This window comes from Hyphobacterium sp. SN044 (assembly GCF_021864465.1).
GTDB lineage: Bacteria > Pseudomonadota > Alphaproteobacteria > Caulobacterales > Maricaulaceae > Hyphobacterium.
This window is the reverse complement of the sequence record NZ_JAKKUV010000002.1, coordinates 169,489-395,064: the sequence shown is the minus strand read 5'-3', so window position 1 is coordinate 395,064 and position 225,576 is coordinate 169,489. Positions and strand designations below refer to the sequence as shown.

General features: G+C 64.5%; 226 protein-coding genes and 5 tRNA genes (2 of these 231 cut by a window edge). 129 read left to right on the top strand and 102 right to left on the bottom strand.

The window, feature by feature from the left end; all coding sequences use genetic code 11:
* The 8 genes in view from nuoL to L5876_RS04810 are tightly spaced (at most 56 nt apart) and all read left to right on the top strand, a layout consistent with a single transcriptional unit that may run on beyond the window.
* A protein-coding gene (nuoL, locus tag L5876_RS04845) for an NADH-quinone oxidoreductase subunit L (protein WP_236954970.1) crosses the window boundary here: on the top strand, positions 1-1,548 show its 3' portion. 600 nt of this gene lie to the left of the window's left edge; only the last 1,548 of its 2,148 coding nucleotides appear in the window; its start codon lies beyond the left edge, outside the window; it ends in the stop codon at positions 1,546-1,548.
* A complete protein-coding gene (locus tag L5876_RS04840) occupies positions 1,549-3,069 on the top strand; it encodes an NADH-quinone oxidoreductase subunit M (RefSeq protein WP_236954969.1) in 1,521 nt (506 codons plus the stop codon).
* A gap of 13 nt (positions 3,070-3,082) precedes the next feature.
* Positions 3,083-4,531 carry an NADH-quinone oxidoreductase subunit NuoN gene (nuoN, locus tag L5876_RS04835; protein ID WP_236954968.1) on the top strand — a complete coding sequence of 483 codons (1,449 nt, stop codon included), beginning with the start codon at positions 3,083-3,085 and terminating at the stop codon, positions 4,529-4,531.
* Positions 4,532-4,535: 4 nt separating this feature from the next.
* Entirely contained in the window at positions 4,536-5,276 is a 741-nt protein-coding gene (locus tag L5876_RS04830) for a biotin--[acetyl-CoA-carboxylase] ligase (RefSeq protein WP_236954967.1), read from the top strand.
* Between the two features lie 10 nt (positions 5,277-5,286).
* Positions 5,287-6,066: a type III pantothenate kinase gene (locus L5876_RS04825; RefSeq protein WP_236954966.1), complete on the top strand. Its 780-nt coding sequence runs from the start codon at positions 5,287-5,289 to the stop codon at positions 6,064-6,066.
* Between the two features lie 56 nt (positions 6,067-6,122).
* A complete protein-coding gene (locus L5876_RS04820) occupies positions 6,123-7,739 on the top strand; it encodes a ribonuclease J (protein WP_272906867.1) in 1,617 nt (538 codons plus the stop codon).
* 2 nt (positions 7,740-7,741) lie between these two features.
* The gene (gene mce, locus L5876_RS04815) at positions 7,742-8,161 is read left to right on the top strand and encodes a methylmalonyl-CoA epimerase (RefSeq protein ID WP_236954964.1); all 420 of its coding nucleotides are present in this window, start codon (positions 7,742-7,744) and stop codon (positions 8,159-8,161) included.
* Positions 8,162-8,165: 4 nt separating this feature from the next.
* Positions 8,166-8,528, top strand: a complete 363-nt coding sequence (locus L5876_RS04810; RefSeq protein ID WP_236954963.1) for a DUF1467 family protein — start codon at positions 8,166-8,168, stop codon at positions 8,526-8,528.
* Here the strand turns inward: L5876_RS04810 and L5876_RS04805 are convergent.
* On the bottom strand, positions 8,522-9,442 hold the full coding sequence (locus L5876_RS04805; protein ID WP_236954962.1) for a DMT family transporter: 921 nt from the start codon (positions 9,440-9,442) through the stop codon (positions 8,522-8,524). The genes L5876_RS04810 and L5876_RS04805 overlap by 7 nt on opposite strands.
* A 123-nt stretch (positions 9,443-9,565) precedes the next feature.
* Between L5876_RS04805 and proS the strand changes: the two genes are divergently transcribed.
* From proS to lpxB, 19 genes are all read left to right on the top strand, one after another.
* Positions 9,566-10,900, top strand: coding sequence for a proline--tRNA ligase (gene proS, locus L5876_RS04800; protein ID WP_236954961.1), 1,335 nt, complete (start codon positions 9,566-9,568; stop codon positions 10,898-10,900).
* Positions 10,893-12,227 carry a lipoprotein-releasing ABC transporter permease subunit gene (locus L5876_RS04795; protein ID WP_236954960.1) on the top strand — a complete coding sequence of 445 codons (1,335 nt, stop codon included), beginning with the start codon at positions 10,893-10,895 and terminating at the stop codon, positions 12,225-12,227. The genes proS and L5876_RS04795 overlap by 8 nt, the downstream gene beginning before the upstream one ends.
* Positions 12,220-12,921: an ABC transporter ATP-binding protein gene (locus L5876_RS04790; protein WP_236954959.1), complete on the top strand. Its 702-nt coding sequence runs from the start codon at positions 12,220-12,222 to the stop codon at positions 12,919-12,921. The genes L5876_RS04795 and L5876_RS04790 overlap by 8 nt, the downstream gene beginning before the upstream one ends.
* Before the next feature lie 304 nt (positions 12,922-13,225).
* Positions 13,226-16,672: a DNA polymerase III subunit alpha gene (gene dnaE / locus L5876_RS04785; RefSeq protein WP_236954958.1), complete on the top strand. Its 3,447-nt coding sequence runs from the start codon at positions 13,226-13,228 to the stop codon at positions 16,670-16,672.
* A gap of 213 nt (positions 16,673-16,885) precedes the next feature.
* A complete protein-coding gene (rpsB, locus tag L5876_RS04780) occupies positions 16,886-17,716 on the top strand; it encodes a 30S ribosomal protein S2 (protein WP_236954957.1) in 831 nt (276 codons plus the stop codon).
* A gap of 112 nt (positions 17,717-17,828) precedes the next feature.
* Positions 17,829-18,773 (top strand): translation elongation factor Ts, encoded by a 945-nt coding sequence (gene tsf / locus L5876_RS04775; RefSeq protein ID WP_236954956.1) that lies wholly within the window; start codon positions 17,829-17,831, stop codon positions 18,771-18,773.
* Positions 18,774-18,835: 62 nt separating this feature from the next.
* Positions 18,836-19,606: a UMP kinase gene (gene pyrH, locus L5876_RS04770; RefSeq protein WP_336886685.1), complete on the top strand. Its 771-nt coding sequence runs from the start codon at positions 18,836-18,838 to the stop codon at positions 19,604-19,606.
* Positions 19,607-19,628: 22 nt separating this feature from the next.
* Entirely contained in the window at positions 19,629-20,192 is a 564-nt protein-coding gene (frr, locus tag L5876_RS04765; protein ID WP_236954955.1) for a ribosome recycling factor, read from the top strand.
* 20 nt (positions 20,193-20,212) lie between these two features.
* Complete coding sequence (locus L5876_RS04760) at positions 20,213-20,947, top strand: isoprenyl transferase (RefSeq protein WP_370469061.1); 735 nt, start codon at positions 20,213-20,215, stop codon at positions 20,945-20,947.
* Entirely contained in the window at positions 20,937-21,764 is an 828-nt protein-coding gene (locus L5876_RS04755) for a phosphatidate cytidylyltransferase (protein WP_236954953.1), read from the top strand. The genes L5876_RS04760 and L5876_RS04755 overlap by 11 nt, the downstream gene beginning before the upstream one ends.
* A complete protein-coding gene (dxr, locus tag L5876_RS04750; RefSeq protein WP_236954952.1) occupies positions 21,761-22,951 on the top strand; it encodes a 1-deoxy-D-xylulose-5-phosphate reductoisomerase in 1,191 nt (396 codons plus the stop codon). The genes L5876_RS04755 and dxr overlap by 4 nt, the downstream gene beginning before the upstream one ends.
* Before the next feature lie 8 nt (positions 22,952-22,959).
* Positions 22,960-24,135, top strand: coding sequence for an RIP metalloprotease (locus L5876_RS04745; protein ID WP_236954951.1), 1,176 nt, complete (start codon positions 22,960-22,962; stop codon positions 24,133-24,135).
* Between the two features lie 57 nt (positions 24,136-24,192).
* Positions 24,193-26,541 (top strand): outer membrane protein assembly factor BamA, encoded by a 2,349-nt coding sequence (bamA, locus tag L5876_RS04740; protein ID WP_236954950.1) that lies wholly within the window; start codon positions 24,193-24,195, stop codon positions 26,539-26,541.
* Between the two features lie 4 nt (positions 26,542-26,545).
* Positions 26,546-27,139: an OmpH family outer membrane protein gene (locus L5876_RS04735; RefSeq protein ID WP_236954949.1), complete on the top strand. Its 594-nt coding sequence runs from the start codon at positions 26,546-26,548 to the stop codon at positions 27,137-27,139.
* Between the two features lie 8 nt (positions 27,140-27,147).
* Positions 27,148-28,200 carry a UDP-3-O-(3-hydroxymyristoyl)glucosamine N-acyltransferase gene (gene lpxD, locus L5876_RS04730; RefSeq protein ID WP_236954948.1) on the top strand — a complete coding sequence of 351 codons (1,053 nt, stop codon included), beginning with the start codon at positions 27,148-27,150 and terminating at the stop codon, positions 28,198-28,200.
* Complete coding sequence (gene fabZ / locus L5876_RS04725) at positions 28,197-28,658, top strand: 3-hydroxyacyl-ACP dehydratase FabZ (RefSeq protein ID WP_236954947.1); 462 nt, start codon at positions 28,197-28,199, stop codon at positions 28,656-28,658. The genes lpxD and fabZ overlap by 4 nt, the downstream gene beginning before the upstream one ends.
* A complete protein-coding gene (lpxA, locus tag L5876_RS04720; protein WP_236954946.1) occupies positions 28,655-29,446 on the top strand; it encodes an acyl-ACP--UDP-N-acetylglucosamine O-acyltransferase in 792 nt (263 codons plus the stop codon). Before fabZ ends, lpxA begins: the two co-directional genes overlap by 4 nt.
* Positions 29,439-30,302: an LpxI family protein gene (locus L5876_RS04715; RefSeq protein WP_236954945.1), complete on the top strand. Its 864-nt coding sequence runs from the start codon at positions 29,439-29,441 to the stop codon at positions 30,300-30,302. Before lpxA ends, L5876_RS04715 begins: the two co-directional genes overlap by 8 nt.
* On the top strand, positions 30,299-31,462 hold the full coding sequence (gene lpxB / locus L5876_RS04710; RefSeq protein WP_236954944.1) for a lipid-A-disaccharide synthase: 1,164 nt from the start codon (positions 30,299-30,301) through the stop codon (positions 31,460-31,462). Before L5876_RS04715 ends, lpxB begins: the two co-directional genes overlap by 4 nt.
* 18 nt (positions 31,463-31,480) lie before the next feature.
* Here lpxB and gltA read toward each other — a convergent pair whose 3' ends face one another.
* On the bottom strand, positions 31,481-32,785 hold the full coding sequence (gene gltA / locus L5876_RS04705) for a citrate synthase (RefSeq protein WP_236954943.1): 1,305 nt from the start codon (positions 32,783-32,785) through the stop codon (positions 31,481-31,483).
* Positions 32,786-32,810: 25 nt separating this feature from the next.
* The gene (gltX, locus tag L5876_RS04700) at positions 32,811-34,229 is read right to left on the bottom strand and encodes a glutamate--tRNA ligase (RefSeq protein ID WP_236954942.1); all 1,419 of its coding nucleotides are present in this window, start codon (positions 34,227-34,229) and stop codon (positions 32,811-32,813) included.
* Positions 34,230-34,315: 86 nt separating this feature from the next.
* On the opposite strand from gltX, the gene L5876_RS04695 reads away from it, so the two are divergent.
* Complete coding sequence (locus L5876_RS04695) at positions 34,316-36,424, top strand: ComEC/Rec2 family competence protein (protein WP_236954941.1); 2,109 nt, start codon at positions 34,316-34,318, stop codon at positions 36,422-36,424.
* Here the strand turns inward: L5876_RS04695 and lexA are convergent.
* From lexA to L5876_RS04675, 4 genes are all read right to left on the bottom strand, one after another.
* Entirely contained in the window at positions 36,415-37,098 is a 684-nt protein-coding gene (lexA, locus tag L5876_RS04690; RefSeq protein WP_236954940.1) for a transcriptional repressor LexA, read from the bottom strand. The genes L5876_RS04695 and lexA overlap by 10 nt on opposite strands.
* Positions 37,099-37,169: 71 nt before the next feature.
* Positions 37,170-37,970 carry an indole-3-glycerol phosphate synthase TrpC gene (trpC, locus tag L5876_RS04685; RefSeq protein WP_236954939.1) on the bottom strand — a complete coding sequence of 267 codons (801 nt, stop codon included), beginning with the start codon at positions 37,968-37,970 and terminating at the stop codon, positions 37,170-37,172.
* Positions 37,967-38,986 (bottom strand): anthranilate phosphoribosyltransferase, encoded by a 1,020-nt coding sequence (gene trpD / locus L5876_RS04680; protein ID WP_236954938.1) that lies wholly within the window; start codon positions 38,984-38,986, stop codon positions 37,967-37,969. Before trpD ends, trpC begins: the two co-directional genes overlap by 4 nt.
* Entirely contained in the window at positions 38,983-39,573 is a 591-nt protein-coding gene (locus L5876_RS04675) for an aminodeoxychorismate/anthranilate synthase component II (RefSeq protein WP_236954937.1), read from the bottom strand. Before L5876_RS04675 ends, trpD begins: the two co-directional genes overlap by 4 nt.
* Positions 39,574-39,718: 145 nt before the next feature.
* On the opposite strand from L5876_RS04675, the gene L5876_RS04670 reads away from it, so the two are divergent.
* Entirely contained in the window at positions 39,719-40,702 is a 984-nt protein-coding gene (locus L5876_RS04670; RefSeq protein ID WP_236954936.1) for a divergent polysaccharide deacetylase family protein, read from the top strand.
* Here the strand turns inward: L5876_RS04670 and trpE are convergent.
* Positions 40,664-42,145, bottom strand: a complete 1,482-nt coding sequence (gene trpE / locus L5876_RS04665; RefSeq protein WP_370469060.1) for an anthranilate synthase component I — start codon at positions 42,143-42,145, stop codon at positions 40,664-40,666. The genes L5876_RS04670 and trpE overlap by 39 nt on opposite strands.
* Positions 42,145-44,124: a peptidylprolyl isomerase gene (locus L5876_RS04660; RefSeq protein WP_236954934.1), complete on the bottom strand. Its 1,980-nt coding sequence runs from the start codon at positions 44,122-44,124 to the stop codon at positions 42,145-42,147. Before L5876_RS04660 ends, trpE begins: the two co-directional genes overlap by 1 nt.
* 129 nt (positions 44,125-44,253) lie before the next feature.
* On the opposite strand from L5876_RS04660, the gene tpiA reads away from it, so the two are divergent.
* The 16 genes from tpiA (at position 44,254) to L5876_RS04580 (ending at position 58,272) form a co-directional block, all read left to right on the top strand.
* The gene (gene tpiA / locus L5876_RS04655) at positions 44,254-44,982 is read left to right on the top strand and encodes a triose-phosphate isomerase (protein ID WP_236954933.1); all 729 of its coding nucleotides are present in this window, start codon (positions 44,254-44,256) and stop codon (positions 44,980-44,982) included.
* Positions 44,983-45,081: 99 nt separating this feature from the next.
* Entirely contained in the window at positions 45,082-46,071 is a 990-nt protein-coding gene (locus L5876_RS04650) for a two-component system response regulator (protein WP_236954932.1), read from the top strand.
* Between the two features lie 51 nt (positions 46,072-46,122).
* Positions 46,123-46,449, top strand: coding sequence for a preprotein translocase subunit SecG (secG, locus tag L5876_RS04645; RefSeq protein WP_236954931.1), 327 nt, complete (start codon positions 46,123-46,125; stop codon positions 46,447-46,449).
* Positions 46,450-46,519: 70 nt separating this feature from the next.
* The gene (locus tag L5876_RS04640) at positions 46,520-48,148 is read left to right on the top strand and encodes a CTP synthase (RefSeq protein WP_236954930.1); all 1,629 of its coding nucleotides are present in this window, start codon (positions 46,520-46,522) and stop codon (positions 48,146-48,148) included.
* A 251-nt stretch (positions 48,149-48,399) separates the two neighbouring features.
* The gene (gene rpmF / locus L5876_RS04635; RefSeq protein WP_039710859.1) at positions 48,400-48,582 is read left to right on the top strand and encodes a 50S ribosomal protein L32; all 183 of its coding nucleotides are present in this window, start codon (positions 48,400-48,402) and stop codon (positions 48,580-48,582) included.
* 163 nt (positions 48,583-48,745) lie between these two features.
* Positions 48,746-50,020 (top strand): phosphopyruvate hydratase, encoded by a 1,275-nt coding sequence (eno, locus tag L5876_RS04630; protein ID WP_236954929.1) that lies wholly within the window; start codon positions 48,746-48,748, stop codon positions 50,018-50,020.
* A gap of 72 nt (positions 50,021-50,092) precedes the next feature.
* On the top strand, positions 50,093-51,337 hold the full coding sequence (locus L5876_RS04625; protein WP_236954928.1) for a LysM peptidoglycan-binding domain-containing protein: 1,245 nt from the start codon (positions 50,093-50,095) through the stop codon (positions 51,335-51,337).
* A 226-nt stretch (positions 51,338-51,563) separates the two neighbouring features.
* Positions 51,564-51,869 carry a septum formation initiator family protein gene (locus L5876_RS04620; protein ID WP_236954927.1) on the top strand — a complete coding sequence of 102 codons (306 nt, stop codon included), beginning with the start codon at positions 51,564-51,566 and terminating at the stop codon, positions 51,867-51,869.
* 96 nt (positions 51,870-51,965) lie between these two features.
* The gene (gene pdhA / locus L5876_RS04615; RefSeq protein ID WP_236954926.1) at positions 51,966-53,012 is read left to right on the top strand and encodes a pyruvate dehydrogenase (acetyl-transferring) E1 component subunit alpha; all 1,047 of its coding nucleotides are present in this window, start codon (positions 51,966-51,968) and stop codon (positions 53,010-53,012) included.
* Between the two features lie 3 nt (positions 53,013-53,015).
* Positions 53,016-53,414 (top strand): hypothetical protein, encoded by a 399-nt coding sequence (locus L5876_RS04610; protein ID WP_236954925.1) that lies wholly within the window; start codon positions 53,016-53,018, stop codon positions 53,412-53,414.
* Positions 53,414-54,838 (top strand): pyruvate dehydrogenase complex E1 component subunit beta, encoded by a 1,425-nt coding sequence (locus L5876_RS04605; RefSeq protein WP_236954924.1) that lies wholly within the window; start codon positions 53,414-53,416, stop codon positions 54,836-54,838. The genes L5876_RS04610 and L5876_RS04605 overlap by 1 nt, the downstream gene beginning before the upstream one ends.
* Positions 54,828-55,499 (top strand): hypothetical protein, encoded by a 672-nt coding sequence (locus L5876_RS04600; RefSeq protein WP_236954923.1) that lies wholly within the window; start codon positions 54,828-54,830, stop codon positions 55,497-55,499. The genes L5876_RS04605 and L5876_RS04600 overlap by 11 nt, the downstream gene beginning before the upstream one ends.
* Complete coding sequence (locus L5876_RS04595) at positions 55,496-55,897, top strand: GFA family protein (protein ID WP_236954922.1); 402 nt, start codon at positions 55,496-55,498, stop codon at positions 55,895-55,897. The genes L5876_RS04600 and L5876_RS04595 overlap by 4 nt, the downstream gene beginning before the upstream one ends.
* Positions 55,894-56,343 carry a hypothetical protein gene (locus L5876_RS04590; RefSeq protein WP_236954921.1) on the top strand — a complete coding sequence of 150 codons (450 nt, stop codon included), beginning with the start codon at positions 55,894-55,896 and terminating at the stop codon, positions 56,341-56,343. The genes L5876_RS04595 and L5876_RS04590 overlap by 4 nt, the downstream gene beginning before the upstream one ends.
* A complete protein-coding gene (locus L5876_RS04585; RefSeq protein ID WP_236954920.1) occupies positions 56,333-57,670 on the top strand; it encodes a pyruvate dehydrogenase complex dihydrolipoamide acetyltransferase in 1,338 nt (445 codons plus the stop codon). The genes L5876_RS04590 and L5876_RS04585 overlap by 11 nt, the downstream gene beginning before the upstream one ends.
* A gap of 230 nt (positions 57,671-57,900) precedes the next feature.
* Positions 57,901-58,272: a cupin domain-containing protein gene (locus L5876_RS04580; protein ID WP_236954919.1), complete on the top strand. Its 372-nt coding sequence runs from the start codon at positions 57,901-57,903 to the stop codon at positions 58,270-58,272.
* 101 nt (positions 58,273-58,373) lie between these two features.
* Here the strand turns inward: L5876_RS04580 and L5876_RS04575 are convergent, their stop codons facing one another.
* On the bottom strand, positions 58,374-59,270 hold the full coding sequence (locus L5876_RS04575) for a haloalkane dehalogenase (protein WP_236954918.1): 897 nt from the start codon (positions 59,268-59,270) through the stop codon (positions 58,374-58,376).
* Positions 59,271-59,426: 156 nt separating this feature from the next.
* On the opposite strand from L5876_RS04575, the gene lpdA reads away from it, so the two are divergent.
* The 3 genes from lpdA to L5876_RS04560 all read left to right on the top strand — a co-directional run bounded on the left by lpdA (position 59,427) and on the right by L5876_RS04560 (position 62,025).
* Positions 59,427-60,839: a dihydrolipoyl dehydrogenase gene (gene lpdA / locus L5876_RS04570; protein ID WP_236954917.1), complete on the top strand. Its 1,413-nt coding sequence runs from the start codon at positions 59,427-59,429 to the stop codon at positions 60,837-60,839.
* A gap of 25 nt (positions 60,840-60,864) precedes the next feature.
* A complete protein-coding gene (locus L5876_RS04565) occupies positions 60,865-61,197 on the top strand; it encodes a hypothetical protein (protein WP_236954916.1) in 333 nt (110 codons plus the stop codon).
* Between the two features lie 99 nt (positions 61,198-61,296).
* Entirely contained in the window at positions 61,297-62,025 is a 729-nt protein-coding gene (locus tag L5876_RS04560) for a hypothetical protein (RefSeq protein ID WP_236954915.1), read from the top strand.
* A gap of 59 nt (positions 62,026-62,084) precedes the next feature.
* Here L5876_RS04560 and L5876_RS04555 read toward each other — a convergent pair whose 3' ends face one another.
* Positions 62,085-63,737 (bottom strand): AMP-binding protein, encoded by a 1,653-nt coding sequence (locus tag L5876_RS04555; protein WP_236954914.1) that lies wholly within the window; start codon positions 63,735-63,737, stop codon positions 62,085-62,087.
* Between the two features lie 216 nt (positions 63,738-63,953).
* Between L5876_RS04555 and L5876_RS04550 the strand changes: the two genes are divergently transcribed.
* The 6 genes from L5876_RS04550 (at position 63,954) to L5876_RS04525 (ending at position 70,579) form a co-directional block, all read left to right on the top strand.
* On the top strand, positions 63,954-64,820 hold the full coding sequence (locus L5876_RS04550; protein WP_236954913.1) for a hemagglutinin repeat-containing protein: 867 nt from the start codon (positions 63,954-63,956) through the stop codon (positions 64,818-64,820).
* A 53-nt stretch (positions 64,821-64,873) separates the two neighbouring features.
* Positions 64,874-66,091, top strand: a complete 1,218-nt coding sequence (locus L5876_RS04545) for a hypothetical protein (RefSeq protein WP_236954912.1) — start codon at positions 64,874-64,876, stop codon at positions 66,089-66,091.
* 89 nt (positions 66,092-66,180) lie between these two features.
* Positions 66,181-68,556, top strand: a complete 2,376-nt coding sequence (locus L5876_RS04540; RefSeq protein ID WP_272906863.1) for a M1 family metallopeptidase — start codon at positions 66,181-66,183, stop codon at positions 68,554-68,556.
* Entirely contained in the window at positions 68,553-69,068 is a 516-nt protein-coding gene (locus tag L5876_RS04535) for a DUF6702 family protein (protein WP_236954910.1), read from the top strand. The genes L5876_RS04540 and L5876_RS04535 overlap by 4 nt, the downstream gene beginning before the upstream one ends.
* 45 nt (positions 69,069-69,113) lie before the next feature.
* Positions 69,114-70,085, top strand: coding sequence for a lipoyl synthase (gene lipA / locus L5876_RS04530; protein ID WP_236954909.1), 972 nt, complete (start codon positions 69,114-69,116; stop codon positions 70,083-70,085).
* Positions 70,082-70,579 carry a type II toxin-antitoxin system RatA family toxin gene (locus tag L5876_RS04525; protein WP_236954908.1) on the top strand — a complete coding sequence of 166 codons (498 nt, stop codon included), beginning with the start codon at positions 70,082-70,084 and terminating at the stop codon, positions 70,577-70,579. The genes lipA and L5876_RS04525 overlap by 4 nt, the downstream gene beginning before the upstream one ends.
* Here L5876_RS04525 and L5876_RS04520 read toward each other — a convergent pair.
* Positions 70,556-72,196 carry a bifunctional 2-C-methyl-D-erythritol 4-phosphate cytidylyltransferase/2-C-methyl-D-erythritol 2,4-cyclodiphosphate synthase gene (locus L5876_RS04520; protein ID WP_236954907.1) on the bottom strand — a complete coding sequence of 547 codons (1,641 nt, stop codon included), beginning with the start codon at positions 72,194-72,196 and terminating at the stop codon, positions 70,556-70,558. The two genes, L5876_RS04525 and L5876_RS04520, sit on opposite strands and share 24 nt — an antisense overlap.
* Before the next feature lie 68 nt (positions 72,197-72,264).
* On the opposite strand from L5876_RS04520, the gene dusB reads away from it, so the two are divergent.
* The 8 genes from dusB (at position 72,265) to hflX (ending at position 82,323) form a co-directional block, all read left to right on the top strand.
* Positions 72,265-73,257 carry a tRNA dihydrouridine synthase DusB gene (gene dusB, locus L5876_RS04515; protein WP_236954906.1) on the top strand — a complete coding sequence of 331 codons (993 nt, stop codon included), beginning with the start codon at positions 72,265-72,267 and terminating at the stop codon, positions 73,255-73,257.
* A gap of 125 nt (positions 73,258-73,382) precedes the next feature.
* Complete coding sequence (locus L5876_RS04510) at positions 73,383-75,566, top strand: PAS domain-containing sensor histidine kinase (protein WP_236954905.1); 2,184 nt, start codon at positions 73,383-73,385, stop codon at positions 75,564-75,566.
* A gap of 6 nt (positions 75,567-75,572) precedes the next feature.
* Entirely contained in the window at positions 75,573-76,976 is a 1,404-nt protein-coding gene (locus L5876_RS04505) for a sigma-54 dependent transcriptional regulator (RefSeq protein ID WP_236954904.1), read from the top strand.
* Between the two features lie 19 nt (positions 76,977-76,995).
* Entirely contained in the window at positions 76,996-78,369 is a 1,374-nt protein-coding gene (trkA, locus tag L5876_RS04500) for a Trk system potassium transporter TrkA (protein ID WP_236954903.1), read from the top strand.
* Positions 78,370-78,378: 9 nt separating this feature from the next.
* On the top strand, positions 78,379-79,788 hold the full coding sequence (locus L5876_RS04495; protein ID WP_236954902.1) for a potassium transporter TrkG: 1,410 nt from the start codon (positions 78,379-78,381) through the stop codon (positions 79,786-79,788).
* A gap of 6 nt (positions 79,789-79,794) precedes the next feature.
* Positions 79,795-80,718 carry a D-amino-acid transaminase gene (locus tag L5876_RS04490; RefSeq protein WP_236954901.1) on the top strand — a complete coding sequence of 308 codons (924 nt, stop codon included), beginning with the start codon at positions 79,795-79,797 and terminating at the stop codon, positions 80,716-80,718.
* A 43-nt stretch (positions 80,719-80,761) separates the two neighbouring features.
* Positions 80,762-81,025 carry an RNA chaperone Hfq gene (hfq, locus tag L5876_RS04485; protein WP_039710837.1) on the top strand — a complete coding sequence of 88 codons (264 nt, stop codon included), beginning with the start codon at positions 80,762-80,764 and terminating at the stop codon, positions 81,023-81,025.
* A complete protein-coding gene (gene hflX, locus L5876_RS04480; protein WP_236954900.1) occupies positions 81,022-82,323 on the top strand; it encodes a GTPase HflX in 1,302 nt (433 codons plus the stop codon). The genes hfq and hflX overlap by 4 nt, the downstream gene beginning before the upstream one ends.
* On the opposite strand, the gene mazG is transcribed toward hflX, so the two are convergent.
* The 7 genes from mazG to L5876_RS14755 form a co-directional block, all read right to left on the bottom strand.
* Positions 82,320-83,117 (bottom strand): nucleoside triphosphate pyrophosphohydrolase, encoded by a 798-nt coding sequence (gene mazG, locus L5876_RS04475; protein WP_236954899.1) that lies wholly within the window; start codon positions 83,115-83,117, stop codon positions 82,320-82,322. The genes hflX and mazG overlap by 4 nt on opposite strands.
* A gap of 27 nt (positions 83,118-83,144) precedes the next feature.
* Positions 83,145-83,999, bottom strand: a complete 855-nt coding sequence (locus L5876_RS04470) for an MBL fold metallo-hydrolase (protein WP_236954898.1) — start codon at positions 83,997-83,999, stop codon at positions 83,145-83,147.
* Complete coding sequence (locus L5876_RS04465; protein ID WP_236954897.1) at positions 83,996-84,778, bottom strand: TatD family hydrolase; 783 nt, start codon at positions 84,776-84,778, stop codon at positions 83,996-83,998. The genes L5876_RS04470 and L5876_RS04465 overlap by 4 nt, the downstream gene beginning before the upstream one ends.
* A complete protein-coding gene (locus L5876_RS04460; RefSeq protein WP_236954896.1) occupies positions 84,765-85,802 on the bottom strand; it encodes a DNA polymerase III subunit delta' in 1,038 nt (345 codons plus the stop codon). Before L5876_RS04460 ends, L5876_RS04465 begins: the two co-directional genes overlap by 14 nt.
* Entirely contained in the window at positions 85,799-86,428 is a 630-nt protein-coding gene (gene tmk, locus L5876_RS04455; protein ID WP_236954895.1) for a dTMP kinase, read from the bottom strand. The genes L5876_RS04460 and tmk overlap by 4 nt, the downstream gene beginning before the upstream one ends.
* A 4-nt stretch (positions 86,429-86,432) precedes the next feature.
* Positions 86,433-87,566: a D-alanyl-D-alanine carboxypeptidase family protein gene (locus tag L5876_RS04450; protein ID WP_236954894.1), complete on the bottom strand. Its 1,134-nt coding sequence runs from the start codon at positions 87,564-87,566 to the stop codon at positions 86,433-86,435.
* Between the two features lie 79 nt (positions 87,567-87,645).
* On the bottom strand, positions 87,646-88,455 hold the full coding sequence (locus L5876_RS14755; RefSeq protein ID WP_272906838.1) for a septal ring lytic transglycosylase RlpA family protein: 810 nt from the start codon (positions 88,453-88,455) through the stop codon (positions 87,646-87,648).
* Positions 88,456-88,662: 207 nt separating this feature from the next.
* Here L5876_RS14755 and L5876_RS04435 point away from each other — a divergent pair.
* Positions 88,663-88,750, top strand: a tRNA-Ser gene (locus tag L5876_RS04435).
* 17 nt (positions 88,751-88,767) lie between these two features.
* Here L5876_RS04435 and L5876_RS04430 read toward each other — a convergent pair.
* On the bottom strand, positions 88,768-89,310 hold the full coding sequence (locus L5876_RS04430; protein ID WP_236954893.1) for a hypothetical protein: 543 nt from the start codon (positions 89,308-89,310) through the stop codon (positions 88,768-88,770).
* Positions 89,311-89,575: 265 nt separating this feature from the next.
* On the opposite strand from L5876_RS04430, the gene L5876_RS04425 reads away from it, so the two are divergent.
* Both L5876_RS04425 and rfbG read left to right on the top strand, forming a co-directional pair.
* Positions 89,576-91,426 carry a DUF6044 family protein gene (locus tag L5876_RS04425; protein ID WP_236954892.1) on the top strand — a complete coding sequence of 617 codons (1,851 nt, stop codon included), beginning with the start codon at positions 89,576-89,578 and terminating at the stop codon, positions 91,424-91,426.
* 61 nt (positions 91,427-91,487) lie between these two features.
* Entirely contained in the window at positions 91,488-92,567 is a 1,080-nt protein-coding gene (gene rfbG / locus L5876_RS04420) for a CDP-glucose 4,6-dehydratase (protein WP_236954891.1), read from the top strand.
* Here rfbG and L5876_RS04415 read toward each other — a convergent pair.
* Both L5876_RS04415 and L5876_RS04410 read right to left on the bottom strand, forming a co-directional pair.
* Positions 92,564-93,556: a Gfo/Idh/MocA family oxidoreductase gene (locus L5876_RS04415; RefSeq protein ID WP_236954890.1), complete on the bottom strand. Its 993-nt coding sequence runs from the start codon at positions 93,554-93,556 to the stop codon at positions 92,564-92,566. The genes rfbG and L5876_RS04415 overlap by 4 nt on opposite strands.
* Entirely contained in the window at positions 93,531-93,968 is a 438-nt protein-coding gene (locus tag L5876_RS04410) for a GtrA family protein (protein WP_236954889.1), read from the bottom strand. The genes L5876_RS04415 and L5876_RS04410 overlap by 26 nt, the downstream gene beginning before the upstream one ends.
* 100 nt (positions 93,969-94,068) lie before the next feature.
* Here L5876_RS04410 and L5876_RS04405 point away from each other — a divergent pair, with 100 nt between their 5' ends.
* The 5 genes from L5876_RS04405 (at position 94,069) to L5876_RS04385 (ending at position 99,411) form a co-directional block, all read left to right on the top strand.
* Positions 94,069-94,803 carry a class I SAM-dependent methyltransferase gene (locus tag L5876_RS04405; protein ID WP_236954888.1) on the top strand — a complete coding sequence of 245 codons (735 nt, stop codon included), beginning with the start codon at positions 94,069-94,071 and terminating at the stop codon, positions 94,801-94,803.
* Positions 94,804-94,948: 145 nt separating this feature from the next.
* Positions 94,949-95,725 (top strand): glucose-1-phosphate cytidylyltransferase, encoded by a 777-nt coding sequence (gene rfbF / locus L5876_RS04400; protein WP_236955036.1) that lies wholly within the window; start codon positions 94,949-94,951, stop codon positions 95,723-95,725.
* A 14-nt stretch (positions 95,726-95,739) separates the two neighbouring features.
* Complete coding sequence (locus L5876_RS04395; RefSeq protein ID WP_236954887.1) at positions 95,740-96,969, top strand: class I SAM-dependent methyltransferase; 1,230 nt, start codon at positions 95,740-95,742, stop codon at positions 96,967-96,969.
* A gap of 36 nt (positions 96,970-97,005) precedes the next feature.
* Positions 97,006-98,001 carry a glycosyltransferase family 2 protein gene (locus L5876_RS04390; protein ID WP_236954886.1) on the top strand — a complete coding sequence of 332 codons (996 nt, stop codon included), beginning with the start codon at positions 97,006-97,008 and terminating at the stop codon, positions 97,999-98,001.
* A 156-nt stretch (positions 98,002-98,157) separates the two neighbouring features.
* A complete protein-coding gene (locus L5876_RS04385; RefSeq protein WP_236954885.1) occupies positions 98,158-99,411 on the top strand; it encodes an NAD(P)/FAD-dependent oxidoreductase in 1,254 nt (417 codons plus the stop codon).
* A 9-nt stretch (positions 99,412-99,420) separates the two neighbouring features.
* On the opposite strand, the gene L5876_RS04380 is transcribed toward L5876_RS04385, so the two are convergent.
* The gene (locus tag L5876_RS04380; protein ID WP_236954884.1) at positions 99,421-100,629 is read right to left on the bottom strand and encodes an NAD(P)/FAD-dependent oxidoreductase; all 1,209 of its coding nucleotides are present in this window, start codon (positions 100,627-100,629) and stop codon (positions 99,421-99,423) included.
* A 77-nt stretch (positions 100,630-100,706) separates the two neighbouring features.
* Between L5876_RS04380 and ppk2 the strand changes: the two genes are divergently transcribed.
* Positions 100,707-101,462 carry a polyphosphate kinase 2 gene (gene ppk2 / locus L5876_RS04375; protein ID WP_236954883.1) on the top strand — a complete coding sequence of 252 codons (756 nt, stop codon included), beginning with the start codon at positions 100,707-100,709 and terminating at the stop codon, positions 101,460-101,462.
* A gap of 12 nt (positions 101,463-101,474) precedes the next feature.
* On the opposite strand, the gene L5876_RS04370 is transcribed toward ppk2, so the two are convergent.
* Complete coding sequence (locus tag L5876_RS04370; RefSeq protein ID WP_236954882.1) at positions 101,475-102,122, bottom strand: 2-hydroxychromene-2-carboxylate isomerase; 648 nt, start codon at positions 102,120-102,122, stop codon at positions 101,475-101,477.
* Between the two features lie 75 nt (positions 102,123-102,197).
* Between L5876_RS04370 and L5876_RS04365 the strand changes: the two genes are divergently transcribed.
* Positions 102,198-102,458 carry a Rho termination factor N-terminal domain-containing protein gene (locus L5876_RS04365; protein WP_236954881.1) on the top strand — a complete coding sequence of 87 codons (261 nt, stop codon included), beginning with the start codon at positions 102,198-102,200 and terminating at the stop codon, positions 102,456-102,458.
* On the opposite strand, the gene L5876_RS04360 is transcribed toward L5876_RS04365, so the two are convergent.
* Positions 102,436-103,266, bottom strand: coding sequence for a metallophosphoesterase (locus tag L5876_RS04360; RefSeq protein WP_236954880.1), 831 nt, complete (start codon positions 103,264-103,266; stop codon positions 102,436-102,438). The two genes, L5876_RS04365 and L5876_RS04360, sit on opposite strands and share 23 nt — an antisense overlap.
* On the bottom strand, positions 103,263-104,318 hold the full coding sequence (locus L5876_RS04355; protein WP_336886684.1) for a diacylglycerol kinase family protein: 1,056 nt from the start codon (positions 104,316-104,318) through the stop codon (positions 103,263-103,265). Before L5876_RS04355 ends, L5876_RS04360 begins: the two co-directional genes overlap by 4 nt.
* 54 nt (positions 104,319-104,372) lie before the next feature.
* Between L5876_RS04355 and L5876_RS04350 the strand changes: the two genes are divergently transcribed.
* The 7 genes from L5876_RS04350 (at position 104,373) to L5876_RS04320 (ending at position 107,991) form a co-directional block, all read left to right on the top strand.
* Positions 104,373-104,549 carry a DUF1328 family protein gene (locus L5876_RS04350; RefSeq protein WP_039710817.1) on the top strand — a complete coding sequence of 59 codons (177 nt, stop codon included), beginning with the start codon at positions 104,373-104,375 and terminating at the stop codon, positions 104,547-104,549.
* A 44-nt stretch (positions 104,550-104,593) separates the two neighbouring features.
* On the top strand, positions 104,594-104,788 hold the full coding sequence (locus L5876_RS04345; RefSeq protein WP_236954878.1) for a hypothetical protein: 195 nt from the start codon (positions 104,594-104,596) through the stop codon (positions 104,786-104,788).
* Positions 104,789-104,853: 65 nt separating this feature from the next.
* Positions 104,854-105,105, top strand: a complete 252-nt coding sequence (locus L5876_RS04340) for a YqjD family protein (RefSeq protein WP_236954877.1) — start codon at positions 104,854-104,856, stop codon at positions 105,103-105,105.
* A gap of 6 nt (positions 105,106-105,111) precedes the next feature.
* On the top strand, positions 105,112-105,474 hold the full coding sequence (locus L5876_RS04335; RefSeq protein WP_236954876.1) for a hypothetical protein: 363 nt from the start codon (positions 105,112-105,114) through the stop codon (positions 105,472-105,474).
* A gap of 121 nt (positions 105,475-105,595) precedes the next feature.
* Positions 105,596-105,940 (top strand): hypothetical protein, encoded by a 345-nt coding sequence (locus tag L5876_RS04330; protein WP_236954875.1) that lies wholly within the window; start codon positions 105,596-105,598, stop codon positions 105,938-105,940.
* Positions 105,941-105,956: 16 nt separating this feature from the next.
* Entirely contained in the window at positions 105,957-107,288 is a 1,332-nt protein-coding gene (locus L5876_RS04325) for an ATP-grasp domain-containing protein (protein WP_236954874.1), read from the top strand.
* Positions 107,289-107,304: 16 nt separating this feature from the next.
* Positions 107,305-107,991: a gamma-glutamyl-gamma-aminobutyrate hydrolase family protein gene (locus tag L5876_RS04320; protein WP_236954873.1), complete on the top strand. Its 687-nt coding sequence runs from the start codon at positions 107,305-107,307 to the stop codon at positions 107,989-107,991.
* An 80-nt stretch (positions 107,992-108,071) separates the two neighbouring features.
* Here L5876_RS04320 and L5876_RS04315 read toward each other — a convergent pair whose 3' ends face one another.
* The 5 genes from L5876_RS04315 to L5876_RS04295 all read right to left on the bottom strand — a co-directional run bounded on the left by L5876_RS04315 (position 108,072) and on the right by L5876_RS04295 (position 111,972).
* Entirely contained in the window at positions 108,072-109,175 is a 1,104-nt protein-coding gene (locus L5876_RS04315) for an OmpA family protein (protein WP_236954872.1), read from the bottom strand.
* Between the two features lie 80 nt (positions 109,176-109,255).
* On the bottom strand, positions 109,256-109,615 hold the full coding sequence (locus L5876_RS04310; RefSeq protein WP_236954871.1) for a YMGG-like glycine zipper-containing protein: 360 nt from the start codon (positions 109,613-109,615) through the stop codon (positions 109,256-109,258).
* Positions 109,616-109,779: 164 nt separating this feature from the next.
* Positions 109,780-110,388, bottom strand: coding sequence for a PRC-barrel domain-containing protein (locus L5876_RS04305; RefSeq protein WP_236954870.1), 609 nt, complete (start codon positions 110,386-110,388; stop codon positions 109,780-109,782).
* A 193-nt stretch (positions 110,389-110,581) separates the two neighbouring features.
* The gene (locus L5876_RS04300) at positions 110,582-111,769 is read right to left on the bottom strand and encodes a glutathione S-transferase family protein (protein ID WP_236954869.1); all 1,188 of its coding nucleotides are present in this window, start codon (positions 111,767-111,769) and stop codon (positions 110,582-110,584) included.
* Between the two features lie 41 nt (positions 111,770-111,810).
* Positions 111,811-111,972 carry a hypothetical protein gene (locus tag L5876_RS04295; protein WP_236954868.1) on the bottom strand — a complete coding sequence of 54 codons (162 nt, stop codon included), beginning with the start codon at positions 111,970-111,972 and terminating at the stop codon, positions 111,811-111,813.
* A 126-nt stretch (positions 111,973-112,098) separates the two neighbouring features.
* Between L5876_RS04295 and L5876_RS04290 the strand changes: the two genes are divergently transcribed.
* From L5876_RS04290 to L5876_RS04280, 3 genes are all read left to right on the top strand, one after another.
* The gene (locus L5876_RS04290; protein WP_236954867.1) at positions 112,099-112,854 is read left to right on the top strand and encodes a Crp/Fnr family transcriptional regulator; all 756 of its coding nucleotides are present in this window, start codon (positions 112,099-112,101) and stop codon (positions 112,852-112,854) included.
* Positions 112,855-112,983: 129 nt separating this feature from the next.
* Positions 112,984-113,376 carry a hypothetical protein gene (locus tag L5876_RS04285; RefSeq protein ID WP_236954866.1) on the top strand — a complete coding sequence of 131 codons (393 nt, stop codon included), beginning with the start codon at positions 112,984-112,986 and terminating at the stop codon, positions 113,374-113,376.
* A 21-nt stretch (positions 113,377-113,397) separates the two neighbouring features.
* The gene (locus L5876_RS04280; RefSeq protein WP_236954865.1) at positions 113,398-113,559 is read left to right on the top strand and encodes a hypothetical protein; all 162 of its coding nucleotides are present in this window, start codon (positions 113,398-113,400) and stop codon (positions 113,557-113,559) included.
* A gap of 232 nt (positions 113,560-113,791) precedes the next feature.
* Here the strand turns inward: L5876_RS04280 and L5876_RS04275 are convergent, their stop codons facing one another.
* Positions 113,792-113,965, bottom strand: a complete 174-nt coding sequence (locus L5876_RS04275) for a DUF1328 domain-containing protein (protein WP_039710920.1) — start codon at positions 113,963-113,965, stop codon at positions 113,792-113,794.
* 175 nt (positions 113,966-114,140) lie between these two features.
* Here L5876_RS04275 and L5876_RS04270 point away from each other — a divergent pair, with 175 nt between their 5' ends.
* Positions 114,141-114,770, top strand: coding sequence for a hypothetical protein (locus L5876_RS04270; RefSeq protein WP_236954864.1), 630 nt, complete (start codon positions 114,141-114,143; stop codon positions 114,768-114,770).
* Between the two features lie 43 nt (positions 114,771-114,813).
* Positions 114,814-114,990: a DUF1328 domain-containing protein gene (locus tag L5876_RS04265; RefSeq protein ID WP_236954863.1), complete on the top strand. Its 177-nt coding sequence runs from the start codon at positions 114,814-114,816 to the stop codon at positions 114,988-114,990.
* Positions 114,991-115,066: 76 nt separating this feature from the next.
* Here the strand turns inward: L5876_RS04265 and L5876_RS04260 are convergent, their stop codons facing one another.
* From L5876_RS04260 to L5876_RS04245, 4 genes are read right to left on the bottom strand one after another with little or no spacing between them, the layout of a single operon-like run.
* Positions 115,067-115,195, bottom strand: coding sequence for an entericidin A/B family lipoprotein (locus tag L5876_RS04260; RefSeq protein WP_236954862.1), 129 nt, complete (start codon positions 115,193-115,195; stop codon positions 115,067-115,069).
* Between the two features lie 59 nt (positions 115,196-115,254).
* The gene (locus L5876_RS04255; protein WP_236954861.1) at positions 115,255-117,000 is read right to left on the bottom strand and encodes a histidine kinase dimerization/phosphoacceptor domain -containing protein; all 1,746 of its coding nucleotides are present in this window, start codon (positions 116,998-117,000) and stop codon (positions 115,255-115,257) included.
* The gene (locus L5876_RS04250; RefSeq protein ID WP_236954860.1) at positions 116,993-117,589 is read right to left on the bottom strand and encodes a sigma-70 family RNA polymerase sigma factor; all 597 of its coding nucleotides are present in this window, start codon (positions 117,587-117,589) and stop codon (positions 116,993-116,995) included. The genes L5876_RS04255 and L5876_RS04250 overlap by 8 nt, the downstream gene beginning before the upstream one ends.
* Complete coding sequence (locus L5876_RS04245; protein WP_272906834.1) at positions 117,576-117,782, bottom strand: NepR family anti-sigma factor; 207 nt, start codon at positions 117,780-117,782, stop codon at positions 117,576-117,578. The genes L5876_RS04250 and L5876_RS04245 overlap by 14 nt, the downstream gene beginning before the upstream one ends.
* A gap of 186 nt (positions 117,783-117,968) precedes the next feature.
* On the opposite strand from L5876_RS04245, the gene L5876_RS04240 reads away from it, so the two are divergent.
* Entirely contained in the window at positions 117,969-118,742 is a 774-nt protein-coding gene (locus L5876_RS04240; RefSeq protein WP_236954859.1) for a response regulator, read from the top strand.
* Positions 118,743-118,913: 171 nt separating this feature from the next.
* A complete protein-coding gene (locus L5876_RS04235; RefSeq protein ID WP_236954858.1) occupies positions 118,914-119,522 on the top strand; it encodes a hypothetical protein in 609 nt (202 codons plus the stop codon).
* A gap of 16 nt (positions 119,523-119,538) precedes the next feature.
* On the opposite strand, the gene L5876_RS04230 is transcribed toward L5876_RS04235, so the two are convergent.
* Entirely contained in the window at positions 119,539-119,784 is a 246-nt protein-coding gene (locus L5876_RS04230) for a hypothetical protein (protein WP_236954857.1), read from the bottom strand.
* Positions 119,785-119,934: 150 nt separating this feature from the next.
* Here L5876_RS04230 and L5876_RS04225 point away from each other — a divergent pair, with 150 nt between their 5' ends.
* The 9 genes from L5876_RS04225 to L5876_RS04185 all read left to right on the top strand — a co-directional run bounded on the left by L5876_RS04225 (position 119,935) and on the right by L5876_RS04185 (position 130,136).
* A complete protein-coding gene (locus L5876_RS04225) occupies positions 119,935-121,797 on the top strand; it encodes a M2 family metallopeptidase (RefSeq protein WP_236954856.1) in 1,863 nt (620 codons plus the stop codon).
* A gap of 130 nt (positions 121,798-121,927) precedes the next feature.
* Positions 121,928-122,773 carry a tryptophan 2,3-dioxygenase gene (locus L5876_RS04220; protein ID WP_236954855.1) on the top strand — a complete coding sequence of 282 codons (846 nt, stop codon included), beginning with the start codon at positions 121,928-121,930 and terminating at the stop codon, positions 122,771-122,773.
* Positions 122,770-123,408, top strand: coding sequence for an arylformamidase (gene kynB / locus L5876_RS04215; protein WP_236954854.1), 639 nt, complete (start codon positions 122,770-122,772; stop codon positions 123,406-123,408). The genes L5876_RS04220 and kynB overlap by 4 nt, the downstream gene beginning before the upstream one ends.
* On the top strand, positions 123,405-124,646 hold the full coding sequence (gene kynU, locus L5876_RS04210) for a kynureninase (protein WP_236954853.1): 1,242 nt from the start codon (positions 123,405-123,407) through the stop codon (positions 124,644-124,646). The genes kynB and kynU overlap by 4 nt, the downstream gene beginning before the upstream one ends.
* A 65-nt stretch (positions 124,647-124,711) precedes the next feature.
* On the top strand, positions 124,712-126,997 hold the full coding sequence (locus tag L5876_RS04205; protein ID WP_236954852.1) for a bifunctional salicylyl-CoA 5-hydroxylase/oxidoreductase: 2,286 nt from the start codon (positions 124,712-124,714) through the stop codon (positions 126,995-126,997).
* On the top strand, positions 126,994-127,752 hold the full coding sequence (locus L5876_RS04200; protein WP_236954851.1) for an SDR family NAD(P)-dependent oxidoreductase: 759 nt from the start codon (positions 126,994-126,996) through the stop codon (positions 127,750-127,752). The genes L5876_RS04205 and L5876_RS04200 overlap by 4 nt, the downstream gene beginning before the upstream one ends.
* A 10-nt stretch (positions 127,753-127,762) precedes the next feature.
* Entirely contained in the window at positions 127,763-128,572 is an 810-nt protein-coding gene (locus L5876_RS04195; protein WP_369281010.1) for an enoyl-CoA hydratase family protein, read from the top strand.
* 2 nt (positions 128,573-128,574) lie between these two features.
* Positions 128,575-129,744 (top strand): acyl-CoA dehydrogenase family protein, encoded by a 1,170-nt coding sequence (locus L5876_RS04190; protein WP_236954849.1) that lies wholly within the window; start codon positions 128,575-128,577, stop codon positions 129,742-129,744.
* Positions 129,744-130,136, top strand: a complete 393-nt coding sequence (locus tag L5876_RS04185) for a RidA family protein (protein WP_236954848.1) — start codon at positions 129,744-129,746, stop codon at positions 130,134-130,136. Before L5876_RS04190 ends, L5876_RS04185 begins: the two co-directional genes overlap by 1 nt.
* On the opposite strand, the gene pcaF is transcribed toward L5876_RS04185, so the two are convergent.
* Complete coding sequence (gene pcaF / locus L5876_RS04180; protein WP_236954847.1) at positions 130,133-131,317, bottom strand: 3-oxoadipyl-CoA thiolase; 1,185 nt, start codon at positions 131,315-131,317, stop codon at positions 130,133-130,135. The genes L5876_RS04185 and pcaF overlap by 4 nt on opposite strands.
* A 91-nt stretch (positions 131,318-131,408) precedes the next feature.
* On the opposite strand from pcaF, the gene L5876_RS04175 reads away from it, so the two are divergent.
* From L5876_RS04175 to L5876_RS04165, 3 genes are read left to right on the top strand one after another with little or no spacing between them, the layout of a single operon-like run.
* The gene (locus L5876_RS04175; protein ID WP_369281009.1) at positions 131,409-133,019 is read left to right on the top strand and encodes an AMP-binding protein; all 1,611 of its coding nucleotides are present in this window, start codon (positions 131,409-131,411) and stop codon (positions 133,017-133,019) included.
* A gap of 57 nt (positions 133,020-133,076) precedes the next feature.
* Complete coding sequence (locus L5876_RS04170) at positions 133,077-133,343, top strand: Lrp/AsnC ligand binding domain-containing protein (protein ID WP_236954845.1); 267 nt, start codon at positions 133,077-133,079, stop codon at positions 133,341-133,343.
* Position 133,344: 1 nt separating this feature from the next.
* Complete coding sequence (locus L5876_RS04165; RefSeq protein ID WP_236954844.1) at positions 133,345-134,730, top strand: L-serine ammonia-lyase; 1,386 nt, start codon at positions 133,345-133,347, stop codon at positions 134,728-134,730.
* On the opposite strand, the gene L5876_RS04160 is transcribed toward L5876_RS04165, so the two are convergent.
* The 5 genes from L5876_RS04160 to L5876_RS04140 all read right to left on the bottom strand — a co-directional run bounded on the left by L5876_RS04160 (position 134,731) and on the right by L5876_RS04140 (position 141,396).
* A complete protein-coding gene (locus L5876_RS04160; RefSeq protein WP_236954843.1) occupies positions 134,731-135,816 on the bottom strand; it encodes an efflux RND transporter periplasmic adaptor subunit in 1,086 nt (361 codons plus the stop codon).
* Between the two features lie 10 nt (positions 135,817-135,826).
* Complete coding sequence (locus tag L5876_RS04155) at positions 135,827-138,922, bottom strand: efflux RND transporter permease subunit (RefSeq protein WP_236954842.1); 3,096 nt, start codon at positions 138,920-138,922, stop codon at positions 135,827-135,829.
* A 175-nt stretch (positions 138,923-139,097) separates the two neighbouring features.
* Positions 139,098-139,745: a CoA transferase subunit B gene (locus L5876_RS04150; RefSeq protein WP_236954841.1), complete on the bottom strand. Its 648-nt coding sequence runs from the start codon at positions 139,743-139,745 to the stop codon at positions 139,098-139,100.
* On the bottom strand, positions 139,745-140,449 hold the full coding sequence (locus L5876_RS04145; RefSeq protein ID WP_236954840.1) for a CoA transferase subunit A: 705 nt from the start codon (positions 140,447-140,449) through the stop codon (positions 139,745-139,747). Before L5876_RS04145 ends, L5876_RS04150 begins: the two co-directional genes overlap by 1 nt.
* A gap of 83 nt (positions 140,450-140,532) precedes the next feature.
* Positions 140,533-141,396, bottom strand: a complete 864-nt coding sequence (locus L5876_RS04140) for a YihY/virulence factor BrkB family protein (protein WP_236954839.1) — start codon at positions 141,394-141,396, stop codon at positions 140,533-140,535.
* A gap of 315 nt (positions 141,397-141,711) precedes the next feature.
* On the opposite strand from L5876_RS04140, the gene L5876_RS04135 reads away from it, so the two are divergent.
* Positions 141,712-143,004, top strand: coding sequence for a hypothetical protein (locus L5876_RS04135; RefSeq protein ID WP_236954838.1), 1,293 nt, complete (start codon positions 141,712-141,714; stop codon positions 143,002-143,004).
* On the opposite strand, the gene mfd is transcribed toward L5876_RS04135, so the two are convergent.
* A complete protein-coding gene (gene mfd / locus L5876_RS04130) occupies positions 143,001-146,486 on the bottom strand; it encodes a transcription-repair coupling factor (RefSeq protein ID WP_236954837.1) in 3,486 nt (1,161 codons plus the stop codon). The two genes, L5876_RS04135 and mfd, sit on opposite strands and share 4 nt — an antisense overlap.
* The gene (locus tag L5876_RS04125) at positions 146,486-146,764 is read right to left on the bottom strand and encodes a succinate dehydrogenase assembly factor 2 (RefSeq protein ID WP_236954836.1); all 279 of its coding nucleotides are present in this window, start codon (positions 146,762-146,764) and stop codon (positions 146,486-146,488) included. The genes mfd and L5876_RS04125 overlap by 1 nt, the downstream gene beginning before the upstream one ends.
* Positions 146,765-146,827: 63 nt before the next feature.
* Between L5876_RS04125 and recG the strand changes: the two genes are divergently transcribed.
* Positions 146,828-148,915 (top strand): ATP-dependent DNA helicase RecG, encoded by a 2,088-nt coding sequence (recG, locus tag L5876_RS04120; RefSeq protein ID WP_236954835.1) that lies wholly within the window; start codon positions 146,828-146,830, stop codon positions 148,913-148,915.
* On the opposite strand, the gene L5876_RS04115 is transcribed toward recG, so the two are convergent.
* Positions 148,899-149,621, bottom strand: coding sequence for a DUF502 domain-containing protein (locus tag L5876_RS04115; protein WP_236954834.1), 723 nt, complete (start codon positions 149,619-149,621; stop codon positions 148,899-148,901). The two genes, recG and L5876_RS04115, sit on opposite strands and share 17 nt — an antisense overlap.
* A 131-nt stretch (positions 149,622-149,752) precedes the next feature.
* Here L5876_RS04115 and L5876_RS04110 point away from each other — a divergent pair, with 131 nt between their 5' ends.
* Entirely contained in the window at positions 149,753-150,967 is a 1,215-nt protein-coding gene (locus L5876_RS04110; protein WP_236954833.1) for a DUF3089 domain-containing protein, read from the top strand.
* On the opposite strand, the gene rfaE2 is transcribed toward L5876_RS04110, so the two are convergent.
* A complete protein-coding gene (gene rfaE2, locus L5876_RS04105) occupies positions 150,964-152,439 on the bottom strand; it encodes a D-glycero-beta-D-manno-heptose 1-phosphate adenylyltransferase (protein ID WP_236954832.1) in 1,476 nt (491 codons plus the stop codon). The two genes, L5876_RS04110 and rfaE2, sit on opposite strands and share 4 nt — an antisense overlap.
* Positions 152,440-152,465: 26 nt before the next feature.
* On the bottom strand, positions 152,466-153,317 hold the full coding sequence (gene kdsA / locus L5876_RS04100; protein WP_236954831.1) for a 3-deoxy-8-phosphooctulonate synthase: 852 nt from the start codon (positions 153,315-153,317) through the stop codon (positions 152,466-152,468).
* A 90-nt stretch (positions 153,318-153,407) separates the two neighbouring features.
* Between kdsA and L5876_RS04095 the strand changes: the two genes are divergently transcribed.
* Genes L5876_RS04095 through L5876_RS04080 form a run of 4 tightly spaced genes read left to right on the top strand, consistent with a single transcriptional unit; the run spans position 153,408 to position 158,274 of the window.
* Positions 153,408-154,856, top strand: coding sequence for a deoxyribodipyrimidine photo-lyase (locus L5876_RS04095; RefSeq protein WP_236954830.1), 1,449 nt, complete (start codon positions 153,408-153,410; stop codon positions 154,854-154,856).
* The gene (locus L5876_RS04090; protein WP_236954829.1) at positions 154,853-156,226 is read left to right on the top strand and encodes an FAD-dependent oxidoreductase; all 1,374 of its coding nucleotides are present in this window, start codon (positions 154,853-154,855) and stop codon (positions 156,224-156,226) included. Before L5876_RS04095 ends, L5876_RS04090 begins: the two co-directional genes overlap by 4 nt.
* Positions 156,223-157,014: a DUF1365 domain-containing protein gene (locus L5876_RS04085; protein WP_236954828.1), complete on the top strand. Its 792-nt coding sequence runs from the start codon at positions 156,223-156,225 to the stop codon at positions 157,012-157,014. Before L5876_RS04090 ends, L5876_RS04085 begins: the two co-directional genes overlap by 4 nt.
* A 9-nt stretch (positions 157,015-157,023) precedes the next feature.
* Positions 157,024-158,274 carry a cyclopropane-fatty-acyl-phospholipid synthase family protein gene (locus L5876_RS04080; RefSeq protein ID WP_236954827.1) on the top strand — a complete coding sequence of 417 codons (1,251 nt, stop codon included), beginning with the start codon at positions 157,024-157,026 and terminating at the stop codon, positions 158,272-158,274.
* On the opposite strand, the gene L5876_RS04075 is transcribed toward L5876_RS04080, so the two are convergent.
* Genes L5876_RS04075 through L5876_RS04060 form a run of 4 tightly spaced genes read right to left on the bottom strand, consistent with a single transcriptional unit; the run spans position 158,269 to position 161,792 of the window.
* Positions 158,269-159,789, bottom strand: coding sequence for a cryptochrome/photolyase family protein (locus L5876_RS04075; protein WP_236954826.1), 1,521 nt, complete (start codon positions 159,787-159,789; stop codon positions 158,269-158,271). The genes L5876_RS04080 and L5876_RS04075 overlap by 6 nt on opposite strands.
* Before the next feature lie 3 nt (positions 159,790-159,792).
* Positions 159,793-160,455 (bottom strand): DUF6134 family protein, encoded by a 663-nt coding sequence (locus L5876_RS04070; RefSeq protein WP_236954825.1) that lies wholly within the window; start codon positions 160,453-160,455, stop codon positions 159,793-159,795.
* A gap of 4 nt (positions 160,456-160,459) precedes the next feature.
* Positions 160,460-161,176 carry an SDR family NAD(P)-dependent oxidoreductase gene (locus L5876_RS04065; protein ID WP_236954824.1) on the bottom strand — a complete coding sequence of 239 codons (717 nt, stop codon included), beginning with the start codon at positions 161,174-161,176 and terminating at the stop codon, positions 160,460-160,462.
* A 4-nt stretch (positions 161,177-161,180) separates the two neighbouring features.
* A complete protein-coding gene (locus tag L5876_RS04060) occupies positions 161,181-161,792 on the bottom strand; it encodes a cupin domain-containing protein (RefSeq protein ID WP_236954823.1) in 612 nt (203 codons plus the stop codon).
* Positions 161,793-161,920: 128 nt separating this feature from the next.
* Between L5876_RS04060 and L5876_RS04055 the strand changes: the two genes are divergently transcribed.
* Together L5876_RS04055 and L5876_RS04050 are read left to right on the top strand one after the other, a co-directional pair.
* On the top strand, positions 161,921-162,928 hold the full coding sequence (locus tag L5876_RS04055; RefSeq protein WP_236954822.1) for a cysteine synthase A: 1,008 nt from the start codon (positions 161,921-161,923) through the stop codon (positions 162,926-162,928).
* Positions 162,921-163,760: a sulfurtransferase gene (locus L5876_RS04050; RefSeq protein WP_236954821.1), complete on the top strand. Its 840-nt coding sequence runs from the start codon at positions 162,921-162,923 to the stop codon at positions 163,758-163,760. The genes L5876_RS04055 and L5876_RS04050 overlap by 8 nt, the downstream gene beginning before the upstream one ends.
* Here L5876_RS04050 and L5876_RS04045 read toward each other — a convergent pair.
* Complete coding sequence (locus L5876_RS04045; protein WP_272906849.1) at positions 163,739-164,746, bottom strand: amino acid ABC transporter substrate-binding protein; 1,008 nt, start codon at positions 164,744-164,746, stop codon at positions 163,739-163,741. The genes L5876_RS04050 and L5876_RS04045 overlap by 22 nt on opposite strands.
* A 108-nt stretch (positions 164,747-164,854) precedes the next feature.
* Here L5876_RS04045 and metC point away from each other — a divergent pair, with 108 nt between their 5' ends.
* On the top strand, positions 164,855-165,997 hold the full coding sequence (gene metC / locus L5876_RS04040; protein WP_236954819.1) for a cystathionine beta-lyase: 1,143 nt from the start codon (positions 164,855-164,857) through the stop codon (positions 165,995-165,997).
* Positions 165,998-166,102: 105 nt separating this feature from the next.
* Here metC and L5876_RS04035 read toward each other — a convergent pair.
* The 9 genes from L5876_RS04035 to L5876_RS03995 all read right to left on the bottom strand — a co-directional run bounded on the left by L5876_RS04035 (position 166,103) and on the right by L5876_RS03995 (position 171,350).
* Positions 166,103-166,179, bottom strand: a tRNA-Arg gene (locus L5876_RS04035).
* Positions 166,180-166,238: 59 nt separating this feature from the next.
* Entirely contained in the window at positions 166,239-166,544 is a 306-nt protein-coding gene (locus tag L5876_RS04030; RefSeq protein WP_236954818.1) for an ETC complex I subunit, read from the bottom strand.
* 21 nt (positions 166,545-166,565) lie between these two features.
* Positions 166,566-166,642: transfer RNA gene (locus tag L5876_RS04025), tRNA-Pro, on the bottom strand.
* Positions 166,643-166,686: 44 nt separating this feature from the next.
* Entirely contained in the window at positions 166,687-167,325 is a 639-nt protein-coding gene (locus tag L5876_RS04020; RefSeq protein ID WP_236954817.1) for a DUF192 domain-containing protein, read from the bottom strand.
* 63 nt (positions 167,326-167,388) lie between these two features.
* Positions 167,389-167,913: a cold shock domain-containing protein gene (locus tag L5876_RS04015; RefSeq protein WP_236954816.1), complete on the bottom strand. Its 525-nt coding sequence runs from the start codon at positions 167,911-167,913 to the stop codon at positions 167,389-167,391.
* A gap of 192 nt (positions 167,914-168,105) precedes the next feature.
* Positions 168,106-168,180: transfer RNA gene (locus L5876_RS04010), tRNA-Glu, on the bottom strand.
* Positions 168,181-168,247: 67 nt separating this feature from the next.
* Positions 168,248-170,041: a single-stranded-DNA-specific exonuclease RecJ gene (recJ, locus tag L5876_RS04005; RefSeq protein WP_236954815.1), complete on the bottom strand. Its 1,794-nt coding sequence runs from the start codon at positions 170,039-170,041 to the stop codon at positions 168,248-168,250.
* Positions 170,041-170,997, bottom strand: a complete 957-nt coding sequence (gene glpX / locus L5876_RS04000) for a class II fructose-bisphosphatase (RefSeq protein WP_236954814.1) — start codon at positions 170,995-170,997, stop codon at positions 170,041-170,043. Before glpX ends, recJ begins: the two co-directional genes overlap by 1 nt.
* Before the next feature lie 29 nt (positions 170,998-171,026).
* The gene (locus L5876_RS03995; RefSeq protein ID WP_236954813.1) at positions 171,027-171,350 is read right to left on the bottom strand and encodes a hypothetical protein; all 324 of its coding nucleotides are present in this window, start codon (positions 171,348-171,350) and stop codon (positions 171,027-171,029) included.
* 102 nt (positions 171,351-171,452) lie between these two features.
* Between L5876_RS03995 and phaC the strand changes: the two genes are divergently transcribed.
* Both phaC and L5876_RS03985 read left to right on the top strand, forming a co-directional pair.
* Positions 171,453-173,414, top strand: a complete 1,962-nt coding sequence (gene phaC, locus L5876_RS03990; protein WP_236954812.1) for a class I poly(R)-hydroxyalkanoic acid synthase — start codon at positions 171,453-171,455, stop codon at positions 173,412-173,414.
* 93 nt (positions 173,415-173,507) lie between these two features.
* Positions 173,508-175,028 (top strand): sensor histidine kinase, encoded by a 1,521-nt coding sequence (locus L5876_RS03985; RefSeq protein WP_236954811.1) that lies wholly within the window; start codon positions 173,508-173,510, stop codon positions 175,026-175,028.
* A gap of 74 nt (positions 175,029-175,102) precedes the next feature.
* Here the strand turns inward: L5876_RS03985 and rpsI are convergent, their stop codons facing one another.
* Together rpsI and rplM are read right to left on the bottom strand one after the other, a co-directional pair.
* On the bottom strand, positions 175,103-175,603 hold the full coding sequence (gene rpsI, locus L5876_RS03980; protein ID WP_272906832.1) for a 30S ribosomal protein S9: 501 nt from the start codon (positions 175,601-175,603) through the stop codon (positions 175,103-175,105).
* A gap of 2 nt (positions 175,604-175,605) precedes the next feature.
* Positions 175,606-176,070 (bottom strand): 50S ribosomal protein L13, encoded by a 465-nt coding sequence (rplM, locus tag L5876_RS03975; RefSeq protein ID WP_236954810.1) that lies wholly within the window; start codon positions 176,068-176,070, stop codon positions 175,606-175,608.
* 217 nt (positions 176,071-176,287) lie between these two features.
* Here rplM and L5876_RS03970 point away from each other — a divergent pair, with 217 nt between their 5' ends.
* Both L5876_RS03970 and L5876_RS03965 read left to right on the top strand, forming a co-directional pair.
* The gene (locus tag L5876_RS03970; RefSeq protein WP_236954809.1) at positions 176,288-177,703 is read left to right on the top strand and encodes an alkaline phosphatase PhoX; all 1,416 of its coding nucleotides are present in this window, start codon (positions 176,288-176,290) and stop codon (positions 177,701-177,703) included.
* On the top strand, positions 177,589-178,680 hold the full coding sequence (locus L5876_RS03965) for a hypothetical protein (protein WP_236955039.1): 1,092 nt from the start codon (positions 177,589-177,591) through the stop codon (positions 178,678-178,680). The genes L5876_RS03970 and L5876_RS03965 overlap by 115 nt, the downstream gene beginning before the upstream one ends.
* Here L5876_RS03965 and L5876_RS03960 read toward each other — a convergent pair.
* Positions 178,677-179,699 (bottom strand): COX15/CtaA family protein, encoded by a 1,023-nt coding sequence (locus tag L5876_RS03960; RefSeq protein ID WP_236954808.1) that lies wholly within the window; start codon positions 179,697-179,699, stop codon positions 178,677-178,679. The genes L5876_RS03965 and L5876_RS03960 overlap by 4 nt on opposite strands.
* 150 nt (positions 179,700-179,849) lie before the next feature.
* Here L5876_RS03960 and L5876_RS03955 point away from each other — a divergent pair, with 150 nt between their 5' ends.
* From L5876_RS03955 to L5876_RS03940, 4 genes are all read left to right on the top strand, one after another.
* Positions 179,850-181,034 (top strand): acyl-CoA dehydrogenase family protein, encoded by a 1,185-nt coding sequence (locus L5876_RS03955; protein WP_236954807.1) that lies wholly within the window; start codon positions 179,850-179,852, stop codon positions 181,032-181,034.
* Between the two features lie 29 nt (positions 181,035-181,063).
* Entirely contained in the window at positions 181,064-182,188 is a 1,125-nt protein-coding gene (locus tag L5876_RS03950) for an acyl-CoA dehydrogenase family protein (RefSeq protein ID WP_236954806.1), read from the top strand.
* A gap of 50 nt (positions 182,189-182,238) precedes the next feature.
* Complete coding sequence (locus L5876_RS03945) at positions 182,239-182,940, top strand: Rho family protein (RefSeq protein ID WP_236954805.1); 702 nt, start codon at positions 182,239-182,241, stop codon at positions 182,938-182,940.
* Between the two features lie 72 nt (positions 182,941-183,012).
* On the top strand, positions 183,013-183,549 hold the full coding sequence (locus tag L5876_RS03940; protein WP_236954804.1) for a paraquat-inducible protein A: 537 nt from the start codon (positions 183,013-183,015) through the stop codon (positions 183,547-183,549).
* A gap of 1 nt (position 183,550) precedes the next feature.
* Here L5876_RS03940 and L5876_RS03935 read toward each other — a convergent pair.
* From L5876_RS03935 to L5876_RS03910, 6 genes are all read right to left on the bottom strand, one after another.
* A tRNA-Pro gene (locus tag L5876_RS03935) sits at positions 183,551-183,627 on the bottom strand.
* An 80-nt stretch (positions 183,628-183,707) separates the two neighbouring features.
* The gene (locus L5876_RS03930) at positions 183,708-184,145 is read right to left on the bottom strand and encodes a MerR family transcriptional regulator (RefSeq protein WP_039709904.1); all 438 of its coding nucleotides are present in this window, start codon (positions 184,143-184,145) and stop codon (positions 183,708-183,710) included.
* 4 nt (positions 184,146-184,149) lie between these two features.
* The gene (locus tag L5876_RS03925; RefSeq protein ID WP_039709905.1) at positions 184,150-184,458 is read right to left on the bottom strand and encodes an integration host factor subunit alpha; all 309 of its coding nucleotides are present in this window, start codon (positions 184,456-184,458) and stop codon (positions 184,150-184,152) included.
* 72 nt (positions 184,459-184,530) lie between these two features.
* A complete protein-coding gene (locus L5876_RS03920) occupies positions 184,531-185,499 on the bottom strand; it encodes a beta-ketoacyl-ACP synthase III (protein ID WP_236954803.1) in 969 nt (322 codons plus the stop codon).
* Positions 185,496-186,563, bottom strand: a complete 1,068-nt coding sequence (plsX, locus tag L5876_RS03915) for a phosphate acyltransferase PlsX (RefSeq protein ID WP_236954802.1) — start codon at positions 186,561-186,563, stop codon at positions 185,496-185,498. The genes L5876_RS03920 and plsX overlap by 4 nt, the downstream gene beginning before the upstream one ends.
* Positions 186,564-186,642: 79 nt before the next feature.
* A complete protein-coding gene (locus tag L5876_RS03910; protein WP_236954801.1) occupies positions 186,643-187,191 on the bottom strand; it encodes a ubiquinol-cytochrome C chaperone family protein in 549 nt (182 codons plus the stop codon).
* 100 nt (positions 187,192-187,291) lie between these two features.
* On the opposite strand from L5876_RS03910, the gene L5876_RS03905 reads away from it, so the two are divergent.
* A complete protein-coding gene (locus L5876_RS03905) occupies positions 187,292-187,783 on the top strand; it encodes an outer membrane protein assembly factor BamE (RefSeq protein WP_236954800.1) in 492 nt (163 codons plus the stop codon).
* Positions 187,784-187,914: 131 nt separating this feature from the next.
* On the opposite strand, the gene L5876_RS03900 is transcribed toward L5876_RS03905, so the two are convergent.
* From L5876_RS03900 to glyA, 10 genes are all read right to left on the bottom strand, one after another.
* Positions 187,915-190,077: a sodium-translocating pyrophosphatase gene (locus tag L5876_RS03900; protein ID WP_236954799.1), complete on the bottom strand. Its 2,163-nt coding sequence runs from the start codon at positions 190,075-190,077 to the stop codon at positions 187,915-187,917.
* Positions 190,078-190,256: 179 nt separating this feature from the next.
* Complete coding sequence (locus L5876_RS03895; RefSeq protein WP_236954797.1) at positions 190,257-190,859, bottom strand: hypothetical protein; 603 nt, start codon at positions 190,857-190,859, stop codon at positions 190,257-190,259.
* A gap of 38 nt (positions 190,860-190,897) precedes the next feature.
* Entirely contained in the window at positions 190,898-191,875 is a 978-nt protein-coding gene (gene thiL, locus L5876_RS03890) for a thiamine-phosphate kinase (RefSeq protein WP_236954795.1), read from the bottom strand.
* Position 191,876: 1 nt separating this feature from the next.
* Positions 191,877-192,365: a transcription antitermination factor NusB gene (gene nusB / locus L5876_RS03885; protein ID WP_236954793.1), complete on the bottom strand. Its 489-nt coding sequence runs from the start codon at positions 192,363-192,365 to the stop codon at positions 191,877-191,879.
* Positions 192,358-192,783 (bottom strand): 6,7-dimethyl-8-ribityllumazine synthase, encoded by a 426-nt coding sequence (ribH, locus tag L5876_RS03880; RefSeq protein WP_236954791.1) that lies wholly within the window; start codon positions 192,781-192,783, stop codon positions 192,358-192,360. The genes nusB and ribH overlap by 8 nt, the downstream gene beginning before the upstream one ends.
* Positions 192,780-193,910 carry a 3,4-dihydroxy-2-butanone-4-phosphate synthase gene (ribB, locus tag L5876_RS14810; protein ID WP_236954789.1) on the bottom strand — a complete coding sequence of 377 codons (1,131 nt, stop codon included), beginning with the start codon at positions 193,908-193,910 and terminating at the stop codon, positions 192,780-192,782. The genes ribH and ribB overlap by 4 nt, the downstream gene beginning before the upstream one ends.
* Complete coding sequence (locus tag L5876_RS03870) at positions 193,907-194,518, bottom strand: riboflavin synthase (protein ID WP_236954787.1); 612 nt, start codon at positions 194,516-194,518, stop codon at positions 193,907-193,909. Before L5876_RS03870 ends, ribB begins: the two co-directional genes overlap by 4 nt.
* On the bottom strand, positions 194,519-195,187 hold the full coding sequence (locus tag L5876_RS03865; RefSeq protein WP_236954785.1) for a RibD family protein: 669 nt from the start codon (positions 195,185-195,187) through the stop codon (positions 194,519-194,521).
* On the bottom strand, positions 195,184-195,672 hold the full coding sequence (gene nrdR / locus L5876_RS03860) for a transcriptional regulator NrdR (RefSeq protein WP_236954783.1): 489 nt from the start codon (positions 195,670-195,672) through the stop codon (positions 195,184-195,186). Before nrdR ends, L5876_RS03865 begins: the two co-directional genes overlap by 4 nt.
* A gap of 11 nt (positions 195,673-195,683) precedes the next feature.
* Complete coding sequence (gene glyA / locus L5876_RS03855; protein WP_236954781.1) at positions 195,684-196,982, bottom strand: serine hydroxymethyltransferase; 1,299 nt, start codon at positions 196,980-196,982, stop codon at positions 195,684-195,686.
* 220 nt (positions 196,983-197,202) lie between these two features.
* Between glyA and L5876_RS03850 the strand changes: the two genes are divergently transcribed.
* On the top strand, positions 197,203-197,634 hold the full coding sequence (locus L5876_RS03850) for a MucR family transcriptional regulator (protein WP_236954779.1): 432 nt from the start codon (positions 197,203-197,205) through the stop codon (positions 197,632-197,634).
* 10 nt (positions 197,635-197,644) lie between these two features.
* Here the strand turns inward: L5876_RS03850 and L5876_RS03845 are convergent, their stop codons facing one another.
* The 9 genes from L5876_RS03845 to L5876_RS03805 form a co-directional block, all read right to left on the bottom strand.
* A complete protein-coding gene (locus L5876_RS03845; protein ID WP_236954777.1) occupies positions 197,645-197,914 on the bottom strand; it encodes a hypothetical protein in 270 nt (89 codons plus the stop codon).
* Positions 197,911-199,125: a 5-aminolevulinate synthase gene (gene hemA, locus L5876_RS03840; protein ID WP_236955034.1), complete on the bottom strand. Its 1,215-nt coding sequence runs from the start codon at positions 199,123-199,125 to the stop codon at positions 197,911-197,913. Before hemA ends, L5876_RS03845 begins: the two co-directional genes overlap by 4 nt.
* 107 nt (positions 199,126-199,232) lie before the next feature.
* On the bottom strand, positions 199,233-199,724 hold the full coding sequence (locus L5876_RS03835) for a MarR family winged helix-turn-helix transcriptional regulator (protein ID WP_236954775.1): 492 nt from the start codon (positions 199,722-199,724) through the stop codon (positions 199,233-199,235).
* An 85-nt stretch (positions 199,725-199,809) separates the two neighbouring features.
* Complete coding sequence (gene mmsB, locus L5876_RS03830; RefSeq protein ID WP_236954773.1) at positions 199,810-200,700, bottom strand: 3-hydroxyisobutyrate dehydrogenase; 891 nt, start codon at positions 200,698-200,700, stop codon at positions 199,810-199,812.
* Complete coding sequence (locus L5876_RS03825; protein WP_236954771.1) at positions 200,697-201,386, bottom strand: DUF805 domain-containing protein; 690 nt, start codon at positions 201,384-201,386, stop codon at positions 200,697-200,699. Before L5876_RS03825 ends, mmsB begins: the two co-directional genes overlap by 4 nt.
* Positions 201,387-201,462: 76 nt before the next feature.
* Positions 201,463-202,524 carry an enoyl-CoA hydratase/isomerase family protein gene (locus L5876_RS03820; protein WP_236954769.1) on the bottom strand — a complete coding sequence of 354 codons (1,062 nt, stop codon included), beginning with the start codon at positions 202,522-202,524 and terminating at the stop codon, positions 201,463-201,465.
* A gap of 1 nt (position 202,525) precedes the next feature.
* A complete protein-coding gene (locus L5876_RS03815) occupies positions 202,526-202,942 on the bottom strand; it encodes a PIN domain-containing protein (RefSeq protein ID WP_236954767.1) in 417 nt (138 codons plus the stop codon).
* Positions 202,939-203,196, bottom strand: a complete 258-nt coding sequence (locus L5876_RS03810) for a type II toxin-antitoxin system Phd/YefM family antitoxin (protein ID WP_236954766.1) — start codon at positions 203,194-203,196, stop codon at positions 202,939-202,941. Before L5876_RS03810 ends, L5876_RS03815 begins: the two co-directional genes overlap by 4 nt.
* Positions 203,197-203,253: 57 nt before the next feature.
* Positions 203,254-204,390 (bottom strand): isobutyryl-CoA dehydrogenase, encoded by a 1,137-nt coding sequence (locus L5876_RS03805; RefSeq protein WP_236954764.1) that lies wholly within the window; start codon positions 204,388-204,390, stop codon positions 203,254-203,256.
* A gap of 85 nt (positions 204,391-204,475) precedes the next feature.
* Between L5876_RS03805 and hemB the strand changes: the two genes are divergently transcribed.
* The 3 genes from hemB (at position 204,476) to L5876_RS03790 (ending at position 207,099) form a co-directional block, all read left to right on the top strand.
* Complete coding sequence (gene hemB / locus L5876_RS03800) at positions 204,476-205,462, top strand: porphobilinogen synthase (RefSeq protein ID WP_236954762.1); 987 nt, start codon at positions 204,476-204,478, stop codon at positions 205,460-205,462.
* Between the two features lie 64 nt (positions 205,463-205,526).
* A complete protein-coding gene (locus tag L5876_RS03795; protein WP_236954760.1) occupies positions 205,527-205,916 on the top strand; it encodes a hypothetical protein in 390 nt (129 codons plus the stop codon).
* Positions 205,917-205,959: 43 nt separating this feature from the next.
* Entirely contained in the window at positions 205,960-207,099 is a 1,140-nt protein-coding gene (locus tag L5876_RS03790; RefSeq protein WP_236955033.1) for a PLP-dependent aspartate aminotransferase family protein, read from the top strand.
* Between the two features lie 164 nt (positions 207,100-207,263).
* Here L5876_RS03790 and L5876_RS03785 read toward each other — a convergent pair whose 3' ends face one another.
* Positions 207,264-207,890 (bottom strand): trimeric intracellular cation channel family protein, encoded by a 627-nt coding sequence (locus L5876_RS03785; protein ID WP_236954759.1) that lies wholly within the window; start codon positions 207,888-207,890, stop codon positions 207,264-207,266.
* A gap of 147 nt (positions 207,891-208,037) precedes the next feature.
* On the opposite strand from L5876_RS03785, the gene L5876_RS03780 reads away from it, so the two are divergent.
* Positions 208,038-208,367, top strand: coding sequence for a hypothetical protein (locus L5876_RS03780; protein WP_236954757.1), 330 nt, complete (start codon positions 208,038-208,040; stop codon positions 208,365-208,367).
* Between the two features lie 59 nt (positions 208,368-208,426).
* Here the strand turns inward: L5876_RS03780 and L5876_RS03775 are convergent, their stop codons facing one another.
* From L5876_RS03775 to L5876_RS03765, 3 genes are read right to left on the bottom strand one after another with little or no spacing between them, the layout of a single operon-like run.
* Entirely contained in the window at positions 208,427-209,431 is a 1,005-nt protein-coding gene (locus L5876_RS03775) for a TIGR00341 family protein (protein ID WP_039709930.1), read from the bottom strand.
* 21 nt (positions 209,432-209,452) lie between these two features.
* A complete protein-coding gene (locus tag L5876_RS03770; RefSeq protein WP_236954751.1) occupies positions 209,453-210,322 on the bottom strand; it encodes an NAD(P)-dependent oxidoreductase in 870 nt (289 codons plus the stop codon).
* A gap of 11 nt (positions 210,323-210,333) precedes the next feature.
* Complete coding sequence (locus L5876_RS03765) at positions 210,334-210,798, bottom strand: flavin reductase family protein (RefSeq protein WP_236954750.1); 465 nt, start codon at positions 210,796-210,798, stop codon at positions 210,334-210,336.
* An 87-nt stretch (positions 210,799-210,885) separates the two neighbouring features.
* Here L5876_RS03765 and L5876_RS03760 point away from each other — a divergent pair, with 87 nt between their 5' ends.
* From L5876_RS03760 to L5876_RS03730, 7 genes are all read left to right on the top strand, one after another.
* Entirely contained in the window at positions 210,886-211,785 is a 900-nt protein-coding gene (locus L5876_RS03760) for a flagellar motor protein MotB (protein ID WP_236954748.1), read from the top strand.
* A gap of 93 nt (positions 211,786-211,878) precedes the next feature.
* On the top strand, positions 211,879-213,735 hold the full coding sequence (locus L5876_RS03755; protein WP_236954747.1) for an SLC13 family permease: 1,857 nt from the start codon (positions 211,879-211,881) through the stop codon (positions 213,733-213,735).
* Between the two features lie 33 nt (positions 213,736-213,768).
* Positions 213,769-214,539 (top strand): arginyltransferase, encoded by a 771-nt coding sequence (locus tag L5876_RS03750; protein ID WP_236954746.1) that lies wholly within the window; start codon positions 213,769-213,771, stop codon positions 214,537-214,539.
* On the top strand, positions 214,539-215,660 hold the full coding sequence (locus L5876_RS03745; RefSeq protein ID WP_236954745.1) for a TRAP transporter substrate-binding protein: 1,122 nt from the start codon (positions 214,539-214,541) through the stop codon (positions 215,658-215,660). Before L5876_RS03750 ends, L5876_RS03745 begins: the two co-directional genes overlap by 1 nt.
* 3 nt (positions 215,661-215,663) lie before the next feature.
* Positions 215,664-216,443, top strand: coding sequence for a TRAP transporter small permease subunit (locus tag L5876_RS03740; protein ID WP_236954744.1), 780 nt, complete (start codon positions 215,664-215,666; stop codon positions 216,441-216,443).
* A 3-nt stretch (positions 216,444-216,446) separates the two neighbouring features.
* Entirely contained in the window at positions 216,447-218,039 is a 1,593-nt protein-coding gene (locus tag L5876_RS03735; protein WP_236954743.1) for a TRAP transporter large permease subunit, read from the top strand.
* Positions 218,032-218,568: a GNAT family N-acetyltransferase gene (locus L5876_RS03730; protein WP_236954742.1), complete on the top strand. Its 537-nt coding sequence runs from the start codon at positions 218,032-218,034 to the stop codon at positions 218,566-218,568. Before L5876_RS03735 ends, L5876_RS03730 begins: the two co-directional genes overlap by 8 nt.
* On the opposite strand, the gene L5876_RS03725 is transcribed toward L5876_RS03730, so the two are convergent.
* The 8 genes from L5876_RS03725 to acpS form a co-directional block, all read right to left on the bottom strand.
* Positions 218,543-218,944, bottom strand: coding sequence for a hypothetical protein (locus tag L5876_RS03725; RefSeq protein WP_236954741.1), 402 nt, complete (start codon positions 218,942-218,944; stop codon positions 218,543-218,545). The two genes, L5876_RS03730 and L5876_RS03725, sit on opposite strands and share 26 nt — an antisense overlap.
* 7 nt (positions 218,945-218,951) lie before the next feature.
* Complete coding sequence (locus L5876_RS03720) at positions 218,952-219,977, bottom strand: M48 family metallopeptidase (protein ID WP_236954740.1); 1,026 nt, start codon at positions 219,975-219,977, stop codon at positions 218,952-218,954.
* Positions 219,978-219,987: 10 nt separating this feature from the next.
* Positions 219,988-220,536 (bottom strand): LemA family protein, encoded by a 549-nt coding sequence (locus L5876_RS03715; protein ID WP_236954739.1) that lies wholly within the window; start codon positions 220,534-220,536, stop codon positions 219,988-219,990.
* Between the two features lie 39 nt (positions 220,537-220,575).
* Positions 220,576-222,849 (bottom strand): DNA topoisomerase IV subunit A, encoded by a 2,274-nt coding sequence (gene parC, locus L5876_RS03710; protein WP_236954738.1) that lies wholly within the window; start codon positions 222,847-222,849, stop codon positions 220,576-220,578.
* A 65-nt stretch (positions 222,850-222,914) separates the two neighbouring features.
* On the bottom strand, positions 222,915-223,646 hold the full coding sequence (recO, locus tag L5876_RS03705; protein WP_236954737.1) for a DNA repair protein RecO: 732 nt from the start codon (positions 223,644-223,646) through the stop codon (positions 222,915-222,917).
* Positions 223,647-223,663: 17 nt separating this feature from the next.
* Positions 223,664-224,608 (bottom strand): GTPase Era, encoded by a 945-nt coding sequence (gene era, locus L5876_RS03700; protein WP_236954736.1) that lies wholly within the window; start codon positions 224,606-224,608, stop codon positions 223,664-223,666.
* The gene (gene rnc, locus L5876_RS03695) at positions 224,598-225,287 is read right to left on the bottom strand and encodes a ribonuclease III (RefSeq protein WP_236954735.1); all 690 of its coding nucleotides are present in this window, start codon (positions 225,285-225,287) and stop codon (positions 224,598-224,600) included. The genes era and rnc overlap by 11 nt, the downstream gene beginning before the upstream one ends.
* Positions 225,284-225,576: the 3' portion of a holo-ACP synthase gene (acpS, locus tag L5876_RS03690; protein ID WP_236954734.1), read on the bottom strand. 118 nt of this gene lie beyond the right edge of the window; the window shows 293 of its 411 coding nt (coding positions 119-411); its start codon lies beyond the right edge, outside the window; it ends in the stop codon at positions 225,284-225,286. Before acpS ends, rnc begins: the two co-directional genes overlap by 4 nt.

Below are 225,576 nucleotides of genomic sequence, written 5' to 3'. Positions count from 1 at the left end.
GCGCCGTCCATGGTCGACACGGTCTGGACCTTCGGCCCGGCCAGCTTCCAGGCGCTCGAGCTCGTTGCCTTCCTCTTGTTCATCGGCGCGATGGGCAAGTCGGCCCAGTTCTTCCTCCACGTCTGGCTGCCGGACGCGATGGAAGGCCCGACGCCGGTGTCCGCGCTGATCCACGCCGCGACCATGGTGACGGCTGGCGTCTTCCTCGTCTGCCGCTGCTGGCCGCTGTTCGACCTCGCGCCGAACACCTCGACCGTGGTGACGGTGATCGGCGCGATCACCGCGCTGTTCGCCGCGACGATCGGCGTCGTGCAGAACGACATCAAGCGCGTCATCGCCTATTCGACCTGTTCGCAGCTCGGCTACATGTTCTTCGCTGCCGGCCTCGGCCTCTATGACGCGGCGATGTTCCACCTGTTCACGCACGCCTTCTTCAAGGCGCTGCTCTTCCTCGGCGCGGGTTCGGTGATCCATGGCCTGCACGACGAGCAGGACATGCGGAACATGGGCGGCACGCGCCACGCGCTGCCCTGGACATGGATGCTGATGATCATCGGCACGCTGGCGCTGACCGGGGTGGGCATCCCGCTTCTGGGCTGGGGCTTTGCCGGCTTCTTCTCGAAGGACATGATCATCGAGGGGGCCTTCATGGCCGGACAGGAAGGCGCGCCCTTCGGCATGATCGCCTTCTGGATCGGCTGTTTCGCCGCGCTCCTGACGTCCTTCTATTCCTGGCGCCTGATCTTCTTCACCTTCCACGGCAAGTACCGCGGCAAGAAGGAAGTGCTCGACCACGCCCACGACAGCCCGCCCGTCATGCTGATCCCGCTGATCCTTCTCGCGGTCGGCGCCGTGTTCGCCGGCGCGGCGTTCAAGGACAGCTTCGTCGGCAAGGACTCCTTTGCCTTCTGGGGCGACTCCCTGACGCCGGGGCCGTACGCGATCGCCAACTATGGCGACCAGCAACATGCCTCGCCCTATGACGAGGTGACGGCAGACGGGGCCGATCACGGCGCAGAGGCCGCGGGCGATCATGCCACTCCGGCTGACGATCACGCGGCTCCGGCTGCAGACGATCATGGCGCGGCCACCGAAGAGTATGGCACCGAAGCCGGCGAGCACGGTGAGGGCGACCATGGCGGTGGCCACCACCCGCCGATGTGGGTCCTGTTCGCGCCCTTCGTGGCGACCGTGACCGGCTTCATCGTGGCCTGGCTGTTCTACATTCGTCACGAAGGCCTGCCGGCCCGTATCGCCGCGCGCGGCGGTCCGCTCCACGCCTTCCTGTACAACAAGTGGTATTTCGACGAGGCCTATCGCTTCATCTTCGTGCGCGGCTCGGAGAAGCTGGGCGATCTGTTCTGGAAGGTCGGGGACCGGCGCATCATCGACGGTTTCGGTCCGAACGGCTTTGCCGGCGCGGCGATGAATGCGGCCCGCCGCCTGTCCAAGATCCAGTCGGGATACCTCTATCACTACGCCTTCATCATGCTGATCGGCGTTGTTCTTCTGACCCTGTGGGTCGTTGCCGGTGCCGGGGGGCAATAGATGACCGCGATCTTCCAATCCCTCCCGATCCTGACGGCGATCACCTTCATCCCGGCGGCCGTCGCGGCCTTCCTGGCGGCGATGAAGTTCATGATGCGCGCCGAGGATTCGACCTGGCTCGACCGCAATGCGCGCGGCGTCTCGCTGATGACGACGCTGGCCGTGCTTTTCCTGACCATCGTTCTGGTGATGGGCTTCGACCCGTCGAACCCGGACTTCCAGTTCTACCAGGAAGTCCCGTGGTTCGCGGAGTTCGGCCTCGGCTACCGGATGGGCGTGGATGGAATCTCCATCCTCTTCATCCTGCTGACCAACTTCCTGATGCCGATCTGCATCCTGGCCAGCTGGAACATCAAGAAGCGCGTCACCGACTACATGATCGCCTTCCTGATCCTGCAGACGATGATGGTTGGCGTGTTCTGCGCGCTGGATCTGGTGCTGTTCTACATTTTCTTCGAAGGCGGCCTGATCCCGATGTTCATCATCATCGGTGTCTGGGGCGGAGCGAACCGCTTCTACGCTTCGATGAAATTCTACCTCTACACGCTGCTCGGCTCGGTGCTGATGCTGGTCGCGATGGTCGCCATGTTCCTGCAGGCGGGCACGACGGACATCACCGTGCTCCTGGAGACCGATTTCGCGGCCAACCTGCAGACCTGGCTGTGGCTTGCCTTCTTCGCCTCCTTCGCGGTGAAGATGCCGATGTGGCCGGTCCACACCTGGTTGCCGGACGCGCACGTGGAAGCCCCGACGGCGGGTTCGGTCATCCTGGCCGGCGTCCTCCTGAAGCTCGGCGGATACGGCTTCCTGCGCTTCTCGATTCCGATGTTCCCGGACGCGAGCGTAATGTTCCAGCCGCTGGTCTTCACCCTGTCGGTGATCGCCATCGTCTACACCTCGCTCGTGGCCTTCCGGCAGACCGACATCAAGAAGCTGATCGCCTATTCCTCCGTTGCCCACATGGGCTTCGTGACGCTCGGTATCTTCGCGATGACGGAGCTGGGCGTGCAGGGTGCCATCTTCCAGATGCTGTCCCACGGCCTGATCTCGGGCGCGCTCTTCCTCTGCGTCGGCGTGATCTATGACCGCATGCACACCCGCGAGATCGCCTTCTATGGCGGCCTTGTGCACCGCATGCCGGTCTATGCCGCCATCCTCGCCCTGTTCTCGATGGCCAATGTCGGCCTGCCGGGGACGTCGGGCTTCATCGGCGAGATCATGACCATGGCCGGCACCTTCCAGGTGAACACCTGGGCGGCAATGGGCGCCGCGCTCGGCGTGATCTTCTCGGCGGTCTACATGCTGACCCTCTACCGCAATGTCGTGTTCGGGGAGCTGACCAATCCGAAGCTGGAAGCCATCACCGACATCAATGCGCGCGAGTGGATCATCTTCATCCCGCTGATTGCCGGTACGATCTTCCTCGGCTTCTTCTCAACGCCGGTAACGGACGTGACCGCCGCGTCCGTGAACCAGCTGATTTCCGATTTCACCGCGGCCACCGCCGCTGTGGCCAACTGACGGGGACCGGACGGTGACCTACGACATTCTCGCCACCGACCTCTTGCTGCTCACGCCGGAGCTCATGCTCGCCATCGGCGCGATGGCACTGCTGATGCTCGGCGTCTTCATCAAGAAGGACGAGACGGCCGCGAAATGGGTCTCTCTCCTGACGATCGGTCTTCTGGTCGCAGCCGGTGCCGCGGCGCTCTTCCTCGTGCCGGGCGCGGGCGGGCTGGCGTTCAGCGGTGCCTTCGTCTTCGACCCCTTCGCCCTGTTCTCCAAGGTCGCGATCTGCGGCGCGGCGGCGCTCGCGCTTTTCCTCGCCGGCCCGTATCTGAAGGCCGAACGCCTGGCGCGGTTCGAATTCTCGGTCCTCGTTGCGCTCGCCGTCCTCGGCATGGCGATGATGGTGTCGGCGAACGACCTCATCTCGCTCTACATGGGCGTCGAGCTTCAGTCGCTGGCGCTCTACGTGCTCGCCGCGTTCAACCGCGACAGCCTGCGCGCTTCGGAAGCCGGCCTGAAGTATTTCGTGCTCGGTGCGCTGTCGTCCGGCCTGCTGCTCTACGGCGCCTCGCTGGTTTACGGCTTCTCCGGTGCAACCGGTTTCGACGCCATCGCGGCGGCCGTGGGCGACAATCCGTCCGTCGGCCTTGTCTTCGGCCTCGTCTTCCTGATCTGCGGCCTGGCCTTCAAGGTCTCCGCCGCGCCCTTCCACATGTGGACGCCCGACGTCTACGAAGGCGCACCGACCCCGGTGACGGCCTTCTTCGCGACGGCGCCGAAAATGGCCGCGATGATCCTCCTCGCACGCCTGCTTTACGAGCCGTTCGGCAATGCCGTGGACAGCTGGCAGCAGGTGATCTGGGTGATCGCGGCACTGTCGATGGCGGTCGGGGCCTTCGGCGCGCTGACGCAGAACAACATCAAGCGCCTGATGGCCTATTCCTCGATCGGCAATATGGGCTACGCGCTCGTTGCCGTTGCGGCGGCCAGTGAGACGGGCCTGTGGGCGCTGCTCGCCTTCATGATCCTCTACATGGTCGGTGTGATCGGCGCGTTCGGCGTCATCCTCGCCATGCGTACGCCGGAAGGCATGGTGGAAGAGGTCGACGACCTCTCCGGCCTGTCGCAGACGCGCCCGGGCCTGGCCTGGTCGATGACCGGCATCATGTTCTCGATCGGCGGTCTGCCCTTCCTTGTCGGCTTCTTCGGCAAGCTCTTCATCTTCTACGCCGCGGTGCAGGCCGGTCTGATCTGGCTCGTTGTCATTGCTGCGCTCGCGAGCGTCGTGGCCGCGGCCTACTATCTGCGCATCGTCCGGGTGATCTGGTTCAACGAACCGGCGCACAAATTCGTCGCTGCGCCGACCCCCGTCGGCCTGGTGGCGAACCTCTCCGGTCTCGCGACCGTGCTGCTCGTGCCGCTCGCGGCGATCGTCTTCATGTGGGCGCGCGGAGCGTCGATCGGTCTGATCTGACGTCATGCCGGGCGGTGTCCGCACGGAATGGCTGGCCGAAACCGACTCCACGAATGAGGAGGCCCGCCGCCTCGCCCTGGCCGGTGAGCGCGGTCCGGTTTGGATTGCAGCCCGGCGCCAGAGCGCGGGCCGGGGCCGGCGTGGCCGCCAATGGGCGGACCTGACCGGCAATCTCTACACGACCGGGCTTTACGTGCTCGACGCGAAGCCGGGCGAGGCGGCGCAGCTCTCCTTCGCGGCGGCACTCGCGGCGGCGGAAGCCTGCGAGGCGGTCATCGACCGCGAGCGCGTCCGCCTGAAATGGCCGAATGACGTCCTGATCGGCGGTAAGAAGGTCTGCGGCGTGCTCTTGGAATCCGGCAGCGCACCGGGCGGCGGACTCTGGCTGGCCGTCGGGATAGGCCTGAACCTCGCCAGCCACCCGCGCGATGTCGAACGTCCGGCGACGGACATCGCGGAGGAGGGCGGTGCGCTGACGCAGGACGCTGCGCTCGAGCGTATCGCCACCAGTTTTTCGGCCTGGCTTGAACGCTGGCGCACGCACGGCTTCGGCCCGCTGCGCGATGCCTGGCTCGCCCGCGCCTGGGGCATTGGTGAACGCTGCACCGCGCGCCTGCAGGACGAGACGGTCGAGGGCATCTTCGCCGACCTGATGCCGGACGGTTCGCTGCGGCTTGATATGGCGAACGGCCAGCGCCGCCTTATCTCAGCGGGCGACGTATTCTTTCCCGGCATTCCGGGGTAAAGGCTGGCCCATGCTTCTCGCGATCGATTGCGGCAACACGAACACGCTGTTCGCCGTCCATGACGGGACGGACTGGCGCGCCCAGTGGCGCACCGCCACCCATGCCACCCGAACCGCCGACGAACACGCCGTCTGGCTGACCCAGCTCCTGTCGCTGCAGGGCCTCAAATTCGAGGATCTGACCGCCTGCATCGTTTCCACCGTGGTGCCGCAATCCCTGTTCAACCTGCGCAATCTGGCGCGTCGTTATCTGAAGGTCGAACCGCTCGTCATCGGCGATGCGGGCATGGATCTCGGCATCGGCGTCGATATCGAACGCCCGCAGGAAGCCGGGGCCGACCGTCTCGTCAACGCGCTCGGCGGACGGGTCGCCTATGACGGTGCGCTCCTGATTATCGACAGCGGCACGGCGACGACGTTCGACGTCATCTCCGCCGACGGCGTGTTCAAGGGCGGTATCATCGCCCCGGGCATCAACCTGTCCATGCAGGCGCTGCACACCGCCGCGGCGCAGTTGCCGCGCATCGCCATCCAGCGCCCGGAGCGTGTGATCGGCCGCAACACGGTCGGCGCGATGCAGGCGGGCGTATACTGGGGCTATATCGAACTGATCGACGGGCTGATCCGCCGCGTGCGCCAGGAGTATGGCGAACCGCTGACCGCGATCGCCACCGGCGGTGTCGCCTCGCTGTTCGAACGGGCATCGTCCGAAATCCAGCATTTCGATGCCGACCTGACCATTCGCGGCCTGCTGGAGGTCTGGAAGCGGAACGAGGGCAAGCAGGCGTGAACCCGGCAGACAACGGCCTCTACTTCCTTCCGCTCGGCGGTTCCGGCGAGATCGGGATGAATCTGAACCTCTACGGCTATGGGCCGGAAGAGGGGCGCAAATGGATCATGGTCGATCTCGGCGTGACGTTCGGCGATCTGACGACGCCCGGCGTCGACATCATCATGCCGGACCCGGCCTATATCGAGGAACGCGCGCAGGACCTGCTCGGCATCGTTCTGACCCATGCCCATGAAGACCATATGGGCGCACTCGCCCATCTCTGGGAGCGCTTCCGCTGCCCGGTCTATGCCACGCCCTTCACCGCCTGGCTGGTTCGCGACCGGTTGAAGGAGAAGGGCCTGCTCGACGAGGTCGAGCTGCATGAAATCCCGCTCGGCGGTCGTCTGACACTCGGCCCGTTCGACATCGAACTCGTGACGCTGACCCACTCCATTCCGGAGCCGAACGCGCTCGCCATCCGAACGCCGGAGGGCCTGATCCTTCACACCGGTGACTGGAAGATCGACCCCGATCCGCTGATCGGCGAGACGATCGATGTCGAGGCGATGAACCGGCTTGGCGACGAGGGCGTGCTCGCCATCGTCTGCGATTCCACCAACGTGTTTTCCGAGGGCACGTCCGGCTCCGAAGGCGAGGTCCGCAAGCATCTGATCGAACTGGTCGGCGAACACAGGACCGGTAAGGTCGCCATCGCCGCCTTCGCTTCGAACGTCGCGCGCATCGAGACCGCGATCCGCGCCGCCGAGGCCAATGACCGGCGCGTCTGCCTGGTCGGCCGGTCGATGCACCGCATGACCAATGCGGCCAAGGCGGTCGGCCTGTTGCAGGACGTCAAACCTTTCATCGACGAGGAGGAGGCGGCCTACTTCCCGGCGGAGAAAATCCTCTATCTCTGCACCGGCAGCCAGGGCGAGCCGCGCGCCGCCCTGTCGCGCATTGCCGAGGGCACGCACCGCAATGTCACGCTCGGGCAGGGCGATACGGTGATCTTTTCCTCGCGCGTCATCCCCGGCAACGAGCTCGGCATCTTCGAGCTTCAGAACAAGCTGGCGGACATGGGCGTCCACGTCATCACCGACAGTGACCGCGACATCCACGTCTCCGGCCATCCGTGCCGGGAAGAGCTGCGCGCCATGTACAACTGGGCGCGGCCGCGCATCGCCATCCCGGTCCATGGCGAACGCCGTCACCTGATCGAGCATGCGCGTTTCGCGAAATCGATGCAGGTGCCGCATGGCATCGCGCCGCGCAATGGCGATCTGATCCGCATTACCCGGGAGGGTGTCGAGGTCGTCGACGAAGTTCCCGCCGGCCGACTGCATGTCGATGGCAGCTTCATCACGCCGGCCGATGGCGAGGCGATGCGAGAACGCCGCAAGATGTCCTTCGCCGGCTATATCGGTGTGGCGCTGGCTGTCGAGGGCTCCGGCAAGTTGATCTCGGGTCCGGACGTGCGCACAGCCGGCCTGCCGGAAGACCGCGAATACGCGATGGAGGACTTCCTCGACGGGTTGGCTGACGCCGCCGAACAGGCCTTTGACCGCCTCGGCAAGCGCGATCGCCGCGACCCGGACATGATCGAGGAAGCGGTGCGCCGCGCCGTCCGCCGCGAAGCCGCGAAAATCTGGGGCAAGAAGCCCATCGTCGACGTCACCGTGCTGGAGGTCTGAACATGAAGATCGGCCGTCTCAATCACATCGGCATCGCCACGCCCGACATCGAGGCGACACGGGACACCTATGCCGCGCTCTACGGTGCGGATGCCGCGACGCCGGTGAAGGATTTTCCGAAGCTGGGCGTGAAGGTCTGCTTCGTGTCGATCGAGAATACCGAGCTGGAACTCTTGCAGCCGCTCGGACCGGACAGCCCGGTCAACAAGTTTCTGGAAAAGAACCCCAGGGGCGGCCAGCACCACATGTGTTTCGAGGTCGACGACATCATTGCCGCCCGCGACGCGATGCGCGAACGCGGCGCGACCGTCCTCGGCACCGGAGAGCCCTATATCGGTGCGCACGGCGTGCCGGTCATCTTCGTTCACCCCAAGGACACGCACGGCGTTCTCGTCGAGCTGATGGCCAAGCCGGAGCACTGAAGCGATGGGACGCATTATCGGCTATCTCGTCGTCGCCCTGACCTTCGCGCTCTGGGTGGCGCAACTCTTCCTGCCGGATCGCGGTATCGGTTTCGTCACCGGCCTCGTCGTCTTCCTGATCACCTGGTGGATCGTGCTGTTCATGACGCTGCCGCTCGGCGTGCGCAGCCAGGCCGAACACGGCGAGATGGTCGAAGGGACAGATCCCGGCGCTCCCGTCCTGCCGGACCTGAAGCGCAAGGCCTGGCTGACCACGGTGATCGCCAGCTATGTCTGGCTCGCCCTGTTCGTGCTCATCGAGTTCCAGCCCATCCCGCTCGACGCCATTCCCTTCCTGCCGGACCCGGAAGGTTTCGACCGCTACTGATCGTCCGCCTCCTGGCTCATCCGCGCATGCTCCCATGACATGACGAGCACGCCGGCAAAGACGATGGCGAATCCGGCGAGGTGGACGAAGCGGAAGGGTTCGCCGAGCAGCACATAGCTGAGAATGAGGGCCGAAGCGGGCATCACGCCCATGAAGGCGGCGGCGACCGCGCCTTCGGCCTTCTTCACGCCCGCATACCAGAGCCAGCTGCCGAGTGCGAGCGTGCCCGCGCCGTACCAGACGAGCGCCATCCAGGCGCCCGGCTCGACCTGTGAAACGTCAAAGCTGAGCCATTGCCAGATCGCGAAGGGCAGGAAGACGGGCAGGGCGATCACCGCCGCGAGGAAGGCCACCAGCACCGGATCGACCCGCTCCGACGCGGTCTTGCCGACCAGCGTGTAGACGCTCTCGCAGCAGACCGCCGCGAAGACCAGGATCGTTCCGAGCAGGAGGTTTCCGCCGGCTTCGCCGCTTGATCCACCGCCCAGATGCAGGACCAGCACGCCGCCGACCGCCAGCGCGATCGCCGTCAGCTTCCGCCAGGTCGGATGGTCGCCGAGAAACAGCATGGAGGCTGCGGCCGTCACTGCCGGGGCGGTGCTCATCACGATGGCTCCGGCCACGCCGGACACCATACTCATCCCGTAGAGCATCAGGGCGGAAAACCCGAACATGCCGAAAAGCGCGATGACGGCGATACGCCCCCAGTCGCCGCGCGACATCGCCCGGATCGCGCCCAGCTTGCTCCAGGCCAGCGGGGCCAGCGCCAGCGCGCCGATCCCGACGCGCAGGAATGACCCCACGAAGACCGGCATGGCCTGCGTCACGATTTTCGACACCGGCGTCGCCGAGCCGAACGTCGCCATGCCGCCGATCAGCTGGGCGAGGGTGAGAGGGGTGTTCTTCGTCGTCATCGGGGGCGCAACCGCTGCGGTTCTGCCAAGGTTCCAGCCTAGCACATGACGCTTGCCTTGCTCCGCCCCGCGCTGCCGTCTAATGCTGGTGCAACGCAACAATTCACGACGGTTTCCCCTCCCATGCGCCTGTCCCGCTATTTCCTGCCTGTCCTGAAGGAAACCCCTGCCGATGCGCAGATCGCCTCGCACCGGCTGATGCTGCGCGCCGGGATGATGCGCCAGGAATCGGCGGGCATTTACGCCTGGCTGCCGCTCGGCCACCGCGTGCTGCAGAAGATTTCCCAGATCGTGCGCGAGGAACAGGACCGGGCCGGGGCCGTCGAACTGCTGATGCCGACCATCCAGTCCGCCGATCTGTGGCGCGAGAGCAATCGCTACGACGCCTACGGCAAGGAGATGCTGCGCATCACCGACCGGCATGACCGGGAGATGCTCTACGGGCCGACGAACGAGGAGATGATCACCGAGATCTTCCGGGCCTATTGCCGCTCCTACAAGGACGTGCCGAAACTGCTCTACCACATCCAGTGGAAGTTCCGGGACGAGATCCGCCCTCGCTTCGGCGTGATGCGGGGCCGTGAATTCCTGATGAAGGACACCTATTCCTTCGATCTGGATGAGGCAGGCGCCAGAGCGGCTTACAACAAGATGTTCATCGCCTATCTGAACACCTTTGCTCGCCTGGGCCTGAAAGCCGTTCCGATGCGCGCCGACACCGGCCCAATCGGCGGCGATCTGAGCCACGAATTCATCATCCTGGCCGAAACCGGCGAAAGCGAAGTCTTCTGCCACTCCGATCTGGTCGAGATGCCGGCACCCGGCGATGTCGATTTCGACGGCGATCTGCAGCACCTCGTCGACCAGCGCACCGCGCTCTACGCCGCGACCGAGGAAATGCACGAGGCCGCGCGCTTCGAGGCCGAAGTGCCGGAAGCCAAGCGCCTGTCCGCCCGCGGCATCGAGGTCGGCCACATCTTCTATTTCGGCACCAAATATTCCGATGCCATGAAGGCGGAAGTGACCCACCCGGATGGATCGTCGAAGCCCGTCCACATGGGCAGTTACGGCATCGGCGTGTCGCGCCTGGTCGGCGGCATCATCGAGGCGAGCCACGACGAGAACGGCATCATCTGGCCGGAATCGGTCGCGCCCTTCGGCGTCGGAATCGTCAATCTGAAGGCCGGCGACGCCGACACGGACGCCGCCTGTGACAAGGCCTATGCCGCATTGACCGCGGCCGGCAGGGAGCCGCTGCTCGATGACACGAATGAACGCCCGGGCGGCAAGTTCGCGACGATGGATCTGATCGGCCTGCCGTATCAGCTGGTCATCGGGCCGCGCGGCCTGAAAGAGGGCAAGGCCGAGGTCAAGGTTCGCAAGACCGGTGAACGCCACGAACTGGCGCTGGACGACGCAATCGCACGCCTCGCCGAAGGAGCCTTCTCGCATGGCTGAGGCGAAGCTCGACAAGGGGGCGCACCCGTTCAGCCCCTACGAGTTCACGCTCGCCCTGCGCTATCTCGGCGCCCGCCGCAAGGATGGCGGCATCGCCCTCATTGCGATCATTTCCTTCCTCGGTATCACGCTCGGCGTGGCGGCCCTGATCACCATCATGTCGATCATGAACGGCTTCCGCTACGAGCTGATGAGCCAGCTGCTCGGCGTGCAGTCGCACATCTATGTCGATGTCCGGCCCCAGCTCTACGGCAATCAGGAAGCGCTGAGCCAGGACGAGCTCGACATACTGACCGAGCAGATCCGCGAGATCCCGGGCGTGGTCAGCGCCGGTCAGCGCATTGTCGGTGAAGCCTTGCTGAATGTGGACGGCAATGCCGCGCCCGCCCGGGTGATCGGTCTGACCCGGGAAGAATTGCTCTCGATCCAACGCGTCTCCGGCATGCCTGAGCCAGGTGACGATACCGGTCTTCAGCTTGGCAGCATGGACGGCTTCGGCGAGGGACGGAATGGCGGCGACATCATCCTGATGGGTCAGCAGATGGCCCGCGCGCTGCGCGTGATCCCCGGCGATACCGTGCCCTTCATCTCGTCCGCCGGGCGCGTCACGCCGACCGGAATGGTCAATATCCGCAAGGCTTACGAGGTCGGTGGCGTCTTCTCGGTCGGCATCTACGAGTTCGACCAGATTCACGTCTTCATGCCCCTTGAGCAGGCACAACTCTTCTTCGCGCTCGACGGGCCGGAAACCATCGAGGTTCGCGTCGAGAACCCCGACGATCTCGATGCCGTGCGCGCCGCGATCACCGAAACAGTCGCCGGTCGCGGCATCATCTCGGACTGGCGCGAACGGAGCCGCAGCTTCTACGAGGCGCTGCAGGTCGAACGCGTCGCGATGCGCCTGATCATGGCTGTCGTCATCCTCATCGCGGCGCTGAACATCGTCACCGGCCTGATCATGCTGGTGAAGAACAAGGGCCGCGACATCGCCATTCTGCGCACGATGGGCTCGACGCAGGCCAGTGTCATGCGGGTCTTCATGCTGATCGGGCTGATGATCGGCGGGGTCGGGGCCGTGGGCGGCATCCTGCTCGGCATCATCCTCGTGTTGAACATCGACGCGGTTCAGGCCTTCGTCTCGCTCGTGACCGGCACGAATGTCTGGAACCCGGAAGTCTATTTCCTCGTGAACATGCCGGCCCGGCTCGACATGTCGGAAGTGCTGTTCGCGGCCGTTTTCGGCCTGGGCGCGGCCTTCCTCGCGGCGATCCCGCCGGCCTGGCGCGCGGCCAGCCTCGATCCGGTGGAGGCGCTGCGCTATGAGTGAGGCCGTTCTCTCGCTTCAGGGTATCGAGCGCACCTATGAAGGCGCCAAGCCGCTGACCGTCCTGAAGGATGCGACCGTCCATCTCGTGCCGGGCGAGGTCGTGGGCCTCGTCGGTCCGTCGGGCTCGGGCAAATCATCGCTGCTGCATGTCGCCGGCCTGCTCGAAGAGCCCCAGGCGGGAACCGTGACGGTCGCCGGGCATGACGGGCTGACCAAGAAGGATTCCGAGCGCACGGCACTGCGCCGGTCCATGATCGGCTTCGTCTACCAGTTCCACCACCTGCTGCCGGAATTCGACGCGCGGGAGAATATCGTCCTGCCGCAGCTGATCGCCGGAAAGTCGCGCAAGTCGGCGATCGCCGAGGCCGATCGTCTCCTGGGCCTCATGGGTCTCAGCGAGCGCGCCGACCACCGCCCGGCGGCCCTGTCCGGCGGCGAACAACAGCGTGTCGCCATCGCCCGCGCCTTCGCCAACAAGCCCCGCATCATCCTGGCCGACGAACCGACCGGCAATCTCGATCCGAAGACTTCGGACGCGGTGTTCGAGGCCTTCTTCCGCGCGGCGCGGGAAGAGGGGGTGGCGGCGCTCGTGGCTACGCATAATCTTGCGCTGGCCGACCGGATGGACCGCGCCATCACGCTGCGCGAAGGCCGTGTCATTCCCTGGACCGGGATCGAACACCCCGCCGCCTGATATCCACGGTTTTCTTTGCTGACGGGCATCGGCCCGGCTGATTCGATTTCTGTTTGACATGCAGAACAAAACGTGAAAAGAACAAAACACGAACTGCGAAACACATTGTCAGAACGGGGGAGTTCACCATGCGCCGCACGATCGCCGACATTTCCGCCGCCATCGCCCTTGTGGGTTTTTCCTACGTCGTTCTGGTGTGGGGATCGGTTCTGTCCGCGCCCGCCATCGTCTAGTCTGACGGCTGACTCGGAGGTGCGCCGAACGCCGCGCCTCCGCCCGCGCGGAGAGAGGCCCCCACCACGCCATGTTCACCACCGGTCAGCCCCGCTTCATCCATCTGCGAACGCGCTCGCCGTATTCGCTGCTGGAGGGGGCGATCAAGATCAAGGACATGGCCTCGCTCTGCGCCGAATACGCCATGCCGGCCGTGGCGCTGACCGACACCAACAATCTCTTCGGCGCACTGGAATTCTCCGAGACCCTGGCCGGGTCGGGCATCCAGCCCATCGTTGGCTGCACGCTTTCGGTCTCGGTCTTCGAAGGCCGGCCGGGCGACCGGATCGAGCCGGACGGGACGATTGTCCTGCTCGCCCAGAGCGAGGCCGGCTACCGGAATCTGATGGCGCTATCGAGCGCCGCCTTCCTTGATGTCGGCCCGACCGACATGCCCCACATCACCGTCGAACGGCTGAAGCTTCATGGTGAAGGCCTGATCGCGCTGACAGGCGGTCCGGACGGCGTGCTGAACCGGCTCATCGTCAATGGCCGCACCGGCGATGCCGGCCATTGGCTGTCGACACTTCAGGAGATTTTCGGCGACCGGCTCTATGTCGAATTGCAGCGCCATGGCCGCCGCGAGGAACTCGAGGCCGAACACTGGCTGGTCGAACAGGCCTACGCCCGCGACCTGCCGCTCGTCGCGACCAACGAAGCCTATTTCCCGGATCCGTCCATGCATGCCGCGCATGACGCGCTCCTGTGCATCTCCGAGGGCAGCTATCTGTCCGTCGAGGACCGCCGCCGGGTGACGCCCGATCACCATTTCGCCACCGCCGACGAAATGGCCTCGCGCTTCGAGGATTTGCCCGAGGCGCTTGAAAACACGATCGAGATTGCCCGGCGCTGCGCCTTCCGGCCTGTGACCTCGCCGCCGCTCCTGCCGCGTTTCGAGACCGCCGACGGCCGCGACGAGGCCGACGAGCTGGCCGCACGCGCTCATGACGGGCTGACCCATCGGCTGAAGACGATCGAACCCGCTGCGCCGGAAGCCGAATATCGCGAGCGTCTCGACTACGAGATCGGCGTCATCCGCCAGATGGGCTTCCCGGGCTACTTCCTGATCGTGTCGGACTTCATCCAGTGGGCGAAGGCGCGCGACATTCCCGTAGGGCCGGGCCGGGGGTCCGGCGCCGGCTCCGTGGTCGCCTGGGCGCTGACCATCACCGACCTCGACCCGCTGCGCTTCGGCCTGCTGTTCGAGCGCTTCCTCAATCCCGAACGCGTCTCGATGCCGGACTTCGACATCGATTTCTGTCAGGAGCGCCGCGGCGAGGTGATCCGCTATGTGCAGGAGCGCTACGGCTCCGACCATGTCGCCCAGATCATCACCTTCGGTACGCTCCAGGCGCGCGCCGTCGTGCGCGATGTCGGCCGGGTACTGCAGCTGCCGCTCGGCCTTGTCGACCGCATCGCCAAACTCGTGCCCGCAAACCCGGCCAATCCGGTGACGCTGTCGCAGGCGATCGAGGGCGAACCCAAGCTTCAGCAGATGCGCGACGATGATCCGGCGGTTGCGAAACTGCTGGAAACCGCGCTCAAGCTTGAGGGGCTCTACCGCAACGCCTCGACCCACGCCGCCGGCGTGGTGATCGGGGACCGCAGCCTCGTCGAACTGACGCCGCTCTACCGCGATCCGCGCTCCGACATTCCGGCCACCCAGTTCAACATGAAATGGGTCGAGCCGGCGGGCCTCGTGAAGTTCGACTTTCTCGGCCTCAAGACTCTGACCGTGATTGCCCGCGCACTGAAATATATCGCGCTTCAGGGCGAGGAAGTGCCGGATCTCGACGCGGACGGCTTTGCCGATCCGAAAGTCTACGAGATGCTCGGCACCGGTGCGTCGATCGGCGTGTTCCAGCTGGAATCCACCGGCATGCGTGACACGCTGAAGAAGATGAAGCCCGACCAGATCGAGGATCTGATAGCGCTCATCTCGCTCTACCGGCCGGGCCCGATGAAGAATATCGACGTCTATGTCGACCGGAAATTCGGCCGGGCCCAGGTCGACTACCTCCATCCCAAGTTGAAGGACGTCCTCTCCGAGACCTATGGCGTGATCATCTACCAGGAACAGGTGATGCAGATCGCGCAGATCCTGTCCGGCTATTCGCTCGGCGAAGCCGACCTGTTGCGCCGGGCCATGGGCAAGAAGAAGAAGGAGGAGATGGACCGCCAGCGGGTGCGCTTCATCGAGGGTGCCGTCGAACGCGAGGTCAGCGAGGGCAAGGCCGCCCACATCTTCGAACTCGTCAACGAGTTCGCCGGTTACGGTTTCAACAAGTCCCACGCCGCGGCCTATGCCGCCATCGCGTACCGGACCGCCTGGCTGAAAACCCATCGCCCGGTCGAATTCCTCGCCGCGCTGATGAGCCTCGACCGCAACAATTTCGACAAGCTCGCGCTCTTCTTCCAGGAGGCGCGCAAGATCGGCGTCACCGTCCTGCCGCCCGACGTGAATGCGAGCCAGGCCGACTTCTCGGTCGAGGACAATTCGGTACGCTATGCGCTCGGCGCGATCCGCAATGTCTCGATGGCGGCGATGGAGCACCTGGTGGAGGTGCGCACCTCCGGCGGACCGTTCAAGGACCTCTACGATTTCGCCGAGCGGGTCGATCCCAAACTCGTCAACAAGCGCACGATGGAAAACCTCGCCCGCGCTGGCGCGTTCGACAGCCTCGAACCGGACCGGGCGAAAGCCTTCGCTGCCGCGCCCGTCCTGATGTCGCTCTCGAATGCGATGCTCGAACAGCGCGAAAGCGCACAATCGAGCCTGTTTGGCGGCGCAGCGCCCAGCGATGGCGGTCTGGCGCACCCGCCATTCCCGGAGTGCGAGCCCTGGATTGCGACCGAGCGGCTCGATAACGAGCTGGCAGCGGTCGGCTTCTTCCTGTCGGGCCACCCGCTCGACGACCAGACCGACGCGCTCGCCGCGCGCGGCGTCGTGCTCTACGCTGATGCGCAGGCCCGTGTGTCCGAAGGCGCGTCCGCGCTGCGCATGGCCGGGGTCGTCCGCCGGCGTCAGGAGCGGGTGTCGAGCAAGTCCGGCGAGCGCTTCGCCTTCGTGACCCTGTCCGATCCCACCGGCGAGTTCGAAATCCTCGTCCCGCCCGAAACGCTGCGCAATTCGCGCGATGCGCTCGAAGCGGGGGCGTCCATCATCGTGACGACGCGGGTCGATGGCCGCGACGAGGAGCTCCGCTTCTTTGCCGACAGCGTCGAGACGCTCGACGCGGCGCCCATGGCGGCGGGGATGCGCATCCGGCTGCTGCCCGAAGCGGTCGAAGGGGTCCGCATCCGCCTGGAACGCGCGGCGGCCCGCGCCAACGGGGAGGGCGGGGAGGTCCATCTCATCCTTCCGGTTGCCCATGGCCGCGAAGCGGAACTGAAACTCCCCAAGCGCATGCCCTGCGATGCGGTCGTTCAGGCGGCACTCAAGGCCGTGCGCGGCGTGGAAAGCGTCGAACTCGTCTGATCGGCGCGTCACGGACGCGTGCCAAACCCGGTGACTGCGCCGGGGAGCCGCGTCAGGCTTGCCTTTTCACCATTCGCGCGTATAAGCGCGCCTCATCACGCACGTGGAACACGGTCGTTTCGGGGAGACATCCCGTTCGCCCATTCCGGTGTTCCGGTCCATTCGGTCCGGAACCCTGTTCCGCGGAGGCCAACCGGAGAAGGAAAGACGACGATGGCACTCCCTGATTTCAGCATGCGCCAACTGCTTGAAGCTGGCGCTCACTTCGGTCACCAGACGCACCGCTGGAACCCGAAAATGCGCGACTACATCTTTGGTCAGCGCTCCGGCATTCACATCATCGACCTGTCGCAGACCGTTCCGCTTCTGCACCAGGCGCTGGTCCAGATCCGCGAAGTCGCGGCCAAGGGCGGCCGTGTCCTGTTCGTCGGCACGAAGCGTCAGGCTTCGGAGCCGGTCGCGCTCGCGGCAAAGCGCTGTGCCCAGTATTACGTGAACCACCGCTGGCTCGGCGGCACGCTCACCAACTGGCGCACCATTTCCCATTCGATCTCGCGCCTGCGCGAACTGGAATCGCTCCTCGACGGCGACAACCCGGAAGCTTCGGGTTTCACCAAGAAGGAATTGCTGAACCTGACCCGCGAACGCGAGAAGCTCGAACTGTCGCTCGGCGGCATCAAGGACATGGGCGGCATTCCCGACCTGATGTTCGTGATCGACACGAACAAGGAAGGCATCGCCATTCAGGAAGCGCGCAAGCTGAACATCCCGGTCGTCGCGATCGTGGATACCAATTGCGATCCGGACATCGTCACCTTCCCGATCCCGGGCAATGATGACGCCGCCCGCGCGCTGTCGCTCTACTGCGACCTCGTGGCCGATGCCGTTCTCGACGGCATCTCGCAGGGCGCGGTCGACATGGGCGTGGACCTCGGTGAATCCGAGAACCCGGTCGAGCCGGCGCTTGCCTCCGAGGATGCCGGCGAAGCCGAGGCTCCGGCCGACGCCGAAGGCGAAGCAAAGTCCGAGAACGCCGACGCGTAAGTGTCACACGGGCGGACGATAACGCCCGTCACGTCAAACCGATTCAACGGGGCCACGACTGCCAGGGCGCAGGCGTGGCCTCCGCACAGACAGAGAAAACAGGAGAACACCGATGGCTGAGATCACGGCGGCCCTCGTCAAGGAACTGCGCGAGCGTACCGGCGCGGGCATGATGGATTGCAAGAAGGCGCTGACCGAAACCGGCGGCGACCTCGACGCGGCGATCGACTGGCTGCGCACCAAGGGCCTCTCGAAGGCCGCGAAGAAGTCCGACCGCGTGGCCTCGGAAGGCCTCGTCGGCGTGGCGGTATCGTCCGACGGCAAGACCGGCGCGGCGATTGAGCTGAACTCGGAAACCGACTTCGTGGCCCGTAACGACACCTTCAAGGCGGCCGTGGCGGATCTCGCCGAGCTGGCCCTGACCGAAGGCGGTGATGTCGAGGCGCTGAAGGCGGCCAAGACGAAGGACGGCACGGTCGTTTCCGACCACCTGACCAATCTGATTGCGACGATTGGCGAGAACATGACGCTGCGCCGCGCGGCGGTCCTGTCGGTTTCCGAAGGCGTTGTGGCCAGCTACATCCACAATGCGGCGGGCGACAATGTCGGCCGTCTCGGCGTGCTCGTTGCGCTGGAGTCCTCGGGCGACCAGGCCAAGCTGTCCGAGCTCGGCCGCAAGATCGCGATGCATGTCGCTGCGGCTTCGCCCGCGCCGGCCCTGTCGGTCTCGACCGAGGAACTGGATCCGGAAGCGATCGCCAAGGAACGCGAAGTCTTCGCCGCCCAGGCCCGCGAATCCGGCAAGCCGGAAAACATCATCGAGAAGATGGTCGAAGGCCGTCTGCGCAAGTTCTACGAGGAAGTCGTGCTGCTGAAGCAGTCCTTCGTCATGAACCCGGACCAGACGATCGAACAGCTTCTGAAGGACTCCGAAGGTGATGTCGGCGGCCCGGTGAAGATCACCGCCTTCGTCCGCCTCGCCCTCGGCGAGGGTGTCGAGAAGGCTCCGGAGGCGGACTTCGCTTCCGAAGTCGCCTCGATGGCCGGCAAGAAGTAAAACCACAGCGATACCGCGCCGGGGCGTTTCCGCCCCGGCGCGCTTCGTCTAGTGTCAGCGCCGTGACCGATTCCAGCTCCCCATCCGACCCCGAAGTCGCCAAGCCCGTCTACAAGCGGGTGCTTTTGAAGATTTCCGGCGAGGCCCTGATGGGCAGCCAGCAATACGGAATCGAGATGGACACCGCCGAGCGCGTTGCGCGGGAAGTGTCCGAAGCCGTCAAATCCGGTGTTGAAGTCTGCCTTGTCATCGGCGGCGGGAATATCTTCCGCGGCCTGTCGGCGGCGGCCAAGGGCATGGACCGGGCCGCGGCCGACTATATGGGCATGCTCGCCACCGTGATGAACGCGCTGGCGATGCAGACCGCGCTGGAGCGTATCGGCGTTCCAACGCGCGTACAGTCCGCCATTCCGATGACCTCGATCTGCGAACCCTATATCCGCCGCCGGGCGATCCGGCACATGGAAAAGGGCCGGGTGGTGATCTTCGCGGCGGGCACGGGCAATCCCTTCTTCACGACCGATACTGCGGCCGCGCTGCGCGCCGCGGAAATGGGCTGCGATGCCCTGTTCAAGGGCACGCAGGTCGACGGCGTGTATTCCGACGATCCGCGCAAGAACCCCGACGCCGAACGCTATGACACGCTCGACTATCTCGAGGTTCTGTCACGCGACCTGAAGGTGATGGACGCCGCAGCGGTGACGCTGATGCGTGAAAACGCCATCCCGATCGTGGTTTTCAATATTCATGACAAGGGCGGTCTCGCTCGCGTTCTGGCCGGACAGGGCCGCGCGACGGTGATCGGCAAGCGGCCGAAACAGCCGGCCGGCTAGATTTCGAACGGGGAGGTTCGCGATGAGCGGCGATATGTTCGACAAGAAAGACCTGAAGCGCCGGATGGAAGGCGCCGTGGACGCACTGAAGAAGGAATTCGGCGGACTGCGCACCGGGCGCGCCAGCGCGGCGCTGCTCGACCCGATCCGTGTCGAAGCCTATGGCTCGCCGACGCCGATCAGCCAGGTCGGCACCGTCTCCGTGCCCGAGCCGCGCATGGTCACCATCCAGGTGTGGGACAAGTCGCTTGCCCCGGCCGTGGAAAAGGCGATCCGCAATTCCGCGCTCGGCATCAATCCGGTCGTTGAAGGCACGCTGATCCGCATTCCGATCCCGCCGCTCAACGAGGAGCGCCGCGCCGAACTGGCCAAGGCCGCCGGCGGCTATGCCGAGCACGCGCGCGTCGCCGTACGCAATGTGCGCCGTGATGGCATGGAACAGCTGAAGAAGGCCGAGAAGGATGGCCTGATCAGTGAGGACGAACACAAGGCAGAGGCTGCCGACGTCCAGAAGATGACGGACGACACCATTGCCTCGATCGACGCCGCGCTGAAGCACAAGCAAGAAGAGATCATGCAGGTCTAGACAGACCGCATGCGGGGAGGATTCCCGTGACCGACACCCGTCGGACAGAGGACGGCCCCCGCCATATCGCCATCATCATGGACGGGAATGGCCGGTGGGCGAAGGCGCGCGGCCGCCCGCGGGCCTTCGGCCACCAGCAGGGGGTCGAGGCCGTGCGTGCCGTGGTCCGGTCCGGGTCCGACCTCGGCGTCCGCTGTCTCACCCTGTTCGGTTTCTCCACGGAAAACTGGAGCCGCCCGGCCGAGGAGGTTGAAGCCCTGTTCGGCCTCTTGCGCCGTTTCGTCGACGCCGATCTCGAAAGCCTCGCCAGGGACGGAGTGCGGATCCGCATCTTCGGCCGCCGCGACGGGCTCAGCGATGATCTGGTCGAGATCATCGAACGCGCCGAAACGCGCACGGCCACGAATTCGGAATTCTTCCTCAACATCGCTTTCAACTATGGCGGCCGCGACGAGATCGTGCGGGCTGTCCGAAAGATCGCGGCCGACGTCGCGGACGGGAAACTGCCTCCCGACGCGATCGACGAGCGGGTGTTCGCGTCGCAACTCGACTCGGCCGATCTGCCGGACCCCGACCTGGTGATCCGCACGAGCGGCGAGCAGCGCCTGTCGAACTTCCTCCTCTGGCAGGCCGCCTATGCCGAATTCGTCTTCCTCGATGTGTTGTGGCCGGACTTCGCGCGCGAGCATCTCGAAGCCGCGATCGGCGAATTCCGCCGCCGCCGCCGCCGTTTCGGAGGCGTCGATGACCGCTGAGGCCATTCCGCCCCGCCTCCCGCGCCGCCGTGATCCGGCTCTGGTGCCGCGAATTGTCTCGGCGCTGGTCCTCGGCCCGATCTCGATCTTCCTGCTCTGGCGCGGCGAGACGGCCTTCACCGCCTATGTCGCGGCGTTTGCCGCTGCGATGGCGTGGGAATGGCTGCGCATGGCCCAGCCGGATGCACCGACGCGCAGCTATGCAATTGCGTCGGTGTCTGCGGCGGGTGCCATCCTGTTCGCCGGTCAGGGCGATTTCTTCTGGGCGGTGGCCTGGCCGATTGCCGGTGCGATCGGTCTGACATTTCCCGGCGACGCGCCCGTCGCAAAACGTTGGCGCGGACCCTTCGGTCTCCTTTATGTCGCGGCCTCCGCCGGATTGCTGGTGATCCTGCGCAATGAGGACGGCGGGCTTCTGGCCGTCGCCTTCCTCCTGTCGGTCGTCTGGGCGGCGGACATCGCCGCCTATCTTGTCGGCACCTGGCTTGGCGGTCCGAAGCTCTGGCCGAAGGCCAGTCCGAACAAAACCTGGACCGGCTTCGTCGCGGGGATCATGGCCGGCTGTGGTGCAGGCGCTGTCTTCGCCGCTTCAACCGGTACCGTCATCGCGCCGCTCGTGCTTCTGGCCGGTATTCTGGCCATTGCCTCGGTCGGCGGTGATCTCGCCATGTCGTTGTTCAAGCGCCGCTTCGGCGTGAAGGACAGCGGTCAGATCATTCCCGGACACGGCGGCGTCCTCGACCGCGTCGATGCGCTGATGCTTGCCGTGATCGTCGCGGGTATGGCGCGTCTGGCCCTGCCGGAGATCTGGCCATGAGCGCCCGGCGCATCTCCATCCTGGGCGCAACCGGTTCGGTCGGGCTGGCGACACTTGATCTCGTCGGGCGGGCCGAGGCCGGCCGGTATGACATCGTCGCGCTGACGGCGAATTCGAATGCCGACGGTCTTGCCGAACTGGCCAGGCGCTACCGGCCCGAAGTGGCCGTCATCGCCGACCCGTCGAAACTGGGCGCGCTGCAGGACGCGCTGGCCGGAACCGGGATCGAGTGCGCCTCGGGGCCCGAAGCGCTGGTCGAGGCCGCGTCACGGGACGCCGACTGGGTGATGGCGGCGATTGTCGGCGCAGCGGGCCTGGCCCCGACACTGGCAGCCTTGGCGCCCGGAAGGGTGGTTGCGCTGGCCAACAAGGAATGTCTCGTCTGCTCCGGTGACCTCTTCATGTCGCGCGCACGCCAGGTCGGCGCGACTGTCCTGCCGGTCGACAGCGAGCACAATGCGCTGTTCCAGGTGCTCGATGACACCCATCGCGGCGATGTCGATTGCGTGACCCTGACGGCATCGGGCGGACCGTTCCGGACCTGGACGCTGGACGAGATGGCGCGCGCGACCCGCGAGGATGCGCTGGCGCATCCGGTCTGGTCGATGGGCGCAAAGATCTCGATCGATTCCGCGACGCTGATGAACAAGGGCCTCGAGGTGATCGAGGCTTGCCGCCTGTTCGATCTGCGATCCGATCAGGTGAAGGTCGTCGTTCACCCGCAATCGATCATTCACGGCCTCGTCGAGTATTCCGACGGCAGCGTACTGGCCCAGCTCGGTTCGCCGGACATGCGCATTCCGATCGCATCCGCGCTGGCCTGGCCGGGACGCATGCGAACACCGGCCGAGCGACTCGATCTTGCAAAAATCGCGAAGCTGGATTTCGAGACGCCGGACGAGGCACGCTTCCCGGCACTCGCGCTGGCACGCACGGCGCTGATGCACGGGGAGGGGATGACCTCCGCCCTCAATGCCGCGAACGAGATCGCGGTCGAGACCTTTCTGAACGGTCACATCGGCTTTCTTGACATGATTGCGGTCGTTTCGGACTCTCTCGACGAAGTGGACGGGGCGGAAACGCTTCCCAAACGCTTTGCGGATATAGACGAGGCCATCGCGACCGATCTGCGCACGCGCGATGTGGCGCGCGGGGTCGTCAAACGTCTGACCGCGAAGCGCGCATAGGGGCAGGAATGGCGGAAATCTTTCAGTTCGGCGCCATTGGTGTGATCGCCTTCGTCTTCGTGATCGGGCTGGTGATCGTCATCCATGAGCTGGGCCACCTCTATGCCGGCCGCATGTGCGGCGTGCATGCCGAGGTCTTCTCCTTCGGCTTCGGGCCGACCCTGTTTGCCGTGCGCGACCGAAAGGGCACGATCTGGCGCGTCGCCGCCCTGCCGCTCGGCGGCTATGTGAAATTCCTCGGCGATGCGAATGCGGCGAGCGCGCCCGACCAGGAAGCGCTGGCGAAGCTGCGCGCCGAGATCGGGCCGGACGCGGATCGCTGCTTCCATTTCAAACCGGTCTGGCAACGCGCCTTCATCACCGCAGCCGGACCGATCGCGAATTTCATCCTGGCGATCGTGATCTTCACACTGCTCGCGATGACGATTGGAGCCAGCGGACACCCGCCAGTCGTTGCCGGCGTGCAGGAAGGGTCGCCAGCCGAGGCGGCTGGATTTGAGCCCGGTGACCGCGTGGTCAGCATCGACGGCCGGGAGATCCGCTTCTTCAACGAGATCACCGCTGAACTCTTCTACCGGCCTGGTGAGGAAGTGACGTTCTTGGTGGATCGCGGCGGTCGGGCGGTCGAAATCGATGTGGCGTCTCGCTTGCGCACGGTCACGGACCGCTATGGCGGCGAACGCCGTATCGCTCAGGTCGGCCTGGAGCGCACCAATGAACTGATCTATGTGCGTTATGGACCGATCGAGGCTCTTGGCGCTGGCCTCTCCCAGGTCTGGGAGGTCGTGGCTTCGACCGGCAATTACATCGGCCGGATTCTCACATTCCGGGCATCGCCAGAGCTGCTGAACGGTCCACTCGGCATTTTCACGGCGGCCGGGCAGGTGGCCAATTCCAGCATCGAGGCCGGCGAAACAGCCACCGACAGCCTTCGCTATGTGACCTTGAACCTCATCGGTCTCGCCGGAATCCTGTCCATCGGACTGGGATTGGTGAACCTTCTGCCGATCCCGATACTCGACGGCGGCCATCTGGTCTATTACGCATACGAAGCCGTCGCGCGGCGTCCGATGAGTGCAAAGATGCAGGAAATCGGCTTCCGTGTGGGGCTTGCACTCGTCCTCGGGATGATGCTTGTAGCGACCTGGAATGATCTGAACTACGCGCGAACGGTTTTCTTCTGATCGCGCCAATCCGACGGCGGACCCCGAATGGTACCGAGTTTCCTTCGTAATGCATGCATGGCCGTTTTGCTGGCCGCTCCGCTGGCGGCTCCGGCCCCCGCGCTGGCCTTGGCCCAGGATCAGGCCGAGCCCGCGGCCCAGCCTGCACCCCAGGTGCAGCAGCAGGTGCCGGTGCGGCAGATCCTCGTCGAGGGCAATCAGCGCGTCGAAGCCGACACGGTCATTTCCTATCTGCTGATCCAGCCGGGTCAGGTCGCCGATGCGCGATCGATCAATCTGTCGATCCAGACCCTGTTTGCCACCGGCCTGTTCTCGGACGTGCGAATCGAGGATCGCGGCGGCATCGTCGTCGTCTATGTCGCTGAAAACCCGATCATCAACCGCGTCATCCTCGAAGGAAACAACGCGCTCGATGACGAACGCATCAGCGAGGAAATCCAGGCCCAGCCGCGCGCCATTTTCACGCGCGCCCGCGTGCAGGCGGACGTTCAGCGCATCATCGAGGTCTATCGCCGGTCCGGCCGCTTCGCGGCGCAGGTCACCCCGCGCATCGCCGAACAGCCGCAGAACCGCGTCGACCTGATCTTCGAAATCTCCGAAGGCCCGGTCACGGGCATCCGCCGTATCAACTTCATCGGCAACGAGCGTTTCCCGGATCGCCGTCTGCGCGGCGAACTGGTCACCGAGGAATCGCGTTGGTGGCGTTTCTTCTCATCAAACGACAACTACGACCCGGATCGTCTCGAATACGACCGCGAATTGCTGCGCCAGTTCTATCAGAACGAAGGCTATGCCGACTTCCGCGTCGTTTCCGCCGTCGCCGAGCTGACCCCGGACCAGGAAGACTTCTACGTCACCTTCACCGTGGATGAGGGCGACGTCTACACCTTCGGCGACATTGCGGTGAACAGCCAGTTGCCGGACATTTCCGAGGAATTCCTGCAAGGCGTCCTGCCGCTGCAATCGGGCGAGCTTTACCGCGCCGATGCGATCGAGGAAGCCGTCGATGCGCTGACCTTCGCGACCGGATCGTCCGGTTACGCCTTCGTCACCATCCGTCCGCGCCTCGATCGCGACCGCGACAACCGCACCGTCAACGTCGAATTCGTCATCGACGAAGGTCCGCGCGTCTATATCGACCGCATCGACGTGGTCGGGAATACGCGGACGCTCGACTATGTGATCCGCCGCGAGATGGAGCTGGTCGAGGGCGACGCCTTCAACCGCGTCCTGATCGACCGCTCGCGCGCCCGTATCCGCCGCCTTGGCTTCTTCGAGGAAGTCGAGATTGTCGAAGCGCAGGGCGACTCGCCGGATCGTGCGAACCTGTCGGTTCAGGTGACCGAGCAGCCGACGGGCGAACTCGCCTTCGGCGCCGGTTTCTCGTCGACCGACTCCTTCCTGATCGACCTGTCGATTTCCGAACGCAATCTGCGCGGCCGGGGCCAGTTCCTGCGCTTCCGCATTTCCGCGTCCTCGCGCCGTCAGCAGGTCGATGTCCGCTTTACCGAGCCGCGCTTCATGGGCCGGAACATGGCCGCCGGTTTCGACCTTTTCCAGGTCCGGTCGGACTTTGCCCGCGAGGCGAACTTCCAGACCGAATCGACCGGTTTCAGCTTGCGCGCCGGCTTCCCCGTCACCCGTTCGACCGAGCTGGGCCTGACCTACACGCTGCGGAATGACGACGTTCAGGTCTTCGCCGGTGCCAACACCGCGCTGCGGTCGCAGGCCGGTGAGCGCATCACCTCGGTCGGCAGCTACACGCTGCGTTGGGACCGCACGAATGACCCGATCCAGCCGACGCGCGGATTCAGAGCGGAAGTCACACAATCTTTCGCCGGTTTTGGCGGCGATGTTCGCTATGTCCGCACGGAGGCTGTGGGTTCGGTCTATCGCGGCATCTGGGAGGATGTGGTTGCGTCATTCACCTTCTCGTCTGGCTTCGTTCTCGGATGGGGCGGCGACGACGTCCGCATCAACGACCGCTTCTTCAAGGGCGGCAACTCCTTCCGCGGTTTCGAAACCGCCGGCGTCGGCCCGCGTGTCGTGGTGCGTGACGCCACGACCGGCGCGTTGCGTTCAGGTGATGCGCTCGGCGGCCGCCTCTATGCGATCGGCACTCTGGAGGTTACCTTCCCGCTGGGCCTGCCCGAGGAGTACGGGGTCAGCGCCAGCGCCTTCACCGATTTCGGTACGATCGGTCTGCTCGACGAAGAAAGCAGCATCGCCGAAATTCCGGGCGCGGCATTCACAGTTGACGATCTGGCACCGCGCGTTTCCGCCGGCGTCAGCGTCTTCTGGGACTCGCCCTTCGGTCCGATCCGCTTCGACATTGCGGAGGCCCTCGTGAACGAGGACTACGACCGCACCGAATTCTTCCGCTTCAGCACACGTACAGGATTCTGATCACATGAAAGTTCAACACCTCCCCGCATTGATCGTCGCGTTTACCGCGGCCGTCATCGCGATGGCTGCGCCGGCAAACGCGCAGACCAATGTTCTCATCATGAATGAGGAACGCATCGTTGCCGAAAGCCAGGTGGGTCAGCACATCGCGACCCGCATGCAGGCGATCCGCGCCGAAATGGACGGCGAGCTTCAGGCTCTGCTGACGCCGATCCAGGAAGAAAGCGACCGTCTGAACGCCGAAACCGCGTCCCTGACGCCGGAAGCGATCCAGGCCCGTCCGGACCTGATGCAGCGCATCCAGGCCCTGAACGCCCAGGCACAACAGGCCGAAGCCCTGCGCCAGCGTCTCGCCCAGGAACTGCAGGCGACCCAGCGTCAGGCCATGCGCCCGGTTCTGGAAGCGCTTCAGGCCGTCCTGCAGGAAGTCGTCGCCGAGCGCGGCGCGCAGATCCTGATCGACCGCAGCGCCGTTGTGTACGCCGATCCGGCGATCGACGTGTCCGACTCGGTGATCGAGCGTCTGAACCAGCGCCTGCCGACGACCGCGGTGAACCGCGTGCGTCTGCCGCAGGGCGAACAACAGCCGGCTGAGTAATCAGTCGGGTGACGGACGGGGTGCTCGATCCGCGCTTCTTCGAGAAGCTGGGTCCGGTTTCTCTCCAGTCACTGGCAGAGTTGGCAGGGGCGCGTCCGGCATCGGGCGCGCCTCTTTCCATGCCGGTGGAGGGTGTGGCACCGCTGTCGGCCCCCCGTTCCGGGGCGCTGACCTATATCGAACGCCTGCCGCCGGGGCCTGTGCCGCCGCTGCCTGAAGGCGCGGTCTTCATCATTCCGCCCGACGCCGAGGATCGCGCGAACGAAGCCGGTGTCGCCGCGATCGTCTCGCAATATCCGCGCGCGGCCTTTGGCTTGGCGGCGCGCGGCCTGTTCCGCTTGCGCTCTTTTACCCGGTCCACGGAAGCCATCGCGTCCGACGCCGAGATCGGTGAGGGCGCGCAATTCGGCCCGGGCGTTTGTGTTGGCGCGAAGGCGCGGATCGGCCGCAATGCGCGGATCGGCCCCGGCACGGTGATCGGTCCGGGCGTGACGATCGGCGACAATGCTGTGATCGGCGCGAACTGTGTCATCGTTTGCGCCGATATCGGCGACGATCTCGACATGCATTCCTGCAGCGTGATCGGCGAGAGCGGTTTCGGTGTTGCGCAGACCGACGGCGCGCCCGTCGAGATGCCGCATTTCGGTTCCGTGAAGATCGGCAATGGCCTGCGTTTGGGCGCGGTCTGCGGCATTGACCGCGGCATGTTCGGCCCCACAGTGATCGGCGACCACTGCAAGCTCGATAACCAGATCCACATCGCGCACAATGTGAAGATGGGCAACGGCGTGATCATGGCGGCCTATGCCGCCGTCGCCGGCAGCACCACGGTCGGCAACAATGTCGTCTTCGGGGGCCGGGTCGCGGTGCTCGATCACGCCACGATCGGCGATGGCGCGGTTCTGGCGGCCGGGTCCGATGTGCTGGCCAATGTGCCGGCGGGGGAGACATGGGGCGGCGCGCCCGCTATCCCGCACAAGCAGCATTTGAAACAGATCGCCTGGCTTCGCATGAAGTCCGGCGCAAAACGGCGCACTCCGCGCCGCAGGGATAAATCGTGACCGAAAACGCACCCGGGCAGGAGATCGGCCCGCAGGAAATCCTCGCCCGTCTCCCGCATCGCTATCCCTTCCTGCTGATCGACCGGGCCGAGAACTACGTCGCCGGCCAGTCGGTCGTCGGCATCAAGAATGTCACGGCGAACGAACCCTTCTTCCCGGGGCATTTCCCGGGCAATCCGGTCATGCCGGGGGTGCTGATCGTCGAGGCAGTAGCCCAGACCGGCGCGCTCCTGATGTCGGCGACGCTCGATGCCGACCCGACGAAGACCGCGATCTATTTCATGGGCATTGACGGTGTGCGCTTCCGCCGACCCGTCCTGCCGGGCGATACGCTGCGCATGCCGGTCGAGGTGACCTTCAACCGGCGCGGTATTTTCAAGTTTCATGGTAAGGCATTCGTCGGCGATGACCTCGTCGCCGAGTTCGATTTCGCGGCCAAGGGAGGCCCCACCGTATGAGCGCCCGCATCCATCCCACGGCCATCGTCGAGGACGGGGCTCAACTCGGTGACGATTGCGAGATCGGGGCCTGGTGCCATATCGGCAAGGACGCGGTGATCGCCGACCGCACGCGGTTGATGAACAATGTCACCGTCCTTGGCCATACCGAGATCGGAAGCGATTGCCTCGTCTACCCCTATGCCGTGCTCGGCGGTCCGCCGCAGGACTTCAAGTACAAGGGCGAGAAGACCCATCTGCGCATCGGCAATCGCAACATCCTGCGCGAGCAGGTGACGATGCATGCCGGCACCGGCGTCGGCCGCGGCGAGACCCGGGTCGGCGATGACGGCTTCTTCATGGTCGGAGCGCACATCGCGCATGACTGTATCGTCGGCAACAAGGTGACGATGGCGAACCACGCCACGCTTGGCGGGCATTCGACCGTGGGCGAGTTTGCGGTGATCGGCGGCCTTGCTGGCGTGCACCAGCACTCCCGCGTCGGACGTCACGCCTTCATCGGCGGCATCACCGCGGTCGTGTCCGACATCATTCCCTACGCCATCGCGCATGGTGCGCACGCTCATCTCGACGGGCTCAACGTGATCGGTCTCAAGCGTCGCGGTTTCGACCGTCCGACCATCAAGGCGATGCGCGCGGCCTATAACGAGCTTTTCCATGGCGAGGGCGTCTTCGCCACGCGCCTGCAGCGAGTCGAGGACGAGTATTCCGACTTCCCGCCCGTGCGCGAGATCCTCGACTTTATCCATGCCGGAACCAGCCGTCCGCTCTGCCACCCCCATGCCTGAGACCGCACATCGCTGGACGCGCCTCGGCGTGATCGCCGGCGGCGGCCAACTGCCGCTCAGTGTCGCACAAGCCGAACGCGATGGCGGGCACGACCCCTTCGTGCTGCAGGTCGACGGCTTTGCCGATGCCAACTTCGACGGCTTCGAAACAGCCAGCTTCCCGGTCACTTCGATCGGCCGGGCACAGAAGCGGCTGAAACAGGCTGGATGCGATGCGGTCTGCTTCGCCGGCATCGTGAAGCGCCCGGACCTGTCGGCCCTGACCGGCCTCGATGCCACTTCGGCCATGTTGCTGCCGGGATTTCTGAAGGCCGCCAAACAGGGCGATGACGCCTTGTTGCGCGTTCTGCTTGGCTCGTTCGAGGACAAGGGTTTCCGGGTCGTCGGGGCCGACGAGGTGATGCAGGCGGCCACGCCCGATGCGGGCACGCTTGGCGGCATCGAACCAGGCGATGAAGATCTGGCCGATGCGCGCAAGGCGATTTCTATCGCCCACGCCATCGGCGCGCTGGATGTGGGGCAGGGCGCAGTCGTCTGCCGTGGTCTCGTGCTGGCGGTCGAGGCCCAGGAAGGCACCGATGCCATGCTGTTGCGGGTCGCGTCTCTTCCCGAGGAAATTCGCGGCAATACCGCCGCGCGCAAGGGCGTTCTGGCGAAGGCTCCGAAGCCGGTGCAGGAACGCCGGGTCGATCTCCCGGTGGTCGGCGTGAAGACCGTCGAAGGCGCTGCTGCTGCCGGTCTGGCCGGGATTGCCGTGGAAGCGGGCGGTGCCTTGCTGGTGGACCGGGAAGCCACGCTGAAGGCCGCCGATGCCGCCGGCCTGTTCGTGATCGCGCTCGACCCGGACACCAAATGACCCGGCCCGCCCGGATACTGCTGGTCGCGGCGGAATCCTCCGGTGACCGTCTCGGGGCCGACCTGATCCGGGCCCTGAAGGCGGCCTGCGGCGACCGCGAACTCGAATTCTTCGGCACGGGCGGCAGGGCCATGGCGGCGGAAGGCTTCGCTTCCACCTTTGATATCGCCGACCTGTCCGTGCTCGGCCTGTTCGAGGCGGTGTCGGCCTATCCGCATGTGGTCAAGCGCGCCGACGATGTCGCCGATCTGGCCGAACAGGTTCGCCCCGATGTGGCTGTCCTGATCGATTCCTGGGGTTTTACCCTGCGCGTCGCACAGCGTCTGAGGAAGCGCCTGCCGGACCTTCCGATCGTGAAATATGTCGGCCCGCAGGTCTGGGCGACACGGCCCGGCCGCGCGAAGACTTTGGCTGCGACGGTCGACCGGCTTTTGACCATTCACAGCTTCGACGCGCCGATGTTCGAGGCACACGGCCTGAAGACCACCTTTGTCGGCAATCCGGCACTCGAACGGGAGTGGAATGGCGACGGTGATGGTTTCCGCGAGCGGCACGGGATTGCGCCCGGTGCGACCGTGCTCAGCGTCCTGTTCGGCAGCCGCCAGGCAGAGTTGAGGGGTGTTTACGAACCCTTCGTTCAGGCCGTCGAAATCCTGCGCCGCGACAATCCCGATCTCGCCGTGATCACCCCGCTCGCCGGGCCGATCGACGCTGCAGCCCGTGCGCGCCTGTCAGCGGATCCGCGTATGGACGGTGTTGTCGTGGTCAGCGAGGACGAAAAGTCCGATGCCTTCGCCGCGACCGATCTGGCACTGGCCTGTTCGGGAACCGTCACCACGGAACTCGCAACGCTTGGCGTCCCGGCGGTCATCGGCTACCGGCTCGGCTGGATGACCTGGTTCCTGCTGCGGGCATTTCTTTTGCGCGCGAAGTATATCTCGCTGGTCAATCTGGCAGCGGATGAGGAATTGTTCGCCGAACGCGTCCAGACCCAGACCACCGGGCCGAAGCTGGCGCGTGAATGCCAGTCCTGGCTGGACGATCCGGCGCGCCGCGCCGAGGTCTCCCGGAAGCTGATCGCCACCACGGAAGTCATGCGCGGAAACGGAAAGGCCGCGCATCGCGCGGCCTCCGTCGTCTGCGAATACCTGCCGGACTGACGCCGGCGGGATCCGATCCTAGCGCTCGTTTCGCGGAATGTAGTCGCGCTCCGGCGAGCCGGTGAAGAGCTGGCGCGGGCGACCGATCTTCTGCGACGGATCTTCCAGCATTTCGGTCCACTGCGCGATCCAGCCGACCGTGCGGGCGAGCGCGAACAGCACCGTGAACATCGAGGTCGGGAAGCCCATCGCGCGCAGCGTGATGCCCGAATAGAAGTCGATGTTCGGATAGAGCTTTTTCTCGACGAAATACGGATCCTCGAGCGCGATCTTCTCCAGCTCGAGCGCGACCGCCAGCAGCGGATCGTCCTTCACGCCGAGCTCGTTGAGCACTTCGTGACAGGTCGTGCGCATCACCTTCGCGCGCGGATCGTAATTCTTGTAGACGCGGTGGCCGAAGCCCATCAGGCGGAAGGGATCATTCTTGTCCTTCGCGCGGGCGATGAATTCCGGGATCCGCGACACGTCGCCGATTTCTTCCAGCATGTTGAGCGCGGCTTCATTCGCGCCGCCATGCGCCGGACCCCACAGCGAGGCGATGCCCGCCGCGATGCAGGCGAACGGATTGGCACCCGACGAACCGGCAAGACGAACGGTCGAGGTCGAGGCGTTCTGTTCGTGATCGGCGTGCAGGATGAAAATCCGGTCCATCGCACGCGACAGGATCGGATTGACCACATAATCCTCGGCCGGCACCGCGAAGCACATGCGCAGGAAGTTCGATGCGAAATCGAGCTCGTTGCGCGGGCTGACGAAGGGCTGGCCCACGGAATACTTGTAGGCGCGCGCCGCGATCGTCGGCATTTTCGCGATCATGCGGTGGCTGGCGATCACGCGGGCCCGCGGATCATTGATGTCCGTGGAGTCGTGATAGAAGGCCGACAGTGCGCCGACCGTGCCGACCATCACCGCCATCGGGTGCGCGTCGCGGCGGAAGCCGCGGAAGAACTGGTCGAACTGATCGTGCAGCATCGTGTGATACCGGATCGTCTGGTCGAACTCCTTCAGCTCGGCCGGGTTCGGCAGCTCGCCGTGCAGCAGCAGGTAGGCGACCTCTATAAAGCTGGAATTGTCCGCCAGATCGTCGATCGGATAGCCGCGATACAGAAGGACGCCCTCGTCGCCGTCGATATAGGTGATCTGAGACTCGCAGCTGGCGGTCGAGGTGAAGCCAGGGTCATAGGTGAAGACGCCCGCATCCTTGTACAGGCTGCGGATATCGACCACGTCGGGGCCGACCGAACCCTTGTAGACCGGAAGGTCGTAGGTCTTGCCGTCAATCGACAGCGTCGCTTTTCCGGCGGCTTTGGCTTTGCTTTCCATCGTCATTCCCCAATCGTGTCCGATGTCATGCCGTATCGGACGGCAGACATTGTTCCTTGATGCGCGACAGCGTTTCCTCCTTGCCGAGGAATTCCATCACGGCGGAAAGGTCCGGCGCGGGAGCACCGCCGGTGAGGGCGGCACGCAGCGGCTGACCAATTTTGCCGAAACCGACCTGTTCGGCTTCAGCGAAGTCTTTCAATGCCGCGGCGAGCGCGGCATCATTCCAGTCAGGCAGGGCGCCAAGCTGTGTCGCGAGGCGGCCAAGGCGGATCCGCGCATCGTCGTCGAGCGCTTTCGCCGTCTTGCCTTCGATTCGAAACGGCCTTTCAGCGTAGAGGAAATAGGCCTGATCGGCGAGATCGGCGAGGCTGGAAGCCCGCGTTTTCAACGCCGGCATCGCAGCGGTAAGACGCGCGCGCAATTCGGCCTCGCCGAGCGCCGGCGGGGCTGTGTCTGAAAGCAGCCGGGTTGTCAGCAGATCGACGAGGCGCGCCTCGTCGGCGTCGCGCATGGCCAGGCCGTTGATGTGCGCCAGCTTGTCGAAGTCGAGCCGCGCCGGAGCCTTGCCGAGACCGCCAAATCCGAAAGCGGCCTTGGCCTCGGCATCGGTGAAATACTCCTGATCGCCATGCGCCCAGCCGAGGCGCAGGAGGTAGGCCCGAAGACCTTCGGGCAGATAGCCCATCTCCCGGTAGGCCTCGACACCGAGTGCGCCATGGCGTTTCGACAGCTTCTTGCCGTCCGGTCCATGGATCAGCGGGATGTGCGCGAAGACCGGAATGTCCCAGCCGAGCGCTGCATAGATCTGGCTCTGGCGCGCGGCATTGGTCAGATGATCGTCGCCGCGAATGATGTGCGTCACGCCCATGTCGTGATCGTCGACCACGACGGCGAGATTGTAGGTCGGCACGCCGTCGCTGCGCAAAAGGATCAGGTCGTCGAATTCCTTCGCGGCCCACCTCACATCGCCCTGGACTTCGTCCCGTACGATCACGTCGTCATCGCCTGCCTTGAACCGGATCGTGTAGGCGGCATTTGCCGGTGCCATCGCCGGATCCCGGTCGCGCCAGGGTGAGCGCAGCGCACGGCCTTCGGCGAAGGCCTGCTCACGGAGCGTCTCGACCTCTTCCGGCGTACAGTAGCAGCGGAAGGCGCGGCCGCGCTTCACAAGCTCGTCGACAGCCTCACGATGGCGTTCGGCGCGGGAAAATTGCGAGACCGGCTCACCGTCCCAGTCGAGACCAAGCCAGCTGAGCCCGTCGAGAATGGCGTCGATCGCGTCCTGCGTGGAGCGCGCGCGGTCGGTGTCCTCAATACGCAGCAGGAATTTGCCGCCGCGCCCGCGCGCGAACAGCCAGTTGAACAGCGCCGTCCGTGCGCCACCGATATGCAGATAGCCGGTGGGCGAGGGGGCGAAGCGTGTGATGACCTGATCGTTCAACTATTGCACCTGCGAAAAGACATGCTGCGCTGCGGTGTCCGGCAGCGTGATAGCATGCGTGCCGGGACAGGGATAGGGTATCGGACGTGACCGATACACCGCTTCGATATTCCGTTGCCACACACGGTTTGCGGCACCGCGTGATGCGGCGGATCGCACCGCTGGCCGAGCGTGTCGGCTGGGGCGGATTACCGCTTGCCGTCGCCCTGCCGGCGGCATTCGGAGTCGGCGCGGTGATCTACTACACATTGCCGGTCGAACCCCCGTCCTGGATCTGGATGCCCGCGGTCCTTCTTGCGGCCATTCTCGCTGCGGCTTCGCTCTGGCTCGGGCGGCGGCACATTGTCGGGCCGGTCGCGCTTCTGGTCGTGGCCATGGTGCTCGCCGGGTTTGCCCGCTCGGATATTCGCACCCAGGCTGTTGCGCACACGGTAATCACCGACAGCGATCGCGCACGGACGGTGACGGGGTGGATCGAGGATGTGCAGCGCTCCACCTCCCGGGAACGTCTGATCATTCGTGTTTCGGCCATCGACGGGATGGACGTTCCGCCGCCGCGCATCCGGGTCAGCGCGTCGCGCGGCGAATTCGTGCCTGGCGACGGCATCAGATTGCGCGCCGTGCTCGGCCCGCCGCCGCGCCCGGCGGTTCCTGGCAGTTATGATTCCGGCTTCGCGGCCTGGTTCTCCGGCATCGGCGGTACCGGCTTCGCCGTCAGCCGGCCGGAAGCCGTGGAGATGTCCGGCGACCGGCTCTCTCGCGGCTTCGCGGCCTGGCGCTGGTCGATCGCCGAGCGCATACGCGCGCAAATGCCGGAGCGGACGGGCGGTGTCGCCGCTGCGCTCCTGACCGGTGATCGGTCCGGTATCGACCCGGACGTGGCAGAAAGCCTGCGCGCATCGGGGCTGGGCCACATCCTCGCAATCTCCGGCCTGCACATGGCGTTAATGGCGGGCGGTGTCTTCTTTGCCGCGACCTGGGTCATCGCCCGTATCGAGCCGCTCGCCCGGGCGATCGATCCGCGCATGCCGGCGGCCATTGCAGCGCTCCTTGCCGCGGCGGGCTATCTCCTCCTGTCCGGCGCCGCCATCCCGACGCAGCGCGCCTTCGTGATGACCGGCGCGGTCCTGCTCGGCGTTCTTGCGGGACGGCGTGCCGCCTCCATGCACATGGTCGGGCTCGCCGCGCTTGCCGTTCTTGTCTTTCAGCCGGAAAGCATCGTGACCCCGGGCTTCCAGATGTCGTTCGCGGCGGCCATCGCGCTTGTTGCGGCGTTCAATCTGGCCCGGCGGCGCGCGGAGGGACCACGTGGGATTGTCTCTCGATTTGCCGGCTTCTGGGGCGCGCTTGCCGGATCCTCATTCGTGGCGGGATCGGCGACAGGCGGCTTTGCGGCCTTTCACTTTCACCGGCTCGCGGCCTATGGCTTCGGCGCGAACCTCGCCGCCATGCCGGTCTTCTCGCTCATCGTCATGCCGGCTGGCGCCTTCGCCTTGCTGTTGATGCCCATCGGTCTCGATGGCCTCGCGCTCTGGGTCATGGACAAGGGGCTCGCCTGGGTGATCGCCGTCGCCAGCTTCACCGAAAGCTTGCCCGGCGCTCTGACGCCGGCTGCGGCGGCTCCCGGGATCGCGCTCGCCATCTACGCCGCAGGGTTCGTCCTGCTGGCCGCCGGGCGCGGACTGGTCCGGCTTGCAGGCGCGGCCGGCATGGCGCTGGCGCTTGCCGTCTGGGCGATGAGCGACCAGCCCGATGCGCTGATCACCGAAGGCGGTGTGATGATTGCGCGCTTTGGCGATGGCGGGGACTGGAGCGCCAGTAATACGCGCCGCTCGCGCTTCGCCGCGCGTGTCTTCCTCGAACGGTCGGGAGAGGAGCGGGGAGAAAGCCCAGCGTCCGGCGTGATCTGTGACGAGACGGGGTGTGCGGGCCACGTGTCGGGTCAGGTCATTGCCTTCCCGGATACGCCGGAAGTCCTGCGCGACGATTGCCGTACCGCAGACCTCGTCGTCACCCGCTTTCCGGTGCGGGGCGCGGAGCGCGCAAACTGCGCGGCCATCCTGATCGACGGCCGCCAGTTGGGCGAGCACGGCGCATTGGCCTTGTGGTTTGGTCGAGAGGGCCAGCTGACCACGCAGAGCGTCGATGCGGTCCGGGGGCAGCGCCCGTGGACCGCACGCGGCGATCAGTTGTAGCGGCGGATCAGACCGACCAGCTTGCCTTGAACCTCGACCCGGTCGGGGCCGAATATCCGGGTTTCATAGGCCGGGTTCGCGGCTTCGAGCGCGATCGACCCGCCCTTCTTGCGCAGCCGCTTCAGCGTGGCTTCCTCGCGATCGACCAAGGCGACGACGATATCGCCGGTCTGCGCGGTGTTGGCCCGTTCGATGATCACGATATCGCCATCGAGAATCCCGGCATCGATCATCGAGTCGCCGCTGACCTCGAGGGCGAAATGGTCGCCCGAACCGCCCGCCAGAGTTGGCGGCAGAAGGATGCGGTCAGTCTCGTGCTGGATGGCCTCAATCGGCACACCGGCGGCGATCCGGCCAAGGACCGGAATGTCGACACCCTGCGTGTCATCGGCGCGGCTATTGAAATCGGCGCGCACGACATTGGGGCCGAGATCGCGCGCGGGCGGTGTTGCGCCCGCCGAATCCGGCAGCTTCAGCACTTCGAGCGCCCGCGCCCGGTGGGCGAGCCGGCGGATGAAGCCGCGTTCCTCCAGCGCCGTGATCAGGCGGTGCACGCCGGACTTCGACGCCAGGTTCAGCGCGTCCTTCATCTCGTCGAATGAGGGCGACACGCCCGACTCGGACAGGCGGCGGTGAATGAAAAGCAGCAGCTCGTGCTGTTTCTTCGTGAGCATGATCGGCCTCCCGGAGCGGACGGAACAAATCAGAAACTTGTGAAATGTTCTATGAGTGTTCCGGGTAAACGTCAAGTAAACGCGGAAACGTCCAGAAGCCGTTCGGTCGCCCGGCGTACATCGCCTTGCCGCATCAGACTTTCGCCAACGAGATAGCCCTTCGCGCCGGCCCGTATGAGCCGGGCAATATCGGCCGCTTCCGCAATTCCGCTTTCGGCAATCGCGAATCGATCCGGAGGGATCATCGGGGCGAGCGTCTCGAAGGTCTCAAGGGACGTTTCGAACGTCTTGAGGTTCCGGTTGTTCACGCCGATCAGCGGCGAGGGCAGGGCGAGGGCGCGCTCCAGCTCTTCGGCGTCATGCGTCTCGATCAGCGAATCCATGCCCCAATGGGTCGCGGCGGCGATCAGGTCTGCGGCTAGCGCGTCATCGACGCTCGCCATGATGACGAGAATGGCGTCCGCGCCCATCGCGCGCGCCTCGACGACCTGCCAGGGATCGAGCATGAAGTCCTTGCGCAGGACGGGCAGGGCCGTTGCGGCGCGGGCCGTCTTGAGGAAATCCTCATGGCCCTGAAAGCTCGGCGCATCGGTCAGGACCGACAGGCAAGCCGCCCCGCCGTCCTCATAGGCTTTCGCCAGAGCCGGTGGGTCGAAATCGGCCCGGATCAGGCCTTTCGACGGGCTCGCCTTCTTCACTTCCGCGATCAGCGCGGTGCCGGTCGCCTTGAACTTGCGGGCCAGCGCATCGGCAAAACCGCGCACCGGTGAGGCGTTGCGCGCTCCCGCTTCGAGATCGGCAAAGGGCAGTGCGGCCTTCCGGCTGGCAATCTCGCCGCGCTTGTAGGCTTCGATCCGGGCGAGCGCACTCACGCTTCGCCCCGCGAGATTTTCGCCATCGTGTCGAGCGCAGCCCGTGCCGCGCCGCTGTCGATCGAGCGGGCCGCCTGTGCCGCCCCGTCCTTGAGGTCCCCGGCGAGACTGGAAATCACGAGCGCCGCGGCGGCGTTCAGGATGACGATGTCGCGATAGGCGCCTGTCTCTCCGGCGAGGACGGCGCGCAGCGCGACGGCGTTCTCGTCCGGCGTGCCGCCGATGATGGCTTCGATGTCGTGTTCCGGCAGTCCGGCATCGGCCGGCGAGACGGTGAAGCGGCGGACCTCGCCATCGGTCAACTCGGCGACGTCGGACGGACCGGAGATCGACAATTCGTCGAGACCATCGCGGCCCCGCACCACCCAGGCCCGCTCCGCGCCGAGATCGCGCAGCGCGAACGCGACCGGTTCTATCCACCGTTCCGCAAACACGCCGAGCAGCTGGCGTTTGGCCCCTGCCGGATTGGCGAGCGGGCCAAGCAGGTTGAACACCGTCCGTGCGCGCAGCGCTTTGCGCGCACCGGCGACGTGGCGGACGGCGGAATGGTGGGCCGGCGCGAAGAGGAAACCGACGCGGGCCTCGGTCAGTGCGCGTTCGACCCGGTCCGGCGTCGCATCGAGCGCAACGCCAAGCGCGGCCAGCACTTCGGCGGAACCCGATTTCGAGGACGCGGCGCGATTGCCGTGCTTGGCGACCGTCGCGCCCGCGCCCGCGGCGACCAGCGCCGCAGCGGTCGAGATATTGTACGTGCCTTTGGCGTCGCCGCCGGTGCCGCACGTGTCGATCGCGCCCGCCGGTGCGGTCAGCCCGGACATGCGCGCCCGCAGCGCGCGGGCCCCGGCAGCGAGATCCTCGGGCTTTTCACCCAGGGCCGCGAGGCCAACGAGAAAACCGCCGATCTCGGCATCGCCCGCTTCGCCCTCCATCAACACGCCGAACGCGCCTTCGATGTCCTCGGCGGACGGGCGCTCGCCATGTGTGAAGGCCTGGATGCAGTTCAGAAGCGCGCTCATGCCGCCACCTTCGGACGTACGCCGCAGAGCGACAGGAAGTTCGCCAGAACCTCGTGACCATATTGCGAGGCGATGGATTCGGGATGGAATTGCACGCCGTGGATCGGGCGCTCGCGGTGGCGTAGCCCCATGATCTCGCCATCCTCGGCACGGGCATTCACGACGATTTCGTCAGACAGGCTCGCCTCGTCGACGGCCAGGCTGTGATAGCGGGTCACCTCGAAGGGTGAGGGCAGTCCGGCAAAGACGCCGCTGCCGTCATGTGTGATCGCGCTGGTCTTGCCGTGCATGATCGATTTGGCTTGCACGATCTTGCCGCCGAACGCCTCGCCGATCCCCTGATGTCCGAGGCAGACGCCGAGCAGGGGCAGATCGGCCGGGATCGTTTTGATCAGTTCTGGACAGATCCCGGCATCGGCGGGCCGGCCGGGTCCGGGCGAAATCACGATGCCGGCAGCTCCGCTGGAAATCGCCTCGGCCGCGCTCATCGCATCATTGCGCACGACACGCGTCTCCGCCCCGAGCTCCTGAAAGTAGTGCACGAGGTTGAAGGTGAAGCTGTCGTAGTTGTCGATGATCAGCAGCATTGCATCCGGCCATTCCGTCGAAGGCCGGAAATTAAGGGAAGGGGGTCTCAAGTCCAGCGCACTTGCAGCCGGGACAGGGTTAACGCCGCATTTACCGCGCGCGGGCGGCAATCGCGCAACGATCATTGCTGATTCCCGGACCTTAATGCCCCGCCGCGCCATCAACTCCGCCATGCCGATCCTCGCCGGCTCGATTGCCGCGATGGCGTTTGCAATGGGTGCGATCGCGCATGATGCGGGCTATCGCCGGGGCCTGACTCTGGCTGTCAACGTCGTTGAAGCAGAGCGGGTGGAAGCGGAAACCTTCACCGGCCTGCCGACGCGTGAATCGTTCGAGCGCGAGGCCCCCTCACGCTATACGCAGATCCCGGAGCCGCCACGGGATCGTGGACCGGCTTCGGTCAGCGGCCCCGCGATCATCCTCGTGATCGACGATATCGGCGCGGACGAAGCGCTGTCCATGCGCGCGCTCGACCTTCCCGCAGAAATCAATTTCGCCATCCTGCCGAATACGGAACTGGCACCGGAATTCGCCGTCGCGGCGCGGGGGCGGGGACATGAAACCCTAATCCATCTGCCGATGCAGCCGGCCGGTGAGGGGGATCCGGGGCCGAACGCTCTGGCCGCAGGGCAATCCGCCGACACTGTCCGTGACACGCTGCAATGGGCGATGGCTCAGGTGCCCGGCGCACGCGGCTTCAACAACCATATGGGCAGCGCCCTGACGCTCGACGAAGCGGCGATGACGACGCTTTTCTCCGAAGCCCGGGCGTTCGATCTCTATTTCCTCGATTCGGTAACAGCGCCCCGGTCGATTGCAGCCAGAATCGCCAATAATAACGGTATTGAAGCAGCTTCCCGTGATATCTTCATCGATCACATCAATAATATCGAGGCCATCGAGGCCCAGCTGCGCGTGATCGAGTATCAGGCGGATCAGGACGGTCACGTCATCGCCATCGGTCATCCGCGCGAACTGACGCTCGATGCGCTCGCAGCCTGGATCCCGGAGGCTGAGGCGCGCGGCTATCGCTTCGTCGCGCTCGGTGACTGGCTCGACAGCCGGAACGATCCGGTCCGGCTTGCCGCGTCAGGCGAAGCGCCAGGCTTCCCCGGCGGCTCGGACTAGCGCCCGCGCCTTGTTCTCGGTTTCCTGACGTTCCGACTCCGGATCGGAATCGAGCACCACGCCGGCCCCGGCCTGAATGTGCAGCTGGCCGTCTTTCAGGACACCGGTTCGAAGGGCGATGCACGTGTCCATGTCGCCATTGGCACTGAAATAGCCGACTGCACCGGCATAGACGCCGCGCCGGTGCGGCTCGAGATTGTCGAGGATTTCCATCGCCCGCACCTTGGGCGCCCCCGAAACGGTTCCGGCTGGGAAACCCGCCAGCAGGGCGGAGACTGCATCCTCGCCCTCCGCGAGATCGCCTTCGACATTCGAGACGATGTGCATGACGTGGCTGTAGCGCTCGACGACTTCGCGGTCGGTGATGCGCACGCTGCCCGCTTTTGCGACGCGGCCGACATCGTTGCGGCCAAGGTCGAGCAGCATCAGATGCTCGGCGCGCTCCTTGGGATCGGCCAGCAAATCGGCTTCGAGGGCATCGTCTTCGGCCGGGTTTGCGCCTCGTTTCCGGGTGCCCGCGATCGGGCGGACGGTGACGGTTCCGTCGCGCAGGCGGACGAGGATTTCCGGGCTCGATCCGGCAATGGCAAAGCCGTCGAACTGGAACAGGAAAAGGAAGGGCGAGGGGTTCAGCCGCCGCAGCGAGCGGTAGAAGGCGAGCGGATCATGGTTGAAGGGCAGGGTGAAACGCTGGCTCGCCACGCCTTGGAATACATCGCCGGCGCGGATGTGCTGCTTGATCCGGTCGACCATGGCGTAAAACGCCGCCGGCTCCATCGATGCCTGGGGCTCTCCGGGAGTGTCGGAAGCTGTTGACGCCGCCTGTCCGGGAACACCCGCATCGAGTGCGGCCATCACCCGGTCCAGCCGGTCCTGCGCGTCGAGCCAGGCCGCATCTGCGTCTTCGGCCTCACCGGGGCGAACCGGCGTATAGGCCGTGATCTGCTGGTAAAGCGCATCGAACACCACGACCACACGCGGACGGATCAGCACACCATCCGGCAGGCCGAGCGGGTCGGGCGCATTGCCGGGCAGGCGTTCGACGGCGCGGATCAGGTCGTAACCGAGATAGCCGAACAGGCCGGCGGCGATCGGCGGCGTGCCCTCGGGCAGGCCGATCCGCATGTCCGCGATCGCGCGGCGCAGCGAGGCAAGGGGATCCTCCTCGTCCTGAACGGGTTCGTCGTCGCCGATCTGGACGTAGGGAATCCCGCCGCGCAATTCCCACCGGAAATCGGGATCGAGGCCGATGGCGGAAAACCGGCCGCGCCATGCCCCGCCCTCGACCGATTCCAGAAGGAAGGCGTCAGGCCGCCCCTTCGCGAGCGCCATGAAGGCACCAACCGGCGTCAGAAGGTCGTCAATGCGCCTTGCCCCGGCCAGTATGGTTTCGCCGCGTTCGAACGCCCTGGCGAAATCCTCCCGGGACGGAAACCGCTCGATCACCGCGTCGCGTTCGGATCGGCGATACCGAGGACCTGATCGCGCAGCTGGGTGTTGATCGTCGCCGGGTAACGCTCCGAGAGCGCGGAGACGAAGGCCGCGTCGATGTCCTGGCTGTAGCGCGTATCGGACTGCTCGGTCAGAGCGGCCAGATCGGCCTCCACCACCGTTTCGGGTGCGATGACATCATCCACGGTCAGGATGATGTGCGAGCGGCGGTCGGCGGAACCGGCATGTTCGAACGTGCCGGGATCGATCTGGAACGCCACGCTGATCGTCTCGCGGCCGAACGGGGCGGCGCTTTCGCCGCGCGTGACCGTCGTCGTTTCGACCCGGGCACCCGGGATGTCCGCAGCGATGGCATCGAGCGATTCCCCGGCGCGGGCCCGGTCGAGCGCGGTTTCAGCAAGCGCGTTGAGGCGTTCGTCGACCGACTGGATGCGCCACAGTGCCTCGGCATCCTCGCGGACTTCATCGAGCGGCATGACTTCGGACGGCAGAACCTCGTCGACACGGATCGCGAAATAATCGCTTTCGCCATAGGGCTGAAGCTCGGTGGCATAGCCGACCAGCTGCTCGAACACCGCTTCGAGAATCTCCGGCTGCACCTCGGTATCGAGGAAGAAGGAGAAATACTGCGCGGCCTGATCGTCCTCGTTCAGCAGCGTGCCGGCCGGCATGCCTTCGGCGTTGCGTGCATTCCGGGTGATCGGCTGGAAGGCCTCGTAGAAGGTTTCCGCCAGCACCGACGCTTCTTCCAGCGTCGCGCCGCCACCGCGGGCTTCCTCGAACAGGCCCATCGCCTCGTACATGGCGTTTTCCGCTTCGGCGCGGGCGAGCAGTTCGCGGATCTCGGACTCGCGCTCCTCGAAGGTCGGGATCGTGGCTTCGCGGCCGTCGGTCACGGCAACGGCGAACCAGCCAAACGCACCTTCCACGGCGCGGGCTTCGCCCGTCTCCATCGTAAACAGGGCGTCGGCAAGGGCGTCGTCCGGGATCTGGTAGGACTGGCGCCCGGTTTCCGCGAACGGCGTGTCGCCGCCAATGGCCTCGGCCACGGCGTCGGGATCTTCGCCCGCCGCGAGCCGCTCGGCCGCGGCTTCGGCGGTTTCCTGATCCTCGACGCGGATCTGCACATAGCTGCGCAGCGCCGGCTCGCCCAGTTCGCCGCCTTCGACCTCGTAGTCGTATTGCGCGCGGATATCCTCTTCGGACACTTCGACATTGCGCGTGAAATCGGCGACACGGAAGCGCACCAGCGTGAAGCCGCGGCGCTCCGGGTTCTGGAAGAAGAAATCGTTCTGCGGTGTTTCGTCGTTCAGCGTGTCGTCGATCACCGCCTGCAATTGTTCGTCGGTCGGGTCGTCGATATCGCCGGCGGCTTCGGGCGGGATGACGAGGCCGCGAATGACGCGCTCCTCATAGCTGTACTGGTAAAGCAGCTGCGCGAAGGCGTCCGGTACGTCGATCCCGGCAAACAGCGCGTCGATCAGCTGTCGCGACAGCAGATCGCGCTGAACATTTGCCTCGAACCGCGTTTCGCTCATTCGCTGTTCGGCGAGGAATTGCCGGTAGGAATCCTGATCGAAACGCCCGGTCACCGGGTCGATGAAGGCGCCGTAGCCCGCGATCTCGTTGGCCACCTGACGGTTGGAAACCTCCAGCCCCATATTCCGCGATACAGCGCGAAGCTGCGCCTGGATGATCAGCTGGTTCAGAACGGCGTCCGACAGCCCGAGCTCGCGCGCCTGATCGGCGGTCATCGTCGGCTGCTCCTGCTGCACCTCGCGCAGGCGGTATTCCCACGACTCCGCAAAATCCATCGCCGACACGCGTTCGTCCTGAACCCGGGCAACGGAACTTCCGCTTTGAACGAACACGTCGCTGACGCCGAAGATCATGAAGCCGAGGATGATCGGGCCGAGGATCAGGGCGATCGCGATCGGGTTGCGGGCGAGGGCGCGAATGGCAGAGAGCATGGAGCAACTTTTACGGTTGGAATTGAAGCGGGCGGACCCTACCCAAGGCGTTTACACGCGGCAAGCGCGCCTGCATTGTCGCAGACCCTTCCAGCGCAGTCGCGCGCAGACCTTTCGTCAGGAACATTCATGCCGAGAATGCCGCTGATCGCCGGAAACTGGAAAATGCACGGGCTGAAGGACGCGCTCGGCTTCTTCGATGAGCTGGCCGCGTCCGGTGCGGTTTCGGAAGGGCGCGAAATCCTCGTCTGCCCGCCTGCGACGCTTCTGGCTGCGACGGTTCAGGCGGCGCACAAACACGGCTTTCGCATTGGCGGGCAGGATTGCCACACCGAATCCGCCGGTGCGCACACCGGCGATATCAGCGCTGAAATGCTGCGCGATGCGGGCGCGGATTACGTGATCGTCGGGCATTCGGAACGCCGCGCCGATCATGGCGAAGCGGACGATCTCGTTCGGGCGAAAGCGGAAGCCGCGGGTAGGGCGGGCCTCACGCCGATCATTTGCGTCGGCGAAACCGTTGCGGACAGGGAGGCAGGCCGGGAAGAAGACGTTGTCGGCCGGCAACTCGCCGGGTCGATCCCGGCCGGATTGGCGCCCACCGGTTACGTCATCGCCTACGAACCCGTCTGGGCGATCGGCACCGGCCGCACCGCGTCAACCGGCGACATCGCCGCAATGCATGCCTTCATCCGGTCGTCCGTCCCGGACGGCGAGCAGGTCCGCATTCTCTATGGCGGCTCGGTCAAACCGGAGAATGCGCAAGAGATACTTGCCCTGCATGATGTCGACGGCGCGCTGGTTGGCGGTGCCAGCCTCCAGGCAGAAAGTTTCGCCGCAATTGCAAAATCTGCCTGATCCGGACAAATCCGAACGGTCCACGTAAGCGCTTGGCAAGGATTAACGGGCAGAGTGACCCGCTGAGACAGTTCGCAAGCGTCCGGGGGCCGGTCCTGCATGGCTGAAGTCGATTACACGAAGGCAAGTGTTTGCCTGTTCGACCCGGTTCACGTGAACCTGCGGACGACGCGCTATGCCTTGCACGAAATCGGCTTCCGCGAGATCGATTCCCATTCCAATCTGAAGGATTTCGAGAAGGCGATCCGGGAGAACAGCCCGGCGCTGATCGTGGCCGAATCCGCGTCGCCCGGCGTCGATATCTTGCCGCTCATCCGCAACATCCGGCAGGGCAAGGCGATGCCGAACCCCTTCGTGACGCTGATCCTGACCAGCTGGATCCGGGATGGCGCCCATGTCCGGCGCGCCATTTCCAGCGGTGCGGATGATGTGATCGTCCGGCCTTTCTCCACGGCGTTTGCCGAGGACCGGATCCGGACCCTGATCAAGAGCCGCAAACCCTTCGTCGTGACCAGCGACTATATCGGCCCGGACCGCCGGGAGGATTCCAAACGCCCCTCCGACGCCCCCGTCGTGCGGGTTCCCAACACGCTGCAGGCCACCGTTGAAGGCGATGAGGAAGCCCTGGCGCGCGCCAAGGGCTGGATCAATGAAGCCCGCAAGACGGTTGAATCAGAACGCGTGCGCCGACTGGCCATGCGGATCGTGGTCGCGATGGAATTGCAGGCCGATCCCGCGACGGCCCGGAACGCCGCCATGGATCTGGCCGATGTGATCCGCACGGCGCGCGAACTGCGCGAGACGCTGGAAGGCGCGGCCCGCCTTGAGGCCATGCAGGTCGCCGAAGCCCTGCTGGAACAGGTCCGGGCCTTCAAGCGCAAGGACGAATGCACGGCGAGCAATTTCAAGCTCGCAAAGGAACTCGCCGTCGGGGCCTATGCGGCCTACGCCAATGGCGAGTCGATCGAGCGGTCCCAGGACGAGATCGGCAAGACCGTCGCGACCCTGCGCAAGCGCCTACTGTCACGCGATGGACTGGGTGGTGGCGTTGCACCCGGTGCTACGCTACATACCGCCGCAGCGGGCTGACGCCTGCCGCCCCGATCGGGGCTCCAAGACAGGCATTCGGCGGATACTCACATGACGACGGTTCTTCTGGTCATTTACCTGCTCATTACGGTGGCGCTGGTCGGCGTCGTACTGATGCAGCGTTCCGAAGGCGGCGCGCTTGGCATTGGCGGCGGTCCCGGTGGCATGATGAGCGGCCGCGGCGCGGCGAATATCCTGACCCGCACGACGATGATTCTCGGCGGTGCCTTCTTCATCATGCCGATCGTCCTCGCCCTGATGCTGGGATCGGAAAACCGGTCTTCCAGCGTGTTCGACCAGCTCGATGACGCGGCGATCGAAATGCCCGTTCCGCAGGAGGAGACGCCGGACGAACCGGCCGTTCCGACCGACGATTAAGAGCCCTTTTGTCAGCAACGGGTGATCCGGCGCTTCCGGCGCCGGAGAATCTGCGTTATTCAGGCTTCCCATGCCGCGATATATCTTCATCACCGGCGGCGTGGTCTCCTCGCTGGGAAAAGGCCTCGCTTCAGCCGCTCTCGGAGCCCTGCTCCAGGCCCGTGGGTACAAGGTCCGCCTGCGCAAGCTCGACCCGTATCTGAATGTCGACCCGGGCACGATGTCGCCCTACCAGCACGGCGAAGTGTATGTGACCGACGACGGGGCGGAGACCGACCTCGACCTCGGCCACTACGAACGCTTCACCGGCGTTGCGGCGAAACAGTCCGACAACATCACGACCGGACGCATCTACCAGACGATCATCGACCGGGAACGCCGCGGCGATTATCTGGGCGCGACCGTGCAGGTGATTCCGCACGTCACCGACCAGATCAAGGAATTCGTCCTGTCGGATGCCGGTGATGTCGATTTCGTCCTGTGCGAGGTCGGTGGCACGGTCGGTGATATCGAGGGCCTGCCCTTCTTCGAATCGCTGCGTCAGCTGGGTCAGGAACTCGGCCGCGACAACGCCCTTTTCCTGCACGTCACCCTGCTGCCCTACATCAAGGCCGCCGGCGAGATGAAGACCAAACCGACCCAGCACTCCGTCAAGGAATTGCTGTCGATCGGCATTCAGCCCGACATCCTGCTGTGCCGCTGCGAGATCCCCATCGCGGAGGGCGACCGGCGCAAGATTGCGCTATTCTGCAATGTGCCGGAATCCGCCGTGATCGAGGGAAGGGACGCGTCCTCGCTCTACGACGTGCCGCTGGAATACCACGCGCGCGGACTCGACACCGAAGTGCTGAAACGCTTCCGCATCGACGATGCGCCGGAGCCGGACCTGTCACGCTGGAACGCCATCTCCAAGGCGGTGAACGAGCCCGATGGCGAGGTCACGATCGGCGTGGTCGGCAAGTACACAAGCCTGCTCGATGCCTATAAATCGCTGATCGAGGCGCTCAATCACGGCGGCATCGCGAACAACGTCAAGGTCCGTCTGAAATGGCTGGAATCGAGCCAGTTCGAGGACGATGGCGAGACCAGCCCTCTGGAAGACGTGCACGGCATCCTGGTACCGGGTGGTTTCGGCGAACGCGGCGCGGAAGGCAAGATCGCCGCGGTGCGTTTCGCGCGGGAACGCAAGGTGCCGTATTTCGGCATCTGCTTCGGCATGCAGATGGCGGTGATCGAGGCGGCGCGAAATCTCGCAGGAATCACCGGTGCGGGATCGAGCGAGTTCTCCAAGCCGTCCGAGCCGATCATCGGTCTGATGACGGAATGGATGCGCGGCAACCGGGTCGAGACCCGCGACGAAAAATCCGACCTCGGCGGCACGATGCGGCTCGGCGCCTATCCGGCCATCCTCGCGGACGGCAGCCGCGTACGCGAAATCTACGGCACCCGGAATATCGAGGAACGCCACCGTCACCGCTATGAAGTGAATATCGCCTATCGCGAGCGGCTTGAAGCGGCGGGTCTGAAATTCTCCGGCCTGTCACCCGATGGCGTGCTGCCGGAAATCGTCGAGCTGGAGGACCATCCCTGGTTCATCGGCGTGCAATTCCACCCGGAATACAAGTCGCGCCCGTTCGAGCCGCATCCGCTCTTCGCCAGCTTCATCGCGGCGGCGGTCGAGCAGAGCCGTCTGGTTTAGCGCTGACCTGAAGGAGAAAAGCGGTCTCCGCCGGTGATCCGTTACGGCCTTTGGCTAGCTCTCTTCGGACGCGATGCCGTCTGGTCCCCGGCGGGACCGCGAAACCGGACCATACACCTTTTCGCTGAAATCGTCACGGCGAGAGCGGAAAGTCCGGTTGCGCGCGGGCAGGGGAGCGGTTATACGGCGCGGCTCTGCGACATGCCTTGCATGCCGCGTCCAGGATTCTGACGAGATTACGGGAGAGACCCATGGCGGTCCCGAAGCGAAAAACGACCCCGTCCAAGCGTGGCATGCGCCGCGCCCACGACAAGCTGGATGCCCCGGCCTACATCGAAGACAAGGACTCCGGCGAGCTGCGCCGTCCGCACCACATCGACCTGAAGACGGGCATGTATCGCGGCAAGCAGGTTCTGACGCCGAAGGACGACTGATCCCGGTCTTTTCCGGCTGACGTATTGAAGCGCCCTGTTCGGCTTCGAGCGGGGCGTTTTCGCATGCCCGATTTCGCCTGTGGTCCGGACCCCGGACTTGCGCCCGCGCGACTCTCGGCTATGACGGGCGCGAAAATTCCAATCCTGTCCGGGAGCGCCCTCCATGACCGCCATTGTCGACATCATTGCCCGTGAAATTCTCGACAGCCGGGGCAACCCGACGGTCGAGGTCGACGTGGTGCTGGAAGACGGCTCGTTCGGCCGCGCCGCGGTTCCGTCCGGCGCCTCCACCGGCGCGCATGAAGCGGTCGAGAAGCGCGACGGCGGTTCGCGCTATGGCGGCAAGGGCGTGCGCGAGGCGGTCGATGCGGTCGAAGGCGAGATCCTCGACGCGCTCGGCGGGCTCGATGCCGAAGACCAGCGCCATCTCGACGACACGCTGATCGCGCTCGACGGCACGGAGAACAAGTCGCGGCTCGGCGCCAATGCGCTGCTCGGTGTGTCGCTGGCGACCGCCAAGGCAGCGGCGCAGTCGCGTGGTTTGCCGCTCTACCGCTATGTCGGCGGCATCAATGCCCGTGTCCTGCCGACCCCGATGATGAACATCATCAATGGTGGGGCCCATGCCGACAATCCGATCGATTTCCAGGAATTCATGGTCATGCCGATCGGCATGGACAGCTTCTCCGAAGCGCTGCGCTGCGGGGCGGAAATCTTTCACGCGCTGAAAGCCGCGCTGAAGAAGGCGGGCCACAACACCAATGTCGGCGACGAGGGCGGTTTCGCTCCGAACCTGAAAAGCCCGGAAGAGGCGCTCGACGTCATCATGAAGTCGATCGAGGCCGCCGGTTACAAGCCGGGCGACGATGTCGCGCTGGCGCTCGACGTCGCCTCGACCGAATTCTTCAAGGGCGGCAAATATGTCTGCGAAGGCGCGGGCCAGACCTATGACGCGGATGCCTTCGCCGCCTATCTTGGCAAGCTGGTTGATACCTATCCGATCCTGTCGATCGAGGACGGCATGGCCGAAGACGACTGGGCCGGCTGGACGACCCTGACCGAAACGGTCGGCGACACCTGCCAGCTGGTCGGCGACGATCTCTTCGTGACCCACCCGAAGCGCCTCGCGCGCGGGATCGAGGAGGCGGCCGCCAACGCCATCCTGATCAAAGTCAACCAGATCGGCACGCTGACCGAGACGCTGGAAGCCGTCGATCTGGCGCTGCGCTCCGGCTATGGCGCGGTGATGAGCCACCGCTCCGGCGAGACCGAGGACGCGACCATCGCCGACCTCGCCGTCGCCACGAATTGCGGACAGATCAAGACCGGTTCGCTGGCCCGGTCCGACCGGACGGCGAAGTACAATCAGCTCCTGCGTATCGAAGCCGAACTCGGCGACCAGGCACGCTATGCCGGCCGCGACGGCCTGGCGGTCTAGGGGCAAGCCGGAACCACACCCCCGGGGGGCTTCGTTGCAGTGGCATGAGCCACTTCAAGAGGAGGCCCCCCCATGACACCGCTCAAAACCGTTCTGCTCGGCAGCGCGACGCTGGCCCTGGCCGCGATCGCCGCGCCGGCAGAGGCGCAGACCCGCTGCGGCGCGGACTACACGGTTCGCTCCGGCGACACGCTCTATGAGATCGCCCAACAATGCCGCGTGCCGGTCTCGCGCATCATGAATCTCAACCCGCGACTCGATCCGCGCGCGATGGAAATCGGTCAGCGTATCCGTCTGAGCACCGAAGCCGGCACCGGCTATGAAGACCGCCGCAATACCGGGCCCGGCGAGTACCGGGTTCAGCAGGGCGATAATTTCTCGGCGATTGCCACCCGCCTCGGCCTCTCGCTGTTTGAACTGATCGCCGCGAACGAGGATATCGACCCGTTCAACCTGCAGCCCGGCGACCGCATCGATGTGCCGGGCCGCGACGACATTCGCGGCGCGTTTTCGATCGAGCCCCACACCGGCTCGCCCGGAGACGTCATCGAGATCAGTGCCCGCAATCTGAGGCCCAATGACTGGGTCACGATCGGCGTCGGCCCGCAGGCTTCGGAATGGGAACCGGTCCGCCAGATCCAGACCGACGAAAATGGCCAGCTCGACACCTCCGTGCGCGTGCCGTCCTGGTCCGATCCGGGCGACGATCTGATCTTTCTCGTCGATACCGACCGCGGCCGGACGCTGAAATCGGACGTGTTCGATGTCGTCGATCGCTACGATCGTTGGCGGGATGACCGGGGTGATCGTGATGACGACCACACCCGGTGGGATGATCGCCAGCGCGAGGATCGCCGCGACGACTGGATGACGCTGACCGGCGAAGTCTCGATGGGCACGGAGTGCCACGTCCTGACGACGCGTGACGGCGACGTCTATTCGCTCGTCAGCGACGACATCCGCTTCACCAATGGCGAACATGTCCGCATTCGCGGCGACCGTGTCAGTGCCTCCTTCTGTCAGCAGGGCCAGACCACGATTGCGGTCAACGAGATCCGCGAAATGCCCCGGGACCATCGTGACGACCGCAATCGCGGCGGCGAAGTCGCGTTGCAGGGGGAAGTCCGCCAGGGCGTGGAATGCCACACGCTGCATACCGATAATGGCTCGGTCTATTCGATCGTCAGTGACGACATTCCCTTGACCACGGGCGAATACGTCATGGTGGAAGGTCAATATGCCGACATTTCCTACTGTCAGCAGGGCGAGGCGACGCTTGAAGTCGAGACCCTGCGGGAAGTCCCGCGCAGCGGGTAGGGTGTGGACATTCGCCGCCCGCTTTATTTTATCCTCGCCCTTCGAGGCCGCCTGTCGGCGGCACCTCAGGATGAGGATAAAATGCGTCCCTCATCCTGAGGTGGCTTCGAAGAAGCCCTCGAAGGATGCCGGCGCGGTAACCCTTGATTCACGCTGATCGTTTTTACTCACCCCATCGAAGCCGAAGACCTGAAAACAGGCGCGGCATGGATGGGGTGAGATCACGATGGACTTCCTGAAGCGACTTGTGCCGACCGTCCTCTTCGCAGGCCTGATCACCTATTTCGGCTATCACGCGATGAATGGCGAGCAGGGCATATTGAACTGGATCGTCGTGAAGAACCGCATCGCCGAGACCGAAGCCGAACTGGCTGCGACGGTCGCCGAACGCGAGGCGCTGGAAGCCACCGCGCTGCGTCTGCGGTCCGACTCTCTCGATCTCGACTATGTCGAGGAGCGTGCGCGCAGCATCCTGAATGTTGCCCATCCGCGCGACTTCATCGTCCGCCTCGACACCCCCGCCGAACGCTAGAATCCGGCATCAATCCCTTGCTGTTGCAGTGCGAGGTCTGATAAGGCCCGATCAACGTGCAAGGGAGCGCGAAGGAAATACTTCGCGTGTGAAATGATGGCGACGAAGAAGGCTTCGGCTGGCAAGACCGGCCGTACCGCGACAACCGCAACGAAACCGGCAGTCGGGCCGAAAGCCAAGGTCACCAAGGACCAGCTGCTCACCTATTTTCGCGACATGCTGCTGATCCGGCGTTTCGAGGAGAAGGCCGGCCAGCTTTACGGCATGGGTCTGATCGCGGGCTTCTGTCACCTCTATATCGGCCAGGAAGCGGTTGTTGTCGGTGTCCAGGCGGCGCTGGAAGAGGGCGACCAGGTCATCACCGGCTACCGCGACCACGGCCACATGCTGGCCTGCGGCATGGACCCGAACGGGGTGATGGCCGAGCTGACCGGCCGTGCCGGCGGCTATTCCAAGGGCAAGGGCGGCTCGATGCACATGTTCAGCCGCGAGAAGCAATTCTTCGGCGGCCACGGCATCGTCGGTGCGCAGGTGTCGATCGGCACCGGCCTCGGCTTCTCGAACCTCTACAAGAATAACGGCAAGATCTGCGCGACCTATTTCGGCGACGGCGCGGCCAACCAGGGCCAGGTCTATGAGAGCTTCAACATGGCGAAGCTCTGGAACCTGCCCGTTCTCTACATCATCGAGAACAACCAGTACGCCATGGGCACGAGCGTGAAGCGCGCGTCCTCGGAAACCCATCTGCACAAGCGCGGCGCGTCCTTCGGCATTCCGGGCCGCGAGGTCGACGGCATGGATGTGATCGCGGTGCGCGAAGCTGCTGCCGAGGCCCGCAAGCACGCCGCCGAAGGCAACGGCCCCTTCATCCTGGAGATGAAGACCTACCGCTATCGCGGCCACTCCATGTCCGACCCGGCGAAATACCGCACGCGGGAAGAGGTCGACGACATTCGCTCGCACCACGACCCGATCGAGGGCGTGAAGAAGTGGATCGCCGAGGGCAAGCATGCCTCCGAAGAAGATCTGAAAAAGATCGACAAGGAGATCAAGGAGATCGTCAACGCATCGGCCGACTTCTCCAAGGAGAGCCCGGAGCCCGATCCGTCCGAGCTTTACACCGACGTGCTGGTGGAGAGCTGAGCCGTGACGACCGCCGAATTCCTCTCGAAATGGCATGAGGCCGTCGACAAGCGCGACGCCTCGCTGATGGACTCCATCATCGCCGAGGGCTGCGAGCTCAATTCGCCCGTTGTCTGGAAGCCGACTGCCGACAAGGCCTATCTGATCCACATCCTGCAGGGCGTGATCGATACGGTTGAAGGCTTCACCTATCGCCAGGAATGGGTCGACGGCAATGACATCATCCTGGAATTCACCGGCACGGTGGACGGCAAGGGCCTTGTCGGGATCGACAAGATCACGCTCGGGCCGGACGGCCGCATGGTACGGATCGAAGTCCTGATGCGCCCCCTCAACACGCTGATCGAATTCGCGGGCCGGATGCGCGACCACGCGCTCGCCTTCAAGAAGGAAACCGCCTGATGCCTATCGAAGTCCTGATGCCCGCCCTGTCTCCGACGATGGAAGAGGGCACGCTGGCCAAATGGCTGGTCAAGGAAGGTGACACCGTCTCCTCCGGCGACGTCATCGCCGAGATCGAGACCGACAAGGCCACGATGGAGGTCGAGGCCGTCGAGGAGGGCAAGGTCGGCAAGCTGCTCGTCGAAGAAGGCACCGAAGGGGTGAAGGTCAATTCCCCCATCGCGCTTCTGCTCGAAGAAGGCGAGGACAAGGGCGATCTGGAGAATTACGAACCGGAGGGGGCATCCCCCCCTCCGTCGTCGTCTGACGACGCCGACACCTCCCCCGCAAGCGGGGGAGGAAAAGACAGCGCCGAACCGGTTTCCTCCCCCGTTCACGGGGGAGGTGGCCGCGCAGCGGCCGGAGGGGGGAATGACCCCGAAATTCCGGAAGGCACCGACATGGTCCCCACGACCGTGCGCGACGCGCTGCGCGACGCGATGGCCGAGGAGATGCGCCGCGACGAGACCGTTTTCGTGATGGGCGAGGAAGTCGCCGAATACCAGGGCGCCTACAAGGTCACCCGAAACCTGCTGCAGGAATTCGGCTCGAAGCGCGTCGTCGACACGCCGATCACCGAGCACGGCTTTGCCGGCCTCGGCGTCGGCGCGGCCTTCGGCGGTCTGAAGCCGATCGTCGAATTCATGACCTTCAACTTCGCCATGCAGGCGATCGACCACATCATCAATTCCGCGGCCAAGACGCTCTACATGTCCGGCGGCCAGATGGGCTGTCCGATGGTGTTCCGCGGCCCGAACGGCGCGGCCAGCCGCGTCGGCGCACAGCACAGCCAGGACTATTCCGCCTGGTATGCGCAGGTGCCGGGCCTGAAAGTGATCGCGCCCTGGGACGCCGCCGATGCCAAGGGCCTCCTCAAGGCCGCGATCCGAGACCCGAACCCGGTCGTCTTCCTCGAACACGAGCTGATGTATGGCGAGACCTTCGACGTGCCGGACATGGAGGACTGGGTCCTGCCGATCGGCAAGGCGAAGATCCGCCGCACCGGCAGCGACGTCACCATCACCGCGCATTCGCGCATGGTCGGCTTCGCGCTGAAAGCCGCCGAGGAATTGGCGGAGCAGGGCATCGAGGCCGAGGTGATCGACCTCAGAACGCTGCGCCCGCTCGACACCGACACCATCATCGAAAGCGTCAAGAAGACGAACCGCATCGTCTGCGCCGAAGAGGGCTGGGGCCAGCACGGAGTCGGCGCGGAAATCGCCGCGCGCGTCGTGGCCGAGGCGTTCGACTATCTCGACGCGCCGCCCGCCCGCGTCTTCCAGAAGGACGTGCCTTTGCCCTACGCCGCCAATCTTGAAGCCCTGTCCCTGCCGGGCAAGGACGACATCGTGAAGGCGGCCAAAGAGGTTTGCTATGAAGGTTGAGGAGATAAAGCGTATTCTTGACGGCCTCCCGGATGATCCGGCGCAGGCATTATTTGAGCTTGTTGACTTGACCGATCAATTGAATTTTCAGAGGACAAGTGACGTAGAAGATAAATTATATTGCGCTGCATTTCTGACTCTCTTTGACGTGGTCTATGGCGAGTCGCCACCTGATCTTCCCTTGACGGTCGATACGATTACGTGGATTCGTGAAAAAACGAAAGAGAAACAATTAGAAGCGGTTATATCTGATGTGAAGGGGGATTTCGCATCGCGGTATCGCAATGTTTTTGGGTTATTTAAGCTAACAAGTATAGAAAAGCAAAACATAAGAGATCATCTTGATATTATAAAGGGTTTGGTAGATAAATCAACAATTTCTTTGAGGAAGAAAAATGCCATTTACGATCGAATTGCAAAACTAGCGAACGAGGTAGACCGAGACGGAACGAGAATGGATTCGTTCTTATCTTTGCTGCCCGACATTGGATATGCATTTGGTAAGGCTGCTGAAAACGCGGAACCGGCGCTGAATGAGTCGAAAGAGATTCTTCGGATTGTGGCGGAGGCGAGGGCTCGCAACGATGGGCCGAGTGTGTTTTCGATCGGGAAGCAGGTGACGGACGCCATTGAGGATGGATCGGATCGCGATAACAAATGACCCTCGAAACCAAATCCCGCCACGGAGGCTGTCATTGCGGCGCGGTGCGCTTCACTGCCGACCTGCCTGATCAGGTCGCGGCGCTGTCGTGCAACTGCTCGATCTGCGCCATGACGGGTTTCATCCACGTCATCGTGCCGGAGGCGGACTTCCACTTCGAAAGCGGGCAGGACAATCTGACCGACTACCGCTTCAACACCGGCACGGCGCAGCACCTGTTCTGCAAGACGTGCGGGGTGAAGAGCTTCTACCGGCCGCGCTCGCATCCCGATGCCTGGTCGGTGAATCTGCGCTGTTTCGACGCCGATCAGGGCCTGTCGGGCCGGATCGAACCGTTCGACGGCGCGAACTGGGAAGCCAGCATCGCGTCCATCAACCCGCAGATGGGGCAGGCATGACCGAAGGCGAAGTCATCACCAATCTGGTGGAATTCATGAATGTCCTGATGGCCGGGATATCCGTCTATTTTACCATCGTGTCGGCCTATGTCGTCGGGCTCTACGCCTTCCTGATCCGCGCCCACTGGGCGCTGAAACTCGTCTCCTTCCTCTTTTTCACGCTGATCTTCTTCTTCCTGATGCAGTTCAATTACGGCGCCGGCGTCTTCCAGCGCGGCCTCGTGGAAACGCTCGCGCAATGGGAGATCGACCCGGGTCTCACGCCGGCCGGACAGACCGCGCTCGACAGCGCGCGTTCGGGGCTGAACGCCAAGGTCCGCACCGTCATGTGGCTGGGGTCCGCCGCCACCTATCTCGCTCTTGTCTATCTCACCTTCTTCCATCGCTGGGAAAACCTGCTCGGCGAGGATAAAGCCGCTTCCGAGGAACGCCGCAATGCCGATTGAAGTCCTCATGCCCGCCCTGTCTCCCACGATGGAGGAGGGCACGCTCTCGAAATGGCATGTGAAGGAGGGCGACACCGTCTCCTCCGGTGACGTGATCGCCGAGATCGAGACCGACAAGGCCACGATGGAAGTCGAGGCCGTTGACGAAGGCACGGTCGGCAAACTCCTCGTCGAGGAAGGCAGCGAGGGCGTGAAGGTCAACGCAGTCATCGCGCTTCTGCTCGAAGAGGGCGAGGGCAAGGACGCGCTTGAGGGATATGAGCCCGAGGGTGCGCCCACCCCACCCCAACCCTCCCCTCAAGGGGAGGGAGACAAGACGCCGACGCAGAACCCTCCCCCCTCGGGGGAGGGCCAGGGTGGGGGGCAGTCGAAGCCTGCACCAGCCGCGAAATCTGAAGACTCCGGCAGCCGCATCAAGGCCTCGCCGCTCGCCAAGCGCATGGCGGAACAAGCGGGCATCGACCTGTCCTCGGTCAAGGGCAGCGGCCCGAACGGCCGCATCGTGAAGCGCGACATCGAGGGCTTCGACGCCGACACCGCCAAACCCGCCGCCGCCGAAAGGCCCGCCGCGAAGGACGCGCCGCAAACCGCTCCAGTGGACGCCGACGATCCGCTGGCGAAAGCCGGGATTGCGCGCGACCGCTACGAGATCGAGAAGGCCGACAACATCACCAAGGTGTCGGCGAAGCGCCTGACGGAGTCCTTCCGCGACGTGCCGCACTTCCCGCTCTCGGTCGACATCCGTCTCGACGCGCTGCTGGCTTTCCGCAAGCAGATCAACGACAAGGCGCCGGATGGCGTGAAGGTCTCGGTCAACGACATCCTGATCAAGGCGTCCGGCGTCGCCCTGAAACAGGTGCCGGAAGCCAATTCCAGCTGGATCGAGGATGGCCGCATCGCCCGCCACAAGCATGCCGATGTCTCGGTCGCCGTGGCGATCGAGGGCGGTCTGATCACGCCGATCATCCGCTACGCCGACGCGAAGGGGCTCGTCCAGATCTCGAAGGAGATGAAGGACCTCGCCAGCCGCGCCCGCGAGCGCAAGCTGAAGCCCGAGGAATTCCAGGGCGGCACGTTCAGCCTCTCCAATCTCGGCATGATGGGGATCAAGTCCTTCGCCTCGATCCTCAACCCGCCGCAGGGCATGATCCTGTCGGTCGGCGCGGGCGAGGAACGCCCCGTCATCACCGAGGGCGCGCTGGCCAAGGCGACCGTCATGACGGTGACGCTGACTTGCGATCACCGCGTCGTCGACGGCGCGACCGGTGCGCGCTGGATCGCGGCCTTCAAGGGCTTCGTCGAAGACCCGATGACACTGTTGATGTGATCCTCGCGCCGGTGGGGGCGGACGTACTTCTTGACGCTCCCCGGTTTCGCGTAGCGAAGACCGGGGTCCAAATCCTTCGATGCTCAGTATGGACCCCGGACCGGCTCCGCCGTCCGGGGAACGTCGATATGGGGTTCAACATGGGGTCCCCGTAAAAACCGGGACCTGAGGGCTGCACCCCGTTTCGGATTCCCGCTTTCGCGGGAACCCCGGAGTGCTAGTCTTTCCGAATGAAAACCCCGCCCGTTCTCAACCTCGCGGACAAGCACGCGGCATTCACCGAGACCTGGTCGCCGAAGCGCATCGCGCGGCTGGACGACTACGAGGTGAAGCTGGCCAAGGCCGAGGGCGAATTCGTCTGGCACCATCACGAGCAGGAGGACGAGCTTTTCCTCGTCACGAAGGGGCGCCTGCGGATCGAGATCGAGAATGCCAACCCGGCGATTCTCGGCCCCGGCGACATGACGGTGATCCCGAAAGGCGTCCGCCACCGCCCCGTGGTCGAGGAGGGGCCGGTCCACATGCTGCTTCTGGAGCGGGCAGGCGTGGTGAACACCGGCGATGCGGGCGGCGATTTGACCGCGGTGGTTGAGGATATCTGATCTCCGACGTTCCCCGGTTTCGCGAAGCGAAGACCGGGGTCCGGATCATTGTCACGTGGCCCCCGGACCGGCTTCGCCGTCCGGGGAACGTCCAGAAAGCCTTATAACATCCCGAACTTCTTGCACGCCGCTTCGGCGATGGGCTCACCCCATTCCTGCACGAAATGGCCGCCATCGGCGATTTCCATCGGCTCCGGGCAGTTCCGGATCAGCTTATGCAGCGCGCGCATTGCCGGAGGGCCGAGCACCGGGTCCTGCATGCCGATCGCCATGAAGCTGTCGCCGCTCCAGTCCTGGCTCCAGAACTTTGCCGCAGCCATGCCGGTGTCGACACCCTCCATCGACGGGTTGATCGGGACCAGCGCCGGGAATCGCCGAACGCCGCCCATATAGCGCGGATCGGGGAAGGGCGCCTGATAGGCCGCGACTTCCGCTTCGGTGAGGATCGGCGTCGCGCGTTTCATCAGATCGCCGACATTGAATTCGGGATTGGTCGCGACATAGTCGCGCCAGGCCATGAAGCCGGGGCCCGGGTCCATGCCCACGCCAATGCCGGTATTCATCACGATCAGCCGCGTGAAGCGATCCGGATAATCCATCGGGAGGGTCAGGCCGAGCAGGCCGCCCCAGTCCTGGCAGACGAGGCAGATGTCATGAAGGTCCATCCGGTCGAGGAAGGCCTTCAGGAAATTGCGGTGGAAATGGAAGGTGTAGACCGCGTCGTCGACCGGCTTGTCCGACCGCCCGAAGCCGAGAAAGTCCGGCGCGATCACCCGTCCGCCGGCCTTCAGGAAGACCGGGATCATCTTGCGGTAGAGATAGGCCCAGCTCGGCTCGCCATGCAGGCAGAGGAAGACCGGCCCGTCCTTCGGTCCCTCGTCGACATAGTGGACGCGCAGTCCCTCATAACCTTTGAGGTCGTCGATATAGTGAGGTTCATAGTCCCAGTCCGGCAGCCCCTTGAAGCGGTCTTCCGGCGTGCGCAGCGCGTCGATCATCCGTCTCTCCCTCAATCGTTCCGCGCAGCATGGCGCGATTGCCGCCGCGGCCCAAGCTTGCAATCGCGAATATCGCCTCTGCGGCGTTGTAGTTGATTTTGCCGCGCCCCCCGTCCATCACCGTTTCGACGGAAATCCCTTGAGAGGATGCGCGCCATGGCGGACCAATTCGACGTGATCGTGATCGGCGGCGGACCGGGCGGCTATGTCGCCGCAATCCGCGCTGCGCAACTCGGCATGAAGACCGCCGTCGTCGAACGCGACAAGCTGGGCGGTATCTGCCTCAACTGGGGCTGCATCCCGACCAAGGCGCTGCTGCGCTCCGCCGAGGTCTATCACCTGATGCAGCATGCCGCCGATTTCGGCCTCAGCGCGGAAAAGATCGGCTTCGACACCAAGGCCATCGTCCAGCGCTCGCGCAAGGTCGCCGAACGCCTGTCGGGCGGTGTCGGCATGCTGATGAAGAAGAACAAGATCACCGTGATCGAGGGCACGGCCCGCCTCGAAAAGGGCGGTGACGCCCCGAAAGTGATCGTCAAGGGCAAGGACGGCAAGGACGCGGCCTATGGCGCGAAACACGTCATCCTCGCGACCGGCGCGCGGGCCCGCACCGTGCCGCAGGCCGGTCTCGAACCCGATGGCAAGCTCGTGTGGACCTATCGCGAGGCGATGGTGCCGGAGAGCATGCCGAAATCGGTCGTCGTCATCGGGTCGGGCGCGATCGGAATTGAATTCGCCAGCGTCTACCGCACCTTCGGCGCGGACGTGACGGTGGTCGAGATGATGGACCGCGTCCTGCCGGTCGAGGACGAGGACATCTCGAAATTCGCCGAGAAGGCCTTCAGGAAGCAGGGCATGACGATCCACACCGGCGCGCAGGTCGAGAAGCTCGACAAGGGCGCGAAATCGGTGAAGGTCCACGTCAAGACCAAGGCCGGCAAGACGGAGGTCATCGAGGCCGAACGCGTCATCCTCGCCATCGGCATCGTCGCCAATACCGAGGGCATGGGCCTCGACGCCCTCGGCGTGAAAATGGACCGCGGCCATGTCGTCAATGACGGCTATGGCAGGACGAATGTGAAGGGCCTCTACGCCATCGGCGACGTCGCCGGCGCGCCCTGGCTGGCGCACAAGGCCAGCCATGAGGGCATTATCTGCGTCGAGGCAATCGCGGGGCAGAAGCCGCACGCCTTCGACAAGTCCAACATCCCCGGCTGCACCTACTGTCACCCGCAGGTGGCCTCGGTCGGTCTGACCGAAGCCAAGGCGAAGGAAGCCGGTCACGCCGTCAAGGTCGGCCGCTTCCCGCTCGTCGGCAATGGCAAGGCGATCGCGATGGGCGACGACCAGGGCCTGATCAAGACCGTGTTCGACGCGAAGACCGGCGAACTTCTGGGCGCCCACATGGTTGGCCCGGAAGTCACCGAGATGATCCAGGGCTATGTTATCGGCCGCCAGCTGGAGACAACGGAAGCCGAGCTGATGCACACCGTCTTCCCGCATCCGACCGTGTCCGAAGCCATGCACGAAAGCGTGCTGGACGCCTACGGACGGGTCATTCACATTTGACGGGCTTAAAAAGGGGGAGGGCACAATGGCGCACGATACAGGGATCAGACCGAATCAGCTGACATTCGGGACGCTCTTCAAGATATTCTTCGGGGCTTCAATTCTGTTCTGGTTTGCATTCGGCATTCTGATTGCCGTGCTCGCCCTGTTGGGATTCGAGACTGTTTCCTGGAATGGTGGGCATGTGACGGGATTGCCCGGATTTGCACTGGGACTTGTAATTTCGCTCGTCGTCGGTGGCATTTTTAGCGCGATTGGATCCGTTGTGATGGCCCTGATCGTCAAGTTAATGGGAATAATGCTGCCCTTGGGAACAGTTCACGCCGTGCGCATGCCTCGTTCCACGGTATCCGAGTAACCGCACCCGCTGCATCCAAACCTCTTGCCAAATGCATCCCGATGGGGACGATGGATCCCCGGAAGGGGCTCCTTTTCTGTGCTCAGGAGGAGCTGGCAAATGAAATACGTTCTGATGACCGCCGCCGCGCTGACCGCGCTCGTCGGTGAAACCGCTTTCGCACAATCCCGCTCGGTGGACATGTCCGGCATCGTCGTCGACTGGTCCGGCGACGTTGAAGGCAATGGCGAGTTTTCCGCCGCCGCCATCGACGTCAACGGCACGTTCGGCGGCAATCTGATCCTGTCCGGCGCGGCGATGGATGCCCGCGCCGTTGTGGGCGGCCGCCTGACCGCCGACGGCGGTGCGATCGACTTCGAAGGTTCGGTGACCGGCGAAGCCGAGTTCAACGCCGGGGCCGTCGAGATCGAGGGTGACTTCGGCGCCAATGTCGAGATCAACGCCGGGGCCGCGGACATCCGACGCGGATCGACCTTCGCCGGTGATGTGGAGATCGCGGCCGGCGCGCTCGACTTTTCCGGGCGCGTGGAAGGCCGCCTGACGGCCGAAGTCGGCGATGCCGAATTCGACGGCGTGGCCATGGGTCCGATCGAGATAAACGCCGAACGCCGCCGCGGCATGTTCAACCGCCGCGACCGCAGCGAAGTGACCATCGCCGGCCAAATCGAGGCGGGCGGCACGGTCTGCGCCCATGAGGTGATCTTCGAGAGCGGCGCGTCCGTCAGCGGCACGCTGACCGTGACGGCCGACGAAGCCCCGGACTACCCGTCGGGTTTCGACAGTTCGAATGTCCGCTTCGTCGAGCGCGACGGGGAAGAGTGCCGCTAGGCACCATTCCGCCAGTCTGAAACGGGAAGGGCGGCTGTCACTGGCAGCCGCCCTTTCGCTTATCCGCCAATGGCCTCCTTGGCCATTTTCTCGACCGCAACATAGTCGATCTTGCCGGTGCCCAGCACCGGGATTTCCTCGACCGCGACGATCTTCTTCGGGATGGACAGTTCCGCCACGCCGTGATTGCGCGTGAAGGCGACGAACTCCGCACGGTCCGCAGCTTTGCACGCCGTCAACAGGATGATCTGTTCACCCTTGCGGGCATCGGGGAGGGTCACCGCTGCATGCAGATCGTCCGGCCAGATCGAGGTGGCGCAGTTTTCGACCACCGCGAGCGAGACCATCTCGCCGCCGATCTTCGCGAAGCGCTTCATGCGGCCGCGAATCGCGATGAAGCCGTCCTCGTCGATCGAACAGATATCGCCGGTGTCGTGCCAGCCGCCGGCCGGCTCGACGACCTTCCCCGGATCGGTGGTGTAGATATAGCCCGACATGATGTTCGGTCCGCGCACCCACAGCCGGCCCGCGCCGGTGATGCCCTCGACCGGTTCCAGCTTGCCTTCCATGCCCGGCAGCAGCGTGCCGACCGTTCCCGGCCGGTTGCGGCCCGGCTGGTTCACCGCGATCACGGGAGAGGCCTCCGTCGCGCCATAGCCCTCGAGAATGTCGAGCGAGAACATCTTGCGCACCAGGGCGCGCGTCTCGTCCTTCACACGCTCCGCGCCGCACACGGCGAAGCGCAGCGACTTCAGATCGTCCGGGTCCGCATTGCGGGCATACTGGTTGAGGAAGGTGTCAGTGGCGAAAAGGATGGTCGACTTCGTCTCGCCGACCCGTTTCGCGATTGTCTTTGCCTGCAGCGGCGAGGGGTGAAGCACCGCCGGGATGCCGGCCAGCAGCGGCAGCAGCAGCCCGCCCGTCAGGCCGAAACAGTGGAAGGTCGGCAGCGGATTGAAACAGATATCGGTCTCGAAGATGTCGACATGCGCAGCGGCCTGCTCGCAGTTCGACACCAGATTGATGTGGCTGAGTGCGACGCCCTTTGGATCGCCCTCGGTGCCTGACGTGAACAGCACGACAGCGGTATCATCGGGATTGGGATGCGATGCGACGAGGAAGGGCAGGTAGGACCCGGCGGCAGCCATCGCCTTGTCTTGCCAGGTCAGATTGTCCCGCACGTCTTCGAGATAGACGAGGTTCAGCGTTTCTCCCAGGGATTCGGCGAGCGAATCGAGACCGCCCAGCTCGATGAATTTCCGCGCCGTGATGATCGTCTTGGCTTCCGCGGCCTTGCACGCGGCTTTCAGCGCGCGCGGGCCGGCGGTGAAATTGAGCATCGCCGGAATGCGGCCATAGGCCTGCAGCGCGAAGAAGGCGATCGCGGCGCCGGCACCGGTCGGCAGCAGGATGGCGACTTTCTCGCCCTTGCGGGCGTGGGCCTTCAGCGCATTTCCGAGCGCAAACGCACCCTGGACCAGCTGGTCGTAGGTCAGCTCGCGGCCGTCGGCATCAATGATGCAGATTTTCGAACCGCCGGCTTTCGAACGGGAGCGCAGCAAGGCGTCGAAGATCGAACGATTGTAGCGGTTGCGCGGAAAGTCTGCGCCCGAAACCCGGGTGAGGGCCGTATCCGGAGCGTTCATGGGATCGAGCGGGCCATCCACAGCCACACCCTCCGGCGCGAACGCCGATGCCGTACCTTCATTCATGTGTGTCTCCCGTGTGGTCCTGTTTGCCGGACCTCTGATCACACAGGTTATTCGGGCGCGCGCTTGGATGAAAGGGCGGAAACAGGAGTCTGGTTCACTGCAAAAAATTTATCGAAAAACGAAAAATCTCTTTCATATCGAAATTCGATATGGTAGCCATGAATCAACGCTGGGGAGCGTGGAACCGCAACGCGGTTCACGACTGGAGACGGTTTTATGAAGACCCTTTCTCTGGGCGCAGCCGTGCTGGCTCTGATCGGCGCGGCGGGTTGCACGAATGCGGCCATTGCCCACGGCACCGATGCGCAAGGCTCCGGCATTGCGATCGGCGGGAACATGACCCGCACACTCGATCAGGACGGCGATCTGTCGCTGATCGGCGGCAATATGGATCTCCGCGGCCGCGTCGGCGGCGATGTCAGCCTCGTTGGCGGCAATATCGACCTCGATCTCCAGATCGGCGGCGAGCTTTCGGTTGCCGGCGGCAATATGGAAGCTGATGGCTCGATCGGCGAGGGCGCTTCGATCGCCGGCGGTGATATCCAGTGGCGCGCCGACGTGGCCGAGGACCTCGAAATCGCTGGTGGCGATCTGACGATCGACGCCGCGATCGGAGGTGACCTCGAAGCGGCCAGCGGCGAAATGGTGGTCACTCGTGGTTCCCACATTCGCGGCAACGCCGAGATCGCCGCTGCGGAATTCGAGATGGATGGACAGATCGACGGCACGCTCGAAGCGGCGGCTGCCTTCATCCAGATGGGCGGCGAAGTCGGCGGCGAAGCCTGGTTGATGGCCGACCCGCATGAGGGCCGCCGCGGCTGGCGCGCCGAAATCGACGAAGACGGCGCGCGTGCGGGCAGCACCAACGGCCTCGTCGAGATCAGTGGTGAATTTGGCGACGTGCTCCATGTCTGTGCGCGACGCGTGAACTTCCTGCGCAATGCAAGCGTTGCCGGACCGGTCCATGTCTGGGCCGATTCCGAACCCGAGATTGCCGCCGCAGCTTCACTCGGCCCGGTTTCGTTTGAAGCCCGGGACGGCCGCGACTGCGACGACATCTTCGACGATCTCGATCGGCGTTGAATGAACCCCGTATCATCTGGTCCCGTCACGCCGGGGGGCGAAGGGAGTTACCGATGTTTCTGAAGAGACTCATCCTCGCTGCAGGGCTCGCTGTTGCCCTGGCATCGCCCGCCGTGGCTCAGGTCATTGGCGGTGAGGTTGACATGGATGTCGACCGTGATGGCGACCTCACCATCTTTGCCGGCGAGGTCGATGTCCGCGGCCGGATTGGCGGCGAATTGCGGGCCATCGGCGGCGACATGAATGTCGATGCGCAGATCGGCGGCGATGCCAATCTCGCCGGTGGCGATATCAGCGTCCGCGGCTCGGTCGGCGGCGATCTCAGCGTCGCTGGCGGCGAACTTGATATCGAAACCGTGGTCTCAGGTACGGCCGATCTCGCGGGCGGTGTCATCCATGTGAACGCGCCCGTGTCGGGGCGCCTGAGCGCCGCAGGCGGTTTCATCGAACTCGACCGCAATTTCAGCGGCGGGGACGGCGTTGATCTTGTCGCGGAACAGATCGTCATCCGCGGGACTGTCGCCGGCGATGCCGATCTCTCGGGTGACGAAATCACGATCGAGGGAACGATCGACGGTGATGTCGAGACCTTCGCCGATTATGTCCGCATCGCGCCAGGCGCATCCATTACGGGCGAACTGCGTCACCGCGGCCCGAATGAGCCTGATGTCGGAACCGGCGCGACGATCGGCGGCGGCGTCGATTACACCAATGCGGTTTATATCGACGAACTCGATTTCGACGGGATCGATCTCGACCTTGATTTCGCCCCGCCGGGTCCGGTCGTCGGCGCCTTCTTCGTCGGCTTCTACTTCCTCTTCTTCCTGCTCGCGTCTGCCCTCATGCCCAATGGCGTGACCCGGATGGTCGGGGAGTTCCGCTCGCGTCCGGTCGTGGCGCCGCTGATCGGCTTCGTGACCTGGGCGTTCTGGCCCGTCATCCTGGCAGTTGGGGTCATTCTGCTTGCGATCACGATCGTCGGGGTGCTGTTGATCCCGTTCTGGGTCCTGATGATCTTCTTCGTCCTGTCGCTGTCCTATCCGTTCGGCGCAGCCGCGATCGGAGACCTCGTCTTCAATCGCAAGGGGGCCGGCCTCGGTCTCGGGATGCGGCTTCTCACCACGCTCGGCGTTCTCGTCCTCGCTGCGGCCCTGTGGGTCCAGCCCATCCTCGGAGTGATCGGCTGGTGTGTCCTGACCTGGATCGGCCTCGGGGCCTGGCTGTTCGCCCTCGGCAAACGTGAACCCGTTGTAACGCAGCCTGCCGCGTGACGACCTGAAACGACCGCCGTATACCTTTCCCCCGGAGGCATGGGTCGCCTCCGGGGGAGACTGCTGTGAGACACCTGCTTCTGGCCGCTATGGCCATGATGACGATTTCGGCCACTGCCGAAGCCCAGACCATCCGTCAGACCGTCAGCGATTATCGTGACGCCTTCCGCCAGCTCGAGAACGAGGACTGGCCGACGCCGAACGAAATCCGCCCGGCGCACGGCGCGCCCGGACCGGAATACTGGCAGCAGCAGGTCGATTACTGGATCGATGTGCGGCTTGACGAGGATGCCAAGCGCATCAGCGGCATCGCCGAGATCACCTATCACAACAACTCGCCCTTTGCGCTCGACTATCTCTGGTTCCTGATGGACCAGAACCGCTTCCGCCGGGACAGCTGGGACAATCTCACCAGAACCGTTACAAGCACCGACCAGATTTCTTCCGGGGCTGCCCGCCGCATGATGCGCATGCAGGAATGGGAAGGCGGCTTCGATGTCGGCACCGTGACCGATTCCGAGGGCCGGGCGCTCGAAACCCGTCTCGTCGACACGCTGATGCGGATCGACCTGCCCGAAGTCCTTCAGCCCGGCGAGGAGGTCTCCTTCACCATCTCGTGGGAATACAATCTGCCCGAGGAGAACGTGGTCGGCGCGCGTGCCGGCTATGAATGCTTCGAGGAAGAGACCGAGAACGGCGACTGCATCTATCTCGTGGCGCAATGGTTCCCGCGCGCGGCTGCCTTCACCGACTATGAGGGCTGGCACAACCTGCCCTTCCTCGGCAGCGGTGAATTCACGCTGGAGTTCGGCAATTACGAAGTCGCGATCACCGTCCCGGCTGACTTCATCGTGTCCGCGACCGGCGAGCTGCAGAACCCGGAAAACGTGCTGACGCAGGCCCAGCGCGACCGCCTGGAGCAGGCGATGACGTCAGAGGAGCCGGTCTTCGTCGTGACGCGCGAGGAAGCCCTCGCCAACGAACGCGAAGGCACGGATGAAACCGCCACCTGGCAGTTCCGCGCCGAGAATGTCCGCGACTTTGCCTGGGCGGGTTCGCGCAAGTTCATCTGGGACGCGCTCGGCGTGCAGCAGGACGGGGAAGGGGAGTATCCCGACACCGTGCTGGCCATGTCCTTCTATCCGAACGAGAACGAGCCGATCTGGTCGGCCTATTCCACCCGGGTGATCGAGCACACGCTGGATGTCTATTCCAGCTTCTCCTTCCCCTATCCCTATCCGACGGCGCAGTCGGTTTCCGGGCCGGTTGGCGGGATGGAATACCCGATGATCACCTTCAACGGCCCGCGCACGGTCCGCGACGAAGACGGCAACATCACCTATTCGCGGGGCACGAAACGCTTCCTGATCGGTGTCGTGGCGCACGAGATCGGCCACATCTACTTCCCGATGACGGTCAATTCCGACGAGCGCCAATGGACCTGGATGGACGAGGGGATCAATTCCTTCCTCGACTTCATGACCCAGCGTCTCTGGGAGGAGGACTACCCGACCAATGAGGCCGAGCCCGACAGCATCATCGGCTACATGACCTCGTCCAACCAACAGCCGATCATGACCCAGTCGGACGCGGTGACGGCGCTTGGCCCGAACGCCTATTCCAAGCCAGCGACCGCGCTGGTCATCCTGCGCGAGACCATCCTCGGCCGCGAACTGTTCGACGAGGCCTTCGGGACCTATGCCCGCCGCTGGCGCTTCAAGCGCCCGACGCCCTACGACTTCTTCCGCACGATGGAAGAGGTGTCCGGTCACGATCTCGACTGGTTCTGGCGTGGCTGGTTCTATTCGACCGAACACGTGGATATCGGCCTCGAATCGATCGTCCTCGCGCAGGTCGATACCGGCAATCCGGAAATCGAGAACGCGCTGGCGCGCGAGGAAGAGGACGCGCTTCCCGAGTCGCTGACCCAGCGGAACAATCGTGAGGCCGGTATCCAGACCTATGCCCAGCGCAATCCCGAAGTCGTCGACTTCTACAGCCTCAACGACGAGCACATCGTCACCAACGCCCAACGGCGCACCTATGAACGCTATCTGGAAGGACTGGAGGACTGGGAGCGCGAATTTCTCGAAAGCGGCACGAACATCTATCTGATGACCTTCCGCAATGATGGCGGCGTGGTGATGCCGATCATCCTCGATCTCAGCTTCTCCGACGGGACGACGGAACATGTCCGTATCCCGGCGCAGATCTGGCGCCGAAACGCCAACGAGGTAACCTGGCAGTATGCAACCGACCGGGAACTCGTCCGGCTGGAAATCGACCCGCTGCACGAGATCGCGGATGCCGACCGGTCGGACAATGTCTTCCCGCCGGAAATCCGCCGCTCGCGGATCGAACTCTACCGATCCTCGCAATCGACCAACATGATGCAGGACATGGATCTGACCGTGTCGAATGACAGCCTCGATACGCGTCCGGAACGCGGCGGCGACGACGAGTGACCGGGTTCCGCGCTCTCGCAATCGGTCTGGCGGCGGGCCTCGCGCTCGCCGCCGCACCGTCTGCCTGGGCGCACCGCATTCACTCCGCGCTCACCGAAGTCCGCCCGAACGAGAACACGGGCGAGCTGGAGATCGCGCACCGTGTCTTCTTTCACGACCTGGAAGTGGCGCTGATCGAATCCGGCATGGATGACGATACGCCGCCGCTCGGTGAAATCTGGCTCGCCGCGGCGGAAACCTATGCCCGGGATCGATTCGACATCGGCGTGGCCGGGGCGACCCTGCAACTCGACTATGTCGGAGCGGAGGTGGATGGCCAGTTTGCCTGGATCTATTTCGTGGCCCCCATGCCGGATGAATATGATCGCGTAAGCATAGATAATCGCTTGCTGATCGAGGCCTTTCCTGACCAGGCCAACATGACGAATGTGATCTGCGGCGACGTTGTGCGGACCATTCTCCAGATACCGGGACGGCGCGGAACCGGGACCGTCGACTTCCCCGACCGCTGACCCGGCTTGAAGTGTCGGCGTAACAGCGCCATTTTCCGCCGCGTTATGGCGACCCTGATCGATAATCTCTCCGAAGCCGCCAAGGCGCGCGCTGCCCGTCACCCGGAAAAGCAGAAGCGTCCGGATTCACCCATCCAGCGCAAGCCGGACTGGATCCGCGTCCGCGCGCCGATGGGCGAGGTCTTCTCCGAGACCAAGAAACTCGTGAAGGAAAACGGTCTCGTGACCGTGTGCGAGGAGGCCGGCTGCCCGAATATCGGGGAATGCTGGTCGCAGAAGCACGCGACTTTCATGATCCTGGGCGACACCTGCACCCGCGCCTGCAGCTTCTGCAATGTGAAGACGGGCATGCCCGCGCCGGTCGATCACGACGAGGCGCGCCGGATCGGCGAGGCCGTCGTGACGATGGGACTTGAGCACGTCGTGATCACCTCGGTCGACCGCGACGATCTTGACGATGGCGGCGCCCAGCATTTCGAGGACGTGATCAACGCGATCCGCAGTGCCTCTCCGAAAACGACGATCGAGATCCTGACGCCGGACTTCCTGCGCAAGGCCGGGGCGCTCGAACAGGTCGTCGATGCACGCGCCGACGTGTTCAACCATAATCTGGAAACCGTGCCGCGGCTCTATCTCTCGATCCGGCCGGGCGCGCGCTACTACCACTCCCTGCGCCTTCTGGAGCGGGTGAAGGAACGTGACCCCTCCCAGTTCACCAAGTCCGGCATCATGGTCGGCCTCGGCGAGACGAAGGAAGAGGTCATGCAGGTGATGGACGACATGCGGTCCGCCGGCATCGACTTCCTGACCATCGGCCAGTATCTGCAGCCGACGCGCAAGCATGCGCCGGTCGACCGTTTCGTCACGCCCGAGGAATTCCGGGCCTATGAGACGATCGCCCGGGCCAAGGGTTTCCTCATGGTCTCCGCCACACCGCTGACCCGGTCGAGCTATCACGCCGGCGACGATTTCAAGCGGCTCCGCGCCGCGCGCGAGGCGGAGCTCGCGAAGGCGTGAGCAGTCGCCTGGACGAACGCATGCGGATCCGGCACCGGCCGGAGGACGTTTTCGAACTCGTCTCGGATGTCCGCCGTTACCCGCAATTCATCAAGTATCTGAGTGCCTTGCGGGTGCGCAAGGAAAGCGTCGAAGGCTCCGTAACCTGGCTTGAAGCCGAGGCGGTGGCCCGCTATCGCTTCGTGACCGAACGTTTCACAACCGCCGTAACGCTCGATCGTGACGTGCTGGGGGTCGAGGTCTCCCTGATCGAGGGGCCGTTCAACACGCTGAAGAATTCCTGGGTGTTCCATCGCCTCGATGACGGTTCGACCCTCGTCGATTTCATGATCGACTTCGAATTCTCCAATCCGCTGCTTCAGATGCTGCTGGCCGCGAACAAGGAACGCGCCGTGCACTTCATCATCGATGCCTTCCGCAGCGAGGCGGACAAGCGCTACGAGACGGTCGGCGCTGAAGACTACGACTGGTCAGCGGATCGCGTCGCGCAATAACTGAAGCGCGAACCGCACCGTCTCCGTGCGCACATTCGAACGCCCGAGCGCGCCGAATTCCTTCTTGTGAGCCGACACCCCTTCCGGCCCCGCCAGTGCGAACCAGACAAGGCCTTCAGGCTTGTTCTCTGACGCTCCCGGACCTGCGACACCCGTCACGGCGACCGCAAATTGCGCGTTGGAATTGGCTTTCGCACCGGCCGCCATGGCGCGAGCCACCTCTTCGGATACCGCGCCCGGGCCGGGATACTCGAAAAGATCCATCGGGACGCCGAGCATGTCGTGTTTCGCGGCGTTGGAATACGTGATGAAACCGCGATCGACGACGTCAGAGCTTCCCGCGATCTCGGTCAGGCTGACCGCAATCAGACCGCCGGTGCAGCTCTCCGCCGTGGCGAGTTTCACGCCCGCTTTTCGCGCGCGCTCCAGCACCTCGTTCGCCAGCTCGCGCAATGACGGCGCGGGCAGGGCACCCGCACCGCGTCTGACTGTAACGCTCGCCTGCGCCGCCAGGCCTTCCCGTCGTCCGGTGAAGCCCAATCCTTCAGTGGTGGTTGCCTTGACGCTGACCCGGGCCACCGGGACATCGAGTATCTCGGCGATCCGTGTCCGCATGGCGTCACGGTATTTCGAGACCTTGGGCCGTTCGCAAATCAGCGTCACATCGACATGCCGGACATCCGCGCCGGCCGATCGCGCCAGTCCGGCGGCGTGCTCGAGGAAACGGTCGGAGGAAGCGCCGCGCCATTGCGGATCACTGGGCGGGAAGTGCTGACCGATATCACCGGCGGCGATCGCACCGAGCAGGGCATCCGTGATCGCGTGCAGGCCGGCATCGGCATCCGAATGACCGACGAGGCCCAGACCCTCCTCGACGCGGACCCCGCACAGCATCATGTGGTTCGCTGGCTCCAGCCGGTGAACGTCGAACCCGCTTCCCGTCACGCAATCGCCGCTGGTCAAGATCTGCTCCGCGCGTTCGAAATCACTCGTGAGTGTCAGTTTGAAATTCTCTTCCGCGCCCTCCACCAGGGTCACGGCAAGACCTGCCGCACGCGCGACTTCGGCATCGTCCGCCATCGCAGCATTCTCGGGCAGGCGGTCATAGGCCGCCTTCAGCGCCTGCAGGCGGAACCCTTGCGGTGTCTGCGCCCGATAGAGCTTTGAACGATCGATGGCATCTACGGCCAGCCCGTCCGCCCCGCGCCAGAGCGCGTCAGCGATCGGAAGGACGGGCAGGGCGCCGTCTGAATCCTTCAACGCTGCCATCACCCGATCGATCACCTCGCGAGACACCAATGGCCGAGCCGCATCGTGGATCAGGACATGATCCGTTCCCGCGGGCAGGGCGGCCAGTCCGGCCCGAACAGACGCGGTACGCGTCTCTCCGCCCGGCACGAGATCAGCTTCGATCCCGCCGAGGGCGTCGTGCGCGAGCCGCGCATCGCCCGGATGGATCACGACCACGAGCGTTTCGACATCGGGATGCCGGTCGAACGCTTCGGCCGTGCGACGAAGGACGGGGACACCGCCCAGCATCCGGTATTGTTTCGGAACCCCGCCACCCGCGCGCAGGCCGCGTCCAGCGGCAACGATGATGGCGGCGGTGCGAGGCATTGCGGCTCCAGTCAGGTTTCACTAGGGTCCGCGCCGATTTCAGACAGGAACGGCCCAAAGTCCAGCCCATGACGGTGAAGATCGGAAATCATGCCGTGCGCGCGCCCGTGCTGCTGGCGCCGATGTCGGGCGTCACCGATCTGCCCTTCCGGCGGCAGGCCTGGGCGTTCGGCGCCGGCCTGGTCTTCAGCGAAATGGTCGCCAGTGAAAGCCTGGCGCAGGGGCGAGATGATGTGATCCGCCGCATGGCCCGCGACGATACCGGTGGCGGCCCGCACATCGTCCAGCTTGCCGGGCGCGAGGCAAAATGGATGGCGATCGGCGCAGAACTCGCCGCAGAGGCCGGGGCGGACATCATCGACATCAATATGGGCTGCCCGGCGAAGCAGGTGACGCGCGGCCTGTCGGGATCGGCGCTCATGCGCGACCTCGATCACGCCATGACACTGGTCGAGGCGACCGTCGGCGCGGTCACCGTGCCGGTAACGCTGAAAATGCGGCTCGGCTGGGATCACGACACGATCAACGCCCCCGAACTCGCCCGGCGGGCGCAGGTTGCCGGGGTGCAGATGGTTACCGTGCACGGCCGCACGCGACAGCAATTCTACAAGGGGCGTGCGGACTGGTCCGCCGTTCGCGCCGTTCGGGAAGCCATCACCATTCCGCTCGTGGTCAATGGCGATATCGGAACGGTCGAACAGGCGCGCGAGGCGCTCGAGAGATCCGGCGCCGACATGGTGATGGTTGGCCGCGCCGCGCAAGGCCTGCCCTGGCTACCGGGCCAGATCGCCGCCGAGCTGGAGGGCAGGGCGTTTCAGGTTCCGCTGGACCGCAAGTTCGAGGCCCTCGCACACCAGCTCCGCGACTCGATCGCGCTCTATGAGGATCACATCGGCATCCGGATGATGCGCAAACACTTCGCCTCATTTGTCGAGGCGGAGATGCCGGAAGCCGATCAACCTCTCCTGCGGTCTGCGCTGTGCCGGGCCCAGACAGAGGCCGAAGCCCTGCATGCGCTGGAGAACTGCCTGACCTTGGCTTCGGGGAAAGTCGCGGCCTGATCCGCTGTTGCCGGAACAACACATCGCTGTTGATTGTCGGCAACAGGCGGGTTTAGTCTCTCAATGTGACCGCGAAATCCGCTCCGACTTCCCGTGCCTTACGGCGCGCAATCAGCCCGCCAAGCTTGTATTCGAGCCTGGTGGGCGGCGGTTTTGCCATCGCTATCGTCATTCTCGCGGCGGCGGCTTTCCAGCTGATCCTCGGCAATGAGGCGGGTTCGGGCGGATCATCGCCGCTTCGGGTTCTGCTCTACATCAACATCGTCATCATCGCCGGACTGGCCGTCGTGGTCGGCTGGCGCGTGGCGCGCCGCCTGACGGGCCGGCGTTTTGGTGAGCCCGCGCCGCGCCTGCACCTTCGCTTCATCGCGATGTTCACGATCGCGGCGGCGATCCCGACCATCCTCGTCGCCGTCTTCCTCGGCGGGGTTTTGACTCGCGGCGTCGAATACTGGTTCGGCGAACGCGTCAGCGCGGTGGTGGAAGGCGCCGCCAGTGCTGCGCGTGAGGTCGTGGAACGCGAGGCCGGCGAAGCGTCGGAACAGATGCGTCTGATGTCGCTCGATCTCAGTCAGGCCGATGCGGTCACGGCATTCTCCAACGCCCGGATCCAGTACACACAGTATTTGCGTCAGCAGACGATCGTGCGCGGTTTTCAGGCCTCCTACATCGTGGATGGGCAGGGCACCGTTCTGGCGCGTGCGGAGACGCCCGACAGCCCGGCCTTCATCCCGCCCTCGCCACGCCTTTTCGAGCTCGCGCGCGACGGCGACATCGGTGTGTCGACGCCGGAACAGGCGAGTGCCGGCGACGCGTCGATGCGAGCCCTGATGCAGATGACGGCCTATGAAGACGCCTATCTCTATGTCTTCCTGAATATCGACCTGTCGGTCCTGCAACGCGCCGAAACGGCGATCGTCGAGCTCAGAAACGCGGGTCAGCGCGAAGCCCAGCTCGGCCCGATCTACATCCTCGTCTATCTCGAGACGGCCTTGCTGATCGTGCTGGCGGCAATCTCGCTGGCGCTTGGCGCTGCGACCCGGATCGTCCGGCCGGTTTCCAACCTCGTTGGCGCCGCCGAACGCGTCCGTCGCGGCGATCTAGATGCGCGCGTCGAAGTGAAGCGCGAGGACGACGAGATCGCCACGCTCGGCCTCGCCTTCAACCGCATGACGCGCCAGCTGCGTGGACAGCGGCGTGAGCTGGTTGCGTCCCATGCGCAATCCGAACGCCGCCGCGCCTTCACCGAGGCCGTGCTGGCCGGCGTGACGGCAGGCATTATCGGCCTCGACGAGGACAATTGCGTCACCCTGGTCAATCGCTCGGCCTGTGCGCTGCTCGAGCGCGACGAGGACCAGCTTGTCGGCCATCCGATCGGAGAGGTCGCACCGTCGCTGCTGGCTGCGGTCGAGGCGGCGCGAAAACGTCCCGGTGAAGTCGCGGAACTGCAGACCGAAATCGAATCCTCCGACGAAGCGGCCCTCTCGCTGAACGTCCGCGCCGCCGTCACGTCCGATGCCGGCCTCGTTCTGACCTTCGACGACATCTCCCGCCTCGTCGCCGCGCAGAGGAACGCCGCCTGGCGCGACGTGGCGCGCCGTATCGCGCACGAAATCAAGAACCCGCTGACGCCGATTCAACTCTCGGCCGAGCGGCTGCGCCGGAAATACCGCAAGCATGTCGAGGATCACGACGTCGAGACTTTCGACCGCTGCACCGACACGATCGTCCGTCAGGTCAGCGATATCGGCCGCATGGTCGATGAATTCTCGTCCTTCGCCCGCATGCCGACCCCGAAGGTCGCGCCGGCGGATGTGACCTCGATGGTGCAGAGCGCGGTCTTCGCGCAGCGCGTGGCCAGCCCTGATCTGAAGGTGGAATTCACCGCACCGGCCGACCCGGTCCGTGCGCTCTGCGATGAGCGCCTCGCGGTTCAGGCGCTGGCGAACATCCTGAAGAATGCGGCTGAAAGCGTGACCGCGCGCTGCGATCGCGATGGCGGGAAGGCGCTCCAGGGCCGGATCGCCGTCACCTTGACCACCGAACGCGGATTCGCCGCGATCGAGGTGTGCGACAACGGGCTGGGCTGGCCGACAGCGGACCGCGAACGCCTGACCGAGCCTTATATGACGACCCGCGAGAAGGGCACTGGCCTCGGTCTTGCGATCGTGAAGCGCGTCATGGAGGACCATCAGGGCCGCCTCGAACTGGACGTGCCCGACTCCGGTTCCGGCGCGATTGTCCGTCTTTTCTTCCCGCTGGCCGACTCGGTCGACCCGGCGGCCGTAACGACTGCAACAGGAGCGTAAAGCGTCATGGCGAAAGATATCCTGATCGTCGATGACGAGGACGATATCCGCGACCTCATCTCGGGCCTTCTTGAAGACGAAGGCTATCAGGCGCGCGAAGCGGCAGATGCAGACGGGGCGCTGCAGGCGATCCGCTCGCGCAAGCCGTCGCTGATCGTTCTCGATGTCTGGCTGCAGGGCAGCCGTCTCGACGGGATCGAACTCCTCGACGTGATCCGCAAGACCGACCCGGACCTGCCGGTGATCGTGATCTCCGGCCATGGCACGATCGAGACTGCCGTCGCCGCGATCCGGAAGGGCGCTTACGACTTCCTCGAAAAGCCGTTCAAGAGCGACAAACTGCTCGTTACCGTCGAGCGTGCGCTTGAGACCTCGCGCCTGCGCCGCGAGAATGCCGAGCTGCGCACCAAGGTCGATCTCGAGACCGAACTGGTCGGCAAGTCGCCGCTGATCGCCCAGCTTCGCCACCTGATTGACCGGGTCGCGCCGACCAATTCACGCGTGCTGATTTCCGGCCCGGCGGGCTGCGGCAAGGAACTCGTCGCGCGCCTGATCCATGCCAGCTCGCCCCGCGCCGACGCCGGCTTTATCGCGGTGAACGCGGCCGGTATGGCGCCGGACATGGTCGAAGAGGAATTGTTCGGCCACGAGGCTGATGACGGCACCGTCACGCGGGTGGGTCTTCTGGAGCGCGCACATGGCGGTACGCTCTTCCTCGACGAGATCGGCGACATGCCGACGGCTTCGCAGAACAAGCTGCTGCGCATGCTGATCGACCAGCGCTTCCACCGCCTGGGCGGCACGACGGACGTTCAGGTCAATGTCCGCGTCGTGTCCAGTTCATCCAAGGATCTGCGCGACCTGATCGGGCAGGGGCGTTTCCGGGAGGATCTCTATCACCGGCTGGCCGTGGTTCCGGTCCAGATCCCGGCCCTGGCCGACCGGCGCGAGGACATTCCGCTGCTCGTCGATCACTTCATCACCCGGATCACGTCCATGTCCGGCCTCAGCCGCCGTCAGATCGGCGAGGACGCGATGGCCGCGCTGCAGGCCCACGACTGGCCGGGCAATGTCCGCCAGCTCCGCAACAATGTGGAGCGTCTGCTGATCCTCGCTTCCGGCGACGATGATCAGCCGATCACACTCGATTCCCTGCCGTCGGAAGTCGCGGGACGCGAAACCAGCGAGGCCGGGTTCGACGCCGAACGGATGATCGCGCTGCCGCTGCGCGAGGCACGCGAGAATTTCGAGCGCGAATACCTGAAGGCCCAGATCAGCCGGTTCGGCGGGAATATCTCACGCACGGCGGCTTTTATCGGCATGGAGCGTTCGGCGCTCCATCGGAAGCTCAAATCACTGGGTGTGACGCCTGCCTCGGCACGCGCCGATCTCGACGATATGATCGAATAGAGATCGCGGGAGATTTCACATGAAAGCTGTCGTCTGCGGTGCAGGCCGTGTCGGATACGGGATCGCCCGCGCGCTCTCGCGAGAAGGCAATTCGGTGACGGTCGTCGACTGGTCGCCGGAGCTGATCAACAAGATCACGACCGATCTCGATGTCCGCGGCGTGGTCGGGCACGGATCCCACCCGGATGCGCTGGAACGCGCTGGCGCGGCTGACGCGGAATTGCTGGTCGCCGTCACCTATTCCGACGAAACCAACATGATCGCCTGTCAGGTGGCGCATTCGCTGTTCAACACACCGATGCGGATCGCGCGCGTCCGGGCGCAAAGCTATCTCGAACCGGCCTGGCGTGACCTTTTCACGACAGGACACCTCCCGATCGACGTGGTGATCTCGCCCGAACTGGAAGTCGGCCGTGCCATCCTGCAGCGCGTGGAGACGCCGGGCGCCTTCACCACCGCGCTGTTCGCAGGCGGACGGATCCAGTTGCTCGGCTTGCAGGTCGACGAGAATTCGCCTGTTGCCGGGTCTTCGCCCGACCAACTGCGTGAACTCTTCCCCGACCTTCGCCTGACCCTCGTCGGCATCGACCGCGACGGAAAGATGTTCATTCCGGACCGGTCGGATCCGCTTCTGGCCGGAGACGAGGCCTATCTGGTGATCGAGCCGGCGCGGCTCGACCGCGTACTCGACATCTTCGGCCGCGCCAGCCAGAAGGTTCGCCGCGTCGTGATCGTTGGCGCGGGCAATATCGGCGTCTATGTCGCCCGGTCACTGGAACGTCTCGGTGGCCTGAAAGTCCGCCTGATCGAGGCCGACAAGAAGAAGGCCGAGGCCGCGGCTGACCAGTTGCGCAAGACGGTCGTGCTTCACGGTGACGGCTTGTCGCCCGGCCTGCTGCGTGAGGCGGCGGCCGATCGGGCCGAACTCGTCGTCTGCGTGACCAATGACGACAAGGTCAATCTGATGAGCGCCGTCATGGCCAAGCGGGAAGGGGCGGCGCGTACCATCTGCCTCGTCAATGAGCAGGCTTTCGCCGATTTGCGTGAGCCGCTCGACATCGACGCCTTCATCGATCCGCGGTCCACGACCGTTTCGACCATCCTCCAGCATATCCGCCGTGGCCGGATCACAGGTCTGCAATCGCTTGGTGGCGGCAAGGCAGAAGCGCTCGAAGGCGTGGCGCTCGCAACCTCGCCGCTCGTTGGCAAGGCGATCGACGACATGGATCTGCCCGACGGCGTCACGCTCGGCGCGGTGGTGCGCGGTGACAAGGTGCTCATGCCCGGTGACGGGGAAACCGTCCGGGAAAACGACCGTGTCCTCCTGTTCGCGGAAACAGCGCTCGTGACCAAGGTCGAGCAGCTTTTCCGGGTCAGTCTCGAATACTTCTGACGCGCTGGCGTGGACAGCCTCGCTTTCCTCCGGCCCCTGGGGCTCAGCTGGATCGCTCTCGGCAGTTTCATGATCGCCGCAAGCCTCCTCGCGCTTGCCTTTTCGCTGATGGCGGCGGCGGTGGCCTATGCCGTGACGGCGCTTCTGCCGCTGTTGGTCGGCGGAGTTGTGGCCTTGGCCACCAGCCAGTCCGGAACCCGAACCCGCGGCGCGGACGTGTCGGCCTTTGTTGCGCTGGCCTGGGCGATCTCGCCCGTGTTCGCGGCCCCCGCCTTTGCTCTGCTGGTTCCGGAATTCACGGCCATGGACTCGGTGTTCGAAGCCTATTCCGCGCTCACCACGACCGGAGCGATCCTCGTTCCGCCAGCCGAGGCAGGGCGGGAAGTGGTCCTGTGGCGTTCCGTGATGAGCTTTGCCGGCGGGTTCGGTACGCTGGTCTTCGCGGCGGGCTTGCTGGCTGTGCTCGATCGCGGCGCTCAACAGCTTCGCAAGACGATTCTGCTTACCGTCGATCAGGACAACGTCTTCTCGCACCTGCATATCGCCGCGCAGCGAATATTCGTCGTCTACGCCCTGTTGATGCTGATCTGCTTCACACTGCTCCTGATCACCGGCGTACCGGCCTTTGACGCGATCTGCCTGTCTCTATCGGCACTCTCCACCGGAGGCTACAGCCCGGTGAGCGGTCCGTTGACCCTGCACTACCCGGCAATGGCGACGGTCATCCTGTGCGGCGCCTGCCTGATCGCCTCGATCAACATCGCGGTGCTGTGGACGCTCAATCGCGGCCATGACTGGCGGCCCGATCCCGAAATGATCGGCTTTTTCGGCCTGCTGTTCGCGCTGTGGGGCATCTCGATGGTTTCGGTCGATGCCGCACAGCCACTGTCGACCCTCGCCGAGGCCATCTTTGCCATCACCACGGCCGGATTCACGGCGAGCGCGGACAGCGGCTTCCTGCCGGTTGCCGCCCTGTTCGTGGCACTGGTCGGGGGTTCAGCGGCCTCGACGACGGGCGGGATCAAGGTCTCGCGCTTTGTCCTGCTCTGGCGACAGATCTTCACCGATCTCGGCCGCCTGCCGCACCCGTCGAGCGTGCTCAACATGCGCTACCGAAACAAGGATGCGCGAAGCGGCGGCTTTACGGCGCTCTGGACGACCGTGCTCGCCTTCATCGCGACGGTCACGATCTCGACCGTCATCGGTTCGGCGCTCGGCGACGGCTTCGAGCAGGGCTGGACGGCTTCCATGGCGGCGATCGCCAATGCCGGCCCGCTGTTCGACCGCGCTGAAGGCGGGCAAAGCTGGGCGGTGTTCTCGACGCCGAACCAGATTCTCTTCATCGTCGTGATGGTGCTCGGACGACTGGAAATCATGGCCGGCGCGGCCGCGCTTCTCGCCATTCTAAGGAAGGACTGACGCCTTATGCCCCGCATTGCCTATGTCGACGGTGCCTATCTGCCCCATGCCGATGCGGCGGTTCACATCGAGGATCGCGGCAACCAGTTCGCCGATGCCGTTTACGAGGTCTGGGCAGTGAGGGCAGGGGGCTTGCTCGATACGCCCGGGCATCTGAAGCGCCTGCGCCGCTCGCTCGGCGAATTGCACATCGCGGTTCCGATGAGCGACGACGCGCTGACGCTCGTCCTGCACGAGATCGTGCGCCGCAACCGTCTTCGCGACGGTCTGGTCTACCTGCAGGTCTCACGCGGCGTGGCCCCGCGCGACCATGCCTTCCCGTCACCCGCGGTCAGTCCGACCGTCATCGTCACCGCCAAGCGGACCGACATGAAGACCGCGGAGGCCAGGGCGGAGAAGGGGATCAGCGTCATCACCCTGCCGGACATCCGGTGGGGACGGCGGGACATCAAGACGGTGTCCCTGCTGCCCAACGCACTCGCCAAGCAGGCCGCCAAGGAGACCGGCGCGGGCGAGGCCTGGCTGATCGATCCGGATGGCACGATCACCGAGGGTTCGTCGTCCAACGCCTGGATCCTGACCCCGGACAATGTGCTGGTCACGCGTGCGGCATCGAATTCCATCCTGAACGGGATCACCCGCCTGGCGGTGATCGAGGCCGCAAGCGGCGAGAAACTCCGCGTCGAGGAACGGGCTTTCACCCGGGACGAGGCGCTGGCGGCGAAGGAGGCCTTCGTGACGTCAGCTTCGGCCCATGTCACCGCCGTGGTTGCGATCGACGGCCAGAAAATCGGCGACGGAAGACCGGGTGCGGTGGCCAAGGCGCTCCGCACGGCCTATCTTACTGCAGCGCGGCAAAATTCTGTTGCGTTGCACAAACGAGAGGCCGGTCCACTGGTTGCGCGCAGGACGAAGCGGCGTATACCTTGAGACATTGAGTGTGTGAGCCGCGCGAGTCGCGGGGAGAAAAGGCATGTCCCAGGATAAGAAGCAGAATTTGCAGGACGTGTTTCTGAACGCGGTCCGGAAGTCGAAGACCCCGCTGACGATCTTTCTGGTCAATGGCGTGAAGCTGCAGGGCATTGTCACCTGGTTTGACAATTTCTGTCTTCTGCTGCGCCGCGATGGCCAGTCGCAGCTGGTCTACAAGCACGCAATCTCGACCATCATGCCGTCCCAGCCGGTTTCGCTCTTCGAAGCGGAACGCGATGACGGTGATCAGGACGGCGAGGCTTGATCGAAACCGAAACCCCGGCCGACCGGGTTTACGTCATCCATCCGCAGATCAGCGGGCGCGCCTATGATGTGGACGCCCGGCTGGAAGAGGCATGCGGTCTCGCCGAGGCGCTCGACCTCGAACTCGCCGGCGGGGACATCACCCATGTCCGCGCCATCGATCCGGGCCGCTTCTTCGGGTCCGGCAAGGCGGAACAGATCCGTCTGACTTTGGAAGAGAAGGGCGCCGCCGTTTGCGTCGTCGATGCCAAGCTCTCCCCGGTCCAGCAGCGCAATCTGGAGAAGACCTGGAACGTCAAGGTCGTCGACCGGACGGGCCTGATCCTCGAAATCTTCGGCCGGCGCGCGCGGACCAAGGAAGGCCGGCTGCAGGTCGAACTGGCCCGGCTGGCCTATGAACGTTCGCGTCTGGTGCGCACCTGGACCCACCTCGAACGTCAGCGCGGCGGTGGCGGCTTCCTTGCCGGTCCCGGCGAAACCCAGATCGAGACCGACCGGCGTCTGCTCGCGGACAAGATGGCGAAGCTGCGCCGCGAACTGGATGACGTGCGCCGGACCCGCGCGCTCCACCGCAAGCAGCGTCAGGACGTGCCGTATCCGGTCGTGGCGCTCGTCGGCTACACGAATGCCGGCAAATCGACCCTGTTCAACCGGATCACCGGCGCGCGCGTTCTGGCCAAGGACATGCCCTTCGCGACGCTCGACACCACGGTCCGGGCGTTCGAGACTCCCAGCGGGATCAAGGCGCTGATGTCCGACACGGTCGGGTTTATCATAGACCTGCCGACGGAGCTGATCGCCGCCTTCCGCGCCACGCTGGAAGAGGTGCGGGACGCCGACGTGCTGATCCACGTCATGGACGTTTCGGCTGCGGATTTCGACCTGCATCGCGCGGAGGTGGAATCGATCCTCGACGGTCTCGAAGCCGGTGTGAATCACGGCCAGACGGTGATCGAGGTCTTCAACAAGATCGACTTGTGGAATGACGATCTGGGCGAAGCGCCGCCGAAAAAGGGCGAGGGCGTGTTCGAGACGATCGCCATGTCAGCGCTGACCGGTGAGGGCACGGAACGCTTCATGGCCGCGATCGAGCGCGCCCTGCTGGAGCGGGCCCGCGTCATGACGGTGGAACTCGCGCCGGGCGAGGGCAAGGCGCATGCCTGGCTGCACAGTCACGGCGCGGTCCTGCGTGAGACCACGAACAGCGAGACCGGCGCGATTTCGATGACGGTGCGTCTGACGCCGGAAGATGCGGGCCGGTTCGCCGTGGCCTTCCCGGACCACGGGCAGGAATTCTAGCGCTCGAGCATTTTCGCCTCGACCCAGAGCGCTTCCATCTCGTCCAGAGACGTCTCGTTCATCTTGCGGCCGGCTTCCGACAGGCGCTGCTCGATATGGCGGAAGCGGCGTTCGAACTTGGCATTCGCATCGCGTGCCGAGGATTCCGCGTCCAGCTTCAGCTTTCGTGCGTAATTCACGATAACGAAAAGCAAATCGCCGATTTCCTCGGCGGTCTTTTCAGTGTCGCCACTGGCCGCGGCCTCGCGCACTTCGGCCAGTTCTTCCTCCACCTTGTCCCAGACCCGTTCCGCATCCGGCCAGTCGAACCCGATGGTGGCCGCGCGCTTCTGCAGCTTTTGGGCGCGTTTCAGGGCAGGGAGGCCGAGCGGCACATCGTCAAGGAGGCCGTCGGAACCCTTGCTGTCCTTGCGCTCGGCCGCCTTGATCTCTTCCCAGGCCTGCGTCTGCTCGGCGGAATTGGCGTAGGACGCATCTCCGAAGACGTGCGGATGACGGCGGATCATCTTGTCGCGGATCGACGCCGCGACATCGTTGAAATCGAACAGGCCGGCTTCCTCGGCCATCCGGGCGTGGAAGACGACCTGCAGCAGGAGATCTCCGAGCTCGTCCTTGATCTCGGCCGGATCGCCGCGGCGGATCGCGTCCTCGACCTCATAGGCTTCCTCGATCGTGTAGGGCGCGATCGTCTCGAAGGTCTGCTCCACATCCCACGGGCATCCGGTTTCCGGATCGCGCAGTTTCGCCATGACGGCGAGGAGGTCGGTGAGGGCCAGGTCTGTCGTCTTGAACATCACGATATCAAAGGCGCATAATGAATATTATGAGACATATGGATGGGTGGAATAGCGTGTTTCCAAGCCATTCCATGTGACGCTCAGCCCGTCATAGGCCGGACGCACGCCCTGTGGAAGCCTCATGCAAAGCGCCTCGTAGTCGAGATCAATGTGAAGGTTCGTCAGAACGGCCTCAGGAATTCTCGCTCGATCAATCCAGCCGAGCGCGTCGCTGACGCTTGCGTGCGTCGGATGTTGTTCTTCACGCAAGGCATCGACGATCCACACACGCGTGCCGTCCAGGATACGATACGCGGCGGCCGGCACGCCGTTCACGTCGGGCGAATACGCAATCGGCCCGAACCGGAAACCGGTCGACATGATCGGACCGTGCTCAAGTTCGAACGGAATGATGTCGACCGCGCCGCCCGGACCTTCGACGCGGATCGGTTCACCGAATGCGTCCCAGACATGCGGCGTGAACAATGGCCGGTAGAGTTTCCCGTCACCCAGGAAGGCATAATCAAAGCGCTCGAGCAGTTCTTTTGCCGTATCGCGGCTCATATGCACCGGCATGTGGCGGCGCGCGCGATAGACAAAGGCCCGCAGATCATCGATTCCGTGGGTCTGATCCGCATGATCATGGGTGATCATCACGGCGTCGATGCGCTGCAGGCCGACCGAAAGCGCCTGCGCTCGCAGATCCGGGGATGTATCGATCAGGATATTGGTGGTTTCCCCCGCCGTCAGCGCTTCGTCCGAAGCCGCAGCTTCCACCAGCAAACTACAACGGCGCCTTGCATTTTTGGAATTTCCGGGATCGCACGCGCCCCAGTCGCCGTCGGCGCGCGGCACGCCGCCGGACGACCCGCATCCCAGGATCGTCGCCCGCAGGATCACGGCCGCGGCACCTTGTCGAACAAGGTAAAAAACGCGTCGGTCGTGCGCTGTTCGCACTCTTCCCGCGACCAGTTCTTCACCGCTGCCAGACCGTCGGCGACCGCCGGGAGAAAACTTGGCTCGTTGCGCTGGCCGCGATGCGGTACGGGGGCCAGATACGGGCAATCGGTCTCGATCATCACCTTGTCGCCCGGAACGATATCGCGGAATACGGCGCGGACATCGTCAGCCTTCCTGAAGGTGACAATGCCGGACGCCGCGAAATACGCCCCCAGCTTCACACCGCGTCGGGCGAGGTCCGGGCCGCTGGTGTAGCAGTGCAGAAGCGGGCGGAATGCCCCCTTCCCCATTTCGTCCTCGAGGATGTCCGCCATCATGGCGTCGGCTTCGCGTGTATGGATCACCAGCGGCAGATCGGTCCGTCGCGCCGCTTCGACATGGGCGCGGAAACTCGCGACCTGGTCGGCCTCGGGACTGTAGCCGTAATGGAAGTCGAGCCCGGTTTCGCCGATCCCGACGATGCGCGGATGTTGCGCCAATTCGATCAGTTCGTCGGCCGTGATATCGGGCCGGTCCTTGGCGTGATGGGGATGCGCCCCGATGGTGCACCAGATATCGTCATACCGTTCGGCGATCGCGGAAACCGCAGGAAAATCCTTTAGTTCGCAGCAAATCGTCACCATGCGCACGACGCCAGCGGCCCGTGCGCGTTCAATCACGGCATCGAGGTCCTCGGCGAAGGTTTCGCCATGCAGATTGACGTGACTATCGACCAGCATCGGCGGCCCGGGCGGCTTCCTGCAAGCGGTGGAGCGCGCTCAGCGCCACCTGTTTCGGGTCGAGATAAAGCCCCGCGCCCGCTCCGGCAAGCGCGCGCAGGTCGCGCCACGCCGCCGTCCACGGCTCCGGGTCATGCCCGGCCTGTCCGGTGGCACGGGCGCGTTCCATCGTCCAGGCGAGAATGCGGTCGTTGAAGGCGTCGCGCGCCGCGTCCTTGTCCTTGCCCGTCATTCGGTTGGCGAGCGCGCGCGAGCGCGCCGCATCGAGCCGCGGCAGACCCGACAGCAAGCCGTCCAGCGTCTCGGCGATGTCCTGTACCGGGGAACGGGCCATGGCGAGCGCTTCTCCCGGCAGTCCCTTGCCGCGCCTTGCCCAGTCCTGCGGATCGGACACGCCGCTCTGCCGGGTCAGCCAGGCGGCGGTCGCGTCGATACCGGGCGCACGCAGTGTCAACCGCCGGCAGCGAGAGCGGATCGTCGGCAACAGCTTGCCGGGCGTATGGGTCAGCAGAAAAAGGATGGTGCGCTGCGGCGGTTCTTCCAATGATTTCAAAAGGGCGTTGGCCGCATTCGGATTCATTTCGTCAACGCTGTCGACGATGGCGACGCGCCAGCCGTCGGCGCCGGCACTGAGAGAGAAGAACTCCCCGACCCGCCGCAGCTCGTCGACCGTGATGACCGATTTGAACTTCTTGGTCTTGTCGTCCCAGGGCCGCCGGATCACCAGAAGGCCGGGATGGGACTGCGCCTCGATCCGGCGGCAATTGGGATCGGACGGGTTCGCCGACAGCCCCTCACCGTCCGGTGCCGCACCGAGAATCCGGCGCGCGGCGCGATAAGCCAGGGTCGCCTTGCCCACGCCCGAGGGCCCGGTGATCAGCCAGCCATGATGCAGACGGCCAGAGGCAATGGCGCTGCCGAGTTCGGCCTCGGCCGCCTCATGGCCGGCAAGGTCATAGCGTTCGCGCGGATGCGGGCATCCGGGGCGCCGGTCGGGTTCGTCGGGCAGATCGGTTTCGCTCATGGCGTTCCGAGACGGTTCGATATGACGCCGAGCGCAGCGTCCAGCACGGCTTCCGCCGGCGCACCGCCATCGATGACGGCACAGCGCATCGGCTCGGCTGCGGCGATGTCGAGGAAGGCCTGGCGCAGGCGATCGTGGAACACGCTGCCCTTGGCTTCGAACCGCGTTTCCTTCTCGCCCCGCGCCCATGTGCGCTCCAGCCCGACATTCGGGTCGATATCGACGATCAAGGTCAGGTCCGGCTCGAAATCATCGAGGGCGAACTTGTGGAGCGTGTCGAGGCGCGCGCGGTCCGTGCCGCCGGCCGCGCCCTGATAGGCCCTCGTGGAATCGGCGAAGCGATCACACAGCACCCAGTCGCCGCGCTCGATCGCCGGACGGATGACGCGTTCGACGTGATCGACCCGTGCTGCGTAGAACAGGAGCGCTTCTGAGATCGGCGACCAGCGCTCGACATCGCCGGATAGCAACAACTCCCGGATCGCCTCGGCGTTCGGTGTTCCGCCCGGTTCGCGCGTCCTGACGACGGTCAGCCCGTCGCGTTCGAGCGCTCCTTTGAGCCCCTCGATCAGCGTCGTTTTGCCGGCGCCCTCGCCGCCTTCCAGCGTGATGAACTTTCCCCGCACCGCGTCAACCGCGGATCAGGTGAACGAGCGCATCGGCGGCGCGGCCGAACATGCCTTTCCGCTCAACGGATTGCGCCGCAACGAGCGGAAAACGCTGCGCGTCATAGCCCGGGGCTTCGACGACGAGATGCGCGATCACGTCCCCTTCCGCCACCGGGGCCGGAACCGGACCGTCATAGACGACGGCCACCTGCATGTCGCGGCGCGCGGCGCGCGACAGTCCGATGGAAATATCCTCCTGCGTGACCAGCGCCACATCGCCCGCCCGGCCCATGAAGATCTCGGCCTGTCCCACTTCGGCGCCTGCCTCGAACAAATCGTAGACGGCGAATTCGGCGAAGGCCGCGCGCATCAGGCGTTCGGCCTCGTTGGCGCGGGCCCGTTCCGATCCCATTCCGTTGAACACGATGATGCGGCGTTCGCCATCGCGCACGGCCGAGCCGACAAGGCCATAGCCGCTTTCTTCGGTGTGGCCGGTCTTCAGACCGTCCGCGCCGTCGAACACGCCGAGCAGCGGGTTCCGGTTGAACTGGCGGATGCCGTTATAGGTGTATTCCCGCTCGGCATAGATCTCGTAGAGTTCCGGGTGCTCCTCGATGATGATCGCGCCGAGGCGCGCCAGGTCGAGCGCGCTGATCCGCTGCTGCGGATCCGGCCAGCCGGTCGAGTTCGCGAAGCTGGCGCTGGTCAGGCCCAGCTCGTGCGCGCGGTCGGTCATCATCGCAGCGAAATTCGCTTCCGTTCCGCCGAGTGCTTCGGCGATCACGATGCAGGCGTCATTGCCGGACTGGACGATGATGCCGCGAAGCAGATCATCCACCCGCACACGGCTGTTCACGTCGAGGAACATGGTTGACGACCCCGAAGCCGAACCGCCCCGCCGCCAGGCTTCTTCGGACACCGGCAATTCGTCGTCGAGCGACAGACGCCCCTCGTCGATGGCCTCGAACGCCATCAGCACCGTCATCAGCTTGCTCATCGAGGCCGGCGGCATGGGCTCGCCGCCATTGTGCGACCAGAGCACGGTCTCGGTCTCGACGTCATAGATGACGGCGTGCGTGGCTTCGGTTTCGAAGGTCTGCGCTTGGGCAAAAGGCGCAAGGGCGAAAATCAGAAAGGCGGAAAGAACGGCGCGCACGGGGCTGCGACTCCCTTTGTCGGTTGGCCGGGACTTTGAACGATACAATCGTGTCGGGGATGCGGCGTAAACCCCGCCGTCAGCGCAGAGACACCACCCGTGCGTCGAAAATGCCGTCGGTGCGCAGCGCGGTGCGCGTCATCTCGGCCTCGGCACGGTTTTCCCACTGACCCAGAAGTACGCGGAACACGGTCTGGCCGTTGACGATGGCCTCCTCGATCCACGCATCACCGCGCGGCTCAAGGCGCGCCTGGAGTGCTTGCGCATTGTCCCGGTCGGTGAAGGACCCGGCCTGGATGGTGACGAGGCGCTGCGTGGTTTCGCCATTGGCCCGCATGTCGGCCAGAACCTGCGCGGCAATCGGGTCGTCGCCGGTATTGCTGGCGGTGAAGATTACCGGTGGCGCGGACACGCCCGGCCCGTCGACCGGCCCCAGATAGCGCACGCGCACCTGTGCCAGCCCCTGGCCGATGAAGCCGAGTTCGGTGGCCGCCGCGCGGCTGAGATCGATGATCCGGTCGTCGGCAAACGGTCCGCGATCGTTGAGACGCAACACGACAGTCCGGCCATTCTCCAGATTCGTGACCTCGACGAGGCTTGGAATCGGCAACGTGGTGTGCGCTGCCGTCATCAGATTTTCGTCGAACACTTCGCCGCTGGCGGTCAGACGGCCATGGAATCCCGGCCCGTACCAGGATGCGATCCCGGTCCGGTCATAACTGTCGTCGAAAGCCGGAACATAAGTGCGGCCATTGATCTGATAGGGATTGCCGACGCGCGGTTCGATCCGGCCGCTGGGCCGGGCCGGTTGCGTGACACTCGGCGAGGGCGCAGCGCGCACCACAGCGGTCGTGCGCTGGGGCGTCGAGGCCTCGCGCGGCTCCGGCATGCTGGCGCATGCCGCTGCCACCAAGCATGAAGACAGGATTGCAAGTCGCTGGATTGACATGGATCTGAGTCGCATGACCCCTCGCCCGTATTGCGCAAGCCCAGCCCCAGTCTCCCCGCAAATGGTTATCGCAGAGTAAGCCGCGTTTCCAGATGGCGGTTCATCACGGTTGCGCGGGCGCGCCCGACCCCGCTAATGGGGAGCGCCGGAGGAGTGGCAGAGTGGTCGATTGCGGCGGTCTTGAAAACCGTTGAGCCGCGAGGCTCCGGGGGTTCGAATCCCTCCTCCTCCGCCATCCTCCCGCTCCCGCGGTCAGCCCGCTTCGAAATAGACCCGGCCGGACGAGATGAAGATCTCTCCGACCAGCCGGTCGTCGAAGCCGACATCGGGGCGATAGGCCGTCGGGTAGATATAGACGTCGAGATCGCCCTGGCTGTTCTCTGGCGTGATTTCGCAAACGAGGGTCCGGCCCTCGATGAAGGATTGCCCCGCCGCACCGCCGGAGATGAAGCCGGACTGTTCGCCATCGGGCGAGAACATGCAGGTTGCTCCCTCCGGCCCGTCGGCGGTCCGCAGCGACAGCGTGACCACGACCCACCCGCCCTGCGGCGCCACATCGTCGAGATCGAAGGCAAGCCTGATCCCCTGCCCCTCGGCGTCGATGCCCTCGATCGTCCACACCAGCACGGTGCGCGCCGCATCATTGCGGTCGGCCAGGGCGAAGACGTCTTCCTCCCGCCGCACGAAAGCACTCGCGCTGCCGCCGAAATTGCCGGTGCGTTCAACCGCGCTGACATCGAGAAACTCGTTATAGCCGGCCCCCGTGACCTCGGCCCATTCGCGGCTGTCGGGCATGCCCGGATCCACTTCGGAAGAACACGATACGGCCGCAAGTCCCGCCGGGACGGCCAACGCCAACGCCAGTGTACGAAGCTGCTTCAAGGGGCACCTGTTCCGCTGTCTGTTCCCGATTCCGAACGCGTCTTCGTAGCGGAAAAAACCGAGGCCGCCCATAAAGGCGGCAACGGAAATCAGGAAAACGGTTGTAAACTCGTGCGCCCGCCGTCAAACCAGCGTCCGCGGGGATCAGGCAGGACCGCCGCGCAGGGGGAATTCGAGTATGAGCGACGGCATGTGGACGCGGTGGATGCAAAGGGACCGGCTGGCCTACATCGTCGGATTTGCGATCCTGCTCGTGGTGGCGCTCGTCGCCTACTTCCCGCCGCACAATCTCTCGATTGAAGGAAACGACCAGCTCGATTCCGTCATCCCGCTCTACGAGACGCTTCCTTCTCCGCTCGCGACCCTGTTCCGGCCCGGCTATGTGCACGACCAGCTGATGCACGGCCTGCCGCTCGACATGATGGGCGTGGGTGATCTGAAAATCGTCCGCCTGATCTACGGCATCTTCCCGCAGTATTGGGACACCTCGATCTATTTCACAGTCGCGCTTCTTGCGCTCTATCTCTCGGCCATCCTGCCCTTCCAGGTGGCGCGGCGTCATTTCGCCGGCAAGCCGTGGATGCCGCAGCTCGACCCGGCTGCGGTCGCTTTCGGCGCCGGTGCGGTCGCGTTGATGCCGCACAGCTTTGCCGTGCTCGGTGCGATCATCGGGTTCAACCTGTTCGTCGCCGGCGCCATGCTCAGCCTCGTGCCGAACCGGACCTGGTCGGCGCTCGGCCTGTTCCTGTTGGCGGCGATGTTCGCGGATTTCGTGCTGGGCGGCCTTTTCTATTATCCGGCCGCGCTGGTGGCCTTCGCCATTTTCGGCGGAATGAACGGGAATTGGCGACCGCTGAAGCTCGTCGCCCTCGGCCTCCTGATCACCATCTTCATCGAATACCGGCTGTTCTGGGGCTTGCTCTTCTCGGATACCGAAAGCCACCGCGTCGTGTGGATGGAAGGCCGGCATTTCGTGTTCGGGAATGTTTTCAACGGCACATACTGGACGCGCGCACTCACCGAGGCGCAGTCCCTGATCAACGGCACCACCGCGCATTATCATTATCAGTGGAATACCGCCCTGATCCTGCCGGTCACGACCGGGGTCGCGATCCTGGCCTATATCCTGGTCTGGAGCGTCGTGTCCGTCCGCGGCCGCGCCCTCGCCGCGATCCCGCCAAGCGACACGCGCCTCCTCGTCTGGATCGCCGGAACGATGGCGCTGATGGGGCTGGTCGCGTTCGGCTTCGGCATCGTTCAGAGCAACATGCTCGACTTCGAGGCGCTGGTCGGGGTTCCGGTCCAGCTTTCGCGCTTCATCGTCGTGCTCCCCTTCCTCTCAGTCGTACTGCTGGCAGTCGCGGTTCATCTCGCGAGCGAATGGCTCTGGTGGGGAGTGAAGACCGGTCTGGTCGCGGTCGCTCTGGGTGCCCTTGCCATGACGATCCATGTTCCGCTCGAACGCCGACTCGACAACATCGCCTTCCATGCCGAGCACGGATGGGACAACCCGTACGTCGCCCAGTACACAGTCGGGACCTATTTCAGCCGCGGCATGTATGACGAAGTGCGCGCCTATCTCGGTGCCGACTGGCCGGAGGAAAGGGTGGTCACGGTCGGCCTGCCTACGATGGCGGCTGCGTATAACGGATTCCATACGCTCGACGGCTACTACCAAGCGCATCCGCTCGATTTTCACCTCGCTTTCCGGCGGGTGATCGCGCCGGCCCTCGAGCGCGATCCGGCCCGCGCCAGCAATTATGACGGCTGGGGAAATCGCGTCGAAGTACCCGTCACGACCTACAACGCGGACGGCACGATCGAGGTCTTCATCGACGGATGCGCGCTCGCGGACATCGGCGGAACGCTCGTCCTGTCGCAGTACCAGCTGTCCAATCCGGACGACAGCCAACTGCGCCGCGAGGCGTTTATCTCGGGCAGCACGGACGGGCTCACCGGCAACATCTTCCTCTACCGGCCGGCCTGCGGTGAAGCGGTAGCTGGTGAAGCGGACCCAGGCGAAGGTTGACGCAAACCGGGGGCTCGCATAGCTCTCGCCGCGCATTTTGAGGGGCATCGGGAACAGGACCATGGTGGATCGCAATTTCTGGAAGGGACGCCGCGTCCTCGTCACCGGCCATACCGGCTTCAAGGGCGGATGGCTGTCGCTGTGGCTGACGGAAATGGGCGCGGAAGTCACCGGGCTCGCCCTCGATCCCGCCACCGATCCGTCCCTGTTCTCCGTCACCCGCTTGTCCGAACGCCTGGATGATCGCCGCGGCGATATCGCGGATCTGAAGACCGTAGATGAGGCCTTCGCCGCTGCACGTCCCGAGGTGCTCTTCCACATGGCGGCCCAGCCACTGGTGCGCCGTTCCTACAACGACCCGGTCGAAACCTATCGCTCCAACGTGCTCGGCACCGCGCACGTTCTCGATGCGGCGCGGCGATGCGACACGCTCCGCTCCATCGTCGTGGTCACGTCGGACAAGTGTTACGAAAACGAGGAATGGTACTGGGCCTATCGCGAGACCGACCGGCTCGGCGGCAAGGACCCCTATTCGAACTCCAAGGGCTGCACCGAACTCGTCGCTTCGTCTTTCCGCCAGAGTTATTTCACCGCCGACGCGGCCAGCGGCAAGGCCAGCCCGGCCCGGCTCGCGACCGTGCGCGCCGGCAATGTGATCGGCGGTGGCGACTGGAGTGAGGACCGGCTCGTTCCAGACATCATCCGGGCCATTCTCGCGGGCGGCACGGTGGAAATCCGCAACCCGTCGGCCACCCGCCCGTGGCAACACGTCATGGAGCCGCTGCGCGGCTATATCATGCTGGCCGAGCGCGTCTTCGAGGGCCACAATGATGTCGAGTACAATTTCGGCCCCGACATCGACAACGAGCGCACGGTCGGCGAACTCGTCGACCGCCTGACGACGCTCTTCCCGTCGGCCAAGGGGCGGCACGCAACCGACAAGAAACATCCCAAGGAAGCGCAATTCCTGCGGCTCGATTCCTCCCGCGCCAAGGCCGAACTCGACTGGCACCCCGTCCTGGGACTCGAGGACACGCTGAAAACGACTGCCGACTGGTTCATCGCCTGGATGGACGGGGCGGACATGCAGGAAGTCACCCTGCGCCAGCTGCGCGACTACGCGGAGAAGGCCGCGCGCTAGGCCAGGAGTTCGCGCAAGCGCGCATGCATCGCGATGTGCGTGTTCAGGTCGGCCACGATGGCTGGCCGATCGCCATCAAGGGCGCGGAACCACGCCCCCAGTTCAAGCCGAAGCGTACTCGATAGCGCGTTGAATCGCGGCTCGAGCGCAACCGCCTGACCCGCCCGCGCCAGGCGCGCAGGCGCTCTTGCGAAATCGAGCACGAAATTCCGTCCATCGCGGCAATCGATTTCCAGCCGGCGCGTCCGTTCCGGCATCGCCTTGCTGGCGAAGAGGCGGAAGGTCCGCTCACCCTCGCGCAGTGACAATTGCCCCGAACGCACGCCGCGCTCGGATGCCTGCTCCATTCGCCAGTCCGGCTCGCTACCGGCAATCACGCCGAAGATCGACAGGGCGTGTGGCAAGATATCGTCGAGCAGGCTGATTTCGTCATGCGTCCGCTTCACATGGCCATGGCGGACTTCCGCATCGGGGTCTTCCCAGTGCAGGGTCGCCGTACCTGACCAGCTGCCCAGCACCTCGCCAAGCGCGTGTAATTCAGGTAGCAGGCTGAACTCGACCCCCAGGCCGAAGACCAGTCCGGCGTCCGCAGCCCGTTGGGCCAAACGTGCGCTCGCGGCCGGATCCGCACTGAACGGCTTTTCGACCAGGGACGGCACTCCGGCGCGCAGGCACATTTCGAGGTCGCGGATATGATCCCCCGGCCGCGAAGCGATCAGGGCACTGCCCCCTGAACCGAGGTCTCGAAGTGCTGCCTCCGCGTCGCTGGTTACCACCGCGCCCGCAAGGCGTGCGTTCCCGGCCTGCCAGGCCAACGTGTCGTCCAGATTGCTGCGTGCGATCAGCGCGACCCCCTCGCCGGAGCCGCGCGCGCCCGCAGCCACGCCTGCCCAGACACGGCCCCACCGGCCGGCACCGAAGATGACGAGCGGGCGCGGTTCAGTCGCTGCTGCCCAGTAATCTTCAAGCGTTTGGAGCGCGTTCGGCATCGTCATGTCCGTGCGAGAAGGTCCAGACCCGATGGCCGACATAGGCGATCACGGTGTAGACGCTGAAGGCGAGGAATTGGGCAAACGCGTCCGGAATTGGCGCGTAGGTCAACAGCACTTGCAGAACCAGCAGGTTCACGCCGTACGCCACCGCCACGACAACCGAGAACCGCAGAGCCGCTGCCCACTGCCGCCCTGTGTGTCGGAACACGAAATTCCGGTTGAACAGGTAGGACATCGCAAGGCCGAAGATCAGCGTCGCGAAATTCGCCGGCACGTTGGGAACGTCGAAGACGAGGACCAGCGTGAACAGGAACAGATAGGACGCCGCAGTGACGATCAGGCCGAACAGCGCGTAGCGCCGCGCCGTGGCATCGACCACCTGCCTGAGTTTCGTAAAAAGGCTTCCCATCCTGTCCCCGCCTTGCGCCAAAAAGGGTTTTACGCTTTGCCCCGGGCCGGTTTCGTGCGACACGGCCCGCAGGCAGGAAGCCAAGAAGGGACGACTTACCATGCAGCCGGACAGTGGCAAGACAGTCACTCAGGAAAAAGTTTCCGAGGATTTCGACCGGTATGTCGAGAGCTATACCCAGCAGATCGACGACGCGGTGTCCTTCTCCGGTCTGAAGGCGGATTTCTTCGTCAAGGCGAAGTGCGAATACTTGCTGCGGTTGACGGAACGCTATCTGGGTTCGAATGCCGATCTCCACGTGCTCGATCTCGGCTGCGGCGTCGCCAGCTATCACCATCATCTGGTGACGAAATACAAGAGCCTCACCGGCATCGACGTTTCCCGCAAGAGCATCGAATACGCGGAACAGCATAACGAGAACGTCCGGTATGACGTCTATCCCGGCGGCACCCTGCCCTATGACGACAACCAGTTCGACGTCGCCTTCGCCGTCTGCGTGATGCACCACGTGCCGACCGGCGACTGGCCCGTTTTCGTCGAGCAGATGAAGCGCGTGCTGAAGCCGGGCGGCCTCGGCGTCGTGTTCGAGCACAATCCGGTCAACCCGCTGACCTGGCGCATCGTCTCGAACTGTCCGATCGATGCTGACGCGGTTCTCCTGAAGCAAAAAGAAATCCGGGCCCTGTTCGAGGACGCCGGGTTCGATGCAATCCGTACGCGCTCGATCCTGTCCATTCCGCCAATTGCCGGGCCGCTTTACCCGGTGGACGAGACGCTCGGCCTCATCGGCCTCGGAGCGCAATACTACATGACGGCGCGCAAACCGCTCGGCTGAATTCCGGCACAGGATTGTCACATAGCGAAAACGGTGCGTTTTCGATCTGGATAGGGCTTTACAAGCGCGCTAGGCCCCGTTCATAACCCGCTCGCCGCACGGGGGCGCATCAGCTTGATGCGGCAAGGAACAACAGGGGGTTCCCATCAAAACGGTCTTGCTCGCAGGCGGACTCGGAACACGTCTTTCCGAGGAAACGCAACTGAAACCCAAGCCGATGGTCGAAGTCGGCGGGGAACCGATCCTGTCCCACATCATGCGGATCTACGCCGCATCCGGGTTCAATGATTTCGTCGTGTGCTGCGGCTACAAGGGCGAGATCATCAAGGAATACTACGCCAGCTATTTCCTGCGGAATTCCGACGTTCAGGTCGATCTCAACACGGGTGAGGTCAACTATCTCAATACCTGCGCGGAGGACTGGAAGGTGACGATGATCGACACCGGCCAGGACACGCTGACCGGTGGCCGCCTGAAGCGCGTGGCACCCTATCTGGGTAACGAGACCTTCTCCCTCACCTACGGCGATGGCGTCAGCGACGTGAAGGTCCGCGACATCTACGACTTCCACAAGAAGCACGGAAAGCTCGCGACCGTCATGGCCGTCCCGTCTCCGGGCCGTTTCGGCATCCTCGAGATGGACGGGCCGGAAGTGAATGCCTTCCGCGAGAAGCCCACCAACGAGATGGGCTTCATCAATGGCGGCTTCTTCATTCTGGAGCCGGGCGTCATCGACTACATCGAAGGCGACTCCACGACCTGGGAGCGCGATCCGCTGGAGCGGCTCGCTGCCGACGGTCAGCTTAACGCCTTCATCCACAAGGGCTTCTGGAAGCCCATGGATACGCTTCGGGACAAGATGGATCTCGAGGCCATGGTTAGAAACGGTACCGCGCCCTGGCTCAAGACCGCCCGCGCGTAAAAGGGAAATCCACGATGTCTGACGGTCTGATCCATATCGACTCCTGCGAAGTCTGCGGCTCGAAAACCCTCGAACCGGCCCTCGATCTCGGCAAGCACCCGATGTGCGACGATCTCGTCGAAGTCGGCAATGACCGGGTGTGCAAGGAATACCCGATCGAGATCCTCTACTGCCCGGTCTGCGCCACCGCGCACCAGAAGTACCAGGTGCCAAAGGCCGAACTCTTCCCATCGAACTACCACTACCGCTCGCGTCACACGAAGGACGTGCTCGACGGCATGCAGAAGCTGGTCAGGGAATGCGAGGAGCAGATCGGCTCGCTGAAGGGCAAGAAGGTCGTCGATATCGGCTGCAATGACGGCAGCCTGCTCGGCTTCTTCCGTGACGCCGGCGCCGAGACCTACGGCATCGAACCGACCGGCGCAGCCAAGGAAGCCAACGCCAACGGTCACACCGTCTGGGAAGAATTCCTCACCGAGGAAATCGCCGAGCGTTTCGTCTCGAAATTCGGCAAGGCCGATGTCATCACCTTCACGAACGTCTTCGCCCACATCGAGGATCTGCCCGCCGTCCTGCGCGCGCTGCAGACCATGATGCACGAAGACACCGCGCTCGTGGTCGAGAACCATTATCTCGGCGCGGTTCTGGACCGCCGCCAGTTCGACACCTTCTACCACGAGCACCCGCGGACCTATTCCTACCAGTCCTTCGCCTACATCGCCGACACGCTGGGCCGCCGCATCATCCGCGCGGAATTCCCCAAGCGCTACGGCGGCAATATCCGCGTCATCATGCAAGGCAAGCAGACCGGGGCCGGGCACGACCAATTCGCCGAGCGCAAGGCGATCGAGGCCGATTTCGGTCCGCGTCTGAAGAAGATGCAGGGCGAGATCGAGACCTGGAAGAAGCGCAAGTCCGCGGAAATCGACGCCGCGTTCAAGAAATACGGCAAGCTGCCGGCGAAGGCCTTCCCGGGCCGTTCCGCCATTCCGGTGAAGCTGCTCGGTCTCGACGCCGACACGATCGAACGCGTCTATGAAAAGCCGACCTCGGCCAAGGTGGGTCACTATGTACCCGGCACGCGGATCGTGATCGCCTCGGACGACGATTTCGACCCGGCGAACCATGACGGCCCGATCCTGAACCTCGCCTGGCATATCGGCGCCGAGATCGAGGGCTATATGCGCGATCGCGGCTTCAAGGGCGAGTTCATCAACATCATCTCGCCGTCCGATTTCGAATAGACTTCAATGGGCGCCGATGGCGCGACGGAGTTTCGCGTGAGCAAGCTGATCTCGATCATCATTCCCGTCTATAACGAGGAAGATAATATCGAGCGCACTTTCGCCGAACTCCAGCGCGTGACCGGCGCCATCGAAGGCTACGATTTCGAATTCATCTTCACCGACAACCGGTCGACGGACGGTACATTCGCAAAGCTGGCCGTGCTGGCGCGCGACCATGCGAATGTCCGGGTCGCGCGCTTTGCCCGGAATTTCGGTTTCCACAAATCGGTCCTGACCGGCTATCGCCTCGCGAACGGCGACGCCGCAATCCAGGTCGACGCCGACCTTCAGGATCCTCCCTCCCTCTTCGTCGACTTCATCAGGAAGTGGGAAGAAGGCCATGACGTGGTCGTCGGCATCCGCCGCAAGCGGATCGAGCATGGACTGCTCGTTCAGGGCCGGAAGATGTATTACCGGCTTCTGGCTAAGCTCGATGGCCCTCACCTGATTGCGGACGCTGGCGACTTCCGCCTGATCGACAAGTCGGTGATCGAGGCCCTGCGCCGCATCAACGATGCGCACCCCTATCTCCGCGGCCTGATCTCGTCGCTGGCGAGGAACCAGACCGGCATCGTATACGACCGCAACGAACGCCTGCACGGCCAGAGCAAATTCCCGATCGGCAATCTCATCCGGATGGGCACGGAGGGCATCATCGCCCATTCGCGCCTGCCGCTGAATTTCGCCTTCTATATCGGGATGCTGACTCCGCTCCTCGCCCTGGTCTGCATTCTCTTCTTCACGATCAGCCGGCTGGTGTGGAGCGCTGAATGGCCTCCCGGCCTCGCGATCACGCTTGTGCTCATCCTGGCCTCGATCGGCCTCAACGGCCTCTTCATGGGCATTCTTGGCGCCTATATCGGCCGCATCTACGACCAGGTGCGTCAGCGCCCGACCACGATCGTCGCCGACATGCTGAACTTCGACGGCGTGCCGGAGGGTGTCGAGGACCATTCAATCCTGCCGCCCGATCGGCACGCGCCCCGGTAAAACCCATTCCGGCATCCTTCGGCCAGTGGGACAATGCGAAACGCAGATGGCCAAAACCGGGATGCCGCTGAGATGAACCGGAGACGCTTTCTCGCCGGGATCAGCGTGTCGCTTGCCGCCCCCGGCATGGCAGCCGCCGGGCGCCCGCCACGGAACGTGCTCATCGTCGGGGCGGGCGTTGCAGGTCTTGCGGCAGCGAATGCGTTATCGGTTCGCGGCGCCCGGGTCACATTGATCGAAGCGCGGGATCGTATTGGCGGTCGGGTTCACACGAGCCGGTTGTGGCCGGACATGCCCGCTGATCTTGGCGCATCGTGGATTCATGGAGCGCGCGGCAATCCGTTGACCGCACTCGCAAGGGACGCCGGCGCCGAAACCCTTGTCACCCGCTACGACAGCGCTGCGCTCTACATCACTCCGGACCTCGCTGCGATCGGCGTGAACGGTCGCGGCACCGCCTGGACGTCGGGCCTCGTCGAGCGCGCAATGGAAGCGGCAGAAGACGCCGATGCCGACATGTCGATCCGCGAAGCGATCGAACGGATCAGCCCCGAACGCGAGCGTTCGCCGGTACGGACCGCACAACTCGAACATTACCTCGCAGGCGAGTTCGAACAGGAATACGCCGGCAGCACACGTGAATTATCCGCCTGGTGGACAGGAAGAGACGGGGAATTCGGCGGCAACGACGTCATGTTTCCCCGAGGTTTCAGCCAGCTCATCAATCATCTGTCTCGCGATCAGGCCATCCGTCTCGATGCCCGCGTCGTCCATGTGCGATGGGGTGGTCGGGACGTGGAAGTCGAACTCGAGTCCGGCGAACGCCTTCGCGGCGACAGGGTGATCATCACCGTTCCGCTGGGCGTGCTGAAGCAGAACGAGATCCGCTTCTCTCCCGCTCTGCCGGATGACAAGCAGACAGCGATCGAACGCCTCGGCATGGGGTTGCTTAACAAGCAGTTCCTGCGGTTTCGGACCCCCTTCTGGCCGGTCGATAGCGATTGGCATGAATGCCTCAAACGCGAACCGGGGCGCTGGTCGCAATGGCTAAGCCTGGCGCGCACCGGCGCGCCAGTGCTGGTTGGCTTCGCTGCGGGTGACGACGCCCGGCAGATCGAGAGTCTCGAAGATCGCGCGATTGCCTCCGAGGCTATGGCCACACTCCGCACGATGTTCGGGTCGGCGACGCCGGAGCCGGTCGCCACACAGACAACGCGCTGGTCCCGCGACCCGTTCGCTTTGGGTTCCTACTCGTTCAGTGCCGTCGGCAGCAGGCCCTCGGACCGGACAGCGCTCGCACGGCCCGAGGCTGGTGGACGCCTTTGTTTTGCGGGCGAAGCCTGCAGCCGGGAATATCCGGGAACGGTGCACGGTGCCTATCTCTCCGGACGAGCGGCTGGTGAATCCTGAGGCCGCTTTTCAGTCTGCGCCTGTCCCCGCTGCCGCTGCGGCGCTCGCCCAGGCCCACTGGAAATTGTAACCGCCAAGCCAGCCGGTCACGTCGACGCATTCACCTATGAAATAAAGGCCGGGCACGAGGCGGCTCTCCATTGTCTTCGACGACAGTTCGGCCGTGTCGATCCCGCCCGCCGTCACTTCTGCCGTACGCCAGCCTTCCGTGCCGGACGGCTTGACTGTCCAGCGCGACAGATCCGCGACAAGCGCATCGATTGCCGCATGCGCCATGTCGGCCATCCGGGCGACGGGCGGTAATTCACCGCGCGCCACCAGTAGCGAGACGAGCCGGCTCGGCAGAAGGCTTTCGAAAGCCGTTGTCAGCGCCTTCATCGGATGGGCGGCCTTGAAGGCGGTCAATTCGGCCGCTGCATCCCGTCCGGCCAGCAGGTTGATCGTCACGTCCTCCCCTTCCCGCCAGTAGGACGAAATCTGCAGGATGGACGGTCCGGACAGGCCGCGATGGGTGAACAGCATGGCTTCGTCGAAGCTGGCGCGCGCGTTCAGTGCGGTGACGGGACAGGCGACGCCCGAAATCGAGGAAAAGTCCTCCTTGGCGCGCCCTTCGAAGGTGAAGGGCACCAGCGCGGGCCGCGGCGGGATGAGGGCGTGCCCGAACTGCCGCGCGATGTCATAGGCCAGACCCGTGGCCCCCATCTTCGGGATGGAGAGCCCGCCACTGGCCACCACCAGCCGCCGGGATTCCATCAGTCCTCCAGACGTCTCGACCCGGAATCCGTCCGCGACCTTCTCTACCGACGCGACAGACGTGCTGAGCCGCAACTCGCCGCCCGCGGCGCGCAGATCGTCGAGCAACATGTCGATAATGGCCGCCGAGCGTCCGTCGCAGAACAGCTGACCGAGCGTCTTTTCATGCCACGTGATCCCGCGTCGATCGAGCCGGTCGACGAAGTCCCACGGCGTGAAACGTGCGAGGGCAGACTTAGCGAAATGCGGGTTCTCGCTGATGAAATTTTCCGGCGCGGTGTGGATGTTCGTGAAGTTGCATCGCCCGCCCCCGGAGATGCGAACCTTTTCGGCCGGTTTCGCTGCGTGATCGATCACGCAGACGCGCAGGCCCCGTTCGCCCGCACGGGCGGCATAAAACAGGCCTGCAGCCCCGGCACCGATGACCAGAGCATCAAAGATCGGGAGGTTTTCAGTTGCGCTCATGGCAGTGCTGTCAGGCGCGAGGCCTTCGGCGTCAAGTTCGGTTTCCCGAAGCCGTTGCAAGGCGCTAGCCTGCCGGGATGAAAAAATCCGAATACACAGACGAACTCACCCGTCTGCAGATCCAGCTCGTCGCGCTCCAGCGGGATGTGATCGAACATGGCCGCAAGGTCGCCATCGTGTTCGAGGGCCGCGATGCTGCCGGCAAGGACGGCACCATCAAGCGGATCATCGAGCATCTGAGCCCGCGCGATCTTCGCGTTGTTGCCCTCGGAAAACCCTCCGATCGCGACAAAGCTTCCTGGTATTTCCAGCGCTATGTGGCCCACCTGCCCGCCGAGGGTGAAATCGTCCTGTTCAACCGCTCCTGGTACAACCGTGCGGGCGTCGAACACGTCATGGGCTTCTGTACCCCCGCCGAATATCACGCCTTCATGTCGGACGTTGGCGCATTCGAGAAACTGCTGGCCGATGCCGGAATCCACCTTCTGAAATACTATCTCGACATTTCCCGGGACGAGCAGGCGGCACGACTGGCCGAGCGCGCCGAAAGCCCCCTGACACAATGGAAGATCAGCCCAATCGACGCTGTCGCGCTGGAGCGTTTCGTTGACTATTCCGAGGCCCGCAACGCCATGTTGGCAAACACCAGCAACCCCGTTCCCTGGCGCGTCATTCCCGCAAACAGCAAGCGCCGGACCCGGCTGACCGTCATCCGCGACATGCTCAACGAGATACCGTGTCCGGAACTTTCCGGTCAGACCCCGGCTCCATCGCCCGGAGACCGTTACCTCTGGGCGCAAGGCAATCAGGACTTCTCGGTCCTCGCCGGCTGACCCCTGGGAGGATCAGGCCTGATCCAGGCGCCATTCGAGCAGGTCCAGCCGGTCCTGCCCGAAAAACGCTTCGCCGCGATACACCATCAGCGGCACACCCCAATGATGCTTGGCCTGTTCGGTCTCATTGTCGCGGATGACCGCCTCGAGCCGCGGCTGATCTTCTGCCTGTTGTACATCCATCGCGGCGAGGTCGAATCCCTCCGCTGCGACGGCCTCCGCCATGACGCCGTCCCGGGTCCACGGCTGTCCGGACCAGATGCAGGTCGACACCGCGTCGAGGAAGGCCCATCCGCGCGCATCACCCTCCTCCGCCGCGAGGACGCCGAGCCGGGTCAGGCGTCCGATATGCGGCTGGTTCGCGTCAACCTCGCCGGTCGCCAGGTCCATGACGATCGGATCGGGATCAAGCATGCCGATCGGACGGCCCAGATAGTCCGCGAGCCGCACGACATCGTTGATCAGATAGGGCACCCATTGCGGCCGGACCTGTTTGAAGAAGCCGGGTTCGCGCACCGCGAGCGGATAGACGGGACGCGGCCGGATCGGGATGTCCCGCTCCGCCGCCATCGCCCGGAGCCGCTTTGCCGCGAGGTAGGAATAGGGCGAGCGGAACGACCAGTAGACGTCCACCCCGTCCTGCGTCTCGGATTTGTGCATCGGGAACCCCCTGCCCGTCGATCCATTCCCTCACTGAAGGCCCTTCGCGGGCCGCGATCAAGCGAGGTGAAGACAATGACGAAGGACCATGGCGCATCGATCAAGAACGACAAGCTCTACGAAGACCTCCGCGACGACGGTATGAGCAAGGAAAAGGCGGCGCGGATCGCCAACGAAAAGGCGAGCGGCGGCCATCCGTCGAAGAAAGGCGGCGCGCACGCCCCTTATGAAGACTGGTCGAAGGACGAATTGTACGACCGCGCACAGGAGATCGGCATCGACGGCCGGTCGGACATGACGAAGGATGAGTTGATCAACGCCCTGCGTGACCACTGAGATCGACGGGCTCCGGCTCAGTGTCTCCGGGCCGCCGGGGCAGTTCGAACCGCCGGGCGGGAAGGAATGAAATTGCCTCCCGGCTTTCGTGATGGATCAGTTCCATACGGTCCGCTTCGATCAGGATTTCATTGAATCCGGACGGTTCGTCCCTTGTGCGTTCGGAAAACGTCGTGGACGCCCCGACGAACCAGCAGACATGGCTCTCCCCGGCTCGTGGCAAGGCGAATGTCTGATGCAGATGCCCCGTCAGGACGAGATCGGCCGCTGCCGACAGGATCTCCGCGGCGTGCTCGCCGCGTTTGGTCCTGGCCCGGCCCTTCGATCCGTTCGGGGCAATCAGCGGATGGTGACAGGCCACGAATTTGATCGGCTGCTCGCCGTTCTCCAGCTTGCGCGACAGGACCAGCGCATCGCTGCGCGAGACGCGACCAAGGGACCAATCCAGTTGCATCTGCGCCCGCCGTGCAGTGTGCAGCGTTTCACCCAGAACCACGTCAGTCTCAAGCCGCGGATCAATACGGCCACCAAGAGCCCGTTCGAACCGCTGCCAGGGCGTGAAGAAGCGATGATCGAGCGCACGGGACGGTACATCGTGATTACCGGGCGCACCGATCACCGGGCACGGCAAGGCGTCGAAGAACTGGCGGGCCGCCGCGAACTCCTTGCGTCTCGCGCCCTGTGTGAAGTCCCCGGTGGCCACGATCAGATCGGGCGGCTCGGCCATGCAGTAGTCGATGAAGGCATCAACAAGCGGGCGGTGTTCGCGCCCGAAGTGCAGGTCGGCAATGTGAAAAAGACGGATCATTCCGGCGGTCTGAGAACCCTTACGGCTTTGGGAACCACGCGAATGCGCGCGTGATGGTGTGCGAAGGCCGGTTCACCATCGAGCATGACCGGGAGCGCCCGGCGCGATGTCATCACGACCTGTTCGCCGTCGAGTATGCGTGTTCTTCGGCTCTGACCCAAGCCGCGTGCGAGCGCCTCGACCCCCAGTCCGAAAAAATCCCACATGCCGCGCAAACGGAAGGCGATGCATTGCAGCACGGGCTTGGCGGTCTCGGGCGGTTCGATGCCGGCGAAACCGGACAGGGAATCGTTGATCGCGACGAACGCCCCGCTGGCCCGGAAGCGCGTCGCGGATTTGCCCGATCGCATTTTGAACCGGATCCGCGGGATCAACATGTGTTTGAAGGCGACGCGCGCACGGCGCCAGGCGGTCGAAAACGCATGATCCCGGCCGCCCGGGCGCATGGCCTCACGCGCCCGCCCCATGACGGCGGGAAAGCCGACGGCCGCGGCGACAATGAAGTATTCGCCGTTGATCATGCCCGCATCGATATCGTCGACCAGATAGTTTTCGAGCTCGGACATGATCGTTCCGGCGTCCCGATCACCGTAGAGCCGGTGCGGCAGGATATTCGCCGTTCCGAGCGGCAGGGGCACGAGTGCGGCGCGGCAGCCGCGCTTGGCCAGCATCTGCATGACGGACCGGGCCGTGCCGTCCCCTCCGGCGATGGCGATCGCGTCTGCACCGCATTCATGGGCAGCGAGGCAGGCCGCTTCGAAATCGTCCGCGACTTCGAAGACATCGATCAATTCCGACCGGCAGGCATCCTTCAGAGACTGGATGGCCGCTTCCGCATCCGCCTCGACCAGGCTCCCGCTACGTGAATTCACGATCAGCGCGACACGGAGCTTTTTTGGGGACTTGTTTCGCGTCCCATCGGTTTCAGTGTCGGTTTTCAAACCATCCGTCCGTCGTTCTGAGACTGCGTCCCTCTCCCCGCAGCAAACGCACTCGCCTGAAATTTCGTTCCGATGCCGTGCAGCGGACAGGAACTTTTCCGAACAGCGCACGTTCAATGCCCCGACGCCGGATACTTCCGTCCGGTCAGATCATAGGAGAATGGAATGCTCCGTTGGGCCCTTATTTTTCTGGTGATCGCCCTGGTCGCTGCCGTGTTCGGCTTCGGCGGAATTGCCGCCAGCGCGGCCGGTATCGCCAAGATCATCTTCTTCATCTTCCTGATCATCGCGATCGTCGCGGCGCTGGGCGGTGCCCTGCGTGGCCGCGGTCCGCGCGTCTGATCCGGAACCGACACCCAGACCTTAAACTCTGAGGAGAAATCCCGATGAAATACCTTTCGCTCACAGCCACCATTCTGTCCGCCGTGTTGTTGACGGCCTGCAATGACGGCCCGGCCGAAAATGCCGGCGAAGATGTCGATGATGCCGTCGAGGAAGTCACCGGCGAAGACACCGATACGTTCGAGGAAGCCGGCGAGAATGTCGATGATGCCACGGACGAAGATCCGGGCCGCCAGTAAGCGACTGATGGAGAGACGAGATGGCGCGCCAACCCGCTGCCAGCAAGAAATCGGAGGAAACCGAAATGGCTGATATCCAGAAGGATCTCACCGCGCTGCGCAAGGACGTGAACAAGCTGGTTCAGGATCTTGCCCAGCTGGCCGAGTCGGAAGTCGAACATGGTGTCGACTCCACGAAGAAACTCGCGAAGAAGGCGGGTCAGCAGGTCGAAAAGACCGAAGACCGGACCCGTGAAATGATCCGCGAAAACCCGTTTGCCGCGTGCGGCATCGCGCTCGGCGCGGGCTTTCTCGGAGCCCTCATGCTGCGCCGATAGGCCGGAATGATGCGAGGACTACTCATCGTCATCGCGCTGATCGGACCGATCGTGGCGATCATCTTCGGGACGCACGCCCTCTGGACCTGGCTTGATGCCAATTGGGGGACGAGTTTTGCGAGCATGATCGTCGCGATCGCCTTTCTGCTGATCGCGTCGCTATCCGCCCTCGTCGCGCTCCTCCTCAAGAAGGCAGAGCCGCCAAAGGACGAGGAGCCTGCCCCGGCTCAGTCGGGCGGCCTCCTGGCGATCGCGGAAGCTGCGATCACACGGCGTCCGTTCGAAAGCATCAGCGTCATGGTCGGGCTGGGCGCCTTGCTGGCCCGCCATCCGGGTCTGGCCATGATGGCCATAAGGCGCTTTCTCTGACCTGTGCCGCCATCGCATTGCATCGGAACACCCCGCTCCGGCGGGGTGTTTTTTGTGCCACACAGGCGCGACTCACGCCGCGAATCGGGAACTGGCCGTTCGCGCCAGGCGTTTGAATGTCATGAAGCACCGCTCGGCATATACGCGCGTCACAGGCGCAAGCTGGCTTAAGGAAGCCGCCCGCATCATGGCGATTGCGGCAGGCGGTCTCCTGACCATTCTGGGTGTGACGATCGCGGTGACGCCGCTGCCTTTCGGTGCCTTTCTGATGGCGACCGGCCTGGTCACCCTCATCAGTGCCAGCCCCACTGTTGCTCGTGTCGTCCGCGACCTGCGGACGCGTTTCGCGCCGGTCGACCGGACGCTGTGTCTCGCGGAACGCTTCAGCCCGTCCTGCCTTGCCCGCGTGCTGCACTCGACACTGCCCGAACGTCCCCGTCTGATCGCGGCTCCTGTCCGCGCCTGATTTCGGAATGATCCAAATGAACGAAGACACTTCCAGCCAACCGCACGGCCGGGTCATCCTGACCTATGGCCGCAGCCTCATGAGCCTCGCGGCCGCCCAGGTCCTCAACGACCGCGGTCTTGAAGTCATCGGCTGCGACTCCATCGACCTGACCGTGACCCAGCATTCCCGCTACTGCAGCGACTATGCGGTGCACCGGGACTTCGACGAAGATCCCGAGGGGTTCATCGACGACCTGGTCGCCATTGCAGAGAAGCACGCGCCGGCGGACGACCGCCCCTACGTCCTGATGCCGGTCTTCCGGGAAACCAAGCTGATTGCGCGCAATGCCCACCGCTTCCGCGGGGTGATCACGGTCGCTGCGCCGCCCTGGGAGGCGATCTCCGGGGTCGAACCCAAGGACCAGCTGATCGAGACCGCGGAACGCGCCGGCGTTCGCGCGCCCCGTGCTGTGAAGCTCGAGGGACACCCTGACCGCGAAGAGGCGATCCGGTCCATCCCCCTGCCCGCACTGACCAAGCCGGCCGAAGGGGTCGGAGGCCGCGGCATCGAGCGGCACGACGACCTGGAGTCGCTCAAAGCCCATCTCGATGACCATCCGGAGGACGAACCGCTTCCCATCCTGCAGGAGTTCGTCGAGGGCGAGGACTATTGCTTCTGCGTCCTGTGCCATGATGGCGAAATCGTTGCGCACATGGCCTACCGGAACCTGCAGTCCTATCCGAAGGGCACCGGAGCCGGCGTGCTTCGCGAGACCGTCGACGACGAACTGTTTCTGAAGGAAGCCCGTCCGCTGATGAAATCTCTCGAATGGAACGGCGTGTGCGAGATCGACTATCGCTGGACGGGCGAACCGGAAGACCGACCCTGTCTGATCGAGGTCAATGCGCGCTTCTGGGCGGGCCTGTTCCACTCGATCGCCAGCGGCATCGAATATCCGTGGCTCTGGTACCAGCTCGCGACCGAAGGCCGGTGCGACGAGCCGCGCAAAGCCGAGATCGGCCGGAAATCGAAAGTTCCCTTCTTCTGGTTCCTCGCGGCCGCGCAGGATGCTGCTGCGCATGAGGACTATCCCCAACGCCTGCACCAGGCCTGGGAAAACCTCACCCATGGCACGGACGATGATCGCAACACCTTTGACAAGCTGACCGACCTCGCGAAGGCGACCTTCGATGCGCCGGCATTGGCCCATCTGGTCAAATCCGTCATGGAGGCGCACAAACAGGGCGAGGAATCCGCGGTGGACTTCATACCGCCAGAGGATCCGGGTGCAGCATTGGGGGCCTTGTTCGTCGCCAGTTCGCTGATCCGGCACGGAAAATTGCCGCCCGAACTGAAGAATGGCTGATTGAGGATTGTAGGCATTGGCAGGCCGGCAACGGCAAAAACCCCGGATTGGCATCACCAAGCCCGACGGCCGCGACTGGCTCGTCTTCCTGTCCCTTGCGCTGTCTGTCCGCCTGGCGGGAGGGGAACCCGTCAAGGTCACACCTGCCCTTCCCCACGCCCCCGGAGATTTCGACGGGCTGCTGCTTAGCGGCGGCCTCGACCTCAATCCGCATCTATATGAAGGCAAGGTCGACCCGGCGAGCCGATATGACGACGCGCGCGATGCGCTCGAAATGGCGTGGGCCCGCCAGGCCTGGGAGACCGAAATGCCGATCCTGGCGATCTGCCGGGGCTGCCAGCTGCTGAATGTTTCGCGCGGCGGCGATCTCGTGCAATCCATCGACCCGGACGTCGTGAAGACCTATCCATCGGGTCCGGTCGGCTACGCGCTCTATCGCAAGCCGATCGATCTGGCGCCGGACTCGCGCCTCGCCGCCATCACGGGTGGGACCAGGCTGATGGTCAATTCCCTGCACCGGCGCGCCGTCCGCGAACCGGGAGACGCGCTGCATGTCACGGCGCGGGAATCCCATGGCGGCATCCAGGCCATCGAGGCCGACGGCGACCGCTTCGTCATGGGCGTACAATTCCACCCCGAACTGATGATCTACCGGTCCGACATGCGCGCCCTGTTCCGGGCCTTCGTGTCAGCTTGCCGCTGACCGTGTGTTCAAAGACGCAAACAAAACGGCCCGGGGCGAACCCCGGGCCGTTCCATTTCATCGCTTGAGCGATTGATCGCCTAGCGCAGGTCGATGAGGACCTCGGCGCGGCGGTTGAGCGGCTCACGCGCGCCATCCGGCGTCTCGACGGCAGGACGGGTTTCCCCGAAGGCCTGCAGGGAGATGCCGCCGGCCGGCACGCCAAGGCGCACCATCTCGTCACGAACCGCGCGGGCGCGGCGTTCCGAGAGGCCGACATTGTAGGACGCGGCACCCGAACGGTCGGCGTGACCGTCGATCTGGACGCTCGCGACGCCGCAAGTGCGCGCCTGCTCCACGGCCTGGTTGATCACCGTGCGCGCCTGGTCGGTCAGGTTCGAGCGGTCCCACTCGAAGTAAACGACGAAGCCGACATCATCGCATTCCGGCGCCGGGGGCGGCGGAGGCGGAGGTGGCGGCGGCGGAGGCGGCGGAGGGGGCGGCGGCGGAGGAGGCGGAGGCGGCGGCGGGGGCGGCGGAGCCGCGAACACATACCGCAGACCAAGCCACACTTCGTGACCGTTCAGAGAACTGACATCAGTGTTCTGGAACTGGGTCTCGCCCGTCGCGAAATAGCGGTACTGCGTATCGAAATACCAGTTGTCGCCCATCGCCCAGCCAACGCCGGCAATCAGGTTCCAGACGAAGGTGCCGTCATCGTCACGCGCCACGACATAGCGAGTATCGGCCGGTCCGGCATTGGGAACCGGACGCGACCCGGTGGTCCAGCCCGCCAGCGAGCCGCTGACCTGGCCGTAACCGGCACCTGCACCGAGATAGGGCTGGATCCAGCCATCGCGGTTGAAGTCGTAATAGGCGTTGAACATGGCCGACCAGATATGGAAGTCACTGGCCGAGTCCTCGTAGGCGCCGATCGCGCCGGTTTCGTTGTAGCGATGGGAGCCTTCGATTTCCCAACGCCATCCATTGTCGTAGGAATAGCCAAAGGCCAGCGCCTCGCGCCAGTTGGCTTCACCCTGGATCTCGCGATCCGGTGTGCCGGCGAGATTGACGTCGGCGTCGCTCGGGCCGCCATAGCCAACGGACAGGCTGCCATACCAGCCCTCATCGGCGTGAGCCGTCGAGAAAGCCGGGATGGACAGGGCCAGACCGATCGCGGCGGCTGTCATCAGGTTCTTTTTCATTGATCCCCTCCATGGGCGCGCCCCGCCGGAAAGCCGGCAGGACGCGTATGGTGTTTGGTTATTTGTCCGGATTTCCGGGCCTAGCAGCCGCGGAATTCGCCATTGCGCCAGTAGGTGCAACCGTCGCCATTGTTCACGTAGTAGTACCGGTTGGCCCGGCTGTCGTAATACAGCTCGGAATGACGGTTGTTGTTCTGGCTCCACGGGCAGACGCCGTCACGCTGACAGCCGACCGCGGCACCACCGGCGGCACCAACGGCTGCGCCGATGGCCGCACCGGTCGCGGCATCGCCGGAACCCGTATTGTTGCCGATGGCGGCACCGGCCGCAGCGCCCAGGGCACCGCCGACAACGGCATCACGCGTGGTGTTTTCGTAGCCCGCACAGGCCGTCAGCGCCATTGCCGGGGCCAGGCTCGCAATAAGCAGGAAGCGTCGCATGGGATTTACTCCTTCAGGTCGTTCGCCCCGATCAAACGCTTGCCGCCGCAGAGTGTTCCGTGTCGATTTGCTGACGGACCATATTCGCGCGGCAGGATCGGGACGGGAAAGGAAGAAGCGACGCGGAAACCGCGCCGCTTCTGCAGGTATCGGATCAGCGTCAATCAGCGCGACGGATCCGCGATCTCCTCGTCGTCGAGCGTGTCGACGTCATCGTTCTCGTCTTCGTCCATGCCGTCGAACGCATCATCGTCGCTCAGCGGATAATCGGACGCGCGGTCTTCATCGAAGTCCGGAAGTGCGGCGAAACCTTCGGCATCGACCAACAGGTTGATCGAGTTCTCGCCTTCCAGGTTCGAAACGAGTTCGAACTCGCCGTTCTCGATCAGGACCTCGCGGCCACCGACTTCGGCGATGCCGCCGGTTTCGATGACGATCGCCTCGACTTCACCGGCCTCGGACAGGCGGACACGCTCAACCGTACCCAGTTCCGCACCGGCCGAACCGAACACTTCAGTGTCGATCCAGTCATGGTCATCGGTGAAGCCGTTCTGAAGCTCGGCTTCGTCCCAGGACTCGTCGGTGTCGAGTTCGTCATACGCCGCGTCCTCGTCATCGATCATCGGATCGTCGAGGATCGGATCGGTCGTTTCGGGCATGTCGCTGGTGACCGGCGGGGTCTGGTTGTCTTCCGGCGTGACCTGCGGGTCATCGGCAAAGGCCGGGGCCGTGGTGAGGGCCAGCATCGACGTGGCAATCAGAAAGCGTTTCATGGCAGTGTCTCCATCTGCGTTCGGGATCTCCATCCGGAATGCATCGGCATTCAGGAAGGGAACGCGGGAAACCGCAGGTGGTTCCAGCCAGTTGCAGTTGTTTGAAATACAATTTCCTTAGTTTTTTCAGCAGCTAAAAGAAAATGGCGGCAATCGGGCGCCGCCATCTCGAATGCGTCAAATTTCAATCCGTCTAGCCGAGCACCAGGCGCTCGAGATCGCGGGTTTCGACGGCGCGTTTGCGCGCCTTGAGCAAGGGTTCGGCAAGCGTGTGAATGTCGATGGGCTCGTCATCCGGATCCGCATCGATGTTCAGCCGGAAGCGGTGATGTTCATGCCGCAGGGTCCGGCGCGGACGATAGCGTTCGAGCATCGAACACCCGCTGGCATCGACCATATCGAAGGCGTCGTCTCCGGCATCAGCCAAAGCATCCAGCAGCCGCTGCAGCATCCACGCGGTCGACGGCGCGAATTCACGCGACACCCGCTCCGGGTCCTGTTTCGCCGCGGAATTCCCTACCGAACGTGGCAGGTTGATCATGCCGGGATGCGATCCGGCCCAGTCCGCAACAGCTTCCGCCGCGCCCAGGGCGTGAGGCAGCGACTGTTCGGCGGCAAATCGCAGTATCGGCATGAGGGTCGCCGGGGCGTTACCGGTCGCAGTTCCGGCAGCCGGCCGCAGGCCTCCCCCGTTCATCGCATGCATCCAGCGCGACAGATTGGGCTTACGCGAGAGCAGTTCGGCTCCGAACGCAGTCTCGTTCCAAAGGAAGAGGACAGGCGCCGCGAGCGCACAGTCCGCGACTGTCGGGGCACCGCCCAGGAGATAGCGCGACGACTCGAAATGCGTTTCAAGCAGGTCCGCCAGTTCGCTGATCCGCGCGGCGCGCGACGGCCACGTCTTGTCGATCAGGCCCTGTCGACCGAGCCGCGCCCGCACCTGGGCGTGCAGACGGCGCGAAACGCGGTCCAGCATGTCGTCCTCGTGATCGGGATAGAGCGTTACCGCCAACTCCCTTGCCGCGGCGGGCTTGTCACTCGACCAAAGTGCAAAGGACGCCGTCGGCGAAAGCCAGTCGTCCGTGAACATCTCCATCAGGCGGCAGGCAAAGCGAAGTGGACCGTCCTGGGGGTAAAGATCCTCGCCCGGCTCGCGCGCCTCGATATGGTCGATCATGGCGCGGGTATCCTGCACCGTCTCGTTCGACGGCGTGACCAGTACCGGGATATCGATCCGCTTCAAGCGCGGAAGGATTTCGCTCTTCAGAATCAGGCGCGATGCGAACACCTCCCGGAAGGCAACATTCCGCCATTGCAGGTACAGCCTGATCTTCAGGCTCGCGATCGATTCCGGTGATGTAATCAGACGATAGTGCCGCATGGGTCTGTCTCCCTTGCGGGCAAGTTGCGCCGGTTCGGCGCCTAGCCCTCGGCTTCAACCTCGAATGACTGGCCGCCGAACGAGAATTCGACGCGTTCGGTCCGGCTTTCATGCCAGAGCAGACCAGCGAGCACGATCACGGCAATCGCCAGACCGGCGACCGCCAGGTGAAGCGGGCGGATATTGGACTTGTGAGCGTTCATGACAGCCTCCTTGTTGGCCCTCAAAACGCTGCGACCGGAATTTCGTTCCGCGGGAGAATATTCAAGCCGCGGGAACCGGCTCTTCACCTCGGCGTTTCTTTCCCGACTAGCGTGAGGAGTTGACCAATGGATGCCCTGCTGGCCCGTCTGAAAAATTATGTCGAACTGCCCCGGCCGTCCGAAGCGGCGCTGACCGGCCTGTCACACGTGCTGAAACAGATGCCGCGCGGCAAGACGATCATAACCGAGGGCGAAGTGATCCGCCGCATCCACGTGATTCAGAAAGGCTGGGCCATCCGCAAGCGTATTCTCGAGGATGGCCGTCGCCAGATCATCAACTTCCTGTTGCCGGGCGACGTCTTCGACCTTCAGGCAATGATCGATTCCAAGTCCGACCACGGCATCGAGACGATCACGCTGTGCGAGGTGCGGTCCATTCCAACGACCGAATTCCTCAGCGTGGTTTCCGCCCACCCTGCCCTCAGTTCGGCTCTCTGGTGGTCCGCCGTCCAGGAAGAGGGCATTCTGCGCGAACACATCGTGCGTGTCGGCCGCCGCAACGCGATCGAACGGATTTCCCACCTGCTGTTCGAACTGCGCCGCCGTCTGATCCTGACCGGGAATGCCGATCCGGATGATCCGGTCGCCCTGCCCCTGAGCCGTCAGTTGATCGCCGATGCGGTCGGCCTCTCGTCCGTCCACGTTTCGCGGACCGTCTCGACCATGCGGCGGATGGGGCTGGTCGCAACCAACGCCCATCTGCGCATTCTCGATCCGGAATCGCTCGCCTCCATCGCAGGCTTCGATGGCAGTTACCTGCATCTCGACGCGAAGCCGTTGGAAACGATCCGCTTCAGCGATGGCCGCGGTACAATGGCATGACGCCGGTATCATAGGTTAGGGCGCGCAATAAACTTGCACGCCAGTCTTCCGCAACATCATTTGCGGGAGATTGTCATTCTCGATTTCGCACTTTGCCTTGTTCCCCGCCTCAGGCGGTTCGCACGGCTCATGATCGCCGACGCCGCCCGGGCGGATGCGGCACTGCTGACGGCCGTGGAAGGGTGTCACGTCGCGCTGCGCGAGGCCCGGGATCATCCCGGCGTGGTCAAGGTGCTGTTCTCGGCTGCCGCGGCGGCTCTCGAACAGGACGCCCGCGCCTTGAATGTTATTCCCCTGTTCCGAAGCACCGGCTTCGATGGCCCCCAACTCCTCCCCGCCTTCTGGTCTCTCCCCTATGACGAGCGGCTCGCCGCATGCCTGATCGTGGTCGAGGAATTCGATCCGGCCCTGGCCAGTGCGACGTCGAACGTGCCCGCGACCATGCTGGCCGACAGGGCGAACCGCGCCATCGCGCGGCTCAGCGGCACCTTGCCCCACCGCAACCTATTCGAGACGCGATAGAATTTGAGGCTGAATGCAACGATGAGCGACACCCGCAAGGACGAAGCGGCGAGCAAGAAGCACTCCGCGACACGCGAGGCGATGCGCCGCCTCGGCGACGCCGTTCTCAGCCAGCTCGAGCCGGATGATCGGCTGAGCCGGGCACTCACGGAAAACCCTGTCGGGGAAAAGGAACCGGACTGACCGGAATCAAGTGTCCGGCTGGCAGAGCGAGGACGGAGGGATCCAACGGGGGGGACAGGCGCTCTACCAGCCGGACATCAGAAAAACGCCTGATAACGAAATTTGGTTCCGGCTTCGGGCAGAAAATTTACATTGGAAATTTCATAAGGAATTTCTGAGGCTTGGGTAAAATGAAAAATGCGCACCCGAACCCGGATGCGCATTTTTTCTTCTTCGTTTCGATCCAACGGACTCACACCGGGGGGCGTCCGCGGATCGCATCGCCGACGCCGCGCAGGATGATCAATGCGATCGCGACGAAAAACAGGATTTGGGCCACCAACGCCGCCGTGCCGGACAGTGCGAAAAATCCGAAATACCCGGCGATCAGGGCGATGATGATGAACAGCAGCATCAGTTCCAGCATGTCAGTCTCCATCAGGGATCCAGGTCCGTAACCGTCACCGGTTCAACCCCGCGGATCACCCCCGGGTTCCACATTCAGACGACAGCCGTCACTTCGCCTCCTCGTGGACACATTCCTTGGAACCGGACCGTGTCCGGAGCGTTTCGGTCACGAACTTCAAGAAGGAGTCGTGAACATGCAACGCATCTGGCAAGCGGGAACCGCCATCGCCGCCGCGACGCTGTTCGGCGCGTCCGCCCCGTCCATCCTGCCGCATCACGAGGCTGCACTCGAAGCCGCACGGGGACTGGACGGAAACACCTATTTCGAAGCCCGCATCACGGAAGTCGACGGCCGGGCCGTCGGGTCGGTGGAACGCGTCCACCTGAATCAGGAAGGTCAGGTTGAAGCGCTTGAAATCCGCTGGCGCGCCGGCTGGACCGCCGACCCGTTCGTCCTCACGCAATCGGTCGACCGGTTTTCCTACGATCGCGATGCAGACACGCTCATTTCTGATGCGCGCGCCGAAGTCATGCGCGATTGGGCCATGGAAGACGCCCGTGCCGTTGCGCAGACCGGCGGCCTTCCGGTCAACCGGGTCGGAGAAGGTGTGCTCGCCGGTGCGCAACTGGTCTCTGCGGACGGGTCGCCGCTCGGCCGTCTGGTTGACGTCGAGACGGACGAGAGTGGCGCAATCCGCGCACTCGTGACGGTCCGGCGAACCGGCAGCTGGTTCAACACCCGGACCGAACGCCACACCTGGCGGGCCGAACAGGCGCGCTGGGTTGCGTCGGAACGCGAGATCCGGCTTTCCGCTGACATCTGACCCTCAACCTTCCACCCCGTCCCAAACCCGAGAGGAGATTTCCATGCTGAGTTGGGCCATTTTGTTTTTCGTACTTGCCCTGATTGCCGCCGTGTTCGGCTTCGGGGGTATTGCGTCTGCCTTCGCAGGTATCGCGCAGATCCTGTTCATCCTGTTCCTGATCCTGTTCGTGATCGCGCTCGTGGTCCGGCTGGTCCGCGGTGGCGCCCCCAGGGTCTGACGCCGCCATACAAGCGGCCCTTAAAAAAATGCCCCGCTCGATCGAGCGGGGCTTTTTCATGGGATGTGACGGACGTTCAGTCCGCTGCGTCCTGGACGGCTTCACCGGCGTCCTCGACGTCCTCACCAGCACCGTGGACGGTGTTGCAGCCTGCAACCGTCACCGCGAAGAAGGACAGGAAGATAAGCGCGAGAAACTTGTTCATGAGTCTAGCCTTTCGGTTTGAACTACCGAGCAAGCAACGCATGTCATCCGGTTCTGGTTTCACGAAATGGAAGATTCTTCCGCGCCAGCGTCGATGTGCTCGAGCGGGAAACGCAGCGCGATACGAACGCCCTCATTCGGCTTGCCATCGATCTCGAATTCGCCCTCGAGCTGGATCGCGAACGCCTCGAACAGGGACGAACCGACACCCTGCCGGCGCTCGGCTTCCGAAAGCCCGACGCCGTTATCGGCCACCAGCGTCTCGATCCAGACATCGTCACCCCGCTCGAACTCGTCGAGCTTGATGGTCAGCACGTTGTCGGCGTTCCGGTCCGGGAAGGCGTGCTTGTAGGCGTTCGTCATCGCCTCGGTAATGAACATGGAGAGCGGCACGGCTTCGTCGGTACTGATCACCCGGTCCTTGAGGGAACTTTGGAAGTCGAGGCGTACCGGGCCCTTGTGGCCCGGGCCGGCTTCATGCGTCAGCCGGCATAATTCCGTCAGGAAGGGTTCGATCCGGATGAAGCGGAGATCCTCGGCCTCATAAAGATTGCGGTGAACCATGGCGAGTGCATTGATGCGCGCCTGGGCCTCACGCAACGCTGAGACGGCCTCGGGATCGGCGACATTCCCGAGCTGCAGGTTCAGCAAGCTCGTGACAATCTGGAGGTTGTTCTTAACCCGGTGATGCACTTCCCGGATCAGCGTCTGCTTGTACTCGATTGCGTCGTTGAGGTCCTCGTCACGCTCGGCAATTCGCGTCGCCATCCACTGGAAGCTGTCGGCCAGTTCGCGGATCTCCCGCGGCGCCCGCTCGGCGCGGACCGGAACGATCTCGTATCGGCCAAGCCCGTATAGTCTTGCGATCCGCCCCAGATAGGACAACCAGCGCAGAATCAGGTGATCGGTCGCAATCCAGATCGCAATGAGCGCGAGTAGCCACATCAGCAAAGGCAAAACGAAGGTACTCGAGACGTCGAGCAGCGCCCAGGACAGGAGCGACGGCTTGGGCGCGGACAGAAGGACGTAGATGTCACCTTCGATCAGCGAAGCGACCGCCAGGGTTCTGACCCCGGTGTCGTCACTCTCGCGTTCGAAGACCACGATCTGTCCGAGGTCGGCCCGCTCAAGAAAGGCCGGGTCGACATTGTCGACCCGCAGCTGGGTCCGTTCGGTGATGACCGTACCGCTGCGGTCCACGATACCGGCGATCAGACCATCCTCCGCGTCGTCGCGGCGGATGCCGAGTTGCTGGATCATCGAAACGCGAATGCCCGTCGCCATGACGCCGGCTATTTCGCCCTCCTGGTAGAAGGGCAAAGCCGTTACAAGAACCGGCTCGCCTGTGCTGACTCCGATCCGGAAGTTGCCGATCACGAAATCCTGTGCGGCAAGCGCGCCCTGAAACCAGTCTGTATCTGCAAAATTGGTCTGTGCGCCCATCGACGCTGCCGAGCACACGACCTCACCGTCCAGGTCAAAGATCGCGAAATTGGTGTAGGCCCGATTGCGTTGGGTGATCCGCGCCATCGCATTGTTGCAGCCGGCACCGAGATTGGCGACTTCGGGAATGGAGGAGATGGTGATCATCAACTCCTCCGTCCCCCGGATCAGCAATTCCTGGTCATGCGCCAACAGCCGTGCGGACGCGGCGAGTTCCCGCTCGAGAATCTCCTGCTGGTTGCGACCGTCGATCCAGGCCTGGATCGCGGCGAGGACGAAGATCGGCGATAGTGCAAGCGCTACAAGAACCAGAAGTCGCGCGCGAAGCCCCGGTCGAAAGCGCGAAGCTTCGGTGTCAGCCACGGTCCCCCGCCAGCGCATGAGCCTCGGCGATGATCTCCTCGGCAGCCTTCAGGGCGTCAGTTCCGGTGACCTTTGTCGCGGGACGTTCGGACAGAAGTTTCGTCAGAGCTGCCCTCGCACGGTTCACGCGGCTCTTGATCGTCCCGACCGCGCATTCGCAGATTTCGGCGACCTCCTCATAGGCAAATCCCCCTGCCCCAACGAGGATTAGCGCTTCGCGCTGTTCGGGGGGAAGAGACGACATGGCATGCTTTAGATCGGCAAGTTCCATGATCGAATCCTGTCCGGCCGGCATCGTTGCCATGCTCTCCAGACCGTCATCGCTCGTCTCGTTCTTCCGCCACGCCTTGCGGCGTTCGGAATAGAAATGGTTGCGCAGGATCATGAAGACCCACGCCTTCAGGTTCGTGCCTGGCTCGAACCGGTCACGCGCCTGCCACGCCTTCACCAGCGCTTCTTGCGCCAGATCGTCGGCTTCGCTGGCATTGTTGCAAAGGCTTCGCGCGAACGCACGCAGGTGGGGGATCAGACCGGCCAGGTCCTGACGAAACACCGCGGCGTCCGACGCAGTCGAACTATCGGCTTTCATCACCGCTCTCCTCCTCCTCGGCACGGTCGAGCTTGGACAGAAGGTCCATGAAGTCGTCCGGCACCGGCTCATTCACGACCTCGTCGTAAAACTCGCGCAGCCGTCGGCCGATCGCGTCCTGTGCGGTACGGCCAGCGGCCCCGCCGAGTGCGGAGTCGCGATGTGCCTGGGAAGGTTCTGCTTTTTTGGTCATTACAGTATCCAGAGTGGCATGCCGGATCCGTCAGCCGGCACACGAATGCTTGCTTCAGCGCTTATAACAGCCGGGAGCCGTTCGGGTTCCATGCTGGTGAGATTATTTTTCACTGCGGGGAACCAATTTGCGTCTGAACGGTTTAAACCGGCTGGAACGACCGATTTTGAACGGGGAACTATCTGCATGAGTTTCGTGAATGAGCTGGGGCCGCACCTGCCTTTCCTGCGGCGCTACGCCCGCGCACTGACCGGGTCGCAGAACAGCGGCGACGCCCATGTTCGCGCCGCACTTGAGGCCGCGATTGCCGACCGCAGCGCGCTCGATACATCGCTGCCGGCGCGCGTCGCGCTGTACCGTCTGTTCCACGCGGTCTGGAACAGTGCGGGTGCCACGCTGGATGCGGCCAATGACGAAGGCGAAGCGGGATCCGGTCCGGAAGACCGCCTCCGCCGACTGCCTCCGGTCAGCCGGCAGGCCCTGCTGCTGACGGCGATGGAGAATTTCTCCGGCAAGGAAGCCGCGCAGATTCTCGGTGTCAGTGACGACGAGGTCGATCAGCTGACCGACAAGGCGCGCGAGGAAATCGACGCGGTCCTCAAGACCAATGTCTTTATCATCGAGGACGAACCGATCATTGCGGCCGACCTGCGACGGATCGTCGAAAGCCTGGGCCACGAGGTCGCCGGTCAGGCGCGTACAAAGACCGAGGCGCTGGAACGCGCCATTCCGGCCAAGCCCGGCCTGGTGCTGGCGGACATCCAGCTGGCCGACAATTCCTCGGGCATCGATGCGGTGCACGAGATCCTGAAATCCCACACCTGTCCGGTGATCTTCATTACGGCCTTCCCGGAGCGACTGCTGACCGGCGAACGGCCCGAGCCGACCTATCTGATCACCAAGCCCTTCCTGCCGGACGCCGTGAAGGCAGCGATCGGTCAGGCGCTCTTCTTCGCCTGAGCCGCCCCTCCCGGAATAAATTTGCAGCGGGTCGCGGAAACGCGGCCCGTTTTGCTTTTTGCGGCCAGAAGACGGCAGTGGCGGGAACGTCTCGCCACATCAAGGCGTTGATCCAGCATTGAGGTGCAGCGGCGCTACCGCGGCGTCTCGAAGGAATGGCTGGAGGCTTCCATGAGTGCGTTGACCCTGATCGCGACCGCCCTGCAAATGTCGGCTTCCCCGGCGGGATTTGACGCAGCGGACGAATGCCGGGCCTCGACCGGTGGCTTGACGGGTGTCGTCGCCGAGATATCGGGGCTCACGGCCGACCAGGACTATGCCCCCGCGCTTTCCCTGAACGATGCTCCCGGTTGCGCACCCCGTTTCAACATGTTCGAGCCGGAAGCGTTCGCCGGGGACTCGCTCGAAACCCCGGTACGGCTGGCGACGTTTTCGCGGCTCGACCGCCCGAATGACGGCACCGGCCAATCCAGTTCGCTTGGCGTGACCATCCAGTTCGACAATGCCGACGTCCAGTTTCCGTCAATGGCCATCGTCGCCGGTATGGACCGTCGCACGATGTTCCTCGCGCCCGGCCTGAACGGGTTCCGCGAGCCGGTGGTGAACCTGTCGGATTCGCTGGACGTGGCCGACGGCTATGGCGGTGTGGCCTGGCGCCTGTCGCCCGACCGCTTCGTGTCGGTCAGCTATGTGCGCCAGGAGCGCTCGTTCAATTCGGGAATGTCGGAATGGCGCGAGCAGGACCACTTTGTGGGCTTCGTGTTCAATCAGCGCTGGTAGACGAAAGCCCGCCGCATCAGGCGGGCTTTTTCTTGCGGATCAGCCAGCGATAGATGCCGACGACATTGATGATGGTCAGCACCACATTCTGCAGGCTCAGGGGCGGCTCGCCCTCCCCGATCCCGACGACGATCCAGCTCAGCGATGATGCAGTGAAAACAACGAATCCCCAGCCGGTGACCTTGCGGCCGGCATCCACTGAAATCATCACGGCGGCAATGATGCCGGACGCCATGGCGAACCAGCCGAGAAAGTCGATCATCATGCGCTCCTGTCAGGTCAGCGCCGCGATCGACGCCTGCCGACAACGCCTGCATGCGAAGCAGGTTCCACCCTTCACTTCGAGACGGCACGGACTAAGCTGCGCCCACCGCGCCGGGATACGAACGATCGGCGCAATGGGAGGATGACTATGCAGAAATGGTTCTACAGCGCAGCGATCGCTGCCCTGATGACCGCCGCCGCAGCCGGGGCCCAGACCCCGCCGGAAGGCGAACCCGGCACGACCCCTGCCGAAGCCACCGCGACCCCCGAAAACATGCCGACCGTCGATGACGCCCGCGCTTTCCTGAGCGACGCCGAGGCCGAACTCGCCGAGTACAACGAATACGCGTCGCGCGTTTACTGGGTATATGAGAACTTCATCACCTTCGACACCGAGCGCCTCGTGGAACGCGTCGGGGCCGAAGGCACCGAGATGGCAGTGCGGCTTGCCAACGGAACGGCACCTTTCGCGAATATCGAACTGCCGGAGGATTTGCGCCGCAAGATGACGGCGCTGACCGCCGGCATCACCCTGCCCGCGCCGTCGAGCGATGGCGCCGCGACGGAGCTCGCCTCGATCACGACGCGCATGAGCTCGGCCTATTCCACCGGCACGATCGAGGTGGATGGCGAGACAGTTCCGCTCAACGAACTGGAAGTCCTGATGCGCACCGAGCGCAACCCGGAATTCCTCGCCAATATCTGGAATGACTGGCGCGCGGCGATCGACCCCGACACCATGGCGGCCGACTATGCCCGGATGGTCGAAATCACCAATGAAGGCGCCCGCGAACTGGGCTTCGACAATCTCGCCGAGATGTGGCTGTCGAACTACGACATGCCCGCCGACGAGATGGAAGCCGAGGTCGAGCGCCTGTGGGGCCAGGTCTCGCCGCTCTACGAGCAGCTTCACTGCTATGTGCGCGCCGAGTTGAACGAGGAATATGGCGACGACGTCCAGCCGGAAACCGGTCCGATCCGTGCCGACATCCTCGGAAACATGTGGGCCCAGGGCTGGAGCGGCCTCTACGACATCGTCGCTCCGGAAGGCGCCGGCGAGCAGTATGACCTGACGCAGCTTCTGGTCGATCAGGAATACGATGCGCTGCGCATGGTTGAAACCGGCGAAGCCTTCTTTTCCTCGCTCGGGCTCGAGGAACTGCCGGACACGTTCTGGGAGCGCTCGCTCTTCACCCGTCCGGAAGACCGCGACGTCGTTTGTCACGCCTCGGCCTGGGACCTCGACTCGCAGGAAGACATCCGTATCAAGATGTGCATCTCGATCAATGCGGACGATTTCCGCACGGTGCACCACGAGCTGGGTCACAATTACTATCAGCGTGCCTACCGCCATCAGGACACGCTGTTCCAGACCGGCGCGCATGACGGTTTCCACGAAGCGATCGGCGATTTCATCGCTCTGTCGATCACGCCGGATTATCTGGTCCAGATCGGCGTTCTGGATGAAAGCCAGGTGCCCGACGAATCCGCCGACACGGGCCTCCTGCTCGAGCAGGCGCTCGACAAGATCGCCTTCCTGCCCTTCGGTTATCTGATGGACCAATGGCGCTGGCAGATCTTCCGCGGCGAGACCACGCCTGACGAGTACAATGAATCCTGGTGGGAGCTGCGGGAACGCATCCAGGGCGTGACCCCGCCGGTTGACCGGCCGGACAACGCCTTCGACCCGGGCGCGAAGTATCACATTCCGAACAACGTGCCCTATCTGCGCTATTTCCTCGCGCACATCCTGCAATACCAGTTCCACCAGGCGGCCTGTGAGATGGCTGGCTGGGAAGGCCCGCTGCACCGCTGCTCGATCTACGGCAACGCGGAAGTCGGCGAGCGCTTCAACGCCATGCTGGAAATGGGCGCGTCGCAGCCCTGGCCGGATGCGCTGGAGGCCTTCACGGGCACCCGCGAGATGGATGGCTCAGCGATCATCGCCTACTTCCAGCCGCTGATGACCTATCTGGAAGAAGAGAACGAAGGCCGCGCCTGCGGCTGGTAATCCCTTCACAGGCGTATGAAACGGGGCGGTCCGGCAGCGGGCCGCCCTTTTTCATGCCCGCATGCAGGACTTGCCGCGCTTGCCCGGCGGGGGATAGACCGGATCAAACGGCATCCCGATCGGAGACATGATGTCCGACAAGATCCACACCTCGGTCGACCTCACCGGCGAAGACATCCATTGGGCCCCCGAGGGCGGCCTGTCCTACGGGCGCTATCTCGCGCTTGACGACGTCCTCTCGGCACAGAACCCGATCACCGACGAGCATGACGAACTCATGTTCATTATCATCCATCAGGCGGGCGAGCTGTGGCTCAAGCTCTGCCTGCACGAGCTCGACGGGGCGATCGCCTGCCTGCGTTCCGGCGAGACCGGCCCGGCCTTCAAGATGATCGCCCGCATCGCCCGCATCCAGGAACAGCTGACCCAGTCCTGGTCGATCCTCGCGACAATGACGCCGGCGGACTATCTGCGCTTCCGCGACAAGCTGGGTCAGTCCTCCGGCTTCCAGTCAGCGCAATACCGCATGCTGGAGTACAAGCTGGGCAACAAGAACGCCGCCCTCGCCCGCGTTCACGAGAATACGCCGGTCCATGACGAGGTCCTCGCGGCACTGAACGCGCCGAGCATCTATGACGAGACGCTGAAACTCCTCGCCGCGGAAGGATTCGACATCCCGTCGGAGGCCACGGATCGCGACTGGTCGAAGCCCTACGAGCCCTCGCAGGCCGTCGAGGATGCCTGGAAGACCGTCTACCGGAACACGGAGAAGTACTGGGCGCTCTACGAACTCGCCGAGAAGCTGGTCGATCTCGAACACCGCTTCCAGACCTGGCGTTTCTCGCATATGAAGACCGTGGAGCGGATCATCGGCTATCGCCGCGGCACCGGCGGATCGAGTGGCGTCGGCTATCTCGTGAAGGCGCTCGACCTGCGCTTCTTCCCGGAACTCTGGACTGTCCGGACATCGCTGTGAGCGAGACAAGGCGCATCTGGGACATTTCACAAACACTGCGGCCCGGCCTGCCTGTCTGGCCCGGTGACACGGCCTTTGCGATCGAACGGACCTGGGCGCTGGAAGGCGACTGCCCGGTCAATGTCTCGAAACTGACGCTCTCGACTCATTCCGGCGCTCATGGCGACGCCCCGCTGCATTACGACCCGGACGGTGCGGCGATGGAGGCGGTCGACCTCACGCCCTATATCGGCCCCTGCCGGGTCTTCGACGTGCGCCATGCACTCGGCACGGTGAAACCGGCCGACTTCGACACCGGCAAGCTGGCCGGCCAGACCCGCATCCTGTTCCGCACCTATGACGCCTTCCCGCACGAGATCTGGGATTCCGGCTTCACCGCCGTTGCCCCGGAAACCGTGGAGGCGCTTGCAGCCGCAGGCGTGAGACTGATCGGGATCGACAGCGCCTCGATGGACCCGGAAGCCTCGAAAACGCTCGAAGCACACCACGCGGTCCGGCGCGCCGGCATGCGTATCCTCGAAGGCCTGGTGCTCGATGACGTCCCGGAGGGCGACTACGAATTGATCGCCCTGCCGCTCAAGATCGCCGGTGCCGACGCCGCTCCGATGCGCGCGATTCTGCGGAGCCTGACATGACCGATCTGACGCTCGATTCCGTCCGCGAGATGGATCGCGAGGACACGCTGGCGAATTTCCGCGACCGTTTCGATATTCCCGAGGGTTTGGTCTATCTCGACGGCAACTCGCTGGGCTGCCTCCCGAAAGCCACGCCGGACCGGATCGAGACGGTCTTGCGTGAGGAATGGGGCCGCGACCTGATCCGATCCTGGAATTCGGCGGACTGGATCAACGCGCCCCGCCGGGTCGGCACAAAGATCGCGAAGCTGATCGGCGCGAACGACGACGAGGTGGTCGCCGCCGATTCTACATCCATCAATGTATTCAAGGCGCTTTCGGCGTGTCTTCAACTGAACCCGAAGCGAACGATCCTGCTGTCGGAACGCGGCAACTTCCCGACCGACGTCTACATGATGCAGGGCCTGTCCGTGCTGTCAGGCGGCCGGATCGAGACCTGCCTCGTCGATGGCGAGGACATAATCGGCGCGCTCGACGAGTCCGTTGCGGCCCTTCTCCTGACCCATGTCCACTACAAGACCGGCCGCATGCGCGACATGAAGGCGGTCACCGCCGCAGCCCACGAAAAGGGCGTACCGGTGATCTGGGATCTATCGCACAGCGCCGGCGCCGTCCCGGTCGACCTGAAGGGTGCGAACGCCGACTTCGCGGTCGGCTGCGGCTACAAATACCTCAATGGCGGGCCCGGCGCTCCGGCCTTCATTTTCGCGGCGAGGCGGCATCAGGACGCCGTCTTCCCGGCCCTGTCCGGTTGGCTGGGCCACGCCGCGCCCTTCGAGTTCGACGACACCTACCGCCCGGCCCCCGGCATCGACCGCTTCCAATGCGGCACACCAGGCATTCTGGGCATGGCTGCCCTCGAAAGCGGCCTCGACGTGATGCTCGAGACCCGGATGACGGATTTGCGCGCCAAGTCGTCCGCGCTGGGCGACCTCTTCATCGCGTTGATGAACGAGCGCTGCGCGCAGCACGGCTTCACGCTGGCCTGCCCGAAGCAAGCAGAAGAGCGCGGCAGCCAGGTCTCCTTCCACCACAAGGAGGGCTACGCCATCATGCAGGCCGTGATCGCGCGCGGCGTGATCGGCGATTTCCGCGCGCCGGACATCCTGCGCTTCGGATTCGCCCCGCTCTACAACAGTTATGAAGACGTCTGGCGCGCCGTCGGGGCGATCCGGACCGTCATGGAGAGCGGTGAGTGGCGCAATGAAAAATACGCACAGCGCGCCGCCGTGACGTGAGCCTCGCCCGCGTCTAGTCTCGCAAGCAACGAACCGGAATCGGTCCTGGGGAGGACAGAACCCGCATGAAGATCGCCTGCATCGGCGGCGGCCCCGCCGGCCTCTATTTCGCGATCTCGATGAAGCTGCGCGATCCGTCCTGCACGGTCGACGTGTTCGAGCGCAATGCGCCGGACGACACCTTCGGCTGGGGCGTCGTCTTCTCCGACCAAACGATGGACAATCTCCGCGCCAACGATCCCGAAAGCGCCGCGGTCATCGCCGACAGCCTCGCGCATTGGGACGACATCGCCGTCTATTTCCGCGGAACAGTGGAACGCTCCCGCGGGCATGGCTTTTCCGGCATCGGCCGGATGCGGCTTCTGAACCTGTTGCAGGACCGGGCCCGCAAACTCGGTGTCGGTCTGAAATTCGAGGCCGAGATCGATCCCTCGCTCGAAAGCCTCTCCGGCTACGACATGATCGTCGCCAGCGACGGCATCAATTCCCGGATCCGCGAAGCGCACCGGGAGGTGTTCAAGCCCGACATCGACCTGCGCGCGAACAAATTCGTCTGGCTCGGTACCAGGAAGGTATTCGAGGCCTTCACCTTCGCCTTCGTCGAAACGCCGCATGGCTGGGTCTGGGCTCATGCCTATCGGTTTGACGATGACCTCTCGACCTTCATCGTCGAGTGCTCGGAAGACACCTGGCACGGCCTCGGCTTCGACACGATGGACCAGGACACCACCTGCCGCGCCTGCGAAGCCCTGTTCGCGGAATGGCTGGACGGCCACGCGCTGATGAGCAATGCGAAGCATTTGCGCGGAAGCGCCTGGCTCAATTTCCGCCGCGTGCTGTGCGAGACCTGGATCAAGGACAATATCGTCCTGCTCGGCGATGCCGCCCACACGGCGCACTTCTCGATCGGATCGGGCACCAAGCTCGCCTTCGAGGACGCCATCATGCTGGCCGACGCGTTGACGCAGTCCGAACGCCCGCTGGACGAAGCGCTGCACGACTATCAGGAGACGCGGAAGGTCGAAGTCCTGAAGCTGCAGAGCGCGGCGAGGAACTCGACGGAATGGTTCGAGAATCTCCCGCGCTACACGCATTTCGAGCCGATCCAGTTCGCCTACGCCCTGCTGACCCGCTCTCAGCGCGTCAGCCACGAAAACCTCCGCCTGCGCGATCCTGAATGGCTCGGCAAGGTCGAGAACTGGTTTGCCGGAAAGCATGGCGCCGATCAGCGGCCGCCCATGTTCACGCCCTTCCGCATCCGGAACATGGAGTTGATGAACCGCGTCGTCGTTTCACCGATGTGCATGTACTCGGCCGAGAACGGCGTGCCGAACGACTTCCACCTCGTCCATCTCGGCGCTCGCGCGCTGGGCGGGGCGGGCCTCGTCTATACCGAGATGACCGATGTCAGCCCGGAGGGCCGAATCTCGCCGGGATGTACGGGGCTGTGGAATGACGAACAGGCCAAGGCTTGGACGCGCATCGTCGATTTCGTCCATACCCGCTCGGGCGCAAAGATGGCCATCCAGTTGGCCCATGCGGGCCGCAAGGGTTCCACCCGGGTGCCGTGGGAGGGGGATAACCAGCCCCTGCCCGAAGGCGGCTGGCAGACCATCGCCCCCTCTCCCGTCCCGTGGGATTCCAGTCATCCTCTGCCGCGCGAAATGACGCGAACGGACATGGATCAGGTCCGCGAGGATTTCGTCGCGGCGACCAGGCGCGCACTCGACTGCGGCTTCGACATGGTCGAACTGCACGCCGCGCACGGCTACCTCCTGTCCTCCTTCATCACGCCGGTCTCGAACAAGCGGACCGACGAGTATGGCGGCAGCCTGGAGAACCGGCTGCGTTTCCCGCTCGAAGTCTTCCGCGCAATGCGCGCCGTCTGGCCGGCGGACAAGCCGGTGGCGGTCCGCCTGTCTGCAACCGACTGGATCGGCGACGATGGCATCACGCCGGATGAGACCGTGAAGATCGCCCACGCCTTCATCGAGGCTGGCGCGGATCTGATCGACGTCTCGGCGGGGCAGACGACACCGCTCGCCAAGCCCGTCTACGGCCGGATGTTCCAGACGCCTTTCTCCGATCAGGTCCGCAACACGCTGCACTGCGCCACGATGGCGGTCGGCAATATCTACGAACCGGACCACGTCAATTCGATCCTCGCAGCCGGCCGCGCCGACCTCGTCGCGCTGGCGCGTCCGCACCTCGCCGATCCGAACTGGACGCTTCGAGCGGCGGCGGAACTTCAGTATCGCGGGGCGAATGTCCCCAAACAGTATCGAGCCGGAATCAGCCAGTTGGCGCGCAATCTCGAACGCGCCGCAGAAATGGGGGAGTTGAAAGTATGAGTGTTCTCAAGGGCCGCCGCGCGGTCATCACGGGGGGCGGCACGGGAATCGGTCTCGCCACGGCCAAGCGTCTTGCCGCCGACGGCGCCTCCACCGTCCTGATGGGCCGCAATCTGGAGCGTTTGGAAAAGGCAGCCGCGGAAATCGACGGTGCCACCGCCATCCAGTGCGATGTGACTGACCAGGCCAGCGTCGCCGCGGCCTTCGCCAAGGCCAGCGCGGGCGGCAAGATCGACATCCTCGTCAACAATGCCGGAATCGCCTCGGGACGCCCCTTCCACAAGCTCGACTATGACGAATTCCGCCGCATCCAGAACGTCAATGTCGACGGCGTCTTCCACTGCACCAAGGCAGCGCTGAGGGATCTGATGGGCGGCGACTACGGCCGCGTCGTGAACATCGCCAGCGTCGCGGGACTGCGCGGCGGACCTTACATCTCGCACTATTGCGCCTCGAAGCACGCCGTCGTCGGCATGACCAAGGCGCTCGCCGCCGAATGGGGTCAGACCAAGGTCACGGTGAACGCCGTCTGCCCGGCCTATGTCGAGACCGACATGGCGGAAAACGCGATCAACACGATCATGTCGAACACCGGCCGCACGCGCGAACAGGCGATCGCCGAACTGGCGGGCATGAACCCGCAGAAGCGCCTGATCCAGGTCGAGGAAGTCGCCGAATGCGTTGCCTGGCTCTGCCATCCGAACAGCTTCACGGTGAACGGCAAGGCCATCTCGCTCGATGGCGGCGCGCCATAAGGCCCGTATGATGAACCCGGAAACCTTCGCCCCCGAACACTTCCGCTGGGATTTCGACGAGGGCGTGGCCACGGTCACGCTCAACCGGCCCGAACGGAAGAACCCGCTGACCTTCGACAGCTATGGAGAGCTGCGCGACACCTTCCGGGCGCTCGTCTACCGGCCCGAAGTGAAGGCGGTCATCCTGACCGGTGAAGGCGGGAATTTCTGTTCCGGCGGCGATGTGCACGAGATCATCGGCCCGCTGACCGAGATGGACATGCCGGGCCTCCTTGCCTTCACGCGCATGACGGGCGACCTCGTGAAGGCGATCCGGGACTGCCCGCAGCCCGTCATCACCGCGGCGGACGGCGTCTGTGTCGGCGCCGGGGCCATCCTCGCCATGGCATCCGATCTCCGCGTCGCCACACCCGAAACGAAGACCGCCTTCCTGTTCAATCGGGTCGGCCTTGCCGGCTGCGACATGGGAGCCTGCGCCATCCTGCCCCGCATCATCGGTCAGGGCCGCGCGAGCGAACTCCTCTTTCTCGGCCGGTCGATGAGCGCGGAGGAAGGCGAGGCCTGGGGGTTCTGGAACCGCGTCGTGCCGCAGGGCGAGCTGATGGCCACGGCCAACGACCTCGCGGCGCGCATCGCGGCGGGACCGAACTTCGCCAACGCCATGACCAAGAACCAGCTCAACGCGGAATGGGATATGGGCATCCATCAGGCGATCGAGGCCGAGGCCCAGGCCCAGGCGATCTGCATGCAGACCGAGGATTTCCGCCGCGCCTACCGCGCCTTCGTGAAGAAGGAAAAGCCGGTTTTCGAGGGCAATTGATCATGGCGGACGACAGCTTCCTCGACTGGCCCTTTTTCGAAGAACGCCACCGCGATCTTGCGAGGGAGGTCCGTGCCTGGGCCGCCGGGAAGTTCGCCGAGGACGGCTTCCTCCACCACGGCGAGATCGACGACGAATGCCGCGATATCCTGACCGCCCTCGGTCAGACGGGCATCGCCGCCCATGCCGTGCCGTCGGCCTATGGCGGGGTCAGCGAGACGCTCGATGTGCGCTCGCTCTGCCTCGTGCGCGAAAGCCTCGCCTACCGGTCCGGCCTTGCCGATTTCGTCTTTGCGATGCAGGGGCTCGGATCGGGTACGCTGTCCCTCTTCGGCAGTGAAGACCTGAAATCGACCTGGCTGCCGCGGGTCGCCTCGGGTGAGTGTGCCGCCGCCTTCGCGCTCACCGAACCCGAAGCCGGATCGGATGTCGCCGCGCTGGCGATGACGGCGCGGAAGGACGGCGCGAGCTACATCCTCGACGGCCGCAAGACCTTTATTTCGAACGGCGGGATTGCCGGCTTCTACACCGTCTTCGCCCGGACCGGCGAAGCCGAAGGCGCACGCGGCATCTCCGCCTTCCTCGTCCCAGCCGACACGCCAGGCCTCAGCGTCGAGGCACGGATCGAGACCATCGCGCCCCACCCGCTCGCCACGCTGAAATTCGACGCCTGCCGCGTGCCGGAAACCGCGCTGATCGGACAAACGGGCAGCGGTTTCAAATACGCGATGGGCACGCTCGACGTTTTTCGTTCCACCGTTGCCGCCGCCGCGTTGGGCTTCGCGCGCCGGGCGATGGACGAAGCGAAACGCCGCGCCACGAACCGCAAGCTGTTTGGCGCATCGCTTGCCGACCTCCAGATCGTGCAGTCGCAGATCGCGGAAATGGCGCTCGATATCGACGCCTCCGCCCTCCTCATCTACCGCGCGGCCTGGGCCAAGGATGGCGGCGCGCCGCGCGTCACACGCGAAGCCGCAATGGCGAAGCTTCATGCCACCGAGACCGCCCAGCACACGATCGACAAGGCGGTGCAGATCTTCGGCGGGCTTGGCGTCACGGTCGGGTCGGTGCCGGAAGCACTCTACCGGGAAATTCGCGCCCTGCGTATTTATGAGGGCGCGTCCGAAGTCCAGAAAATCGTGATTGCGCGGCAGGTTCTGGGAGAAAGCTGATGCAGATTCTACAACCCGAAGGCTGGCCGCGCCCCAAGGGCTATTCCAACGGCATCGCCGTATTCGGCCGCCAGATCTTCGTCGCCGGACAGATCGGCTGGGACGAGACCGAGACCCTCATCTCCAATGATTTCGCCGAACAATTCCGCCAGGTTCTGAAGAACACGCTCGCCGTGCTGAAGGAGGCCGGCGCCGGCCCCGAACACGTCGTGCGCATGACCGGCTACATCACCGACCGCGACGAATACCTCGCCGCAGGCAAACAGATCGGCGCGATCTGGAAGGAATTGATGGGCCGCAACTATCCCGTCATGGCCTTTGTCATCGTCGCCGGCCTGATCGAACCCCGCGCGAAGATCGAGATCGAAACGACGGCGGTCCTGCCGGGCTAAACCCGCTCCAGCACCATCGCCGCGCCCTGGCCGACCCCGACGCACAGCGTGACGAGTGCGTAGCGGCCCTGCTCCGCCTTCAGCCGATGCGCCGCCGTCAGCGCCAGCCGCGCCCCGCTCATGCCGAGCGGATGGCCAAGCGCAATCGCCCCGCCCCAGGCGTTGAGACGCGGGTCGTCGTCGGCGATGCCCCAGCTGCGCGTGCAAGCGAGCACTTGCGCGGCAAACGCCTCGTTGAGCTCGATCACGTCGATCTGGTCGAGGCTGAGGCCCGCCAGCTTCAGCGCCTTCTCGCTCGCCGGGACCGGGCCGATCCCCATTGTGCGCGGCGCGACCCCGGCGGGGGCGTAGGACACGATCCGCGCCAGCGGCTCACCGGCATCCTCGCTGCCGACCAGCAGCGCCGCCGCGCCGTCATTCACACCAGACGCATTGCCCGCCGTGACGCTACCGCCCTTACGGAAGGCCGGTTTCAGCTTCGCGAGATCGTCCGGCGACACGTCCGGGCGGGGATGCTCGTCCTTGGTCACCGATACGGGATCGCCGCGCCGCTGCGGCACCGGAACGGCCACGATCTGTTCCGCCAATCTGGATTCAGAAGCGCCGGCAAGGCGCTGGGATCGCAGCGCGAACGCGTCCTGATCCTCCCGCGAAATACCATGCTCCTCGGCGAGGTTTTCCGCCGTCTCGCCCATCGCATCGGCGCCGTAGATTGCCTCGAGTTTCGGGTTCACGAAGCGCCAGCCAATCGTCGTGTCGAAGATTTCCGCGCGGCGGTCAAAGGCGGCTTCCGCCTTGCCCATCACGAAGGGGGCGCGCGACATGCTTTCCACGCCCCCGGCGATCACGCAGCTCGCCTCACCCGTCTTCACCGCCCGCGCCGCCTGCGCCACGGCTTCGAGACCAGAGGCGCAGAGCCGGTTCACCGTCACGCCCGGCACGCTCTGCGGCAGGCCCGCGACCAAGAGCGCCATACGCGCGACATTGCGGTTGTCCTCTCCCGCCTGGTTGGCGCATCCGAGGATCACCTCGTCGATCGAGGCGGGATCGAGACCGGGATGCCGCGCCAGCAGCGCGGTCATCGCCTGCGCGGCGAGATCGTCGGGCCGCACGCTCGACAGCGCCCCGCCATAGCGGCCGATCGGCGTGCGCACGCCGTCCAGAATGAAGGCTTCGGTCATTAGCGGCTTCCCGTGCTAGACAGTGCGAATCCGGACGGCGTCACACCACCACAAGAAGCGCCGCCGCACCAAGGGGAGATATGCCATGCCGATGCAGCCCTCGGGCTATGTCGACACGAGCGCGCGCGAAGCGCTGCCCGAAGAGTCCGACTGGCCGGACCTGATCTTCACCACGCCCGACGTCCAATACCCGGATCGCCTGAACGCCGCCGCCGAACTGCTCGACCGCGCCGTCGCGAAGGGTTATGGCGACCGGATCGCGATCCACTCCGCCGAGAAATCCCTCACCTATGCCCAGCTCCTCGCCGCGGCGAACCGCATGGCGCACGCACTGGTCGACGATCTGGGGCTTCAGCCGGGCAACCGGGTCCTGCTGCACGGGCCGAACAGTGCCGACATGGTCATTGCCTGGTATGCCATCCTGAAGGCCGGCGGCATCGTCGTGGCAACCATGCCGCTCCTGCGTGAAGCGGAACTCACCAAGGTCGTCACCAAGGCCGATATCCGCCTCGCCCTGTGCGATACGCGGCTCGCCGACCCGGTCCATGCTACCGCCAGGGCCGACACGCCGCTGAGCGATGTCGTGGAATGGGGCGAAGGCAAGATGCTCGGCGCCCTCACCGCGCGCAAACCCGGCACGTTCGAAAATTGCGACACGGCGGCGGACGATATCGCGCTGATCGCCTTCACATCCGGGACGACCGGCCAACCGAAAGCGTGCGCGCATTTTCATCGCAACGTGCTGGCCATGGCCGACACGTTCGCCAAGCACCACCTGCACCCGAAGCCGGGCGACATCTATGCCGGCACGCCGCCCTTCGCCTTCACCTTCGGCCTCGGGGCTTTCGTCGTCTTCCCGGCACGCTTCGGCGCCACCGTCGCCCTGCCTTCCAAGCCCGGCTTCGAGGCGCTGTGCGAGACGATCGAACGCTTTCGGGTCACGCACACCTTCACCGCCCCGACCGGCTACCGCGCCATGCTGGGCCTCAGGGACCGTTTTAATCTGTCCTCGCTCAAAGGCGGGGTCTCAGCCGGGGAACACCTGCCGGCCGCCACCTGGCAGGCGTGGAAGGTGGCGACCGGCATTTCGCTGATCGACGGGATCGGCGCGACCGAGATGATCCACATCTTCATCTCCGCCTCCGGCTCGAAAATCCGGCCCGGCTCCACCGGCAAGCCGGTTCCCGGATACGAGGCGAAGGTGATCGGCGAGGACGGCAACCCGGTTCCCGACGGCGAGATCGGCCGCCTCGCCGTGCGCGGCCCGACGGGCTGTCTCTATCTCGATGACGACCGGCAGAAATCCTACGTCCAGGACGGCTGGAACATCACCGGCGATCTCTACCGTCGCGATGGCGACGGCTATTTCTGGTATGTCGCGCGCAATGACGACCTGATCGTCTCGTCCGGCTACAACATCGCCGGGCCCGAGGTAGAGCAAGCGCTGCTCATGCACGACGCGGTCATGGAATGCGCCGTCGTTGGCACGCCTTGCGAGGAGCGCGGCAGCGTCGTGACAGCGCATATCGTGCTGAAGGACGGCCGCACCGGCGACGACGCCCTCACCGCCGACATCCAGGCCTTCGTGAAGCGAACCATCGCGCCCTACAAATACCCGCGCCGCATCGTCTATGCCGAAGCCCTGCCCAAGACCCAGACCGGCAAGATCCAGCGCTTCCGGCTGCGCGAGGGTGAGGCCTGATCTGGCGGCGCGAAGCGGTGCGCTCTAGGGTGCGGCCAACCAATCAGGAGTGGTGCGATGCGGCAATTCTTCGTCTTCATCAAATGCGAGCTGGCACAGACCTATGACGTCGCTGCCGCGCTGGTCGACCAGGTCGAGGAAGCGCGTCAGGTGCATTCGATCTCCGGGTCGTTCGACCTGCTGGCGCATTTCTCGGTCGATGCCGACGCCGATATCGGCCGCTTCGTGAACCGGAAGGTCCAGACCATCCCGGGTATCAAGGACACGCAGACCATTCTCTGTTTCAACGCCTTCACGCGCGACCAGGGCCTCGGCGAAGGCTGACATGCATTTCGGCGTCTTCGACCTCTTCAAGATCGGCATCGGCCCGTCCAGCTCGCACACGGTCGGCCCGATGGTCGCCGCGCGTTCCTTCCTCGTCCGGGTCGACGAGGAACATGGCATCGACGCCGTCGATACGGTCCAGGCCGAACTCTATGGCTCTCTGGCCCTGACCGGACCGGGCCACGGCACCGACAAGGCGGTCATTCTCGGCCTTGAAGGCGCGAAACCCGACACGCTGGACCCTGACGACGCCGAGAATCGCCTTCACGCAGCGCGCAAGGAAAAGCGTATCAAGCTTCTGGGAAAGAAAGTGGTTTCGCTTGATCCGGCGACCGACGTGAAGATGAAGGGTGAAACGCGCCTGCCCTTCCATTCGAACGGGATGAAATTCCGCGCGCTCGACGCCGACGGCAACGTGTTGCGCGAGGAAATCTGGTATTCGATCGGCGGCGGCTTTGTGATCGACGAAGCCGAAGCCGGCCGTAATTCAGCCGTCTCCGGCGATCACGAGGGCGAACCCTTCCCCTTCGACACGGGCGATGAATTGCTCGCCCAGTGCGACCGCTATGGCCTGACCATCCCCGCCCTGATGATGGCGAACGAAACGGCGTTCCGCGACGAGCAGGAAATCCGCGACGGCGTGAACCGGATCTGGCGCGCCATGGAAACCTGCATTGACCGGGGCTTGCGCGAAACCGGCACCTTGCCCGGCGGCCTAAATGTCCGCCGCCGCGCCCCCTCCATCCATCGCGACCTGCTGGACCATCCGGAAAAAGCCGAAATCGATCCCCTCACCGCAATGGACTGGATCAATCTCTGGGCCATGGCGGTGAACGAGGAGAACGCCGCTGGCGGGCGCGTCGTCACCGCGCCCACCAATGGAGCGGCCGGTATCATTCCCGCCGTCGCACGCTATTTCGACCGGCATCATCGCCGCGACGACGACCCGGACGCCATGCTGCGATTCTTCCTGACGGCCGCCGCGATCGGCGCGCTCTACAAGAAGAATGCCTCCATCTCCGGCGCGGAAGCCGGTTGCCAGGGCGAGGTGGGCGTCGCCTGCTCGATGGCGGCCGGTGGCCTCGCCGCCGCACTCGGCGGAACCAACCGCCAGATCGAGAACGCCGCCGAGATCGGCATGGAGCATAATCTCGGCCTGACCTGCGATCCGGTCGGGGGCCTTGTCCAGATCCCCTGCATCGAACGCAACGCCATCGGCGCCATCAAGGCGATCGACGCGGCGCGCCTCGCCCTCAAGGGCGACGGCGAGCACAAGGTCTCGCTTGATCAGGTGATCCGCACTATGGCCGACGTCGCGAAGGACATGTCGGACAAGTACAAGGAAACCTCGACCGGCGGTCTCGCGGTCAACGTCCCGATGTGCTGATCACCCGGCGTTGCTGGCTGCCGCGTTCGAAGCGGTATTCTCCGTATCGTCGAGGATGTTGAGCCGCTGGCCGTCGCGCAGGTTTTCCGCGCCGCGGACGACGACCCGGTCGCCCGCCTCGATCTCGCCCGTCACGCCGATCCAGTCGCCGTCCTGCGCCCCGCTGCGGATGAGCACGCGGCGTGCGGTGTTCTCGTCCGATACGACCCATACGAAGCTGCCCTCATTGCGAAGCACCACGGCGTCCTGCGGCACGGCAACGACCGTCGCCGGAGTTTCGGTCGGGAAGGAAGCGCGCACGGCCGACCCGATCAGCCAGGGCGACTCCGACAGATCGATGCGGACTTCGAACGTCCGGGTAACCGAGTCGCCCACCGGGATCAGCGCCCGGATCGGCGCATCGACATCATGCGTGCCGTCGCTGACCCGGATGGTCTGACCTTCGCGGAGATAGGGCGCAACCGAAACCGGCACCTGGGCGCGAGCCTCGATCCGCTGCGTATCGACAAGACGCACGATCTGCGCGCCGGGATTGGCATACTCGCCGACCTCGATCAGGCGCTCGGTCACACGGCCGCTGAACGGGGCCAGGACGCGCGTCCGGTCAAGGTCGAGGCGGGCCCGCTCGACCGCGCTGCGCGCCTCGGTGTTCTCCTGAACCGCCAGATTACGGGCCAGTTGCACCTCGCGCAGCCGGTTGGCCGCCGCCGTGCCGTTCTCGACCAGCTGCGTCCAGCGCTCCAGCTCGCCTTCCTGATAGGCGGCATTCTCCGAGGTCCGGGCGTAGCGCGACCGCGCCTCGTCCAGCGCCAGCCGGGCCATGCGGTCGTCCAGCTGCGCGACCGGCTCGCCGGCCTCGACCCAGTCACCGGCTTCCGCGACATCCACGACACGACCCGAGGCTTCGGATGCGATCTGTGCGTCATTCCGGCTATAGACACTGGCCGGGCTTTCGATCTGCCGCGCCATTTGCCGCATCTCGGTCGTGGCAACCCGCACATTCGCTGGCGGCGGTCCGCCGGCCTGCTGGAAGCCACCCGTCGCGAACGCCAGGAGTGCAGCCAGGGGAATGAAAAAGCGTTTCATCGAAGGGCTCCTATTCCGCAGGCTGCGGATTGAGGGCGACGGGCGCCGCGCGGGTTTCACCGATCCGCAAGAGCGACGGCAGAAGGAAAAGGGTAAAGATCATCGACACCGCCATGCCGCCGACGATCGCCGCGGCGAGGCCGCGATAGATCTCGCTGCCCGCGCCGGGAAAGATCAGCAGCGGCGTCATGCCCAGAATACTGGTCAGCGTCGACATGAAGATCGGCCGCATCCGCATGCGCAGCGCTTGGTCGACCGCCTCGCGGCGGCCAAGACCTTCGCGCTCACCCTGCCGCGTCTGGTCGACCAGCAGAATGGCGTTGTTGATGACGAGACCCAGCAGGATGATGAAGCCCATCATCGTCAGAAGGTCGAGCGGCTGACGCGTGTGCGTTGTCGCCTGCATCACCATGTCGAGGATGCGTAGCACCGCCACGCCGCCAACGGTCGCCAGCGGAATCGTGATCAGCACCAGACCGGCATCCCGGATCGACCGGAACAGGCCGGCAAGGATCAGGAACAGGATAAACAGCGCGAACAGGAAGTTTTGCGTCATCGTGTTGATCGCCCGGTTCAGCGCATCCGCCGCGCCGCCATAGGTGATCGACCCGTCCGCCGGCAAGGCTGCACGAAGCTGCGGCTCGATCTCGTTCTGAATGACGGCGAGCACCTCCTGCAGCGTCATGTCTTCAGGCTGCGACATGAAGAGCGAAATCGTGCGCCGTCCGTCGAGGCGCTGCAGCCCCGAGGGCGTCAGCGTTTCCTCGATATCGACGAGGTCCCCGAGCGGCAGGACGACGCCGGACGGTGTGGTGACGGGCATGCCTTCCAGTTCTTGCGCCGATCGCCAGCCATCGGACCGGAGGATCATGTTCAGCCGCCGGTCGCCGTCGAAATATTCACCGACGAACAGACCATCCCCCATCGCCGAGACGACGCTGGCGACACCGGCGCGGGTCCAGTTCACCTCCTGGATGCGGCGGTCATTCGGAATGATCGAATAGCTCGGCTGGGTCGCTTGCGGCGATGGATTGGCATTGATGTTCGACGTCGGGAAGCGCTCGCGCAAAAGGCGCATCCCCTCCTGCGCGGCAGTCGCCAGTGGCCCCGGCTCGGCCGACTGGATGTTCACCTGAACATTGCCGCCACCGCCGAAATTGCCGAACAACTCGCCCCGCGCTGCAAACGCCTGCACGTCCGGAATGCCCTGCACGATTTCGTCGCGGACGATCCGCTCCAGTTCCCGGACATCGGCAATGTCGCGCGGGCGCACGCCGAGCGTCGCAAAATTCCCGCCCTGCCCGCCGATATAGTAATTGCGCAACGCCGGTTCGCGTTCGCCGTTCATATAGGGCGCCAGGCGCTCCATGACCGGCTGTACGACCTCCTCGCGCACCCACTCCCCGTCCGACCCGGGAGGCAGCATGAAGAAGGCATCGATCGCATCGCGCCGGACCGGCGGCAGATAGTCGAGATTGGGCAGCATCACCCAGGTCAGACCGAGGGGTACCGAGACCAGCGCGGCAATCATGCCGTAGCGGCGCACCGGCCGGTCGCTGGCAAACATGATGAAATCAGCCAGTTTCGACAGCAGCGGCTGTTTCGACTCGAGCCCACCGGAACGCACCCATTTCGCTGCCGCGACCGGCAGGATGGTTACCGCGACAATCATCGAAAGTCCGACGCCGACCGCGATCGTGATCGCCAGATCGGCGAAGAGCTGGCCCTCGGCATCATCAAGGAAGATGATCGGCAGGAAGATCGCGACCGTTGTCGTGGTCGAGGCGAACAGAGCCCCCCATACCTGCCCGGCCCCGTTCGCCGACGCGGTCTCCGGGCGTTCACCCGCCTCCCGCCTCCGCACGATGTTCTCCATCACCACGATCGCGGCGTCGAGCACCATGCCGGTCGCGAAGGCGAGCCCGGCGAGCGAGATCACGTTGAGCGACCGCCCGAGGACGAACAGCACGATCAGTGTGGACAAGAGGCAGATCGGGATCGCCAGTGCGATGATGGCCGTCGCCCGCGCCCGGCGCAGGAACAGCCACAGCCCGCCGATCGCCAGCACCACGCCGAACAGAAGGTTCGTGCGCAACAGGTTGATCGCCCGGTTGATAAAGACCGAGGAGTCGAACGAGGGCTGCAGGGTCAGGCCAAGTTCGGCGGCCTCGTTCTGATTCAGGCGTTCGACCTCCGCCCGGACCGCCTCGAGCGTCGACAGCACATTGGCGCCGTTCTGGCGGCTGACCGCGATGCCGATCGCTGGATTGCCGTTCTGGAAGGCAAAGCCCTGGCGCTCACCCAGCCCGATCCCGACCGAAGCCACATCGCCGAGACGGACCGGCCGGCCATCACGCCAGTCAATGACGAGATCGCGCAGTTCCCGCGGATCATACTGGCCTTCATAGTTCAGAACGAAGGACCGCCGGCCCACCGTCGCATCGCCGCCCGACACATCGCGATTGCCGTTCAGCGCAGCCGCGATTTCAGGGATCGACACGCCGAGCGCCGCGGCCCGGTAAGGATCGAGAATGATCTGGAATTCGCGGTTCCGGAGCCCCCAGTTGATCTGGGCATTCGCGACACCCGGCAGGGACGACAGGCGCGGCACAACCACATTCGAAGCGAAGTCGGCGAAATCATCGACCTCGTTCGGGTTATCCGGAAGCAACTGGATGAAATAGTAGATCAGCATGTCGCCGGATCCGCCGGCCGCGCCGTTGACCACGTTGGGGCCGAAGGCGTCGAGCGGCATCGGCGGCAGCTGGTTCATCCGGCCGATCACCTCGATATAGGCCTGATCCATATCGGTGCCGTTGGCGAAGCTCAGGGCGATGAAGGAAAAGCCCTGATTGATGTTCACCCGCATTTCCTCGAGCCCGGAAATGCCCGTCAGGGCCTGTTCCATCGGCTCGACGATTTCCGATTCCATTTCCTGCGGCGACGCGCTGCGCCAGCCCGTCATCACGAAGAGCTGAGGCTGGCTCGTGTCCGGGAAAAGCTGCAGCGGTAGGCGCGTGAACGCCATCGCGCCAACGACGCCAATCAACAGAACGGCGATCAGCACCGCCACGGGATTCTTGAGCGCGAAGCGAGTCAGGAACATGAATTTGGATCTCCCTCACCGTCTTGGTGGGGCGCGACGCCTCGCCGCACCCATACGGCGGGATTACACTTGGTTCACGCCGCTCACGCGGGCGTGACACGGCGAACGACCAGGCACGAAAAAGCCGCGCCGGTGGATCCGGCGCGGCTCCCAGTATTGAAATTGAAAAACGTGTTCAGGCGGCGAGCTTGTCCGACACGGTGAATGCCGCCTCGGTCGAGGCCTTGATCTCGTCGAGCGTAACGTCCGGTGCCAGCTCCTTCAGGACCAGCCCGTCCGGCGTGACTTCGAACACGCCCATCGTGGTGATGATCAGGTCAACGACCCCCGTGCCCGTCAGCGGCAGCGAACACTGCTTCAGCAGCTTCGGCTCACCCGCCTTCGACGTGTGGTCCATGACGACCACGACGCGCTTCACGCCGGCAACGAGGTCCATCGCGCCGCCCATCCCCTTCACCATCTTGCCGGGGATCATCCAGTTGGCGATATCACCCTTTTCGGAGACTTCCATCGCCCCCAGGATCGACAGGTCGATATGCCCGCCGCGGATCATGCCGAAGCTGTCGGCCGACGAGAAATAGCTCGTACGGCGCAGCTCGGTGATCGTCTGCTTGCCGGCATTGATCAGGTCCGGGTCTTCCTCGCCTTCGAACGGGAACGGACCCATGCCCAGCATGCCGTTCTCCGACTGTAGCGTCACATCGATGCCTTCATCGATATAGTTCGCGACCAGCGTCGGGATGCCGATTCCCAGATTGACGTAGAATCCGTCTTCCAGTTCCTGCGCGGCGCGGCGCGCCATGTCTTCGCGGGTCCAGGCCATTACGCACTCTCCTTCTGACGCACGGTGCGCTGTTCGATGCGCTTCTCGAAAGATCCTTTCACCACCCGTTGCACGAAAATGCCGGGCGTGTGGATCGCGTCCGGATCGAGATCGCCGAGCTCGACGATTTCCTCGACTTCCGCGACCGTCACCTTGCCGGCCGTTGCCATCATCGGATTGAAGTTCCGGGCAGTCTTCCGGTAGATCAGATTGCCTTGCGGGTCGGCCTTCCAGGCCTTCACGATCGACAGGTCCGCCGTCAGTCCCGTCTCCATGATGTAGCGCTCGCCACCGAATTCGCGCTCTTCCTTGCCTTCGGCGACCAGCGTGCCGACACCGGTCTTCACGAAAAAGGCCGGTATGCCCGCCCCGCCGGCGCGGATGCGCTCGGCCAGCGTGCCTTGCGGGTTGAATTCCAGCTCCAGCTCGCCCGACAGGAACTGACGCTCGAATTCCTTGTTCTCGCCGACATAGGACGACAGCATCTTCCTGATGCGCTTGGCATCGAGAAGCTTGCCGAGACCGAAGCCATCGACCCCGCAATTGTTCGAGATGATCGTCAGGTCTTTCACGCCGGAGTCGAGGATGGCCTCGATCGCGTTTTCCGGAATGCCGCACAGACCGAACCCGCCGGCCATGATCGTCATTCCGTCGAACAACAGCCCCTCCAGAGCGGCGGCGGCATCGGGATAAATCTTCTTCATGAACGTCCTCTTCGGCCCATTGGCGGTTCGGAAGTGTTGCGCTGCGTTATATCGCGTTGCACTGCGAAAACCAGAGGCAGGCGTCAGCCGTGCTCGCGTTTCAGATCAATCTCGATCGCCAGCGCCCCGCCGAAGAAAACGGCATAGGATGCCCAGTAGATCCACAGCAGGAAAACGATCAGCGCGCCGAGCGAACCATAGGCGCCCGGATGCACGACGGTCTGCACATAATAGGTGAATCCGGCTGAGATCAGCATCCAGATCAGCGTTGATGTGAGCGCTGCGAAAACCGAGGCATTCCAGCTGACCTCTCCGGCGCGGCGCATCGTGTAGCGATAGAGCAGGACAAGCGCGGAGATCATGGTCACAGCGACGGCCGTCCACTCATTGAACAGATAGCCGGTGTCGAGGCCGCGAAGTCCGAGCCATTGCAGGACGGGTCTCAACAGGACCGGGATCGTCAGAACGATCAGATTCGCGGTCGCCAGAAGCGTGCCGCCTGCCATGACTGCCGCGATGGCGAGCAGGTTGAATTTCACGATGCTTCGAAGGTCCCCCACCCGCGCAATCTGATTGAGCCCGGCGATCAGCGCCTTGGCGCCGCGCGACGCCGCGAAGAAGGAAATCGTCAAGGCGATCAGGCCCTGGATCGACAAAGAGGCACTCGATGTCTCGGTGAGCCGGGCGACCTGATCGGTCGCAAAACTTCGTGCCGATGGCGGCAGCACGCCGGCCAGGCGCGCAATCTGATCCTGCGCATCCTCGATCGAGAAGACGAGGCCATAGACCGAGGCCAGCGCCGCAACGGCGGGAAACAGCGCCAGCAGCGTGAAGAAGGACACGCCTCCTGCGAACAACATCACCTCGCGCGCCATAGTCCGGCGGATGGCGCGGAATACCACGCCGACGACCGGAAGCTGCGCGAACAGCACGGAAAGGCGGCGCACGTGACGGAAAACCTGGCGGACGGGATGCATGGCCCTGCGCTTAGCGCATTCGGCGCCACACGAAAAGCGAAGCGCCAGCCATTGGGGGTGGCTGGCGCTTCTTGTGCTTGATCGGCGTTGTGCCGATGAGGCGGCGGAGGTGCGAGGGACGAAAATTCCGCCGGTCTCGAGGATGGGTATGCCAAAACCGTCTTGAACCGCGGATGAACGGTTCCGTTCAGCTTCGATCGCGCGAGACCGGGCAAACACGGTTTTCGTCTCGGCGCGAATGTGACACTGTGCCGTGTCCCGAGCGCATTTCCATTGGGGGTCGGATTGGCGCGCATCCTCGACATTCTGGTGTTCGACGGTTCCGGCGAAGCTTCGCTTCCCGGCCTGTCGCGCCTCGACATCCGCACGCGCGACTGGGACGGCAGCGCAGCGGCGCTGAACAAAACCAATTTTGACGCCATCATACTGGTGGACAGCGATATCGACCGGCTCAAGCCGGTGATCGAGCAGATCAATGCCTCGCCCTCGCGGAACGTCCCCCGTCTGGCGATTGCCGATGGCACAGATGTCCCGGAAGGACTTGATGCCTGGCTGCGCCCGCCCGCGGCCGCCAATCAGATCGCGTCACGACTGCGGGCGCTCGTCCGCCTCAAAGTGATGGAAGACATCGTCCGCCGCCGCCGTGCAGCAGCGGAGGTCTTCGGGCATGACGACTTCATGGTCGCGGAAGAATCGGGCCGGCCGACCGTGCTCTTCGTCGGCGAGGCGACAACCCGTTTTCTTGACCTGCGTCACGCCCTCTCGCGGGCCGAGGCCGATGTGGTAGCGGCTTTCTCCAGCTATTCCGCCTTTGACTACCTGCACGAGCGCGCATTCGACGCCGTGGTTCTGAACGCGACAACGCGTCAGGAAATGGCCTTCACCATCTCCTCGGCCATGCGGCGCAACGCCCGGCTTTACCACACGCCCGTCCTGCTACTCTCGCGCAGCAACCGGCAGGAAGAGGCGGACGAAGCCTTCGCGCGCGGCGTCTCCGACATCTTGCCGTGGGACGCAGACGAGACCGAGATTCGCGAGCGTGTCCTGCGCCTCGCCAGCGAGCGGCAGCGCCGCCGCAAGGCCCGCGCCCAGTTGGATGCCTGCCGCGCCACGAAGACGCTCGATGCCGACTCGGGCCTGTTCAGGGCGCGCTTCGGCCTCGCTCACCTGCAGGACCTGCTCAATGCCGGCGAGAAAGCGCACCGCCCGACCGGCCTGGTCCTGATGCGTCTTGGCGCACCGTCCGAAGCCCAGTCCGATGCCGCCATCCGGTCGGCGCGAATCCAGTTCGCCTCGATGCTCCGGCATCTCTTGCGCGCCGAGGACTGCCCGGTCGCGATGGCCAACGACCTCTATGCCGCCATCCTGCCCTGCACCCATCTGGACGGGGCTGACAGCGTTGCCGAACGCATCCGTGCGATTGCCGAATGCACGGCCTTCGAGGGTGATGATCCTCTGAAGGCGTTCCGCCTGACGGTCGAAACCGGAACCTCGGAAGCGCGCGGCGGCGAAACCGCCGAAGCCCTGATCGAGCGCACGCAGCGCCAACTCGGTCTGCCGCAGACGAAGGCGGTCTAGGCCGCCACCCGCCGCGCCAGGTCCGCCAGCCGCGACAGACCGCGCTCCAGTCCTTTGAGACGCGCATCGGGCGTCGGCCAGTCGCCGACGAGAACCAGCTTCTGGTCCGGCCGCACACGGAATTCATCCGGGCTCTTCGCCATCAGCTGCACCAGTCCCGCCGGATCGGCGAAGGCGTCATTGCGGAAGCTGACCACCGCGCCCTTCGGCCCGGCATCGACCTTGGCGACGCCCGCGACCTTGCACAGCGTCTTGATCGCCATGATCTTGAGGAGCTGGTTGACCTCGTCCGGCAGCGGCCCGAAGCGATCGATCAGCTCCGCGGCAAAGGCTTCGCGTTCGTCGCGCGTATCGAGGTCCGACAGACGGCGATAGAGGCCCAGCCGCACGTCCAGATCCGTGACATAGTCTTCCGGGATCAGGACCGAAGCGCCGGCATTGATCGCGGGCGACCATTCCCCGTCGCTCATCTCGTCCTCGCCGCGGATCGAGGCGACCGCTTCTTCGAGCATGGACTGGTAGAGCTCGACACCGACATCGCGGATATGGCCGGACTGCTCCTCGCCGAGGAGATTGCCGCCGCCGCGCAGATCGAGATCGTGCGAGGCGAGCGTGAAACCGGCACCAAGCGAATCCAGCGACTGAAGCACTTCAAGGCGTTTCAGCGCTCCGCCGGTGATCGTCTGGTTCGGCGGCGTGGTCATGTAGGCGAAGGCGCGCACCTTCGACCGGCCCACCCGGCCGCGCAACTGGTAAAGCTGCGCCAGACCGAACCGGTCCGCCCGGTGGATGACCAGCGTGTTGGCGGTCGGAATGTCGAGACCGGATTCCACGATCGTCGTTGAGAGGAGCACATCATAGCGGCCCTCGTAGAAGGCCGTCATGATGTCTTCCAGCTGGCTCGGCGCCATCTGGCCGTGCGCGATCACGAAGCTGACTTCCGGCACCTGTTCGCGCAAGAACTCGGACACCGCATCGAGATCGGAAATCCGCGGCACCACATAATAGGCCTGACCGCCGCGATACTTCTCGCGCAGCAATGCCTCGCGGATCGTGACCGGATCGAAGGGCGCGATATAGGTCCGCACAGCCAGGCGGTCGACCGGCGGCGTGGCGATGATCGACAGGTCCCGAATGCCCGTCAGCGCCAGCTGCAGCGTCCGCGGGATCGGCGTCGCCGTCAGCGTCAGCACATGCACTTCGGAGCGCATCTCCTTGAGGCGCTCCTTGTGCTTCACGCCGAAATGCTGCTCCTCATCGACGATCAGCAGGCCGAGATCCTGGAACTTGACCGACTGCGAAAGCACGGCATGCGTACCGATCACGATGTCGGCCTGCCCGGCTTCCAGTTCTTCCCTGGTTGCCGCGGCTTCCTTCGACGGGACCAGGCGCGACAGGCGGCGTACCTTCACCGGCCAGCCCCGGAAGCGTTCCTCGAACGTCTTGTAGTGTTGCCGTGCAAGGAGCGTTGTCGGCGCGACGACGGCGACCTGCCGCCCGCTCATCGCAACGACGAATGCCGCGCGCAGCGCGACTTCCGTCTTGCCGAAGCCGACATCGCCGCAGATCAGCCGGTCCATCGGCCGGCCCTTGGTCAGGTCCTCGAACACGTCCGAAATCGCGTTCAGCTGATCGTCAGTCTCCGCGAACGGAAAGCCTGCGGCGAACTCGTCATAGACACCGCTCGGCGGATCGATGGCGTCGACCTTGCGCGAATGACGTTCCGCCGCGATCCGGATGAGCTGGTCCGCCATGTCGCGCAGGCGCTTCTTGGCTTTCGCCTTGCGCGCCTGCCAGGCGGCGCCGCCGAGACGGTCGAGCTGAACCCCCTCCGTCTCTGCACCATAGCGGCTCAGGAGCTCGATATTCTCCACCGGCAGGAAGAGTTTCGAGCCGCCGGAATATTCCAGCTCGAGGCAGTCGTGCGGCGCGTCCTGCACGTCGAGTGTCTTCAGTCCGAGATAGCGCGCTAGCCCGTGATCGACATGGACGACCAGATCGCCGACCGACAGTGATCCGGCCTGCAGGATGACGTCAGCCGAGCGGCGGCGTTTCTGCGGCCGCGCCAGACGGTCGCCCAGAATGTCCTGTTCCGACAGGATGGCGAGCCCGTCGGTGACGAAACCGCGCTCCAGCTGGAAGACGGCGCGCGCCACGCCGCTCTTCGGCAGTGCGTCGACGCCGCGATAATCCGCAATCGCCTCGATCCCGGTCAGCCCGTGATCAGCCAGAACGCTGCCCAGACGATCCGAGGCACCTTCCGACCAGCTGGCCAGGATCACCCGGTGTCCGGCCTGGCGCAGTCCGGAAATATGGTTCTTTGCCGCTTCGAATACGTTCGTTCCGGCGGTACGCTCGGCTGCAAAGATCCGGCCCTGATGGGCGCCGAGGTTGACCGCGTGCGCGCCCGGATCGGCAAAGCCCGAGAATTGCCGGACATCGCGCTCGGCGAGGCGCGTCTTCAGGTCTTCCGGCGGCAGGTACAGCCCTTCGGGCGGCAAGGGCCGGTAGACCGTGCTGGCCAGCATGCCGGTCTTCGGGCCCTCCGGCGCGTTCTTCCGCGCGGCGTAATAGTCGCGGATCTGGTTCCAGCGCTCGTCGATTGCGTCCGAGGCCAACGCGTCGAGCCCGATCAACGCATCCGGTCCGGCATAATCGAAGACGGTTTCGAGGCTTTCGTGGAACAGCGGCAGCCAGTGTTCGACCCCGGCGGCGCGCACACCTTCACTGACCGCGTGATAGACCGTATCACCCGACGTCGCCGCGCCGAACGTCTTCAGCCAGCCAGACCGGAAGCGGGAAATGCTTTCCTCGGACAGGAAGACTTCGCTGACCGGGTTGAAGGCGGCTTCCTTCAACTGCTTCAGGCTGCGCTGACTTTCCGGATCGAAGGACCGGACCGATTCCAGCGAATCCCCGAAAAAGTCGAGACGGACCGGCTCTTCCGCCCCCGGCGGGAACGCATCGATCACGCCGCCACGGATCGCATAATCGCCCGGCTCCATGACGGTCGACACACGCGAATAGCCATTGCTGGCGAAATAGGCGCGCAGCCTTTCCTGCTCGACGATCTCGCCGGGACGAGCCCGGAACCCGGCCCCGGACATGACGGTGCGCGGCGCGGCGCGCTGCATCGCGCCATTCACCGACGCGATGACGATCAGCGGCTTGGTGTTCCCGGCAGTTCGGGCCGCCAGCCGCGCCAGCACCGCGGCGCGGGTGGAAGCCACGCGCGGCGCGGGCGAAACACGGTCATAGGGCTGGCAGTCCCAGGCCGGCAGGACCAGCACATCCATATCGGGCGCGAAAAAGCGGCATGCCGCCTCGAAAGACGCCACGCGCGACCCGTCGCGGCAGATGAAGAGGCCGACCCCGCCGCGCTTCCTCAGCGCATCGGCAAACACGAGCGCGTCATAGCCCTCGGGGACTTCCCCGACGGTCAGAGCGCCCGGCGCGCCGGCAATCTGTTCGATCACCGCCATCAGAGCTGCTTCGCGCCGCCCTCGGCGACGAAGCGGCGAATGTCGGCGATCAGCGAGGCATCGCGTTCGGCAGGCACCGCTTCGCGCTCCATGATCCAGGCGTAAAGCTCCTGGTCGGGCGCGCTGAGGAGAAGTTCGAGCGCGTCCAGCCCGTCACGATCGAGCATTTCGAGCCGAGAACGGACAAAGCCGCCGATCACGATATCGGCTTCCTTGAAGCCGCGATGTTCCGCGCGGAACAACAGCTTCTTGCGCATTACGGTGAGATCATCGGTCATGGGGGCGCGATATAGGCCGCCCCGGCGCTGGCGTGAAGCGCCCGCCTGCCCCATCGTGCAGCCATGCGCCCGGAGATTCTCTTTCCGCTCTTCAAAACCGTCGATTCCCTGCCCGGGATCGGTCCGCGCATGGCCACGCTGATCGCGCGGCGGGCGGGACCGCACGTGAAGGACCTGTTGTTCCACAAGCCGGTCGGCGTGATCGATCGCAGCCTGCGCTCGCTGATCACCGAAGCGCCGGAAGGCCGGATCGTCACGATTGAAGCAACGGTCGAGGAACACATCCCCGCCCCGCGCGGCAGCTTCCGGCCCTACAAGGTGCGCATGTCGGATGAAAGCGGCTTCCTCCATCTCACCTATTTCCATCCGCGCACCGACTGGCTGAAGAAGACGCTTCCGCTGGGTGAGCGCCGCGTCGTTTCAGGCAAGATGGAGCGGTTCGGCGGTGAATATCAGATCACCCATCCCGACCTGATCATGACTGTCGAGGACGCGCGAAGCGCGCCGCCGATCGAACCGGTCTATCCGATGACGGCCGGCCTCAGCCCGAAAGTGCTGCGCAAAGCCATAACCGCTGCGCTGAAAGACGTCCCGGACCTGCCGGAATGGGTCGATCCCCAGCTGTCCGGTGTTCAGGACTGGCCTTCATGGCGCGATGCCCTGAGTGCGCTTCACGCTCCCGCAGGCGAAACGGATATCGATCCGCAGACGCCGCTCCGTCGGCGTCTCGCCTTCGACGAATTGTTTGCCTGGCAGCTGACGCTCCAACTCGCCCGGGCGAACCGCAAGCGCAGCAAGGGCCGCGCCCTTTCTGGTGACAATTCCAGGGTTCGCGCCGTCCTCGATAACGCGCCCTTTCCGCCGACCGGCGCGCAGGAACGTGCGTTTTCCGAGATCGTACAGGACATGGCTTCGCCCGACAGGATGACGCGCCTGCTTCACGGGGATGTCGGCGCGGGCAAGACCTTCGTCGCCGCCCTTGCTGCAGCGCGCGCCGCGGAAAGTGGGGCGCAGACGGCGATCATGGCCCCGACCGAGATTCTCGCCCGGCAACACCTGAAGACTCTCCGTCCGCTTCTCGAACCCGCCGGGTTGACCGTCGAGGCCCTGACCGGCCGCGACAAGGGCCATGCACGTGCTGATATCCTCGAACGCCTCAGGACCGGACAGATCGATGTGATCTGCGGCACGCACGCCCTGTTCCAGGAAGGCGTGGAGATGGCCGATCTCGGCCTTGCCGTGATCGACGAACAGCACCGCTTCGGCGTCTCCGACCGCATGCGCCTGTCGGCCAAGGGCCAGCGCCCCGATACGCTGGTGATGACCGCCACGCCTATCCCGCGCACGGTCACGCTCGCGCTCTATGGCGATCTCGATGTGTCGCGCCTCGACGAAAAACCGGTCGGAAGGCAGCCCATCGACACGCGGCTGGTGTCCATGGACCGGCTCGACGAGGTGATCGGCGGGATCAGCCGTGCGATGGAACGCGGCGAGCGCGTCTACTGGGTCTGCCCGCTGGTCGCGGAAAGCGAAACCAGCGACCTGTCGGCGGCAGAAGACCGGCATCGGGAACTCTCGGCGATCTTCGGCGAAAGCCGCGTCGGGCTGGTCCACGGCCGGATGAAGCCGAAGGAAAAGGAAGCTGCCGCCGTCGCCTTCCGGGAAGGCAAGACGTCCGTCCTGGTCGCCACGACCGTGATCGAAGTTGGTGTCGATGCACCGGACGCGACGATCATGGTGATCGAACATGCCGAGCGCTTTGGCCTGGCCCAACTTCACCAGCTCAGAGGCCGGGTGGGCCGCGGCGACCGGAAATCGACCTGCCTGCTGCTTTATCGCGGGCCGCTGGGGGAAACCGCGAAGGCGCGGCTCGAAATCATGCGCGAGACCGAGGACGGCTTCCGGATCGCCGAGGAGGACTGGAAGCTGCGCGGCATGGGCGACCCTTTGGGTCTGCGCCAGAGCGGCTTGCCCGACTACCGCCTCGCCGACCTTGCCGAGCATGCCGACCTGATCAATCTCGCCCACGATGCCGCAAAAATGGCCGTCACGACGGACCCCGACTTTACCGGGCCGCGTGCCGAAGCGCGCCGGATCCTGCTTTACCTGTTCGAACGCGAACAGGGCATCAGGCTCATTCGCTCTGGCTAGGATCGGCGGGCGGCTTCGCGTCGCCGCGCCCCTGCCCGCGGGGCGTCTTGCCGGACATCTCGGCAGCGATCGCTTCTGATGAGGCATCGGGCGACAGTCCCATCGTTTCCGGGCTCACGAGGCCGAAGGAGATGATCAGCTTGGCCGCCTCTTCGACACTCATGGAGAGCGGCGTCACGCGGCTGCGCGGCGTGTAGAGCAGGAAGCCGGACGTCGGATTGGGCGTCGTCGGCACGAAAATGCCGATCGTGTCCTCCCCGACACCTTTCTTCACTTCCCCGCGTGCGGGCGCGGTCACGAAGCCGACGGCGTAGGAGCCTTTTGTCGGAAATTCGACGAGGACAACTTCCTTGAAGGAGTTCTGACGGTCGGAAAAGATCGTCGTCGCGATCTGTTTCACCGCGCCATAGACGTTCCGGACCAGCGGCACCGTGTTCAGGATACGCTCGCCGACATCAATCAGCGTCCGTCCGAAGATGTTCGCGGCCAGTGCGCCGAGCAGGGTCAGCGCCAGCACGGCGATGACCACGCCAAGACCGGGAAGCGCGAACGGAAGATAGCTTTCCGGATTGTAGCGCTCCGGGATCAGAGGCTTCACCGTCTGGTCGACAAACGTCACGAAGGTAAAGATGAGCCAGATCGTTACCGTCACCGGAAGGGCGACGACGACTCCGGTCAGGAATGAGTTTCTCAGCCAGCGTAACACGGACGACTCGGCCTCCGGGGGCAGCGAGGTTGCAATCTATCGCGGTGCGGCATAGCGCGGTAGGTGTGTGGCCCTAATATGGCCGCACGCCGCCCGCAAACGTCCAACGAGGCGAACGAGGAGTCTGGCCCATGGCGATCTTCCGCAAGCAGCGTTTCTCGGGACTGACCCGGTGGTTGCTGATTTCGGCTGTCGCGGTTTTCCTCATCCTGCTCGCCCTCGCCATCTGGTTCTCGCGCCACCAGATTTTCCAGTCCTTGCTCGATCCGGGCGAGCCCTTCCAAACCTACACCCCGCCGGAAGGCGCGGACTATGCCTCTGCTGAAGGCTGGTTCTTGCGGCCGTCCGTCGACGGGGAAGAACCCGCGGTCTTCTTCGTTCACGGCACAACCTTCAACGGCGGTTCGGACTGGAATGCACCGCTGGACGATTCCGACGCCAATGACGGTGTGACCCACACCCAGATCCCGAATTTCGCAGGCCCATTCCGCGCAACCGGGCCACTTTTTGTGCCGCGCTATCGCCAGGCCGCGCTCTACACCTTCATGAACAATCGCGAGGACAGCGTGCTTGCGCGCGAGTTCGCGGCGCAGGACGTGCTGGCTGCATTCGACGCCTTTCTCGCCGGGATCGGCGAAGACCGGCCCTTCGTCATCGCCGGCGTCGGCCAGGGCGGGCTTCACGCCACCTATGTCCTGATGGAGCGCGTCGCGCCGTCCGAGGAACTGCGCCAGCGCCTGATCGCCGCCTATCTGATGGAAACGCCGGTCGCGCTCGAACTCTTTTCCGACCGGCTGGCCGCCCTGCCGCCCTGCCAGACCCCGGAGTCGATCCGTTGCGTCATCGCCTATTCTGCGGCGCGTCCCGAGGAAGATTCCCGGCTGCGCATCATCACCGAACGCAGCCAGACCTGGTCGCCGGACGGGCAACTCGACCTCACGCTCGGACGCGGCCTCCTCTGCGTGAACCCCATCCTCGGTGCCCGATCGGTCGATTTCGCACCCGCACGCCTGCATCGCGGCGGTGCAGCGGCCGATGGAATTGAGGGCGACACCCTGCCTCCGATCCAGACCGGCCAGACCGGCGCGCAATGCGTCGATGGTGTGCTGATGACGGAACAGCCCAACTCGCCGGCGCTGCGGCGTCCGGACAGGCTGGGCGAGACTTTCCGCATCCCGCCCTTCAACCTCTTCTATGAAGATCTGCGGCTCGATGCGGCCCGGCGGACCGGAATACTCGTCGAGACGCTGGCCAATGAGCGACTCTACGCGCCGCCCCTGGAGGCACCGGAAGAAATCGAGGATGCGCCCGTGCGTCCGATCGAGGGACGCGGCCGCGGCGGCTAGTCGGTACCGCGCGAACGGCGGATGATCGCCGTGGTGGAATGCCCGTCTTCCAGCTTGGCGAGATGGATACGGCCGCCATGGCGCAGCACGGCTTCGCCGCCGAGCGGCTTCAGTTGATCGACAGTGTAGTCGGCGCCCTTCACATAGACGTCTGGCTTGATCGCCTCGATCAGTTCGGTCGGCGTGTCCTCGTCGAAGACGACGATCTGGTCGACCGATTCCAGCGACCCCAGCACGATGGCACGGGACACCTCGTTGTTCACGGGACGCTCCGGCCCTTTGAGGCGGCGCACCGACGAATCCGAATTCAGACCGACAATCAGCCGGTCGCACTCGGCCCGCGCCTGTTTCAGAAGCGAGACATGGCCGGGGTGGATGAGGTCGAAGCAGCCATTCGTGAAACCGACTTTCAGCCCCATCGCCTTCCAGCGTGCCGCGGCCTCGGCAACGGATTCACGCGACCGCAGCTTGGCGCTCGCTTCTCCGGATTCCCGCATGCGCTCTTCGGCCAGAACCTCGTCCGCCGTGACGGTCGCCGTACCGACCTTGGTCACGACCAGACCGGCGGCCAGATCGGCAGCACGCATTGCGGTTTCAAGTGAAGACCCTGCGCCAAGCGCAAGTGAAAGCATGGAAATCGCGGTATCGCCGGCACCGGAAACGTCATAGACCGGGCGCGGACGCGACCGGACATGGAACCGGCTTCCGTCGCGGCATTGCGCCGTCATGCCGAGTGACGACCGGGTCACGATCAAATTCTCCGTCCGCTCGAGCCGCGCCATCACGCAGGCCAGTCCGTCGAGCGCCTCGTCATCGGTTGAAACCGTGTGGCCGCATTCCTCGGACAGTTCGAGCGCATTCGGCTTGATCACCGTTGCGCCGTCATAGCGGGAATAATCCCGGCCGCGCGGATCTACACAGACCGGAATGTCCTTGTTCCGGCACGCCTTGATCAGCGCCTGCGACACCTCGCGCGAGACCAGGCCCCGGCCATAATCCGACAGGATGGCGACATCGGCTTCACCGACCGCCGCTTCGATGGCCGTGATCAGGCGCGCCTCGGTATCACCCTCCCCGCCCGGCCGCGGATCGCGGTCGACACAGAGCATCTGGTGGCCGCCGGAAACGAAGCGCGTCTTCATCGCGGTGCGGCGCCCGGCCTCGACAATCAGGTGATCGCGGCTGACGCCTTCGGCCTTGATCAGTTCGAGCAGGGCCTGGCCTTCGGCATCGTTTCCAACCAGGGCGACCGGCACCGGCGTCGCGCCAAGCGCCCGCACGTTGCGCACGACATTGCCGGCTGCACCGAGCATGCGTTCGCGGCGCTTTTCTTCCAGCACCGGGACGGGCGCTTCGCGGGACACCCGGTTGGTATCGCCATAGATGAACTGGTCGAGCACGATGTCGCCGACGCACAGGACTTTCAGCCCCTTCACGCGGTCGAACAATTCCGACAGTTCGGCGATATCCATGGTCGGCCCCTCGCCCCGATTGCGGGTCAGGCGCGCTTCTTGGCGAGCGCGTCGAATTCCATCAATCGGCCGACGAGGCTTTCAAATTCGTTGAGCGGCACCATGTTCGGCCCGTCCGACGGCGCGCTCGAAGGGTCCGGGTGGGTTTCCATGAACACCGCGGCGACACCGATCGACACGGCCGCTGTCGCCAGCGTCGGCACGAATTCGCGTTGGCCGCCGCTCGTACCGCCTTGACCGCCGGGCTGCTGCACGGAATGCGTCGCATCGAAAACGATCGGGCAGCCGATATCGCGCATGATCGGGATCGCCCGCATGTCGGAGACCAGCGTGTTGTAGCCGAAGCTGACACCGCGCTCGCAGGCCATGACGTTCGGATTGCCCGCCCCGGTAAGCTTGGACACGACATTCTTCATGTCCCACGGCGCCAGGAACTGGCCCTTCTTCACATTCACCGGCTTGCCGGTTTCCGCCGCGGCGATCAGCAGATCGGTCTGGCGGCACAGGAAGGCCGGAATCTGCAACACGTCCACCGCCTGCGCGGCGATCGCGCATTGCTCCGCCGTGTGCACGTCGGTCAATACCGGCAGGCCGGTCGTTTCCCGGATCTCGCGGAAGATTGGCAACGCGTTTTCAAGCCCGATACCCCGCGCGCTCGACAGGCTGGTGCGGTTCGCCTTGTCGAAGGAGGTCTTGTAGATCAGCCCGATACCGAGCCGGTCGGCGATCTCTTTCAGCTGAGCCGACACCTCGAGGGCATGTTCGCGGCTTTCCAGCGCGCACGGACCGGCGATCATCACCAGCGGCAGGTGATTGCCGATCTGCAGCGGGTCGCGGCCGGGCCGCGCAAGGGAGATGACGGAATTGGGTTCGGACACGGGTCGGGCTCCTTCAGGCATATTCGGCCTGATCCAGTTTCGGGCCTCTTACGTAATTTCGGACAAGAAGAATAGAAGGCCCCTGCGCTCTTGTCCTCATCCGCCTCCACCCCATCCGGTCCAGTCATCGTCTGGTTCCGGCAGGATCTTCGCCTGTCGGACAATCCGGCACTGCATCAGGCCGCGGAGACGGGTAACCCGGTGATCCCGGTTTTCATCCTCGATGACGAGACACCCGGGAAGTGGGCCTGGGGCGGCGCTTCGCGTTGGTGGCTTCATCATTCGCTGGAAAAGCTTGCCGCCGATCTCGAAGCGCGCGGCGTTCATCTCGTCCTGCGCTCGGGTCCGTCGGACAAGGTCATCGCCAATCTTGTCGAGGAGACCGGCGCGTCCGCCGTTTTCTGGAATCGCTGCTACGAACCCTTCGCCCGAAAGCGTGACGAAGCCATCAAGTCGGCGCTCAAAGACAAGGGCATAGAGGCCGCCAGTTTCAACGGGGCCCTGCTCGCCGAGCCCTGGACGGTCCAGACGAAGACGGGTGATCCCTACAAGGTCTTCACGCCGTACTGGCGCGCAGAGCGCGAAGTGATCGACCCGTCCGATCCCCTGCCCGCACCGGAATCGCTGAAGCCCTGGAAGTCGATCGCCTCGGACGGCCTGAATGACTGGGACCTGACGCCGGCAAAGCCGGATTGGGCCAAGGGTTTTGCCGAATATTGGACGCCGGGGGAATCTGGCGCTCGCGAACGGCTTGAAGATTTCCTCGGTGAACGGCTTCTGTCCTATCCTGATGGACGAGACCGGCCGGATCGGGACGACACGAGCGGCCTCAGCCCGCACCTGCATTGGGGTGAAATTTCACCGCGCCAGATCTGGCACGCGACGCGCAATGCGTCCGAAGGCAAGAATGCCGACAAATTCCTGTCGGAGGTCGGCTGGCGCGAATTTTCCTACAACCTGCTCTACCATTTTCCGCATTTCCCGGACCGTAACTACCAGGACAAGTTCGACGGTTTTCCGTGGGCCGGAAACAACGCCGCATTCGAGGCCTGGACCAAGGGTAAAACGGGTTATCCCGTCGTCGACGCCGGCATGCGCCAGCTCTGGCAGACCGGCTGGATGCACAATCGCGTTCGCATGATCGCCGCCTCCTTCCTGATCAAGCACCTGTTGATCGACTGGCGGCGCGGGCAGGACTGGTTCTGGGACACGCTGGTCGATGCCGACCTCGCAAACAATTCCGCCAGCTGGCAATGGGTCGCCGGATCCGGCGCCGACGCGGCTCCCTATTTCCGGATCTTCAATCCGATCACCCAGGGCGAGAAATTCGACCCCGACGGCAAGTATGTGAAACGCTTCGTGCCGGAGCTCGCGAAGCTGCCCGCGAAATACATCCACGCCCCGTGGACTGCGCCGGACTCTGTGCTGGCGCAGGCCGGCATCAGGCTCGGCACAACCTATCCGAAACCCATCGTTGATCATTCAGAGGCGCGCGATCGCGCGCTGGCGGCCTTCAAGGGCCTGAAGGAGGCCGCGTGACCGAAATCGTAGACCTGCATCCGTCGAGCGAACGCAAACGCATCGCCGTCATCGGCTCCGGCATTGCCGGGCTCGGTGCGGCATGGGCGTTACGTAACACGCATGACGTGACGCTCTATGAAAAGCGCGCCCGGCTTGGCGGTCACTCCGCCACGGTTGATATCGACTATGACGGCACGCCGATCGCGGTCGATACCGGCTTCATCGTCTTCAACCCCCTGAACTACCCCAATCTCTGCGGTCTGTTCGAACATCTCGGCATCGCCTCCACAGAGGCCGACATGAGTTTCGGCTTCGCCCTGAAGGGCCAGTTCGAATGGTGTTCAAACGGCCTCGGCGGCGTGTTCGCGCAGAAGCGGAATCTCGTGAAGCCGACCTATCTCGCCATGCTGAGGGACATTCTGCGTTTCAACGATCTCGCACCAGCGGCCCTGGAGGCCGGCGAGCTCGACGGTCTGACCATCGGTCAGTTCCTCGACCGTCACGGCTTCGGCGAGCGTTTCCGCATCAACTACCTCCTGCCGATGGGTGCCGCGATCTGGTCATCGACCGAAGACGGTATGCTCGACTACCCGGCCGATGCGCTGATCCGCTTCTTCAAGAACCACCGCCTGATGAACATGGCGCGCCCGCAATGGCGCACCGTCACCGGCGGCAGCCGCACCTATGTCGAGGCCATCGCGCGCGATCTGGGTGACCGGGTCCGCCTGTCGAGCCCGGTCCGCGAAGTGCGCCGCGGGAGCGGCAAGGCCATCGTCGTGACCGAGGACGGCACCAGCGCCGTCTATGACGACGTCATTCTGGCCTGCCACAGCGACCAGGCACTTGCGATGCTGTCGGACGCCGATCCGGAAGAACGCGACATGCTGGCGGCGATACCCTACGCGCCGAATCGCGTGGCGCTGCACCGCGATCCGTCCTTCATGCCGGACCGAAAGGCGGCCCACGCCGCCTGGAATTATCTCCGCCGGGAACCGGATGCCCCGGCATGCGTCACCTATGACATGAACCGCCTTCAGGGCATTCCGGCTGAAACGCCGGTCTATGTGACGCTCAACCCGGACCGCCTGCCCGATCCGGCGCTGACCTTTGGCGTGTTTGAATACGACCACCCGCAATTCAACCGCGCCGGCCTCGCTGCGCAGCGAATCTTCAACCGCATCCAGGGCCGCCGGAATGTCTGGTTCGCCGGGGCCTGGCTCGGTTACGGCTTCCACGAAGATGGCCTGCGCGCCGGTCTGCGCTTGGCCCTGAAGCTGGGTGGCCAGATCCCGTGGCAATTCGCTGAAGGCGATGTCGATGGCGGGCCGTGGGCGGATCAGGCGGCTCAGCCTGCCGCTGCGGCAGCGGCCTGGGTGGCGGCGGAGTGACCTTCCCCGCTCTCTCCCTCTGGCCCGGCCGGACCGTCCATGCGCGAACCAAGCCGTTCACGCACCGTTTCGGTTACCGGATCGCCTATATCGGACTCGATCTTGATCGGCTGGACGACGCCGCAGCCACGTCCCGCTGGTTCAGCATCGGGAATTTCAACCTGTTCAGCTTTCATCCCGGCGATCACGGCGCCCGCGACGGCAGCGACCTCAAGGACTGGGCGCTCAAGCGGTTCGCAGAGGTCGGCGTCGAGCTCGACGGCGGCCCCATCCGCCTTGTCTGCCAGCCGCGTGTCCTCGGCTACCAGTTCAATCCGATTTCAGTCTGGCTCGGCTACGGCCCGGACGGCGGTCTGCGCGGCGCGCTCTATGAGGTTCACAACACGTTCGGCGACGCCCACACCTATGGTGTCCGGATCCGATCGGACGAAGACCTGCACCACCGCGCAGCCAAGAGCTTCCACGTTTCGCCCTTCTTCGGCGTCGAGGGGCAATACGGGTTTTCGTTGAAGCCGGGCGACGACCGGCTCGCCCTGTCGATCGTCAAGTCCGTTTCCGGCGAGACCGACTTCACCGCGTCGATGACGCTGATCCGCCAGGAAGCGACATCGAAATCGCTCTGGAAACTTTTCCTTCGCCAGCCGCTATCGACGCACAAAACGATCGCCGCGATCCATTTCGAAGCGCTGAAACTGTGGCTCAAGGGCGCGCGTTACCACCCCAAGCCTTCGCCGCCCGATCGCCCGCTCACCTCTGCCCGGCTTGGAACCGGGTCTGTTTCGGAGTAATATTCCCTCATGGCCGACGTCACGATGAACGCCCGTGCCTCCAACGTGGAAATCGCCACGCGCGAGGTCCTTTCGCGTCTCAGACAAGTCCCGGCGACCGCCCGGATCGCCTTCCGCATGCTGCTGAAAATCCGGATCGGCACGCTGAAGGTCTCGCTGCCCAACGGAAAAGCCTTGTTGTTCGAAGGCGAACAGCCCGGCCCGAACGCCGAATTCGTCATTCATGACTACCGCTGCATCGGCCGTGCCGCGGCGGGCGGCGATATCGGCTTTGCCGAAGGCTATATGGCCAATCAGTGGGACACGCCGGATCTGACGGCGCTGCTCGAGCTCTTCTCGTCCAATCTCGACAACCAGCCGAACCTCGCCAAGGGCGGGCCGGTGCAGCGCTTCGTGCACTGGATCTATCACCGCATGCGCCCCAACACGCGCAAGGGCGCGCGCAAGAATATCGAGGCCCACTACGACCTCGGGAATGATTTCTACGAGCAGTGGCTCGACCCCACGATGACCTATTCCTCGGCCCGCTTCGAAAGCGAAAGCCAGACGCTCGAGGATGCACAGCGCTCGAAATACCGCCAGCTCGCCGAGATGATCGGGCTCGAGAAGGACCACCATGTCCTCGAAATCGGCTGCGGCTGGGGCGGTTTCGCCGAATACGCCGCGCGCGATGTCGGTGCACGGGTGACCTGCCTCACCCTCTCCCCGTCGCAGCGCGAATACGCGATCGAACGGATGGAGCGTCTGCAGCTATCCGACCGCGTGGAGATCAAGCTTCAGGACTACCGCGACGAGACCGGCACCTATGACCGGGTCGCGTCGATCGAGATGTTCGAGGCGGTCGGGCAGGAATACTGGCCGTCCTTCTTCTCGAAAGTCTCCGAAGTCCTGAAACCGGGCGGACAGGCGGGCCTGCAGATCATCTCGATCCGCGACGACATATTCGACTCCTATTCCAAACGCGCAGACTTCATCCAGCGCTACATCTTCCCGGGCGGCATCCTGCCCTCGATGGAGAAGCTCAACGCCGAATTCGACAAGGCAAAGCTCGCACTGAAGACTTCCGAAAGCTTCGCGCTCGACTACGCGCGTACGCTCGCCGAATGGCACGAGCGGTTCGAGGAGAAGTGGGACACGATCCGGCCGATGGGCTTTGACGAGCGCTTCCGCCGGATGTGGAAATTCTACCTCAGCTATTGCGAGGCCGGCTTCAAGACGGGCCGGATCGATGTCGCGCAATACGCGCTCGCGAAATCATAAAGCGTCGAGAAAGCGTTTCGCCTCGGCCCGCATCGCGTAAACCTGTTTCGGGTCCATCATCTTGAGCGTCCTGTAGGGCATCGCCAGCCGGTGATTGCCCTTCAGGCGCTCTTCATTTCGCGTCAGAAAATCCCAGTAGAGATAATTGAACGGACACGCCTTTTTTCCCGTCTTGTCCTTCACGTTGTAGGCGCATGAGCGGCAATAATCGCTCATCTTGTTGATATAGCTCCCGGACACGGCATAGGGCTTGGTCGCCATCAGCCCACCGTCCGCAAACAGCGCCATGCCGTGCGTGTTCGGCAATTCCACCCACTCGTACGCGTCGGCGTAAACCAGCAAATACCAGTCCTCGACCTCGCTTGGGCGAATGCCCGCGAGCAGCGCGAACGCTCCGGTGATCGTCAGCCGCTGGATGTGATGCGCATAGGCGTGTTTCAGCGTCGTACCGATCGCATCGGCAAGGCACGCCATCTTTGTCTCACCGGTCCAGTAGAAGTCGGGTAGCTTGCGCTGCGCCATCAGGAAATTGCTTTCGGCATAGTCCGGCATTTTCAGCCAGTAGAGGCCGCGGACATATTCCCGCCAGCCGAGAATCTGGCGGATGAAACCCTCGACCGCATTGAGCGGTGCGTGCCCGTCCCGGTAAGACTGTTCGGCACGCTCGCAGAGATCGCGGGGATCGAGCAAGCCGCAATTCATGTAGAGCGACAGGACCGAGTGGTAGAGCCAGGGCTCGCCCGCCACCATCGCGTCCTGGTAGTCGCCAAAGTGCGGCAGCGCCTTTTCCAGGAAGACATCGCGCTCGCGCATCGCCTCTTCGCGCGTGACCGCGAATCCGAACGGCTCCAGATCACCCGGATGATCGGCAAACCGCTCGGCAACCAGCGCCACTACGTCCTTCGTGATGTCGTCAGGACTCCGCGTTGCCCGCTTGGGAAAGTCGAGCCCGGCCTTCGGCGGCTTGCGGTTTTCCTTGTCGTAATTCCACTGCCCGCCCTCGGGCTTGTCCCCCTCCATCAGAAGGCCGGTCTTCCGCCGCATCTCGCGGTAGAAATATTCCATCGTCAGGCGCTGACGGCCCCGAGCCCAGGTCCGGAAGTCCTCGTGCGGGCAGATGAAGCGATCGTCCTCGCGGATCTCGACGGGCAGGCCGAACGTATCCTGCCATGTCTCCATATCGGCCTTGAGGCGGTATTCGCCGGGTTCAGTCACGACGAGCCTGTCGAACGCCCCGTCCTTCAGCCCCCGCGCGGCCTCGCCTTTCAGCGAGCCGGAATTGCCCTCCGCATCGAGCGTCACATAGCAGACGCGGTAGCCCTTTTCCTCCAACTCGGCTGCGAAATGCCGCATCGCCGAGAACACGAAGGCGATCTTCTTCTTGTGATGACGGACATAGGTCGCCTCCGCCATCACCTCGGCCATGAGGATCAGGTCAGCCTGCTTGTCGGCGTCCTTCAGTGATGCGATATGCGGATCGAGCTGATCGCCAAGGATCAGCCGCAGCACGGCCACGGATCAGGCGTCCCGGCGGACATAGGTGATGGTTTCGCCGCGTGCCTCGAACGCGCACTTCACCCATTCGCCGTCCGGCCCGTACCAGAGATCGACCGTCAGAGAGCCGGCCATGCGGATGCGCGTTGCCTCGATCTGGCGGCCCATGACGGTGATGGTCTCGGTGCCGAGTTGTTCGATCTCGACTTCCATCTCCTGACCGGTCTCGGTGTTGAAGATGACAGAGGCGGCCGGGTCGTAGCCGCGCCAGTGGCTCGACAGGGCCAGAGAAGCCGGCAGCGTCAGCGAGACTTCTTCTTCCTCATAGGTCATGCCGTCGATGGTGAGCTGGTCGCCCTCACGCTCGGCCGCCACGTCGAGATCATTGCCGTCCTTGAAGGTCTCGGAGGTGAAGGACACCAGCCGGTCGCCGACCCAAATTTCGCGAGCCTCATGTTCGTACCGGAAGAAGGTGACCGGACCGAAGCTGACGCGCAGGTCGATATCGGTCGTGGCCACGAGACGGTCGCCGTCACGCTCGAACGTGATCGTGTGAGTCCCCATCGGGCTTTCGCCGCGCATCACATCGAACGCGATCACCGATCCCGCGCGCGGGGCGTAGTCGGCACTCAGGGCGGGAGCGGCCAGGAATGACAGCATCGCCGCGGAAATCATCAGGCGCTTCATCAGGTCATCCTCTGCTTCTGACCCGTCCACGTCCCCCGTCGACGGCAAACACTTCACCGCAAATCCATCCTGCGTCCTCCGACAGCAGGAAATCCGCGAGCGCGGCGGCGTCATTCGCCTCTCCAAGCCGCGCCATCGGATGCATTTTCGCGATACCGTCCGCGACCGCCTCATTGGCGGTCATCGGCTCGGCAATTCCGGTCTTCATCAGACTTGGCGCAATCGCGTTGACGCGCGCCTTCGGCGCCCATTCGGCCGCGACGGCACGCACCAGCCCTTCGACCGCACCCTTGGCGGCCGAGATCGCGGCGTGCTGCGCAAAGCCTTGCGCCACCGCGACCGAGGAGAACAACACGGCCGAGCCACTATTCTTCTTCAGCGCACTCTCGGCGGCCTTCAGCGCCATGGCGGCGCTGACCGCATTCAATTCAACGCTCTTGCGCACCAGGTCACGATCCACCCGGCGCAGCGGAGCGAGATCGATCGACCCGACACAGAAGGCGAGTCCGGACAGGTCCGGCCCGGCTGCCTCCACCGCGGCCGCGATCTGCTCGTCGTCAAGCACGTCGCAAACCGAGGTCGGAGAACCGAGTTCATCGTGCAAAGCGGCGAGCTTGGCCGCGTCGCGCCCGGCAAGGTGAACAACGACATCGCGGTCGACCAGCCTGCGCGCGAGTGCCGCGCCGACACCGCCGGTCGCGCCAAAAATCAGTGTCGTCATCACACTACTCCAGCCAGCGCGCGGCCAGCGACATCAGGGGGTTGCGGAAGCGGTATCCACCCACGGATACCGCAAAACAGATGCAGGGCTCGCCGGGCAGCCCCATCGGCGTATGCGCCTCGCCGGCCCGGCCGACGGCGACGTCGCCGCGGTGATAGACGCCCTTTTCATCGGCAAAGCCGCCGGTCAGGACCAGCGTCATTTCTTCGCCGCCGTGATCGTGCTGCGGAATGGCGGCGCCCGGCGCGAAGCGGAACAGGCGGGCATCCACACCCGGCTCGCACAACCGCTTGATCTTGCGCGCGCTGACGCCGCCGAGGTGGCTGCGCCAGGGCTTCCGGTCGCTGGAGAAGCCCAGTTGCGCGAGTGCTGACGGGTAGATCGCATCGGGCTGCGGGTCAGGAATGCGCAGGAAATCGTCGAGTTCGTCCGGCACCGCGCCTGCGGGGGACAGGTCGGCCAGAGCGAATTCGCTGGCGATCGCGTCAAAGAAGGCGGCCCGCTTCGCGGCGGCAGGATTAAGTTCGATCTGTGCGGATATCAGCGTGCGGACGGCCGCCGGACCGGCTCCGGCGGCGTAATCCGCGAACCAGCTGTCGTCAGGAATGGCAGCCACGCAGTGAGTCTCCTTGCTTTCAGGACGGTCTACGCAGACGAATGCAAATCGGATCAATTCATCGCGCGCACATTGCGGCACCGCGGCCCGCTCCCTAGTTTTCCGGTCTGACAGCGAGGAATCCCGACATGACCGCACCGGCCGAAAGCGTCATCGATCTTATTGGAAACACGCCGCTTCTGAAGCTAAAGCGCGCCTCGGAAGAGACCGGCTGCACCATTCTCGGCAAGTGCGAATTCCTCAATCCCGGCGGCTCGGTGAAGGACCGCGCCGCGCTCGGAATCATCCGCAAGGCGGAGGCCTCCGGCGCGCTGAAACCCGGCGGCACCATCGTGGAAGGCACGGCCGGTAATACCGGGATCGGCCTGGCGCTCGTTGGCGGCGCGCTTGGATACCGCACCGTCATTGTGTTTCCGCGGACCCAGTCGAAGGAAAAGAAGGACGCGATCCGCATTCTCGGCGCGGAACTGATCGAGGTTGACGCCGTGCCTTACGCAAACCCGAACCATTATGCCCGCTATTCCGGCACGCTGGCCGAGGAGCTGAACAGAACCGAACCGAACGGCGCGATCTGGGCCAACCAGTTCGACAATACCGATAACCGCGCGGCCCATGCCGAGACCACCGCTCCGGAAATCTGGGAACAGACCGGCGGCAAGGTCGACGGCTTCATCTGCGCGGTGGGGTCCGGAGGCACGCTCGGGGGCGTCTCGATGGCGCTGAAGGCGAAGAACAGGGACATCCGCATCGGCATCGCCGATCCCGGCGGCGCGGCGCTCTATGGCTATTACGCCGAGGGCGAGCTCTGCGCGTCCGGCAATTCGATCACTGAAGGCATCGGGCAGAGCCGCATCACGAAAAATCTTGAAGGTGTCGAGGTCGACAGCGCCTTCCGCATCACGGACGAGGAAGCCCTGCCCATCCTGTTCAATCTGGTGAAGGAAGAGGGTCTGTGCCTGGGCGGCTCTTCGGGCGTGAACATCGCCGGCGCGATTCGCCTCGCCAGGGAAATGGGTCCGGGCCACACCATCGTGACCATCCTGTGCGACCACGGTTCGCGCTATCAGTCGAAGCTCTACAATCCGGATTTCCTGAAGGAAAAGGGCCTGCCCGTTCCGGACTGGCTCGATGACTGATCCGCTTATCTCCCCCGATGAGGCACTGGATGCCGCTGCCGATGGCCGCGCGGTCTTCGTCGACGCGACCTGGACCTTCACGGGTGGCCCGCAGCCCTGGCTGGAGGGATATATTCCGGGCGCTGTTCCGTTCGACATCGACACGGTGAAAGACACGGACAATCCCCTGCCCCACATGCTGCCTCCACCGCAGGACTTCGCCGCGCACATGGACGCGCTCGGCATTACCAATGACACGCCGGTCATCGTGTATGACCGGATCGGCCTGTTCAGCGCGCCGCGCGTCTGGTGGATGTTCAAGGTGATGGGGCATGACGACGTGCGCGTGCTCGACGGTGGTCTGCCAGCCTGGCTTGCTGCCGGCGGCAGCGTCGCCCCGGACCTCGATCCGGTTGAGCCCGCCTCCGGTTATCGCGCGACCTTCCGCCCGGAACGGGTCGCCGACCGAAGCGCCGTTCTCACCGCCAGCGAATCCGGACACGCCAACATTGTCGATGCACGGCCCCGCGCCCGCTTCGAAGGCGCGTCTCCCGAACCCCGCGAAGGCATGCGCAGCGGCCATATACCCGGCGCCATCTGTCACCCCTTCCTCGACCTCTGGACCGAGGACAAGGCGCTGAAGCGGGATGGCCGGGTTTCGCAAACGCCGGGATTCGATCCGGACAAGCCGGTGATCACGACCTGCGGCTCCGGTGTGACCGCCAGCCTTCTGGCGCTCGCACTCGAACGCGAGGGCATTACCGCCGCGGTCTATGACGGGTCGTGGGCGGAATGGGGGTCGCGCGATGATATGCCGGTCGAGAGCGGGCCTCAGCGAAAAGGCGGCGCGTAGAGCAGTCCGCCTTCAGTCCATTGCGCATTCAGGCCGCGGCGCAGCTGTAGCGGTGATCCCGCACCAAGATTGCGGTCAAAGATCTGACCGTAATTGCCGCCTGCCTCGATCGCCCTGAGAGCGAACCGGTTGTCGAGGCCCAGCCGCTCGCCGAAATCACCGTCGGCCCCAAGCAGACGCCGGACTTCCGGGCTGGGATTGTTCTGCGCCTGCGCCCGCGCATTTTCGGCTGTCACGCCCAACTCCTCCGCCGCGATCAGCGACAGCAATATCCAGCGCGCGACATCCTCGAATGCCGCATCCCCTTCCCGGATCACCGGGCCGAGCGGCTCCTTCGAAATCACGTCCGGCAGCAGGATATGCGCATCGCGATCCTCAAGGCTGGCGCGCAGTCCGGCGAGCGATGAGAGGTCGTTGGTGTAGACATCGCATTCGCCGGCCGCATAGGCCTCCAGCCCGGCCGTAGCCGTCGGATACTCCATCGCCTGCATGTCGAGACCGTGTGTCGCGGAATAATCGGCGAGATTGAGCGCACTCGTCGTCGCGCCCTGCACACAGACCCGCGCGCCATGCAAATCGCGGGCGCTGGAGATGCCGAGGTCCGCCGGGGCCATGAAGCCCTGCCCGTCGAAATAGGCGATGCCGGCGAAATCGAACCCCATCCCGACATCGCGCTCGAACGTCCAGCTCGTATTCCGGATCAGGATATCGACATCGTCCGCGGCCAGCGCGTCGAACCGTTCCGCCGTCGTAAGCGGCACGAAACGTATTGCGCTTTCCCGACCGAGGATGGCTGCAGCATAGGCGTGACAGAGATCGACATCGAATCCGCGCCAGACGCCGTCCTCGCCGCGCTCGGCAAAACCGCTGAGCCCGACATCGACGCCGCAGCGCAGATAGCCGCGCGACTCGATCGCCCGCAGCGTGCTGCCGGAATCCGCGACTTCCTGAGCGTCCATGGAAATGCCCGCAAGCGCGCCTGTCATGAAGGACAGGATCCGGCGCAACTTGCGCGGAAACAGGAGTGAGACTGGCGTCACGGCAAAGAGCCTTCTAAGGCTGTTCCGTCATTACTACAGACCTGTGAGGGCAAAATGAAGCCGGAGACCCGCCTGACCCGCATCGGACGCCCGCATGACGGGCGCGGCCTGGTCAATCCGGCGGTCGAGCGCGGCTCGACCGTTCTCGCCGAAAGCGCAGCCACACTTTACGACGCACCGCCGGGAAAGCCGCATTACGGACGCATGGGCCTGTCGGCCCAGTCGGCGCTGCGTGAAGCGCTCTGCGAACTCTACGGCGCGGACTGGTGCATGCTCACACCGTCCGGGCTTTCGGCGATGAGCCTGCCCCTCCTCGCCTGCACCTCGACCGGCGGGCGCGTTCTGGCTGCCGACTGCGTCTACGGCCCGACACGAAAATTCATCACCGAAATCCTGCCGCGATATGGCATCACGGCGGACTTCTTCGCACCCGGCATCGGGTCCGGCATTGCCGACCTGATCGACGGGAAGACGCAGGCCATCTTCGTGGAATCCCCCGGCTCGCTCAGCTTCGAGCTTCAGGACATTCCCGCCATCTCGAAGGCCGCATCCGACGCCGGGGCCGTCGTCATCGCCGACGACACCTGGAGCGCCGGCCTCCTGATGAACCCGCTCGATCTCGGAGCCGGGATCGCCGCGCAGGCGCTGACCAAATATGTCGGTGGACATTCCGACATCCTGCTGGGCGCGGCACTGGCGCGCGGCGAAACGGCGGAGAAGCTGAAGGATTACGAACGCACGATCGGTTGCCACGTCTCGCCGGATGATGCCTGGCTCGCCCTGCGCGGTCTGCGCACGCTCGGCGTCCGCCTGACCCGGTCCGGCGAGAGCGCCTTGAAGATTGCCGACTGGCTCGCGGATCGCCCGGAAGTCTCCTCGGTCATCCACCCGGCCCGGCCCGATCACCCGGATCACGCAATCTTCAAGCGGGACTTCTCCGGTTCCAGCGGCATCTTCGCGGTCACGTTGACCGGTTTCGACCGGGCCCGCACCGAGGCCTTCCTCGACGCGATGAAGCTGTTCGGTCTCGGATTTTCCTGGGGCGGGTTTGAAAGCCTCGCAATTCACTGCGACCCGCAGATCCGCCGCAATCACGGCAAGCCGGAGGGCACGCTCATCCGCTTTGCCATCGGCCTCGAAGACCCCGGCGACCTGATCGCGGACATCGGGACGGCGTTCGCGGCGGTCAGCCGCTAAACGGGACGGTCTGGCAGTCGGACGCGGAGCGTCCGCAGCGAAGGTCAGCCTGTCTGGCCGATCGCGAGGAGCGAAGGCCCGGACGGGGCTGAGTAAAGATATGGATGGCGCCCCCGGCAGGACTCGAACCTGCAACCGTCCGCTTAGAAGGCGGGTGCTCTATCCGGTTGAGCTACGGAGGCGTGGGAAAAGGTCTAGCCCCGCGCACCGGCGGGGCCAACGCGAAATCGCGCAAAAGGGTCTAGTGCGACCAGGGCTCGCGGCGGTCGGACGAGAAATTCGCAGCGTAGGACTTCACCTTGCGCGGCGTTTCCGGCTTCTCGGTCACGCGGAAGGGAATGCCATGCTTCTTGGCATAGGCGACCGCCTCTTCCTTGCTATCGAATTTCAGCTTCAGCTGGGCCTTGGTGTCGGTCGAACTGGTCCAGCCCATCAGAGGATCCGGCCGGCGCGCCGCGCCTTGCGGAAAATCGAGCACCCAGTGGCGCATCTTCGCCTGGCCCGACTGCATCGCATTTCTGGACGGTCTGTAGATGGTCGCGAACATGCCCGTTGCCTCGCCTGTTATTGGTCGGGGCGGCTGGATTCGAACCAACGACCCTCTGCTCCCAAAGCAGATGCGCTACCAGACTGCGCCACGCCCCGAACTGTCCGCTTCTTAGAAAGCGCCGCGCCGGGGCGCAAGCCGGTCATTCCTCTGTGTCAGCCGCAGCGTCATCCGCAGGGGCCTCCTCAGCCGCCGCTTCGTCGCCCGCCTCGTCTCCCACCATGTCGTCACCGTCGTCCTCGGCCGGGACTTCTTCCGCCTCCGGCATCGGGAACATGGCATGCTCCACCCGGTCGCCGGGCATGATCTCGCGCTCCGCCGTCAGCCCGCCCCGGACTTCCAGCACCGCGCGCACCGGGAAATCGGACAGCAGCTGGCGCAGCGAGTGCGGCCGCGCATTGCCGATGATCTTCACGATCACGCCCTCCTCCGAGAGGAAGATGATATCGAGCGGGATCAGCGTGTTGCGCATCCACATCGAGACCGGACGCACGGTTTCGAAGTCGAACAGCATGCCGGCATCGTCGGCCAGTTCCTCGCGGAACATCAGGCCGCGCGCGCGCTCCGGATCGGTATCGGCGAACAGCACCGACATCTCGATATCGCCTTCATCCGTGACGATGGTCAGCGGTTGCGGGTCGCCGAAATCGATCACCGTATCGGGATGCGCGGGATCGCCCGGCTGGGCCTCGAGCTGGGCATCAGGAAGGGCGTCAGGCTGCTGCGCCAGCGCGGGCGCGCTGGTCAGCAGAAGGAAGGCGGTAAGGGCGTGCTTCAACATGGCGCGCACGCTAGCCCTGACAGGCCTGCCGCGCAATCGGCGATGACCGTGAATTCGTGGCTTTCAGGCGCTGGCAGCCGGCCGGATCTCGGAGGCGAGCAGCCCCTTCGGACCGTTCGTGCAGCGCGCCTGCAGATTGTCGCCGGCGCGGACATCGTCGAAACCGGCCCGGTGCAGCGTCACGGCGTGGACGAAGACATCGCCCTCGACCCCGTCGCATGTCAGGAAGCCATAGCCCTTGCCGTTGTCGAACCACTTCACGGTGGCCGCGACCAAAGGATCATGACCATCGCCGTCCGGATGGAAACGGCGCGGCCGCGGCGCTTCCGCCGTCCCGCCCGTCATGTGCAGGATCTGTAGCGCCTGGCGCCCTTTCGGGCCCTTCACCGCGAGACAGTCCACTCGCGCGCCTTCCGGCGCATAGGCGTGACCGGCGGCACGAAGCCTTGTGGCGTGCAGCAGCACATCTCCTTCGCCGTCATCCGTTTCGAGAAAACCGTAGCCCCGGGCCGGGTCGAACCATTTGACCGTGCCGGCTACGCGCTGCGGGCCTGCGTTTTCACCGCAAACCAGTGTTTCAAGCGCCATGCCTGTACTCCCCCGCACAACTCACAGGGGAAACCTTAACACGCATTAACCAAATACGGGAAGACTTTCCGGGAACGGAGGGTTCATCGACATGAACGCAGCGAGTCGCCCGCCCGGGAAAAGCCGAACACAATCAGCCCGATGCCTACCCCGGCGCGGGGAGAATATCCTGTCGATAACTGGAAGATCGCGTGGCAGGCCCTAGGGGAATCGAACCCCTCTTTCCAGGTTGAAAACCTGGCGTCCTAACCGATAGACGAAGGGCCCGCGGTCACGAGAGGCGCTTCTATATAGCGCCGGTTTTTCGGATGCAAGCACCCATTCCGGCGCTTTTTCACTCCGTTGCAGCGAGGTCTTCCAGATGGAATTCCACCCGCTTTCGGCCGCGCCATTCATCGAGCTTGATGCGGCCCGCCGCATACCAGCGCTGACGGTCTCCGCCCAGCAAAGCCTCGCCGATCGGCGTGTCGGCCGAGCGGAAGGCGACGCCGGAAACCCGGTCACCGCTTTCCCCCGCCAGCGAGAATCGCACATGCGCCCCGCCCACGCGTTCGGCATAGGCCACGCGCACCGGTCCGATCGCGAATCGCGGTTCGGAATAGCCCTGTCCGAAGGGACCCGCGCGCTGCAGTTCCTCGACAAAGGCCTGTGTCGCGCCGGCCGGTGACATCAGCCCGTCAAGCTTCAGCGCACGCGCATCGGCGGCCTTGTCGAAATCGGCCGCGAGGCGGGCGTTCAGGAATTCGGTGAAATCCGAGATCCGGCCCTCCTCGATCGTCAGTCCGGCGGCCATCGGGTGACCGCCCCCCGCGACCAGCAGGCCTTCGGCCTTCGCATCGGACACGGCCCGGCCCAGATCCACCCCGGGCACGGAACGGCCGGAACCCTTCCCGACACCCTTCTCGACGCCGATCACGACCGTCGGGCGGCCATAGCGGTCCTTGAGGCGCCCGGCCGCAATACCGATCACGCCGGGATGCCAGCCGGCGCCGTCGGCGACCAGCACGGGTCCGGCATTATGCCCGCTGCGCTCGATCTGCGCCGTGGCCTGTTCGATCACATCGGCCTCGATCGCCTTGCGCTCGGCATTGAGCCGGTCGAGTTCGACGGCGATTTCCATTGCCTCGTCGAAATCGTCGGTGGAAAGCAGGCGCGCGCCGAGATCGGACCGCCCGACCCGTCCGCCCGCATTGATCCGCGGCCCCAGGAGAAAACCGGCATGATAGACGCCGGGTGCGGTCTTCACCCCCGATACCTCGGCGAGCGCACGCAGTCCCGGATTGGCCCAGCCGCCCATGATTTTCAGGCCCTGCGTCACGACAGACCGGTTGAACCCGCTGAGCGCCACAACGTCACAGACCGTGCCGAGCGCCGCCAGATCGGCCAGCGCCAGGATGTCCGGCTCGCTGCGCCCTTCGAAACCGCCGCGCTTACGCCCTTCACGGTTCAGCGCCGCGAGAAGAACGAAAACGACGCCGGCGGCGGCCAGATGGCCCTGCCCGGACTGGCAGTCGAGCCGGTTCGGATTGACCACGGCGTCGGCGACCGGAAGGTCCGCCCCCATCAGGTGATGGTCCACCACGACGACGCCGAGCCCCAGATTGCGCGCCGCATCGAGCGCCGCACCGGCCGTCGCCCCGCAATCCACGGTGATGACGAAGTCGGTTCCGCGCGCCTTCAGCGTCTCGAAGGCTTCGGCAGACGGGCCGTAGCCCTCGTTGATCCGGTCAGGGACATAGATGCCGGCATCAACGCCGATCTGCCGGAACCAGCGGATCAGCTGTGCCGCCGAGGTGCCGCCATCGACATCATAGTCGGCAAAGACGCTGATCGACCGGCCCGATTCGACCGCGTCCCAGATCTTCGCCGCGGCGAGATCCATGTCCTGAAAGCTCGACGGGTCAGGGAAGAAGTCACGCAGCCGCGGATCGAGATGGCGTGCCGCGGCATCCGGCGCGACGCCGCGCGCCGCCAGCACCCGGGCCACGAGATCGCTGACGCCGGCCATGCGGGCAATATCGCGCACCTGCGCCTCGTCCGCGACGCGCAGACGCCAGGCCTGACCGGCGAGCGAGGTTTCGACGCCGAGAAAGGCGCCCGGATTGTCGGATATCGTCTCCGCCGCCATCAGCCCTTCGGCTTGCGGGAGAAGAGGCGCCGCACCGACTTGTCGGAGCTCTGCATGATCAGCGTCTCGGTCTCGACGAACTCGCCGGTGAAATGCACGCCGTCCAGCAGCGAACCGTCGGTCACGCCGGTCGCGATGAACATGCAGTCCTTCGACGCCAGGTCGTTCAGCGAATACTTGCGATTGAGATCCGACACGCCGTGCTTGGCGGCGCGGGCACGCTCGTCGTCATTGCGGAAGAAGAGACGCGTCTGCATCTGCCCGCCGACGCAGCGCAGAGCAGAGGCCGCCAGCACGCCCTCGGGCGCACCGCCCTGCCCCATATAGATATCGACCCCGGTATCGGGATCGGTCGTCGCGATCACGCCGGCGACATCGCCGTCCGGGATCAGGATGACGCGGCAGCCGAGCCGCTTCAGTTCCGACAGGATTTTCGCGTGCCGCTCGCGTTCCAGAACGCAGGCGGTGATGTCCGACACGTCGCAATCCTTCGCCTTGGCGAGCGAACGGATATTGTCTTCGACCGTATTGTCGAGATCGACGACGCCGCGCGGCAGGCCGGGGCCGACCGCGATCTTGTCCATATAGGTGTCCGGCGCATGCAGCAGGCCGCCGCGCGGGCTGAGCGACAGAACAGCGAGCGCATTCGGCTGACCCTTCGCGGTCAGTGACGTGCCTTCCAGCGGATCGAGCGCAATGTCGATCTCCGGACCTTCGCCCGTACCGACTTCCTCGCCGATATAGAGCATCGGCGCTTCGTCGCGCTCGCCCTCGCCGATCACGATCCGGCCGCGCATCGGCATGGCATTGAGCCCCGTGCGCAGCGCATCGACGGCCGCCTGGTCGGCGGCTTCCTTGTCGCCGCGGCCGACAAGCGCATGCGCCGCGATCGCCGCGGACTCGGCCGCGCGTGCGGCGGCAAAAGCGAGGGATTGAAGGGCGTAGGCGTCGCTCATCGTCGGGTCGTCTCCGTCAGGGGCGGGAATCAGTCGTCACGTTCCGGCGGCGTCGTACGCGGACGCTGCTCGTTCGCATAGGTTTCGGTCTGCGGCTCGACCGGTTGGGCCCGGTCGGCGGCAATCAGTTCGTCACGCGCTTCAAGCACGTCTTCCATCGACTCCGCGCGGCGGGAATCCTCCGCGGGATCAAGGCTGCGCGAAGGGATGATCTGCGGCGCAGTCGCGGTGCGGTCGGCGGCTTCCAGCTGTTCGTCATACCATTGCGGCGCGCCATCAGGCCCGTCGGGCAGGTCCGGCGTCGCGCACGCTGCCACAAGCAGGGCTGACGAAAGCAGGAAGAATCGGGTCATTCGGCCTCTCCGGCGCTGGACGCGCGCGGTGCTATCTATACGCTCTGGAACCGCGCTGTCACCCGCCGCCTGCGCCCGGCCGACATGAGGGACAAGTCCGACATGGCCCGCAAGCCCGCCAAGAAGCCCGCAAAGGCCAACCCGACCCGCAAACCGGCTGCGAAGGCTACGAAGGCTGCGCCCAAGTCCAGGACTGCGCCGAAGCCGGAGGCCGAAGCCAGGGCGAAGCCAGCCCCCGAGGCTGAAGCCGCCCCGCCGCCCCTGCCCAATTGGGAATCGCTGTCGGAAGCCGATCTCGAAGCGCTCGACCACATGTCGCGCAATCTGATGCAGGCCTCGCTGAAGTCCCAGAAACTGGTCGCCGACGTGATGCGCCAGGCGCTGTCAGGCGACGTCTCGATGCCGCGCGCCGACGCGTTCAACAACGCCCCGGAATTCGGCACGGTGTGGAGCCAGATCGTCTCCGATCCGAACAAGCTGATGCAGGCCCAGGCCGGCCTCCTCAAGGGCTATCTCGACCTTTGGACCTCGACCACGAAAAAGATGGTCTCCGGCGAGGCCGAGGACGTCGTCAAACCCGACCCGTCCGACAAGCGATGGCGCAGCGCCGACTGGACCTCGCATCCCGTCTTCGACGCCATCAAGCAGTCCTATCTCCTGAACCAGAATTTCATGATGGGCCTCGTCCACGGCGTGGACGGCGTCGACGACGCGACCAAGCGCAAGGTCGAGTTTCTGACCAAGCAGATGACGGACGCGATGGCGCCGACCAATTTCGCGCTGACCAATCCGGACGTGCTGCGCGAAACGCTGCAGTCGAAAGGCGAGAACCTGACCAAGGGCCTCGCCAATCTGATGGCGGACCTCGAACGCGGGGGCGGCCGCCTCGCCTTGAGCCAGACCGATCTGGAGGGCTTCCGCATCGGCGAGGATCTCGCCACCACCCCGGGCAAGGTCGTCTTCCGCAATGCGGTGATGGAGCTGATCCAGTACGTGCCGGTCACCGAAACGGTGAAGCAGCGCCCCATCCTGTTCGCCCCGCCCTGGATCAACAAATTCTACATTCTCGACATGCGCGAGAAGAGTTCAATGGTGAAATGGCTCACCGAACAGGGCTTCACCGTCTTCCTCATCTCCTGGGTCAATCCCGACGCCAGCCTCAAGGACAAGACGTTCGCCGACTACATTCATGAGGGCCTCTTCACCGCGCTCGACGTGGTCGAGGAAATCACCGGCGAGAAGAGTGCCCACACGGTGGGCTATTGCATCGGCGGGACGATGCTCGCCTCCGCCCTCGCCCTTCTGGAAGCGCGCGGCGAGGCCGACCGGATCGAGACCGCCACCTTCTTCGCCTCCCAGACCGATTTCGAACTGGCCGGCGATCTCCTCCTCTTCGTCGACGAGGCCTGGATCGCCGAGATCGAGCGGTTGATGGACGCCCAGGGCGGCGTGCTCGACGGCCGGACCATGGCCGACACTTTCAACCTCCTCCGGTCGAACGATCTCGTCTGGTCCTTCGTGGTGTCGAACTACCTCCTCGGCCGGCAGCCGCAGGCCTTCGACCTCCTGTTCTGGAACGCCGACCAGACCCGCATGCCGAAGACGCTGCACCTCTGGTATCTCGACACGATGTACCGCAAGAACATGCTGTCGAAGGGCGAGGTCGAGATCGACGGCCACACACTCGACCTGTCGAAGGTGAAGACGCCGATCTTCATGCAGGCCAGCAAGGACGATCACATTGCCCCCTTCCCGTCCGTCTATCGCGGCGCGAAGCTGTTCGGCGGCCCGGTCGAGTTCATGATGGCCGGCTCCGGCCATATCGCCGGCGTGATCAACCACCCCGGCGCGAACAAATACCAGCACTGGATCAACACCGGCCTGCCCGAAACGGTCGAGGATTGGATCAAGGACGCCGAGGAGCATCCCGGCTCGTGGTGGATGCACTGGCGCGACTGGCTCTACACCCGCTCGGGCAAGGACGTCCCCGCCCGCCAGCCCGGCAGCAAAAAGCACAAACCGATCTGCGACGCGCCTGGCGAATACGTGAAGGTGCGAAGCTGACGCAAAATATTCCCGCACCCGTGAAACCATTTTGCGCCTTCCGCAGTTAAAGCCTCGGCCCGCAAGGCATTGCGCGGGCCCGGGGAGGCTGGAATGGACGCGGGGAATTCCGAAATGGAGCCGGAGACCGGGGGCTGGCTGCTTGAGAGCGAGCCTCTGCTGCGCGCGCTGGAATTCGGTGAGGCCGGTGCGTGGCGCTGGCGTATCGACACCGACATGCTGTTCTGGAGCCCAAATCTGTGCGGACTGCACGGCATGCCGCGATCCGAGTTCGACGGGTCGCTGTCGGCCTTCCAGATGGACGTTCACCCCGACGATACCCAAACGGTCTGGAATGCGATCCAGGAGACGTTGAAGACCGGCCAGCCCTACCGCGCCGTCTACCGCTCGACCCGATCGACCGCCGGAAAAGCGGTTTATCTCGAAGCGCGCGGCGGTATCGTCGAGGACGGCGCCCGCCGCTACCTCACCGGTGTTTGCATCGACGTCAGCGACCGGATCCGGTTCGAGCGCGCCCTTGCCGTGCGCCAGCAACAGGCCGAAGCCGTCGCGTCCTTCGGGTCCTTCGCCCTGTCATGCGCGCGGTTTCAGGACACGCTGGACGAGGCGGTCCGCGTGGCCGCGAGGATTTTCAATGCCCCCCTCACCAAAATCCTCGCCTTCGGCGATCTGGCCGACCGTCTCGAACTGCTCTCCGGTATCGGCTGGCAGGACGGTCTCGTCGGGAGGGGCAGGGTCGGCATCGATGCCGAAAGCCAGGCCGGTTTTACCCTGAACAGCGAAACGCCAGTGATCGTCCGCGACCTCGAAACCGAGACCCGTTTCAGCGGGCCCCCGCTCCTGCGCGAGCATGGCGTACGCAGCGGCATGTCCGTGATCATTCCGGGAAGCAGCGACCGGCCCTTCGGCGTGTTCGGCGTCCACACGACGGACATCCGCGGCTTCACCACCCAGGACGCCGAAACGCTGCTGTCACTCGCCAACATCGTCGCGGGCGCGGCGCGGCAGGAACGGGCTCTGCAATACCGCCAGCTTCTCCTGCGCGAAGCCAGCCACCGTGCCGGAAACATGCTCCAGATCGTCGGGTCGATCGCCTCGCAAACCTTTCAGGATCAGGCCCCGCCCCATCTTCAGTCCGCCTTTCAGGCCCGCCTGATGGCACTTGCGCGCGCGAACCGCGTGATCGTCAACGATGGCTGGACAGTGACCCGCCTGCGTGACCTGATCGGTGAAGTGCTGGAACCCTTCGCCGGACAGCTGGAGACCGAGGGACGGGACACGGTCCTGCCCCCCGAACTGTCATTCGATCTCGGCCTGGTTCTCCACGAGCTCGCGACGAACTCGGCCAAATACGGCGCGCTCGGCAACTCCGGGGCGCGGGTCCATCTGTCCTGGACGGTGAACTCGAACGATGGCGTTCGCGCTCTGCGTATCGTCTGGACAGACCCGTTCACGCGAGAACACGCCAGCCATTCGGGAAGCGGGTTCGGAACGCAGCTGATGCGCGATCTCGTCGAGATCAAGTGGGATGGCCGGTTCGAACAATCCAGCGCCAGCGGCGAATTCCGCGCCGCGATCGAGATTCCGCTGAATGGAAACCACCCTTCGCCGTAAGACTAGACACCCGAAAACAAAACGGGCGGCCCATCGGACCGCCCGTTCCATTTCCGGCAAAGCCGAAAGTTTGATTAGCGCTTCGAGAACTGGAAGCTGCGGCGCGCCTTGGCCCGGCCGTACTTTTTCCGCTCGACCACGCGGCTGTCGCGGGTCAGGAAGCCGCGCGCCTTGAGGGGCTTGCGCAGTTCCGGCTCGAAATAGGTCAGCGCCTTGGAGATGCCGTGACGCACCGCGCCGGCCTGGCCCGACAGGCCACCGCCGGTGACCGTGCAGATCACGTCGAACTCGTCGAGACGCTCGGCCACCTCGAACGGCTGGCGGATCATCATCCGCAGCACCGGGCGGGCAAAATAGACTTCCTGGTCACGGCCATTGACGGTGACCTTGCCATTGCCGCGCTTGATCCAGACGCGCGCGATGGCGTTCTTGCGCTTGCCGGTCGCATAGGCGCGGCCGTGCTCGTCGATCTTCGGCTCGGGAAGCGCTTCTTCGGCGACCGCGGCGGAAACCGGGGCGTCGGACTTCTTCAGCGCGTCCTTCAGGTCCTCGAGGGAACGGGTTTGCTCAGCCATGATCAGCTCCGCGCATTCTTGGTGTTGAGCGCCTTGAAGTCGATCGCTTCGGGCTTCTGCGCTTCATGGGGGTGATCCGAGCCGGCATAGACGCGCAGCTTGGAGAATTGACCACGCGCCAGCGGGCTGTCTTTCGGCAGCATGCGCTTCACGGCGAGTTCGACGACGCGCTCCGGGTGCTTCCCGCCCAGGATCTTCTCCGGGGAGGTTTCCTTGATACCGCCCGGGTGACCCGTGTGACGGTAGTAGCGCTTGTCGCCCATCTTGCGGCCGGTGAAGCGGACCTTGTCGGCATTGATGACGATGACGTGGTCGCCCAGATCGACGTGCGGCGTGTAGTCCGGGCGGTGCTTGCCGCGCAGGCGCGTGGCAATGAACGCCGCCAGACGGCCGACGACGGCGTCTTGCGCGTCGACGACGATCCAGTTGTTCACCACGTCCGCGGGCTTGGCGGAATAGGTCTTCATGACGTGTCTCTTGTGCTTGGAGAGGGCGGCCCCTCTCTGCGGAAGCGCGCCATCTAGACGCAGTTCGCACTTCGGTCAACACCGGTCTGAAAACAAACGCAGTCACATGGGGTTAGCTATGCGGTATATATTTACCGCATACACGAAATTTCCGTGAAGGCCTCCCCATTTGCCCGGTTTTGTCCTAACTCCGCAAGCACGAGAGAGGACACCGAAGATGAAGCTGTCGCGCCGTAATTTCCTGCGGACTTCCGCCGCCACGACCACCGCCTTTGCCGGCCTTCTGGCCCTGTCGGGATGCAGCCGCCGCGAACCGCTCGAAGGCGTCGGCGCGGAACTCGAAGGTTTCGGCCCGCTCTATCGCGACCCGGACGGCCTGCTCGATCTGCCGCGCGGCTTCTCCTACCAGGTGATCTCCACCGAGGGAGAGGAGATGTCCGACGGCCTCCTCACCCCCGGCGATTTCGACGGCATGGCGGCGTTCGAACGCGAGGACGGCCGGATCGCCCTCATCCGCAATCACGAGCTGCGCTTTACCCAGCAGGACCGCTCGCCCTTCGGCCCGGACAATGCGCGCTTGGACGGCGTCGATACGGGCAAGCTTTACGACGTCGCGCCGGACGGCACACCGCACCATGGCGGCACGACAACGTTGATCCTCGATCCCGAAACGCTGGAGATCGAACGCCAATTCCTCTCGCTCGGCGGCACCTATGACAATTGCGCCGGCGGCCCGACCCCGTGGGGCACGTGGCTGACCTGCGAGGAAACCACGGTCCGCGCCGGGGAAACCGCCCGCCGCGACCATGGCTATGTGTTCGAAGTGCCCGCCGATGCCGACGAACTGGTCGCGGCGATCCCGCTGCGCGGGCTCGGGCGCTTCCGGCACGAAGCCGCGGCGGTCGATCCGGAATCCGGCATCGTCTATCTGACCGAGGACGAATACGACAACGCCCTCTTCTACCGCTTCATCCCGGATGTGCCGGGCCAGCTCTGGCGCGGCGGCCGTCTGCAGGCGCTCGCCATTCGCGGTCGCCCCGGCTTCGACACGCGCAACTGGTCGGCGCAGGATTTCACGCCAGGCGAATGGCTCGAGACCGAGTGGATCGACCTTGTCGGCATCGACAATCCGGACGATGACATCGCCTTGCGGCACATCGCGCGCGGCGCGGCGCAATTCACCCGCGGCGAAGGCTGCTGGTTCGGCCAGGGCGAAGTCTACTTCACCTGCACGGATGGCGGCGCACTGCGTTCCGGGCAGATCTTCCGCTACGTCCATGACGAGAATGGCGGGCGCATCCAGCTCTTCGTGGAAAGCACCGACACCAGCCTTCTGGAATATTGCGACAACATCACCATCGCCCCCTGGGGCGACCTGATCGTCGCAGAGGACGGCCCGTCCGAGCAGTACATTCGCGGCGTGACGCCGGAAGGACGCATCTATACGATTGCGCGCAATGCCTTCGCGGTCCCGTCCGATGAAGGCGACGAGGTCAGCTACAGCGAGTTTTGCGGTCCATGCTTTTCTCCCGACGGTTCGGTGCTTTTCCTGAACGTGCAATCCAGTCCTTCGAGAACTTTCGCCATCCGCGGGCCCTGGCAGCGGCGCTCCTCGGAGCCGCGCTCGGCCTGACGGCCTGCGACCCGGGCGAAACGGGCGACGAACCCGAACAGGATATCAACGCGGTAGACGTGACGGTCACCGCGGCGATGGATGCAGTGAACGGCGGTTCGGGTGCCGTGGCCTTCGTGCCGAACGCCGAAACGCCCTGGGCCGGTCTGATCGTTGCCGCCCCGCTGGATGGCGGGCTCGACATCTTCAATGTCGACGGGGAAGCGCTGGAGCGCGTCACCGGTCCGCGCCTGAACTCGCTGGCGGTCTCTCCCGGCTTCGCCCTGCGCGGCGAAAGCTTGCCGCTGATCGTCGGCGTCGATGGGTCGTCGGGCACGGTGCGCGGCTATGTGCTCGTGCGTTCCGAACCGACGGCGATCGAAGCCCCGCTCGCCCCGATCGAGCCGGAAGGCGGCGCATCTGCCGTCTGCTTCATCGACGAAGCTCCGGGTCATCTCGATATCGCCGTGCTCGGCCGCGAAGCGCGCGTCACGACCTGGCGCATCCGTGACACCGGCGGCGATCTGATCGGTGCGGAACAGACCGGCAGCTATGCCCTGCCCGCGCCTGCACGCACCTGTGCCAGCTTCCAGGACGAGCTTTACGTGGCGGGTCCGACCCTGTCGGTGACCCGGATCAATGCATCCGGCGCGGTCGAGGCACGCGGCGCGCCAAGCGCGCAGAGCCTGTCGGCCGGCATCCTGCTCGGGCGCCCCGTCGTGATTGCGACGGGCGGCACCACCGGCGGTCTCGCCCTCCTTGATGGCCGCGACCTGTCCGTCCTGCAGAATCTTCAGATCGTCGACGGCATGTCCACTCCAGGCGTCGAGGATCCGGCCTTTGTCGCGATGACCACCGAATCCTACGGCGGTACCGCCTACCAGTCGGGCATTGTCGCAGTGGTCGACGGCACGGACGATCGCATCCGCTTCATTGCGCGGGAGACCTTTGCCCGCGCCCTGTCGCCGAACGCCGGACCCGACAGCCTTGGCGGCTAGACCGCGCGCCGCGCACTCCACGCCGCGCTTCCCGCGAGCAGGAACAGGACGACTGCGCCGAACTGGTGGATGAGCGACAGCGAGAGTGGCGCAGCGTGGACCAGCGTCACGATGCCGAGCGCGATCTGGATCACGACCATCGCCGCTATGCCGTGCGACAGGCCTTTCAGCTTCCGGTCACCGGTCTTCCAGAACAGGAAGGCCGCAACGAAAGCGAATACACCAACGAAATAGCCCATCCAGCGATGATGGAACTGAACCGCGGCGTGGCTCTCGAAGATCGCCTGATACCAGGGCAGACCGGCCAGATAGCCATCCGGGATGATCCGCCCTTCCATGCCCGGCCATGTCGTGTAGATCCGTCCGGCATCGAGCCCCGCCACGAAGGCGCCAAGCGCGATCTGAACCATCACCGCCCCCCAGAAGACGAGTGCCAGCGGCGTCAGCCGCCCGGCCTTGCCGGACGCGGTTCCGAACCGCGCCGACAGGGCGAGCCAGAGTGTCACCCCGAGGATCACGAAGGCCAGTGAGAGGTGCGCGGCCAGCCGGTACTGGCTGACGTCAACCCGGTCGACGAGACCGCTCGCGACCATCCACCAGCCTACAAAGCCCTGAAGGCCGCCAAGCGCAAGCAGGCCAACCAGCTTCGGCTTCATGCCGGCGGGGATCATGCCCCGCACCCAGAAGAAGATCAGCGGCACGGCGAAGACGAGGCCGATCGCGCGGCCGAGGAAGCGGTGCCCCCATTCCCACCAGTAGATGAATTCGAATTCGCCGAGCGTCATGCCGGCGTTCTGGAGCTGGTATTCCGAGCTCGACCGGTATTTCTCGAACTCCTCGAGCCACCCCTCATGCGTCAGCGGCGGCACAACACCGGTGACGGGCCGCCATTCAGTAATGGACAGGCCGCTATCGGTCAGGCGCGTCGCCCCGCCGACAAGGATCATCGCGATGACCATGATCGCGACCACGATCAGCCAGTTCGACACGGCCTTGCTGGTTTCCGGGGCGGTTGTCATGCGTCTGTCCTCTGCGCCTTCGAGGCGGACTTACCCCACGCACCCCGGAAAGCAAGACGCCCGCGCCGATGCGCCGCACCGCCTTCCCCCTCTCGCCAAGCGCGCCGAGTGCGCTAATGTTTCGAACAAAGAGTTTGTTCGGGGAGAGACATGAGCAATCTGGAATCCTTCCGCAAGGAAACCCGCGACTGGCTGGAGGCGAACTGCCCCGCCAGCATGCGCCAGCCCATGAAGGACGAGAAAGACGTCTGCTGGGGCGGCAAGAAGTTCGAATTCGCCAATGACGACCAGAAACTCTGGCTGGACCGCATGGCCGCGAAGGGCTGGACCGCGCCGCAATGGCCGGTCGAATACGGCGGCGGCGGGCTGTCGAGCGAGGAAGCCCAGATCCTCAAGGAAGAGATGAAGGCGATCAATGCGCGCGATCCCCTCACCTCCTTCGGCATCTGGATGCTCGGACCGGCGCTTCTGAAATACGGTTCCGAGGAACAGAAACGGCACTACCTGCCGCAGATCACCCGCGGCGAGATCCGCTGGTGCCAGGGCTATTCCGAACCGGGCGCTGGCTCCGACCTCGCCTCGCTGCGCACCAAGGGCGTCGACAAGGGCGACCACTACGAAGTGACCGGCCAGAAGGTCTGGACCAGCTATGCCGACAAGGCTGACTGGATCTTCGCCCTCGTCCGCACCGAACCGGACAAGCCGAAGCATGAGGGCATTTCCTTCCTGCTCATCGACATGGACTCGGACGGCGTCACGACCAAGCCGATCAAGCTGATCTCCGGCAAATCGCCCTTCTGCGAGACCTTCTTCGACGAGGTGAAAGTCCCGAAGGCGAACCTCATCGGCACCGCCGGCAAGGGCTGGGACATCGCCAAGTATCTGCTGTCGCACGAGCGCACGAATATCGTCGGCGCTGGTGGCATGTCGGGCGGGCTCAACCCCGTCGGGGCAGCGCACAAGTCCGGCGAAGTGGACGAGAAGGGCCGCATTGCCGACCCGATGCTGCGCGCGGACGTCGCGCGTCTGACCATCGACGCGCTGGCGTTTGAAGCCACCATGCGCCGCGTGAAGGACGAAAGCGATGCCGGCCAGGGCGTGGGCGCCCGTGCGTCGATGCTGAAATATATCGGCACCGAGCTGAACAAGCGGCGGCACGAGCTGAACCTGTCGGCGATGGGCGCGGACGGCCTGCTCTGGGAAGGACCGGACCCGTCCGACGGCGGCCCGGCCCGCGACTGGCTGCGCTCGCGCGCCAACTCGATCGAAGGCGGCACGTCCGAAATCCAGCTGAACATCCTCGCCAAGCGCGTCCTCAACCTGCCGGGCGCCTGAGCGGCCGCATCAAGACACGGAATTGATCCATGAGCTTCGTACTCACCGAAGAAGAACAGATGCTGCGGGACTCCGCGAAGGATTTCCTCGCCGCCAAGTCGCCCGTCTCCGAGCTTCGCCGCCTGCGCGACGAAGGCTGCAAGGACGGATTCCGGCATGCGGTATGGCGCGGCATGGCCGAAATGGGCTGGAACGGCATCGTCATCGAGGAAGACTTCGGCGGTGTCGACATGGGCTTCACCGCCGCAGGCGTGCTGCTGCGTGAAATGGGCCGCACCCTGGCGGCCACGCCCTTCATCCCGTCGGCCATCCTGTCGGCGACGCTGCTGCGTCTCGCCGGATCGGATGCGCAGAAGGGGGAACACCTGCCGAAGATCGCCGGCGGTGAAGCGGTCTACGCCTTCGCCTTTGACGAAAAGGCCCGCCACGATCCCGGCACGATCGACACACGCGCGACCAAGGATGGCAACGGCTTCCGCCTCAATGGCTCGAAGCGCTTCGTCGCCTGTGGCAATGGGGCCGACATGCTGATCGTCGCCGCGCGCCTCGAAGATGACAGCCTCGGCTTCTTCCTCGTCGACCCGAAGGCGGACGGCGTCACGAAAACGATGCGCCGCACGGTCGACAGCCATGTCCCGGCCGACATCGACTTCAAGGATGTGAAGCTCGACGGCGACGCCATGCTTTCGGGAGGTGCGGATGGTCAGGCGACCTTCGAACACGTGCTCGATGTCGGCCGCGCCTGCCTTGCGGCCGAACAACTCGGCACGGCGGAGGAAGCCTTTGACCGCACCCTTTCCTACCTGAAGGACCGCACCCAGTTCGGCCAGCCGATCGGCAGCTTCCAGGGCCTGCAGCACCGCGCCGCGCACATGCTGGGTGAGATCGAACTGGCGCACTCCCTCGTGATGAAGGCGCTGCGCACGCTCGACGAGAACCCGTCCCAGGCTCCGCTCTGGATCGCTGCGGCCAAGGCCAAGGCGACCGAAGTCTCGCGCCACGTCACCGGCGAAGCCATCCAGATGCATGGCGGCATCGGCATGACCGACGAGCACGAGATCGGCTTCTTCTTCAAGCGCTCCCGCGCCGCCGGCGAATTCATGGGCGACGACCGGTTCCACGCCGAAAAGGTCGCGGCCACGAGCGGATATTGATCGCTGCAGAACCGTGATAGGGTTCCGCCGTTCAGTCCCTGGGGGGCAGCATGAACCGGCGGAACCTTCTCACGGCGCTTGGCGGAACGGCGCTGACACTGACCCTGTCCGCCGGGGCGCGGGCCCGTACCACCTCGGCTCCGGTCAGCATGGTGTTTGCCGGCAGTTCGTCCGTCGGCAAGACCGCCCTGCTGATCTCCTACACGACCAACGTCTTTCCCGGCGAATACGTCCCGAGCGTGTTCGACAATTACCAGGCCAATGTCCGGCGCGCGGACGGCATTCAGGAAATGCAGCTCAGGGACACGCCGGGTTCGTCTGAATATGCCCGGTTGCGCCCGCTCAGCTATGCCGGCAGCGATGTTGCCGGACTGTGTTTCGCTGTGAACAGCCGGCGGAGCTTCGAAGACGTCTCGACGGTCTGGGTTCCGGAAATCCGCACAACGCTTCCCGATGCTCCGATCATCCTGATCGGCCTGAAGACCGACCTGCGCACGAACACGTACGCCGCACTGTCCGATCCGGTCTCGACCGCCGAAGGCGAAGCCCTCGCCTCCGCCATCGGCGCGGCGGCGTACTGCGAGAATTCGGCGCTGACGGCAGTCGGTCTTCCGGGCACGTTCGACACGATGCTGGATGCCGCGCTGGCCACACGCACGGTCCCCGGCCGCCGCAGCCCGATGGTCGGCGGCATGCGGCCCATACGGCCCGAACCCAGGACGCTGCCGCCGCGGCCCCGCGGCGGTAACTAGTCTCCGCCGAAAATTCGCGCCGCGAGCGAATTTCGCCCATGAATCGCCCGATTTGAACGGCCCCATCCCAGCATGGACAGGACGATTCAGGCGGAGATTCCCTCCCATTCGGCGGTAGCACAGCGTGACCCCCACGGGGCCGGCGGGGCACTTGCCCGTGCCGCGCTGATCCTGGCCGCGATCACGCTCCCGCTCGGCATCTGGCTGCCCATGCTGGAAGCACAGCGGCTCGTCTTTTTCCGCGAAGCCTATTCCCTGTTCGACGTGGCGCAGTCCCTCGTCGATGGCCGCAGCTACCTCCTTGCCGCAACGGTCATCGTCTTCTCGATGATCTTCCCGGTCGCGAAACTGTTCGCGTTGACCTGGCTCCATGCCGCACCGGCGCGTCTCGTTTCGCACCGAGCGGTTTACTGGATCGAGATGCTGGGCAAGTGGACGATGATGGACGTGCTGATCGCCGCCCTCTTTGTCTTCACGATCGGACGCGGCGGGCTTTCGAGCCTCGGCGAACAGCCGGGCATCTGGTTCTTCACCTTCGCCGCGCTCATGCTGATGCTGGCATCCGGCCGCATCGCAGCCGCGCACCGAAAACTCGCGATTGAAGGGTAAATGGTCGGAGCGGCGGGATTCGAACCCACGACCCCTTGTCCCCCAGACAAGTGCGCTACCGGGCTGCGCTACGCTCCGACATTTCCGGCGCGACCGCGCCGTTGGGGAAGCCGCTTATAGGGGCGCTCGCCGACGCCCGCAACCATGCTTGACGGCACCTAGCCAGCCGCGCGGCTGGCGGCGATTGCAGCGTCGAGTTTCGCCTTGGCGGCTTCAAGCCGCGCAATCATGTCCGGGCCACGATCCCCCGTCGCAGCGGCGGCTTCGCGGCGCTGGACATATTGCTCGGCAATCGGCTTCGGGACGGGGCGCTGGACGCCCTCTTCGCCGCGCGCCGTGGCCGAGGCGGCGCCGTTCTCGCGCAGGAATTTCTGCGCCCCCTTGATCGTGTAGCCGTCTTCGTAGAGCAGCGCTTTGAGCCCGCGCAGCAGCGCGATGTCGCCGGGGCGGTAGAAGCGCCGGCCGCCAGCGCGCTTGACCGGGCGCAATTGCGGAAACTTGCCTTCCCAGAAACGAAGGACGTGTGCGGGCAGATCGAGTTCCTCGGCCGCCTCGCTGATCGTGCGATAGGCGTCCGGACCCTTGTCCGTGATCATACGCTCAGCTCTTCTTCGACAACGCCTTGTCGATCTGGTCCTTCAGGACTTGCGACGGCTTGAACACCAGCACCCGGCGCGGATCGATCGGAACTTCCTCGCCCGTCTTCGGATTGCGGCCCACCCGGCCGGTCTTGTCGCGCAACTGGAACGACCCGAAGGACGAGAGTTTGACCGAGTCGCCCCCGGCCAGCGTATCTGAAAGAGTCTGGAAAACGGCCTGGACCATGTCCGCCGATTCCTGCCGGGTCAGCCCGACATCCCGGTGGACAGCTTCGGCAAGATCGGCTCGCGTCAGGGTTTTACCCGCCATATCATTCCCCCGGCAGAAGAAGGCAGGCTAGCGCTCGCTGCCCGCACTCGTCAACGCACCATGCGGTCAAGATCAGTATCTTACAAGGGCCGAACCCCATGTAAGCCCGCCTCCGAGGGCCTCCAGAAGGCAGAGGTGACCGCGCCGGATGCGCCCATCCTTCACCGCAACATCAAACGCCAGAGGCACGGATGCGGCGGAAGTATTCCCGTGTTCGGCCACCGTGGAGACAACTTTTCCCGGAGCGATCCCGAGTCTCTTGGCCACGGCCTCCAGAATGCGTTGATTGGCCTGGTGCGGCACGAACCAGTCGACATCGTCGCCGGTAAAACCGTGCTTCGCCATAAGTGTCGTCATGGCTTCGGAAATGTTGACGACAGCATGCTTGAAGACGGCGTTGCCCTGCATGATGAGATGACCGGAACTCTGCGTCGCCGACGGGCCACCCGACGTGTGCAGCAAGTCCTTCAGCCGGCCGTCGCTGCGCAGATAACAGCCCAGTACACCCTCTCCCGAGCCACCTTCGCACGCTTCGAGCACCCAGGCTCCGGCCCCGTCGCCGAACAACACGCAGGTCGCGCGGTCATCCCAGTTGAGGATGCGCGACATCGTCTCCGCGCCGATCAGCAAGGCACGCTTGTACTGACCGGTGCGCAGGAGCGCGTCGGTGACCGAGAGCGCATAGACGAAGCCGGAACATACGGCCTGAATATCAAAGGCCGCGCCCTGCTCCATCCCGAGCCGGGCCTGGATCAGCGTCGCCGTCGAGGGGAACACCAGATCGGGCGTGGTTGTCGCGACGACAACGAGATCGATATCCGCCGGCGTCAGCCCGGCATCGTCGAGGGCGCGGCGCGCCGCCGCTTCCCCGAGGGAGGCGGTGGTCTCACCCTCGGACGCGATATGACGCTGCCTTATCCCCGTCCGCTCACGGATCCAGGCATCGCTCGTGTCGACGCGTTCGGCCAGTTCGTCATTGGTGAGCACCCGGCCGGGCAGGAAACTGCCCGACCCGGCAATGCGGGTGACGACTTCGGTCACGATTGAGGCTCTGCCTCCATTTCGGCGGCTTCGGTGCGCGCCAGGCGCGCCAGATTTTTTTCGATCTCGCTGGTAAAGGTCGAGGGCGCGAGGTCCAGCCCCGTGCACAGTGCCGTCGCGAACCCGACCTCGTCGGCGCCGCCATGACTCTTAACCACCATGCCATTGAGGCCCAGGAGGACGCCGGCATTGATCTTCCGCGGATCCATCCGGTCGCGCAGCAGATCGAGCGCTCCGACAGCATTCATGTAGGCCGCGCCCAGCTTGGCCAGCATCGAACTGGTGAAGGATTCCCGCATCCAGGCCGCGACGAGCTTTGCCGTGCCTTCAGCCGTCTTGAGGGCGATATTGCCACTGAATCCGTCGGTTACGACGACATCGGTGCGGCCGAGCGAGATATCGTCGCCTTCGACGAAACCCTGATAGTTGAGATCGAGATTGGCGGCGCGCACCAGCCGGTCGGCCTCGCGCACGGTATCATTTCCCTTGAGCTCTTCCTGGCCGACATTGAGGAGACCCACCGTCGGTTCGGTCGAACCGTGGACGGCGCGGTGAAAGGCCTCTCCCATGATTGCGAACTCGACGAGCTGCGCGGGTCCGCATTCCACGTTCGCGCCGACGTCGAGCACGACGGTATGTCCGCGCACCGTCGGCCAGCTGGCCGCGATCGCCGGGCGATGCACGCCCTTCTTCATCCGCAGGACAACTTTGGAGATTGCCATCAGCGCGCCGGTATTGCCGCAGGAGACGGCGATGCTCGCCTCGCCGTCGCGCACCGCCATGATGGCATTCCACATCGATGAACCGCGCGCCCGGCGGACCGCCTCGCTCGGCTTGTCGGTCATGCGCACGACACTGTCGGTGTGGCGGATCTCGATCGCGGCACGGGCGCGGTCGCTCACTTTGTCCAGGAAGGGTTTCAGCTGCGCCTCGTCGCCATGCACGAGGAAGCGGGCGTTAACGCCCGGACGCTTCTTCAGCGCGATGTCGACGGCTTCGATGGCAATACCCGGCCCATGATCGCCGCCCATGGCATCCACGGATACGATTAGAGGCTGGCTCATAGGGAAGGTCCGGCTGTTGACGGTGTGGCGAGGCATCGGCCCCGGCGTCGCGCGGACCTTAGCCGAAGAGAGACCGGATTCAAGCGCCCGCCCGCACCGGAACGGCAGCGAACTGGGGACGTCCTCCAAACATCAATGTCTCGCCGTCCTGACCCGCCAATGAGGCCTGCACGGCGATGGCATAGTCCGACAGCGGCCGGGCCTCGGCCTCGCTGACATCCTCGCCCAGCAGATTGCGCGCGAAGGCCGCGTCCAGCTGGCGCGGGTCGCCGGCGCTCAGCCCGTCATCATAGGCCTTCATGCGGCCGTAGAAGGCTTCGCCCATCGCCTTGATCTTCTTGCCGACGCTCATGTCGCCGACCGCCATCTCGCGCAAGGCCGAATCAAGCTCGCGGAACATGGCGTCGAACACGTCCTGCGCCACGGCCTTGCCGGTCTCGCCCTCCGCATTGAGCCGGCGGATCAGCAGGCCGGCATGCAGCGTGATCAGTTCGAACCGGCCGTCGAGCGTGTCGGGAACACCGAAGTCGGTATAGAAAGCGGGCGTTCTCGCCTGTTCGACACAGGCCCAATACAGCGCCTCGGCGCGTTCCTTCTGGGCCTTCCGGCGTTTCAGTGAGCCGAACATGCAGCCCCCTCTCCTCAATCGCGGGACTTGAAGCTAAGGTCGCGCCCGGCTAGGTCAACGCGCGGACACACCGCGTGCCCCGAAGACAGGACAAGTTCGTATGACCCGTACCCGTTTTGCCGCCGCGATCGCCTTGTGTGCCGCCGGTCTCGCCGCCTGCACGCCGACGCTTCGCAACCATGGCTATGCCTATGTGAATGGCGAAACGCCGGTCATCACGCCCGGTCAGGACACCCAGTCGAGCCTGTTGTCGCGTCTCGGCAACCCGTCCACCGTCGGCGTCTTCGAGGACGACACCTGGTATTACATCTCCACCACGCGCGAGACGCTGGCCTATCAGCTGCCGCAAACGCGCGAGCGCCGTATCCTGGCCGTCGAGTTCGATGATGCCGGCATGGTGACGGCGGTCGAGGAATACGGTCTGGACGATGGCCGCCGGGTCAATCTGGTACGCCGCGAAACCCCGACCCGCGGCCGCGAGCTGACCTTCCTGGAACAGGTCCTCGGCAATATCGGCCGTCTGCCGGCCGGCTCCTTCACGGGCGAAGAGAACCTGCCGGGCGGCGCTGGCGGTCCCCGCCGCGACGACTAGTCGAAGCGTTTCTTTCAGGATGATCAGGCCCCGGCATGGTCCCGGGGCCTTTTCTTTTTGCGCATCCGATGACGCCAACAAAAAAGCCCCGGCGCAAGGCCGGGGCTTTCTCGTTTCGGCTGGACGCCGGATCAGGCGAAATTGGCCAGAACCGCCAGCATGAGCAGGGCCACGATATTCGTGATCTTGATCATCGGGTTCACCGCCGGGCCGGCCGTATCCTTGTAGGGATCGCCGACCGTATCACCGGTCACCGCCGCCTTGTGGGCATCGGAACCCTTCTCGTGAAGGACGCCGTCGGAGTCGGTGAAACCGTCCTCGATCGCCTTCTTGGCATTGTCCCAGGCACCGCCGCCCGACGTCATCGAGATGGCGACGAACAGGCCGGTGACGATCACGCCGAGCAGCATCGCGCCGACGGCCGACAGGGCCGGGCCGACGCCAGCGATCAGCATGATCACGACGAACAGCACGATCGGCGACAGCACCGGCAACAGCGACGGAACGATCATTTCCCGGATCGCTGCCTTGGTCAGCAGGTCCACCGCCTTGCCGTAGTCAGGCTTGGCCGTGAAATCCATGATGCCCGGGATTTCGCGGAACTGACGGCGCACCTCGACCACGACCGACTGGGCCGCGCGGCCCACCGCCATCATCGACATGCCGCCGAACAGAAAGGGCAGAAGACCGCCGAACAGAAGGCCGACGACGACATACGGGTTGGACAGCGAGAAGTTCACGACATTCGCCGCGACTTCCGTGCCGCCATAGGTCAGGCCGGAGAAGAAGCTTCCGGCGGCCGCCGTGTCGATGAAGTGCTCGATATCGGCCGTATAGGCTGCGAACAGCACCAGCGCGCCGAGGCCCGCCGAACCGATGGCATAGCCCTTGGTGACGGCCTTCGTGGTGTTGCCCACCGCGTCGAGCGCGTCGGTCGTGTTCCGGACCTCTTCCGGCAGACCCGCCATTTCGGCGATGCCGCCGGCATTGTCGGTGACCGGACCAAAGGCGTCGAGCGCGACGACCATGCCCGCCAGCGCCAGCATCGTCGTCACCGCGATGGCGATGCCGAACAGGCCTGCCAGCACATAGGTGGTGATGATGCCCGCGATGATCACGAGCGCCGGCAGCGCGGTCGCTTCGAGCGACACGGCCAGACCCTGGATCACGTTCGTGCCGTGACCGGAGACAGAGGCCTGGGCCACCGAACGGACCGGACGCGCGCTGACGCCGGTATAGTATTCGGTGATCCAGATGATCAGGCCGGTGACGACCAGACCGATCACGCCGCACAGGAAGAGTTCCATGCCGGTGATTTCGAGACCGGCACCGGTCGTGAACACGGTGTCGAAGCCGACCGTCTGATAGATCAGCCCGCCGATCGCGAACAGCGACAGCACCGCCGAGACCACGAAGCCCTTGTAGAGGGCATTCATGATGTTGTTCGACTTGCCGAGCTTCACGAAGAAGGTGCCGATGATCGAGGTCACGATGCAGACCCCGCCGATCGCCAGCGGCAGCAGCATCATCGCCGTCGCCTCACCACCGGTGAAGAAGATCGAGGCCAGCACCATCGTCGCGACGATGGTCACGGCATAGGTTTCGAACAGGTCGGCCGCCATGCCGGCGCAGTCGCCGACATTGTCGCCGACATTGTCCGCGATGGTCGCGGCATTGCGGGGATCGTCTTCCGGGATGCCGGCTTCCACCTTGCCGACCATGTCGCCGCCGACATCCGCACCCTTGGTGAAGATGCCGCCGCCGAGACGGGCGAAGATGGAGATCAGCGAGGCACCGAAGCCGAGGGCGACGAGCGCGTCGATCACCGTGCGCTCGGTCGGAACCGGCAGCACATTGGTCAGGAGATAGTAGTAGACCGCGACGCCCAGAAGCGCGAGACCGGCCACGAGCATGCCCGTGACGGCACCGGACCGGAACGCCATCGACAGGCCGCCGGCCAGCGACTTCGAGGCCGCCTCGGTCGTGCGGACATTGGCGCGCACTGAGATCAGCATGCCGATGAAGCCGGCCGCGCCGGACAGCACCGCACCGATCAGGAAGCCGAGTGCCACCTGCCAGCCCAGAAGCAGGAAGACGATGACGAAGATCACGGCACCCACGATGCCGATCGTCATGTACTGGCGCTTCAGATAGGCGTTGGCGCCTTCCTGGATCGCCGCGGCGATCTCTTTCATCTTGTCGTTGCCGGCGCTCGCCGACAGGATCGCGCGGCTCTGCCAGATGCCGTAAACAACGGCCAGCAGTCCGGCGACGATTACCAGAATGAGTGTCATGTCCTGAGCTATGCTCCCCGCTCGTTCTTCAGGAATGAGAGAGGGCACCTCCCCGGTCCTGCACCGACATGTGAATCAGTGCACCCCCTCCCAAAGAGGGCCGGAATATGGCCGAAGGCCTTGGAGCACGCAACAAAAGGCGTGGCGGGCCGCTCGGGGAATGTCAGTTGCGGGAATTTCTACCGCCCGATACGGCGGATGTCCGGCACTTCGAAGCTCAGCGTGTCGACCACGCCCTCGCCGAATTCTTCCGCCAGCGCCTCGCGCCAGACTTCTTCGGCGCGAACCGGATCGATATTGAGACCGTCGGCGGTCGCGATCGAGTTGCGGTGGCTGGCCCGGATCAGACGGTCGAGCGCGAAATGGGCGTGCTCACGAATGTCCCAATGGTCGAACCCGCTGGCCACGACGAAGCGCAGCGTCACGAAGCCATATCCGGTCAGGTGATTGTCGCGGCTGAGTGGAACGACCAGCGTGGGCAAGGCGATCATGCGCGGATTGTCGTTCGAAACCTCACCGCCATGCCCGCCCGACGGCGCGCCAGGGCCATCGTCGGCAGGAGCGCCATGCCCGTCATCGGCCGGGGCGCCATGACCACCGGAATTGCCCGAACCGGTCGAGATCGTGCCGTCTTCACCGATGGTGAAGCTTGCCTGGATGCGGTTACCCGCGCTCGAGCCCGAACCGGATCCGCCGCCACCGCCTCCCCCGCCGCCGGCCACGGCCGGTGCAGACAGACAAACTGCCGAAGCGAATGCCAATGCAATAACCGAAACGCGCATGAACACCTCCATCCGCGCGCAGCATAGGCATGAAGGGGTCAAAAATGGGTGAAGCCGGCCGATTCGATTGAAAGCGTCTCGCCGGTCATGCCGAGCGCCGTCACGCCCTCGCCCTCGGTGACCTCGCCGATCTGCGTCAGCCGCACCCCCGACTGCAGCGCCGCCATATAGGCCGCGTCGAACGCGTCCGGTGGCAGGGTGAAGAGCAGCTCGTAGTCATCGCCCGCGCTGGCGAGCGTGATCAGAGCCGCATCGAGATCACCCTGGTCACCAAGCCATTCCGCCGTCGCATCGGAGCGCGGCAAATCCCCGAGATTGAGCGTCAGTCCCACACCGCTCGCCGCCGCGATATGTCCGGCATCGGCCAGAAGCCCGTCCGACACGTCGATGCAGGCCGTCGCCTTGCCCCGCAGCGACAGCCCCAATTCGAGCCGCGGCGCCGGCACCCGGTAGCGCGTCGCGACGTAGTCCCGCGCCTCGTCAGACAGATCGAATTCGCCCTGCAGGAGTCTGAGGCCCAGACCGGCATCGCCGATCGTGCCGGTCACGCAGATCAGGTCGCCCGGCTTCGCGCCGGACCGTGTCAGGGCCTGGCCCTTCGGCGTCTTGCCGATCGCCGTGATCGTCATCGTCCACGGGCCGGGCGTGACAGTGGTGTCGCCGCCGATCAGCGGCAGTTCCGCGCCGTTCAGGTCCTCGGCCAGCCCCCGCACCCAGTCCTCGCGCAGCGCCTCGCCGCCGTCGCGCGGCCAGGCCACGGACGCCATGACAGCGACCGGCATTGCGCCCATCGCGGCGAGATCGGACAGGTTCACCCTGAGCGCCTTGCGCGCCACGAGGTGGGCCGGGTCGGTGTCGAGGAAATGTACGCCGGCGACGAGCATGTCCTGGGTCAGGACGATCTCCTCGTCCGGTCCGCACGACAGAAGCGCCGCATCGTCCTTCAGGTCCAGCGCACCCGGGAAACCGCGGCTCAACGCCGCCAGCCTGTCCCGGATGAAGCCGAACTCGTTCAAGCTATTTCGCTTTCATCTCGTCGCCGCGCACCTTGCGCGCGCAGGTGTCGAGCGCCGCATTGACGAAACCCGGCTCAGGGCCTTCGAAGAAGGCGTGCGCGACATCGACATACTGGTCGATCACGACGCGGGCCGGCACGTCCGGCCGCTTCATCAGCTCATAGGCGCCGCAGCGCAGGATCGCGCGCACCGTCGCGTCGAGCCGCGGCAATGTCCAGCCCTTGGCGAGCGCACCCTTGACCGCATCGTCGATCTCGGCCTGCGTTGCGACGACGCCGGACAGGATGTCGGAGAACAGGTCTTCGTCCGCTTCCACGATCGGACGCTCGGCGCCTTCCTCGCGAAACCGGACTTCAAGGAATTCCTCGGCCACGGCCTTCGCGCCGCGACCGGACAGATCCATCTGGTAGAGCGCCTGGACCGCTGCGAGCCGCGACGCGGCGCGAAGGCGCGCACGTTCCTCGCTGTCGGTTTCCTTGCGATCAGTCATTGGCTGCCTCGAACCGGTCGCGCAGCGCGATCAGCGACAGGACGGCATGCGCCGCCGCGGCGCCCTTGTTGCGCTTCACGGCGCGTTCCATCGCCTGGTCGCGGTTCTCCACCGTCAGGATGCCGTTCCCGACCGGCACGCCCATCAGGGACAGTTCCATCAGGCCGCGCGCGGACTCGCCGCAGACATAGTCGTAATGGCTGGTCTCGCCGCGAATGACGCAGCCGAGCGCGACATAGCCATCATAGCCAGCGCCGGACGACGCGGCGATCGTGATCGCCCCGGGCAGTTCCAGCGCGCCCGGAACTTCGGCGGTGTCGACGTCGCAGTCCTCCAGCGCTTCGGTCGCGCCCTTCGTCAGGGCGTCGGCCACCTCGCGATAGAAAACGGCGGTGATGATCAGGATCCGGGGTCTCATGAAGCCTCGCTGCGGATGTCCCGCACCTCCTTCACCGTCAGGCCGTAACCGTCAAGGCCGACAATCGTCTGTGGTGCAGTGGACAGGAGGATCATCTCGCGCACGCCCAGATCGAGCAGGATCTGCGCGCCGATTCCGTATTCGCGCAGACGGCGCTCCTCACGCTGTGAGGTCGGTTCGACAGGGGCCGCGCCGAGCCGCTCGATGATCGCATTCGGATTGGTTTCCCGGATGCAGACCATCACGGCCGGGCCGTCATGCGCGGTGAGCGCACGGATACCCTCTTCGACCAGGCCGGACCGGTCACCCGCCGCGCCGATCACATCGTCGGCGAAGCTGACCTTGTGCATCCGGACCAGCGTCGGTGATTTGGCGCTCGGCTTGCCCTTGACCAGCGCGACATGCTCCGCGCCGTCGATCGTGTTGCGGAAAACGACGAGATCGAACGCCCCGCCCCACCGGCTCTCGAACGGGGTTTCCAGCCGCCGCTCGATGAAGCGGTCATGCTTGCGGCGATAGGCGATCAGGTCGGCAATCGTGCCGATCTTCAGCCCGTGCAGCTGCGCGAAGGCGACGAGATCCGGCATACGCGCCATCGTCCCGTCTTCATTCATGATCTCGCAGATCACGCCGGCCGGGCCGAGCCCCGCGAGGCGCGACACGTCCACCGCCGCTTCGGTATGCCCCGCGCGGACCAGCACGCCGCCATCGCGCGCGACCAGCGGGAAGACGTGGCCGGGGGACACGATGTCGTCCGCCCCCTTCGAGGGATCGGTCGCGACCGAGATCGTCCGGGCGCGGTCATGGGCGGATATCCCGGTCGAGATCCCCTCGCGCGCCTCGATGGAGACGGTGAAGGCGGTCTGGTGGCGCGAACGGTTGTCGGAGCTCATCAGCTTCAGACCGAGCGTGTTCGCCCGCTCGCCGGTCAGCGACAGGCAGATCAGCCCGCGCCCGTGCTTGGCCATGAAATTCACCGCATCGGGGGTCGCGAACTGCGCCGGGATGACCAGGTCGCCCTCATTCTCACGGTCATCGGCATCGACCAGGATGAACATCCGCCCGTTGCGGGCATCCTCGATGATGTCCTCGATCGGCGAGAGCGGCGTATCGGAGGTCTGGCTCACTTCGCGGCCTTTTCGAATTGCGCGAGGCGCGCGGCATAGCGCGCCATCAGGTCGACTTCCAGATTGACCGCATCCCCGGCCTTCAGCGCGCCGAGCGTCGTCACCGACGCCGTGTGCGGAATGATCATCACGGAGAACGTCTCAGCGCCCGCCGTGTTCACCGTCAGCGACACGCCATCGACCGCAATCGAACCCTTCTCGGCGATGAAACGTGCCAGCGCGTCCGGCATCGCGATGTCGATCCTTGTCCACTCGCCCTCACGCGCGAAGGCACGGACCGTGCCGACCCCGTCGACATGGCCCGTCACAAGGTGACCGCCGAGTTCGCCGCCCATTTTCAGCGAGCGTTCGAGATTGACCTTCGAGCCTTGCATCCAGCTCCCGAGCGTCGTGCGCGCCAACGTCTCCGGCGAAACCTCGACGGTATGAATCGCGCCTTCGCCGTTCGCTTTGACGGACGTCACCGTCAGGCAGGCCCCGGCGTGACTGATCGACGCGCCGAGTTCGATGCCCGCGGCATCGTACGGGCTGCGCACGGCGAAGCGGTGAACATCGCCCGCCTCGACCGAAACGATCTCGCCGACCGCACTGACCAGTCCCGTGAACATTCAATCGCCCGCCCGCTCGTAGGATTCCCAGAGATCGTCGCCGCATTCGGTGACGGATTTGCGGGAGAAGATGGGCGCTTCGTCCAAACGCTCAAGGCCGAGACTGTCGATCGCACTGCGCGCATCCCCGCCAAGCAGTATCGGCGCGCGAAACCATTCGATCCGGTCGACGAGTCCCGAGCGCATCGCCGCTCCGGCCATCTTGCCGCCCGCCTCGATCATCACGGTCTCGATGCCTTCTCTGGCCAGGTGCTCCAGAACGGATTTCAGGCTGATCGACGGACCGTCATAGCGGTTGAGTGCGACGACCTTTGCCTTTGCCGCAACGCGGTCGCGCAGATGCACCGGCACGCTGCCGCCACAGAACACCATGACCGGACCGCCTTCGGCATCGTTCAGTATCTGCGCTTCGGGCGAAATCTTCAGATGCGTGTCGAGCACGACTCGCCGGGGCTGGGCCGGTTCCTCGCCCTCGATACGGGCCGACATCAGCGGATCGTCCGTCAGCACGGTGCCGATCCCGGTCATGACCGCGTCGTGTTCGGCGCGCAGGCGATGGACTTCGGCGCGTGACTCCGGCCCGGTGATCCATTGCGACGCGCCATTCGTCAGCGCGATCCGGCCGTCGAGCGATGTGGCAAGCTTCAACGTGACGCGCGGACGCGTCATTCGCCGTCCTTCGGCTTTTCGGTTTTGCCCTTCGGGCTCAATTTTTCGCCGCTGATGAACTGGCTGAAATCGCCGACCTCGCGGAAGTCGCGATAGACCGAGGCGTAGCGGACATAGGCCACCGGATCGAGATTCTTGAGCGCGTCCATGACCAGCTCGCCGATCTTCTCCGACGGGATTTCCGGCTCGCCGAGGCTTTCCAGGCGCCGGACGATGCCGGACACCATCTGCTCGATCCGCTCGGGATCGATATTGCGCTTCTGCGCCGCCAGCTGGACCGAACGCTCCAGCTTGTGCCGGTCAAAGGGCGCACGCCGCCCGCCCTTCTTCAGCACGGTCAGCTCACGCAACTGCACCCGTTCGAACGTGGTGAAACGCGCGCCGCAGGACGGGCATTGCCGCCGCCGCCGGATCGCCGCACCGTCCTCGGCCGGGCGGCTGTCCTTCACCTGCGTGTCGTCATGCGAACAGAAGGGGCAGCGCAAATTGCGTCTCCTCAGACGAGTTCGGGATAGATCGGGAAGCGACCGGTCAGCTCGGTCACAGCCTCGCGCACGCGCTTTTCGACCGCGGCGTCGCCCGACCGGTTTGCGGCGAGCGCATCGAGCACTTCGCCCATCCATTCGCCGATCTGACGGAATTCATCCGTGCCAAAGCCGCGCGTCGTTCCCGCCGGGGAACCCACACGCAGACCGGAAGTAACTGTCGGCTTTTCCGGGTCGAACGGCACGCCATTCTTGTTGCAAGTCATGCCCGCACGCTCGAGCGCCTTCTCGCCGATATCACCGGTCAGCGACTTCGGACGCAGATCGATCAGCGCGAGATGGCTGTCCGTCCCGCCGGAAACGACCGCATAACCCGCGGCCTGAACCGCGTCGGCCATCACCTTGCAATTCTCGACGACGGCTTTCGCATAGGCCTTGAACTCAGGCTTCAGTGCCTCGCCGAAGGCCACGGCCTTGCCGGCGATGACATGCATGAGCGGACCGCCCTGCAGGCCCGGGAAGATCGCGGAATTGAACTTCTTCCCGAGATCGGCGTCGCGCGACAGGATCATGCCGCCGCGCGGACCGCGCAGCGTCTTGTGCGTGGTTGTCGTCACAACGTCGGCATGCGGCAGCGGATTGGGGTAGACGCCCCCGGCGACCAGGCCGGCGAAATGCGCCATGTCGACCATGAGATACGCCCCGACCTCGTCTGCGATCGAGCGGAAGGCCTCGAAGTCGATTGTGCGCGGATAGGCCGAGCCGCCCGCGATGATCATCTTCGGCTGAACCTCTTTGGCCTGCTCGCGCAGCTTGTCGTAATCGATCAGCGCGTTGTCTTCGCGCACGCCATAGGCATGGGCTTCGAACCACTTGCCGGAAATGTTGGGCTTCGCGCCGTGGGTCAGGTGACCGCCGGCATCGAGACTCATGCCGAGGATCTTGTCGCCGGGCTGAAGCAGCGCCAGAAACACGCCCTGATTGGCTTGGCTGCCGGAATTGGGCTGCACATTGGCATAGGCCGCACCGAACAATTGCTTCGCGCGATCAATGGCGAGTTCCTCGGCAATGTCCACGAATTCGCAGCCGCCATAATAACGCTTGCCGGGATAGCCCTCCGCATACTTGTTGGTCAGAGGCGAACCCTGCGCCTCCAGTACGGCGCGCGACACAATGTTTTCCGACGCGATCAGCTCGATCTGATCCTGCTGACGGCGGACCTCCTGCCGGATGGCCTGGGCCAGATCCGGATCGCGCTCCGCCAGAGACTGCGTGAAGAATTGTTGTGTGTGACCGCTCGAACCCGACATCGTGTGACTCCCTTCGCCTTCATCCCCTAGATACGGATGCTCTGCCGTGCTGGCAACGCATGAGCCCCGCAGGCGCGAACGCTCGAGCCTTTGCACGCGCAAAGTGCATTTGAACAAATTTTACCGTAATATTGACTTGAAAGCTTCTTTACATAGGACTACCACCCGGTCAGGCCTTTTCTTGCCGAGTTCGAAGCCGTTTCAAACAACAGGTAGATTGATGACCGAAGAAACCTCTCCCATCGTCGACAACGAAGAACTGCTGCGCATGACGACCGACATCGTCGCGTCCTTTGTTGCGAACAATTCGATCCCGTCTGAGTCGCTGCCGGAACTGATTCGCAATGTTCATGCGACGATGAATGATATTTCGGGCACCGGCGTGAAGCCGGAAGTGAAGCAGAAGCCGGCCGTTCCGGTTTCGAAGTCCGTCACGGACGACTTCATCATCTGTCTGGAAGACGGCAAGAAGCTGAAAATGCTGAAGCGCTATCTGCGCTCGCAATACGATATGTCGCCGGAAGATTACCGCCGCAAGTGGGGCCTGCCCGCCGACTATCCGATGGTCGCGCCGAACTATTCCAAGCGCCGCTCGCAATTTGCCAAGCAGATCGGCCTCGGCCGTGGCGGCAAGGCAGCCAAGAAGAAGTAATCAGGTCGTTTCAGACCTTGATACCGCGGCCGGGCCCAGTGCCCGGCCGTTTCTTTTCCGGGGTGTCCTTGCCGGTCAGGCCCAGCTTTCGGTCGAGCTTCGCCACGACAACACGCTTCATCTCCGCCTCGGTGGCGGATTTCGGCGCCTGGATGACGACTTCCTCGCCGGTCTCGACGTCGATCGCCGCCACGCGCACGGCGTGGCCCATATCGATGAATTCGATCAGGTATTCGCGCCCCTGCCCGCCGGAATCATGTCCGCCGGACGCGCTGCTCATGCGACCCGGACGTTGGAATAGCGCTGGAAGACGGCACGCAGAGCATCGACCAGCTCGTCCATCATCGCGTCCGTGTGCAGCGGCGACGGGGTGAACCGCAGGCGCTCGGTGCCGCGCGGCACGGTCGGGTAGTTGATCGGCTGGACGTAGATGCCGTGCTCTTCCAGCAGCACATCGCTGAGCCGCTTGCACAGTACCGGATCGCCGACCTTCACCGGCACGATATGCGTCGGCGTGTCCATCACCGGCAGGCCGGCATCGGCCAGCTTCGCCTTCAGTGTCGCGGCGCGTTCCTGGTGCCGCTCGCGCAGCGAATGGTCCGACTTCAGGTATTCGACGCTTGCCCGCGCCCCGGCGGCCAGTGCCGGCGCCAGCGACGTCGTGAAGATGAAGCCCGGTGCCCAGGAGCGGATCGCGTCGACGATCACGGCATCCGCAGCAATATAACCGCCCATGACGCCGAATGCCTTGCCGAGCGTGCCTTCGATAATAGTCAGCCGGTCCGCCAGCCCTTCCTGTTCGGAGATGCCGCCGCCGCGCAGACCGTAGAGCCCGACGGCGTGAACCTCGTCCAGATAGGTCATCGCGCCATACTTGTCGGCGAGATCGCAGACCGCCTCGATGGGGCCGATATCGCCGTCCATCGAATAGACGCTCTCGAACGCAATCAGCTTCGGCGCATCCTTCGGCGCGGCTTTCAGCAATTCCTCGAGATGGGCAACGTCATTGTGCCGCCAGACATGTTTCTCGCACTTGGCGCCGCGCACACCCTCGATCATCGAGGCATGGTTCAGCGCGTCGGAGAAGATGATCAGATTCGGCAGGATCTTGCCGAGCGTGGCGATCGTCGCCTCGTTCGAGATATAGCCGGAGGTGAAGAGCAACGCGGCTTCCTTGCCGTGCAGATCGGCGAGCGAACGCTCCAGCTCGACATGGTAATTCGTTGTGCCGGAGATGTTGCGCGTGCCGCCCGCGCCGGCGCCGACCTCGTCGATCGCCTTTTTCATCGACTCCGTCACGCAGGCACTTTGCCCCATGCCGAGATAGTCGTTTGAACACCACACCGTCACATCGCGCGTATCGCCGTCCGGCGTCCGCCAGCGGGCGCGCGGGAATTCACCCTTGCGGCGCAGCAGGTTCGCGAAGACCCGGTAGCGCCCCTCGGCGCGGACACGCGCCACGGCACTGGTGAAGGCGGCTTTGTAGTCCATCATCGTCCTGCTCGTTGAACGGCTTGGCCGTCACGATTCCGTTGCGGACGTTAAAACACGCCCGAACGTTCATGGCGAGAAGGACAGATAGACGCAGGCGCTGAAAATTACAGGCGGAACCGGATATGGTCGGTCCAGAAGCGCTCCAGGCGGCCGAGCGCCAGATTGGTCGCCTCGACCTTGTCCTCTTCCAGACCCCCCGACGGGCCGAGCGCCGCCGACTGGCGCGCGAACAGGCCGGTCAGAAGCGCGCGGACCGCATGGCCCTTGTCGGTCAGGGCAATCTGGACCGTGCGCCGGTCATCTTCCGACCGGTTCTGGTCGATATAGCCGAGATCGACGAGCTTCTTCAGATTGTAGGAGACGTTCGAGCCGAGATAGTGCCCGCGCGTGCGCAGCTCGCCCGCGGTCAGGACCGAATCCCCGATATTGAACAGCAAAAGCGCCTGAACACTGGTCAGGTCGCCCATGCCTTCCCGGTCGAGTTCGTCCTTGACGACATCGAGCAGGTGACGGTGCAGACGCTCCACGCGCTGCAGCATTTCCAGATAGTCCGGGCGCACTTTGGCGCCGCTGGACAGGACTTCGGCAATCGCCATATCCCGCACTCCAATCCACCCAAGATTTTTCTTGTTTGCGGACCAGAGTGCCAGACAGGGGTAAAGAAACCGCTTAAGCGACTGTTCAGCCGCGCCAGCTGCCGTCGATCATCTTGAAAATGCCCGAGAAATCCTTCTCGCGCCCGCCCAGACCGTCGAACATGGCATAGAGGGCTTCGGCCTGCGCGCCGAGCGGCGTCGACGCTCCGGCGGTCGCCGCGGCATCCATCGCCAGCTTCAGATCCTTCAGCATCATCGCGGTGGCGAAGCCCGGCGTGTAGTCGCGGTTCGCCGCCGAGGACGGAAGCGGACCCGGCACTGGGCAATAGCTGGTCAGCGACCAGTTCTGCCCCGAGGCCTTCGACGCGATGTCGAAGAATTTCTGCCGGTCGAGTCCCAGCTTGTCGGCCAGCGCGAAGGCCTCGCACGTGCCGATCATGTGGATCGCCAGCAGCATGTTGTTGCAGATCTTCGCCGCCTGCCCCGTCCCGGCATCGCCGGCATGGATCACCGCCTTGCCCATCTTCGACAGATAGTCTTCGGCCTTTTTGAACGCCGCTTCCGGACCGCCGACCATGAAGGTCAGCGTGCCGCCTTCGGCTGCCGCGACACCGCCCGACACCGGCGCATCAACGAAGTCGAAGCCCTTGGCCGCCGCCGCCTCGCCGACCGAACGCGCCGTGGCCACGTCGATCGTCGAACAATCCATCATCAGCGTGCCGGGCTTGGCGTTCGGGAAAATCTCGCCCTCATAGACCGACCGCACATGCTTGCCCGCGGGCAGCATGGTGACGACCGCCGCCGCCCCCGCCACGGCATTTGCCGCACTGTCGACACCGCGCGCCCCGGCCGCTTCGGCCCGTTTCACCGCTTCCGGCGACAGGTCGAAGGCGTGGACGGTATGCCCGGCCTTGGCGAGGTTCGCCGCCATGCCCGAGCCCATATTCCCGAGGCCGATGAATGCGATATGGCTCATTTTCTTTCCCAAGGTTTGTTCGAAACGGTAGAAATTCCTGCGTTCGGGGCAGGCTTTGGAACAGGCCCGTGCTTGTTGACCCTCTCCTCCGAGGGGATCAACATCATGATCAATAGAATAATTCCACCAATGTAGGGGATCAGAGAGATCAATACCCACCAACCAGAATTTCCTGAATCGTGCAATCGACGAACAGTAACCGCTAGGTGGGGTATTATCGTTCCAACCAAAAATACAATTATAATAAATGAAAATGCCGCCCCAATTGAGTCATAATTTCGCGAATGACGTATTTCGGTATTCTCTGTTATTAAAATAAAAACACCAATCATTCCAATGAGTATAACATAATAAAATAAAACAAACGACCAAAATTCTTTCCGTCGCGCCCTGCCCTCAAAACTTGCAAAAAGACGAAAGCTTTTTATAAAATACTCCCAGAGACTTAGATCCTCATTTGTGTGGGTCGATGTGGGCGCAATTCTGGGTTTCGAGATGGCCGTGGCGTGGACAATAACGATCTCGGTTGCGCGCCCGTCGACAATTTGAAAGTCAACTCTGGTTCCTTGAAAAATTGGCTCCAGCTGCATCAGATCAGAACGTTGAAACCGGTATCTTTGTCCATCGTCCCCACTGATTAGTCCCTCTCCAATCGCATCGTCATAACGAAGAACTTCCCCCCGCATCGCTGGCCTCCACGAAATCCAGATCACTCATGATAGCAAAAGAATTTGCCATCTATTTTGAGTGGTTGAAAGGGACTCAATCCTCCAGAAACGTCAGTTCCTGCGCGTCCGGCAGGGGCTCGAAATAGCGCTCGATGCGCAGCTCGCCGACACCGCCAAGCGTTGCCGGACGCCATTGCGGCGCATTGTCCTTGTCGATGATGACGGCGCGCACGCCCTCGTAGAAATCCTTGCCGGTCAGGCAGCGGACAGAGATGCGCAGCTCCTGGCGCATCACGTCCTCGAACTCCATGTCCGCGCCCTTGCGGATCGCCATTGCGGTCAACACCATCGCGGTCGGGGACTTCTTCGCCAGGATCGCGGCCTGCTCGGTCGACCACGGGTCGCGGGCGTCTTCCATGCGCGAGACCATTTCCGCCACGTCGTCGCCCGCGAAGGCCCGGTCGATCAGACCGCGCGTATGCGCGAGCTGCGAATGACCCGGATCACCGGCATGGGCGTCGAGAATGTCTTCCAGCGCCTCGCCGTCGGCATCGAGATCGGCGCTTTCCAGCGCCCCGACCAGATCGTCATGCTTGTCGGACGGCACGTAATGCGTCGCGATCCCGGCCGCGAGCGAATCCGCGGCCTTCAGGCGCGCGCCCGTCAGCCCCATCCACATGCCGAGCTCGCCTTCGAGCCTCGGCAGGAAATACGTGCCGCCGACATCGGGGAAGAAGCCGATACCCGTCTCCGGCATGGCCAGCATGGTGCGGTCGCCCGCCACGCGGTGCGAGCCGTGGACCGAAATGCCGACCCCGCCGCCCATCGTGATGCCGTCGATCAGCGCGACATAGGGTTTCGGATAGCGCTTGATCAGCGTGTTCAACTGGTATTCGTCGTGCCAGAAGCGCCACGCCTCGTCGGTCCCCGCCTTGCCGCTGTCGTGCAGCATGCGGATATCGCCGCCGGCGCAGAACCCCTTCTCGCCCTCACCGTCGACAACGACCGCCTTCACGCCGTCGTCGTTCTTCCAGGCGAGCAGCGCCCGCGTCATGGCGTGCACCATGGCCGTGTTCAGCGCATTCAGCGCCTTGGGTCGGTTGAGCGTGATCCGCCCGACCTGGCCAGTCTTGCGGGCGATGATCTCGTCGGTCATGTCAGCTCCGGTCTCTGAGGTCATGGCATGGGATGCCGTTCGCCAGCGCCACGGTCAACAGGTGACCGTCTCGGGATACCAGCTCCGCCTCCGCTTCCAACGCCAGCGCAAGATAGGCAGCATCGAAGAGGCTTAGCCTGACACCATGCGCGAACCGCGTGAGTTCGCTGATACTTTGTCCGGAAATGGCTGGCTCCAGGACCACACCCAAAGCGTCCAGTGAAGCCAGCCCTGCATCGAGTTCGAACGCGCCACGTGACGCGAACAACCTCAACAGATTGCACATTTCCCAAGCAAAAATATTCGGGGCTATCAACCGTATTCCAGAGGACGATCTGAATGCGTCCGCATATGCGGAAGCCTGCGACCTGATCAGCCAGGCAGCGGCCACAGACGCATCGACAACGACCGGCCTCACGACCGGATAGTCTCCTTCAGCTCATCCCAACTTTGCTGATCAAGATCCGCGACCGCCATTTGGCTATTCCGGAACGCTTTCAGCCTGGCGAGCAATTCCTCCGAATTCAATGGCCGGCCAGCCCCTGTTACTCTTGAGAGCCGCACAATCGGCTTGCCGTGCCGGGTAATGACGATCTCCTCCCCCGTCGCCTCGATCTCCTCGATCAGCTTCGACAGGTGCGTCTTGGCTTCCAGCACGCCGACTTCACGCATGTCCGGCCTCCCATTTCTGACCATAAATATAGTCAGATTTTGTCTGGAGCGGAACCCCTACTTCATCACGTCCTTGGCGATGATGACGCGCATGATCTCGTTCGTGCCTTCAAGGATTTGGTGGACGCGGAGGTCCCGCAGGATGCGCTCGATCGGATAGTCCTTCAGATAGCCGTAGCCGCCATGCAGCTGCAGCGCCTGATTGGTCACGTCGAAACACGCATCGGTCGCGAACCGCTTCGCCATCGCGCAATATTTCGGCGCCGACGGGTCTTTCGCATCAATCGACGCCGCCGCCCGGTAGAGCATCAGGCGCGCCGCCTCGATATCCGTCGCCATGTCGGCCAGCTTGAACTGCGTCACCTGAAACCCGGCGATCGGCTTGCCGAACTGGGTGCGCGATTTCACGTACTCGTTCGCCACGTCGAACGCCTGTGCCGCCCCGCCGAGCGAGCACGCGCCGATATTCACCCGGCCGCCATTCAGGCCCATCATCGCGATCTTGAAGCCGATGCCTTCCTCGCCCAGCCGGTTGGCGGCGGGGATGCGGCAATCCTCGAAATTGACGACCGCCGTCGGCTGGGAATTCCAGCCCATCTTCTTCTCGTTCGCGCCGAAACTGAGCCCCTTCGTGCCGTTTTCGACCACGAAGGTGGAAATGCCCGACGGCCCTTCACCGCCCGTTCGCGCCATCACGACATAGATGTCGCTGCGCCCGCCACCGGAGATGAAGGCTTTCGAGCCGTTGAGGACGTAGTCGTCGCCATCGCGCACCGCCTTGGTGCGCAGCGATGCGGCGTCGGACCCGGCTCCCGGCTCGGTCAGGCAATAGCTCGCGAAATGCTCCATCGACATCAGCTTCGGCAGGAATTTCGCCCGCTGTTCGTCATCGCCCCAGGTGTCGATCATCCAGGCGCACATGTTGTGGATCGAGATATAGGCCGCCGTGGAGGTGCAGCCGCGCGCCAGCTGTTCGAAGATCAGCGCCGCGTCGAGCCGCGTCATGCCGGAGCCGCCATGCTCCTCGCCGACATAGATGCCGGCAAAGCCCATCGCCGCGGCTTCCTGCAGCACATCGACCGGGAAGTGCTTCTTTTCGTCCCATTCCGCCGCGTTCGGGGCCATCCGATCTTCGGCGAATTTCCGGGCGGCGTCCTGTATCAGGCTCTGGTCTTCCGTCAGGGCGAAGTTCAAAGCGCGTCTCCGTTGGTCTAGGAAGGGCGGCGAAGGCCTAGCGCGGCACACCCGCGCGGGCAAGCATACGAGAGGGAGTTGATACATGGGCGCATTCCCGGCAACCCGCATGCGGCGGCTTCGCCAGTCGGACTGGACACGGCGTCTGGTCCGCGAGCGTCATGTCACGCCCGACGATCTCGTCTGGTCGGTGGTCGTCACCGATTCCGGCAAGGACCGCGACCCCGTCGGCGCCATGCCGGGCGTTGAACGCTTTTCGGTGAAGGAACTCGTGAAGGAAGCGAAGATCGCCCGCGATCTCGGCATCCCGGCCATCGCGATGTTCCCGCATATCGACCCGGCGAAGAAGGACGAGCATGGCACCGAGGCGCTGAACCCGGACGGTCTCGTCCCGACCGCCATCAAGGCGATCAAGGACGCCGTGCCGGATATCGGCATCATCTGCGACGTCGCGCTCGACCCCTTCACCAGCCACGGCCATGACGGCGTCCTGAAAGACGGTGTCATCCTCAATGACGAGACGGTCGAACGCCTCGTCGAGCAGGCGCTGGTCCAGGCCCGTGCCGGCTGCGACGTCATCGCCCCGTCGGACATGATGGACGGGCGGATCGGCGCGGTGCGCGATGCGCTGGAGGGCGACGGCCACACCGACACGCTGATCCTGTCCTATGCCGCGAAATACGCCTCGGGCTTCTACGGCCCCTACCGGGAAGCCATCGGCTCGGCCGGCGTGCTGACCGGCGACAAGAAGACCTATCAGATGGACCCGGGCAACATCTCCGAGGCGCTGCGCGAGGTCGAACTCGACCTCGCCGAAGGCGCCGACATGGTGATGGTGAAGCCGGGCCTGCCTTACCTCGACATCGTCAAATTCGTCTCCGACACCTTCGCCGTACCTGTGCTCGCCTTCCAGGTCTCCGGCGAATACGCGATGATCGAGGCGGCGGCGGCCAATGGCTGGATCGACGGCGACCGGGTGATGCTCGAAACCCTGCTGGCCTTCCGTCGTGCGGGGGCCAGCGGCATCGTGACCTATTTCGCTCCCAGGGCGGCGAGGCTGTTGAATGGATAGACCACTTGCTACGGGACCTATCGAAACACATCCGGAGCTCAAACACCTTCGGTACGAGTTGGACATGCTTCGGGCTACAGCCGAACTACTTCGATACACTGGCGATGGAGCGATCAAGAACGCATTTCTTGAATCTTTTGCGATCCACACGCGCGCTTTGATCCATTTCTATTTTCCTGGGCCGAGCCACCGTACCGGCGATCTTAGAGCCGCAGAATACTGCAATCCCGAAACCCCTTGGCCCCACTGGTCAATTCCAGACGACAACAAATTGCTCCGAGAAGCCAAAACACGCGCCGATAAGCAGATTGCGCACCTCACGAAGGATCGCGGGAACAATGCGTCCGTAGGAAAGCTATGGGATGCGCACGCAATCTTGGCTGAGCTAGAAAACCTCGAGCAGCAATTTTATCAATTGGCGACCCCTGAAGCCCGTGCTGCGATTTGGGAATAACGATGTCAGGCTCTTCGGTTGCAGAGATGAAAAAGTGACCGCGATGAAAAATCCCTCCCCCGAAACGCTGGCCGTGCAGGCAATGCACCGGATCGATGGCGAAACCGGCGCGGTCATTCCGCCGATCCATCCCGCCTCGACCTATGCCCGCGGCGCGGACAATGCGCTGATCGGCGCGGTCGATTACCGCCGCCCCGAAGGCCCGACAGAGCAGCATGTCGCGGACGTGCTCGCCGCGCTCGAAGGCGCGAACGATGCCCGCCTCTTTTCCTCCGGCATGGCCGCCGTCGCCGCCGTTGTGGAGAGCATCCCGGCGGGCGGCCATGTCGTGGCGCAGACCCGGATGTATTACGGCGCGAAGGCGCTGATGGAGCGCGCGGCCGCCAAGGGCCGCATCGCCCTCACCCTCGTCGAGCCGGGCGACACGGCGGAACTGAAGGAAGCCGTCTCGGGCCGCGGCACCGATCTGGTCTGGATCGAGACCCCGGCCAATCCCTGCTGGGACGTGGTCGACATCGCCGCCTCGGCGGAGATCGCGCACGCCGCTGGCGCGATACTGGCCATAGACGGCACCTGCGCCCCGCCCTGCACGACGCGCGCACTCGATCTCGGTGCCGACATCGTGATGCATTCCGCGACGAAGTATCTCAATGGCCATTCCGACGTGCTCGCCGGAGTGCTGGCAACTCGCGATACCGGCCCGCGCTGGGCGGAAATTTGCGAAGTCCACAACAAGACCGGCGCCATACCCGGCGCGTTCGAAAGCTGGCTGTTGATGCGCGGCCTGCGCACCCTCTTCATCCGCTTCGAACGTCAGAGCGCCAACGCCATGGCCGTCGCCGAGGCGATGACGGGCCATCCCGCCGTGAACGCCGTCCTCTATCCCGGCCTGACCACGCATCCCGGCCACGCCATCGCAGCCAGGCAGATGACCGGCGGCTTCGGCGGCATGCTCTCGCTGCGCCTCAAGGGCGGGTTCGACGCCGCCCGGAAGTTGGCGGCGGGAACCAGGCTCTTCATCCAGGCGACCTCGCTCGGCGGGGTGGAAAGCCTGATCGAGCACCGCGCCCCGGTCGAAGGCCCGCAGACCACAACGCCGGGCGATCTCGTCCGCCTGTCCTGCGGCATCGAACCGGCGGAAGAAATGATCGCGGATCTGAAGGGCGTGCTGGACCGGTTGTGAGTAATTGGTGTTCCCGCGAAAGCGGGAATCCGACTGAATTGCTTCTCCCTTCAGGGAGAAGGTGGCGCGAAGCGCCGGATGAGGGGTCTTCTATTTCTGTACAGCCGAAGAGAAAAGACCCCTCACCCCAGCCCTCTCCCTGAAGGGAGAGGGAGAAAGCGGTGCTAAACCTTCCCGATCGGCGGCAGCGACCATTTGAACTGGATCGCGCAGCCGCGCAGCACGAAGGCGATGAGCGCTCCGCCAACCGCCGCGAAGCTGGGGCCAATCCCGAGCGCCAGCGCCGCGACATAGGCCGCAGCGCCAGCGAGTGCGGCAAGCGCATAGACGTCTTCGCGCAGCACCAGCGGCACATCGTTGACGATGATGTCGCGGATCAGACCGCCAAAGGCCGCGCTCATCACGCCGGTCAGGAGCGCGATCGTCCAGTGCGCCCCGGCTTCAAGCCCCGCCTGCGCGCCGATCACACAGAAGGCCGACATGCCCACCGCGTCCGCCCAGACCAGAACGACGCGCCGGTTCGCCACCGCCTGTGCCCAGCCCGAGGAGTAATACCCGGCGAGCGCCCCGCCGAGCGCCACCCAGAGATAGACCGGCGCCTCGACCCAATAGACCGGCAGCGTGCCGAGCAAGACGTCGCGCAAAGTCCCTCCGCCCATGCCAGTCACCGCGCCCAGAATGGCCGCGCCGAACGGGTCGAGCGCCTTTCGCGCCGCCAGCATCCCGCCGGAGAAAGCGAACAGCGCGATCCCGCCAAAGTCGAGGAAAAGAAAGAGGGTTTCGACACTCATAGTATTTGCTGCACCGCAATATCTTTCGATAGAGTTTTACGACAGTGAAATGATTGGGGCTTGTTCATTTCACTAGACTCGATCTAGCCCTTTCAAGGTCTGAAGGGGCCCCTGAGGTCAGAACACTTCAGCAAGGGAGGGAAATCAATGTCACTCGACAAGATCATCTGGGCCGTGGCCCTGCTCGCCGCCGTCGTCTTCGCATTCTTCACGTTTGAATACGCCGCCTTGATCCTGGTCGTTCTCGGCCTGGTCAGCGGCTTCTTCGTCAAGGGCGATCACCGCAAGGCGCTGATCCTGGCCGCGATCTTCCTGATCGCCGGCGGGGCCGGCGCGCTGGGTCCGATCCCGGCGGTGGGCGAGTATCTCACCAGCATCTTCACCAATTACGGCGCCGTGCTCGGCGCGGCCTCGATCATGGTGATTGTGATGGCCACCGTCGAACGCCTCATCCCCGGTGGCAGCAGCGCCTCGTAACCCCTGACTGCCACACCGCCGGACGGTCCCGCAGCCCCACCGCGGGGCCGTCTGTCGTTTCAGGGCAGCACATCGACGGGCGCGACGCGCCACGCGACGGCCGTCAGCACGAGAATGCAGACCACCCAGACGGCGTAGTTCACGAAGACAGACCGCTTCGCCGAGCGACGTTCCAGCCAGGTCCGGGGCCGCACGCCCTTCACCCGGAAGACGAAGAGCGCGGCGAGGATCACGCTCGTTACGTTGATCGCGAGCAGCAACGCGGCGCGCAGCGCCATCGACCATTCCCCGTCGCCGATGAAGAGGCCGACCGCCGCCGAGGGCGGCAGCAACGCCACGGCGACCATCACGCCCACAAGCGCGGAGGAAATCCCGGTCGAGATCGACAGAGCCGCCGCTGCGCCTGCCGCGAGAGCGAGCGCCACCGCATCGACCCCGACAAAAGTCCGGGACACCAACTCGTCACTGCCGAGATTGGCACTGGTCGCCGCGCCAAGCGCCATGGCGACCAGCAGGCCGACCATGAGGCCGGCCAGCGCCGTGCGCGCCGAGCGGAGCATCAGGTCGAGATCGCCGAGTGCGGACCCGAAGGAAAAGGCAAGGATCGGCCCGAGCAGCGGTGCGATCACCATCGCCCCGATCACCGCGGCAACATTGTTTGCATTGAGCCCAAGCGCCGCCACGACAGCGGACAATACGGTCAGAAGCAGGAAGTCGCGGTTGAGATTGGCTCCGCGGGAAATGTCCTCGAACAACTCCTCGCGCAGGGCGAGTGTCTTGCGCTGCTTCTTGGTCTCCTCGTCTTCCTCGGTGTCCTTCGGCTTGGGCAGCGCAGCCTCGACCGGCACGACCACCAGGCGCCAGCCCTCTTCATTCGCCAGAATGCCCTGGATCGCGTCGATCGCCTCCTGCCCGTCGCCTGTCCGGAAAACGAGCCGCAACAGGCGGCGCCCCCGGTCGTCGGCGGGCTCGAGCCGATAGTCCATCGGCTCGGCCTTCATGCAGGCGCTCAGAAGCGGCTTGGTCTCGACACTGTCCGGGAAGGTGACCTCGATCAGACGCATGTCATCCTCCCTCTAACCGCCTCAGCCTCGGCCGGAGCGTTCCAGACGGGCGATCAGGCTCGACGTATCCCACCGGCTTCCGCCCATCGCCTGGACATCAGCGTAGAACTGGTCGACCAGCGCCGCCACAGGAAGCTGCGCGCCATTGCGCCGGGCTTCCTCCAGCGCGATGCGGAGATCCTTGCGCATCCAGTCGATGGCGAAGCCGAACTCGAACTCGCCCTTGTCCATAGTCTGCCAGCGGTTTTCCATCTGCCAGGATTGCGCCGCGCCCTTGGAGATCGCACCCATCACCTTCGATACGTCGAGGCCGGACCGGTGCGCGAAATGAATGCCTTCCGACAGGCCCTGCACCACACCGGCGATGCAGAGCTGGTTGACCATCTTGCACAGCTGGCCGGCGCCCGCCTCGCCGATCAGGGTCGAGGCCTTGGCATAGGCCGCCATCACCGGCTCGGCCTTGGCGAAATCGGCTTCATCGCCGCCGCACATGATCGTCAACTGGCCGTTTTCAGCCCCCGCCTGACCGCCGGAAACCGGCGCGTCGACGAAGCCGATCCCCTTCTCTCTAGCCGCAACGTGAAGCTCACGGGCCAGTTCAGCGGATGCCGTCGTGTGGTCGACCAGAACGCTGCCCGGCTTCATCGCGCCGAGTGCCGGAAAGGCAACCTCGCGTACATCGGGATCATCCCCGAGGCACATGAAGACGAAGTCGCAATCCGCGACCGCATCGGCAACCTTCGCCTTGGCGAGGCCGGAATGCCTTGCCGCCCAGTCCTTCGCCTTCTTCCCGGTCCGGTTCCACACCGTCACCCCGTGGCCGTTGGCCACCAGATGGCCCGCCATCGGGAAGCCCATCACGCCGAGACCCAGAAATGCGCACGTCGCCATGGTGAAACTCCTCAGCCGATGCGGCCGTATCCGCTCTTGAAAAACGTCAGTGATGCCGCCGCCGGGCCTTCGTGCAGCGCCGTGACCTCGCCGACCAGAATGTCGTGATCCCCGCCCGGATGGACCGCATGCTGGCGGCATTCCAGCGTCCCGGCAGCATTCGAAATACGCGGCGCGCCATTGCTGGCCATCGTCCAATGGCCGTCGACCAGCATCGCGTTCTGCGCATAGTGCTGCGCCAGGGCGGCCTGCTCGGCCGTCAGGATATTGATCGTGAACACCTTTGCCGACAGGAACGCCTCATAGCGGTCCGAGGCCCTGCCGATCGACCACAGAACCAGCGGCGGATCGAGCGAAACCGAGGCAAAGGAATTGACCGTAATGCCGATGGGACCGGCATCGGTCATGGCGCAAACCACCGTCACACCGGTCGGATAGCGGCTTAGAAGCGCGCGCTGGGCGGTCGTATCGATCACTCGCTGCTCCGAATCGGCGGTTCGAAACCGGACCTTAACGCTGTCCGGGTTACAAGCCCTGTCTCAGGGTGGAAGAGGTGGTTCGGCATGGCCGGTGATCAACCGATCGTCATCAAGAAAGTCAAGAAGGGTGGTGGCCATGGTCACCACGGCGGCGCGTGGAAGGTGGCTTACGCCGACTTCGTCACCGCCATGATGGCCTTCTTCCTGTTGATGTGGCTGATCAATACCACGACGCCGGAACAGCGCCGCGGCATCGCCGACTATTTCGCGCCCGCCAGCGTCAGCCCCTCGACGTCCGGCAATGGCGGCGTTCTGGGCGGCACCGCGCTGGGCGAAGACGGAGCTCAAGGCCGGGGTTCGTCCTCGGTGATCGAGCGCCTCGCCCCGGATGCGCGCCGCGACAACAACACCCAGGAAAACGAATCCCCCGACGCGTCCGACGGACCGCGAGCCTCGACCGATGCGATGGCCAGCGCCATGGCGCGCCGCGAACAGGCCGAGTTCGAAGCCGCCGAACAATCCCTCCGTCAGGCCATGCAGGACATGCCGGAAATTGCCGAACTGTCGCGCCAGATCCTGATCGACATGACGCCGGAAGGCCTGCGCATCCAGCTCGTCGACCAGGAAGGTCGCGCCATGTTCCGTCCCGGCTCCGCCGAGCCGAACGAGCGCGCCGTGGTGCTGCTGCGCGCCGTCGCGGAAATCGCGCAACAGCTGCCGAACCGCCTGTCGATCTCAGGACATACGGACTCCGGTCCGTCTCCGGCCGCGGACTACACCAACTGGGATCTGTCGGCCGACCGCGCCAATGCCGCCCGCCGCATCCTGCAATCCTCCGGCCTCGCGGATGACCGCATCGCCGAGGTCCAGGGCCGCGCGGGCACCGAGCCGCTCTATCCGGACGATCCCTACCTGCCGGGCAATCGCCGCCTGTCCATCGTGCTGTTGCGCGAGGCACCCGTCCTGCCCGCCGGCGGACTGTAGCGCGGCACCGAATTCGGGCTTCGCGACCGGGAGCATCGCTGCTAGCGTTCGTCCGATGACGAACCTCACCTGCGAATCCGGTAACTTCCCCGCATGATCGACGCTGCGTCTCCGGGCGAGTGGCAGATGTGGGCGGTACTGGCGGGGGCCGTACTCGCCATCGTCTTCTATTGCTGGGAGCGCTTCTCGATCGAGATCGTCTCGGCGGCCATCGTCGCGATCATCCTCGTCTATTTCCAGATCTTTCCCCTGGCGGAAGGCAATCCCGGTCCCGGCGAAATTCTCGCCGGTTTCGCCAATCCGGCCCTGATCACCATCATGGCGCTTCTGGTCGTCGGCCAGGGCATTTTCCAGACCGGGGCGATGGAAGGCCCCACGCAGCGCCTCTTGGCGAGCTATGACAAGCGGCCCTTCCTGACACTACTGGCGATCTTTGCCTTCGTACTGGTCGTCTCGGCCTTCATCAACAACACGCCGGTCGTGGTGATGTTCATCCCGATCCTGGTCGCGATCGCCGCACGGATGGGGCGCAGCCCGGCCAAGATCATGATCCCGCTCAGCTATATCTGCATCCTGGGCGGCATGCTGACCCTGATCGGCTCATCGACGAACCTGCTCGTCTCGGATTCGATGCGAAGCCTGACCGGCTCGGGTCTCGACTTCTTCGAGCCGACCATGCCAGGCCTGTTTCTGGTGATCGGCGGCATCGTCTACATCGCCTTCGTGCTGCCGCACCTGCTCCCCGAACGCGCAACGATGGAGACCGAGATCGCCGGCGGTGATGGCAAGCAATTCATCGCCCAGATCGAGGTCACGCGCGATCACCCGCTGGTCGGTGTGACGCCGGTCGCCGGCATGTTTTCGGATTTGCCGAACATGACGGTGCGCATGATCCAGCGCGGCGAGCACGCCTACCTCCCGCCTTTTGACGAAATCGTGCTGCAATCGGGCGACCTTGTTATCGTCGCAGCGACCCGGAAAACCCTGTCGGATTTGTTGTCGACGCGCGCCGAATTTCTGCGCGGCATGCTTCAGACCGCCGGACCGGGTGAAGAACCCAGCCCAGGCGAGCGACTTGCCCTGTCAGAAGCGGTTGTGCCGCCGGGATCGAGGCTGGTGGGCCGGCTGGTCGAACAGGTGGGCTTCCGCCATCAGACCAACACGATCGTGCTCGGCGTTCAGCGCCGGTCGCGCATGATCCGCAAGCGCATGGGCGAGATTCGGCTGGAGCCGGGCGACGTCCTCCTGCTGTTCGGGACCGCCGAAGCGCTGCGCAAGCTGCGCCATGACCGCGACTTGCTTTTGATGGCCTGGGCGACGACCGATCTGCCCGACCCGCGTCGCGCCACCGCGTCCCTGCTGATCTTCGGCGGTGTGGTTTTGCTGGCAGCAACCAACCTCTTGCCGATCGTCCACGCATCGGTTCTTGGAGCGGTCGGCATGATCGGTGCGGGCTGTCTGAATGTACGCCAGGCTGCACGGGCGATCGACAACCGGGTCTACCTGCTCGTCGGCTCGGCCTTCGCGCTAGGAACCGCGCTGCAATCGACGGGGGCTGCGGATTACCTGGCGATGCTCGTGGTCAACGCCTTCGCCCCCTACGGACCGGTCGCGCTGTTGTCGGCGATGTTCATTCTCGTCGCGCTGCTGACCAACATCCTGTCGAACAATGCGACCGCCATCCTCTTCACGCCGATCGCCATCGGCGCAGCCAATCAGCTGGGCGCCGACCCGACCCTGTTCGCGCTGACCGTGCTGTTCGCGGCGAACACCTCCTTCGCGACGCCGATCGGCTATCAGACCAATCTGCTGGTCATGTCGCCGGGACATTACAAATTCACCGACTTCATCAAGGCCGGTGCGCCGCTGGTGATCGTCATGTGGATCATTTTCACGGCATATGCGGCCTTCCATTTCGGCTTTGGCTCTGGCGCGTTAGCCTCCACCTGACACAGGGCGGATTCGGAGCGGAGGCGCGGGGGCGTGACGCATCCCTTCTCGACACGGCAGATTCCCTTTTACCTGACAGCGGCAGGGCCCTGCCCCTATCTGCCGGGCCGTCAGGAAAGGAAGCTTTTCACCCGGATTGATCCGGGTGAAGGCCCGGGTCTGAACGACGCGCTGACCCATGCAGGATTCCGCCGCTCGCAGGGCGTGCTCTATCGCCCAGCATGCGAGCAATGCGACGCCTGCCATTCCGCGCGCATTCCCGTCGAGACGTTCGACTGGACGCGAAGCTTCCGCCGTGTCCTGAAACGCAATGATCACCTTGTTCGCCACGAGAAACCGGCCGAGGCCACGGCAGAGCAATTCGCGCTTCTCACACGCTATCTCGACTCCCGTCATGGCGACGGCGACATGGCCGGGATGAGCTATGGCGAATACGTGCTGATGGTCAGCGACAGGGCGCAACGCACCGATCTCGTCGAATACCGCGACCCGGCCGGTCGCCTGCGCGCCTGCGCCTTGGTGGACCGGCTGCGCGACGGCCCGTCCCTGCTCTACAGCTTCTTCGATCCAGACGATGCGCCGCGGAGCCCCGGCACCTTCATGGTGCTGGACGCGATCCGCTGGACGAAGGAGAACGGGTTCTCGAACGTCTATCTCGGCTACTGGGTGCCGGGCAGCCGGAAAATGGACTACAAGTCGCGCTTCCGGCCGCTTGAGGTGCTGACCAGCGCCGGCTGGCAGTCGCTGGAGCAGATTTTGAACGACATCGGGGACGAACCCGATGCGGACGAAGGGGAGGACTAATGGACCGCCGCACATTCCTGAGCGGAGCGTCGATCGCTGCCGCAACCGTTGCCACCGCCTGTGGCGGCCAGGACAGCCAGACCAGCGGCCCGGCCGCACCGGCCGTCAATCGCCGCCGCACACGCCAGCTGCGCATGGTCACGACCTGGCCGGCCAACTTCCCCGGTCTCGGCACGGCGGCCGACCGTGTCGCGCAATTCTGCAACGAGATGTCCGGCGGCACGCTCGATATCCGCGTCTACGGCGCAGGCGAAATCGTCGGTGCGTTCGAAGTGTTCGATGCCGTCTCGACCGGCGCGGCGGACATGTATCACGCGGCGGAATATTACTGGCAGGGCAAGCATCCCGGCTTCAACTTCTTCACCGCCGTGCCATTCGGCATGACCGCGACCGAAATCATGGCCTGGTGCGAATTCGGCGGCGGTCAGGAACTCTGGGAAGAACTCGCCGGCCAGTTCGGCATCATCTCTTTCCAGGCCGGCAATTCCGGCCTCCAGATGGGCGGCTGGTTCAAGCGCGAAATCAACACGCTCGACGATTTCCGCGGCCTGCGCATGCGCATTCCCGGCCTCGGTGGCACGGTGCTGCGCGAACTGGGCGGCGCGGCCGTCGCCCTTTCGGGCAGCGAGATCTATCCTGCGCTGCAGTCCGGCACGATCGACGCGACCGAATGGGTCGGTCCGTGGAACGACCTCGCCTTCGGATTCTACCGCGAGGCCCCTTACTATTACGGCCCCGGCTTCCATGAGCCCGGCTCAGCCCTTGGCGTCGGGATCAATCGCGGCGTCTGGGACAGCCTTGAAAGCGATCATCAGGCGATCCTGCGGGCGGCCTGCCGCGCGGCGAACAACCAGTCGATCGCCGAATTCGCGCACCAGAATGCGGTCGCGCTCCGCGTCCTCGTCGAGGATCACGGCGTCGAGCTGCGCCAGTTCTCCGACGAGATGTGGACCCGGATTGGCGAGATTTCCGAACAGGTCGTCGCCGATGTCGGCAATCACGATCAACTCGGCCGCCGCATCTATGAAAGCTATATGGAAGGCCGTCGCCGCGGCCGCGAATGGGGCCGCATCTCCGAACCGCCCTATTTCATGCAGCGCGAACGCGTGCTCGGCAGGTAGAAGATGCGCGCGGGGGACGTCCTACTCCTCGTCGTCATCGCCATCGGCATTGCGCTGTCGCTGATCGATTCCGCAAGCGGCGGTGGCGTGTCGGCATGGTCGCAGGCCCATCTCTACCGGTTCATGGCATCCGCCGGAGACGCAATCGGATGGGTCGGCCTGTTGCTGTCCCCGCTTCTGCTGTTTCCCGTGCTTGCCGCGCTCTGGGGCCGGTTTGCTGCGCTGCCCGGACCGCTTGAAGCACTGCTCCGCCTCGCCACTCGCTGCATCGACGCGGTGAATACGGCAATCGGCGACGCGGCTCGCTGGTTCGCGCTCGGCCTCGTCGTGGTGACCGCCATCGTCGTGGTTCAGCGCTATGTCTTCGGCATCGCCATGACCGGGCTGCAGGAAAGCGTGATCTACATGCACGCCCTGCTGTTTCTCCTGTCGTCCGGCATCACCCTGCTCGCTGACGGACATGTCCGGGTCGACATCATCTATTCGAAGCTGAGCGAACGCGGCAAAGCCTGGACCGACCTGATCGGCGTCTATTTCGCCCTGATCCCGATGGGCTGGCTGATCCTCGTCATGTCCAGCCCCTATGTGAACGCGTCCTGGCGCATTCTCGAACGCTCACGCGAAAGCAACGGTCTCGCCTTCGTCTACCTCCTGAAGGCCGCAATCCCGGTCTTCGCGGTGATGATGATCCTGCAGGGCGCGTCAATGGCGGCACGTGCCGCGCTGACGATTTCGGGCCGCCCGGTTCCGGGCCACCGCAAAGCTGTCGAGGGGGAGCTCTAGACGATGACGCTCCTCGTCGAACTCCTCCCCTTCCTGATGTTCATCGCCGCCTTCGCGGCGCTGCTGCGCGGCTTCCCGGTGGCCTTCACCCTGGCCGGCGTCGCACTCGTCTTTGCGCTGATCGGCATGGCGCTCGGCGTCTTCGACACCATCCACCTCCGCGCCTTTCCGCAGCGGATCTACGGAAACATGATGGAGATGGACAAGCAGATCCTCGTTGCGGTCCCGCTTTTCGTCTTCATGGGCGTGATGCTCGAAAAATCGAAGGTCGCCGAGGAATTGCTCGAGGCAATGGGCAAGCTGTTCGGCTCGATGCGCGGCGGCCTCGGCATCTCCGTCGTCGTCGTCGGCGCCCTGCTCGCCGCCTCGACCGGGATCGTCGGCGCGACCGTGGTGACGATGGGTCTGCTCTCCCTGCCCACCATGCTGAAGCGCGGCTATTCGCCTGCCCTCGCCTCCGGCTCGATCGCGGCGGCCGGCACGCTGGGGCAGATCATTCCGCCCTCCATCGTGCTCGTCCTCCTCGGCGACCAGCTCTCGAACGCCTATTCCGAGGCGCAGCGCGCGCAAGGCATCTTCTCGCCCGACATCGTCTCGGTCGGCGATCTCTTCGCCGGCGCGCTGATCCCTGGCCTGATCCTTGTTGGCGTCTATGTCGGCTATCAGGTCGTGATCGCCATCATGAAGCCGTCCGCCGCGCCGGCCGTGCCGCGCGAGGAAGGAACGACGAACTGGGGCGAGGTGCTGCACGCCCTGATCCCGCCCCTGGCGCTGATCGTTGCGGTGCTGGGTTCCATTCTGACCGGCCTGGCGACCCCGACCGAAGCGGCGGGCATCGGTGCGGTCGGGGCGACCTTCCTTGCGGCCTTCCGCAATGCCGGCGCCGACTCCAACCCGGTCGGCGGGCGCATCGTCACCGGTGTCGGTGCCCTGGCACTGATTTCGCTGATCGTGATGACGGTTTTCGTCGACTTGCGCCTCGGCCGGGAAGCGGCCTCGGCCGGTGACCAGTTCGGCATCACGCTGGCCTTCATCCTCGTCGCCCTGACGACCGCCGGCGCCCTGGTCGCCCTCTTCCGCCTCTACCGGTCGAAGGTCCTCGACGAGGTGATGACCTCGACGGCGCAGATATCGTCCATGGTCTTCGTCATCCTGATCGGCGCCTCGCTGTTCTCGCTGATCTTCCGGGAGCTGGGCGGCGACGCGACCGTCCAGCACGCGCTCGAAGCCGTTCCGGGCGGGAAATGGGGGGCGCTCGCCGTCGTGATGGCAGTGATGTTCATCCTCGGATTCTTTCTCGACTTCATCGAGATCACCTTCGTGGTGGTGCCGATCGTCGCGCCGATCCTTCTGATGATGGGCATCGATCCGGTCTGGCTTGGCGTCCTGATGGCACTCAACCTGCAGACCAGCTTCCTGACCCCGCCTTTCGGCTTTGCGCTCTTCTATCTGCGCGGCGTTGCGCCGCCGGAGGTCACGACCGGAGCAATCTATCGCGGGGCCATGCCCTTTGTGGGCATACAGATCGCCGTGATCGCCATCGTCGCGCTCCTTCCGTGGCTTGCGACGGGGTTGCCGGGACTGCTCTATGACTGAGGACGTTTTCTCGATCCCGGTCGTCGAAACCGAACGTCTGATCCTGCGCGGACACCGGGCGGAGGACGCTCCCCATTCCTACGCGCTGTGGGCGCATGAAACGACGAGGCGCTTCATCGGCGCCATGGCGTCAACGCCGTCCGACGCCTGGCTGCGCATGCTGCGCTATCCGGGCCTGTGGGCGATCTTGGGCTTCGGTTATTGGGCCGTTACGGAGAAGGACGGCGGGCGCTTCGTCGGGGAATGCGGCTTTGCCGATTTCTGCCGAGACATCACCCCGTCGATCCGCGGCTTGCCGGAGCTTGGCTACGCCATCATCCCGGACGCGCACGGCAAGGGCTACGCCACCGAGGCGGTTTTGGGCGCGCAAGCCTGGATCGATCGGGCGCGGCCCGGCAAACGCTGCGTTGCGATCATCAATCCGGACAATACGGCATCGATCGGCGTCGCGGCGAAGGCCGGCTACACGCTCGCGCAGGATACGGAATTCAACGGGAAAGCGGTCAGTCTCTACGAGCGCCGTCGGTAAGCACGACCGGGCGATAACGCGCAGTGACGAGCGTCAGATGCGGCGCGGTTTCAAGAACTTCGCCGCTTTCCGCGTCGATCAGCGCCGCGGAATATCCCCGCCCGCTGTCGCATTCCGACCGCGGCCGCAGGACGAACAGCACGCCGTCGCCTTCAGCGGTCCACACGCGGCCTGCCATAGCTGAGTCCAGCGCCGCAATGGCGGCGTGTTCCGCCACCCCGCTGACGGCGTCAACGGTACGGCCATACCAGTGACCGGCCATCCGGCTATTCGCCCACGCATTCCAGTCCGCAATTGCCGACGGTTCATTTGCCGTCCCGCACAAATGCGGCACGGACTGAAGTGCGGCAGAAAGGATCAGGGCAGTCAGCATCACGTCGGGCTCACACGGTCGGCACCGCGCTATAGCCCGGTTCGCGGCGTCCGCCAGCAAATTTCTCGAGCGCCTCGATCCGCCTTTCGATCGGCGGGTGCGTCATGAAGATGCCCGAAAAACCCGACTTCGGATTCTCGATCATCATCTCGCGGATTTCCGACGGCGCATCGTCCATTGCCGCGTGGCCGGATATCTTCTCAAGCGCGCCGATCATCGCGTCCGGATTCTTCGTCAGTTCCACCGCTCCGGCATCGGCCATGTATTCGCGCTTCCTCGAAAGCGCAAAGCGGATGGCGATCGCGAGGAACCAGGCAACCGCGACGATCGCCACCGCGATCAGCATCAGGATGGCGGCATTGCCGCCGCCCCCGCGCCGCGAGCGGCCGGACCTGACGACCGCGCCATGGAACATCGCCCGCACGCCGATCTGCGCCACGAAGGAGAAGATGCCGACGAAGATGACGGAGATCACAAGAAGACGAACATCACGGTTGAGGATATGGGTCAGCTCGTGCGCCAGCACCGCCTCGAGCTCGTCACGGTCAAGACGCTGCATCAGGCCGGAAGTCACTGTCACGGAATACTGTTTCTCGGTCAGACCGCTGGCATAGGCATTCATCTGCGGCGTCTCGATGATCCGCAGCGACGGCATCGTGATGCCGCGCGAAATGCAGAGATTTTCCAGAAGGTTATACAGTTCCGGCTGCTCCTCGCGGGTGACTTTACGCGCGCCGGTCGCCGCATCGATCATCGCCTGGTGCGAAAACCAAGCGATGATGAACCAGATGATCGCGATGATGACGGACCACAACGCCATTTGCGGCCAGTTCGCCATCACCGCGTCGAAGGTGGAATAGGAATATCCCCCCGATTTCGAGGCATAACTGCCGCCCTCGCCGCCTGTGAAGGCGACGAGAACGAGCGAACCGGCCAGCGCCAGCAGCATCAGGAGAAACGGGAAGCCCGCCAACAACAGGACGGACTTCAGATTGTTGTTCCAGATATGCGTTCTGAGCCCGGTGGCGCCGAGCATCAGCGCCTCCCTAGAACTTTACCGCCGGAGCATTCTCCACCGCGGCCCGGTCGGCCACTTCGAAGAATTCGCGCGGCTTGAAGCCCATCGGGCTGGCCAGCACGACGGCGGGGAATTGCTCGATCGCGGTGTTGTATTCGTTGACCGCGTTGTTGAAGAAGCGGCGCGCCGCGGCGATCTTGTTTTCCAGATCGGCGAGTTCGGCCTGCAGTTTCAGGAAGTTCTCGTTGGCCTTCAGGTCCGGATAGGCTTCCGACAGCGCGAACAGCTGGCGCAGCGCACCCGACAGCATGTTTTCCGCCTGCGCCTGATCCTTCACCGAATGGGCGGACACCGCCGCATTGCGTGCCTGGACAACCTTCTCCAGCGTTTCCTTCTCGTGGCTGGCATAGCCCTTCACCGTCTCGACCAGGTTCGGAACCAGGTCCTGACGCTGCTTCAGCTGGACATCGATATCCCCCCACGCCTGGTTCGTCGTCTGCCGCAGCGCGACGAGACGGTTATAGATGAGGACGAGGATGACGACGAGAACGGCAATGACGCCGAGGGTGATCAACATGGGGCTCGGTCTCCGATGGATTGGGCTTTGAACGCCCTCTTACGCCGAATCTGCGGCCCGCGCCACGATGGCGGGGTCACGGGGTGCGAATTTCTGGTTCTTGGGTAAACCCTTCGGCTGCATCCGGCCGGCCTGCGCCCGCTTGCCGGACCAGTTTGGCCAATCAGGCAGGCTCTGGCGGCGGCCCGCGCCATCGATCCAGCTGAGGCCTTCCTCGGCGTTGAACACGGTCGCGTCGGCCAGTTCCGCGCCCTTCCCGCCAAGCAGGCGAACCCCCTTGCCGCGGGTCATTTCCGGAATTTCCTCCAGCGCGAAGACCAGCAGCTTCTTGTTGGTGCCGAGCACGGCGACCGTATCGCCATTCGCCGGGATACAGACGATCGCCTCGCCCTCGCCGACATTCAGCACCTGCTTGCCGCCCTTCTTCATGCCGAAGACTTCGGATTCCCTGATGCGGAAACCCTGCGCGGCGCGTGACGCCACCAGCAGCATGCGCTCGGGGTCGTGCTTGAACAGCGCGACGGGAGCGGCGGTTTCCGGCAGGCCGGCGTGAAGCCTAAGCGGCTCGCCATGCCCGCGCCCGCCCGGCAGTTTCGACGCGTCCAGCGTGTAGAAGCGGCCGTCCGTTGCGAACAGGATCAGCTTGTCGGTGGTCTCGCATTTCTCGGCGAACATGCCCCGGTCGCCTTCCTTGAAGGCGACGGCGCCGAGATCGATCGAATGCCCTTTTAGCGCCCGGATCCAGCCCTTCTCCGAGATCACGACCGTGATCGATTCCCGGACGATGAAGGCCTCGGCCACGGCGTCGAGATCGGTGTCCGGCGCGTCGGCGAATTCGGTGCGGCGGCGGCCGAGCGGGGTCTTCGGACCGTAGGCTTCCTCGACCGCGGCAATCTCGCCATCGACCTTCGCCCACTGTTCCGCATCCGACGCGATCAGCGTTTTCAGCGTCTTGCGCTCGGCCGTGAGCTTCGCCTCCTCCTCGCGGATGGCGATCTCTTCCAGCTTGCGCAGGGCGCGCAGGCGCATGTTGAGAATGGCTTCGGCCTGGCGTTCGGTCAGGCTGAACGTCTTCATCAGCGTCTGCTTCGGCTCGTCCTCGAAGCGGATGATCCGGATCACCTCGTCGAGATCGGCATAGACGATGATGTAACCGGCCAGCACTTCCAGCCGGTCCTCGACCTTGGCGAGCCGGTTGCTCGCGCGGCGGACAACGACCTCGCGGCGGTGATCGAGCCAGACGCGAAGCACGTCCTTGAGGCTCATAACGCGCGGCGCACCGTACGGATCGAGCACGTTGAGATTGAGCGATATCCGCGATTCCAGCTCGGTCAGCTTGAACAGCGACTCCATCAGCACCGCCGGATCGACATTCCGGTTCTTCGGCTCGAGCACGAGGCGGATGTCTTCCGCACTCTCGTCGCGCACGTCTTCAAGGAGCGGCAGCTTCTTCTGGTCGAGCAGTTGGGCGATCCGCTCCACCAGTTTGGCCTTCTGGACCTGATAGGGAATCTCGGTGACGACGATCTGCCAGGTGCCCCGGCCGAGGTCTTCCTGGTTCCATCGCGCGCGGACACGAAATCCGCCGCGCCCCGTCTCATAGGCCTCGCGGATCGCCTCCGCCGGTTCCACGCAGATCCCGCCCGTCGGGAAGTCCGGCCCCTTCACCGAACGGCAGAGCTGCGCCACGGAGGCATCCGGATTGTTGATCAGCTGGCGCGCCGCCCGGCACAGCTCATAGGCATTGTGCGGCGGGATATTGGTCGCCATGCCGACCGCGATACCGGACGAACCGTTCGCCAGCAGGTTGGGAAACGCTGCCGGCAGGACGACGGGTTCGTCATCCTCCTCGTTATAGGTCTTGCGGAAATCGACCGCGCCCTCGTCGAGGCCTTCCAGAAGCAGCCGCGCCGTTTCGGTCAGGCGCGCCTCGGTATAGCGGTAGGCGGCAGCGTTATCGCCGTCGATATTCCCGAAATTGCCCTGCCCGTCGACCAGGGGATAGCGCGAGGCGAAATCCTGCGCGAGCCGGACCATGGCATCATAGACGGCCTGGTCGCCGTGCGGGTGGAAGCGGCCGATCACATCGCCGACCACCCGCGCCGATTTCTTGAACGCGGTATCGGGGTCCAGCTTGAGAAGGCGCATCGCATGCAGGATGCGCCGGTGAACCGGCTTCAACCCGTCGCGCGCATCGGGCAGCGCGCGCTGGGTGATGGTCGACAGTGCATAGGCGAGGTAGCGCTTCGACAGCGCTTCATCGAACGGCTCTTCGAAGATCTCGCCGCCATCCGGTGTGACAAGCTCGCCCATGGGTCAGGCCCTCTGATTCGCAGTGCCTATGAGTGTAGCCGGTCTGACCGGCGAAACGCGCCCGTCTACAGCCGCTCCGCTTCGGCCAGCCGGTCGATCATGCGCTGGCGGGCTTCCGGCAGGTCGCGGTCGTGCGGCCAGAGCACCCGGCGCTGCAGGAAATGCCCGGTGAGGGCGAGCCCTGCGGCGACATCCCCCTCGCCCACCTCGCATTCGGAGGCCGTCAGGAAGGCTGGCAGTTTCAACAGCTTGTCGAGATAGGGTTCGGCAGCCGACGCGGTCACCGCCCGCCCGGATTTCGGGCTGACATGGCTGAGCTCGGCGCGCTCGCCGGTGATTGCGCACCGCGTCAGGTCGATCCCGTAGCCGAGATCGGTCAGCAAGCCGGCCTCCCAACGGACATAAAGCGCCGGCCAGATATCCGGTTTGGCGAAGGAATCCAGCAGGATGGAGAAAGCGCGATAGACGGCGGCATGCGGCTCGCGTTCCGGCAGCGCAAGACAGGCCATCGTGCAGGCGGCATTGAGTCCGGCCAGCGCCAGCCGGTCCTCCATCAGCTCGCCGGCGACAAGCCGGTCGGCCTCAACGTCGAAATTCCCGAGATGGTCGGACAGCCGCGCCCGCCAGGTGGCATGCACTCTATTGCCCGGCTGCAGGACCGGCCGCGCCGTGCGCGAACGCCCGCCCCGCACGAGACCGGTATGCCGCCCCTGCGATTCCGTCAGCAGGTCGACGATCGCGCTGGTTTCGCCATGCGGCCGGACCGCGAGAACAATGCCGTCACCCGTCCATTCCATGTGCCGGGCTTAGCGCCTCACGAGTTGAAGTCGAGTCCGATCGACGTGTAGTGCTCGGACCGCTCGGCCCAGTTCGGCTTCACCTGCACCTGCAGGAAGAGATGCACCTTGCAGCCGAACAGGTCTTCCATGTCGGCGCGGGCCAGTTCGCCGATCTTCTTGATCGTCGCCCCGCCCTTGCCCAGCACGATCGGCTTTTGCGTCTCGCGCTCGATATAGATGATCTGGTCGATCCGGACCGAGCCGTCCTTCTTCACCTGCCAGCCCTCGGTCTCGACATGGCTGGCATAAGGCAATTCCTTGTGCAGGCGCAGATAAAGCTTCTCGCGCGTGATCTCGGCGGCCATGACGCGCTGCGGCACGTCGGCGGACTGGTCTTCCGGGAAGAAATAGGGGCCATCCGGCATGCGGTCGGCCAGCACGGCCTTGAGATCGGCGACGCCATGACCCTTTTCCGCGCTGATCATGAAGACGTCGGAATAAACTCCGGTCCCGAATAGGTCCTGCGACAGCGCCAGCAGCCGGTCGCGGCGCATCAGATCGACCTTGTTGAGTGCCAGGATCGCCTTGCGGCCGGATGCCTTCAGCCCCTCGATCACCCGGTCATCGTCCTCGACCGAACGCTTCTGCCCGGCCTTGCCCTGACCGTCCTCGACATCGGCGCGCGAGGCGGCATCGATCACGTGGACGACGACGTCAGCGTCCTGCGCCCCGATCCAGGCCGCGCGGACCATGGCCCGGTCGAGCCGGCGGCGCGGCGCGAACACGCCCGGCGTGTCGACCAGCACGATCTGGGTCGTGCCGTGCATCGCCACACCGCGGATCGGAAAGCGCGTGGTCTGCACCTTCTGGGTGACGATCGACACCTTCTCGCCGACGAGGGCGTTCACGAGTGTCGACTTGCCCGCATTCGGGGCGCCGATGACGGCGGCAAAGCCGGCCCGCGTCTGGTTACCGCTCACGCAGCTTCTCCCGCTTGATGAAGGCTTCCGCCGCTTCGCGGCGCGCCTGTTTGAGACTCCGGCCCGTTCCGAGGGCCGGGGCGATGTCGGATATCCGAACCTCGACCTCGAAGACGGGCGTATGGGCCTCGCCCGTCTGGCCGATGGTGATGTAGTCCGGCGCCTTGCGGAACCGTTTCAGCGCCCATTCGTGAAGGATCACGATCGCGTCCTTCTCCGTATAGGACAGATTGTCTGCTTCCGGGATCCAGAAGCGTTCAAACACGCCCCGCGCCGCATCATACCCGCCATCGAGATAGATCGCGCCCAGCACCGCCTCGCAGGCATCGCCGAGGATCGACACGCGCGTCTTCGACCCGTGCGTCTCGATCGAACCGGTCAGCAGGTGCGGCTCCAGCCCCATCTTTTCGGCGATGTGCGCGCAGGCCTCCTTGCGCACCAGCGGATGAAAGGCCGAGGTCAGATCGCCCTCGTCTGCTTCGCCGCGCTCGGCAAACAGCCATTCGGCCGCGGCGAGTCCCAGCACCCGGTCGCCGAGGAATTCAAGGCGCTGATTGGAGCGCGTATCGGCCTGGCCCGGCAGCGACAGATAGCTCCCGTGAGTCAACGCCCGCTGCAACAGCGTCTCGTCCCGGAAAGCGTAGCCGAGCCGTTTCTGGAGATCGTTCAGGCCGGTCATGCGCTCGGTGCGTGCGGCAGTGCCTCGATCACCACGAAGGCCTGCGCCCACGGATGATCGTCGGTGATGGTGATGTGAACGACCGGCGAGTGACCCGGCGGCGTCAGGCGGGCCAGCCAGTCAAGCGCCCGTCCCTTCAGCTCCAGCGTCGGCTTGCCGCCCGGCAGGTTAACGACGCCGATTTCCTTCCACGACACGCCGCGCGCAATCCCGGTCCCGAGCGCCTTGGCACCCGCCTCCTTGGCGGCATAGCGCTTGGCATAGCTGGCCGCACGCATCCGGCGCTTGT

Excerpts from the sequence above, each read along its gene's own strand:
- L5876_RS04840 (WP_236954969.1), top strand. The coding sequence starts at position 1,549 with ATGACCGCGATCTTCCAATCCCTCCCGATCCTGACGGCGATCACCTTC.
- L5876_RS04830 (WP_236954967.1), top strand. The coding sequence starts at position 4,536 with ATGCCGGGCGGTGTCCGCACGGAATGGCTGGCCGAAACCGACTCCACG.
- L5876_RS04825 (WP_236954966.1), top strand. The coding sequence starts at position 5,287 with ATGCTTCTCGCGATCGATTGCGGCAACACGAACACGCTGTTCGCCGTC.
- L5876_RS04820 (WP_272906867.1), top strand. The coding sequence starts at position 6,123 with ATGAATCTGAACCTCTACGGCTATGGGCCGGAAGAGGGGCGCAAATGG.
- mce (WP_236954964.1), top strand. The coding sequence starts at position 7,742 with ATGAAGATCGGCCGTCTCAATCACATCGGCATCGCCACGCCCGACATC.
- L5876_RS04810 (WP_236954963.1), top strand. The coding sequence starts at position 8,166 with ATGGGACGCATTATCGGCTATCTCGTCGTCGCCCTGACCTTCGCGCTC.
- L5876_RS04805 (WP_236954962.1), bottom strand. The coding sequence starts at position 9,442 with ATGACGACGAAGAACACCCCTCTCACCCTCGCCCAGCTGATCGGCGGC.
- proS (WP_236954961.1), top strand. The coding sequence starts at position 9,566 with ATGCGCCTGTCCCGCTATTTCCTGCCTGTCCTGAAGGAAACCCCTGCC.
- L5876_RS04795 (WP_236954960.1), top strand. The coding sequence starts at position 10,893 with ATGGCTGAGGCGAAGCTCGACAAGGGGGCGCACCCGTTCAGCCCCTAC.
- L5876_RS04790 (WP_236954959.1), top strand. The coding sequence starts at position 12,220 with ATGAGTGAGGCCGTTCTCTCGCTTCAGGGTATCGAGCGCACCTATGAA.
- dnaE (WP_236954958.1), top strand. The coding sequence starts at position 13,226 with ATGTTCACCACCGGTCAGCCCCGCTTCATCCATCTGCGAACGCGCTCG.
- rpsB (WP_236954957.1), top strand. The coding sequence starts at position 16,886 with ATGGCACTCCCTGATTTCAGCATGCGCCAACTGCTTGAAGCTGGCGCT.
- tsf (WP_236954956.1), top strand. The coding sequence starts at position 17,829 with ATGGCTGAGATCACGGCGGCCCTCGTCAAGGAACTGCGCGAGCGTACC.
- frr (WP_236954955.1), top strand. The coding sequence starts at position 19,629 with ATGAGCGGCGATATGTTCGACAAGAAAGACCTGAAGCGCCGGATGGAA.
- L5876_RS04755 (WP_236954953.1), top strand. The coding sequence starts at position 20,937 with ATGACCGCTGAGGCCATTCCGCCCCGCCTCCCGCGCCGCCGTGATCCG.
- dxr (WP_236954952.1), top strand. The coding sequence starts at position 21,761 with ATGAGCGCCCGGCGCATCTCCATCCTGGGCGCAACCGGTTCGGTCGGG.
- L5876_RS04745 (WP_236954951.1), top strand. The coding sequence starts at position 22,960 with ATGGCGGAAATCTTTCAGTTCGGCGCCATTGGTGTGATCGCCTTCGTC.
- bamA (WP_236954950.1), top strand. The coding sequence starts at position 24,193 with ATGGCCGTTTTGCTGGCCGCTCCGCTGGCGGCTCCGGCCCCCGCGCTG.
- L5876_RS04735 (WP_236954949.1), top strand. The coding sequence starts at position 26,546 with ATGAAAGTTCAACACCTCCCCGCATTGATCGTCGCGTTTACCGCGGCC.
- lpxA (WP_236954946.1), top strand. The coding sequence starts at position 28,655 with ATGAGCGCCCGCATCCATCCCACGGCCATCGTCGAGGACGGGGCTCAA.
- L5876_RS04715 (WP_236954945.1), top strand. The coding sequence starts at position 29,439 with ATGCCTGAGACCGCACATCGCTGGACGCGCCTCGGCGTGATCGCCGGC.
- lpxB (WP_236954944.1), top strand. The coding sequence starts at position 30,299 with ATGACCCGGCCCGCCCGGATACTGCTGGTCGCGGCGGAATCCTCCGGT.
- gltA (WP_236954943.1), bottom strand. The coding sequence starts at position 32,785 with ATGGAAAGCAAAGCCAAAGCCGCCGGAAAAGCGACGCTGTCGATTGAC.
- lexA (WP_236954940.1), bottom strand. The coding sequence starts at position 37,098 with ATGCTCACGAAGAAACAGCACGAGCTGCTGCTTTTCATTCACCGCCGC.
- trpD (WP_236954938.1), bottom strand. The coding sequence starts at position 38,986 with ATGAGCGCGCTTCTGAACTGCATCCAGGCCTTCACACATGGCGAGCGC.
- L5876_RS04675 (WP_236954937.1), bottom strand. The coding sequence starts at position 39,573 with ATGCTGCTGATCATCGACAACTACGACAGCTTCACCTTCAACCTCGTG.
- L5876_RS04670 (WP_236954936.1), top strand. The coding sequence starts at position 39,719 with ATGCCCCGCCGCGCCATCAACTCCGCCATGCCGATCCTCGCCGGCTCG.
- L5876_RS04660 (WP_236954934.1), bottom strand. The coding sequence starts at position 44,124 with ATGCTCTCTGCCATTCGCGCCCTCGCCCGCAACCCGATCGCGATCGCC.
- tpiA (WP_236954933.1), top strand. The coding sequence starts at position 44,254 with ATGCCGAGAATGCCGCTGATCGCCGGAAACTGGAAAATGCACGGGCTG.
- L5876_RS04650 (WP_236954932.1), top strand. The coding sequence starts at position 45,082 with ATGGCTGAAGTCGATTACACGAAGGCAAGTGTTTGCCTGTTCGACCCG.
- secG (WP_236954931.1), top strand. The coding sequence starts at position 46,123 with ATGACGACGGTTCTTCTGGTCATTTACCTGCTCATTACGGTGGCGCTG.
- L5876_RS04640 (WP_236954930.1), top strand. The coding sequence starts at position 46,520 with ATGCCGCGATATATCTTCATCACCGGCGGCGTGGTCTCCTCGCTGGGA.
- rpmF (WP_039710859.1), top strand. The coding sequence starts at position 48,400 with ATGGCGGTCCCGAAGCGAAAAACGACCCCGTCCAAGCGTGGCATGCGC.
- eno (WP_236954929.1), top strand. The coding sequence starts at position 48,746 with ATGACCGCCATTGTCGACATCATTGCCCGTGAAATTCTCGACAGCCGG.
- L5876_RS04625 (WP_236954928.1), top strand. The coding sequence starts at position 50,093 with ATGACACCGCTCAAAACCGTTCTGCTCGGCAGCGCGACGCTGGCCCTG.
- L5876_RS04620 (WP_236954927.1), top strand. The coding sequence starts at position 51,564 with ATGGACTTCCTGAAGCGACTTGTGCCGACCGTCCTCTTCGCAGGCCTG.
- pdhA (WP_236954926.1), top strand. The coding sequence starts at position 51,966 with ATGGCGACGAAGAAGGCTTCGGCTGGCAAGACCGGCCGTACCGCGACA.
- L5876_RS04605 (WP_236954924.1), top strand. The coding sequence starts at position 53,414 with ATGCCTATCGAAGTCCTGATGCCCGCCCTGTCTCCGACGATGGAAGAG.
- L5876_RS04600 (WP_236954923.1), top strand. The coding sequence starts at position 54,828 with ATGAAGGTTGAGGAGATAAAGCGTATTCTTGACGGCCTCCCGGATGAT.
- L5876_RS04595 (WP_236954922.1), top strand. The coding sequence starts at position 55,496 with ATGACCCTCGAAACCAAATCCCGCCACGGAGGCTGTCATTGCGGCGCG.
- L5876_RS04590 (WP_236954921.1), top strand. The coding sequence starts at position 55,894 with ATGACCGAAGGCGAAGTCATCACCAATCTGGTGGAATTCATGAATGTC.
- L5876_RS04585 (WP_236954920.1), top strand. The coding sequence starts at position 56,333 with ATGCCGATTGAAGTCCTCATGCCCGCCCTGTCTCCCACGATGGAGGAG.
- L5876_RS04580 (WP_236954919.1), top strand. The coding sequence starts at position 57,901 with ATGAAAACCCCGCCCGTTCTCAACCTCGCGGACAAGCACGCGGCATTC.
- L5876_RS04575 (WP_236954918.1), bottom strand. The coding sequence starts at position 59,270 with ATGATCGACGCGCTGCGCACGCCGGAAGACCGCTTCAAGGGGCTGCCG.
- lpdA (WP_236954917.1), top strand. The coding sequence starts at position 59,427 with ATGGCGGACCAATTCGACGTGATCGTGATCGGCGGCGGACCGGGCGGC.
- L5876_RS04565 (WP_236954916.1), top strand. The coding sequence starts at position 60,865 with ATGGCGCACGATACAGGGATCAGACCGAATCAGCTGACATTCGGGACG.
- L5876_RS04560 (WP_236954915.1), top strand. The coding sequence starts at position 61,297 with ATGAAATACGTTCTGATGACCGCCGCCGCGCTGACCGCGCTCGTCGGT.
- L5876_RS04555 (WP_236954914.1), bottom strand. The coding sequence starts at position 63,737 with ATGAATGAAGGTACGGCATCGGCGTTCGCGCCGGAGGGTGTGGCTGTG.
- L5876_RS04550 (WP_236954913.1), top strand. The coding sequence starts at position 63,954 with ATGAAGACCCTTTCTCTGGGCGCAGCCGTGCTGGCTCTGATCGGCGCG.
- L5876_RS04545 (WP_236954912.1), top strand. The coding sequence starts at position 64,874 with ATGTTTCTGAAGAGACTCATCCTCGCTGCAGGGCTCGCTGTTGCCCTG.
- L5876_RS04540 (WP_272906863.1), top strand. The coding sequence starts at position 66,181 with ATGGCCATGATGACGATTTCGGCCACTGCCGAAGCCCAGACCATCCGT.
- lipA (WP_236954909.1), top strand. The coding sequence starts at position 69,114 with ATGGCGACCCTGATCGATAATCTCTCCGAAGCCGCCAAGGCGCGCGCT.
- L5876_RS04520 (WP_236954907.1), bottom strand. The coding sequence starts at position 72,196 with ATGCCTCGCACCGCCGCCATCATCGTTGCCGCTGGACGCGGCCTGCGC.
- dusB (WP_236954906.1), top strand. The coding sequence starts at position 72,265 with ATGACGGTGAAGATCGGAAATCATGCCGTGCGCGCGCCCGTGCTGCTG.
- L5876_RS04505 (WP_236954904.1), top strand. The coding sequence starts at position 75,573 with ATGGCGAAAGATATCCTGATCGTCGATGACGAGGACGATATCCGCGAC.
- trkA (WP_236954903.1), top strand. The coding sequence starts at position 76,996 with ATGAAAGCTGTCGTCTGCGGTGCAGGCCGTGTCGGATACGGGATCGCC.
- L5876_RS04490 (WP_236954901.1), top strand. The coding sequence starts at position 79,795 with ATGCCCCGCATTGCCTATGTCGACGGTGCCTATCTGCCCCATGCCGAT.
- hfq (WP_039710837.1), top strand. The coding sequence starts at position 80,762 with ATGTCCCAGGATAAGAAGCAGAATTTGCAGGACGTGTTTCTGAACGCG.
- mazG (WP_236954899.1), bottom strand. The coding sequence starts at position 83,117 with ATGTTCAAGACGACAGACCTGGCCCTCACCGACCTCCTCGCCGTCATG.
- L5876_RS04465 (WP_236954897.1), bottom strand. The coding sequence starts at position 84,778 with ATGCTGGTCGATAGTCACGTCAATCTGCATGGCGAAACCTTCGCCGAG.
- L5876_RS04460 (WP_236954896.1), bottom strand. The coding sequence starts at position 85,802 with ATGAGCGAAACCGATCTGCCCGACGAACCCGACCGGCGCCCCGGATGC.
- L5876_RS14755 (WP_272906838.1), bottom strand. The coding sequence starts at position 88,455 with ATGCCGGAGCCGCGCGAGGCCTCGACGCCCCAGCGCACGACCGCTGTG.
- L5876_RS04430 (WP_236954893.1), bottom strand. The coding sequence starts at position 89,310 with ATGCCCGACAGCCGCGAATGGGCCGAGGTCACGGGGGCCGGCTATAAC.
- L5876_RS04425 (WP_236954892.1), top strand. The coding sequence starts at position 89,576 with ATGAGCGACGGCATGTGGACGCGGTGGATGCAAAGGGACCGGCTGGCC.
- rfbG (WP_236954891.1), top strand. The coding sequence starts at position 91,488 with ATGGTGGATCGCAATTTCTGGAAGGGACGCCGCGTCCTCGTCACCGGC.
- L5876_RS04415 (WP_236954890.1), bottom strand. The coding sequence starts at position 93,556 with ATGCCGAACGCGCTCCAAACGCTTGAAGATTACTGGGCAGCAGCGACT.
- L5876_RS04410 (WP_236954889.1), bottom strand. The coding sequence starts at position 93,968 with ATGGGAAGCCTTTTTACGAAACTCAGGCAGGTGGTCGATGCCACGGCG.
- L5876_RS04405 (WP_236954888.1), top strand. The coding sequence starts at position 94,069 with ATGCAGCCGGACAGTGGCAAGACAGTCACTCAGGAAAAAGTTTCCGAG.
- L5876_RS04395 (WP_236954887.1), top strand. The coding sequence starts at position 95,740 with ATGTCTGACGGTCTGATCCATATCGACTCCTGCGAAGTCTGCGGCTCG.
- L5876_RS04380 (WP_236954884.1), bottom strand. The coding sequence starts at position 100,629 with ATGAGCGCAACTGAAAACCTCCCGATCTTTGATGCTCTGGTCATCGGT.
- ppk2 (WP_236954883.1), top strand. The coding sequence starts at position 100,707 with ATGAAAAAATCCGAATACACAGACGAACTCACCCGTCTGCAGATCCAG.
- L5876_RS04370 (WP_236954882.1), bottom strand. The coding sequence starts at position 102,122 with ATGCACAAATCCGAGACGCAGGACGGGGTGGACGTCTACTGGTCGTTC.
- L5876_RS04365 (WP_236954881.1), top strand. The coding sequence starts at position 102,198 with ATGACGAAGGACCATGGCGCATCGATCAAGAACGACAAGCTCTACGAA.
- L5876_RS04360 (WP_236954880.1), bottom strand. The coding sequence starts at position 103,266 with ATGATCCGTCTTTTTCACATTGCCGACCTGCACTTCGGGCGCGAACAC.
- L5876_RS04350 (WP_039710817.1), top strand. The coding sequence starts at position 104,373 with ATGCTCCGTTGGGCCCTTATTTTTCTGGTGATCGCCCTGGTCGCTGCC.
- L5876_RS04345 (WP_236954878.1), top strand. The coding sequence starts at position 104,594 with ATGAAATACCTTTCGCTCACAGCCACCATTCTGTCCGCCGTGTTGTTG.
- L5876_RS04340 (WP_236954877.1), top strand. The coding sequence starts at position 104,854 with ATGGCTGATATCCAGAAGGATCTCACCGCGCTGCGCAAGGACGTGAAC.
- L5876_RS04335 (WP_236954876.1), top strand. The coding sequence starts at position 105,112 with ATGATGCGAGGACTACTCATCGTCATCGCGCTGATCGGACCGATCGTG.
- L5876_RS04330 (WP_236954875.1), top strand. The coding sequence starts at position 105,596 with ATGAAGCACCGCTCGGCATATACGCGCGTCACAGGCGCAAGCTGGCTT.
- L5876_RS04325 (WP_236954874.1), top strand. The coding sequence starts at position 105,957 with ATGAACGAAGACACTTCCAGCCAACCGCACGGCCGGGTCATCCTGACC.
- L5876_RS04315 (WP_236954872.1), bottom strand. The coding sequence starts at position 109,175 with ATGAAAAAGAACCTGATGACAGCCGCCGCGATCGGTCTGGCCCTGTCC.
- L5876_RS04310 (WP_236954871.1), bottom strand. The coding sequence starts at position 109,615 with ATGCGACGCTTCCTGCTTATTGCGAGCCTGGCCCCGGCAATGGCGCTG.
- L5876_RS04305 (WP_236954870.1), bottom strand. The coding sequence starts at position 110,388 with ATGAAACGCTTTCTGATTGCCACGTCGATGCTGGCCCTCACCACGGCC.
- L5876_RS04300 (WP_236954869.1), bottom strand. The coding sequence starts at position 111,769 with ATGCGGCACTATCGTCTGATTACATCACCGGAATCGATCGCGAGCCTG.
- L5876_RS04295 (WP_236954868.1), bottom strand. The coding sequence starts at position 111,972 with ATGAACGCTCACAAGTCCAATATCCGCCCGCTTCACCTGGCGGTCGCC.
- L5876_RS04290 (WP_236954867.1), top strand. The coding sequence starts at position 112,099 with ATGGATGCCCTGCTGGCCCGTCTGAAAAATTATGTCGAACTGCCCCGG.
- L5876_RS04285 (WP_236954866.1), top strand. The coding sequence starts at position 112,984 with ATGATCGCCGACGCCGCCCGGGCGGATGCGGCACTGCTGACGGCCGTG.
- L5876_RS04280 (WP_236954865.1), top strand. The coding sequence starts at position 113,398 with ATGAGCGACACCCGCAAGGACGAAGCGGCGAGCAAGAAGCACTCCGCG.
- L5876_RS04275 (WP_039710920.1), bottom strand. The coding sequence starts at position 113,965 with ATGCTGGAACTGATGCTGCTGTTCATCATCATCGCCCTGATCGCCGGG.
- L5876_RS04270 (WP_236954864.1), top strand. The coding sequence starts at position 114,141 with ATGCAACGCATCTGGCAAGCGGGAACCGCCATCGCCGCCGCGACGCTG.
- L5876_RS04265 (WP_236954863.1), top strand. The coding sequence starts at position 114,814 with ATGCTGAGTTGGGCCATTTTGTTTTTCGTACTTGCCCTGATTGCCGCC.
- L5876_RS04260 (WP_236954862.1), bottom strand. The coding sequence starts at position 115,195 with ATGAACAAGTTTCTCGCGCTTATCTTCCTGTCCTTCTTCGCGGTGACG.
- L5876_RS04250 (WP_236954860.1), bottom strand. The coding sequence starts at position 117,589 with ATGAAAGCCGATAGTTCGACTGCGTCGGACGCCGCGGTGTTTCGTCAG.
- L5876_RS04245 (WP_272906834.1), bottom strand. The coding sequence starts at position 117,782 with ATGACCAAAAAAGCAGAACCTTCCCAGGCACATCGCGACTCCGCACTC.
- L5876_RS04240 (WP_236954859.1), top strand. The coding sequence starts at position 117,969 with ATGAGTTTCGTGAATGAGCTGGGGCCGCACCTGCCTTTCCTGCGGCGC.
- L5876_RS04235 (WP_236954858.1), top strand. The coding sequence starts at position 118,914 with ATGAGTGCGTTGACCCTGATCGCGACCGCCCTGCAAATGTCGGCTTCC.
- L5876_RS04230 (WP_236954857.1), bottom strand. The coding sequence starts at position 119,784 with ATGATCGACTTTCTCGGCTGGTTCGCCATGGCGTCCGGCATCATTGCC.
- L5876_RS04225 (WP_236954856.1), top strand. The coding sequence starts at position 119,935 with ATGCAGAAATGGTTCTACAGCGCAGCGATCGCTGCCCTGATGACCGCC.
- L5876_RS04220 (WP_236954855.1), top strand. The coding sequence starts at position 121,928 with ATGTCCGACAAGATCCACACCTCGGTCGACCTCACCGGCGAAGACATC.
- kynU (WP_236954853.1), top strand. The coding sequence starts at position 123,405 with ATGACCGATCTGACGCTCGATTCCGTCCGCGAGATGGATCGCGAGGAC.
- L5876_RS04205 (WP_236954852.1), top strand. The coding sequence starts at position 124,712 with ATGAAGATCGCCTGCATCGGCGGCGGCCCCGCCGGCCTCTATTTCGCG.
- L5876_RS04200 (WP_236954851.1), top strand. The coding sequence starts at position 126,994 with ATGAGTGTTCTCAAGGGCCGCCGCGCGGTCATCACGGGGGGCGGCACG.
- L5876_RS04195 (WP_369281010.1), top strand. The coding sequence starts at position 127,763 with ATGAACCCGGAAACCTTCGCCCCCGAACACTTCCGCTGGGATTTCGAC.
- L5876_RS04190 (WP_236954849.1), top strand. The coding sequence starts at position 128,575 with ATGGCGGACGACAGCTTCCTCGACTGGCCCTTTTTCGAAGAACGCCAC.
- L5876_RS04185 (WP_236954848.1), top strand. The coding sequence starts at position 129,744 with ATGCAGATTCTACAACCCGAAGGCTGGCCGCGCCCCAAGGGCTATTCC.
- pcaF (WP_236954847.1), bottom strand. The coding sequence starts at position 131,317 with ATGACCGAAGCCTTCATTCTGGACGGCGTGCGCACGCCGATCGGCCGC.
- L5876_RS04175 (WP_369281009.1), top strand. The coding sequence starts at position 131,409 with ATGCAGCCCTCGGGCTATGTCGACACGAGCGCGCGCGAAGCGCTGCCC.
- L5876_RS04170 (WP_236954845.1), top strand. The coding sequence starts at position 133,077 with ATGCGGCAATTCTTCGTCTTCATCAAATGCGAGCTGGCACAGACCTAT.
- L5876_RS04165 (WP_236954844.1), top strand. The coding sequence starts at position 133,345 with ATGCATTTCGGCGTCTTCGACCTCTTCAAGATCGGCATCGGCCCGTCC.
- L5876_RS04160 (WP_236954843.1), bottom strand. The coding sequence starts at position 135,816 with ATGAAACGCTTTTTCATTCCCCTGGCTGCACTCCTGGCGTTCGCGACG.
- L5876_RS04155 (WP_236954842.1), bottom strand. The coding sequence starts at position 138,922 with ATGTTCCTGACTCGCTTCGCGCTCAAGAATCCCGTGGCGGTGCTGATC.
- L5876_RS04150 (WP_236954841.1), bottom strand. The coding sequence starts at position 139,745 with ATGGCCTGGACCCGCGAAGACATGGCGCGCCGCGCCGCGCAGGAACTG.
- L5876_RS04145 (WP_236954840.1), bottom strand. The coding sequence starts at position 140,449 with ATGAAGAAGATTTATCCCGATGCCGCCGCCGCTCTGGAGGGGCTGTTG.
- mfd (WP_236954837.1), bottom strand. The coding sequence starts at position 146,486 with ATGGCGGTGATCGAACAGATTGCCGGCGCGCCGGGCGCTCTGACCGTC.
- L5876_RS04125 (WP_236954836.1), bottom strand. The coding sequence starts at position 146,764 with ATGACCGATGATCTCACCGTAATGCGCAAGAAGCTGTTGTTCCGCGCG.
- recG (WP_236954835.1), top strand. The coding sequence starts at position 146,828 with ATGCGCCCGGAGATTCTCTTTCCGCTCTTCAAAACCGTCGATTCCCTG.
- L5876_RS04110 (WP_236954833.1), top strand. The coding sequence starts at position 149,753 with ATGGCGATCTTCCGCAAGCAGCGTTTCTCGGGACTGACCCGGTGGTTG.
- rfaE2 (WP_236954832.1), bottom strand. The coding sequence starts at position 152,439 with ATGGATATCGCCGAACTGTCGGAATTGTTCGACCGCGTGAAGGGGCTG.
- L5876_RS04080 (WP_236954827.1), top strand. The coding sequence starts at position 157,024 with ATGGCCGACGTCACGATGAACGCCCGTGCCTCCAACGTGGAAATCGCC.
- L5876_RS04070 (WP_236954825.1), bottom strand. The coding sequence starts at position 160,455 with ATGAAGCGCCTGATGATTTCCGCGGCGATGCTGTCATTCCTGGCCGCT.
- L5876_RS04065 (WP_236954824.1), bottom strand. The coding sequence starts at position 161,176 with ATGACGACACTGATTTTTGGCGCGACCGGCGGTGTCGGCGCGGCACTC.
- L5876_RS04055 (WP_236954822.1), top strand. The coding sequence starts at position 161,921 with ATGACCGCACCGGCCGAAAGCGTCATCGATCTTATTGGAAACACGCCG.
- L5876_RS04050 (WP_236954821.1), top strand. The coding sequence starts at position 162,921 with ATGACTGATCCGCTTATCTCCCCCGATGAGGCACTGGATGCCGCTGCC.
- L5876_RS04045 (WP_272906849.1), bottom strand. The coding sequence starts at position 164,746 with ATGACAGGCGCGCTTGCGGGCATTTCCATGGACGCTCAGGAAGTCGCG.
- metC (WP_236954819.1), top strand. The coding sequence starts at position 164,855 with ATGAAGCCGGAGACCCGCCTGACCCGCATCGGACGCCCGCATGACGGG.
- L5876_RS04030 (WP_236954818.1), bottom strand. The coding sequence starts at position 166,544 with ATGTTCGCGACCATCTACAGACCGTCCAGAAATGCGATGCAGTCGGGC.
- L5876_RS04020 (WP_236954817.1), bottom strand. The coding sequence starts at position 167,325 with ATGTTGAAGCACGCCCTTACCGCCTTCCTTCTGCTGACCAGCGCGCCC.
- L5876_RS04015 (WP_236954816.1), bottom strand. The coding sequence starts at position 167,913 with ATGGCGCTTGAAACACTGGTTTGCGGTGAAAACGCAGGCCCGCAGCGC.
- recJ (WP_236954815.1), bottom strand. The coding sequence starts at position 170,041 with ATGGCGGCGGAGACGATATCCGACAATCCGGGCGCCTTTCTCGGCGTC.
- glpX (WP_236954814.1), bottom strand. The coding sequence starts at position 170,997 with ATGAGCGACGCCTACGCCCTTCAATCCCTCGCTTTTGCCGCCGCACGC.
- L5876_RS03995 (WP_236954813.1), bottom strand. The coding sequence starts at position 171,350 with ATGACCCGATTCTTCCTGCTTTCGTCAGCCCTGCTTGTGGCAGCGTGC.
- phaC (WP_236954812.1), top strand. The coding sequence starts at position 171,453 with ATGGCCCGCAAGCCCGCCAAGAAGCCCGCAAAGGCCAACCCGACCCGC.
- L5876_RS03985 (WP_236954811.1), top strand. The coding sequence starts at position 173,508 with ATGGACGCGGGGAATTCCGAAATGGAGCCGGAGACCGGGGGCTGGCTG.
- rpsI (WP_272906832.1), bottom strand. The coding sequence starts at position 175,603 with ATGGCTGAGCAAACCCGTTCCCTCGAGGACCTGAAGGACGCGCTGAAG.
- rplM (WP_236954810.1), bottom strand. The coding sequence starts at position 176,070 with ATGAAGACCTATTCCGCCAAGCCCGCGGACGTGGTGAACAACTGGATC.
- L5876_RS03970 (WP_236954809.1), top strand. The coding sequence starts at position 176,288 with ATGAAGCTGTCGCGCCGTAATTTCCTGCGGACTTCCGCCGCCACGACC.
- L5876_RS03965 (WP_236955039.1), top strand. The coding sequence starts at position 177,589 with ATGCTTTTCTCCCGACGGTTCGGTGCTTTTCCTGAACGTGCAATCCAG.
- L5876_RS03960 (WP_236954808.1), bottom strand. The coding sequence starts at position 179,699 with ATGACAACCGCCCCGGAAACCAGCAAGGCCGTGTCGAACTGGCTGATC.
- L5876_RS03955 (WP_236954807.1), top strand. The coding sequence starts at position 179,850 with ATGAGCAATCTGGAATCCTTCCGCAAGGAAACCCGCGACTGGCTGGAG.
- L5876_RS03950 (WP_236954806.1), top strand. The coding sequence starts at position 181,064 with ATGAGCTTCGTACTCACCGAAGAAGAACAGATGCTGCGGGACTCCGCG.
- L5876_RS03945 (WP_236954805.1), top strand. The coding sequence starts at position 182,239 with ATGAACCGGCGGAACCTTCTCACGGCGCTTGGCGGAACGGCGCTGACA.
- L5876_RS03940 (WP_236954804.1), top strand. The coding sequence starts at position 183,013 with ATGGACAGGACGATTCAGGCGGAGATTCCCTCCCATTCGGCGGTAGCA.
- L5876_RS03930 (WP_039709904.1), bottom strand. The coding sequence starts at position 184,145 with ATGATCACGGACAAGGGTCCGGACGCCTATCGCACGATCAGCGAGGCG.
- L5876_RS03925 (WP_039709905.1), bottom strand. The coding sequence starts at position 184,458 with ATGGCGGGTAAAACCCTGACGCGAGCCGATCTTGCCGAAGCTGTCCAC.
- plsX (WP_236954802.1), bottom strand. The coding sequence starts at position 186,563 with ATGAGCCAGCCTCTAATCGTATCCGTGGATGCCATGGGCGGCGATCAT.
- L5876_RS03910 (WP_236954801.1), bottom strand. The coding sequence starts at position 187,191 with ATGTTCGGCTCACTGAAACGCCGGAAGGCCCAGAAGGAACGCGCCGAG.
- L5876_RS03905 (WP_236954800.1), top strand. The coding sequence starts at position 187,292 with ATGACCCGTACCCGTTTTGCCGCCGCGATCGCCTTGTGTGCCGCCGGT.
- L5876_RS03900 (WP_236954799.1), bottom strand. The coding sequence starts at position 190,077 with ATGACACTCATTCTGGTAATCGTCGCCGGACTGCTGGCCGTTGTTTAC.
- L5876_RS03895 (WP_236954797.1), bottom strand. The coding sequence starts at position 190,859 with ATGCGCGTTTCGGTTATTGCATTGGCATTCGCTTCGGCAGTTTGTCTG.
- nusB (WP_236954793.1), bottom strand. The coding sequence starts at position 192,365 with ATGACTGATCGCAAGGAAACCGACAGCGAGGAACGTGCGCGCCTTCGC.
- ribH (WP_236954791.1), bottom strand. The coding sequence starts at position 192,783 with ATGAGACCCCGGATCCTGATCATCACCGCCGTTTTCTATCGCGAGGTG.
- L5876_RS03870 (WP_236954787.1), bottom strand. The coding sequence starts at position 194,518 with ATGTTCACGGGACTGGTCAGTGCGGTCGGCGAGATCGTTTCGGTCGAG.
- L5876_RS03865 (WP_236954785.1), bottom strand. The coding sequence starts at position 195,187 with ATGACGCGTCCGCGCGTCACGTTGAAGCTTGCCACATCGCTCGACGGC.
- glyA (WP_236954781.1), bottom strand. The coding sequence starts at position 196,982 with ATGTCGGGTTCGAGCGGTCACACACAACAATTCTTCACGCAGTCTCTG.
- L5876_RS03850 (WP_236954779.1), top strand. The coding sequence starts at position 197,203 with ATGACCGAAGAAACCTCTCCCATCGTCGACAACGAAGAACTGCTGCGC.
- L5876_RS03845 (WP_236954777.1), bottom strand. The coding sequence starts at position 197,914 with ATGAGCAGCGCGTCCGGCGGACATGATTCCGGCGGGCAGGGGCGCGAA.
- hemA (WP_236955034.1), bottom strand. The coding sequence starts at position 199,125 with ATGGACTACAAAGCCGCCTTCACCAGTGCCGTGGCGCGTGTCCGCGCC.
- L5876_RS03835 (WP_236954775.1), bottom strand. The coding sequence starts at position 199,724 with ATGGCGATTGCCGAAGTCCTGTCCAGCGGCGCCAAAGTGCGCCCGGAC.
- mmsB (WP_236954773.1), bottom strand. The coding sequence starts at position 200,700 with ATGAGCCATATCGCATTCATCGGCCTCGGGAATATGGGCTCGGGCATG.
- L5876_RS03825 (WP_236954771.1), bottom strand. The coding sequence starts at position 201,386 with ATGCGGGGGGAAGTTCTTCGTTATGACGATGCGATTGGAGAGGGACTA.
- L5876_RS03820 (WP_236954769.1), bottom strand. The coding sequence starts at position 202,524 with ATGACCGACGAGATCATCGCCCGCAAGACTGGCCAGGTCGGGCGGATC.
- L5876_RS03810 (WP_236954766.1), bottom strand. The coding sequence starts at position 203,196 with ATGCGTGAAGTCGGCGTGCTGGAAGCCAAGACGCACCTGTCGAAGCTG.
- hemB (WP_236954762.1), top strand. The coding sequence starts at position 204,476 with ATGGGCGCATTCCCGGCAACCCGCATGCGGCGGCTTCGCCAGTCGGAC.
- L5876_RS03795 (WP_236954760.1), top strand. The coding sequence starts at position 205,527 with ATGCTTCGGGCTACAGCCGAACTACTTCGATACACTGGCGATGGAGCG.
- L5876_RS03790 (WP_236955033.1), top strand. The coding sequence starts at position 205,960 with ATGAAAAATCCCTCCCCCGAAACGCTGGCCGTGCAGGCAATGCACCGG.
- L5876_RS03785 (WP_236954759.1), bottom strand. The coding sequence starts at position 207,890 with ATGAGTGTCGAAACCCTCTTTCTTTTCCTCGACTTTGGCGGGATCGCG.
- L5876_RS03780 (WP_236954757.1), top strand. The coding sequence starts at position 208,038 with ATGTCACTCGACAAGATCATCTGGGCCGTGGCCCTGCTCGCCGCCGTC.
- L5876_RS03775 (WP_039709930.1), bottom strand. The coding sequence starts at position 209,431 with ATGCGTCTGATCGAGGTCACCTTCCCGGACAGTGTCGAGACCAAGCCG.
- L5876_RS03770 (WP_236954751.1), bottom strand. The coding sequence starts at position 210,322 with ATGGCGACGTGCGCATTTCTGGGTCTCGGCGTGATGGGCTTCCCGATG.
- L5876_RS03760 (WP_236954748.1), top strand. The coding sequence starts at position 210,886 with ATGGCCGGTGATCAACCGATCGTCATCAAGAAAGTCAAGAAGGGTGGT.
- L5876_RS03755 (WP_236954747.1), top strand. The coding sequence starts at position 211,879 with ATGATCGACGCTGCGTCTCCGGGCGAGTGGCAGATGTGGGCGGTACTG.
- L5876_RS03745 (WP_236954745.1), top strand. The coding sequence starts at position 214,539 with ATGGACCGCCGCACATTCCTGAGCGGAGCGTCGATCGCTGCCGCAACC.
- L5876_RS03740 (WP_236954744.1), top strand. The coding sequence starts at position 215,664 with ATGCGCGCGGGGGACGTCCTACTCCTCGTCGTCATCGCCATCGGCATT.
- L5876_RS03735 (WP_236954743.1), top strand. The coding sequence starts at position 216,447 with ATGACGCTCCTCGTCGAACTCCTCCCCTTCCTGATGTTCATCGCCGCC.
- L5876_RS03730 (WP_236954742.1), top strand. The coding sequence starts at position 218,032 with ATGACTGAGGACGTTTTCTCGATCCCGGTCGTCGAAACCGAACGTCTG.
- L5876_RS03720 (WP_236954740.1), bottom strand. The coding sequence starts at position 219,977 with ATGCTCGGCGCCACCGGGCTCAGAACGCATATCTGGAACAACAATCTG.
- L5876_RS03715 (WP_236954739.1), bottom strand. The coding sequence starts at position 220,536 with ATGTTGATCACCCTCGGCGTCATTGCCGTTCTCGTCGTCATCCTCGTC.
- parC (WP_236954738.1), bottom strand. The coding sequence starts at position 222,849 with ATGGGCGAGCTTGTCACACCGGATGGCGGCGAGATCTTCGAAGAGCCG.
- recO (WP_236954737.1), bottom strand. The coding sequence starts at position 223,646 with ATGGAATGGACGGGTGACGGCATTGTTCTCGCGGTCCGGCCGCATGGC.
- rnc (WP_236954735.1), bottom strand. The coding sequence starts at position 225,287 with ATGACCGGCCTGAACGATCTCCAGAAACGGCTCGGCTACGCTTTCCGG.